Origin of the sequence: Modestobacter sp. Leaf380 (assembly GCF_001424485.1) — a bacterium.
Taxonomy (GTDB): Bacteria; Actinomycetota; Actinomycetes; order Mycobacteriales; family Geodermatophilaceae; genus Klenkia.
Genome location: NZ_LMQC01000021.1, coordinates 1 through 225,956 on the forward strand (window position 1 = coordinate 1; position 225,956 = coordinate 225,956).

The 225,956-nt window shown below is 73.7% G+C and carries 226 protein-coding genes, 1 tRNA gene and 1 pseudogene (1 of these 228 running past the window's edge); 121 read left to right on the top strand and 107 right to left on the bottom strand.

The genetic code is table 11. The features are described 5' to 3' along the window. Nucleotides 1-164: 164 nt before the first annotated feature. From ASG41_RS25520 to ASG41_RS23765, 3 genes are all read left to right on the top strand, one after another. Nucleotides 165-793 (top strand): GAF domain-containing protein (locus tag ASG41_RS25520; protein ID WP_369800057.1); only part of this gene is annotated, 629 nt, incomplete at its 3' end. Between the two features lie 535 nt (nucleotides 794-1,328). After that, a complete protein-coding gene (locus ASG41_RS25525; protein ID WP_369800062.1) occupies nucleotides 1,329-1,556 on the top strand; it encodes an ANTAR domain-containing response regulator in 228 nt (75 codons plus the stop codon). A 110-nt stretch (nucleotides 1,557-1,666) separates the two neighbouring features. Then, nucleotides 1,667-2,185 (top strand): ATP-binding protein, encoded by a 519-nt coding sequence (locus ASG41_RS23765; RefSeq protein WP_162245578.1) that lies wholly within the window; start codon nucleotides 1,667-1,669, stop codon nucleotides 2,183-2,185. A 48-nt stretch (nucleotides 2,186-2,233) separates the two neighbouring features. Here the strand turns inward: ASG41_RS23765 and ASG41_RS17970 are convergent, their stop codons facing one another. Both ASG41_RS17970 and ASG41_RS17975 read right to left on the bottom strand, forming a co-directional pair. Next, complete coding sequence (locus ASG41_RS17970) at nucleotides 2,234-2,644, bottom strand: STAS domain-containing protein (protein WP_235564897.1); 411 nt, start codon at nucleotides 2,642-2,644, stop codon at nucleotides 2,234-2,236. Nucleotides 2,645-3,146: 502 nt separating this feature from the next. After that, entirely contained in the window at nucleotides 3,147-3,434 is a 288-nt protein-coding gene (locus tag ASG41_RS17975) for an EAL domain-containing protein (RefSeq protein ID WP_082557086.1), read from the bottom strand. A gap of 9 nt (nucleotides 3,435-3,443) precedes the next feature. On the opposite strand from ASG41_RS17975, the pseudogene ASG41_RS23235 reads away from it, so the two are divergent. Then, nucleotides 3,444-3,548: pseudogene (locus ASG41_RS23235) on the top strand (integrase core domain-containing protein); the annotation flags it as partial. Here the strand turns inward: ASG41_RS23235 and ASG41_RS25530 are convergent. The 9 genes from ASG41_RS25530 to ASG41_RS18010 form a co-directional block, all read right to left on the bottom strand. Beyond that, nucleotides 3,529-3,747, bottom strand: a complete 219-nt coding sequence (locus ASG41_RS25530) for a helix-turn-helix transcriptional regulator (protein ID WP_162245580.1) — start codon at nucleotides 3,745-3,747, stop codon at nucleotides 3,529-3,531. The pseudogene ASG41_RS23235 and the gene ASG41_RS25530 sit on opposite strands and share 20 nt — an antisense overlap. Then, complete coding sequence (locus ASG41_RS25535; protein WP_082557088.1) at nucleotides 3,732-4,034, bottom strand: helix-turn-helix transcriptional regulator; 303 nt, start codon at nucleotides 4,032-4,034, stop codon at nucleotides 3,732-3,734. The genes ASG41_RS25530 and ASG41_RS25535 overlap by 16 nt, the downstream gene beginning before the upstream one ends. 65 nt (nucleotides 4,035-4,099) lie before the next feature. Further along, complete coding sequence (locus ASG41_RS17980; RefSeq protein ID WP_056298365.1) at nucleotides 4,100-5,290, bottom strand: cytochrome P450; 1,191 nt, start codon at nucleotides 5,288-5,290, stop codon at nucleotides 4,100-4,102. A 49-nt stretch (nucleotides 5,291-5,339) separates the two neighbouring features. Next, nucleotides 5,340-5,789 carry a flavodoxin domain-containing protein gene (locus ASG41_RS17985; protein WP_056298368.1) on the bottom strand — a complete coding sequence of 150 codons (450 nt, stop codon included), beginning with the start codon at nucleotides 5,787-5,789 and terminating at the stop codon, nucleotides 5,340-5,342. Continuing rightward, the gene (locus tag ASG41_RS17990; protein ID WP_056298371.1) at nucleotides 5,786-7,027 is read right to left on the bottom strand and encodes an FAD-dependent oxidoreductase; all 1,242 of its coding nucleotides are present in this window, start codon (nucleotides 7,025-7,027) and stop codon (nucleotides 5,786-5,788) included. Before ASG41_RS17990 ends, ASG41_RS17985 begins: the two co-directional genes overlap by 4 nt. A gap of 154 nt (nucleotides 7,028-7,181) precedes the next feature. After that, on the bottom strand, nucleotides 7,182-8,075 hold the full coding sequence (locus tag ASG41_RS17995) for a fumarylacetoacetate hydrolase family protein (RefSeq protein ID WP_056298375.1): 894 nt from the start codon (nucleotides 8,073-8,075) through the stop codon (nucleotides 7,182-7,184). A gap of 43 nt (nucleotides 8,076-8,118) precedes the next feature. Further along, nucleotides 8,119-9,489, bottom strand: a complete 1,371-nt coding sequence (locus tag ASG41_RS18000) for an NAD-dependent succinate-semialdehyde dehydrogenase (protein WP_056298377.1) — start codon at nucleotides 9,487-9,489, stop codon at nucleotides 8,119-8,121. 31 nt (nucleotides 9,490-9,520) lie between these two features. Then, entirely contained in the window at nucleotides 9,521-11,143 is a 1,623-nt protein-coding gene (locus tag ASG41_RS18005) for a flavin-containing monooxygenase (RefSeq protein ID WP_369800058.1), read from the bottom strand. 177 nt (nucleotides 11,144-11,320) lie between these two features. Then, on the bottom strand, nucleotides 11,321-12,247 hold the full coding sequence (locus tag ASG41_RS18010) for a LysR family transcriptional regulator (protein ID WP_056299027.1): 927 nt from the start codon (nucleotides 12,245-12,247) through the stop codon (nucleotides 11,321-11,323). 273 nt (nucleotides 12,248-12,520) lie between these two features. On the opposite strand from ASG41_RS18010, the gene ASG41_RS18015 reads away from it, so the two are divergent. From ASG41_RS18015 to ASG41_RS18030, 4 genes are all read left to right on the top strand, one after another. After that, nucleotides 12,521-13,498 carry a C-terminal binding protein gene (locus ASG41_RS18015; protein ID WP_056298382.1) on the top strand — a complete coding sequence of 326 codons (978 nt, stop codon included), beginning with the start codon at nucleotides 12,521-12,523 and terminating at the stop codon, nucleotides 13,496-13,498. 101 nt (nucleotides 13,499-13,599) lie between these two features. Next, a complete protein-coding gene (locus ASG41_RS18020) occupies nucleotides 13,600-14,382 on the top strand; it encodes a TetR/AcrR family transcriptional regulator (protein WP_056298384.1) in 783 nt (260 codons plus the stop codon). A 117-nt stretch (nucleotides 14,383-14,499) separates the two neighbouring features. After that, on the top strand, nucleotides 14,500-15,699 hold the full coding sequence (locus tag ASG41_RS18025) for an NADP-dependent malic enzyme (RefSeq protein ID WP_056298387.1): 1,200 nt from the start codon (nucleotides 14,500-14,502) through the stop codon (nucleotides 15,697-15,699). Between the two features lie 77 nt (nucleotides 15,700-15,776). Further along, nucleotides 15,777-17,027: an MFS transporter gene (locus ASG41_RS18030; RefSeq protein ID WP_082557122.1), complete on the top strand. Its 1,251-nt coding sequence runs from the start codon at nucleotides 15,777-15,779 to the stop codon at nucleotides 17,025-17,027. A gap of 14 nt (nucleotides 17,028-17,041) precedes the next feature. Here ASG41_RS18030 and ASG41_RS18035 read toward each other — a convergent pair whose 3' ends face one another. Both ASG41_RS18035 and ASG41_RS18040 read right to left on the bottom strand, forming a co-directional pair. Beyond that, complete coding sequence (locus ASG41_RS18035) at nucleotides 17,042-18,412, bottom strand: MmgE/PrpD family protein (RefSeq protein ID WP_056298389.1); 1,371 nt, start codon at nucleotides 18,410-18,412, stop codon at nucleotides 17,042-17,044. Nucleotides 18,413-18,521: 109 nt separating this feature from the next. Continuing rightward, entirely contained in the window at nucleotides 18,522-19,988 is a 1,467-nt protein-coding gene (locus ASG41_RS18040) for an APC family permease (RefSeq protein WP_056298392.1), read from the bottom strand. A 951-nt stretch (nucleotides 19,989-20,939) separates the two neighbouring features. Between ASG41_RS18040 and ASG41_RS24895 the strand changes: the two genes are divergently transcribed. The 6 genes from ASG41_RS24895 to ASG41_RS18065 all read left to right on the top strand — a co-directional run bounded on the left by ASG41_RS24895 (nucleotide 20,940) and on the right by ASG41_RS18065 (nucleotide 25,979). Next, on the top strand, nucleotides 20,940-21,059 hold the full coding sequence (locus tag ASG41_RS24895) for a ribbon-helix-helix domain-containing protein (RefSeq protein WP_235564899.1): 120 nt from the start codon (nucleotides 20,940-20,942) through the stop codon (nucleotides 21,057-21,059). 131 nt (nucleotides 21,060-21,190) lie between these two features. Then, entirely contained in the window at nucleotides 21,191-22,111 is a 921-nt protein-coding gene (locus tag ASG41_RS18045) for an ATP-binding cassette domain-containing protein (RefSeq protein WP_235564900.1), read from the top strand. Between the two features lie 131 nt (nucleotides 22,112-22,242). Further along, entirely contained in the window at nucleotides 22,243-22,935 is a 693-nt protein-coding gene (locus tag ASG41_RS18050; protein ID WP_157519516.1) for an ABC transporter permease, read from the top strand. Between the two features lie 652 nt (nucleotides 22,936-23,587). After that, nucleotides 23,588-24,535: a sensor histidine kinase gene (locus tag ASG41_RS18055; protein ID WP_056298398.1), complete on the top strand. Its 948-nt coding sequence runs from the start codon at nucleotides 23,588-23,590 to the stop codon at nucleotides 24,533-24,535. Next, complete coding sequence (locus ASG41_RS18060; protein WP_056298401.1) at nucleotides 24,532-25,182, top strand: response regulator transcription factor; 651 nt, start codon at nucleotides 24,532-24,534, stop codon at nucleotides 25,180-25,182. Before ASG41_RS18055 ends, ASG41_RS18060 begins: the two co-directional genes overlap by 4 nt. A 557-nt stretch (nucleotides 25,183-25,739) precedes the next feature. Beyond that, nucleotides 25,740-25,979 (top strand): hypothetical protein, encoded by a 240-nt coding sequence (locus tag ASG41_RS18065; RefSeq protein ID WP_157519517.1) that lies wholly within the window; start codon nucleotides 25,740-25,742, stop codon nucleotides 25,977-25,979. 441 nt (nucleotides 25,980-26,420) lie between these two features. Here ASG41_RS18065 and ASG41_RS18070 read toward each other — a convergent pair whose 3' ends face one another. Next, a complete protein-coding gene (locus ASG41_RS18070; RefSeq protein WP_235564901.1) occupies nucleotides 26,421-27,614 on the bottom strand; it encodes an epoxide hydrolase family protein in 1,194 nt (397 codons plus the stop codon). 339 nt (nucleotides 27,615-27,953) lie between these two features. Between ASG41_RS18070 and ASG41_RS18075 the strand changes: the two genes are divergently transcribed. The 3 genes from ASG41_RS18075 (at nucleotide 27,954) to ASG41_RS18085 (ending at nucleotide 29,653) form a co-directional block, all read left to right on the top strand. Further along, a complete protein-coding gene (locus ASG41_RS18075; protein ID WP_056299033.1) occupies nucleotides 27,954-28,217 on the top strand; it encodes a type II toxin-antitoxin system Phd/YefM family antitoxin in 264 nt (87 codons plus the stop codon). Next, entirely contained in the window at nucleotides 28,214-28,474 is a 261-nt protein-coding gene (locus ASG41_RS18080; protein ID WP_056298411.1) for a type II toxin-antitoxin system RelE/ParE family toxin, read from the top strand. Before ASG41_RS18075 ends, ASG41_RS18080 begins: the two co-directional genes overlap by 4 nt. A gap of 498 nt (nucleotides 28,475-28,972) precedes the next feature. After that, nucleotides 28,973-29,653 carry a DUF1345 domain-containing protein gene (locus tag ASG41_RS18085; protein WP_235564902.1) on the top strand — a complete coding sequence of 227 codons (681 nt, stop codon included), beginning with the start codon at nucleotides 28,973-28,975 and terminating at the stop codon, nucleotides 29,651-29,653. Here the strand turns inward: ASG41_RS18085 and ASG41_RS25110 are convergent. Continuing rightward, entirely contained in the window at nucleotides 29,647-30,006 is a 360-nt protein-coding gene (locus ASG41_RS25110; RefSeq protein ID WP_255353001.1) for a response regulator transcription factor, read from the bottom strand. The two genes, ASG41_RS18085 and ASG41_RS25110, sit on opposite strands and share 7 nt — an antisense overlap. Before the next feature lie 68 nt (nucleotides 30,007-30,074). On the opposite strand from ASG41_RS25110, the gene ASG41_RS25115 reads away from it, so the two are divergent. The 12 genes from ASG41_RS25115 (at nucleotide 30,075) to ASG41_RS18150 (ending at nucleotide 39,125) form a co-directional block, all read left to right on the top strand. Continuing rightward, entirely contained in the window at nucleotides 30,075-30,569 is a 495-nt protein-coding gene (locus tag ASG41_RS25115; protein WP_255353002.1) for a hypothetical protein, read from the top strand. 205 nt (nucleotides 30,570-30,774) lie between these two features. Beyond that, nucleotides 30,775-31,929 (top strand): glutathione-independent formaldehyde dehydrogenase, encoded by a 1,155-nt coding sequence (locus ASG41_RS18100; RefSeq protein WP_056298426.1) that lies wholly within the window; start codon nucleotides 30,775-30,777, stop codon nucleotides 31,927-31,929. Between the two features lies 1 nt (nucleotide 31,930). Beyond that, nucleotides 31,931-32,506: a type 1 glutamine amidotransferase domain-containing protein gene (locus tag ASG41_RS18105; RefSeq protein WP_056299037.1), complete on the top strand. Its 576-nt coding sequence runs from the start codon at nucleotides 31,931-31,933 to the stop codon at nucleotides 32,504-32,506. Continuing rightward, on the top strand, nucleotides 32,503-32,985 hold the full coding sequence (locus ASG41_RS18110) for a hypothetical protein (RefSeq protein WP_082557093.1): 483 nt from the start codon (nucleotides 32,503-32,505) through the stop codon (nucleotides 32,983-32,985). The genes ASG41_RS18105 and ASG41_RS18110 overlap by 4 nt, the downstream gene beginning before the upstream one ends. After that, nucleotides 32,982-34,157, top strand: a complete 1,176-nt coding sequence (locus ASG41_RS18115; RefSeq protein WP_056298429.1) for a zinc-dependent alcohol dehydrogenase — start codon at nucleotides 32,982-32,984, stop codon at nucleotides 34,155-34,157. Before ASG41_RS18110 ends, ASG41_RS18115 begins: the two co-directional genes overlap by 4 nt. A 16-nt stretch (nucleotides 34,158-34,173) precedes the next feature. Beyond that, nucleotides 34,174-34,848 (top strand): DUF1345 domain-containing protein, encoded by a 675-nt coding sequence (locus ASG41_RS18120; protein ID WP_200939082.1) that lies wholly within the window; start codon nucleotides 34,174-34,176, stop codon nucleotides 34,846-34,848. A 101-nt stretch (nucleotides 34,849-34,949) separates the two neighbouring features. Continuing rightward, complete coding sequence (locus tag ASG41_RS24345; protein WP_200939084.1) at nucleotides 34,950-35,432, top strand: hypothetical protein; 483 nt, start codon at nucleotides 34,950-34,952, stop codon at nucleotides 35,430-35,432. 134 nt (nucleotides 35,433-35,566) lie between these two features. Further along, a complete protein-coding gene (locus ASG41_RS18130; RefSeq protein WP_200939086.1) occupies nucleotides 35,567-36,346 on the top strand; it encodes a DUF1731 domain-containing protein in 780 nt (259 codons plus the stop codon). 37 nt (nucleotides 36,347-36,383) lie between these two features. Further along, entirely contained in the window at nucleotides 36,384-36,779 is a 396-nt protein-coding gene (locus tag ASG41_RS18135) for a VOC family protein (protein WP_056298435.1), read from the top strand. 167 nt (nucleotides 36,780-36,946) lie between these two features. Further along, on the top strand, nucleotides 36,947-37,264 hold the full coding sequence (locus tag ASG41_RS18140; RefSeq protein ID WP_157519519.1) for a hypothetical protein: 318 nt from the start codon (nucleotides 36,947-36,949) through the stop codon (nucleotides 37,262-37,264). Nucleotides 37,265-37,316: 52 nt separating this feature from the next. Continuing rightward, a complete protein-coding gene (locus tag ASG41_RS18145) occupies nucleotides 37,317-38,123 on the top strand; it encodes a DNA-formamidopyrimidine glycosylase family protein (protein WP_056298440.1) in 807 nt (268 codons plus the stop codon). Nucleotides 38,124-38,351: 228 nt separating this feature from the next. Beyond that, nucleotides 38,352-39,125, top strand: coding sequence for a TetR/AcrR family transcriptional regulator (locus ASG41_RS18150; RefSeq protein ID WP_056298443.1), 774 nt, complete (start codon nucleotides 38,352-38,354; stop codon nucleotides 39,123-39,125). Between the two features lie 39 nt (nucleotides 39,126-39,164). Here ASG41_RS18150 and ASG41_RS18155 read toward each other — a convergent pair whose 3' ends face one another. Continuing rightward, nucleotides 39,165-39,509 (bottom strand): nuclear transport factor 2 family protein, encoded by a 345-nt coding sequence (locus tag ASG41_RS18155; RefSeq protein ID WP_056299046.1) that lies wholly within the window; start codon nucleotides 39,507-39,509, stop codon nucleotides 39,165-39,167. An 81-nt stretch (nucleotides 39,510-39,590) separates the two neighbouring features. Here ASG41_RS18155 and ASG41_RS18160 point away from each other — a divergent pair, with 81 nt between their 5' ends. Further along, nucleotides 39,591-40,394, top strand: coding sequence for a MerR family transcriptional regulator (locus ASG41_RS18160; RefSeq protein WP_056298446.1), 804 nt, complete (start codon nucleotides 39,591-39,593; stop codon nucleotides 40,392-40,394). A gap of 28 nt (nucleotides 40,395-40,422) precedes the next feature. Further along, a complete protein-coding gene (locus tag ASG41_RS18165) occupies nucleotides 40,423-41,664 on the top strand; it encodes an MFS transporter (RefSeq protein WP_056298449.1) in 1,242 nt (413 codons plus the stop codon). A 2-nt stretch (nucleotides 41,665-41,666) separates the two neighbouring features. Here the strand turns inward: ASG41_RS18165 and ASG41_RS18170 are convergent, their stop codons facing one another. From ASG41_RS18170 to ASG41_RS18180, 3 genes are read right to left on the bottom strand one after another with little or no spacing between them, the layout of a single operon-like run. Beyond that, nucleotides 41,667-42,485: an ABC transporter ATP-binding protein gene (locus ASG41_RS18170; protein ID WP_056298452.1), complete on the bottom strand. Its 819-nt coding sequence runs from the start codon at nucleotides 42,483-42,485 to the stop codon at nucleotides 41,667-41,669. Continuing rightward, a complete protein-coding gene (locus ASG41_RS18175; RefSeq protein WP_162245581.1) occupies nucleotides 42,482-43,498 on the bottom strand; it encodes an iron ABC transporter permease in 1,017 nt (338 codons plus the stop codon). Before ASG41_RS18175 ends, ASG41_RS18170 begins: the two co-directional genes overlap by 4 nt. 5 nt (nucleotides 43,499-43,503) lie before the next feature. After that, complete coding sequence (locus tag ASG41_RS18180; RefSeq protein WP_082557095.1) at nucleotides 43,504-44,481, bottom strand: iron ABC transporter permease; 978 nt, start codon at nucleotides 44,479-44,481, stop codon at nucleotides 43,504-43,506. 45 nt (nucleotides 44,482-44,526) lie between these two features. Between ASG41_RS18180 and ASG41_RS18185 the strand changes: the two genes are divergently transcribed. The 16 genes from ASG41_RS18185 (at nucleotide 44,527) to gcvP (ending at nucleotide 59,416) form a co-directional block, all read left to right on the top strand. Beyond that, on the top strand, nucleotides 44,527-45,522 hold the full coding sequence (locus tag ASG41_RS18185; RefSeq protein WP_157519520.1) for an ABC transporter substrate-binding protein: 996 nt from the start codon (nucleotides 44,527-44,529) through the stop codon (nucleotides 45,520-45,522). A 4-nt stretch (nucleotides 45,523-45,526) separates the two neighbouring features. After that, nucleotides 45,527-46,303, top strand: a complete 777-nt coding sequence (locus ASG41_RS18190; RefSeq protein ID WP_056298465.1) for a SagB family peptide dehydrogenase — start codon at nucleotides 45,527-45,529, stop codon at nucleotides 46,301-46,303. A gap of 85 nt (nucleotides 46,304-46,388) precedes the next feature. After that, nucleotides 46,389-46,526, top strand: a complete 138-nt coding sequence (amiA, locus tag ASG41_RS18195) for a streptamidine family RiPP (RefSeq protein ID WP_157519521.1) — start codon at nucleotides 46,389-46,391, stop codon at nucleotides 46,524-46,526. 72 nt (nucleotides 46,527-46,598) lie between these two features. After that, nucleotides 46,599-47,324 carry a hypothetical protein gene (locus ASG41_RS23770; protein ID WP_056298472.1) on the top strand — a complete coding sequence of 242 codons (726 nt, stop codon included), beginning with the start codon at nucleotides 46,599-46,601 and terminating at the stop codon, nucleotides 47,322-47,324. After that, on the top strand, nucleotides 47,321-48,664 hold the full coding sequence (locus ASG41_RS18205; RefSeq protein WP_056298476.1) for a CocE/NonD family hydrolase: 1,344 nt from the start codon (nucleotides 47,321-47,323) through the stop codon (nucleotides 48,662-48,664). The genes ASG41_RS23770 and ASG41_RS18205 overlap by 4 nt, the downstream gene beginning before the upstream one ends. Then, nucleotides 48,661-50,010 carry a YcaO-like family protein gene (locus ASG41_RS18210; protein WP_056298480.1) on the top strand — a complete coding sequence of 450 codons (1,350 nt, stop codon included), beginning with the start codon at nucleotides 48,661-48,663 and terminating at the stop codon, nucleotides 50,008-50,010. The genes ASG41_RS18205 and ASG41_RS18210 overlap by 4 nt, the downstream gene beginning before the upstream one ends. A 97-nt stretch (nucleotides 50,011-50,107) precedes the next feature. Continuing rightward, the gene (locus ASG41_RS18215) at nucleotides 50,108-50,734 is read left to right on the top strand and encodes a CDP-alcohol phosphatidyltransferase family protein (protein WP_235564904.1); all 627 of its coding nucleotides are present in this window, start codon (nucleotides 50,108-50,110) and stop codon (nucleotides 50,732-50,734) included. After that, nucleotides 50,731-51,690: a DUF881 domain-containing protein gene (locus tag ASG41_RS18220; protein WP_056298483.1), complete on the top strand. Its 960-nt coding sequence runs from the start codon at nucleotides 50,731-50,733 to the stop codon at nucleotides 51,688-51,690. Before ASG41_RS18215 ends, ASG41_RS18220 begins: the two co-directional genes overlap by 4 nt. 4 nt (nucleotides 51,691-51,694) lie before the next feature. After that, nucleotides 51,695-52,027: a small basic family protein gene (locus ASG41_RS18225; RefSeq protein WP_056298486.1), complete on the top strand. Its 333-nt coding sequence runs from the start codon at nucleotides 51,695-51,697 to the stop codon at nucleotides 52,025-52,027. A 10-nt stretch (nucleotides 52,028-52,037) separates the two neighbouring features. After that, on the top strand, nucleotides 52,038-52,811 hold the full coding sequence (locus ASG41_RS18230) for a DUF881 domain-containing protein (protein ID WP_082557098.1): 774 nt from the start codon (nucleotides 52,038-52,040) through the stop codon (nucleotides 52,809-52,811). A 77-nt stretch (nucleotides 52,812-52,888) separates the two neighbouring features. Further along, nucleotides 52,889-53,293: a glycine cleavage system protein GcvH gene (gcvH, locus tag ASG41_RS18235; RefSeq protein WP_056298488.1), complete on the top strand. Its 405-nt coding sequence runs from the start codon at nucleotides 52,889-52,891 to the stop codon at nucleotides 53,291-53,293. A 271-nt stretch (nucleotides 53,294-53,564) separates the two neighbouring features. Beyond that, a complete protein-coding gene (locus ASG41_RS18240) occupies nucleotides 53,565-54,083 on the top strand; it encodes an FHA domain-containing protein (RefSeq protein WP_082557099.1) in 519 nt (172 codons plus the stop codon). Further along, nucleotides 54,080-54,874, top strand: a complete 795-nt coding sequence (locus tag ASG41_RS18245) for a MerR family transcriptional regulator (RefSeq protein ID WP_056298494.1) — start codon at nucleotides 54,080-54,082, stop codon at nucleotides 54,872-54,874. Before ASG41_RS18240 ends, ASG41_RS18245 begins: the two co-directional genes overlap by 4 nt. Nucleotides 54,875-55,024: 150 nt before the next feature. Continuing rightward, nucleotides 55,025-55,516: a bifunctional nuclease family protein gene (locus ASG41_RS18250; RefSeq protein ID WP_056298496.1), complete on the top strand. Its 492-nt coding sequence runs from the start codon at nucleotides 55,025-55,027 to the stop codon at nucleotides 55,514-55,516. A 221-nt stretch (nucleotides 55,517-55,737) separates the two neighbouring features. After that, the gene (locus tag ASG41_RS18255) at nucleotides 55,738-56,304 is read left to right on the top strand and encodes a MerR family transcriptional regulator (RefSeq protein ID WP_056298498.1); all 567 of its coding nucleotides are present in this window, start codon (nucleotides 55,738-55,740) and stop codon (nucleotides 56,302-56,304) included. Between the two features lie 112 nt (nucleotides 56,305-56,416). Next, nucleotides 56,417-59,416: an aminomethyl-transferring glycine dehydrogenase gene (gene gcvP / locus ASG41_RS18260; protein ID WP_082557100.1), complete on the top strand. Its 3,000-nt coding sequence runs from the start codon at nucleotides 56,417-56,419 to the stop codon at nucleotides 59,414-59,416. Nucleotides 59,417-59,433: 17 nt separating this feature from the next. Here gcvP and ASG41_RS18265 read toward each other — a convergent pair whose 3' ends face one another. Beyond that, entirely contained in the window at nucleotides 59,434-59,823 is a 390-nt protein-coding gene (locus tag ASG41_RS18265) for a universal stress protein (protein ID WP_056298501.1), read from the bottom strand. Nucleotides 59,824-59,875: 52 nt separating this feature from the next. Further along, nucleotides 59,876-61,315: a CitMHS family transporter gene (locus tag ASG41_RS18270; protein WP_056298505.1), complete on the bottom strand. Its 1,440-nt coding sequence runs from the start codon at nucleotides 61,313-61,315 to the stop codon at nucleotides 59,876-59,878. A 178-nt stretch (nucleotides 61,316-61,493) separates the two neighbouring features. On the opposite strand from ASG41_RS18270, the gene ASG41_RS18275 reads away from it, so the two are divergent. Then, nucleotides 61,494-63,128 (top strand): ATP-binding protein, encoded by a 1,635-nt coding sequence (locus ASG41_RS18275; RefSeq protein ID WP_157519522.1) that lies wholly within the window; start codon nucleotides 61,494-61,496, stop codon nucleotides 63,126-63,128. After that, nucleotides 63,125-63,802, top strand: coding sequence for a response regulator (locus ASG41_RS18280; RefSeq protein ID WP_056298507.1), 678 nt, complete (start codon nucleotides 63,125-63,127; stop codon nucleotides 63,800-63,802). Before ASG41_RS18275 ends, ASG41_RS18280 begins: the two co-directional genes overlap by 4 nt. Here the strand turns inward: ASG41_RS18280 and ASG41_RS18285 are convergent. Further along, entirely contained in the window at nucleotides 63,784-65,244 is a 1,461-nt protein-coding gene (locus tag ASG41_RS18285; RefSeq protein WP_056298510.1) for an aminopeptidase P family protein, read from the bottom strand. The genes ASG41_RS18280 and ASG41_RS18285 overlap by 19 nt on opposite strands. A 69-nt stretch (nucleotides 65,245-65,313) precedes the next feature. Between ASG41_RS18285 and ASG41_RS25540 the strand changes: the two genes are divergently transcribed. After that, nucleotides 65,314-65,583 (top strand): tetratricopeptide repeat protein, encoded by a 270-nt coding sequence (locus ASG41_RS25540; RefSeq protein ID WP_082557101.1) that lies wholly within the window; start codon nucleotides 65,314-65,316, stop codon nucleotides 65,581-65,583. Beyond that, nucleotides 65,580-66,005, top strand: coding sequence for a VOC family protein (locus ASG41_RS18290; RefSeq protein WP_056298513.1), 426 nt, complete (start codon nucleotides 65,580-65,582; stop codon nucleotides 66,003-66,005). Before ASG41_RS25540 ends, ASG41_RS18290 begins: the two co-directional genes overlap by 4 nt. Before the next feature lie 2 nt (nucleotides 66,006-66,007). Here the strand turns inward: ASG41_RS18290 and coaA are convergent, their stop codons facing one another. Beyond that, nucleotides 66,008-66,970 carry a type I pantothenate kinase gene (coaA, locus tag ASG41_RS18295; RefSeq protein WP_056299057.1) on the bottom strand — a complete coding sequence of 321 codons (963 nt, stop codon included), beginning with the start codon at nucleotides 66,968-66,970 and terminating at the stop codon, nucleotides 66,008-66,010. Between the two features lie 90 nt (nucleotides 66,971-67,060). Here coaA and ASG41_RS18300 point away from each other — a divergent pair, with 90 nt between their 5' ends. Then, complete coding sequence (locus ASG41_RS18300) at nucleotides 67,061-67,897, top strand: GNAT family N-acetyltransferase (RefSeq protein WP_056298517.1); 837 nt, start codon at nucleotides 67,061-67,063, stop codon at nucleotides 67,895-67,897. Between the two features lie 7 nt (nucleotides 67,898-67,904). Here ASG41_RS18300 and ASG41_RS18305 read toward each other — a convergent pair whose 3' ends face one another. Further along, nucleotides 67,905-68,792, bottom strand: coding sequence for a serine hydrolase (locus ASG41_RS18305; protein WP_162245582.1), 888 nt, complete (start codon nucleotides 68,790-68,792; stop codon nucleotides 67,905-67,907). A gap of 67 nt (nucleotides 68,793-68,859) precedes the next feature. Then, the gene (locus ASG41_RS18310; RefSeq protein ID WP_056298520.1) at nucleotides 68,860-69,393 is read right to left on the bottom strand and encodes a YbhB/YbcL family Raf kinase inhibitor-like protein; all 534 of its coding nucleotides are present in this window, start codon (nucleotides 69,391-69,393) and stop codon (nucleotides 68,860-68,862) included. 105 nt (nucleotides 69,394-69,498) lie between these two features. On the opposite strand from ASG41_RS18310, the gene ASG41_RS18315 reads away from it, so the two are divergent. After that, nucleotides 69,499-70,218 (top strand): HAD family phosphatase, encoded by a 720-nt coding sequence (locus tag ASG41_RS18315; protein ID WP_056299062.1) that lies wholly within the window; start codon nucleotides 69,499-69,501, stop codon nucleotides 70,216-70,218. Beyond that, nucleotides 70,215-72,578 (top strand): glycoside hydrolase family 65 protein, encoded by a 2,364-nt coding sequence (locus ASG41_RS18320; RefSeq protein ID WP_056298523.1) that lies wholly within the window; start codon nucleotides 70,215-70,217, stop codon nucleotides 72,576-72,578. The genes ASG41_RS18315 and ASG41_RS18320 overlap by 4 nt, the downstream gene beginning before the upstream one ends. 4 nt (nucleotides 72,579-72,582) lie before the next feature. Here ASG41_RS18320 and ASG41_RS18325 read toward each other — a convergent pair whose 3' ends face one another. Beyond that, nucleotides 72,583-73,278 (bottom strand): M50 family metallopeptidase, encoded by a 696-nt coding sequence (locus ASG41_RS18325; protein WP_056298528.1) that lies wholly within the window; start codon nucleotides 73,276-73,278, stop codon nucleotides 72,583-72,585. A gap of 77 nt (nucleotides 73,279-73,355) precedes the next feature. On the opposite strand from ASG41_RS18325, the gene ASG41_RS18330 reads away from it, so the two are divergent. From ASG41_RS18330 to ASG41_RS18390, 13 genes are all read left to right on the top strand, one after another. Next, on the top strand, nucleotides 73,356-73,955 hold the full coding sequence (locus ASG41_RS18330; protein ID WP_235564905.1) for an antibiotic biosynthesis monooxygenase: 600 nt from the start codon (nucleotides 73,356-73,358) through the stop codon (nucleotides 73,953-73,955). 31 nt (nucleotides 73,956-73,986) lie between these two features. Further along, the gene (locus ASG41_RS18335) at nucleotides 73,987-74,352 is read left to right on the top strand and encodes a Rieske 2Fe-2S domain-containing protein (protein WP_056298531.1); all 366 of its coding nucleotides are present in this window, start codon (nucleotides 73,987-73,989) and stop codon (nucleotides 74,350-74,352) included. 102 nt (nucleotides 74,353-74,454) lie between these two features. Then, entirely contained in the window at nucleotides 74,455-75,150 is a 696-nt protein-coding gene (locus ASG41_RS18340) for a hemolysin III family protein (RefSeq protein WP_056298535.1), read from the top strand. Then, nucleotides 75,147-75,815 (top strand): 1-acyl-sn-glycerol-3-phosphate acyltransferase, encoded by a 669-nt coding sequence (locus ASG41_RS18345; protein ID WP_235564906.1) that lies wholly within the window; start codon nucleotides 75,147-75,149, stop codon nucleotides 75,813-75,815. Before ASG41_RS18340 ends, ASG41_RS18345 begins: the two co-directional genes overlap by 4 nt. A 439-nt stretch (nucleotides 75,816-76,254) precedes the next feature. Beyond that, a complete protein-coding gene (locus ASG41_RS18350) occupies nucleotides 76,255-76,815 on the top strand; it encodes an isochorismatase family protein (RefSeq protein ID WP_056298537.1) in 561 nt (186 codons plus the stop codon). A gap of 59 nt (nucleotides 76,816-76,874) precedes the next feature. Beyond that, nucleotides 76,875-77,363, top strand: coding sequence for a GNAT family N-acetyltransferase (locus ASG41_RS24020; RefSeq protein ID WP_056298539.1), 489 nt, complete (start codon nucleotides 76,875-76,877; stop codon nucleotides 77,361-77,363). A 4-nt stretch (nucleotides 77,364-77,367) separates the two neighbouring features. Continuing rightward, nucleotides 77,368-77,829, top strand: coding sequence for a tRNA (cytidine(34)-2'-O)-methyltransferase (locus tag ASG41_RS18360; protein ID WP_056298543.1), 462 nt, complete (start codon nucleotides 77,368-77,370; stop codon nucleotides 77,827-77,829). A gap of 18 nt (nucleotides 77,830-77,847) precedes the next feature. Beyond that, complete coding sequence (gene dapA, locus ASG41_RS18365) at nucleotides 77,848-78,753, top strand: 4-hydroxy-tetrahydrodipicolinate synthase (RefSeq protein WP_056298546.1); 906 nt, start codon at nucleotides 77,848-77,850, stop codon at nucleotides 78,751-78,753. Nucleotides 78,754-79,345: 592 nt separating this feature from the next. Continuing rightward, on the top strand, nucleotides 79,346-79,789 hold the full coding sequence (locus ASG41_RS18370) for a hypothetical protein (protein WP_056298548.1): 444 nt from the start codon (nucleotides 79,346-79,348) through the stop codon (nucleotides 79,787-79,789). A 91-nt stretch (nucleotides 79,790-79,880) separates the two neighbouring features. Next, entirely contained in the window at nucleotides 79,881-81,008 is a 1,128-nt protein-coding gene (locus ASG41_RS18375) for a DNRLRE domain-containing protein (protein WP_162245583.1), read from the top strand. Beyond that, nucleotides 81,005-87,565, top strand: a complete 6,561-nt coding sequence (locus ASG41_RS18380) for an RHS repeat-associated core domain-containing protein (RefSeq protein ID WP_157519524.1) — start codon at nucleotides 81,005-81,007, stop codon at nucleotides 87,563-87,565. The genes ASG41_RS18375 and ASG41_RS18380 overlap by 4 nt, the downstream gene beginning before the upstream one ends. 229 nt (nucleotides 87,566-87,794) lie before the next feature. Further along, the gene (locus tag ASG41_RS18385; protein ID WP_056298556.1) at nucleotides 87,795-88,052 is read left to right on the top strand and encodes a hypothetical protein; all 258 of its coding nucleotides are present in this window, start codon (nucleotides 87,795-87,797) and stop codon (nucleotides 88,050-88,052) included. Between the two features lie 1,103 nt (nucleotides 88,053-89,155). Continuing rightward, nucleotides 89,156-89,389, top strand: coding sequence for a hypothetical protein (locus ASG41_RS18390; protein ID WP_157519525.1), 234 nt, complete (start codon nucleotides 89,156-89,158; stop codon nucleotides 89,387-89,389). Nucleotides 89,390-89,444: 55 nt separating this feature from the next. Here the strand turns inward: ASG41_RS18390 and ASG41_RS24910 are convergent, their stop codons facing one another. Beyond that, complete coding sequence (locus tag ASG41_RS24910; RefSeq protein ID WP_235564907.1) at nucleotides 89,445-89,894, bottom strand: hypothetical protein; 450 nt, start codon at nucleotides 89,892-89,894, stop codon at nucleotides 89,445-89,447. Between the two features lie 97 nt (nucleotides 89,895-89,991). Between ASG41_RS24910 and ASG41_RS18400 the strand changes: the two genes are divergently transcribed. The 5 genes from ASG41_RS18400 to ASG41_RS18420 all read left to right on the top strand — a co-directional run bounded on the left by ASG41_RS18400 (nucleotide 89,992) and on the right by ASG41_RS18420 (nucleotide 94,288). Further along, on the top strand, nucleotides 89,992-90,768 hold the full coding sequence (locus ASG41_RS18400) for a glycerophosphodiester phosphodiesterase (protein ID WP_056298565.1): 777 nt from the start codon (nucleotides 89,992-89,994) through the stop codon (nucleotides 90,766-90,768). Beyond that, entirely contained in the window at nucleotides 90,765-91,700 is a 936-nt protein-coding gene (locus ASG41_RS18405) for a 1-acyl-sn-glycerol-3-phosphate acyltransferase (protein ID WP_056298568.1), read from the top strand. The genes ASG41_RS18400 and ASG41_RS18405 overlap by 4 nt, the downstream gene beginning before the upstream one ends. Then, entirely contained in the window at nucleotides 91,697-93,031 is a 1,335-nt protein-coding gene (locus tag ASG41_RS18410; protein WP_056298570.1) for an MFS transporter, read from the top strand. Before ASG41_RS18405 ends, ASG41_RS18410 begins: the two co-directional genes overlap by 4 nt. Then, on the top strand, nucleotides 93,028-93,768 hold the full coding sequence (locus ASG41_RS18415) for a thymidine kinase (protein WP_056298573.1): 741 nt from the start codon (nucleotides 93,028-93,030) through the stop codon (nucleotides 93,766-93,768). The genes ASG41_RS18410 and ASG41_RS18415 overlap by 4 nt, the downstream gene beginning before the upstream one ends. A 172-nt stretch (nucleotides 93,769-93,940) precedes the next feature. Then, entirely contained in the window at nucleotides 93,941-94,288 is a 348-nt protein-coding gene (locus ASG41_RS18420) for an RNA polymerase-binding protein RbpA (RefSeq protein ID WP_056298576.1), read from the top strand. 66 nt (nucleotides 94,289-94,354) lie between these two features. Here ASG41_RS18420 and ASG41_RS18425 read toward each other — a convergent pair whose 3' ends face one another. From ASG41_RS18425 to ASG41_RS18460, 8 genes are all read right to left on the bottom strand, one after another. Then, a complete protein-coding gene (locus ASG41_RS18425) occupies nucleotides 94,355-94,873 on the bottom strand; it encodes an FxsA family protein (protein WP_056298580.1) in 519 nt (172 codons plus the stop codon). A gap of 30 nt (nucleotides 94,874-94,903) precedes the next feature. After that, a complete protein-coding gene (locus ASG41_RS18430) occupies nucleotides 94,904-95,689 on the bottom strand; it encodes a polyprenol monophosphomannose synthase (RefSeq protein WP_056298584.1) in 786 nt (261 codons plus the stop codon). Beyond that, nucleotides 95,686-97,320: an apolipoprotein N-acyltransferase gene (lnt, locus tag ASG41_RS18435; RefSeq protein WP_157519526.1), complete on the bottom strand. Its 1,635-nt coding sequence runs from the start codon at nucleotides 97,318-97,320 to the stop codon at nucleotides 95,686-95,688. Before lnt ends, ASG41_RS18430 begins: the two co-directional genes overlap by 4 nt. A 308-nt stretch (nucleotides 97,321-97,628) precedes the next feature. Beyond that, complete coding sequence (locus ASG41_RS18440) at nucleotides 97,629-98,018, bottom strand: hotdog domain-containing protein (protein WP_200939091.1); 390 nt, start codon at nucleotides 98,016-98,018, stop codon at nucleotides 97,629-97,631. After that, nucleotides 98,015-98,800 (bottom strand): OAM dimerization domain-containing protein, encoded by a 786-nt coding sequence (locus ASG41_RS18445; RefSeq protein WP_082557104.1) that lies wholly within the window; start codon nucleotides 98,798-98,800, stop codon nucleotides 98,015-98,017. Before ASG41_RS18445 ends, ASG41_RS18440 begins: the two co-directional genes overlap by 4 nt. Next, on the bottom strand, nucleotides 98,797-100,365 hold the full coding sequence (locus ASG41_RS18450) for a lysine 5,6-aminomutase subunit alpha (RefSeq protein ID WP_056298592.1): 1,569 nt from the start codon (nucleotides 100,363-100,365) through the stop codon (nucleotides 98,797-98,799). Before ASG41_RS18450 ends, ASG41_RS18445 begins: the two co-directional genes overlap by 4 nt. Next, nucleotides 100,362-101,876: an amidohydrolase gene (locus ASG41_RS18455; RefSeq protein WP_056298596.1), complete on the bottom strand. Its 1,515-nt coding sequence runs from the start codon at nucleotides 101,874-101,876 to the stop codon at nucleotides 100,362-100,364. Before ASG41_RS18455 ends, ASG41_RS18450 begins: the two co-directional genes overlap by 4 nt. After that, nucleotides 101,873-102,898 carry an L-erythro-3,5-diaminohexanoate dehydrogenase gene (locus tag ASG41_RS18460; protein WP_235564908.1) on the bottom strand — a complete coding sequence of 342 codons (1,026 nt, stop codon included), beginning with the start codon at nucleotides 102,896-102,898 and terminating at the stop codon, nucleotides 101,873-101,875. The genes ASG41_RS18455 and ASG41_RS18460 overlap by 4 nt, the downstream gene beginning before the upstream one ends. 140 nt (nucleotides 102,899-103,038) lie before the next feature. Here ASG41_RS18460 and ASG41_RS18465 point away from each other — a divergent pair, with 140 nt between their 5' ends. Further along, the gene (locus ASG41_RS18465; protein ID WP_056298599.1) at nucleotides 103,039-104,448 is read left to right on the top strand and encodes a KamA family radical SAM protein; all 1,410 of its coding nucleotides are present in this window, start codon (nucleotides 103,039-103,041) and stop codon (nucleotides 104,446-104,448) included. Between the two features lie 40 nt (nucleotides 104,449-104,488). Here the strand turns inward: ASG41_RS18465 and ASG41_RS18470 are convergent, their stop codons facing one another. From ASG41_RS18470 to ASG41_RS18485, 4 genes are all read right to left on the bottom strand, one after another. Further along, a complete protein-coding gene (locus ASG41_RS18470) occupies nucleotides 104,489-105,358 on the bottom strand; it encodes a 1-acyl-sn-glycerol-3-phosphate acyltransferase (protein WP_056298601.1) in 870 nt (289 codons plus the stop codon). Between the two features lie 84 nt (nucleotides 105,359-105,442). After that, nucleotides 105,443-106,528 carry an Rv2578c family radical SAM protein gene (locus tag ASG41_RS18475; protein ID WP_056298604.1) on the bottom strand — a complete coding sequence of 362 codons (1,086 nt, stop codon included), beginning with the start codon at nucleotides 106,526-106,528 and terminating at the stop codon, nucleotides 105,443-105,445. 90 nt (nucleotides 106,529-106,618) lie between these two features. Continuing rightward, nucleotides 106,619-106,981, bottom strand: coding sequence for a nuclear transport factor 2 family protein (locus tag ASG41_RS18480; protein WP_082557105.1), 363 nt, complete (start codon nucleotides 106,979-106,981; stop codon nucleotides 106,619-106,621). Further along, entirely contained in the window at nucleotides 106,978-107,421 is a 444-nt protein-coding gene (locus tag ASG41_RS18485; protein ID WP_056299080.1) for an Lrp/AsnC family transcriptional regulator, read from the bottom strand. The genes ASG41_RS18480 and ASG41_RS18485 overlap by 4 nt, the downstream gene beginning before the upstream one ends. Nucleotides 107,422-107,742: 321 nt before the next feature. On the opposite strand from ASG41_RS18485, the gene ASG41_RS18490 reads away from it, so the two are divergent. Beyond that, entirely contained in the window at nucleotides 107,743-108,660 is a 918-nt protein-coding gene (locus ASG41_RS18490) for a 5'-3' exonuclease H3TH domain-containing protein (protein WP_056299082.1), read from the top strand. A gap of 63 nt (nucleotides 108,661-108,723) precedes the next feature. Here the strand turns inward: ASG41_RS18490 and ASG41_RS18495 are convergent, their stop codons facing one another. From ASG41_RS18495 to ASG41_RS18530, 8 genes are all read right to left on the bottom strand, one after another. Then, nucleotides 108,724-109,854: a DUF4333 domain-containing protein gene (locus tag ASG41_RS18495; protein ID WP_056298611.1), complete on the bottom strand. Its 1,131-nt coding sequence runs from the start codon at nucleotides 109,852-109,854 to the stop codon at nucleotides 108,724-108,726. 178 nt (nucleotides 109,855-110,032) lie between these two features. Next, nucleotides 110,033-112,894: an RNA helicase gene (locus ASG41_RS18500; protein WP_056298614.1), complete on the bottom strand. Its 2,862-nt coding sequence runs from the start codon at nucleotides 112,892-112,894 to the stop codon at nucleotides 110,033-110,035. Between the two features lie 29 nt (nucleotides 112,895-112,923). Continuing rightward, nucleotides 112,924-113,817 (bottom strand): diacylglycerol kinase family protein, encoded by an 894-nt coding sequence (locus ASG41_RS18505; protein WP_056298618.1) that lies wholly within the window; start codon nucleotides 113,815-113,817, stop codon nucleotides 112,924-112,926. A 4-nt stretch (nucleotides 113,818-113,821) separates the two neighbouring features. Then, nucleotides 113,822-114,742 carry a twin-arginine translocase subunit TatC gene (gene tatC / locus ASG41_RS18510; protein ID WP_235564909.1) on the bottom strand — a complete coding sequence of 307 codons (921 nt, stop codon included), beginning with the start codon at nucleotides 114,740-114,742 and terminating at the stop codon, nucleotides 113,822-113,824. 19 nt (nucleotides 114,743-114,761) lie between these two features. Next, a complete protein-coding gene (tatA, locus tag ASG41_RS18515; protein WP_056298625.1) occupies nucleotides 114,762-115,082 on the bottom strand; it encodes a Sec-independent protein translocase subunit TatA in 321 nt (106 codons plus the stop codon). A 91-nt stretch (nucleotides 115,083-115,173) separates the two neighbouring features. Next, nucleotides 115,174-115,386: a hypothetical protein gene (locus ASG41_RS18520; protein ID WP_235564910.1), complete on the bottom strand. Its 213-nt coding sequence runs from the start codon at nucleotides 115,384-115,386 to the stop codon at nucleotides 115,174-115,176. A 56-nt stretch (nucleotides 115,387-115,442) separates the two neighbouring features. After that, nucleotides 115,443-116,399 (bottom strand): YafY family protein, encoded by a 957-nt coding sequence (locus tag ASG41_RS18525; RefSeq protein WP_056298631.1) that lies wholly within the window; start codon nucleotides 116,397-116,399, stop codon nucleotides 115,443-115,445. Next, a complete protein-coding gene (locus ASG41_RS18530) occupies nucleotides 116,396-117,373 on the bottom strand; it encodes a YafY family protein (RefSeq protein ID WP_056298634.1) in 978 nt (325 codons plus the stop codon). The genes ASG41_RS18525 and ASG41_RS18530 overlap by 4 nt, the downstream gene beginning before the upstream one ends. 36 nt (nucleotides 117,374-117,409) lie before the next feature. On the opposite strand from ASG41_RS18530, the gene ASG41_RS18535 reads away from it, so the two are divergent. Together ASG41_RS18535 and ASG41_RS18540 are read left to right on the top strand one after the other, a co-directional pair. After that, nucleotides 117,410-118,510 carry a DUF3866 family protein gene (locus ASG41_RS18535; protein ID WP_235564911.1) on the top strand — a complete coding sequence of 367 codons (1,101 nt, stop codon included), beginning with the start codon at nucleotides 117,410-117,412 and terminating at the stop codon, nucleotides 118,508-118,510. Further along, nucleotides 118,510-119,376: an aminoglycoside phosphotransferase family protein gene (locus ASG41_RS18540; RefSeq protein ID WP_056298638.1), complete on the top strand. Its 867-nt coding sequence runs from the start codon at nucleotides 118,510-118,512 to the stop codon at nucleotides 119,374-119,376. Before ASG41_RS18535 ends, ASG41_RS18540 begins: the two co-directional genes overlap by 1 nt. A 6-nt stretch (nucleotides 119,377-119,382) precedes the next feature. On the opposite strand, the gene pafA is transcribed toward ASG41_RS18540, so the two are convergent. The 8 genes from pafA to ASG41_RS18580 form a co-directional block, all read right to left on the bottom strand. Then, on the bottom strand, nucleotides 119,383-120,741 hold the full coding sequence (pafA, locus tag ASG41_RS18545; RefSeq protein ID WP_056298641.1) for a Pup--protein ligase: 1,359 nt from the start codon (nucleotides 120,739-120,741) through the stop codon (nucleotides 119,383-119,385). A gap of 10 nt (nucleotides 120,742-120,751) precedes the next feature. Further along, on the bottom strand, nucleotides 120,752-121,591 hold the full coding sequence (gene prcA / locus ASG41_RS18550) for a proteasome subunit alpha (protein ID WP_056298645.1): 840 nt from the start codon (nucleotides 121,589-121,591) through the stop codon (nucleotides 120,752-120,754). A 3-nt stretch (nucleotides 121,592-121,594) separates the two neighbouring features. Then, complete coding sequence (gene prcB, locus ASG41_RS18555) at nucleotides 121,595-122,443, bottom strand: proteasome subunit beta (RefSeq protein ID WP_056298649.1); 849 nt, start codon at nucleotides 122,441-122,443, stop codon at nucleotides 121,595-121,597. Nucleotides 122,444-122,536: 93 nt separating this feature from the next. Continuing rightward, on the bottom strand, nucleotides 122,537-122,746 hold the full coding sequence (locus ASG41_RS18560; RefSeq protein ID WP_056298652.1) for a ubiquitin-like protein Pup: 210 nt from the start codon (nucleotides 122,744-122,746) through the stop codon (nucleotides 122,537-122,539). Nucleotides 122,747-122,844: 98 nt separating this feature from the next. Next, nucleotides 122,845-124,350, bottom strand: a complete 1,506-nt coding sequence (gene dop, locus ASG41_RS18565) for a depupylase/deamidase Dop (protein WP_056298656.1) — start codon at nucleotides 124,348-124,350, stop codon at nucleotides 122,845-122,847. A 52-nt stretch (nucleotides 124,351-124,402) separates the two neighbouring features. Further along, nucleotides 124,403-125,254 (bottom strand): septum formation family protein, encoded by an 852-nt coding sequence (locus ASG41_RS18570; protein ID WP_056298659.1) that lies wholly within the window; start codon nucleotides 125,252-125,254, stop codon nucleotides 124,403-124,405. An 82-nt stretch (nucleotides 125,255-125,336) separates the two neighbouring features. Further along, on the bottom strand, nucleotides 125,337-127,115 hold the full coding sequence (gene arc / locus ASG41_RS18575; RefSeq protein ID WP_056298663.1) for a proteasome ATPase: 1,779 nt from the start codon (nucleotides 127,113-127,115) through the stop codon (nucleotides 125,337-125,339). Between the two features lie 128 nt (nucleotides 127,116-127,243). Further along, complete coding sequence (locus ASG41_RS18580) at nucleotides 127,244-128,221, bottom strand: tRNA (adenine-N1)-methyltransferase (RefSeq protein ID WP_304438034.1); 978 nt, start codon at nucleotides 128,219-128,221, stop codon at nucleotides 127,244-127,246. A 90-nt stretch (nucleotides 128,222-128,311) separates the two neighbouring features. On the opposite strand from ASG41_RS18580, the gene ASG41_RS18585 reads away from it, so the two are divergent. Continuing rightward, on the top strand, nucleotides 128,312-129,247 hold the full coding sequence (locus ASG41_RS18585; RefSeq protein WP_082557106.1) for a RecB family exonuclease: 936 nt from the start codon (nucleotides 128,312-128,314) through the stop codon (nucleotides 129,245-129,247). Between the two features lie 10 nt (nucleotides 129,248-129,257). Here the strand turns inward: ASG41_RS18585 and ASG41_RS18590 are convergent, their stop codons facing one another. Beyond that, nucleotides 129,258-129,941, bottom strand: coding sequence for an HAD family phosphatase (locus ASG41_RS18590; protein ID WP_056298667.1), 684 nt, complete (start codon nucleotides 129,939-129,941; stop codon nucleotides 129,258-129,260). Then, nucleotides 129,934-133,677 carry a methionine synthase gene (metH, locus tag ASG41_RS18595; protein WP_369800063.1) on the bottom strand — a complete coding sequence of 1,248 codons (3,744 nt, stop codon included), beginning with the start codon at nucleotides 133,675-133,677 and terminating at the stop codon, nucleotides 129,934-129,936. Before metH ends, ASG41_RS18590 begins: the two co-directional genes overlap by 8 nt. A 258-nt stretch (nucleotides 133,678-133,935) precedes the next feature. On the opposite strand from metH, the gene ASG41_RS18600 reads away from it, so the two are divergent. Beyond that, on the top strand, nucleotides 133,936-134,802 hold the full coding sequence (locus tag ASG41_RS18600; RefSeq protein ID WP_056298674.1) for a PAC2 family protein: 867 nt from the start codon (nucleotides 133,936-133,938) through the stop codon (nucleotides 134,800-134,802). Nucleotides 134,803-134,807: 5 nt separating this feature from the next. Here the strand turns inward: ASG41_RS18600 and ASG41_RS18605 are convergent, their stop codons facing one another. The 6 genes from ASG41_RS18605 to ASG41_RS18630 form a co-directional block, all read right to left on the bottom strand. Beyond that, nucleotides 134,808-135,842, bottom strand: coding sequence for an HD domain-containing protein (locus ASG41_RS18605; protein ID WP_056298677.1), 1,035 nt, complete (start codon nucleotides 135,840-135,842; stop codon nucleotides 134,808-134,810). A 4-nt stretch (nucleotides 135,843-135,846) separates the two neighbouring features. Next, nucleotides 135,847-137,094, bottom strand: coding sequence for a cysteine--1-D-myo-inosityl 2-amino-2-deoxy-alpha-D-glucopyranoside ligase (gene mshC, locus ASG41_RS18610; RefSeq protein WP_056298680.1), 1,248 nt, complete (start codon nucleotides 137,092-137,094; stop codon nucleotides 135,847-135,849). A gap of 145 nt (nucleotides 137,095-137,239) precedes the next feature. Next, nucleotides 137,240-138,085 (bottom strand): SCO1664 family protein, encoded by an 846-nt coding sequence (locus ASG41_RS18615; protein ID WP_200939093.1) that lies wholly within the window; start codon nucleotides 138,083-138,085, stop codon nucleotides 137,240-137,242. Between the two features lie 38 nt (nucleotides 138,086-138,123). Beyond that, the gene (locus tag ASG41_RS18620; protein WP_056298682.1) at nucleotides 138,124-138,675 is read right to left on the bottom strand and encodes a DUF3090 family protein; all 552 of its coding nucleotides are present in this window, start codon (nucleotides 138,673-138,675) and stop codon (nucleotides 138,124-138,126) included. Between the two features lie 57 nt (nucleotides 138,676-138,732). Then, nucleotides 138,733-139,434 (bottom strand): histidine phosphatase family protein, encoded by a 702-nt coding sequence (locus ASG41_RS18625; protein WP_056298684.1) that lies wholly within the window; start codon nucleotides 139,432-139,434, stop codon nucleotides 138,733-138,735. Between the two features lie 19 nt (nucleotides 139,435-139,453). Continuing rightward, nucleotides 139,454-140,284, bottom strand: coding sequence for an undecaprenyl-diphosphate phosphatase (locus ASG41_RS18630; RefSeq protein WP_056298687.1), 831 nt, complete (start codon nucleotides 140,282-140,284; stop codon nucleotides 139,454-139,456). 150 nt (nucleotides 140,285-140,434) lie between these two features. On the opposite strand from ASG41_RS18630, the gene ASG41_RS18635 reads away from it, so the two are divergent. The 3 genes from ASG41_RS18635 (at nucleotide 140,435) to ASG41_RS18645 (ending at nucleotide 145,064) form a co-directional block, all read left to right on the top strand. After that, nucleotides 140,435-141,412 carry an aldo/keto reductase gene (locus ASG41_RS18635; protein ID WP_056298690.1) on the top strand — a complete coding sequence of 326 codons (978 nt, stop codon included), beginning with the start codon at nucleotides 140,435-140,437 and terminating at the stop codon, nucleotides 141,410-141,412. Continuing rightward, nucleotides 141,409-143,355 carry an AAA family ATPase gene (locus tag ASG41_RS18640; RefSeq protein WP_056298693.1) on the top strand — a complete coding sequence of 649 codons (1,947 nt, stop codon included), beginning with the start codon at nucleotides 141,409-141,411 and terminating at the stop codon, nucleotides 143,353-143,355. The genes ASG41_RS18635 and ASG41_RS18640 overlap by 4 nt, the downstream gene beginning before the upstream one ends. A gap of 104 nt (nucleotides 143,356-143,459) precedes the next feature. Further along, nucleotides 143,460-145,064: an ABC-F family ATP-binding cassette domain-containing protein gene (locus ASG41_RS18645; protein WP_056299102.1), complete on the top strand. Its 1,605-nt coding sequence runs from the start codon at nucleotides 143,460-143,462 to the stop codon at nucleotides 145,062-145,064. A gap of 4 nt (nucleotides 145,065-145,068) precedes the next feature. On the opposite strand, the gene ASG41_RS18650 is transcribed toward ASG41_RS18645, so the two are convergent. Beyond that, on the bottom strand, nucleotides 145,069-145,854 hold the full coding sequence (locus ASG41_RS18650; protein WP_056298699.1) for a DUF2470 domain-containing protein: 786 nt from the start codon (nucleotides 145,852-145,854) through the stop codon (nucleotides 145,069-145,071). A 56-nt stretch (nucleotides 145,855-145,910) separates the two neighbouring features. Here ASG41_RS18650 and rpsD point away from each other — a divergent pair, with 56 nt between their 5' ends. After that, nucleotides 145,911-146,525 carry a 30S ribosomal protein S4 gene (gene rpsD, locus ASG41_RS18655; protein WP_082557108.1) on the top strand — a complete coding sequence of 205 codons (615 nt, stop codon included), beginning with the start codon at nucleotides 145,911-145,913 and terminating at the stop codon, nucleotides 146,523-146,525. Between the two features lie 40 nt (nucleotides 146,526-146,565). Here the strand turns inward: rpsD and ASG41_RS18660 are convergent, their stop codons facing one another. Next, on the bottom strand, nucleotides 146,566-147,045 hold the full coding sequence (locus tag ASG41_RS18660) for a hypothetical protein (RefSeq protein WP_056298703.1): 480 nt from the start codon (nucleotides 147,043-147,045) through the stop codon (nucleotides 146,566-146,568). Between the two features lie 62 nt (nucleotides 147,046-147,107). Between ASG41_RS18660 and ASG41_RS18665 the strand changes: the two genes are divergently transcribed. Both ASG41_RS18665 and ASG41_RS18670 read left to right on the top strand, forming a co-directional pair. Continuing rightward, nucleotides 147,108-148,226 carry a glycosyltransferase gene (locus tag ASG41_RS18665; protein ID WP_056298707.1) on the top strand — a complete coding sequence of 373 codons (1,119 nt, stop codon included), beginning with the start codon at nucleotides 147,108-147,110 and terminating at the stop codon, nucleotides 148,224-148,226. Between the two features lie 34 nt (nucleotides 148,227-148,260). Then, on the top strand, nucleotides 148,261-149,277 hold the full coding sequence (locus ASG41_RS18670) for a hypothetical protein (RefSeq protein ID WP_056298710.1): 1,017 nt from the start codon (nucleotides 148,261-148,263) through the stop codon (nucleotides 149,275-149,277). A gap of 11 nt (nucleotides 149,278-149,288) precedes the next feature. On the opposite strand, the gene ASG41_RS24350 is transcribed toward ASG41_RS18670, so the two are convergent. After that, on the bottom strand, nucleotides 149,289-149,447 hold the full coding sequence (locus ASG41_RS24350) for a hypothetical protein (RefSeq protein WP_200939095.1): 159 nt from the start codon (nucleotides 149,445-149,447) through the stop codon (nucleotides 149,289-149,291). Between the two features lie 106 nt (nucleotides 149,448-149,553). On the opposite strand from ASG41_RS24350, the gene ASG41_RS18675 reads away from it, so the two are divergent. Continuing rightward, the gene (locus ASG41_RS18675; protein ID WP_056299109.1) at nucleotides 149,554-149,757 is read left to right on the top strand and encodes a DUF5703 family protein; all 204 of its coding nucleotides are present in this window, start codon (nucleotides 149,554-149,556) and stop codon (nucleotides 149,755-149,757) included. A 13-nt stretch (nucleotides 149,758-149,770) separates the two neighbouring features. Here the strand turns inward: ASG41_RS18675 and ASG41_RS18680 are convergent, their stop codons facing one another. Together ASG41_RS18680 and ASG41_RS18685 are read right to left on the bottom strand one after the other, a co-directional pair. Then, the gene (locus ASG41_RS18680; RefSeq protein ID WP_235564912.1) at nucleotides 149,771-150,679 is read right to left on the bottom strand and encodes an NADPH:quinone oxidoreductase family protein; all 909 of its coding nucleotides are present in this window, start codon (nucleotides 150,677-150,679) and stop codon (nucleotides 149,771-149,773) included. Nucleotides 150,680-150,780: 101 nt separating this feature from the next. Next, complete coding sequence (locus ASG41_RS18685; RefSeq protein ID WP_056299117.1) at nucleotides 150,781-151,584, bottom strand: SDR family oxidoreductase; 804 nt, start codon at nucleotides 151,582-151,584, stop codon at nucleotides 150,781-150,783. Nucleotides 151,585-151,720: 136 nt separating this feature from the next. Between ASG41_RS18685 and ASG41_RS18690 the strand changes: the two genes are divergently transcribed. Further along, nucleotides 151,721-153,643, top strand: coding sequence for a diguanylate cyclase domain-containing protein (locus tag ASG41_RS18690; protein ID WP_056298714.1), 1,923 nt, complete (start codon nucleotides 151,721-151,723; stop codon nucleotides 153,641-153,643). Here the strand turns inward: ASG41_RS18690 and ASG41_RS18695 are convergent. Both ASG41_RS18695 and ASG41_RS18700 read right to left on the bottom strand, forming a co-directional pair. Beyond that, complete coding sequence (locus ASG41_RS18695) at nucleotides 153,619-153,990, bottom strand: hypothetical protein (protein WP_056298718.1); 372 nt, start codon at nucleotides 153,988-153,990, stop codon at nucleotides 153,619-153,621. The genes ASG41_RS18690 and ASG41_RS18695 overlap by 25 nt on opposite strands. 1 nt (nucleotide 153,991) lies before the next feature. Beyond that, nucleotides 153,992-155,320: a M20/M25/M40 family metallo-hydrolase gene (locus ASG41_RS18700; protein WP_056298719.1), complete on the bottom strand. Its 1,329-nt coding sequence runs from the start codon at nucleotides 155,318-155,320 to the stop codon at nucleotides 153,992-153,994. 202 nt (nucleotides 155,321-155,522) lie between these two features. Here ASG41_RS18700 and ASG41_RS18705 point away from each other — a divergent pair. Continuing rightward, nucleotides 155,523-155,607: transfer RNA gene (locus ASG41_RS18705), tRNA-Leu, on the top strand. A 98-nt stretch (nucleotides 155,608-155,705) separates the two neighbouring features. After that, nucleotides 155,706-156,521 (top strand): hypothetical protein, encoded by an 816-nt coding sequence (locus tag ASG41_RS18710; protein ID WP_056298722.1) that lies wholly within the window; start codon nucleotides 155,706-155,708, stop codon nucleotides 156,519-156,521. Between the two features lie 176 nt (nucleotides 156,522-156,697). Here the strand turns inward: ASG41_RS18710 and ASG41_RS24915 are convergent, their stop codons facing one another. Continuing rightward, entirely contained in the window at nucleotides 156,698-156,961 is a 264-nt protein-coding gene (locus ASG41_RS24915) for a hypothetical protein (RefSeq protein ID WP_235564913.1), read from the bottom strand. A 160-nt stretch (nucleotides 156,962-157,121) separates the two neighbouring features. Between ASG41_RS24915 and ASG41_RS23780 the strand changes: the two genes are divergently transcribed. Continuing rightward, nucleotides 157,122-157,616, top strand: a complete 495-nt coding sequence (locus tag ASG41_RS23780; RefSeq protein ID WP_162245576.1) for a hypothetical protein — start codon at nucleotides 157,122-157,124, stop codon at nucleotides 157,614-157,616. A gap of 94 nt (nucleotides 157,617-157,710) precedes the next feature. Then, entirely contained in the window at nucleotides 157,711-158,064 is a 354-nt protein-coding gene (locus ASG41_RS18725) for a hypothetical protein (RefSeq protein WP_056298732.1), read from the top strand. Between the two features lie 43 nt (nucleotides 158,065-158,107). On the opposite strand, the gene ASG41_RS18730 is transcribed toward ASG41_RS18725, so the two are convergent. The 5 genes from ASG41_RS18730 to ASG41_RS24025 form a co-directional block, all read right to left on the bottom strand. After that, nucleotides 158,108-158,911 carry a hypothetical protein gene (locus ASG41_RS18730; RefSeq protein ID WP_157519529.1) on the bottom strand — a complete coding sequence of 268 codons (804 nt, stop codon included), beginning with the start codon at nucleotides 158,909-158,911 and terminating at the stop codon, nucleotides 158,108-158,110. 1,041 nt (nucleotides 158,912-159,952) lie between these two features. Further along, the gene (locus ASG41_RS18735) at nucleotides 159,953-160,612 is read right to left on the bottom strand and encodes a helix-turn-helix domain-containing protein (protein ID WP_082557111.1); all 660 of its coding nucleotides are present in this window, start codon (nucleotides 160,610-160,612) and stop codon (nucleotides 159,953-159,955) included. Between the two features lie 176 nt (nucleotides 160,613-160,788). Beyond that, nucleotides 160,789-161,310: a DUF2199 domain-containing protein gene (locus ASG41_RS18740; RefSeq protein WP_200939096.1), complete on the bottom strand. Its 522-nt coding sequence runs from the start codon at nucleotides 161,308-161,310 to the stop codon at nucleotides 160,789-160,791. Between the two features lie 83 nt (nucleotides 161,311-161,393). After that, nucleotides 161,394-162,335 (bottom strand): tyrosine-type recombinase/integrase, encoded by a 942-nt coding sequence (locus ASG41_RS18745; protein ID WP_056298740.1) that lies wholly within the window; start codon nucleotides 162,333-162,335, stop codon nucleotides 161,394-161,396. Between the two features lie 1,485 nt (nucleotides 162,336-163,820). After that, nucleotides 163,821-164,087: a hypothetical protein gene (locus ASG41_RS24025; protein ID WP_162245577.1), complete on the bottom strand. Its 267-nt coding sequence runs from the start codon at nucleotides 164,085-164,087 to the stop codon at nucleotides 163,821-163,823. A 68-nt stretch (nucleotides 164,088-164,155) separates the two neighbouring features. Here ASG41_RS24025 and ASG41_RS24355 point away from each other — a divergent pair, with 68 nt between their 5' ends. The 3 genes from ASG41_RS24355 to ASG41_RS18775 all read left to right on the top strand — a co-directional run bounded on the left by ASG41_RS24355 (nucleotide 164,156) and on the right by ASG41_RS18775 (nucleotide 166,811). Next, nucleotides 164,156-164,413, top strand: coding sequence for a hypothetical protein (locus ASG41_RS24355; RefSeq protein ID WP_056298749.1), 258 nt, complete (start codon nucleotides 164,156-164,158; stop codon nucleotides 164,411-164,413). Nucleotides 164,414-164,629: 216 nt separating this feature from the next. Then, entirely contained in the window at nucleotides 164,630-165,103 is a 474-nt protein-coding gene (locus ASG41_RS18765) for a hypothetical protein (RefSeq protein ID WP_056298751.1), read from the top strand. A 547-nt stretch (nucleotides 165,104-165,650) separates the two neighbouring features. Then, nucleotides 165,651-166,811, top strand: coding sequence for a replication initiator (locus tag ASG41_RS18775; protein WP_056298758.1), 1,161 nt, complete (start codon nucleotides 165,651-165,653; stop codon nucleotides 166,809-166,811). A 275-nt stretch (nucleotides 166,812-167,086) separates the two neighbouring features. On the opposite strand, the gene ASG41_RS18780 is transcribed toward ASG41_RS18775, so the two are convergent. After that, nucleotides 167,087-167,584 (bottom strand): hypothetical protein, encoded by a 498-nt coding sequence (locus tag ASG41_RS18780; RefSeq protein WP_056298759.1) that lies wholly within the window; start codon nucleotides 167,582-167,584, stop codon nucleotides 167,087-167,089. A 51-nt stretch (nucleotides 167,585-167,635) separates the two neighbouring features. Between ASG41_RS18780 and ASG41_RS18785 the strand changes: the two genes are divergently transcribed. Continuing rightward, entirely contained in the window at nucleotides 167,636-168,316 is a 681-nt protein-coding gene (locus ASG41_RS18785) for a hypothetical protein (RefSeq protein WP_157519530.1), read from the top strand. Between the two features lie 223 nt (nucleotides 168,317-168,539). Further along, the gene (locus tag ASG41_RS18790; RefSeq protein WP_056298765.1) at nucleotides 168,540-168,791 is read left to right on the top strand and encodes a hypothetical protein; all 252 of its coding nucleotides are present in this window, start codon (nucleotides 168,540-168,542) and stop codon (nucleotides 168,789-168,791) included. An 83-nt stretch (nucleotides 168,792-168,874) separates the two neighbouring features. Here the strand turns inward: ASG41_RS18790 and ASG41_RS18795 are convergent, their stop codons facing one another. From ASG41_RS18795 to ASG41_RS18805, 3 genes are all read right to left on the bottom strand, one after another. Further along, nucleotides 168,875-169,132, bottom strand: a complete 258-nt coding sequence (locus ASG41_RS18795) for a hypothetical protein (RefSeq protein ID WP_056298768.1) — start codon at nucleotides 169,130-169,132, stop codon at nucleotides 168,875-168,877. A 194-nt stretch (nucleotides 169,133-169,326) separates the two neighbouring features. Further along, nucleotides 169,327-170,235 (bottom strand): NAD(P)-dependent oxidoreductase, encoded by a 909-nt coding sequence (locus ASG41_RS18800; protein WP_056298770.1) that lies wholly within the window; start codon nucleotides 170,233-170,235, stop codon nucleotides 169,327-169,329. Between the two features lie 33 nt (nucleotides 170,236-170,268). Continuing rightward, nucleotides 170,269-171,102 carry a helix-turn-helix transcriptional regulator gene (locus tag ASG41_RS18805; protein ID WP_056298773.1) on the bottom strand — a complete coding sequence of 278 codons (834 nt, stop codon included), beginning with the start codon at nucleotides 171,100-171,102 and terminating at the stop codon, nucleotides 170,269-170,271. A 194-nt stretch (nucleotides 171,103-171,296) separates the two neighbouring features. Between ASG41_RS18805 and ASG41_RS18810 the strand changes: the two genes are divergently transcribed. Next, on the top strand, nucleotides 171,297-172,250 hold the full coding sequence (locus tag ASG41_RS18810; protein ID WP_056299122.1) for an SDR family oxidoreductase: 954 nt from the start codon (nucleotides 171,297-171,299) through the stop codon (nucleotides 172,248-172,250). Between the two features lie 46 nt (nucleotides 172,251-172,296). Next, nucleotides 172,297-173,019, top strand: a complete 723-nt coding sequence (locus tag ASG41_RS18815; RefSeq protein ID WP_235564914.1) for a DNA alkylation repair protein — start codon at nucleotides 172,297-172,299, stop codon at nucleotides 173,017-173,019. Nucleotides 173,020-173,026: 7 nt separating this feature from the next. Here ASG41_RS18815 and ASG41_RS25315 read toward each other — a convergent pair whose 3' ends face one another. Next, nucleotides 173,027-174,895: a cation:proton antiporter gene (locus tag ASG41_RS25315; RefSeq protein WP_056298777.1), complete on the bottom strand. Its 1,869-nt coding sequence runs from the start codon at nucleotides 174,893-174,895 to the stop codon at nucleotides 173,027-173,029. A 34-nt stretch (nucleotides 174,896-174,929) separates the two neighbouring features. After that, entirely contained in the window at nucleotides 174,930-175,592 is a 663-nt protein-coding gene (locus ASG41_RS18825) for an enoyl-CoA hydratase-related protein (protein ID WP_056298780.1), read from the bottom strand. 144 nt (nucleotides 175,593-175,736) lie between these two features. On the opposite strand from ASG41_RS18825, the gene ASG41_RS18830 reads away from it, so the two are divergent. Beyond that, nucleotides 175,737-176,117: a hypothetical protein gene (locus ASG41_RS18830; protein WP_056298784.1), complete on the top strand. Its 381-nt coding sequence runs from the start codon at nucleotides 175,737-175,739 to the stop codon at nucleotides 176,115-176,117. An 18-nt stretch (nucleotides 176,118-176,135) separates the two neighbouring features. Here the strand turns inward: ASG41_RS18830 and ASG41_RS18835 are convergent, their stop codons facing one another. The 3 genes from ASG41_RS18835 to ASG41_RS18845 form a co-directional block, all read right to left on the bottom strand. Next, complete coding sequence (locus ASG41_RS18835) at nucleotides 176,136-177,134, bottom strand: NADP-dependent oxidoreductase (RefSeq protein WP_056298788.1); 999 nt, start codon at nucleotides 177,132-177,134, stop codon at nucleotides 176,136-176,138. A gap of 76 nt (nucleotides 177,135-177,210) precedes the next feature. Continuing rightward, nucleotides 177,211-178,005, bottom strand: a complete 795-nt coding sequence (locus tag ASG41_RS18840) for a thioesterase family protein (protein WP_056298791.1) — start codon at nucleotides 178,003-178,005, stop codon at nucleotides 177,211-177,213. Nucleotides 178,006-178,040: 35 nt separating this feature from the next. Further along, nucleotides 178,041-178,523: a helix-turn-helix domain-containing protein gene (locus ASG41_RS18845; protein ID WP_056298794.1), complete on the bottom strand. Its 483-nt coding sequence runs from the start codon at nucleotides 178,521-178,523 to the stop codon at nucleotides 178,041-178,043. 91 nt (nucleotides 178,524-178,614) lie between these two features. Between ASG41_RS18845 and ASG41_RS18850 the strand changes: the two genes are divergently transcribed. From ASG41_RS18850 to ASG41_RS18875, 6 genes are all read left to right on the top strand, one after another. After that, a complete protein-coding gene (locus ASG41_RS18850) occupies nucleotides 178,615-179,322 on the top strand; it encodes an SDR family oxidoreductase (RefSeq protein WP_056298797.1) in 708 nt (235 codons plus the stop codon). Nucleotides 179,323-179,408: 86 nt separating this feature from the next. Beyond that, nucleotides 179,409-181,067: a CocE/NonD family hydrolase gene (locus ASG41_RS18855; RefSeq protein WP_200939103.1), complete on the top strand. Its 1,659-nt coding sequence runs from the start codon at nucleotides 179,409-179,411 to the stop codon at nucleotides 181,065-181,067. After that, nucleotides 181,064-181,858 (top strand): S9 family peptidase, encoded by a 795-nt coding sequence (locus tag ASG41_RS18860; protein ID WP_200939104.1) that lies wholly within the window; start codon nucleotides 181,064-181,066, stop codon nucleotides 181,856-181,858. The genes ASG41_RS18855 and ASG41_RS18860 overlap by 4 nt, the downstream gene beginning before the upstream one ends. Before the next feature lie 30 nt (nucleotides 181,859-181,888). After that, nucleotides 181,889-182,455 (top strand): hypothetical protein, encoded by a 567-nt coding sequence (locus ASG41_RS18865; protein WP_056298802.1) that lies wholly within the window; start codon nucleotides 181,889-181,891, stop codon nucleotides 182,453-182,455. A 31-nt stretch (nucleotides 182,456-182,486) separates the two neighbouring features. After that, nucleotides 182,487-182,864: a hypothetical protein gene (locus ASG41_RS18870; protein ID WP_056298807.1), complete on the top strand. Its 378-nt coding sequence runs from the start codon at nucleotides 182,487-182,489 to the stop codon at nucleotides 182,862-182,864. Nucleotides 182,865-182,956: 92 nt separating this feature from the next. Then, the gene (locus tag ASG41_RS18875) at nucleotides 182,957-183,256 is read left to right on the top strand and encodes a YiaA/YiaB family inner membrane protein (RefSeq protein WP_056298810.1); all 300 of its coding nucleotides are present in this window, start codon (nucleotides 182,957-182,959) and stop codon (nucleotides 183,254-183,256) included. A gap of 6 nt (nucleotides 183,257-183,262) precedes the next feature. On the opposite strand, the gene ASG41_RS18880 is transcribed toward ASG41_RS18875, so the two are convergent. The 6 genes from ASG41_RS18880 to ASG41_RS18905 form a co-directional block, all read right to left on the bottom strand. Next, nucleotides 183,263-183,532 carry a YggT family protein gene (locus tag ASG41_RS18880; protein ID WP_056298813.1) on the bottom strand — a complete coding sequence of 90 codons (270 nt, stop codon included), beginning with the start codon at nucleotides 183,530-183,532 and terminating at the stop codon, nucleotides 183,263-183,265. A 61-nt stretch (nucleotides 183,533-183,593) separates the two neighbouring features. Next, nucleotides 183,594-184,502 carry an NAD(P)-dependent oxidoreductase gene (locus ASG41_RS18885; protein WP_056298816.1) on the bottom strand — a complete coding sequence of 303 codons (909 nt, stop codon included), beginning with the start codon at nucleotides 184,500-184,502 and terminating at the stop codon, nucleotides 183,594-183,596. Next, a complete protein-coding gene (locus ASG41_RS18890; protein ID WP_056298819.1) occupies nucleotides 184,499-185,539 on the bottom strand; it encodes a hypothetical protein in 1,041 nt (346 codons plus the stop codon). Before ASG41_RS18890 ends, ASG41_RS18885 begins: the two co-directional genes overlap by 4 nt. Continuing rightward, nucleotides 185,536-186,987, bottom strand: coding sequence for an AMP-binding protein (locus ASG41_RS18895; RefSeq protein ID WP_200939108.1), 1,452 nt, complete (start codon nucleotides 186,985-186,987; stop codon nucleotides 185,536-185,538). Before ASG41_RS18895 ends, ASG41_RS18890 begins: the two co-directional genes overlap by 4 nt. Continuing rightward, nucleotides 186,984-187,718 carry a glycosyltransferase family A protein gene (locus ASG41_RS18900; RefSeq protein ID WP_082557113.1) on the bottom strand — a complete coding sequence of 245 codons (735 nt, stop codon included), beginning with the start codon at nucleotides 187,716-187,718 and terminating at the stop codon, nucleotides 186,984-186,986. The genes ASG41_RS18895 and ASG41_RS18900 overlap by 4 nt, the downstream gene beginning before the upstream one ends. After that, nucleotides 187,715-188,737 carry a 3-oxoacyl-ACP synthase III family protein gene (locus ASG41_RS18905; RefSeq protein ID WP_082557114.1) on the bottom strand — a complete coding sequence of 341 codons (1,023 nt, stop codon included), beginning with the start codon at nucleotides 188,735-188,737 and terminating at the stop codon, nucleotides 187,715-187,717. The genes ASG41_RS18900 and ASG41_RS18905 overlap by 4 nt, the downstream gene beginning before the upstream one ends. A 112-nt stretch (nucleotides 188,738-188,849) precedes the next feature. Here ASG41_RS18905 and ASG41_RS18910 point away from each other — a divergent pair, with 112 nt between their 5' ends. Next, complete coding sequence (locus ASG41_RS18910) at nucleotides 188,850-190,289, top strand: YdiU family protein (RefSeq protein WP_056298827.1); 1,440 nt, start codon at nucleotides 188,850-188,852, stop codon at nucleotides 190,287-190,289. 64 nt (nucleotides 190,290-190,353) lie between these two features. On the opposite strand, the gene ASG41_RS18915 is transcribed toward ASG41_RS18910, so the two are convergent. From ASG41_RS18915 to ASG41_RS23785, 6 genes are all read right to left on the bottom strand, one after another. Beyond that, on the bottom strand, nucleotides 190,354-192,564 hold the full coding sequence (locus tag ASG41_RS18915; protein ID WP_056298829.1) for an MMPL family transporter: 2,211 nt from the start codon (nucleotides 192,562-192,564) through the stop codon (nucleotides 190,354-190,356). A gap of 5 nt (nucleotides 192,565-192,569) precedes the next feature. Further along, complete coding sequence (locus ASG41_RS18920; protein WP_056299138.1) at nucleotides 192,570-193,217, bottom strand: TetR/AcrR family transcriptional regulator; 648 nt, start codon at nucleotides 193,215-193,217, stop codon at nucleotides 192,570-192,572. Between the two features lie 83 nt (nucleotides 193,218-193,300). Continuing rightward, nucleotides 193,301-195,091 carry an exodeoxyribonuclease V subunit alpha gene (gene recD, locus ASG41_RS18925; RefSeq protein ID WP_056298832.1) on the bottom strand — a complete coding sequence of 597 codons (1,791 nt, stop codon included), beginning with the start codon at nucleotides 195,089-195,091 and terminating at the stop codon, nucleotides 193,301-193,303. Continuing rightward, on the bottom strand, nucleotides 195,088-198,369 hold the full coding sequence (locus ASG41_RS18930) for a UvrD-helicase domain-containing protein (protein ID WP_235564915.1): 3,282 nt from the start codon (nucleotides 198,367-198,369) through the stop codon (nucleotides 195,088-195,090). Before ASG41_RS18930 ends, recD begins: the two co-directional genes overlap by 4 nt. Further along, nucleotides 198,366-201,605, bottom strand: a complete 3,240-nt coding sequence (gene recC, locus ASG41_RS18935) for an exodeoxyribonuclease V subunit gamma (RefSeq protein WP_056298834.1) — start codon at nucleotides 201,603-201,605, stop codon at nucleotides 198,366-198,368. Before recC ends, ASG41_RS18930 begins: the two co-directional genes overlap by 4 nt. Nucleotides 201,606-201,663: 58 nt before the next feature. Continuing rightward, entirely contained in the window at nucleotides 201,664-202,548 is an 885-nt protein-coding gene (locus tag ASG41_RS23785; RefSeq protein WP_157519531.1) for a hypothetical protein, read from the bottom strand. A gap of 227 nt (nucleotides 202,549-202,775) precedes the next feature. Between ASG41_RS23785 and ASG41_RS18945 the strand changes: the two genes are divergently transcribed. Then, nucleotides 202,776-204,194, top strand: a complete 1,419-nt coding sequence (locus ASG41_RS18945; RefSeq protein WP_200939110.1) for a carboxylesterase family protein — start codon at nucleotides 202,776-202,778, stop codon at nucleotides 204,192-204,194. Here the strand turns inward: ASG41_RS18945 and ASG41_RS18950 are convergent. Next, entirely contained in the window at nucleotides 204,124-204,750 is a 627-nt protein-coding gene (locus ASG41_RS18950) for a TetR/AcrR family transcriptional regulator (RefSeq protein WP_056298840.1), read from the bottom strand. The genes ASG41_RS18945 and ASG41_RS18950 overlap by 71 nt on opposite strands. Before the next feature lie 117 nt (nucleotides 204,751-204,867). On the opposite strand from ASG41_RS18950, the gene ASG41_RS18955 reads away from it, so the two are divergent. Continuing rightward, entirely contained in the window at nucleotides 204,868-205,368 is a 501-nt protein-coding gene (locus tag ASG41_RS18955; RefSeq protein ID WP_056298843.1) for a PaaI family thioesterase, read from the top strand. A gap of 25 nt (nucleotides 205,369-205,393) precedes the next feature. On the opposite strand, the gene ASG41_RS18960 is transcribed toward ASG41_RS18955, so the two are convergent. After that, nucleotides 205,394-205,774: a hypothetical protein gene (locus ASG41_RS18960; RefSeq protein WP_056298845.1), complete on the bottom strand. Its 381-nt coding sequence runs from the start codon at nucleotides 205,772-205,774 to the stop codon at nucleotides 205,394-205,396. Nucleotides 205,775-205,893: 119 nt separating this feature from the next. On the opposite strand from ASG41_RS18960, the gene ASG41_RS18965 reads away from it, so the two are divergent. Beyond that, nucleotides 205,894-206,742, top strand: a complete 849-nt coding sequence (locus tag ASG41_RS18965) for an alpha/beta hydrolase (RefSeq protein WP_056298850.1) — start codon at nucleotides 205,894-205,896, stop codon at nucleotides 206,740-206,742. 49 nt (nucleotides 206,743-206,791) lie between these two features. After that, entirely contained in the window at nucleotides 206,792-207,946 is a 1,155-nt protein-coding gene (locus ASG41_RS18970; protein WP_056298852.1) for a hypothetical protein, read from the top strand. Here the strand turns inward: ASG41_RS18970 and ASG41_RS18975 are convergent. Further along, a complete protein-coding gene (locus ASG41_RS18975) occupies nucleotides 207,927-208,610 on the bottom strand; it encodes a GAF and ANTAR domain-containing protein (protein WP_056298855.1) in 684 nt (227 codons plus the stop codon). The genes ASG41_RS18970 and ASG41_RS18975 overlap by 20 nt on opposite strands. A gap of 120 nt (nucleotides 208,611-208,730) precedes the next feature. Between ASG41_RS18975 and ASG41_RS18980 the strand changes: the two genes are divergently transcribed. Continuing rightward, the gene (locus tag ASG41_RS18980; protein ID WP_235564916.1) at nucleotides 208,731-209,366 is read left to right on the top strand and encodes a hemerythrin domain-containing protein; all 636 of its coding nucleotides are present in this window, start codon (nucleotides 208,731-208,733) and stop codon (nucleotides 209,364-209,366) included. Then, nucleotides 209,338-209,481 carry a hypothetical protein gene (locus ASG41_RS24930; RefSeq protein ID WP_235564917.1) on the top strand — a complete coding sequence of 48 codons (144 nt, stop codon included), beginning with the start codon at nucleotides 209,338-209,340 and terminating at the stop codon, nucleotides 209,479-209,481. Before ASG41_RS18980 ends, ASG41_RS24930 begins: the two co-directional genes overlap by 29 nt. Nucleotides 209,482-209,522: 41 nt before the next feature. Here the strand turns inward: ASG41_RS24930 and ASG41_RS18985 are convergent, their stop codons facing one another. Further along, nucleotides 209,523-210,257 carry a methyltransferase domain-containing protein gene (locus ASG41_RS18985; protein ID WP_056298856.1) on the bottom strand — a complete coding sequence of 245 codons (735 nt, stop codon included), beginning with the start codon at nucleotides 210,255-210,257 and terminating at the stop codon, nucleotides 209,523-209,525. Nucleotides 210,258-210,409: 152 nt separating this feature from the next. On the opposite strand from ASG41_RS18985, the gene ASG41_RS18990 reads away from it, so the two are divergent. Continuing rightward, nucleotides 210,410-211,366 (top strand): SDR family NAD(P)-dependent oxidoreductase, encoded by a 957-nt coding sequence (locus tag ASG41_RS18990; protein WP_056298859.1) that lies wholly within the window; start codon nucleotides 210,410-210,412, stop codon nucleotides 211,364-211,366. On the opposite strand, the gene ASG41_RS18995 is transcribed toward ASG41_RS18990, so the two are convergent. Together ASG41_RS18995 and ASG41_RS19000 are read right to left on the bottom strand one after the other, a co-directional pair. Continuing rightward, complete coding sequence (locus tag ASG41_RS18995; RefSeq protein ID WP_056298863.1) at nucleotides 211,367-212,182, bottom strand: IclR family transcriptional regulator C-terminal domain-containing protein; 816 nt, start codon at nucleotides 212,180-212,182, stop codon at nucleotides 211,367-211,369. Beyond that, nucleotides 212,182-213,642: an amidohydrolase family protein gene (locus ASG41_RS19000; RefSeq protein WP_056298867.1), complete on the bottom strand. Its 1,461-nt coding sequence runs from the start codon at nucleotides 213,640-213,642 to the stop codon at nucleotides 212,182-212,184. Before ASG41_RS19000 ends, ASG41_RS18995 begins: the two co-directional genes overlap by 1 nt. Before the next feature lie 204 nt (nucleotides 213,643-213,846). Between ASG41_RS19000 and ASG41_RS19005 the strand changes: the two genes are divergently transcribed. From ASG41_RS19005 to ASG41_RS19020, 4 genes are read left to right on the top strand one after another with little or no spacing between them, the layout of a single operon-like run. After that, nucleotides 213,847-215,004, top strand: a complete 1,158-nt coding sequence (locus tag ASG41_RS19005; protein ID WP_056298870.1) for a CaiB/BaiF CoA-transferase family protein — start codon at nucleotides 213,847-213,849, stop codon at nucleotides 215,002-215,004. Further along, a complete protein-coding gene (locus ASG41_RS19010; RefSeq protein ID WP_056298872.1) occupies nucleotides 215,001-215,810 on the top strand; it encodes a citryl-CoA lyase in 810 nt (269 codons plus the stop codon). Before ASG41_RS19005 ends, ASG41_RS19010 begins: the two co-directional genes overlap by 4 nt. Then, nucleotides 215,803-216,666 carry an extradiol ring-cleavage dioxygenase gene (locus ASG41_RS19015; protein WP_056298875.1) on the top strand — a complete coding sequence of 288 codons (864 nt, stop codon included), beginning with the start codon at nucleotides 215,803-215,805 and terminating at the stop codon, nucleotides 216,664-216,666. The genes ASG41_RS19010 and ASG41_RS19015 overlap by 8 nt, the downstream gene beginning before the upstream one ends. Then, nucleotides 216,663-217,022: a hypothetical protein gene (locus ASG41_RS19020; RefSeq protein ID WP_056298881.1), complete on the top strand. Its 360-nt coding sequence runs from the start codon at nucleotides 216,663-216,665 to the stop codon at nucleotides 217,020-217,022. The genes ASG41_RS19015 and ASG41_RS19020 overlap by 4 nt, the downstream gene beginning before the upstream one ends. A gap of 18 nt (nucleotides 217,023-217,040) precedes the next feature. On the opposite strand, the gene ASG41_RS19025 is transcribed toward ASG41_RS19020, so the two are convergent. After that, nucleotides 217,041-217,922 (bottom strand): 3,4-dioxygenase subunit beta, encoded by an 882-nt coding sequence (locus ASG41_RS19025; RefSeq protein WP_056298884.1) that lies wholly within the window; start codon nucleotides 217,920-217,922, stop codon nucleotides 217,041-217,043. A gap of 148 nt (nucleotides 217,923-218,070) precedes the next feature. On the opposite strand from ASG41_RS19025, the gene ASG41_RS19030 reads away from it, so the two are divergent. Further along, entirely contained in the window at nucleotides 218,071-219,762 is a 1,692-nt protein-coding gene (locus tag ASG41_RS19030) for a bifunctional 3'-5' exonuclease/DNA polymerase (RefSeq protein ID WP_235564918.1), read from the top strand. 85 nt (nucleotides 219,763-219,847) lie between these two features. Here ASG41_RS19030 and ASG41_RS19035 read toward each other — a convergent pair whose 3' ends face one another. Then, nucleotides 219,848-220,933, bottom strand: coding sequence for an HNH endonuclease signature motif containing protein (locus ASG41_RS19035; RefSeq protein ID WP_056298887.1), 1,086 nt, complete (start codon nucleotides 220,931-220,933; stop codon nucleotides 219,848-219,850). Next, the gene (locus tag ASG41_RS19040) at nucleotides 220,900-221,715 is read right to left on the bottom strand and encodes a DUF222 domain-containing protein (RefSeq protein WP_162245585.1); all 816 of its coding nucleotides are present in this window, start codon (nucleotides 221,713-221,715) and stop codon (nucleotides 220,900-220,902) included. The genes ASG41_RS19035 and ASG41_RS19040 overlap by 34 nt, the downstream gene beginning before the upstream one ends. Before the next feature lie 412 nt (nucleotides 221,716-222,127). Between ASG41_RS19040 and ASG41_RS19045 the strand changes: the two genes are divergently transcribed. From ASG41_RS19045 to ASG41_RS19055, 3 genes are all read left to right on the top strand, one after another. After that, entirely contained in the window at nucleotides 222,128-223,330 is a 1,203-nt protein-coding gene (locus ASG41_RS19045) for a CdaR family transcriptional regulator (RefSeq protein ID WP_056298892.1), read from the top strand. 117 nt (nucleotides 223,331-223,447) lie between these two features. Further along, a complete protein-coding gene (locus tag ASG41_RS19050) occupies nucleotides 223,448-224,305 on the top strand; it encodes an alpha/beta fold hydrolase (RefSeq protein WP_056298895.1) in 858 nt (285 codons plus the stop codon). After that, nucleotides 224,298-225,101, top strand: a complete 804-nt coding sequence (locus ASG41_RS19055) for an SDR family NAD(P)-dependent oxidoreductase (protein ID WP_056298898.1) — start codon at nucleotides 224,298-224,300, stop codon at nucleotides 225,099-225,101. The genes ASG41_RS19050 and ASG41_RS19055 overlap by 8 nt, the downstream gene beginning before the upstream one ends. On the opposite strand, the gene ASG41_RS19060 is transcribed toward ASG41_RS19055, so the two are convergent. Then, complete coding sequence (locus ASG41_RS19060; protein WP_056298901.1) at nucleotides 225,098-225,484, bottom strand: VOC family protein; 387 nt, start codon at nucleotides 225,482-225,484, stop codon at nucleotides 225,098-225,100. The genes ASG41_RS19055 and ASG41_RS19060 overlap by 4 nt on opposite strands. A gap of 17 nt (nucleotides 225,485-225,501) precedes the next feature. Here ASG41_RS19060 and ASG41_RS19065 point away from each other — a divergent pair, with 17 nt between their 5' ends. Further along, nucleotides 225,502-225,956, top strand: the 5' portion of a protein-coding gene (locus ASG41_RS19065; protein WP_056298904.1) for a DUF1349 domain-containing protein. It continues 154 nt past the right edge of the window; the window shows 455 of its 609 coding nt (coding positions 1-455); the start codon lies at nucleotides 225,502-225,504; its stop codon lies off the right edge, out of view.

Sequence of the window (225,956 nt, forward strand, 5' to 3'; positions counted from 1 at the left end):
CATGTGAACCCGAACCCGGCGTACGCGGCCCAGAGGGCTACGGTGCTGGTCAGGCCGCTCCGGCGGTGCTCGTCCAATCAAGGGCGCACCCACGTCACACCCCTGCCGGGTGTGACCGTCACGGCGTAGCTGCCCGGCAGCACGCCGGGATCGGTGCGACCCCGATGAGCAGTCACATCCCCGCCGACGACACCGCCGATGACCGCGCCGCCGATGACCGGGTGTCTTCGGTGTCCGGTGATCCGGACACGCTGGACCGCGAGACGCATCGGGCAGCCGGGCAGCCGATCACCTCACCGCAGCTGGGGTCGGTCGACGTCGCCGGCCTGGATGCCCTGGGTCGCCTGCTGCTGGGGTCGGAGTCGATCGCCTCGGTGCTGCACCGGGCGGCCAGCTACGCCCACCGGGCGTTGTCGGTGGCCCAGGAGGTGTCGGTGTCGCTGATCTCAGGCGGGCACCGGGCATCGGCTGCCTGGACGGGGCTGCTGGCCTTCGAGCTGGATGAGTGCCAACACGGCACGGGGTACGGGCCGTGCCTGGAGGCCGCCCGCACCGGCACCATCGTCGTCATCGAGGACACCGCCACCGAGACCCGGTGGCCGGAGTTCGTGGCCCTGGCGGCCCGGCAGGGGGTGGGGTCCACGCTGTCGGTGCCCATCCCGATCGCCGGCGACGCCCAGGCCGCCTTGAACCTGTACGCCGCCACGGCGGGGGCCTTCGAGCCGCTGGCCGTGGCCGGGGCCCGGCACGTGGCCGGGCAGGTGGCCGGAGGGCCGGACCTGGCTGGACCTGCNTCGTCGTCATCGAGGACACCGCCACCGAGACCCGGTGGCCGGAGTTCGTGGCCCTGGCGGCCCGGCAGGGGGTGGGGTCCACGCTGTCGGTGCCCATCCCGATCGCCGGCGACGCCCAGGCCGCCTTGAACCTGTACGCCTCCACGGCGGGGGCCTTCGAGCCGCTGGCCGTGGCCGGGGCCCGGCACGTGGCCGGGCAGGTGGCCGCGGCGATCGCGAACATGCACGACCTGGAGACCGCCCGCAGCGAAGTCACCAACCTGCAGGCCGCGCTGCAGACCCGCGCCGGCATCGAGCAGGCCAAGGGCATCNATCGTCGTCATCGAGGACACCGCCACCGAGACCCGGTGGCCGGAGTTCGTGGCCCTGGCGGCCCGGCAGGGGGTGGGGTCCACGCTGTCGGTGCCCATCCCGATCGCCGGCGACGCCCAGGCCGCCTTGAACCTGTACGCCKCCACGGCGGGGGCCTTCGAGCCGCTGGCCGTGGCCGGGGCCCGGCACGTGGCCGGGCAGGTGGCCGCGGCGATCGCGAACATGCACGACCTGGAGACCGCCCGCAGCGAAGTCACCAACCTGCAGGCCGCGCTGCAGACCCGCGCCGGCATCGAGCAGGCCAAGGGCATCCTGATGGCCGTACACGGCTGCAGCGCCGAGGAGGCGTTCGCGATCTTGTCCAAGGAGTCCCAGGACACCAACACCAAGCTGCGCGAGGTCGCCGAGCAGGTCGTGGCCCGGATGCGGGGGCAGTCGACCGGTCTGTAGGCGCTGCCGTTGCACCGAGCGATGTGGGATCTCGGGTGCCCGGGCCGGGATCGTGGCGAACTGCATCCTCGCGCAACGAGGGGTCCAACAGAGTGGCCAGGCGTGGTGCGGTGGAGGTACTGGTGAGGCAGGAGGGTGCGGGGGATGCCCCTGCTGGCTCCTCCGAGGGTCACCTGCATCTGGCCGCCTCATGGCAGCGTGATGCACCGCCCCCACCGGCCGACCCAGCACGGCTGGTCCTCCAGCTCCGTTCGCTGCGCGGGCTGAGCAGTGTGCGCCGCCAGGTCGGGGAGTTCCTGCGGACCTCGTTGCCCCCAGCGCTGGGCGATGGTGTCGTCGACGACGCTGTCGACAGCGCGGTGCTGGTGATCGATGAGATGACGTCGAATGCCCTTCGACACGGACGCCCCCCCTCGGACTTGCACATCGGGGACGAGCCCGGCCGCTGGACGGTCGTGGTCACCGATGCAGCGCCGGACCTGGTGCCCGTGCCCGCCGTGAACCGGCCGGCTGGTGCCGGCGGCTACGGCCTGTACGTGATCACCGACCTCACCGCCAGCCACGGCGTGCACTACGAACGGGACCGCAAGATGGTCTGGGCGACCGTGCTCAAGCCGGACGGCCCATGACCTGCCCCGATCGCGACGTGGGCAGGTCCGGCAGGCCAGCCGCCTGGATCAGGCCGCTGGCCGGCGGCCGAACGCCCGCTGCTGGCCGACGCCGCCGTCACGGGCAGGCACGTCAACGACGTGCCCTGCAAGGCCAACGAGGTCCAGGAGGCGTGCCAGGTGCGGCCGCGGTGCGTGCAGGGTCAGCGGGATGGCGTGCCGGCTGGCGGTGTGGCTGGTCTGCACGAGCAACCGCAGGCCGCAGGCGCCACAGAACGACACCCGGGACAGGTCGATGGCCACCGAGGCCGGCGCAGTGCGCCACACGTTGTCCAGGGCTCGTGCCAGCGGGTAGCTGGTGAAGGAGTCGATCTGCCCGCCGACAGTCAGCAGGGGCCGCCCGGGCACGCTCAGCACCACCCAGCAGCCCCCATCGTCGTGCAGGCGCTCGCCGGGCAGGATGCTCGCGACGGGCTTCATCTGCGCCGCGGGATCCTGCACGGGAGCACACATGGCTGCCTCTCCGCCCAGCAGCTCCGCGACCCGGCTGTTGCCGGACTGGCTGAACTGAGCCCCCCCGCTGGTCGCCCACCCCAGGACCTGGGGTGGGCGTGGGGGACTCTCCTCCGCCCCGGCCCGCACTGTCCACCGACCGAAGGCTTGATCTCCCAGCTCGTGCACCGGGTGGCACTGTGCGGGACCCAGATCACGACATCTGCTCGCGGAGCCAGCAGGGACGACGCGCCCTCGTGCAGTCGGAGGAGTGCGCTGATCACGAGGACGACCGTGGCGCGCCAGGGGATGCCTTCGCTACGGCGGGCAGGGAGGCCCACAGCCCGTGGATCGACATGCCGCGCCGAAGGTGTGTCCACCGCGGTCCCGGGCCGAGCGAGTGAGTCGGGGCAGAGCGGGGTTGTGCGCGGCGTCGTCACGTCAGATGCCCACTGCGTCGACCAGGTCGTGGAGCCACATGCCGGCGGCGTCAGCGGCCTCGGAGGAGGGGCGAGGTCGCCGAGGTCGGGAACAGGGGAGCGGGCTTGCGGGCCAGGCGGAACCATTCGTCGATCGGTTGCGGGCGTCCGGTGAGGTAGCCCTGGGGGCTGTCGCATCCCAGCTCGTGGGCCAGTCGGATGCTGTGTCGAACGATGGCGACGGCGGCTGGGTCGCTGTTGATGCCGGTGATGAGTGCTCGGTCGAACTTGACCTCGTCCACGGGCAGGCGGTGGAGGTAGGCCAACGAGCTGCAGCCGGTTCCGTAGTCGTGCAGCAGTCCCCAGCTCTGTCAGGCTGGCTGCACCACTACAACCACCACCGGCCCCACACCGCCCTGGGCAACCTCCCACCCATCACCCGGTGCACCAACGTCACCGAGCAGTACAGCTAGGCGTCGCTGATCCCGAGGTGATCAGCTCAGGGACGGCCACGCCAAGTACATGAGCGATGGCCGGCAGGTGATGACGTGGGATCGGTGTGATCCCGCGTTCCCAGTGGGACCACGTGGAGCGCGAAACACCCAAGGCCTGGGAGACGTGGGCGCCCGGTAGCTTCGTACGCGCTGTCAGCGCCGCTAGATCAGGGAGCACGACCGCATCCGCGCGGCTGGGGGATGGCCTACCAGTGCCTCGGTAAGACAGCCAGGAGCGGTTTTTAGCAGGCGGGCCAAGTGGGTTTGGTAGGACGGCGCCGGGCTATGTGTGCCGGCTTCCCAGTGGGCAATTGTTGAACGGGACACTCCCAGTTCGGTCGCGAGACCTGCTGCAGTAAAGCCGGCCACCCGACGAAGTTGGGCAAGGGTGGGCGGTGAGATTGATGCCTCGGACGCTTCATCAAAGTGCCCGTCAGCCGCCGGTATCGATCGATGCAACGTCATCCCCAAGCCAGACGTCTGGCTCACCGACGATGCTTGAAGCACTGCCGGTGAGCCAGACGGGGATGTCAGGGCAGCAACCGGACCGGCATGTGCTCGAAGGCCACGAGACGGTCGGTCCGGACCTCCGTCGGGGAACTGACCAGCTCGATACCGGAGTATCGCTTGGCGACCTCGGTCAGCACGGCGTCGACCTCGGCCCGGGCCAGCATCTGCCCGGCGCAGGAGTGCACGCCCAGTCCGAAGGTGAGGTTGCGGCTCTCGTCCGGGGAGCGGGTGTGGTCGAATTCGTGCGGAGCACTGAACACCGCAGGGTCACGGTTTGCTGCGCCGATGGGGAACTTGACGCAGGAGCCCGCGGGTACCGCGACACCGTGGATGTCGATGTCCTCGGTCGGGAAGCGGGTGATGATCAGTTCGACGGGGTTCAGGCGAGCGACCTCGTTGACGATGTTCTCCCGGCTGGCAGGTTCATCGCGGTAGACCTGCATGATGTCCGGACGCTCGGCGAACAGCTTGATCGCCGAACCGATGAGGTAGGCGGGATTCGGCCCGCCGGACATGTAGAGGATGACCGTGGTCTCGAGGACCTCCCGCCAGGTCAGCTCACCTCGGGCGTGCGCTGCAAGCAGGTCATCAGCCAGCCCGACGCCCGGCTCGGCCTGCTTAGCACGTAGGTGCTGTTCGGTCTCGGCGAACAGGTAGTCCAGCCCGGCCTGGCTGGTGGCGGCGATCTCGTGGCCGGGCGCGGTGGCGTTGATGAGCATGGCATCCCACAGCGCCCAGAAGATCCGCTCGACGTCGCCTTCGGGCATGTCCAGCATTCGGCACATCGTGATGTGGGTCGGGCTGACCCCGATGTCGAAGTGGGCGTCGACGACCTGGCCAGGCTCAAGTGCGTCGAGGAAGGCAGCGGTCAGCTCGCTGGTCGTCGCCGACCACTTGGCCGCGCTCTTGGGGGACAGCCAACGGTTGGTCAGCCGCCGCATCCGGGTGTGCAGCGGGGGGTCCAAGGACAGCACCGTGCTGTTGAAGATCTGCCACGGGTGACTCTCCGCCCACCCCGGCTCCACGATGCTCATGACCGGCAACCGCGCGGCGTGCATGGTGTCCCCGTGGCCGAGCACCACGAAGGTCCCGTCGCCTGTGCGGTGCACCGGGGCGATCTGGCGGGCCCGGTCGTACCAAGGGTGCGGGTCGGCCCGGAACGCCTCGTCGTTCCAGGGAAACAGGTCCTCGGTCGGGGGCGAGACGGTCATGGCAATCCTTCGGGAGTAGGAGCAGAGGTTGAAGCGGGAGAGCGGAGTCTCAGGCTGAGACGCCGAGCAGCGTGGTTGCCCACTCCTGGGCGAGATCGGTGGCCGGCTCGCCGGACGCGGCGTCGTGCTTGGCGGTCTCACCCAGCTGACGCGCCCCGAGCTCGACGAGGGTCGACCGCAGGGTGTCGATGCCGTTGTTGTAGGTCTCGTAGACGCTGTCACCCAAACCGAAAGCCCCGAACGACAAGCCGCTGAGGTCGGGCCGCTGCTCGACCAGCTGGTCATGGAAAGGGGCGGTGGTCTCGGGCAGGTCGCCCTCCCCGTAGGTCGAGGTGATGAACACAGCCCGCTCAATGTCAGCCAGGTCGGCGATGTCGATGTCGGCCATCTCGACGATGACGGTCTGCAGGCCCTGGCCCTGCAGGACCTCGGCGACGTCATCGGCGACCATCTCGGCGTTGCCTGACTCGGTGCCGTAGTAGATGTGGACGATGCTCATCGGTTGCTCCTCGGGTGGGTTGCTGGGCTGTCGGTGGTCGGGCGGACCAGATCGCCGATTCCGGCGGCGACAAGGAGCTCGTCCCGGCTGGTGAACTTCGTGCGACACCGATCAGGGGCCGCACGTTCGACCTCAGCCCGGTCGATGGACTGCCAGTCGGTGAACGAGGTCCGATCGGTCGGCAGTCGATCACCCAGTCCACCGAGACCCGGACGGGTCGCCGGTGGCACCGTCTCCAGGTACTCGGAGACGGCAAGGGCGGTGGCGATGGCCAGCTTGCGGTTCTCGGCGAGGTTTCCCAGTCGCCCGCTCATGCATCCACCTACGGAGAACATGTGGTCGGCATCCATGCTGGGCACGACGGGGTGCTCGGGTGCCAGGTCGAAACCGATGGCCGAGACGACAGTGTCGACGGTCAGGTTGTGCTCGGTCTCCTCATCGGTGCTGGTGACCACCACAGCAAGGCCATCTGCGGACTCGATGCGGCGCAGGCGTTGACGGAAGCGGATATCGATGACGACGGCGTCCTCGGGCAGGTCGGCACCCCGGGCGACGGCCCCGTCAGGGTGGGGCACGCCGTCGACACGCAGGTCGACGGCGGAGACGTGGGCCAGCTCCTTGACCATCGAGGGGTCCCACCTGGCCTGGTCGGGGGTGCTGCGGCCGAGGATGTGGATGGTGCGTACACCTCGCCGGACGAGGCCGTCCCGCGCGTCGTCGTTGATGTCGGACCCGGAGAGCTCTGCTGCAGACTTGGTGAGCAGGCGGGCCAGATCGGCGGCCACGTTCCCGGTGCCCACGATGGCGATGTGCTGACCGAGGTCGGGAATGCCGGTCCTGCGTGCAGGGACGTCTGGGTCGGAGTTGATCAACCGCAGCAGAGCGCCGGAACCGAGGACGGTTGCCCCCGGATCTTGGGGCACACCCAGAGGTCGATCGGCCGGCAGCCCGGTGGCCACGACCACCGCGTCGAAGGTCTCGGTGAGGTCGTTCCAGCTGAGGGGGCCGTCGTCGTGGATACGGACGTTGCCGGCGAAGTGGACGTCGGGCTGCCCGAACAGCCTGTCGAACTGCCGGTGGACACCCTTGGCGCCCTGGTGATCGGGTGCGATTCCGTACCGGATCAGTCCATACGGGGTCGGCAGGGAGTCGAAGACGACCACTTCGACGTCGGGCTGCTTCTTGCGCAGCGCCAGGGCGGTGAAGCAACCGGAAGGTCCGCATCCGACGACGGCCACCCGGTGCGCCGGGGTTCGCCGGGAAGCGGTCGACCCTTGATCGGGACGGCATGCGGTCATCGAGTGGTGTCTCCTTCCAGATCAGTGTTGTCGGGGCCTGCGGTCACGTGCCACGAGTTCGGCGCACTGGCACGTGACCGCAGGGATCAGTGGGTCAGCGGACGGTGTTGCGCACGGAGCCCACGTGTTGCACGCGGACCTCCACGGTGCTGCCGGGGGCCAACCACCGGGGCGGTGTGCGCTTGGATCCGATGCCCTCGGGGGTGCCGGTGGCGATGATGTCGCCGGGGGACAGCTCGAGGAACTGGGACACGTAGGACACGATCGCTGCGACGGAGAAGATCATCCGAGCCGTGGTCGAGGACTGCATCTGCTCGCCGTCGACCCAGGTGGATACCTGCAGGTTCTGCACATCGCCGACCTCATCGAGGGTGACCAGGGCAGGTCCGCAGGGAGTCGAGCCGTCCACGGCCTTGCCGGGCAGCCACTGGGTGCCGTTGTACTGCAGATCCCGGGCCGTCAGGTCGTTCACGACGGTCAACCCGGCCACATGGTCCAGCGCCTGCTCCTCGGTGACCCGACGACACCGCCGGCCGATGACCACGCCGACCTCGCCCTCGAAGTCCAACTTGTCCGACACGCTGGAGCAGGCGATGTCGTCGGCAGGTCCGATCAGGGTGCTGGCGAACTTGGCGAAGACGTCGGGGTGCGTGGGCAGCGCTCGTCCGGTCTCCCCGACGTGGTCGGCGTAGTTCAACCCGATGCACAGCACCTTGGCCGGGTCGGTGACGGGCGGACCGAGGTGCACCTCGTCGACGGAGCCCACAGCCGTGGGCGAGCCGGCAGCCAACTGCTGGTCGACTGCGGCGCTCAGCTCGGGCAGCTGGTCACCGAACCTGTCCAGAACGGTGCGCACCGTCAGCGCGGTCGCGTCGTCCACGCCGTAGGTGGTGCCGCGCAGGAGTCGGGCGAGGTCGTACACCGAGTCCTCGACCAAGATTCCGGCCTGGTGGGCGTTGGCGCCGCGGGCGTAGCTGACCAGCTTCATCGGATCCCCCGCAGGTCGTGGTGCACGGCGGGCTGGTGGGCAATCACAGGAAACGCACCAGCTTCTTGTTCGCGAACTCGTCGAGCCCGAAGCGCCCCAGCTCGCGACCCATGCCCGAGGCCTTGACGCCGCCGAAGGGCATGTTGGGCAGGCTGCGGGTGGGGCCGTTGATGCCGACCATGCCTGCCTCGAGGCGGCTCGCGACCTGGTCGCCGAGCTCGAGGTCGCGGGTGAACACCGCAGAGCCCAAGCCGAAGCGGGAGTCGTTGGCCAGCTCGACAGCCTCGGACACGGAGTCGACGCGGTAGAGGACGGCGACCGGCCCGAAGATCTCCTCGGCGTAGGCCCGCATCTGCGGGGTGACCCCGGTCAGCACGGTGGCGGGGTAGAAGGCGCCGGGGCCCTCGGGGACGACCCCGCCCAGGTGCAGCGTCGCGCCGTGGGCGACGGCGTCCTCGACCTGCTCGGCGACCTCGCGGCGGCCGGACTCCGACGCCATCGGGCCCATCTTGGTGGTGGGGTCGACCGGGTCCCCGGTGGTCCACTTGCCGGCGCGCTCCAGGAAGGCGGCCAGGAACTCGTCCCACACGTCGGTGTGCACGATGATCCGCTTGGCCGAGGTGCAGGACTGGCCGGCGTTGGCGAAGCGGTTGGCGTCCGCGGCGGTCACCGCGGTCTCCAGGTCGGCATCGGCCAACACCAAGTAGGGGTCGGACCCGCCCAGCTCCAGGACGACCTTCTTCAGGTGCCGGCCGGCCTGCTCGGCGACGGCCCGCCCAGCTTCCTCCGAACCGGTCAACGACACCCCGTGGACACGGTCGTCGGCGATAATGTCGTTGACCTGCCCGGCCGGGATGACCAGGTTCTCGTAGAGGCCTTCCGGTGCGCCCGCGTCGGCGGCGATCTGCGCCAGCGCGAGGCTGGTCTGCACGCAAGAGCGGGCGTGCTTGAGCAGCACCGGATTGCCCAGGATCAAGCTGGGGGCCACGAACCGAGCCACCTGGTACAGCGGGAAGTTCCACGGCATGACCCCGAGCAGCGGGCCGATGGCGCTGGTGCGGACCAGGGCTCGACCGCCGCCGGCGATGTCGAGCTCCTCGTCGGCCAGCAGCGTCGGACCCTGCTGGGCGTAGTAGTCAAAGATGGTGGCCGACAGCTCCACTTCGCCCTCGGCCTGGGCCAGTGGTTTGCCCATCTCGGTGGCCACGAGGCGGGCGAGCTCGCTCTTGCGCTCACGGTGCAGCTGCGCGATGCGGGTCAGCACCTTGCCGCGGTCGGCGAGGGATGTCTCGCCCCAGGTCGTGTAGGCCTGGGTGGCGCGAGCCAGAGCGGCGTCGACCTGGTCGGCGGTCATGAGTTCGTGCTCGGCGATCGGGTCGCCGGTCAGTGGGCTGATCGTCTGGAAGGTGGGCATCGGTGACCTCCGGGGGATCGGTGTTGGGGAATCAGTGCGCGGCAGGGGCGGAGGTGCGGTAGCTGGGAAAGCCTTGGGTGGACTCCTGGTCGGAGATCTCCAGGTATTTGTCCAGGCCGCCGACGTAGAAGTTGGCCGTCTTGGGCTTGCGCTTGCCCGGGATGTTCGCGCCGAAGATCCAGGACTCGGTCTCCAGGAACAGGGAGCCCTCCAGCGCCTCGAGGCAGGTGGTGAGCCAAGCGTCCTCGTCCTCGGGCCGCAGCTCGATAGTGGCGCCGGGCTCGTCCTTCACCGAGGCGATCGCCCGGGCGATCCACCGGCCCTGCACGCCGATGGCGACCGGGTTGTTCACGAATGGGCCGTTGGGGCCCAGGACCATGAACATGTTCGGGAAGCCGGCGACGGTGACGCCCAGATGGCTGCGGGGCCCGTCGGCCCAGTGGTCGGCCAGGGCCTCGCTGTTTCGGCCGCGGATGTCTACGCCGCGGTAGCTGCCGTCCACGGCGTCGAACCCGGTGGCCATCACCAGCACGTCCAGCTCGTGTAGCTCGCCGTCGGCCGTGCGGACGCCCTCGGCGACGAAGGTCTCGATGGGGTTCTCTCGCGTGAAGACCAGGTCCACGTTGGGCTGGTTGAAGATCTCGAAGTAGCCCGAGTCGCAGATCGGGCGGCGGGCGAAGATCTCGGTCGGGGTGAGCTTGCGGGCCGTGTCGGGGTCCTTGACGATCGAGGCGATCTTGCGGTGGATGAAGTCCGCGGCCGCCGCGTTCGCGGCCCGGTCGCTGGTCATGTCGGCGAAGGTCTCGGCGGTGAAGGTGTAGTTCCCGCCCTTTTGCCAGGCCCACTCATAGATCGCCTCGCGCTCCTCGTCGGAGACGTCGAAGGTCTTGCGGGTGGTCTCGTCGACGCCGAACCCGATCTTGCTGGTGGTGAACTCCGACCAACGGTCCTCGATGTCGGTCTTGAACGAGGCCATCTCTTCCGGCGTCCAGGCGCGGTTGCCGGCCGGGACGGTGTACTGCGCGGTGCGCTGGAAGGAGGTCAGGTGGCCCACGACCTTGGCCAGCTCGGTCATCAGCTGTACGCCGGTGGAGCCGTTGCCGATGACCCCGACGCGCTTGCCGGCCAGCTCGAGGTCGGCCGGCCAGTCGCTGGTGTGCACGACGCGTCCGGCGAAGTCCCCAATTCCAGGGAAGTCGGGCACGTTCTTGTTCGACAGCAGCCCCAGAGCGGTGACCAGGAACCGGGCGCGGTAGACGCCCTTGTCCGTCTGGACCACCCAGGTGCTGTTCTCCTCGTCGAAGACCGCGCTCAGCAGCGAGGTCTCAAGCCGGAGGCGGGCGCGCAGACCCCACAGGTCGACGGCGTCCTCGAGGTACTTCTGGATATCCGGGCCGGGCACGTAGCGGGTGGTCCAGCCGGGGTTGGTGGCATCGAAGAGCTCGCGTTCGAACGGGAGCTGGTACATGTAGCTCTGAGTGTCAGACAACGCCCCGGGGTAGCGGTTGGCGTACCAGGTGCCGCCGACGGCTGGTGCCCTATCGATGAGCACGGCATCCAGCCCGAGGTCGGCAGTCAGTCTGCGGAGGGCGGTGAGCCCCCCCATCCCAGCTCCCACGACAAGTGCGTCCACCTCGGTCAGCGTGTCGTTCACAGAAATCTCCCACCTTTTTGGGTGACGGTAGAAAAAGTGTTTCTCCCCGCCCTGACAAGCGTGGCCAACGATTCGTTCGCCAGCGTGGTCCTAACGCATGTTAGGCAGATTTCGGCAGTGTGATCTAGGGGATATTCATGCGATCCGTCCACTAAACTGTTCCTGCTGGAGCAACAATTACAGGTGGGTGGTTTCGCCCGGTCCGGTGTCCACCTGTCGACGGATCTCATCCAGCGCCACCTGAACCGCCGGGGTCAGTCCGGTCCGCCGCCAGATGACTCGTAGGTGGACGTCGGGCAAGGGTGCGACATCGGCCGGCGCCAGGGGGACGAAGGTGACATCGGGCCCTTCGTGCCGTTCGGCAGCGGAGGCCAGTGCCAGGTGGCAGCCCACGCCGGCCCCGACCAGTGCGATACAGGAGGCCGTATCGGGGGCGAACTGCACGTTGTCCACCGCAGCCCCGGCGGAGAAGCCGAGGCGCCATAACCGGTCCGTGGTGATGGAGCCTGTCGCGTAGGGCAGCGAGACGAACGGCTCCCGGGCGACCCGCGCGAAGCGCAGGGCGGGTTCACCGGCAAGTCGATGGGTTGCGGGCAAGGCCAAGACCAGGCTGTCGGGCATGACCACCTCGCCGGCGATGCCGGGCGGAAGCTGGTCGAACCGGCCCAGGGCGATGTCAGTGCGCCCTTCGACGATGTTGGCCAGCGCCGGCCTGGAGATGACTTGGCTGGTCAGCTCGAGCCTCACCTGCGGGTGTCGGTCGCGCATGTGACGGGCCAGCGCCGCCAGGACCCGATGGGCTGCCACACCGGAGAACTCCACCCGCGCCACACCGGTTTCGCCTCGCCGGACGCTCTCGGCGGTTTCAGCGACCCGGCGCAACGCCGCGACCGCTTCGCGGGCTGGCTCCAGCAGGGCCCGGCCCAGCGGGGTCAGAGCGACCGAGCGGGTGTTGCGATCGAAGAGGCGGTCGCCGAGCTCGTTCTCCAAGCCGCTGATGGTTCGGCTGAGCGGCGCCTGGGCCATGTAGAGCTGGTCGGCGGCTCGACCGAAGTGCAGATGCTCGGCCACAGCAAGGTATGCCTGCAGATGACGGACGTCCATGAGGACCCTCTCAGAGGTGACTGCCGGCACACTCTACCCGAACAAGTGTTAGTTAGGGAACCGTGTGGAGGTGCCGGCGCCGTTGCCCCACCAGGCGCGGAGGAGCGGACCACCGAACCCCAACTGATCCTCGATCAGCACCACAGTGACGCCATTCCGGAAAGAGACGGATTGGCCCGAGGTATCGCTGTTCTCGCTCGGTAGCGTCGGAATTCATCGGTCCCGCCGTGACGGTGACCGACGATTTCCGACACCTGGGCAGAAGGACGAGTCATGAATTTTGAGACCGCACTAGGCAGTGGTTCGACCGTGACCGGGGGGACGCTCCTGGTGGCTCCCCACCAGTTCCCACACCTGGAACGGGAGGTTGCGCTCGCCGAGGAATTCGGGCTCGAGCTGGTCGCCGCTGAGGACAAGACCGCGTTTCGCGCCGGCATGTCGGAGGCCGCGTTGGTCTTGGTCACTCCTTATGCCAGGGTGGAGCCCGAGGACTTCGCGGCGATGAAGCGTTGCCTGGCGGTGGTTCGCTACGGCATCGGCTACGACAACATCGACGTAGCGGCAGCAGCGACCGCGGGCATCCCGGTGTCCATCGTCCCGGACGGGTCGACAGAGGAAGTTGCCTCGCACGCGCTGGCGCTGGGGCTGTCGCTGGTTCGTCGGGTCCCCGCCGGATCTGCGGCCATCGCCGGTGGGGCATGGGTCGGGAAGATCGCCTACGACGCGCCTCGATTCACCGATCTCGACGTCGGCATCATCGGCTTGGGCCGCATCGGTCGTCAGGTGGCTGACTGGTACTCCGCCTTGGGCGCGACGGTCAAGGTGCACGACCCCTTCATCGAATCCGACCGCAGCTATGCCGTGGTCCCGCTGGAGGACGCGCTGGTGACTTCTGACGTTGTCTCCCTGCACGTCCCCCTGTCCGACCAGACCCGCAACATGATCTCCGCCGACGTGCTCCAGCGGATGCGACCGGGTGCGGTTCTGGTCAACGTCTCGCGAGGGGGCCTGGTGGACGAAGAGGCCCTCGCGGCAGCCTTGACCGCAGGACAGATCGCCGGCGCCGCTCTGGACACCTTTGCCACCGAGCCTGTCTCTGCGGACAACCCGCTGCGGCAGGCACCCAACGCGATCTTGACCCCGCACATGGCTTGGCGCTCGAACCGTGCGGTTGAGGCCGTCCAGCAGGGCGTCATCGACCGTTGTCGCCTCGTGCTGACCGGTCAGCCTCTCATCGACCGAGTCGCCTGAGGAAGGCGCATCACCCGGGTCGTCACTGCGCCGTCCGGGACAACCGGCCGGCGGCTACTTCTCCCAGCCAGTCAGTATCCTTGAACAGGACGGCTTTCGCCATGATGTACGACGGCACTGCCGGCTCCGCCACCGATGTCCGGATGCCTCCCCAAGTCGCCCTGCACGTGGTGCGCCGGCCTGACCGAATCGGAGGGGTGCGTGTGGCCACTCCCTCTCTGAGGCAAGCACTCCAGCACTTCCGGGCTCGACTGCAGCAGTACGACTGGTCGACGCAGACCGACTCCCGCCGTCGGATCCTGGAGGTCTACCTTCAGCTGGCCCTGGTGAAGGGCTTTAACGGCGTCACCATGCGGATGATCGCCAGCGAGCTGCGCATCAAGGCCCCCAGCCTCTACGCGCACTTCCCCCAGGGACGAGATGAGATCGTCTCGGAGTCGATGCGCTGGCATTTCCACAAGTTCGGGGACGCCGTCCTGACCGAGCTGGCCCAGGTCGCCACCCCTGATGACGCGTGGACCGCGCTAGTGCGCGTGCACGTCAGCAGGCAGTTGCAACTGCCGGAAAGCAACCTGTGGGACCTGCTCATCGCCACCGACCGCATGGTCGGGCTGCTACCACCGGAGGTCAGCCGCGAGGCCGATGAGTTGGTCGGCCACTACGAGCAGGTCTGTCTGGCTGCTGCGGTCGAGATGGGCTACACCGAAGCCGACCACGGGCTAGCGGTGGTCATGACCCTGCTGGAAGGGGCGACCCGCTGGTGCGGAACGGTGACTGACCCCCTCCAGCTCGCCACCCATGTGCGACGGGCTGATGAATTGAGCCGCGCCATGCTGGCTCTGACCGCCACCTGGGGCCCAATCGCCCACGAGCAGGTCGGGTAGCGAACCCCCACCCGCGAACTCCCGCTCTTGCCGAGAGCGGTTCACAGCCGGGCCCATTATCGGCGGCACCTGCACGTTCCGTTTGTGGCTCCGGCCCCATCTCTCCAGGAGAGACCCATGCCCCGTTCGACACTGGACGCTCGGCGCCCTGCCGACCGCTTCGCCGACGACCCCGCCTTTGCGGTGCACGAGGGCGGCAAGCTCTCGGTGCGCACCAAGGCCCCGATCACGTCGATCGCCGACCTCGCGCTCACCTACACGCCGGGGGTGGCCCGGGTGTCCAGCGCCATCGCCGCGGAGCCCGAGCTGGCCCGGCGCTTCACCTGGGCGCCCCGGGTGGTCGCGGTGGTCTCCGACGGGACGGCGGTGCTCGGCCTCGGTGACATCGGCCCCGCTGCCGCCCTGCCGGTGATGGAGGGCAAGGCCTGCCTGTTCCGCGAGTTCGCCGACCTGGACAGCGTGCCGATCGTGCTGTCCACCACCGACGTCGACCAGATCGTGGCCACCGTCCTGGCCATCGCGCCGTCCTTCGGCGGGATCAACCTCGAGGACATCAGCGCGCCGCGGTGCTTCGAGGTCGAGGCCCGGCTCAAGGAGCAGCTGTCCATCCCGGTCATGCACGACGACCAGCACGGCACGGCGATCGTCGTCCTGGCCGCGCTGCGCAACGCCGCGAAGGTGACCGGCCGGCAGCTGTCGGACCTGCGGGTCGTGGTCTCCGGCGCCGGCGCGGCCGGGGTGGCCTGCACCAAGATCCTGCTCGAGGCCGGCGTCGGCGAGATCGCCGTCGCCGACTCGCGCGGCCTGCTGCACGCCGGCCGCGAGGGCCTCACCGGCACCAAGCAGTGGCTGGTCGAGCACACCAACCCCAGTGGTCGGTCCGGCACGATGGTCGAGGCCCTCGCGGGCGCCGACGTCTACCTCGGGCTGTCGGGTGGTTCGGTGGCCGAGGAGGCGATCGCGGCCATGGCCCCGGGCTGCATCGTGTTCTCCCTGGCCAACCCCACGCCCGAGGTCGACCCGCAGATGGCCGCCAAGTACGCCGCGGTGGTCGCCACCGGGCGCAGCGACCTGGCCAACCAGATCAACAACGTGCTGGCCTTCCCGGGCGTCTTCCGCGGCGCCATCGACGCCGGGGCCACCGCGATCACCGAGGGCATGAAGCTGGCCGCGGCCACCGCGATCGCCGACGTCGTGGGCGACGAGGTCCGGCCCGACTACATCGTGCCCTCGCCGCTGGACCGTCGCGTCGCCGCGGCCGTGGCCACCGCGGTCGCCGCCGCCGCCCGGGCCGAGGGCGTCCTGCGACGGCCGTGAGCTCGAGTTTCGGGGGCGCCGACGTCCTTCGCCGGCGGGCGGCGGTATCAGCCCTGTACTTCCTGCCCGGCGTGGCAATGGCCACGTGGGTGGTTCGCACCCCCACCGTCCGGGACGCCCTGGATGCCTCCACCGGGGAGATGGGCTGGGTGCTGGCGGGCCTGTCGGGGGGCTCCATGGCCGGGATCCTCGCCTCCGGCCGCCTCGTCGCCCGGTTCGGTGCACGCCGGATCATTGCGGGGGGCACCGCGGCGGTGCTGGCCGGGCTTGTGCTGGTCGGGGTAGGTACCGGGCTGGGGTCGGCAGTAGTTGTCACGGCGGGCCTCGCCGTGCTCGGTGCCGGGATAGGTGGCGGAGACGTAGCGATGAACGTGGAAGGTGCGGCCATCGAGCACCTGAGCGGCCGACCGTTCCTCCCGGTACTGCACGGGTGGTTCAGCCTCGGCACCGTGGTCGGAGCGGTCATCGGCCTCGGGGCGGCGGCGCTAGGCCTCCCGATGGTCTGGCACGCGCTCGGACTGGCGGTTGTCGGCGTGGCCGGAGCGGTGGCGGTGATCGACTGGGTGTCCGCGGAGTCCGGCCGACGGCCAGCGGGTGCCCAGGTCGAGCAGCGGAGGGCATCCGGGGTCCGGCGCTGGCGGGATCGTCGGTTGCTCGTCGTCTGCATCTGCGTCGTCGGGGTCGCCCTGGCCGAGGGAGCGGCGAACGACTGGCTGCCGTTGCTGGTCATCGACGGCCACGGCTTCCCCGATGCCTGGGGCTCAGGCGTCTACGTCATCTTCGCCGCCGCCATGGCCACGGGGCGCTTCGGCGGTGGATGGGTCGTGAACCGGGTGGGGCCAGCCCGCGCCTTGGTGCTCAGCGGGCTGACCGCTGCGACGGGCGTAGCGCTCGTCGTGCTCGTCGACCAGGACGCGATCGTCGTGGGCGCGGTAGTGCTCTGGGGGCTGGGGTCGGCGCTCGGCTTCCCAGTCGTGCTGTCGGCCGCAGGCCGTACCGGGCCCGACTTCGCCGCACGGGTCGCGGCGGTGTCCACGGTCGGCTTCACCGCGTTCCTCGTCGGACCTCCGGTGCTGGGGCTGGTCGGGGAAGACAGTGGGTTGCGGGCCGCCATGTTGGTGCCGCTCGCGTTCATCTTGGTCTCCACGGCGCTGGCCCCGGCGCTCACCCGGGTCGCCCCCATGTCGGCGGGGCGAGGCGTGGCGGCGGACCGGGACCCGTCCTCGGACTGGCCGTGGCTGTGCAGATCGTGCGCCACGATGAACGAACCCCGCCGACGTCGGTGCCGGGACTGCAGGACCAGGCGGGAGTCCGTCGGTGGCAGGTGATAGCGGCCGGCTCGTCAGCGGGGTTGCCGCGCGTCGCCGCGCAGGGCCGTGGCGGCTACGAGCTCGGCGACCGGGGTGCCCAGCGGGGCGTGGCGAATCGCAGCCCACAGCCCGGTCGCAGCGTCCGGCCCAGCGCAGTCGGCGAATTTTGCCGCAAGCTCGGCCTCGGTCATCGGGTTGGCGTTCTTCCCGCGTGCCACATCAGCGACCACCTCCACGCGACGTCCCGAGACGGTGGTGACCTCCACCGCTGTCGGGAACTGCGGCTGGTCCCGCAGACGATCGTCGACGTGCACCTCGACCCGGGACATCAAGGTCCGCACGGCGGGGTCGGTTACGGCGGCGTCGGTGAAGTCGGCGATCCCCAGCGCGCCACGAACCAGGGCGGCCGCCACCGTGTAGGTGGCGCTGAAGCGCGCCTCGTTCCCGGTCTGCGGGTCGGCGTAGATCAGCAGGCGCGGCGCCTGCCCACTGATGCCCACCCTGATTCGAGCAATGTCCTCATCGACCAGTTCGCGGACGGCCACGGCGGCGTCGATGCCGGTGTGGGTGGCGCCGCACGAGGGGAAGGGCTTGATGGCCAGCCCATACGGCGCCATCAGAGACCAGTCGCTGCCCAGCCGCGACGTGGTGGCGGCCAGGTCGGAGACCCCACCTGTGAACGCCGCCGCGAAGCCGATGGGGCTTTCCAGCGCCGCGTCGTTCGCGTCGAAACCGCGGGCGGCCAGAAGGGTCGCCTGGACGGCGGACGCGGCGGCAGCGCCGGCGTTCAGGGGCTTGGTCATGGTGCCGAAATTGGTACGCAACCCGGCGGCACGCGAGGCCGCAATCCCGAGTGCGTGCCGTATGCCCCGGTCGTCCAGACCGTGGATGCGAGCCGCGGCGGCCGCCGCGCCGATCGTGCCGATGACCCCGGTGGAGTGGAACCCCTCGCTGAGTTCAAGGGCACCCCCGAGAGCGGCGTCGAGCTCGAAGCCGACGACGTAGGCGGTGAGCGCCAGTTCGACGTCGGCTCCCGACGGTTCGCCGATCGCGAGCACCGCCGGCACGATGGAGCAGCTGGGGTGCCCGTACAGCGGGTGGTTCGTGTCATCGAAGTCCATCGCGTGGGCGCACACGCCGTTCGCGAGGGCCGCGGATTCACGTGAGGTGCCGCCGCCGCCGAGGATTCCCGCGACCGGTCGCGCGCCCTGTTCCAGCACGTGGTCGACGATGAGTTTCCCCACCTGTTGACGGCGTCCGGCCAGAGCTACGCCGACGAGGTCGGCGACAGCTTGACGGGCCCGGTGCACGGCAAGCTCGGGCACGTCGGACAAGGTGAGGTCGCGGACGAACGCGGCGACCTCTCCGGTGACGAGCTGCCCGGTGCGTCTTGCGACGGTCATTGTTCTGCTCCCCTCGACGTGAACGGCGGCGAGGGCCCGAAGCCGGGCACCCGCCGCCGTGGTTCTGCTACATGTGACCTGACTGCCCTCCGGTCGGCGGGCAGTCAGGTCACAGGGACTCGCGACCGATGCGCTGGTACACGTCGGGACGGCGGGTCCGCAGGACCCGGGCCAGCACGACTCCGCCGATGAACAGCGCGAAGGTGAACACCAGGAAGGTCGTGGTCAGGGCACCGGTGTCCCCGATCAGGTCGGAATAGTTGACGATCGCCAGGTAGGCGATGACAGCAAGGCCGACCGCGGCCAGCAGCGGGGCGATGACCGTGGACCACACAGACGCGTCCTCGCGGCCGTTGCGGCGGAAGTAGACGAACACCGCGATGCTGGTCGCCACCAGCAGGAGAAGCACCGCAAAGGTGCCCACGCCGCTGGCCTTGGCGTACAGCAGGTCAGGCGAGGTGCCGGCCAGCGCGAAGATCGCGATCAGAACGGCGTACAGGATGCCGATGACACTTGCGGACACGAACGGTGAGCCGTGCCGGGGGTGAACCCGGCCCAACTTGGCGGGGAGCACGCCGTCGGTCCCGAGCGAGTACAGGTAGCGCGATGCCACGTTCTGGATCGAAAGCATCGAAGCCATGATCGAGGTAAGGAACAGCACCGTGATGATGTCGACCGCCGTCTTGCCGATCATGGTGGTGAGGGCGCTGTTGAAGATGCCGGCCGTGTCGGCCTCGGCGGCCCCCTGGACGTCGTTGGCCCCGAAGAAGGCGATGTAGGCCCACGCGGCGACGGCGTAGAAGACGCCGATGCTGCTCACCGCGATCATCGTGGCTCGGGGGATGGTGCGCCGGGGGTCCTTGACCTCCTCGCGGTAGATCACCGTGGCCTCGAAGCCGAAGAAGTTGCTCAACACGAAGAGCAGCGCCAGCCCGATGTTCGGGTCGGTTACCCACGGCAGAGACAGCACGGCCCCGCCTGAGTCGGCCCCGTTCCCGCTGGCGAACGACGCCACATTGAAGATGATCACGACGATGACCTCGAGCAACATCACCACCGTCAGAACCCGCGCCGAGAGATCGATGCGCCGATAGGCCAGGGCAGTCACCAGGGCGACGATGGCCAGGGCCAGCCAGTACCAGGGGATGGTGGGGCCCCCGAGGTCGACGATGTAGCTCTGCAGCGTGACGGCGAAGAGAGCAGGGGCGAAGAAGCCGGTCGCGGCGTAGCCGAAGGTGGCCAGGAACGCTCCACCCAGTCCGGCGGACTTGCCCAAACCAGCGGTCACGAAGGAGTAGAACCCACCGGGGTTCTCCACCCGGCGACCCATCTGGATGAAGCCGATGGAGAACAGGACCAGGAGGACGGTGGCGAGCAGGTAGATGGCCGGGCCGGTGGTGCTGCTGAACAGCAGGAGGACGGGGATGAATCCGGCCACAGTGGTCAGGGGGGCCGAGAAGGCGAGGACGCTCATGACGAGTTCGCCCACACCCATGTTGCCCTTGAGGGTCTGTCGCCCCTCCGAGCGCTCCGTCGAGGCTCCCGCGCCGGGGCTACCCGTGATGTCCGCTGCCATGTCCAGTCCTCCTGATCGACCCCGAGTCAGTCATCGAGGTGTGTGACGTCCCTGCATGGCGCGTGAGCAGACGAAGAGCGCTCGATCGCGCAATTCCCAGCAGGTTGGTCGCGGACGCTACCGCTCAATGGCCGAGTACTGCTGATCACATTCTTGCGTTTGCAAGGGACGAGTATTGCCGGAGGAGCAATGGCGACCCGGCCACGGAGGAACCCGGGTCGAGCAACCGCACCGACGGCGATCACCGCGGTCAGGTCGTTGTCGAGCAGACGCAACGTGGGCGAAACGCCCTGTTCACAGCGCGGGTTAGGGGAACCTCGCCCGTCGGCAACATGGACGACGTCCGAGGCAGAGCACTGGCACAAAATCGGTGGACGTCCTCCATCTGTTCCCCTGGGAGGCGGGGAATGAACAATCATCAGCGTATGGGATTAAAGCGATCAAAACTCGATCAGCAGTTCCGACGAAGGTGCGCAGCGCGACTGGCGACGCCCGCTTTCGGATCAATATGAGTACCAACGATGCGCCGGTGAGCGTCATCTGACGACGAGTTCTGCGTCCGGCCAGAATGATGAATTGCCATCCGCGCGGCAGCACCGACCTCGCTGAACACACCCAAGGCTCGCGAGTCCCAGGACGACAGCAGTGGGGGAGCGGAGGCGACGGCGCCTGAGCAGCAGCCGGCCAGCCGCCCCGCGCTCGAACACCCCGCCCGACCACCAGCACCGCATCGCCGGTGCCGTGGCTGGTCATCCTGCAGCTGCCCAACAGCACCGCCGACCGTCTCCGGGACACCGCCCGCCAGCGGGGTGTCACCTACGAGGAACTGGCGCTGGACGCCGTCGAGGCGACCGCAGACCAACTCGCTGCCCAGCGACCCGAAACCGCGCCGAAGGCCTGTTCGCCGGCGAGCGGGTCGCCACCCAGGTTCGCCCCGGAGGTCGTCGGAAGGTGTCCATCAAGCTCACCGAGACCAGCATCGACCCCCTCGACGACCTGGCCACCCAGCACGGCGCCTGCTCCCGCAGTGAACTCGTGGCAACCGCCCTCAACGCCCATCTAGCCGACTAGATCATCTCTCAGCTCAGGCGCGACGCGGGGCTGGTCCACTACTTCGTCGTAGTCCTCAAGGACTAGCCAGCACGCGCTGAACAGCCCGTATGGCCGATGGCGTCCGTTGTTCGGTCGCCGATGCTGAAGTGGTGATCGAGCTGAGCGCGTTGTCCAAGAAGTACGGCGACAAGACCGTGGTGTCGAATCTGACGGCGGTCATTCGGCCGGGGCATGTGACCGGGTTCCTGGGGCCGAATGGGGCGGGGAAGTCCACGACGATGCGGATGGTGCTGGGTCTGGATCGGCCCACGTCCGGGCAGGCGACGGTCAACGGGCACTCCTATCGTGCGCTGCGTGCCCCGCTGCGGGAAGTCGGTGCGCTGCTGAACCCCCGGTCGGTGCACCCCAAGCGGACCGCCCGGGCTCACCTACGGGCGCTCGCCGCCGCCGGGGGTGTCCCAACCAGGCGGGTAGACGAGGTGCTGGAGCTGGCGGGCATCACCGGGGTGGCCGACAAGCCAGCTGGCGGCTTTTCCCTGGGGATGACCCAGAGGCTGGGAGTCGCAAGCGCGTTGCTCGGTGACCCGGGCGTAGTCATCCTTGACGAACCGGTCAACGGCCTGGACCCCGACGGTGTGCTGTGGATCCGCACACTGACCCGTCGCTTGGCCGCGGAGGGCCGCACGGTGCTGGTGTCCTCACACCTGATGAGTGAGATGTCCCTGACCGCTACGCACCTGCTGGTGATCGGCCGCGGCCGGCTGCTGGCCGACACCCCAATGGCGGACTTCATCGCCGCGTCCGGCGAGACCTACGTGCGACTGCGCAGCCCGCGCCTGCCGGAACTCATCCCGCTCATCGAGGGCCCGGACACCATCTGGTCCTCCCACCAGGTCGGCGAGGTTCATGTCCGTGGACTGGGTGCTGCCGAGATCGGCGACCGGGCCGCCGCTGCCGGCGTACCGCTGCACGAGCTGACCGTGGTTGAGCCATCGCTGGAGGCGGCCTTCATGAAGTTGACCCGAAACGAGCGCGATTACCGCGCCGACGCGCAGGAGGACCCCCGATGAGCACCACCCACAGCCCCGCTCCGGCCGTTCGAAACCAACTGGGTCAGCCGCCCCGCACCGCCTCTAGAGGTGGCCTGATGAGAGCGGAGTGGATCAAGTTCTCCTCTCTGCGGTCAACATGGGTGACGTTGGTGGCCGTGATCGTGGCGACCGTCGGTTTGGGCTGGTTGTTCGCCGCCGTGGCCGCAGCGGCCAGCTCCAGCGGGGACGCCCCGCTGGGTGCCGTCAGCGGGGTCGCGTTGAGCCTGGCCGGTGCGCAGATCGCTTGGATCGCGTTCGGGGTGCTGGGCGTGCTGGAGGTGACCGGGGAGTACAGCCACGGCAGCATCGGGCCGACGTTCTCCGCTGACCCGCGCCGCTGGCCCACCCTGCTAACCAAAGTTGCTGTCCTCGCATTCGTGGTGCTGATCACCGGCGGTGTTTCGGTGCTGACCGCCTTCATCCTGGGGCAGGCAGCGCTCGGGGGGGCAGCGTTGTCCCTGACTGACGACGGTGTCGTCCGGGTCCTGGTCGCCACCACCGTGTACCTGGCTGGGCTGGGTCTGATCGGGCAGGCGCTGGGCTGGCTGCTGCGCTCCACCGCCGGCGCAGTTGCCGCGTTGTTTGGGCTGGTGTTCCTGCTGCCTGGGCTCGGTCAGCTGCTGCCCTCGAGCTGGGGTCCCGACGTTGTCCGCTGGCTTCCCGCCCAGGCCGGCCAGGCCGCACAGTCTCTGGTGCCCGGTGAGGGTGACCTGGCCCCGGTGACCGGGTTGGTCGTCTTTCTGATGTGGGTCCTCCTGGCTCTGGTCGCCGCGGCTGTAGCCACCTCCCGCCGCGACGCCTAGCCCCAGTCCCCGGACATCCGGGGTTCTGCTGATGCTTCAGCGGATGAGGACCACAGCCCCACCATCACACGTGATGGAGGGAGCCCTGTGAGCAAGACATCCGAGCTCGACATCGTCACCGCCGGGGCAGTGGTCCTCCCCTCGAGCCTCGACACGCACCAGGGCTGGGCCGGGTGGCTGCTCGCAACCTGGCCCAGCCACCCAGCCACCCGATCTAGGGAGGCCGTCGGCTCTGCCAACCTGTCGACGTGCGCCAACGACCCATCAGATGGCTCTCCACCGGCAAGGTGACCTCATGATTGCCAGCAATGAGCGGCAACGGAGGCCTGAGCACCTTGCGCCGGACGACGCCAAGCGACGCTGGACCCAGGATCTGGATCTCAGCGGGTGGTTGGACCTAGTCCGCCAGGGCCGTGCACTGCGAGGTGCCTCCGCCGTCGCACGTGACGTTATCCCGGTGGCCGCGGTAGGGGCATTCGGTGCCCTGTTCCTTGCCGCAGACCCTGGCCCGGACCCACTGTGGCTGTCGGCGCTAGTTGTCGGAGTCCCGCTGTTCCCGGCACTGGTCCGGCACCGACGACCCCTCCCGGCGTTCGCCACCACAGCCCTAGCAGCCGTTGTTGCCTTCCTCGTACTAGGGCTGACCGGTGGGGTGCTCACCATCCCCGTCCTGGCCGTGCTGCTGTGCCTGGTAACGGTGGTCGAGCACGCCCCCGACTGGGCCGCCGGCGCTGCGGTCACCCTCGCCGCTGTCCTCATCGGCGCAACGCTGCTAACCCCCCCATCCACCGGGGACCGGCCCGTGTTCCTACTGTCTGCGCTGGGCGTCGCAGCGGTCGCCCGGGGCCGCAACCGCCGCGCCCGGCGGATGGTCCTGGCCAGCCTGCGCGACCGAGCCGAGCAGGCTGAGCGCACTCAACGCACGATGGCACAGGCAGCGGTTGCCGACGAGCGGCGCCGGATCGCCCGTGAGGTGCACGACATCGTCTCCCACAACATTGCCGTCATGACCACCCTGGCCGACGGGGCCACGGTGGCCTTGCGCAACGACCGCGGTTTAGCGGACGCGTGCGAGGCGGTGCAGGCGATCGCCGGTACCGGCCGCGAGGCGATGCAGGAGATGCGCGCCCTCCTGGGTGTCCTTCGTGACCCCGACGACCCGACCGACTTCGGCGATAGTGGCCGTCCCCCCGCACCTGGCCTGGCTGACCTCCAGGCCCTGGTCGACCAGGTCCGCACCGCCGGGCTGCCCACTGTCCTGCAGGTCCACGGCAAGCCGGTCCCACTCGGAGGCGGGACAGGCCTGACGGTCTACCGGTTGGTCCAAGAGGCACTGAGCAACAGCCTGCGGCACGCATGCAACGCCACCTCGGCATCGGTGTCCCTGCACTGGGCTGATTCCCACCTCTCCATCACGGTGACCGATGACGGTCATCCGCCGACATTCCCGGCCCCGTCGGGCGGTCTGGGTCTGGTCGGGATGCGGGAGCGGGTGCTCGCACACGGCGGCACGGTGACGTCTGGACCGATGGCGGCGGGTGGCTGGGGCGTCCGCGCCCGCCTGCCGCTGACCGCCCCCCACCCGGAGGTGGCCACGTGATCACGGTGGTGCTGGCAGACGACGAGCCCCTGGTCCGGATGGGTCTGGGCATGGTGCTGGGCGGAAGTGACGACATCGACGTCATCGGCCAGGCCGGCACCGGATCTGAAGCGGTCGACCTCGCCCGACGGCTGCGACCCGACGTCGTGGTGATGGACATCCGCATGCCTGGCACCGACGGGGTCGCCGCCACGAGGCAGATCGTCGCCGCCGGACTCCCCAGTCGGGTGCTCGTCTTGACCACCTTCGACCTCGACGAGTACGCCTTCGCCGCCCTGCAAGCCGGTGCCAGCGGCTTCCTCCTCAAGACCTCCGACCCCGACCGCCTCGTCGAGGCCATCCGCACCATCGCCCGAGGCGACGCCGTCGTGGCCCCCCGCGTCACCCGCCGCCTGCTGGACACCTTCGCCACCCAGCTCCACCCCGCTGCCCCCGTCCAGGACCCGCGGGTAGGCAAGCTGACCGACCGGGAACGCGAGATCCTCCAGCAGCTGGCAACCGGACGATCCAACGCCGAGATCGCCGCGCAGCTCTACCTATCGGAGTACACCGTCAAGGCACACGTCGCCCGGGTCCTGAGCAAGCTCGAACTCCGGGACCGCACCCAAGCAGCCATCTTTGCCATACGGGCTGGCCTCGCCGATTAGAGACACGGGTCGAAGCACAGGGACCCGCAGTTCGGCCATCTCGGTGGAGACCTGGTACCCGCGTGCAGAACCAGAGCGCGCCTGGGAAGGTAATCCAGCCCGGGCACATCAATTTCGGAGACGGCAGACCACACGGACCAGACAGGGCGTCATGCGGAGTGCGCGTTCAGACGTAGCCCGCCTGAGTCGTGCGGTAATTCCGTCGTGCTGAAGGCGTCATCCGAGTGGCTGGGACGTTTCTCCCGAGCCAGGCCGCGACGGAATGGGCACAAGTCGCCCCGAGGGGGCGGGGCGGGGCGGGGTCAGGGTGCTCAGAGGCAAATACAGATGGTGATGCCGAGCAGACCAACGCCGACCGTGGTCCTGGCCGGGCAGCTGCCGCTAGGCGGCATGGCGATGCCCGCGGTTGCGACGGTGGGTGCCGCGACCCCGACCGAAGCGGTGGGCGCGGCGACCCCGGCGACCCCAGCCACGCCGGCGAAGTCGTCCGCGGGACGAAGCCAATTCGGCGGTCGCTCAGGAAGCGGTGCGCGGTGTCCAGCAGGACCTTGACGTCGGTGTCGAAGGCGTTCGCGTCCCTGGACCTCGATGCCTATGACATCTGGCTGGAGTACGCCGCCCTCGGCGGCGACTGGCCGCTGGCGTTCGTCGAGTTCGCCCTAACACTCGACGGGCCCGCCGCCAGCGCGGAGTACCTCGTGCTGGTCCAGGCCATCAACGAAGTCCTCATCGACCGCGACGGGGACCAGCGGGCCTCCCGCCACCTCAGGCAGCAGACAGCCAACCCGGGCCTGTGACGGTTGCCTGACCGCAGTGCGACGTGGCTGCGGCGGGCAGCCGCAGGCGCACCACGACTGCTCTACGACGGTGCGAACCTCGATCAGAGGTCGGTTGGCTGCAGCTCGCCGGACTCGATGCGGCACCGATCGTCTCGGTGGTCGGGCTCGATGAGCCTGCCGTTGCCTCTCCCCGACGGCGCGAACCAAACCACCAACTCGGCCGGTGGAGCCGAAGCCCGTCCGGCATTGCGTGCTGACCAGAAACCCCGGTATGTGGGCCCACGAAAACCGGCCCACAACGTGGTCCAAAAGAGGAGCGCGGCAAAGCCGGGCCACGTGTCGCCCGTGCCTGGCGAATACTGGACGGTGCTCCTCCCTCCGCGTCGACCGACCGTCGGTGCACTGCTGGGGCTCAGTTGTGGTCGGGCGTCGCCCCCGTTCAGGCGGCAGGGCATGCTGCTAGCTGCTTCGGTGCCCTCCTGTTGGGGAGTGCGTCCCTGGTGGGTTGGCCGCGGTGAGTACGGCCGTGAGGCTCTCTTGGATGTCACGGACGAACGCGTCCGGGACTTCGAGTGAGGGGAAGTGGCCCCCTGCGTCCTGCACCTGCCAGCGGACGATCTGTCGGTAACGTTTCTCCACCCAGGCCAGCGGCCACTTCTCGATGTCGTGGGGGTAGATGCTGATCGCGGTGGGGACTCCGACCCGCAGGTCAGGGTCGAGGGAGTTCCAGCTCTCCCAGTAGATGCGGGCCGCTGATGCCCCGCTGCGCGTCAGCCAGTACAGGGTGACGTTGTCTAGCACGGCGTCGCGGGAGATCGTCTCGAACGGGCTGCCTTCGGTGTCGGTCCATTCGGCGAACTTGGCCAGGATCCAGGCCAGCAGCCCGACGGGGGAGTCGACGAGTGAGTACCCGATGGTCTGCGGGCCGGTGGCCTGCTCCTTGCCGTAGCTGGTGCGGTGGGTTGCGAAGTCGTGGGATCCCGCCACCCAGCTGAGTTCGACCTCGGTCAGTCCGTCGGTCGTCAGTCCGGGGGGAGCTGGTGCGAGCGTGGTGTGGATGCCCATGACCTGCTCGGGGAAGCGACCGCCGAGGATCGTGGTGATCACTCCGCCCCAGTCGCCGCCGGCGGCGGTAAACCTGTCGTAGCCGAGCCGTCTCATGAGCTCGACCCAGGCGGAGGCGATCTTCTCCGTTCCCCAGCCCGTGGTTGTCGGCTTGTCGCTGAACCCGAAACCGGGCAATGAGGGCACCACGAGGTGGAACGCGGGGACATCGGCGCTGCCGGGTTCGACCAGGTCGTCGAGGACGTCGAGGTACTCCACGATGCTGCCCGGCCAGCCGTGGGTGAGGACCAACGGAGTCGCATCTGCGCGCGAGGACCGACAGTGCAGGAAGTGGATCCCCAGCCCGTCGATGCACGTGCGGAACTGGCTGACACCATTAAGGCGGCGCTCGAACGTGCGCCAGTCGTACCCGGTGTGCCAGTAGTCAACGAGGTCGTCGAGGACGTCAAGGGGCACCCCTTGAGCCCACCGCGACCGGCCCGACACGTCCCCGCTGATTGTCTCGGGTTCCGGCAGTCGTGCTGAGGCCAACCGCGCGCGGAGATCGGCGAGGTCCACGTCCGGTGCCCGGAACGCGAAAGCTTCCACGTCGTCATCTGTTCGGCTCATCTGTCCACCCACACCGAGCAAGACTGGCACGGCGAGACTGCGACACGCATCGGTGCCGTGCTCAGCCAAAGATCGTCCCGACTGGGCGGCTCACAAGTCCCCGTTTGTGAACCGCTGGACTGCCGTTCGATCCGTCGCTCGAACCCGCAGCTCGAGACCGGGGAAGGGTGACCGAAACCCGTTCCGGAAACAACGGACCACGACCCCGCCCTTCGGAGGTTGTGAATCAACAGCGGAATGGCGGCGGCCTTACAGGGTCACGAGACCAGCAAGAGATTTTTGTGTACACAGTTGCAAATGCAGCGTAAGATCGTCTGTATGGACACCATCTCAGGTGAGGTCACCACCCGCGAGCTGCGCGGTCAGCTCTCCGACGTGTTGGGTCGTGCGATGTACGGCGGGGAGCGCATCGGGGTGACCCGCAACGGCAAGTTGGCCGCTGTGGTGGTCGGGGTCGCCGACCTGGAAGCCCTGGAGGCGCTGGAGATGTCTCAGGACGTAGCTGCCTACCGGGCGGCCAAGGCCGCCGACGACGGGGAGCGGGTGTCGTTGGCCGAGGTGCGTGACGAGCTCGCTGGGTGACGTACTCCGTCGAGTTCACCACCGCGGCTGCGCGGCAGCTGCGCAAGCTCGACCGCCCCGTGCGCGTCCGGCTCATCGCTGCCATCGGTGACCTGGCCGAGGACCCGCGTCCGGTGGGAGCGACCAAGCTGGTGGGGGAGCAGACCGCCTGGCGCATCCGGGTGGGGGACCATCGCGTGATCTACGACGTCCTCGACGAGGCGCTGGTCGTGACCGTCGTCCGTGCCGGACACCGCCGGGAGGTCTACGACCACTGACCCGGCGCCTCCCGTCGTGGCCGAGTACAGCAACCGGTACGGCAACGCAGTCCGGACGACCCCGCACAGCGACGGACGGCCTCGGACGCCGTCACCGCCGGACCTGCGAGAACACGACGTGCGCGGACGGCGCTGGACCCCACGCTGCGGGCTGGGGTCAAGGTGTCGCAGGTTCAGATCCCGTCAGCCCGACGGGGGAGTTGCAGGCCAGAAGCGGGCCGTCCTCATCGGGCGGCCCGCTTCGTGCGTGTGTGCAGCAATGGGCGCGGCGGGCCCCGACACCGTCGGCACCCACGAGGGCCACCCGGACCGTCACGGCACTGCTCCGCGACGAGGAGCAGGCAGGGAGATCGGTGGGCCTGCCGATGCCCGACCGGGTCCTGCTCGGTTCGATCGGGGAGAGCCCCCGGACGCGGTGGGGCGGGCCCTCGGCGGAGGAGGCACCGTGCAGGCAGTGGGCGACGACGGGCGACGACCAGCCCACGCGGACCGGTGCCGGTGAGCGCCGGCGGGCGCGGGGCATCCGGCTGGAGCGCGCCGTGCCAGTCCATCCTGTCCCGGCGTCGGGTGCTCATCTGCCTGGCCGGCGGCGTCCTCGTCGGGATGGGTGTCGCCCTGGTCGGGGCGGCCGACGTCGCGGTCCTCGCCGGGTGGACGGTCGCTGCGGCCGCCCTGCTCGTGTGGGTGTGGCGGATCAGCTGGCGCCGCAACCCGGAGCAGACCCGGTTGTTGGCCGAGGAGGAGGGACGGACCCACGCCACGGACACCGCCGTCCTCGGCGCCGCGGTCGTCAGCCTGGGGGCGGTCGTGGAGACGCTGGTCCGGTCCAGGTCCATGGACCCCGTCGGCATGGTCGCCGTCGTCCTCGGCCTGCTGGTGGTGATCCTGTCCTGGGCGCTGGTGAACACGGTGTTCGCGCTGAAGTACGCACGCTGGTTCTACGCCGCGGGTCGCGACGGCGGCATCGACTCCGGTCAGCCCGATCCGCCCGCGCTGAGCGACTTCGTCTACCTCGCGTTCACGGTGGGCATGAGCTCGGCGGTCTCCGACACCCGGCTCGTGGCCACCCGGGTCCGCAAGCTCACTCTCGGGCACGCCCTGCTGTCCCATCTGTTCGGCACGGTCGTCGTGGCGGTCGCCGTGAACCTGGTGACGAACCTCGGCCAGCCCGGTCAGTGACGCCAGGACAGCTCCGGTCCGGGCGGGTGGCACCCGGCCGGCACGTACAGGCCGTACCGCTCGGCCCGGACGGCGGCCAGCGTCCGGGTCGGCGTGCCCAGCTTGAGCAGGATGTGCTCGACGTGGGTCGCCACGGTGCGCTCCGCCACGACGAGGGCCTCGGCGATCTCGGGGTTGCTCGCCCCGTCGACCAGGTACCCGAGCACCTCCAGCTCCCGGGGGGTCAGGGCGTCCAGGTCCCCGGCGGGGGAGATCAGCAGGACGGTGGTCGGTGGTCCGCCGCGGGCGCCCCGGTGTCCAGCGCGGTGACCCGCACGTGACCGAGCGCGGCACCCCGGGCGCCGGTGGGCCACAGGAAGGAGGTGCCCAGGCGGCAGACCCCGATCCGCTCGGACGCGGCGGCCGCCACGGGTGATCCGGCATGCAGCAGCGGGTGGGGTTCCAGTCCCGGGATCTCGAGGCAGCCGCCGTCGGGTGCGAGGACGGCGCCGGCGACGACGTCGGGGACGCGCCGGACGGCGTCGAGCACGGCGCGCATCGGGTCGACCTCCTCGGCCAGCAGGGGGAGCACCTGCCCGAGCAGCTGCCACCTCCCCGGGCCCGGTGGCCGTCCGTCCCGGGCCCGCAGCAGCAGGTGGCCGACCTCGCGGCCATCGCCGGTCACCAGCGGGACCCGGGTCGGTTCGTCGTCCCGGGGGGATCGGTCGTCGGTGCAGCGGTGGCCCGGGGGGACCTGGGCCACCCGTGCGGTGTGGGCGGGCAGGAGGTGCTGCAGGAGCGCGAGCACCGACTGCAGGCGTCCCGACCCCGCGCCTGGCGGGTCCGGGGGGAGCGGGTCCGGGGGGAGCGGGTCCAGGTGCACGACGGCCTCCGGCGGCCCAGGGCCGCAGGTCGGGTCGGGGCCGCGACTTCTTGACGGCCAGGAGCGCAGACCGGACTCCGGCGGACGTCCCCGCTGCCCGGCGCCCGTGCTCCGTGCCGAGCCTCCCCGACCGGGCCGAGCTCCTCAACCCGGGGAGCCCGCCGACGGATCGGCAGGTCTGCCGATGCCGGGGCCACCCGGTCCCCGCTTCGATCGGTGTGGACCCACACCCGGTGGGTCGGTCCCCGGAGGAGGCATCGTGAAGGCAGTGGTCTACGACGGACCGCGGCAGGTGAGCGTCAAGGACGTACCCGACGCCCGGATCGAGCGGGAGACGGACGTGCTGGTGCGGGTCACCTCGGCGAACATCTGCGGCTCGGACCTGCACATGTACGAGGGCCGCACCGACTTCGAGACCGGTCGCTGGTTCGGGCACGAGAACCTGGGCCAGGTCGTGGCAGTCGGCAACGGGGTGGACCAGGTGCGGGTCGGCGACTGGGTCGTCCTGCCGTTCAACATCGCCTGCGGGCACTGCAAGAACTGCGAGCGGCAGCTCACCAACTACTGCCTCACCGCCCAGCCGGAGCCGAGCATGGCCGGTGCCGCCTACGGGTTCGCCGACATGGGCCCCTACGGCGGCGGCCAGGCCGAGCTGCTGCGCGTGCCGTGGGGTGACTTCAACTGCCTGCGGCTGGGGGAGGACGCCGAGGAACGGCAGACCGACTACGTGATGCTCGCCGACATCTTCCCGACCGGCTACCACGCCACCGAGCTGGCGGGCGTGCAGCCCGGCGACCAGACGGTGGTCTACGGCGCCGGTCCGGTCGGGCTGATGGCCGCGCTGTCGGCGACCATCAAGGGCGCGAGCAAGGTCATGGTCGTCGACCGCAACCCCGACCGGCTGCGGCTGGCCGAGTCGATCGGCGCGATCGCCATCGACGACTCGGCGGTCGACCCGGTGCAGGCGGTCCTGGACCAGACCATGGGGCTGGGCGCGGACAACGGCTGCGAGTGCGTCGGCTACCAGGCGCACGAGCCCGACGGGCAGGAGCAGGCGAGCCTGACCATGAACCGGCTCATCGCCTCGGTGCGGTTCACCGGGCGCATCGGGAACGTCGGCGTCTTCGTGCCGCAGGACCCGGGAGCCAGCGACGAGCTGGCCAAGCAGGGCAAGGTCGCCCTCGACTACGGGCTCTTCTGGTTCAAGGGCCAGCACATCGGCAGCGGCCAGGCGCCGGTCAAGAAGTACAACCGGCAGCTGCGCGACCTGATCGCCGCCGGCAAGGCCGAGCCGTCGTTCATCGTCAGCCATGAACTCCCCCTGGACCGGGCACCGGAGGCCTACCAGCACTTCGACGCCCGCGACCAGGGGTGGACGAAGGTCGTGCTGCACCCCGCGATGGCGGGTGCCTGACGTGGCCGGGGAGCTGAGCGGACGCCGGGTCGCCGTCCTGGCGGCCGACGGCGTCGAGCGGGTGGAGCTGGAGGAGCCACGCCGGGCACTCGAGGACGCCGGGGCACGCACCGACGTCCTGTCGATCACGACCGGTGAGATCCAGGCCCGTGACCACGACCTGACCGACGCCGGCACCTTCGGCGTCGACCGGCTCGTGGGTGCCGCCTCGGTCGAGGACTACGACGCCCTGCTGCTGCCCGGGGGCACCGTCAACCCGGACAAGCTGCGGATGGACGCCGACGCGGTGCGCTTCGTCGGGGCCTTCGTCCGGACGGGGAAGCCGGTGGCCTCCATCTGCCACGGCCCCTGGACCCTGGCCGAGGCCGGCGTGGTCGACGGGCGGCGGCTGACCTCGTGGCCCAGCGTGCGCACCGACCTGCGCAATGCCGGCGCCGAGGTGGTGGACGAGGAGGTCGTGACCGACGGCAACCTCACCACCAGCCGGTCACCGGAGGACCTGCCGGCGTTCTGCGCGCGCATCGTGCAGGAGTTCGCGCGGGCCCCGCAGAGCACGGCCGCAGGAGGCCGGTCGTGAGCGCCCTCGGGACGGTGGCGTCCCTGGCGTCCAAGGCGGGCGGCACCGTCGTCCGGCAGGTCCGCTCTGCCCTCGGGCACGACGGGCCGGGCGCGGCGGGGCCCCCGGCGTCCGGGTGGCTGGCCGTCACGGTCTGCCGCGAGCCGGCGGAGGTCGACGCCGCGGCACTGCCGAGGTCGCTGGCCTCGTTCGGCGACGGCATCGAGACGCGGACGCGCCCGGCGCCGGGCGGCAAGGGCACCGAGCTGGCCGCGCGACTGACCCGGCGCCCGGCCGGGCGGTCCCCCGCCCCGGCGCGGCTGGCCGGCAGCGGTGCGCAGGGCGACCTGCGGGCCGCGCTGCGCGAGGCCAAGCAGCTGATCGAGGTGGGCGAGGTCCTCGCCGTGGACCCCACCCCCCACGGCGAGCGGAACGCCACGCCGGCCGGCGAGGCGCTGGAGGGCGCCACCCGACGGGCGCCGAGAGGAGGAGTGCTGTGAAGGCGGTGACCTGGCGCGGCGTGAACGAGATCGGCGTGGAGGACGTCCCCGAGCCGACGATCCTCAACGACCACGACATCATCCTCGAGGTCGGGCTGTCGGTGACCTGCGGCTCTGACCTGCACCTGATGGGCGGCTACATCCCGGCGATGCGGTCCGGCGACGTCCTCGGGCACGAGTTCATGGGCAGGGTCGCCGAGGTCGGCAAGGGGGTGACCAGGCACCGCGTCGGCGACCGCGTGGTGGTCGTGTCCTTCATCAGCTGCGGGCAGTGCTGGTACTGCCGGCAGGGGCTGTTCTCGCTGTGCGACAACGGCAACCCCAACCCGGGGATCACCGAGGCGCTGTGGGGCCAGGCCATCGGCGGCTGCTTCGGGTACTCGCACGCCCTCGGCGGCTACGCGGGCAGCCACGCCCGCTACATCCGGGTGCCCTACGCCGACCAGGGCGCGTTCACGATCCCGGACGGTGTGTCCGACGAGCGGGCGCTGTTCGCCTCGGACGCCGCCCCCACCGGCTGGACCGGTGCGGACCAGGCGGGGGTGCAGCCCGGCGACGGGGTAGCGGTGTGGGGCGCCGGCGGGGTGGGTCAGATGGCTGCCCGCAAGGCGATGCTCATGGGGGCCGAGCGGGTCGTGGTCATCGACCGCATCGACAACAGGCTGGGCATGGTCCGCACCCACATCGGCGCGGACACCCTGGACTACGAGCAGGTGGACGTCCCCGCCGAGCTGCGGGAGATGACCGGTGGCCGCGGACCGGACGTCTGCATCGAGGCCGTGGGGATGGAGGCCCACGGCACCGGCCCGCAGTACCTGTACGACCAGGTCAAGCAGCAGCTGAGGTTGCAGTCGGACCGGCCGACGGCCCTGCGGGAGGCCGTCTACGCCTGCCGCAAGGGGGGCACGGTCTTCGCCCTCGGCGTGTTCGGCGGTCTGGTGGACAAGTTCCCGATGGGCGCGATGATGAACAAGGCGCTCACCCTGCGCGGGGCCCAGCAGCACGGGCACCGCTACGTGCCCGAGATCCTCGACCTGATGAGCCGCGACGAGGTGCGGACCGAGCACCTGGCCACCCACGTCCTGTCCCTGGACGACGGTCCGAAGGGCTACCGGATGTTCAAGGAGAAGGAGGACGGGTGCGTGCGCGCGGTGTTCCGTCCCGGCTCGTGAAGCACGGGGGACTCCCGTGAGCGCCGCCGGCTCGGCGGCCGGGGTCACCACGGATGGGCGCGGGACGATCCTGTCCTGGCGCCGTGTGCTCCTCAGCCTCGCCAGCGGGGTCGTCGCCGGCGGGCTCGTCGTGGTGGCCGGGATCCCCGAGCTGGCGGTCCTCCTCGGGTGGCTGGTGGCCGCCGGCGGGCTGCTCACCTGGGCCTGGCGGATCAGCTGGCCCTGCGACGCCGAGGGCACCCGGCGGCTGGCCGAGGAGGAGGGTCGCACCCGCGCCACCGACACCGCCGTGCTGGCCGCGGCGGTCGTGAGCCTCGCCGCCGTCGTCGAGGGGCTGGTCCGCTCCGGGTCCGGCGACGCCGTCGGGGTCGCGGTCGTCGTCCTGTGCGTGCTCGTGGTGATGGTGTCCTGGGCGCTGGTGACCACCGTCTTCGCCCTCAAGTACGCCCGCCGCTTCTACGCCGACGGGCCCGACGGCGGGATCGACTTCGGGCAGCGCGAACCGCCTGCCTACAGCGACTTCGCCTACCTGGCGTCGACGGTGGGCATGAGCTTCGCCGTCCCGGACACCCAGCTGGAGTCCCGGGTGATCCGCAAGGTCGCGCTCGGCCACGCCCTGCTGTCCTACCTGTTCGGCACCGTGGTCGTCGCCGTGGCGGTCAACCTGGTCACCGACCTCGGCCAGGGGTGACGTGGCAGCGGCGCCGGCCGTGGTCCAGCATCGTGCGCCTGCCCCAGTCCTCGGGGTCCCACCACCGCGCTGCCGTCCGGTCGCACGACCGTCGGCAGATCGTGTCCACCGTCCAGCGGTTGTCCACCGAGCGGGGCTTCGCCGGCACCCCGGTCGTCCGGGTCGCCCGGGAAGCGGGCGTCGCCTCGACGACGGTGTCCACGCACGTCCCGCAGAACGCGCTGGGCACCTCCGGCAACGTCCTGTTCCTGGTCGCGCTCAGCCAGGAGACCGGCCTGGTCGTCGACCTCGTCCAGGAGTCGGAGCTGCAGCTGGACGCGGCGACGGCGTCGCTGCCCCGGTTCGCCGAGGCCGTCACCGACTGGACCGCCGGTCCGATGAGGTGGCGACCCCGTCCGTCCGTCAGCTCGACCGGACGAGGCCTGAGCCTGGGTCCGGACCCTGGCCTGGGAGCACCATGTCCACTGTCCCGCCGACGACACGTCCCGCAGGCCCGCCCGGCGTGCTGCGCGGCGGCGACCACGCCGAGGAGCGCACCCGCAGACGGACGAGCCGGTCGTCGGCGGAGCACACTCGCCCCGTGAAGGTCGTGGTGGCGGGTGGGTCCGGGTCCCTGGGACGTCGGTTGACGGCTGACCTGGCCGCGCGGGGGCACGAGGTCGTGGTCCTGTCCCGGAGCCCGCGGTCCGGCCCCGTGCGGTAGGTGGCGTGGGACGGCGTGACCGTCGGCCCCTGGGCCGTGGAGCTGGCCGGGGCGGCGGTGGTGAACCTGGCCGGCGAGCTGGTGGACCGCCGTCCGACCGCGGCCAACACCGACCTGCTCACCCGGTCGCGTGTGCAGCCGACGCTGGCGTTGCGCGCCGCCGCCGAGCGGCTCGACGAGCCCGTGCCGGTGTGGGTGCAGGCCAGCACGACGGCGATCGTCGGGGATGCCGGCGAGACGCTGGTCGACGAGGACACGCCGCCGGGGGACGGCCCGCGGCAGATGACCGAGGTCGCGCGCCGGTGGGAGGAGGCGGCGGCCGGGGCGAACGCGGTGCGGCAGACGGTGCTGCGCACCAGCGTCGTCCTGGACCGGGACTCCCCGGCGCTGGACCGGCTGGTGTGGCTCACCCGGTGTGGCCTGGGCGGGCGCATCGCCGGCGGGCGGCAGTGGGTCAGCTGGCTGCACGTGGAGGACTGGCTGGCCGTCACCCGCTGGAGCCTGGGCATCGACGAGCCGGCGGCACCGGCACCGGCACCGGAGGGTGTGCTGATCGCGTCGTCGCCGAACCCGGTGCGCAACGCCGAGCTCATGGCGACCCTGCGGTCGGTGCTGCACCGTCCGGCCGCGCCGCCGACGCCTGCAGCCCTGCTGCGCCTGGGGGCGGTGCTGCTGCGCACCGACCCGGCGCTGGCCCTCACCGGGCGACGGGCGGTCTCCCGCCGGCTGGCCGAGGCCGGCTTCGCGTTCGGTCACCCGGAGCTGCGGGGGGCGCTGACCGACCTGCTGCGGTGAGTCGTCCGCCGACGCCCGGACCTGTCACGATCCGACGATGACGGCACGCATCTCCCACGTCAGCATCGACTGCGTCGACGCCCACGCCCTCTCGGAGTGGTGGAAGCAGGTCCTCGGCTTCGTGGACGTCGACGGCGACCCCAACGTGCCCGGCGACGAGGAGTGCACGATCGTCTCGCCGAGCACCGGGGAGCGGCTGCTCTTCCTGGAGGTGCCCGGGTTCGACACCGGCATCCCCAAGCGGGTCCACCTGGACCTGCGCCCGGTCGAGCGCTCCCGCGACGAGGAGCTGGAGGTGCTGCTCGGGCTCGGTGCGACCCAGGTCGCCGACCACCGGGGCATCCACGGTCCGGGCACCGGCTGGGTCGTCCTGGCCGACCCCGAGGGCAACCAGTTCTGCATCCTCCGCGGCGGTCACGAGCCCACCGCCTGAGGGACGCCGACCACCCCCGTCGGGTGAACCCGGCCCGCGACCGGTGTCAGGGCCGCGGCCGGCGGGCACCAGGTCCACGAACGACGCTGGAGCGGTGCCCACACCCGGACGACGGGCGGGACCGCAGGGGTACGACGTGTGACGAGGAGTGAGTGGTGGAGACCTTCGTGGCCTCATCCGTGCTGGAGACGACGGAGGCACACGCCTGGGAGGCCGGTCTCGCCCTGCGGGTCGACGTCCCGCCGGGGATGTCGGTGCGGGAGGACCCGCACGTCCCCGAGGTCTTCTACCTGGAGTCCTCCCTCGCGGCCCCGGACGCCGCGGGCGCGATCGAGCTGGCGGCCCGGGTCGCGGTCGCCGTGGCCGCCGCCGCCGGTGTCCCGATGGTCGTGGACGAGGTCGTCGTCATCGGCGCGTGCGGGGTGACCCGGTGGGCGGCCGACGTGGATGCCGCCGTGGGGTCGGTGGACTCCAGCTCGTCCTGACCGGGCCGGTCGCCGACCCGCCCCGTCGTGCACCCGCATACCGTGGGCCCCGATGCCCGAAGGTGACACGATCTACCGCCTCGCCCGTCGCCTCGGCGTCCTCACCGGGACCGAGGTCACCGGCAGCGACTTCCGGGTCCCCAAGCACGCCACCGCGGACCTGACCGGGGCGCGCGTGCTGGGCACCGTGGCCCGGGCCAAGCACCTGCTGACCCGGCTGGACCTCGCCGGCGACGCGCTCACGCTGCACACGCACCTGCGGATGGACGGCGAGTGGAGCGTCGTGGGCGTGGGCAAGACGCTGCCCCGCCGGATGATGGGCGACGCCCGGCTGGTGCTGAGCACGACCGGTGCCACCGCGATCGCGCTGCGGATGCCGGTGGTGGAGCTGCTGCCCACCAGCGCCGAGGACACCGTCGTCGGGCACCTGGGACCCGACCTGCTCGACGACCGCGTGCCGGTGCCCGAGCTGATCGCCCGGGCCACCGCGAACCTGGAGGCCCAGCCCGAGCGGCCGCTGATCTCGGCCCTGCTCGACCAGCGCGTCGTGGCCGGACTGGGCAACGTGTGGGTCAACGAGCTGTGCTTCCTGCGCGGCCACCTGCCGCTCACCCCGGTCGGTGAGGTGGACGTCGAGCCGCTGGTCCGTCTCGCCGTCCGGGCGATGCGGTTCGCCGTGCAGCCCGGTGGTCCGGGACGGGTGACGACCGGCAACACCCGGCCCGGCCAGCGGTACTACGTCTACGGCCGGACCCGGGAGCCCTGTCGGCGCTGCGGGACGCCGCTGCAGTTCTCCGCCGAGGTCGTCGGCGACCCGGAGAACCGGCACACCTGGTGGTGCCCCAGCTGCCAGACCTGAGCGGTCGCCCCGGCGCGGCACCGGCGTCGCGGCCCTGCCCGGACCGGACAGCGGCTACGGTGGGCTGAGGAACCACGCCGTCCGTCGACGGTCCGGTGCCGCGTGAGCGCGCACGGCGTCCCGCGCCCGCGGTCGCTCCCGACCAGCCAGGGACGTGCCGTGACCGTTCCTGCGCCACACGTGGGCTGCCGGCGGCAGCGACAGCGCGCCCGGGTCCGGGAGCGTGTCGTGCTCGCGGCCAGGCGGCTCTTCCACGAGCAGGGGTTCGCGGCGACCACCGTGGAGCAGGTCGCCCGGGCCGCCGACGTCGCGACCGCCACGGTCTACGCGCACGCCGCCACCAAGGAGGAGCTCTTCTTCCTGGACCGGCTGCCGGCCGTGCTGTCCCCGGAGACCCTGCGCCCGGACCACGACGGGGGCCCGTGGGACGAGGCGCTGGTCGCCCGCCTCGTCGCCGCCCAGGAGTCCGACCTCCGGTCCCTGGTGGACCCCGACTGCCGGCAGGTGGCTCGCGAGATCGAGGCCACGCAGGCACTGCTCCGGCACGAGCGGACGCTCTTCGCCCGGGCCGAGGTGGTGCTGGCCGGCGTCATCGGGGAGCGGACGCCCGCGGTGCCCGCGGCGCTGCTGGCCGCGCTGTTGATGACCACGCTCCGCGTGCAGGGCCACGACGGGCGCCGCCGCCTGCTCGCCGGGACGGCGGGACCGGCCGACGTCGATGCCCTGGTCGCGGACCTGCCCCACCTGCTGTCCACCGCCCTGGCGCTGGGTTCCCAGGACCCGGCGCCAGCCGACCGCGACGACCGGGTCGGTGCGCACGAGCAGCGCCGGGCCGAGCTGCACCAGGAGGTGGGCCGACTGCACGACCGGGCGGCAGCCCTCGCTGCACGCGCCGCGGACGCCTGCCGACGGGCTGCCGAGAACGGGGCCGCCGCCCGGGAGTCCCGGACCCGGGCTCAGGCCGCCCGGGTCGAGCGCCGCAGGCGGTGGCCCGGGCGGTGAGCAGCGCGGGCCGGCGACCGCAGGTGCGGGGTGCCCTCCTCAGGGGGCTGCCGTCTCCCCGGTGACGTGGGCGACGACCGGCTCGATGACCAGCTGGCCGATCAGGCCGTCCCGCAGGGAGAAGCGGTGGACGAGGTCCACGACGCCGCCGGGGAAGTCGCCCTCCAGGTGCTCGGTGACGGTCCAGTGGTCGTCGTCCAGGCGGGCCGAGCCGGTGCGCTCGGTCGTGTAGGTCCACTCCGAGGAGCTGCGCTCCAGCCAGGCGGCCACCTCGGTGCGGCCGGTGTGCGTGCGGCCCTCGTCGGTGACGGAGGCGTCGGGGGTGAACAGGTCGGGGGAGCGGTGGGTGGCGTAGGCCGTGACGACGGCGGGCAGCTCGGTCATGCCGACCACCGTGCGGCCTCCCCCCGGGAGAGGGTCCAGCCGGTGGACCCTCCCGCTGGGGGAGGGGGCAGAGTCCGGCCCGTGCTCAGCATCGGGGAGTTCGCCGGCCTCACCCACCTCAGCGTCCGGACTCTGCGCCGCTACCACGACAGCGGTCTGCTGCAGCCGGCCCAGGTGGACCCGCTGACCGGCTACCGCTCCTACACCGCCGAGCAGATCCCGACCGCGCAGGTCATCCACCACCTGCGGGCCCTGGACCTCCCGCTGGACGACGTCCGGGCGGTGCTCGGAGCCGGGGACCCCGGCACCCGGGCCGAGCTGGTCGCCCGGCACCTGCAGCGGTTGGAGGACCAGCTGGCGCGCACCCGGGCCGCGGCCGCCTCGCTGCAGCGGCTCCTGGCACCGGGGCCGGTGGACGTCGAGCTGCGCGCGGTGCCGCCCACGGAGGTCGCCGCGGTCGCGGCCGTCGTCGCGCTGGACGACGTGCTGGGCTGGTACGCCGGCGCCGTGGCTGAGCTGGACGCCGTCGTGCCGCACCCCGACGGCCCGCCCGGTGGCGCCTACGACGACGAGCTGTTCACCGCCGGACGCGGCCGGGTGCAGGTGCACCTGCCGACGGGGGAGGCGCCCACGCGCGGCCGGGTGCGTCCGGTGCTCCTCCCGGGGGTGGAGCTGGCGGTCCGCACGCACGTCGGGGACCACGACACGATCGACGTCACCTACGGCGAGCTGGGGCGGTGGGTCGCCGACCACGCCCTCGCCGTCGCGGGGCCGGTCCGGGAGACGTACACGGTCGGGCCGCGGGACACCCCGGTGGCGGCCGACTGGCGCACCGAGATCGGCTGGCCGGTCTTCCGACTGACCCCTCCGCCTACACGAGAATGAACATCATTCCCGTGTAGGGTCACCCGCCGTGGCGACCGTCTGGCAGGCCCCCGGCTTCCGCTCCTTCCTCGGGGCCCGGGTGGTCGCCGGCGCCGGCTACGCGATCACCGGGGTGGCCCTGCCGCTGCTGGTCCTGCAGCTGTCCGGCTCGGCCTTCCTGACCGCCGCCGTCTCCGCGCTGGAGGTCGCGCCGTACCTGCTGTTCGGGCTCGTGGCCGGCGCACTGGCCGACCGGGTCGACCGCCGCCGTCTCATGCTGACCTGCCAGGCCGTCGCCGGGCTGGCACTGGCCACCGTGCCGCTGGCCGCCGCGGCCGACGCGCTCACGGTGCCGCACGTCCTGGTCGTCGCGCTCGTCCTGCACTCCGCCTTCGTCTGGTACGACGCCGCCTGCTTCGGCACCCTCCCCGCCCTGGTCGGCCGCGACCGGCTCGCCCCGGCCAACAGCGTCGTGTTCACCACCGCCAGCGTCGTCGAGGTGTCCTTCCCCGCCGTCGCCGGACTGCTCATCGCCACCGTCGGCCCCGCCTACGCACTGGGTGCCGACGTGGTCGCCTACGCCGTCGCCGCAGCCCTGATCGCCTCCATCGCGGTACCGCTGTCACCCGCCCGGGACGACGCCCCGCCGGCCCCCGCGGGTGTCGTGGCCCGCACCGCCGGCGAGATCCGGGAGGGCCTGCGGTTCCTGTGGCACCAGCCGGTGGTGCGCGCACTGACCCTCTTCGGCTTCGGCCAGTCGGTGACCGCCGGGGCGGTGGGCGGGCTGCTCGTCGTCTTCGCGGTCGACGGGCTGGGCCTGGACCCCGGCTCGGGGTGGGTCGGTGCGGTGTTCGTCGCCACCGCCGTCGGCGGGCTGCTGGCCGGGGCCGGGCTCCCGTGGCTGTCCCGCCGGCTGCCGGTCGGCTGGATCAGCATCGGCGCCTACGCCGCCAACGCGGTGCTGGTCGTCGCCCTGGCCCTGGTGCCCGGCACCGCCGCCGCCCTCGTCCTGCTGGTGGCCTGGTCGGCGTCCTCGGTGCTGGCCGTGGTCAACGGGATCACCGCCCGCCAGCAGGTGACCCCCGACGGGCTGCAGAGCCGGGTCAACACCACCGCCCGGATGATCGCCTGGGGCGGGGCCCCCGTCGGCGCGCTGGCCGGCGGCGTGCTCGCCACCGTCACCGACGTCCGGACGGCGTACCTGCTCGCCGCCCTCGGGGTGGCCACCAGCGCCGTCCTGGCGGCCCGCTCCCCGCTGCGGCGCCGCGAGCTGGTCACCGCCGCGGTCTGAGGTCAGGCGTCGTCCCGCCGGTCCCCGGTGGGCACGAACATCGGCCGGCCGGTGACCGGGTCGGGCACCACCACCGCCTCGACGTGGAAGACCTCGCGCAGCAGGCCGGGGGTGAGCACCTGCTCCGGGGTCCCGTCGGCGACGACGGCGCCGCGGTGCAGGGCGACCACCCGGTCGGCGAAGCGGGCGGCCTGGTTGAGGTCGTGCAGCACGACGACGACCGTGGTGCCCCGCTCGTCGCAGCGCCGCCGCACCAGCCGCAGCAGTTCCAGCTGGTGGGCGACGTCGAGGAAGGTGGTCGGCTCGTCCAGCAGCAGCGTCGGGGTGTCCTGGGCCAGGGCGAGGGCGATCCAGGCCCGCTGGCGCTCCCCGCCGGACAGCTCGTCCAGCCGGCGGTCGGCGAGGTGGTCGACACCCGCGGCGGTCATCGCGTCGGCCATCGCCTCGTCGTCGTGACGGCGCAACGCGCCGAACGCACCGACCCAGGGGTGCCGGCCCTGCTCGACCAGCTCGCGCACGCGCAGCCCGCCGGGCCCCTGCGGGTCCTGGGTGAGCAGCGCGACCCGGCGGGCGACCTGCGGCCCGGGCCAGTCGGCGATGTCCCGCCCGTCCAGGACGACTCGGCCGCCCCGGGTGGGCACCACCCGGCCCAGGGTCTGCAGCAGCGTGGACTTCCCGGACCCGTTGGGCCCGACCAGGCAGGTGAGCCGGCCGGGCTCGGGGACCAGGTCCACGCCGTCGAGCACCCGGCGCCGGCCGTAGCCGGCGACCACCCCGTGCGCGGTGGGGACGGCGGCCGGGGGAGGCGGCGGTGCGGTCATCGGCGGGACCTCCGGAGCAGGGCGAGCAGGACGGGTCCGCCGACCACCGCGGTGACCGCGCCGACCGGCAGGCCGGTCACCTGGCTGGCGGCACCGGGCAGCGAGACGGTGGTGCTGTAGGCGACCAGGTCGGCGGCGGAGAGCAGGACGGCACCCAGGACGGCGGCGACCGGCAGAAGCGCGCGGGCATCGGCGCCGACCAGGCGGCGGGCGACGTGCGGGGCGAGCAGCCCGACGAAGGCGACCGCCCCGGTCGCGGACACCGCGGCGGCCGCCAGGGCGACGGCCAGCCCGAGCACGAGCAGTCGGGTGCGGTCGGCGGGCCGGCCCAGCGAGGTCACCAGCGGGTCGTCCAGCTGGAGCAGGTTGACCAGCCCGGCGGACAGCAGCCCCACCGGCACGCCGGCCAGCAGCCACGGCCAGAGTGCTGCCCAGTCGTCCCAGGTGCGGGCGTTGAGGGAACCGACGAGCCAGCGCAGCACGCTGCCCAGGGAGTCCCGGCGCCCCAGCAGCAGCAGGCTGGTCAGCGCCGTGCACAGCGCGGCGACGAGTGCGCCGACCAGGACCAGCCGCCCGGGGGCCGAGCGGTGTCGCCCGGCGACCAGCCACGTCGCCGCGCCGGCGGCGAGACCGCCCAGCAGTGCGGCGACGGTGGGGGCGGGGGACAGGCCGGTGCCCGCGGCCACGGCGAGGGAGGCCACCACGCCCAGTGCGGCCCCGGTGGTCACCCCGACGAGCCCGGGCTCGGCGAGCGGGTTGCGGGTGACCGCCTGCAGCACCGCCCCGGACAGCGCCAACAGGGCCCCGGCGCCCAGCCCGACCAGCGCCCGCGGGAGCCGGAGGTCGACGACGAGCACCCGGTGGAACGCCGAGGTGGGGGAGCCGGTGAGCGCTGCCCACACGTCGTCCGGGGGCAGCGGCAGCCGTCCGACGGCCAGGTGGGCGGTGAGCAGTGCGGCCGCGGCGGCCACCCCGCCGACGACGAGCACGACCACCCGCCCGGGGCGGGCCACCCCGGTCACCACCCCTGCCTCCGCAGCGCCACCAGCAGCAGGGGGACGCCGAGCACGGTGGTGGCGATGCCGACCGGGAGCTCCACCGGGGCCAGCACGGTGCGGGCGAGCAGGTCGGCACCGACCAGCAGCACGGCACCGGCCAGGCCGGCGGCGGGCAGCACGCGGGCGCTGACCGAGGTGCCGCCCAGCCCGCGGACCAGGTGCGGGGACAGCAGCGCCACGAACGCCACCGGCCCGCAGACCGCCACCACCGCCGCGGTCAGCGCGAGGGCCACGGTCACGACGGCGAGCCGCAACCGGGCCGGGCGGACGCCCAGGGCGGCGGCCGCGGGGTCGCCCAGGGCGAGCACGCCCAGCGGTCGGCGCAGCAGCCAGGCGCCGAGTGCGGCGGGCAGCAGCAGCGGTGCGAGCACGAGGACGTCGTCCCAGCCGCGACCGGCGAGGCTGCCCAGCAGGTACCGCAGCAGCAGGTCGACGTCCCCGGCGGTGCCCAGGCTGACCACGGCGACGACCAGGCCGGACAGCACCGCGGACACCGCGGCGCCGACGAGGACGACCCGGGTGGCGTCCCGGGAGGTGCTGGCGGCCAGCAGGACGACGAGTCCGGCGGCGGCTGCGCCGAGCAGGGCGAGCGGCGCGCGCAGCCCCAGCGGGACGGGCAGGGCCAGCACCGTGCTGGTGGCCGCGACGAGGGCGGCGCCGGAGGAGACGCCGAGCAGCTCGGGCCCGGCCAGCGGGTTGCGCAGCCCGTCCTGCAGCAGCGCGCCGGTCAGGCCGAGGGCGGCCCCGCAGAGGGCGCCGAGCAGGACGCGGGGGGCCCGGACCCGGGCGAGCGTCAGCTCCTGCACCGGGTCCGCGACGCCGGTCGCCCAGGCCCGCAGCAGGCCCGGGCCCAGGGCCAGCAGGACCAGGGCGGCCAGCACGACCAGGCCGACGGCCACCAGCCACCGCAGCCCCGGTCTCGCGAGAACGATTGTCATTACCGCTAACCTAGCGCCTCCGCACCCCCGCCCCGAGAGGCCCCCGTGAACCGCACAGCTGCCCGCCCGACGTCCCGCACACCCCGGACGGTGGTCGCCACCGCCCTGGCCGGCCTCCTGCTCGCCGGCTGTTCCACCGACGCCGCCGAGGACACCGCCACCGCCGAGGGGGGCGCGGTGCAGACCCACACCGACGCCTCCGGCACCGAGCTCGAGCTGCCCGGCGAGGTCACCCGGATCGCCTGCCTCACCGCGATCTGCGGCGACGCGCTGGCCGAGCTGGACCTGCAGCCGGTCGCCTACCGGGACCGGCTCGTCGTCGACGACCGCTTCTGGGGCCCCGACACCGACATGGTCGAGATCACCGGCGCCTTCGGCGAGGAGGACCTGGAGGACGTCGCCTCCGCCGAGCCCGACCTCGTCGTCGGCCTGCTCGGGGCGCACGACGGGCTGCGGGCCGGCCTGGAGCCGATCGCGCCGCTGCTGCTGGTGGACCCGCAGAGCTGGCAGGACTCGGTCGAGGTGCTGGAGCTGATGGGTGAGCTGACCGGCCGCCAGGACCGGGCCAGCGCGGCCGCCGAGGCGTTCACCGCGACGCTGGAGGAGGCCCGCGAGGAGGCCGACCGGCGCGCCGACGCCGCCGGTGGGCCGGCCAGCAGCATGGCCGTCTACGGCTCGCCCGACGGTCTGTCCGTCGACAGCGACGCCACCCCGGTCGGTTCGGTGCTCGCCGAGCTGGGGGAGTACCCCTGGTCCGGTGACGTCGCCGGCGGCCACTCGCCCGCCGTCCCGGTGTCGGTGGAGGAGGTGCTGGCCGTCGACCCGGACGTCGTCTTCGCCCAGACCCTGTCCTTCGGCGCGGTCGAGGCGACCCCGCTGTCCCAGGAGCTGGCCGCGGACCCGGTGTGGGCCAGCCTGGGCGCGGTCCGCGACGGCCGGGTCACCGAGGTCGACGCGACCCTCTGGGGCACCGGTCGGGGCACCCGCACCCTGACGCTGGTGCTCGAGGAGGCCCTGGACCTGCTGTACCCGGTGGGCTGACCCGGTGTCGGCCGCTCGGGCGGGGCAGGGTGGTGAGGACCTGGCGCTGGTGCGCCGGGTGCACGCCGAGCTCGGGTCCCGCCCGACCGGCCGGGGCCGGTCGGCGACGCTGCCGCCGGACCCCGTGGCGACGACGGTCGTGCTGCCGCCCGCGCGGCCGCTGCCGCCGGTGACCGTCGAGCAGGCGCTGCTCCGCCGGCGGTCGGCCTACACCTGGGGTCCTGGGCAGATGGCCCTGCCCGACCTGGCGGACCTGCTGCGCTGGTCCCTGGGGGTCCAGCGGGAGGTCCTGCTGCCCGACGGCCGGCGGCACCGCGCGGGCGTGGCGCCCTCGGCCGGCGGGCTGCCCTCGCTGGAGCCGTGGCTCGTCGTCCGCGGGCCGGGCGCGCTGTCCCCGGGCGTGCACCGGGCCGACGTGCGGCACACGGACGGCGGGGGTGGCGGCACGCTGACGCGCACCCGCGCCGGTGACCCCACCGACGCGTTGACGGCGGTGCTGGACCAGCCGCCGTTCGCCACCCGGGCCACCGTCGTGGTGGTGCTGGTGGCCCGGCTGGACCTGACGCTGCCCACGTACGGGCCGCGGCACTACCGCACGCTCCACCTGGACGCCGGCATCGCGCTGCAGAACCTGCAGCTGGTCGCGACCGCGCTGGACCTCCCGGGCTGTCCGGTCTCGGGGTTCTCCGACGAGGGTCTCGCCGCCCTGCTGGCACTGCCGGGGACGGCGTTCCCCGCGGCCCTCTTCGTCTCCGGGAGCCGGGTGCAGACATCCCGATGACACGACGTTGAGAACGATTGTCATTCCTGCTTGGCTGTCGGACGTGTCCCACCCGGGGCACGGCAACCGAGCCGAGGAGTCCACCGTGAACGAGTTCTTCCGCACCGAGAAGGTCCGCACCGCCCCGGCCGCCACCCACTCGGCGACCCACAGCAACGCCCTCGTGGAGAACCCCTTCGAGGAGATCGCCGTCCAGCCCGAGCCGGCCGCCACCGAGCGCTGACCAGCTCGTGACCGCGCCCGCCCGTCCGGCACCGCCGGGCGGGCGGGCGCCCCTCCACCCCCGGGAGACCCGATGACCCCCCGCCTGCGCGAGTCGCCCCTGCTCACCCCGGGCACCGCCCTGCTGCCCCGCGACACGGGCTGGCTGCTGCGGACCGCCGACGGCACCGAGCACACCGTGCTGCTGGACGAGGCGGACACCGGCGCCCTGCTCGACGCGCTCGTCACCGGCACCCTCCCGGCCCTCCCGGCCGCCCGCCGTGCCCTGCAGGCGCTGGTCCTCGCCGGGCACGCCGTCGCCCCGGACGCCGACCCGGCGCCCCGGGTCGCCGTCTCCGGTGCAGGCCCGCTGGCCGCCGCGGTGGTCGACGCGCTGCGCGCCACGGGCGCCGTCCCGGTCGCACCGGGGGAGGCCACCACCGTGGTGCACCTCCTCGACGCCGCCCCCGGCCCGACCGGTCCGCCGGCGGGCGAGCTGGCCTGCTGGGTCGAGGGCCACCGGCTGGTGCTCACCCCCGTCGCGGTCAGCGCGCCGGACACCGCCGCCCGCCACCGCGCCGCGCACCGCCCCGCTGCCCCGACCGAGGACGGCGTGGTCTCCGGCCGCCCGGTGCCCTCCCCGCGGGCCCGCGTCCTGGCGGCTGCCCTCATCGCGACCGAGGCCGTGCGCCGGGCCGAGATCGCGCCCGCCGGACCACGCCCGTTCGACCGGGACGACCACCTGGCGACCGTGCTGGACCTGCTGACCCTGCACGTCACCCGGCACCCGGTCCTGCCGGTGCCGCCCGTCCCCGCGTGAGGGACGGCGCGCACCGGGTCGGTGACCTGGGCACCCGGGTGACGCTGCCCGACAGCGCACCCCGCGCCGTGCTCGTCGTCCGGACGCCGTACGGGGCCGACGCCCACCGGGCCGAGGGAGCCGCCTGGGCGGCCCGGGGTGTCGCCTTCGTCGTGCAGGACGTCCGTGGCCGGCACACCTCGCCGGGGGACTTCGCGCCCTACGCCGGCGAGGGGCCCGACGGCCTCGCGCTGCTGGCCTGGGTGCGCAGCTGGACCGCCGCCCCCGTCGTGCTGCAGGGCTCCTCGTACGGGGCGCACTGCGCCCTGGCGACCCTCGACGCGGCGGCCGGGACGCCCGGCGCGCCCGCCCCGGACGCCGTGGCGCTCGCCGTGCCGGCGCCGGGGCTGGGGGAGACCGCGCGGACGCCGGACGGCGCCTTCCTGCTGCAGTCCCGGTTGGGCTGGTGGACCGAGCACGCGCACACCCCGACACCGTCGCCCGTGCCGGCCGCCCTGCCCGGGCTGTGGCAGCGGCTCCCGGTGACCACCGCAGGCGATCACGCCCCCCGGCCGGTGCCCTCCTGGCGCCGGGTGACGGCTGCCCGGCGCACCGACGACGAGCGGGCCCGGCTGCTGGCCGCCCAGACCTGCCCGCTGCTCGTCGTCGGCGGCACCGCCGACTGGTTCGCCCGCGAGGCCGTACGCACCTGGGCGGACTGGGGCGGCCCGGCCCGGCTGGTGCTGGGCCCCTGGGACCACGGCCTCCGCGGTGCCTCCCGCGCCGCCGTCACCCTGGACTGGCTGGACGCCGTCGGGCACGGCCGGCCGGCCGAGGGGGCCCTGGTCGTCGACGGCCGGGGGGCGCAGCGCGAGCTGGGCAGCTGGCCGGCCGCCGTCCGCGGCACCGTCCTCGCCGGCGGGGTCGTGCACGCCGACGCCCGCCACCCACGCCCGTCCCCGCCGCTGGGCAGCCGCACCCTGGCCCCCGGTCCCCGGGCCGACCAGCTGGTGCTCCCGGTCCCACCGGCCGCGGTCGACCCCGGCGGCGGCCTGACCGGCGACGTCACCGTGACCGTGCGCGCCGACGGCCCCGGCCACTGGTGCGCCTCGCTGGCCCTCCGCGGACCGGGCGGGGCGCTGCAGGAGCTCGCCCACGGTGGCTCCACCGGTCCGCGGGTCCGGCTGGGGCCCGTCGTCGTCCCACCCGCGGACGGCGGCGACCTGGTCCTCGTCGTCTCCCCGCACGACTTCCCGCGCCACGCCCGCGACCTGCAGTCCGGTGCCGACCACCTCACCGGCACCGGGCCCGCCCCGGCCCGCCGCACCGTCCACGCCGTCGAGATGGAGACCCCCGCATGAGCCTGCTGACCGTCGAGGACCTCGTCGACCCCTGGTGCGGCCTGGTCCAGGCCCTGCACCCGGTGGAGCGGCTGCCCGGGATGCCCGCCGCCTACGTCGGGCTCACCGCCCAGGTCGCCGACGCCCGGGTGCACGGCACCTGGCCCAACGACCTGGTGTCGCTGGGCACCACGTTCGGCGACCCCGCCGGTGCGCGGATCGCCGCCATCGGCGAGGCCGTCGAGAGGTACTGCGGCAACCACGTCCCCGACGGCCTCCGCCGGGCGAGCGCCGCCCGGCTGCGGGCCGAGGGGCACCGGCTGCTGGGGCCCGAGGACCTGCCGTTCTTCGCCGACTGGCAGCACGACCAGCCCGAGTTCCCCTTCACCCGGTTCACCGACGACGTCGAGACCAGCTGGGTGACCGGCACCGGCGAGGACGGCCCGGTCCTCGTCCCGGCGTCCTGGGTGCACCTGAACTGGCGCAGCGGACCGCGCCGCGCCGAGCCCTGGCTGCACCCGCTCAACTACGCCGGCATCGCCACCGGCCAGGGCGCCGCCGACGCCACCCGCCGCGGGCTCCTCGAGCTCGTCGAGCGCGACGCGCTGTCCTCCTGGTGGCACCTGCGCCGGCCCGCCGCCGGCATCGACGTGGACAGCGTCCCGGGGCTGCGCGACCACCTCGGGGACACCCGGCTGCAGGTGCACCTGCTGGCCCTGCCCAGCGACCTCGGCGTCCCCGTCGTCGCCGCCGTCGTGCACGACCCCGTCACCGGCATCGCCGCCGGCGGGTTCTCCGCCAAGCTCGACCCCGCCGAGACCGCCACCAAGGCGGTGCTGGAGGCCGTGCACAGCTGGGTCTTCACCCTGGGCATGCTCGACGCCGACGGCTGGGTCTTCCAGGCGATGGACGCCGGCGTCCTGTCGGCGGGGCTGTACTTCCCGCACCGACCCGACCGGGACTACCGGGACCTCACCGGCCCCCGGTGCGAGCGGGTCCGCGACCTGGGCGCCCAGGCCCAGGTCTGGCTGGACCCCCGCGTGCAGGCCGAGCTGCTGCCCCGGTTCACCGCCCCCGCCGAGCGGGTCCCGCTGAGCTCCCTGCCGGTCGGCACCGAGGCGGGGCTGCGGGCCGCGCTGGCCGCCGGGGGGCACGAGGTGGTCGTCTGCGACCTGACCACCCCCGACGTGGCACTCACCCCGCTGCGCGTCGTGCGGGTCTGCGCCCGCGGCCTGATCCCCAACGCCCCGGCCGCCTTCACCTACTTCGGACTGCCCCGCTGGCGTGAGCTGGCCGGCCGGCTCGGGCTGCCCGCGGACCCGAGCGACCCGGACAGCCTCCTGCTGCTGCCCCCGCCCAGCCTCTGAACCACCGCCCGGGGACGCGGGGCGTGGGCCGACCCGGGTGCGGGCACTAGCCTGGTCGCCGGCAGCACGGGGGAGCTGGGGAGTGGGTGGGGACGGCGTGACGCGGGCGGACGGACGGTCGGGGGACGCAACGGTCCCGGCACCCTCGCGGGACGAGCTGGGCGACCGGGTGCTCACGGTGCCCAACGCCCTCTCGGTGCTGCGCCTGCTCGGGGTGCCGCTGTTCCTCTGGCTGCTGCTGGGCCCGCAGGCCGACGGCTGGGCCGTGGTCGTGCTGATGGTCTCCGGCGTCACCGACTGGGCCGACGGCAAGCTCGCCCGGGCTCTGGGCCAGTCCAGCCGGCTCGGGGCGCTGCTGGACCCCGCGGCCGACCGGCTCTACATCGTGGCCACCCTGGTCGCCTTCGTCCTCCGCGACGTCGTCCCGCTGTGGATCGTGGCCGCACTCGTCGCCCGCGAGGTCGTCCTGGGGGTCGTGCTGCTCGTGCTGCGCCGGGCCGGGTGGCCGCCGCTGCAGGTCCACTACCTGGGCAAGGCCGCCACCTTCATCCTGCTCTACGCCTTCCCCCTGCTGCTGCTGGCCGCCGGCACCGGCTGGCTCGCGCCCGTCGTCGCCCCGCTGGCCTACGCGCTCACCGTCTGGGGATCCGCGCTGTACCTGCTGGCCGGCGTGCTCTACGTCGTCCAGGCGGTCGGGCTGCTCCGCCAGGGCCGCACCGCGTGAGCGCCCCAGCGCCGCCGCGCCCCCCGGGCCGGTCACTGGGTTCCTCGCTGCTGGACCAGGTGCTCGCCGAGACCGTCGACCCCGCCTACGCGCGGGCCGCCGAGGCCAGGCGGGCCCGCGCCGAGACCGCCGCGGCCAGCGGCTCCGCGCCGGTCCCCGAGCGCGGCCGACGCCGGGGGCAGGCCCTGGTCGCCGTCACCATGGTCCTGGCCGGCCTGCTCGCCGCCCTGACCTACTCCGAGGCCTCCTCGGGCGCCGAGGGCCGCGAGGAGATCCGCGAGGCGCTCATCGCCGACATCGACCGGGAGTCCGCCGTCACCGACGACCTGGTGACGTCGCTGACCGACCTGCAGGGCGAGGTGACCGCCGCCCGCGACGAGGCGCTGGCCGCCAGCTCCGTCGGCCAGCAGGCGCTGGCCCGGCTGGCCGCGGCCGAGGCCGGCGCCGCCGCCTCGCCCGTCCGCGGGCCGGGGCTGCTCGTCACGCTGGGCAACCCGCTGCCCTCGGCCGACGAGGACCCGGTGGGCGGGACCGGCACCGACGACCCCACCGCCGTGGTGCTGGACCGGGACCTGCAGCTGCTGGTCAACTCGCTGTGGGCCGCCGGCGCCGAGGCGATCAGCATCGACGGCCAGCGGCTGGGCCCCACGACGGCCATCCGGCAGGCCGGCGGGGCGATCCTGGTCGACTTCCGCCCGGTCAGCAGCCCCTACGAGGTGCTCGCCGTCGGCGACCCCGACCAGCTCAACAACGGCTTCCTGCGCTCCCCGGAGGCCACCTACCTGGCCAGCCTGGAGATCTCTTACGGGATGGTCTTCACCTTCGGCCGTGCCGACGACCTCGCCCTGGCCGGCGCCAGCAGCACCGAGCTGCGCGAGGCCGGTGTCGTGCCCGAGCCCACCGCGGCACCCGGCGACCCCGCCCCGGCGCCCGCCACCGACGAGGACGGAGACTGACCCGGTGATCCCCATCCTCGGCCTCGCGGTCGGCGTGGTGCTCGGCCTGCTGCTGGACCCCAACGTCCCGGTGTGGCTGCAGCCCTACCTGCCGATCGCCGTCGTCGCCGCGCTCGACGCGGTCTTCGGCGGCATCCGCGCCCGCTTCGACGGGATCTTCGACGCCAAGGTGTTCGTGGTGTCCTTCGTGTCCAACGTCGTCGTCGCCGCGCTGATCGTCTTCCTCGGCGACCAGCTCGGCGTCGGCGCGCAGCTGTCCACGGCCGTCGTCGTCGTCCTGGGGATCAGGATCTTCGGCAACGCCGCGGCCATCCGCCGGCACCTGTTCCGGGCGTGAGGGCGGCCCGGTGAGCGAGCAGCAGGTGGACCGGCCCGACGACACCGCGGCCGCGGCTGCGGAGCCCGAGCAGTCCCCGTGGCGCCGGTGGCGCTCGGGACGACGGGACCGGCTGGCGGCCGCGCTCATCGGCGTGCTGACGCTGCTGCTGGGCTTCGCCTTCGCCGTCCAGGTGCGCAGCACCGACGCCGACGGCACCTACGCCGGGGCGCGCGAGGAGGACCTGGTCCGCATCCTCGACGAGGTGAACGCCCGGGAGGACCGGCTGCGCGACCAGATCGCCGAGCAGCGCGCGGCCCTGGAGCAGCTGACGAACTCCGACAGCCAGGCGGCCACCGCACTCAGCGAGGCCGAGCAGCGGGCCACCGCGCTGGGCATCCTCAACGGCACCATCCCCGCCCAGGGCCCCGGGATCACCATGACCATCACCGACCCGGCGGGGGAGGTGTCGGCGGCGGTGCTGCTCAACGTGGTCCAGGAGCTGCGCGGCGCGGGTGCGGAGACCATGCAGGTCGACGGGGTGCGGATCGGGGTGTCCAGCGCGGTGACCGGTGACCCCGGCGCGCTGCAGATCGACGGCGAGGACCTGCAGGCCCCCTACGAGGTGGTCGCCATCGGGTCGGCCCAGGACCTGTCCGTGGCCATGCAGATCCCCACCGGGGTCAGCTCCACGGTCCGCGGCAAGGGCGGCGACGTCCGGATCGAGCAGTCGGACCTGGTCGTCGTCGACGCGTTGCGGGTGCTCGACGACCCTCAATACGCTGACCCCGACGACGGCGACTGACACCGGCCCACGCCCCGCGTGGACCGCGACCCGGCACCCGGGCCCGCCGCAACCCCCTCACCTCCAGGAGACCCCTCGTGAGCACGCCTGACGACCGCCGCTACACCGACCAGCACGAGTGGGCCCAGGTCCAGGGGCCCGCCGGGGCCGCCACGGTGGTGCGGATCGGCATCACCGACCACGCCCAGGACGCCCTGGGCGACATCGTCTTCGTGCAGCTGCCCGAGGTCGGCGAGGAGATCGCCCCCGGCACCGCGATCGGCGAGGTCGAGTCGACCAAGAGCGTGTCGGACGTCTACGCCCCGCTGGCCGGCACCGTGAGCGCCGTCAACGGCGCCCTGGCCGAGACCCCGGAGACCGTCAACTCCGACCCGTACGGGGAGGGCTGGCTGATCGAGATCGAGGTCACCGGCGACGACGGCGACCCCACCGAGCCGCTGCTGGACGCCGCCGCCTACCAGGCGCTCGTCGAGCAGGGCTGACGGCCCGCCGTCCCCGTCCCGGGTGCGGCGATCACTATGCTCGGACCCGCCGGTCGGCAAGACCTCGACGACCGGCGCGCACCACCGGGTGGGGGCAGACCCTCACCCTCCAGGTCCGGTTGACCCTCGGGTCGGCCGACTGGTTCCATGACCCCGGCCCGCCCGCTCCTGCGGCGGCCGACCCACGGCGGGCCACCCGGCCCACCGTCCGCCGGCCGGCCGCGGCCCGAGAGGGACGCGGCGGCGCCGCCTGCTCACCGGAGGAGAACCCGTGCACTGCACTCGTTGTGGACACCAGAACCCCGAGGGCAGTCGCTTCTGCGCGCAGTGCGGCTCCGCCCTCTCTCCCGAGCGCGTCGGTGAGTCCACCAGCGTGATCCCCAAGGTCGGCGGTGAGGACTCCGGTGAGCAGGCCGAGGTCGTCGAGTCCCCGGCCGACGCGCACGCCGGTGCCGTCGAGTCCCTGCCCGCGGGGTCGGCGCTGCTGGTCGTCAAGCGCGGCCCGAACGCCGGCAGCCGGTTCCTCCTGGACCAGGAGGTCACCACCGCCGGTCGGCACCCCGACAGCGACATCTTCCTCGACGACGTGACCGTGAGCCGCCGGCACGTGGAGTTCCACCGCGAGGGCGGCGGCTTCACCGTGCACGACGTCGGCAGCCTCAACGGCACCTACGTCAACCGCGAGCCGGTCGACGTCGCCTCCCTGGCCGGCGGTGACGAGGTCCAGATCGGCAAGTTCCGGCTCGTCTACCTGACCGGGCCGCGCACCGGCGAGCCCGCCTCGTCGTGACCGCGGCGCCCCGGCCCGAGCCGGACGCCGACACCCAGCCCCGGTTCACCATCGGCGAGGTCCTGGCCAGCGTGCGCGGGGAGTTCCCCGACGTCACGATCTCCAAGATCCGCTACCTCGAGGGCGAGGACCTGGTCCACCCGCAGCGGACGCCGTCGGGGTACCGCAAGTTCTCCACCTCCGACGTCGCCCGGCTGCGCTTCGTGCTGGCCGCGCAGCGGGACCAGTACCTGCCGCTGCGCGTCATCAAGGAGCACCTGGACGCCCTGGACCGCGGGGAGCCGCTGCCCGACGGGACCACCCGGGTGACCGGCCAGCCCCCGGTCCCGGCGTCGGCCCCCGACCCCGACCCGGAGCCGACGCCCGTGGGCAGCGGCGCCGAGGCCGCGGTCGACGACGTCGCGGCCGGGGAGCCGATGTCCCCCGAGGACTTCGGGGCCGCCGCCGGGCTCGACCCGGTCCAGCTGGCCGACTGCGTGCAGTACGGCCTGCTGACCCCCGACGCCCAGGGGCGCCACCCGGTCGCCGACCTGCCGATCGCCAGCGCGGCCGGTGGCCTGGCGCGGCACGGCATCGAGGCCCGGCACCTGCGGGTCTACCGCAGTGGGGCCGAGCGGGAGGCCCAGCTGCTCGAGCAGGTCGTGGCACCGGGCCTGCGGGCCCGCTCGGAGGAGGCGCACACCCGCGCCGCCGAGCAGCTGCGCGACCTCGCCGCGCTGTCGGCCCAGCTGCACACCGCGCTGCTGGAGTCCCGGCTGCGTGACGTCCTCGGGGAGCCCCTGGCCGACTGAGGCGGGCGTACCGTGTCGCCGTACGGACGGTGACCCGGACGCCCCTCCCCGGGGTCCCGGCGGCACCGGCCCGGACAGACCAGACGACACCCGCCGACGCCGGGCCGCACACCGCGGCCGCCGTCGGCACCACGCGGGAGGAGCCACACCGTGCAGGAGCTGCGAGTCGTCGGTGTCCGGGTCGAGCTGCCCGGCAACCAGCCCATCCTGCTGCTGAAGGAGACCCAGGGGGAGCGTTACCTCCCGATCTGGATCGGCGCGGTCGAGGCTGCCGCCATCGCCTTCGAGCAGCAGGGCGTCCGGCCGGCGCGGCCGATGACGCACGACCTGCTGCGCGAGGTGGTGACCGCCCTGGGCGCGAGCCTGGAGGCCGTGCACATCACCGAGATGCGCGACGGCATCTACATCGCCGAGCTGGTCTTCGGGGACGAGCGCACCGTCAGCGCCCGCCCCTCGGACGCCGTCGCCCTGGCCGTGCGGACCGGTGCCCCCATCTACGGCGCCGAGCAGCTGCTCGACGAGGTGGGCATCGAGATCCCGGACGAGCAGGAGGACGAGGTCGAGAAGTTCCGCGAGTTCCTCGACCAGATCAGCCCCGAGGACTTCGAGGCCGGCTCCGGCGGTCCGGGCACCCAGTCCTGACTGGCGGTGACCGTGTGACCACGCACCGAGGGTCCGCAGGTCACGGTCCGGTCACCCTCTCGGGTGAGCTGCTCGACACGCCGTCGCCCTCGGTTGACCGCCCCTGGGCACGGGCCTAGGTTCGCAGAACGACCCCGGTGTGACTCACACGGATGTGACTCACGGGTTGCGCGACACCAGCCCCGACCACGGGGCGGACGCACCACGAGGAGGACGCTGACGTGAGCGATCAGAACAGCGGGCAGGGCCAGCTGTTCACCGACGCAGCAGTCGGCGCACCCTCCTACGACGAGGCCGACAGCGAGGCCTTCGGCTACCGCGGTCCCACGGCGTGTGCCGCCGCTGGTATCACCTATCGGCAGTTGGACTACTGGGCGAGAACAGGTCTGGTCTCCCCGTCGGTCCGCACCGCCACCGGGTCGGGCACCCAGCGCCTCTACAGCTTCCGCGACATCCTCGTCCTCAAGGTCGTCAAGCGACTGCTGGACACCGGGGTCTCGCTGCAGAACATCCGCAAGGCCGTCGACCACCTGCGTACGCGGGGGGTCAAGGAGCTGTCCAACATCACGCTGCTCTCCGACGGCGCGACCGTCTACGAGTGCACCTCCGCCGAGGAGGTCGTCGACCTGCTCGCCGGCGGCCAGGGCGTGTTCGGCATCGCCGTGTCCGGTGCGTTGCGCGAGCTGTCCGGTGAGCTCGCCGAGCTGCCCGCCGAGCGCATCGACGGGCGCACGCTCGACGCCGACGACGAGCTGTCCGCCCGCCGCCGCCGTCGCGCCACCGCCTGAGCCACACCCTCCCGAGAGCCCCCGCCGGCAACGGCGGGGGCTCTCGTGCGTCCAGGCCCCACGCGCCCGTTCCGTCACCGGCCGGACGCGCTCCGCTGGTAGCGTCTGAGCAGTGGCTGACCGCACCAGCAATGCCTCCGTACCGCTGACCGGGTCGTTGCCCCCGCTCACGGACCTGCAGCCGCGAGGGGCCTTCGCCGCCCGGCACATCGGCCCCCGGCCGGCCGACACGCAGGCGATGCTCACCGCCGCCGGCCACGACTCGCTGGCCTCCCTGGTGGACGCCTGCGTGCCCGAGGTCGTCCGTGACCGCGCCGCCCTGGACCTGCCCGCGGCGCAGGGCGAGGCCGAGGTGCTCGCCGCCCTGCGGGAGCGCGCGTCGGCCAACGAGGTGTTCACCTCGATGATCGGCCTGGGCTACTCCGGGACGACGACGCCGGCGGTCATCCAGCGCACCATCCTGGAGAACCCGGCCTGGTACACCGCCTACACGCCCTACCAGCCCGAGATCAGCCAGGGCCGGCTCGAGGCCCTGATCAACTTCCAGACCACGGTGGCCGACCTCACCGGGCTGCCGGTGGCCGGCGCCTCGATGCTGGACGAGTCCACCGCGGCCGCCGAGGCGATGACCCTGGTCCGCCGGGCCGGCCGCGCGAAGGTCGACGCCGTCTTCGTCGTCGATGCCGACACGCTGCCGCAGACCCTCGCGGTGCTGCAGACCCGGGCCGAGCCGTTGGGAATCGGGCTGCACGTTGCCGACCTGTCCGCCGGCTGGCCCACCGACCTGCCCGAGGCCGGCGCCTTCGGCGTGCTGCTGGCCTTCCCGGGTGCCTCTGGCGCGGTCCGCGACCACCGGGCGTTGGCTGCCGCCGCGCACGAGGCCGGTGCGGCCGTCGTCGTCGCCGCGGACCTGCTGGCGCTCACCCTGCTGGAGGCACCGGGGGAGTGGGGCGCCGACGTCGCCTGCGGCACCACCCAGCGCTTCGGCGTCCCGATGGGCTACGGGGGCCCGCACGCCGGGTACCTCTCGGTCCGCGAGGGCCTGGCCCGCCAGCTCCCGGGGCGGCTGGTCGGCGTCTCCGTCGACGCGGACGGCGACGTCGCCTACCGGCTGGCGCTGCAGACCCGCGAGCAGCACATCCGCCGGGAGAAGGCCACCAGCAACATCTGCACCGCGCAGGTGCTGCTGGCGGTCATCGCCGGTGCCTACGCCGTCTACCACGGCCCCGAGGGCCTGGCCGCGATCGCGGCGCGTACGCACCGCAGCGCCACCACGCTGGCCGGCTGGCTGCGCGCCGGCGGGGTCGACGTCGTCCACGAGCACTTCTTCGACACGGTGCTGGCCTCGGTGCCCGGCCGCGCGTCCGAGGTCGTCGCCGCGGCCGCCGCGCAGCGGGTCAACCTGCGCCGGGTGGACGCCGACACGGTCGCGGTGGCCTGCGACGAGACGACGTCGGTGGACACCCTGCGGGTCGTCGCCGGGGCGTTCGGCGTCGCCGCCGGCGACCTGGACGACGCCACCGAGGCGCTGCCGGGTGCCCTGCGCCGGACCACGCCGTACCTGACGCACCCGACGTTCTCGGCGCACCGCAGCGAGACCGCGATGCTGCGCTACCTGCGCTCGCTGAGCGACAAGGACCTGGCGCTGGACCGGACGATGATCCCGCTGGGCTCCTGCACGATGAAGCTCAACGCCGCCACCGAGATGGCCGCCATCACCTGGCCGGAGTTCGCCGGGCTGCACCCGTTCGCGCCCGTCGAGCAGGCCCGCGGGTACGGCCAGCTGATCGACGAGCTGTGCACCGGGCTGGCCGAGATCACCGGCTACGCCGCGGTGAGCGTGCAGCCCAACGCCGGGTCGCAGGGCGAGTTCGCCGGCCTGCTGGCCATCCGCGGGTACCACCACTCCCGCGGCGACGAGCAGCGCGACGTCTGCCTCATCCCGTCCTCGGCGCACGGCACCAACGCCGCCTCCGCGGTCATGGCCGGCATGCGGGTCGTCGTGGTGGCCTGCGACGAGGCGGGCAACGTCGACGTGGCGGACCTGCGGGCCAAGGTCGACCAGCACGCCGAGCGGCTGGCCGCGCTGATGATCACCTACCCCTCCACGCACGGGGTGTTCGAGACCGCGGTCGGCGACATCTGCGCCGCGGTGCACGACGCCGGCGGTCAGGTCTACGTCGACGGCGCGAACCTCAACGCCCTGGTCGGGCTGGCCCGCCCGGGCCGGTTCGGCTCCGACGTGAGCCACCTGAACCTGCACAAGACCTTCTGCATCCCGCACGGTGGTGGCGGCCCCGGCGTGGGCCCGATCGGCGTCCGGGAGCACCTGGTGCCCTTCCTGCCCGGCCACCCGCTGGTCGAGACCGGCGGCACCGGTCCGGCCGTCGCCGGGGCCCCCTTCGGCTCAGCCGGCATCCTGCCGATCTCCTGGGCCTACCTGCGGCTGATGGGTCCCGACGGGCTGACCCGGGCCACCGAGCACGCCATCCTGGCCGCCAACTACGTCGCCGCCCGGCTGCGCGAGCACTACCCGGTGCTCTACACCGGCGCGGAGGGCCTGGTCGCCCACGAGTGCATCCTGGACGTCCGGGGGATCACCAAGGCCACCGGCGTCACCAACGACGACATCGCCAAGCGGCTGGTCGACTACGGCTTCCACGCCCCGACCATGAGCTTCCCGGTCAACGGCACGCTGATGGTGGAGCCCACCGAGAGCGAGGACCTGGGCGAGCTCGACCGCTTCGTCGACGCGATGATCGCCATCCGCGGGGAGATCGCGAAGGTGGAGTCCGGGGAGTTCGACCGGACCGACAACCCGCTGCGCAACGCCCCGCACACGCTGGCGATGCTGGCCCGCGACTGGGACAAGCCGTACTCGCGGGAGACCGCGGTCTACCCGGTGCCGGGGCTGGTCGGCCGGTCCTACCTGTCCCCGGTCCGCCGGATCGACGGCGCCTACGGCGACCGCAACCTGGTTTGCTCCTGCCCGTCCCCGGAGGCCTTCGAGGACGTCGAGCCGACTGCCGTGCCGAAGGCCGACGCCGACCCGGAGGGCGTGGGGGAGACCGAGACCGCCGGCGTCGAGCGGGAGCCCGTCGCCCAGGCCTAGGCCGGCTCAGCGCGGGGTCAGCCCGGGGTCTTCACCGTGACCACCGGGCAGTGTGCCTCGGCGATCACCCGCATGGCGTTGCTGCCCAGCAGAAACTTCATGGTCACCGACCGGCGTCGCACCGGCAGCACCACCATGTCCGCGCCCTCGGACAGGGTGATGAGCGCCTGGGCGACGTCCTCGGGCTGCTCGTGGAGCACGTAGTCCACCCCGGCAGCGGCGGTCGCGGACTCGATGAGGTCCCGGGTGGCCACCGACAGGTGCACCGGTGCGCTGGGGGTGTCCCCGGTGCTGGGCACCAGGACGGCGGTGGTCTGCAGCCGGCGGGCCCGCTTCAGGCCCCAGGTCAGGGCGGCGCTGCCTTCGGGACGGTCGTTGACGGCGATGACGACGGGTGCGGGGGTCACGGTCTCTCCTGGGTGCTCGTGCTCGGGTGTGTGGGTGTGCCTGGGCCGGCCGTCACGCTCGGAAGGGGACGACGCCGATCAGCAGCGCGACGGCCAGCATCGACAGCGAGCACAGCGCGGCCCGCCAGATGACCTTCTTGTGGTGGTCGGCCAGGTCGACTCGGGCCAGCGAGATCAGCAGCAGCATCGCGGGGACCAGCGGGCTGGTCATGTGCACCGGCTGGCCGATGATCGAGGCGCGCGCCATCTCGACCGGGGTGATGCCGTAGTTGGCCGCGGCCTCGGACAGGATCGGCAGCACGCCGAAGTAGAAGGCGTCGTTGCTCAGGAAGAACGTCAACGGCATCGACAGCACACCGGTGAGGACGGCGAAGTACGGCCCCCAGCTCTCCGGGACGACGTCGACGATCCAGCCGGCCATCGCGGTGTCCATGCCGGTGGCCGAGAGCACGGCGACCAGCACGGCGGCGGCGAACACCATGGAGACCACGGCGACGATCGAGGACGCGTGCTCCTTGATCCGCTCGGCCTGCTCGGCCGGGCTGGGGAAGTTCACCAGCAGGGCGATCGCACTGAAGACCATGAAGACGAAGAACAGCGGGACCAGGTCCAGGCCGAGCAGCACCAGCAGGGCGACGGTGAGCGAGGCGTTGAACCACAGGAGTCCCGGCCGCAGGCTGGCCCGTTCGGGATCCAGGCCGGTCGCGGCGGGGCCGTCGGCGTCCTCGGGGGTGGTGGGGACGTCGTCGGCCTCGCTGTCGTCGTCGCCGCCCGCCGGGCGCGCCACCGGACGGCGTCCGCCACCGGGCCCGCCGGTGCGGAACGCGCCGACCCCGGCGAGCTCCTGCTCACGGACCTCGGTGAGGGAGATGCCCCGCTTGGCGAGCCTGCGCCGCTCGCCCAGGCCCATCAGGACCGACAGCAGCAGTACCATCGCGAACCCGGCGACCATGCTGGGCACCATCGGGTTGAACAGCTCGGTGGGGGAGACGTCCAGCGCCGTGGCCGCCCGGATGGTGGGCCCGCCCCAGGGCAGGATGTTGAAGACGCCGTTGGCCAGGTTCGCCGCGACGGTCAGCGTCACCGGGGACAGCCCCAGCCGCAGGTAGATGGGCAGCATGGCCGAGACGGTGATGATGAACGTCGTCGAGCCGTCGCCGTCGAGGGAGACCACGCCGGCCAGCAGGGCGGTGCCCACGACCACCCGCACCGGGTCGTCACCGCAGACCCGCAGGATGCCCTTGATCAGCGGGTCGAAGAGGCCCACGTCGATCATCAGGCCGAAGAAGATGATCGCGAAGAACAACAGCGCCGCGGTCGTGGCGAACCCGCCGACCTGTTCCTCCACGGCGTCACCGAGGTCCGACCCGGCACCCGCGACGATCCCGAAGACCACCGGGACCAGGATCAGGGCGACCACCGGCGAGAGCCGCTTGGTCAGGATCAGGGCCATGAACACGGCGACCATGCCGAATCCGAGAAGTACGAGCATCGTCGCTCCATCCGATCTGGACGGGCCCGGTGTGCGGGCCCCCGCCGACCCGACCGGTCGCGGTGGTCCGACGCTAGGAGGGGTGGCGTGCGTCACCGGGCTTGCGCGCGCAGAGATCGGTTGTCCGCGATGACCTCGTTGTGCTCGTTGTGCGCAACGAGCCGGGTAGCCTCCGGTGGTGGATCCCCGCCGGTGGACGTTCACCCGGCAGACCCTCGCCGTCCTGGTGCTGCTGGTCACGGCGGTGCTCGTGGTCGCTCTCGGCGGCTCGGCGGTCGTGCTGCAGCGGCAGGCCGACCAGAACGCCGGGCAGGTCGCCCTGGCCCTGGCCCGGGCGGTGGCCGAGGACGAGGTCGTCCGGGCCGGTGCCGCCCGCGCCAGTGACGCGCCGGCACCCGCCGACGACGCGGCCCGCGCCGACCTCGTGGACGGACCGGTGCAGGCGGCCGCGGAGGCCACCCGGCGGCGCACCGGTGCCTTCTTCGTCGTCGTCACCGACGCGCGGGGGCTGCGCCTGTCCCACCCCGAACCCGAGCGGCTCGGGCTGCCGGTGAGCAGCGACCCCTCCGTCGCCCTGGCCGGGGGAGAGGTCGTCGAGGAGGGCACCGGCACCCTCGGGGAGGCGGCCCGCGCCAAGGTGCCGGTCCGGGCCCCGGGGCAGGACCGGGTGGTCGGTGAGGTCAGCGTCGGCGTGCCCGCCGTCGAGGTGGACCGGCTGGCCCGGGACGCGACCCTGCTGGCGACCGCCACGGCCGTGCTGGCCCTGCTCGGCGGGGTCGCCGGTGCGGTGCTGCTGGCGCGCCGGCTGCGGCGGCTGACCCACGGCGTGGAACCCGAGGAGCTGGGCGCCCTGCTGCAGGGCCACGAGGCGGTGCTCCACGGCATCGGGGACGGCGTCGTCGCGGTCGGCCCGGACGGCCGGGTCGTGCTGGCCAACGAGGAGGCGGTGCGCCTGCTGGGCCGACCCGTCGGCGCCGGGGACACGACCGGGGACTGGCCCGCGGCGCTGCGGCGGCTGGTGGCCGACCCCGACCCGGTCGCCTCGCTGACCGTGCTGGGCGACCGGGCCCTGCTGTGCTCCTCCCGACGGGTCCAGCGCGACGGGCGGGCACTGGGGGTGGTCCTGACACTGCGTGACCGCACGGACGTGGAACTGTTGACCCGCCAGCTCGACGCGGTCGCCGAGGCCGGGACCGTGCTGCGCGCCCAACGACACGAGTTCGCCAACCGGCTGCACCTGGTCGCCGGCCTGCTGGACGCCGGCGCCGGCGCGGAGGCCGCCGAGTACGTGCACACGTTGCTGGGCACCGGACCGCTCGGCACCGCCGTCGAGGGACTGGACGCCGTCCGGGACCCCTACCTGCAGGCATTCGTCGCGGCCAAGGCCGCACACGCCCGCGAGGGCGGGGTGCAGCTGCGACTGGGCGGGGTGGCCGTCCCGGGTCGGCTCACCGACCCGGTCGACGTCACGACGGTGCTGGGCAACCTGGTCGACAACGCGGTCGCCGCCCTGGCGGGCCGCACCGGGGGGGTGGTCGAGCTGGACCTGGTCCAGGACGGGGACACCCTGGTGCTCGCGGTCGCCGACAACGGACCCGGGGTCCCCGCCGAGCTCGGCGACCGGGTCTTCGAGTCCGGGGTGACGGGCCGGCCCTCCGGTGAGGGTGGCATCGGGCTCGGTCTGGTCCGCCAGGTGGCCCGGGCGCGGGGCGGTGCGGCGCGACTGGCGTCGGCCGGTGGCGACGGCGAGCTCGGCGGCGCGGTGTTCGTCGTGGAGCTGCCCGGGGTGCTGGAGAGGGGAGCGGGCCGATGACCGACCTGACGGTGCTGGTGGTCGACGACGACTTCCGCGTGGCCGAGCTGCACGCGCGGGCGGTGGCCGGGGTGCCCGGCTTCGTCGTCGCCGGGCAGGCCGGGACACGCGCGGCGGCCCGGGCGGCGGTGACCGCCCGGCGGCAGTCCGGCGCAGCCCCCTACGACCTGGCGCTCGTGGACCTGTACCTGCCCGACGGGTCGGGGCTGGGGCTGCTGCCCCAGCTGGACTGCGACGCGCTCGTGCTGTCGGCGGCCACCGAGCTGCCCACCTTCCGCGCGGCGCTGCGCGCCGGGGCGCTGGGCTACCTGGTGAAGCCCTTCCCCGAGCGGGTGCTCCAGTCCCGACTGCGGGCCTACGCCCGGTACCGCCGGGTCGTCGACGACGCCGTCGACCTGGACCAGGAACTCGTGGACGCCGCGCTGCACGCGCTGCGCGGGGACGGCGGCAGCGTGACGCGATCGGCGTCCAGCGCGACCCGTGACCTGCTGCTGCAGGCGATGCGGACCGCGGGGGAGCCGCAGTCGGCAGCCGACCTGGCTGCGGTGACCGGGGTGTCCCGGGCGACCGCGCAGCGTCACCTCGCGGCGCTGGACGCCGACGGGCGGCTCGAGCTGGAGCTGCGGTACGGCAGCACCGGCCGGCCCGAGCAGCGCTACAGCCCGCGCGGCTGAGTGCCGGCGTCGGCCATCCAGGCGACCAGCTCGTCGCCGTCGGTGGGCAGGGCGTCCGACAGCACCCGGGCGGCGCCGTCGGTGACCACCAGGTCGTCCTCGATCCGCACCGCCAGCCCGCGCAGCTCGTCGGGCACGGTGCGGTCGTTGACCTGGAAGTAGAGACCCGGCTCCACCGTCAGCGCGTGGCCGGGCTGCAGGGTGGTGGCCAGGTACTCGGCGCCGTCGACGCGGGCGCAGTCGTGCACGTCGAGGCCGAGCAGGTGGCTGGTCGAGTGCAGCGTGTACCGGCGGTGTGCCCCGGCGCCGGGCCGGGCGAGGTCGGGGTGCAGGGCGTCGTCGGCGGACCAGGCGGTGACCCCCCAGCGGTGCAGGTGGTCGGCCAGCACCCACTGCGCGGCGGCGTGCGCGGCCAGGAAGGCGTTGCCGGCCCGCACCTCGGCGATGCCGGCCAGGTGCGCCTCGCGGACGGCGTCGTAGACCCGCCGCTGCACCGGCGTCCAGCTGCCCGACACCGGCATGGTCCGGGTGACGTCGGCGGTGTACAGCGACGTCGTCTCCACGCCCATGTCGGCCAGCAGCAGCTGTCCGGCCACGATGTCGCCGTCGACGGGGGCCCAGTGCAGCGAGGTGCCGTTGGCCCCGGCCGCGACGATCGAGGAGTAGCCGACGTCGTTGCCCTCGAACCGGGCCCGGCGCCAGAAGGTGCCCTCCAGCCAGCGCTCGCCGCGCCGCCCGTCGCCGGCGAGCAGTCCCGGCAGCTCGGCGACGACGTCGGCGAACCCGCGGGCGGTGGCCGCGCACGCCTCGGCGAGCCGGTCGACCTCCCAGGCGTCCTTGACCGCGCGCAGCCGGTCCACGGTCAGCTCCAGCTCCCGGGAGGCGGCCCCGGGCAGCAGGGCGTCGACGTCGGCGTCCACCCCGGCGAGCAGGCGCACCGGGCCCGGCCGGCCGGCCAGGTCGGCGGCCAGGTCGGTGCGGGGGCGCACGGCGACGGCGAGCCGCCGCGCGGTCGGCTCGGCGCCGGGGACCCCGCCCACCCACAGCGCGCCCTCGCGGCGGTCGGTGACGTAGGTCAGCGTCCCCGGGCCGGCCGAGGGCGGCAGGAAGACCGTGGCGCCGTCGGCGTCGAGCACCAGCACGGCACCCTCGGCCTGGTCGCCGGTCAGCCAGGTGTAGGCGCTGGCCGGCCGGAAACCGAAGACGGTGTCGTTGGCCCGCACCGGCGCCGTCCCGGCGGGGACGACGACGGTGCCGGCGCCCAGCGCGGCCAGCAGCCGGGCGCGGTGGTCGGCGGCGGCCTCGGCGGCTCCGTCGACGGCGGGGTGGGCGACGACGGGTTCGGGGCCCCACCCGTCGGCCAGGGTGGTCTGGACCCAGGGCCCGAAGGGCTGGTCGTGCGGGGCGCGGCGGGTGGCGGCGTCGGCGGGCAGCTCGCTCATGGGACCAGTCTGCGGTCCGGTGGGCCTGCGGGCCGCAGGGGGTGACGAGGCAGCGGGCCGGCTGCCAGGATCGTCCCGTGGCGGACTTCGACTGGTCTCCGGCAGCGGGAGGCCGTGGGGTTCGCCGTCGGCGCGCTGGCCCCGCACCTCACCCGGTACCGGCGCTCGCTGGAGGCCTACGCCGAGGAGCTGCGGGCGCGGTGGAGGTCGCGCAGCACCGCGACCTCCGCACCGTGGTGCACCAGCTCCCGGGGCCCACAGCGCGGACACCCGTGTCCCGTCCACGCCCGGCGCGAGGCCGCGACTGTCGGGGGGTCGTGCCAAGGTGCCGTGACATGAGACCCGTCGTCACCCTGCTCACCCTCGGCGTCACCGACCTGCCCCGGGCCCGCGCCTTCTACGCGGCCCTCGGCTGGCGGGAGTCCAGCCAGTCCCAGGAGTCCATCGCCTTCCTGCAGGGCGTGGGCACGCACCTGGCGCTGTGGTCCCGCACCGAGCTGGCCGCCGACTCGGAGGTGACCCATGACGCCGGCGGCTGGGGCGGGATCACCGTGGCGCACAACGTGGGCTCCCCGGCCGAGGTCGACGCCGTGCTGACCGAGGCGGTGGCCGCCGGCGGACAGCTGCTGCGCGAGGGGGCGGCCACCCCGTGGGGCGGGTACAACGGCGTCTTCGCCGACCCCGAGGGGCACCGCTGGGAGATCGCGCACAACCCGTTCTGGCCGCTGGCCGAGGACGGCACCTCCCAGCTGCCGGACTGAGCTCAGAGCTTGCGGAGCAGCACCTTGCGCACGGAGTGGTCGGAGGCCTTCTGCAGGACCAGCCGGGCACGCGACCGGGTCGGGGCGATGTTGGTCCGCAGGTTGGGGCCGTTGGTGCCCGCCCAGATGCCGCGCGCGGTCTGGGTGGCCTCCTCGTCGGTCAGGTCGGCGAAGCGGTGGAAGTAGGCGGCCTCGTCCTGGAAGGCCGTGCGGCGCAGGGCGTGGAAGCGCTCGACGTACCACTGCTCGACGTCGGCCTCGGCGGCGTCCACGTAGACGGAGAAGTCGAAGAAGTCCGACAGGAACACCTCGGGCACCCGGCCGTCGGTGCGGCTGCCGGCCTGCAGCACGTTGAGGCCCTCGAGCACCAGCACGTCGGGGGAGTCGACGAGCTGACGGCGGTCGGGCAGGACGTCGTAGGACTGGTGGGAGTACAGCGGGGCGGACACCTCGCCGCGTCCGCTCTTCACGTCGGCCAGGAAGCGCAGCAGCGCCCGTCGGTCGTAGGTCTCCGGGAAGCCCTTGCGTCCGAGCTGGCCACGGGCCTCGAGGACGGCGTTGGGGTGCAGGAACCCGTCGGTGGTCACCAGGTCGACCCGCGGGGTGTCCGGCTGGGCGGCGAGCAGGGCCTGCAGCAGCCGGGCCGTGGTGCTCTTGCCGACCGCGACGCTGCCGGCGACGGCGATGACGAAGGGCACCTTCGCCGTGCTGGCGCCCAGGAACTCCGACTGCGCGGCCCACAGCCGGCGGCTGGCCGTCACGTGCAGGGCGAGCAGCCGGGCCAGCGGCAGGTAGACGGTGTTGACCTCGTGCAGGTCGATCCGGTCGCCGAGGGAGGCCAGCTCCTCCAGCTGGGCCGCGTCCAGGGGCAGGTCCTGCCCGGCGGCGAGCGCCCGCCACTGGGCTCGGTCGAACGCCGCGTAGGGCGAGGGGTGGCTCCGTGGTCCGACCGTCACGGAACACATGGTGCCGTCCGGCTCGCGCGGACCCCCCGCCCGGGTCACCGTGGGGTCCTCCCGGCGGACGCCGGGCCCTCGCGCGTCTAGGGTGCGGGTGTGTCGACGCGTCCCGGGGTCCTGGACCGCATCGAGCGCTACTTCGCCCTGTCCCCGCTGCCGGACTCCCCGGTGAGCCGGATCGGCGCCCTCGACGTCCCGCTGGGTGCCCCCGAGTGGCCGCACCCCGCGCGCCCGCACCCCGGTGGTGGTCCTGTGCCGCTGGCCGACGTGGAGGCCGCGCTGGCCGCCCAGGAGGCCGCGGACCTGCCGCAGGCGCTGGAGTGGTTCGCCGAGCGGAACCCGGGCCTGGGCCAGGCCGCCCGGCAGGCCGGGCTGGTCGTCGACGAGCTGCCGCTGCTGGTGGCCGTCGACACCCTGGAGGTCATGCTCCCGCCCGGCGTCCGGTACTTCCTGATCGGGGCCGACGACCCGCAGCTGGCGACCTACCAGCGGCTGGCCCAGCTCGCCTTCGCCGCCCCGACGGGCCCGCTGGCCCCCGACGAGCCGGTCACCACCTCCACCGGGGTCGCCCCGGAGCGGCTGGTCGACCCCCCGCAGCCCACCTCGGTGCTGCGGGAGCGCATCGCCGCCGGCCGCACCGTGATGATGGTGGCCGTCGAGGACGGCGAGCCGGTCGCGGTCGGCTCGCACCAGCCGGTCGACGTCGACGGCGCCGAGGTCAGCGAGATCGTCGGGGTGGCCACGCTGCCCCGCTTCCGGGGGCGCGGCCTGGGCGCCGGCCTGGCCTCCACGCTGGTCGAGCACGCCCGGGAGACCGCCGAGCTGGTCTTCCTCTCCGCCGGGGACGACGACGTGGCCCGGGTCTACGAGCGGGTCGGCTTCGCCCGCGTGGGGACGACGTACGTCGCCGAACGTCCCGTCGAGGGCTGCTGAGCGCGCCTCAGCGCAGCAGGGCGGCCGCGGCGGCGTCGAGCCCGGCGATGGCGACGTCCCAGCCGGTGGTGGCCGGGACCTCACCGAGCAGCACGACGACCGTGTCGTCGACGTAGCCCACCGAGTGCAGGTGGCGGGTGTCGGCGACGCAGCACATCCAGCCCTGCTTGGCGGCGGTGCCGGGGGTGTCCTGGGCGAGCAGGCCGAAGGACTGGTCGAAGCCGTCGGCGCCCAGTGGGGTGGCCATGGACAGCCAGAACCGCATGGTGGTGGCGTCCTCGGGGTGCGCGGTCACCGGGAGCGCGGCGAGGAAGCGGGCCATGTCGCCGGCGGTGGTGACCGTCTGACCCCACTGGCCGAGTTCGGCGGGCGGGGCGGTCGAGGTGAGCCCGTAGCGGGCTGCGCCGTCGCGGACCATCTGGTCGGCGCCCCACCGCTCCCACGCGGTGTTCATCGCCGGGTCGTCGGAGGTGATGAGCATGCTCATCAGCAGCTGGCGGTCGGCGGTGGTGAGCGTCAGCGCCCCGGTGCGCGCCCGGTGGAGCACGTCCTCGACGACGAGCAGCTTGACCAGGGAGGCCGAGTAGGTCGGGCGGTCCGCGGCGGCGTTGCCCACGGGGGCGGGGGTGCGGTCGGCCAGCGATGCCCGGGCGGACTGCACGGGGGCCACCACCACGGCCAGCGTGCCGCCGGTGCCGCTGGGGGCCAGGGCCTGGGCCCACGCGGCGTCGGCGGCGTCCACCGAGGACGCGCTCCGGGTCTGTGCCTGCGCGGGGCCGGCCGTGAGGCCGACCAGGAGGGCCACGACGACCGAGACCGCCAGGAGGAGGGGCCGGGACGCCGAGAGCCCAGGCTGCGCCGACGGGTCGGGTCGCAGGTCCTGGGCTCGGCGCATGCACCGGGGTTACCCGGTGCTCAAGCGTTCACACAGTCCGGCTGTGCGACCGCCCGGTGACGCGGGGTCAGCTCACCTCGAAGGTCGGGACCAGGACGGCCCGGGCCAGGGTGTGGCTGAACAGGTTGAAGCCCAGGAAGGCCGGCGTGGCGTCGGCCGGCACACCCAGGTCGTCGGTGTCGAGGGCGTGCACGACCACGTAGTACCGGTGCGGGCCGTGACCGGCCGGGGGAGCGGCACCCACGAACCCGGCGAAGCCAGCGTCGTTGCGCAGCTGGACGGCGCCTTCCGGGAGCCCGCCGTCCGCGGCGCCGGCGGCCAGCTCGGTGACCGAGGCCGGGATGCCGGCGACGGCCCAGTGCCAAAAGCCGCTGGCGGTCGGGGCGTCGGGGTCGTACACGGTGACGGCGAAGCCCCGGGTGCCCTCGGGGAACTCCGACCAGGACAGCTGCGGGGAGCGGTCCTCGCCGTCCAGGCCCATCTTCCCGCTGACCTGCTCGCGGCCCAGACCGACGCCGTCGCTGACGTCGGTGCTGGTCAGCGCGAACTCGGGGACCTGGGGCAGGAAGTCGTAGGGGTCGGGCGGGGTGGGACGGGTCATGGGGGTGCTCCTCCAACAGCGGGTGGGTCGTGCCCAACCTAGGAGCCTGGTCACCCCGGCGCCCTTCGAGAGGTCGGGGTGATCACCGGGCCGTACGGTCGTCGCGTGCTGGGACTCCCTGACGCCGTCCGCGCGTGCCTGTTCGACCTCGACGGTGTGCTCACGCAGACCGCGAAGGTCCACCAGGCCGCCTGGAAGCGCACCTTCGACGACTTCCTCCGCTCGCGCGACCCGCAGGCCGCGGAGTTCAGCGACGCCGACTACAACTCCTACGTGGACGGCAAGCCACGTCGGGACGGCGTCCGCGACTTCCTGGCCAGCCGGGGCATCGAGCTGCCGGAGGGCTCCGCCGACGACGGGCCCGACGCCGCGACGGTGGAGGGCGTGGCCACGCGGAAGAACGAGCTGGTCCTCGCCGAGCTCGACGAGCACGGCGTCCAGGTCTACGAGGGCTCGATGCGCTACCTGCGCGCCGCCAAGGAGGCCGGCCTGCCGGTCGCCGTGGTCACCGCCTCGGCCAACGGCGAGGCCGTCATCGCCGCCGGCGGGTTCGCCGACCTGGTCGACGCGCGCATCGACGGCGTCGTCACGGCCCGGGAGGGGTACCGCGGCAAGCCCGCGCCGGACACCTTCCTGGCCGGCGCCCGCGCGCTGGGGGTCCAGCCGTCGGAGGCCGTCGTCTTCGAGGACGCGCAGTCCGGCGTCGCCGCCGGGAAGGCCGGGCACTTCGGCTTCGTCGTGGGCGTGGACCGCGTGGGTCAGGCCGACGCGCTGCGCGCGCACGGCGCCGACGTCGTCGTGCAGGACCTGGAGGAACTGCTGTGACCGAGGGGCGCGCGCACTTCCCGATCGAGCCCTGGTCGCTGACCGAGGTGGGCATCGACCACGACAGCCTGGCCGTCAACGAGTCGGTCTTCGCCCTGGCCAACGGGCACATCGGCATGCGCGGCACGTTGGAGGAGGGGGAGCCCTCCGTCGTCCCGGGCACGTACCTCAACGGGTTCTTCGAGGAGCGGCCGCTGCCCTACGCCGAGGCCGGGTACGGCTTCCCCGAGGAGGGCCAGACCGTCGTCAACGTGACCGACGGCAAGCTCATCCGGCTGCTGGTGGGGGACTCCCCGCTGGACCTGGACTACGGCGAGGTGCAGTCGCACCGCCGCACCCTGGACCTGCGCGCCGGCGTCCTGCGGCGCACCACCGTGTGGCGCTCGCCCAACGGGCGCACCGTGGAGGTCACCAGCACCCGGCTGGTCTCCCTGACCCGCCGCTCCATCGCCGCCATCGAGTTCTCGGTGCGCTGCGTGGACGACAAGGGCGACCTCTACGTCGCGATCCAGTCCGACCTGCTGGCCAACGAGCTGGTGGAGAACGCCGGGTCCGAAGACCCGCGCGCCGCGGCCGCGCTGAGCAAGCCGCTGCAGGGCGAGCTGCACGTCGGGCGTGGCCGGCACGCCGTCCTGGTGCACCAGACCAGGACCTCGCGGCTGCGGATGGCCGCCGGCATGGACCACGACGTCGAGGTGCCCGACAGCGCCAGCGAGGACCTCGAGGTCTCCCCGGACCTGGCCCGCTACACGCTGGCCGCGCGGCTGCCCGCCGGCTCGAAGCTCCGGCTGGTGAAGTACCTGGCCTACGGCTGGTCCTCCCGCCGGTCCTCACCCGCCGTCCGCGACCAGGTCGAGGGCGCCCTCTCGGTGGCCAAGCTGGCCGGCTGGGACCGGCTGGTCCGCGAGCAGCGCGACCTGCTGGACCAGCACTGGGCGCAGGCCGACGTGGTCATCGAGGGCGACGACGAACTGCAGCAGGCCGTCCGGGTCGGGGTCTTCCACGTCCTGCAGGCCGGGCTCCGCGCCGAACGGCAGCCCATCCCGGCCAAGGGCCTCACCGGCCCCGGATACGACGGGCACACCTTCTGGGACACCGAGACCTACGTGCTGCCGGTGCTCACCTACACCGCCCCCGAGGCCGTCCGGGACGCCCTCATGTGGCGGCACTCGACGCTGGACCTGGCCCGCGAGCGCGCCCGCGTGCTCGGCCACGAGGGTGCCGCGTTCCCGTGGCGGACCATCCGCGGTGAGGAGACCAGCGGCTACTGGCCGGCCGGCACCGCGGCCTTCCACGTCAACGCCGACATCGCCGACGCCGTCGCCCGGTACTACGCGGCGACCTTCGACGACACCTTCGACGAGCAGTTCGGCGTCGAGATGCTGGTGGAGACCGCCCGCCTGTGGGCCTCGCTGGGCCACTTCGACGACGGGCGCGGCTTCCGCATCGACGGCGTCACCGGCCCCGACGAGTACACCGCCGTGGTCGACAACAACGTGTACACGAACCTGATGGCGCAGAAGAACCTGCGCGAGGCCCGCGCCGCGGCCGCCCGGCAGCCCGCCGTCGCGGCCCGGCTGAAGGTCACCGACGACGAGCTGGACCTGTGGGGCCGGGCCGCCGACGCCATGCGCATCCCGTTCGACGACGAGCTGGGCGTGCACCAGACCAGCGAGCACTTCACCCGGCACCAGGAGTGGGACTTCGAGGGGACCCCGCCGGAGAAGTACCCGCTGCTGCTGCACTTCCCCTACTTCGAGATCTACCGCAAGCAGGTGGTCAAGCAGGCCGACCTGGTCATGGCGCTGCACCTGCGCGGGGACGCCTTCACCCCCGAGCAGAAGGCCCGCGACTTCGCCTACTACGAGGCGCGCACGGTGCGGGACTCTTCGCTGTCGGCGGCCCAGCAGGCCGTCGTCGCCGCGGAGACCGGTCACCTGGAGCTGGCCTACGACTACTGGGGCGAGGCGGCGCTGACCGACCTGCAGAACCTGCACGGCAACTCCGGGCACGGCCTGCACATCGCCTCGCTGGCCGGGGGCTGGACGGTCGCGGTCGCCGGGTTCGGCGGGATGCGGGACCACGGCGGCACCCTGTCCTTCGCGCCGCGGCTGCCCCCTCGGCTGACCGCACTGTCCTTCCGGGTGGTCTTCCTGGGCCGCTGCCTCACCGTCCGCGTCACCCAGGAGACGGCGACCTACCGGCTGGTGCGGGGGGAGTCGCTGACGATCACCCACCACGGCGAGCAGGTGCAGGTCACCGGCGAGGAGCTGGTGCTGCCCGTCCCCGAGCTCGGCCCGGTCGAGCCGGTGCGGCAGCCGGCGCACTGCGCACCCCGCCGCCGGGGCCGTCCCGCCTGAGGCCTCAGCGCACCAGCCACCAGGTGCCCAGCGCCAGCGCCCCGACGTCGACCAGCAGGAAGACCCCGACCCACACCAGGCCGGGGAGCCCGGTGAGCCGGGCCAGCTGGTCGGCGTCGGAGTCCGGTGCTGCCCGGCGTCGTCGCTTGGCCTGCAGCTCCCACACCGTGCGCGGCGCGGCCAGCAGCAGGAACCACACGACGACGTGGGCGAACCCGGACTGCCAGGTCACCGGCAGCCACCAGGTCGCGGCGAAGACCAGGGCCCCGGTGGCCAGCACCGACCACAGCCCGAAGAGGTTGCGGATCTGCAGCAGCAGGAGCGCCAGCAGGACCAGCAGCGCCCACAGCAGGCCGATCGCGTGACCCGAGGCCAGCAGCGCGGCCGCACCCAGCCCGATCAGACCGGGCCCGACGTAACCGGCGGCCGCCGTCACCACCATGCCCGGGCCCGTCGGGCGTCCGGCGGAGACGGTGACGCCGGAGGTGTCCGAGTGCAGCCGGATCCCGGCCAGCCGCCGTCCCGTCAGCAGCGCGGCCACGCCGTGCGCGCCCTCGTGGGCGATCGTCACGGCGTTGCGGCTGGTCCGCCAGAGGTCCCGCTGGCCGACCAGCACCAGCGCCACGGCCGCGCTGACCAGCAGCGCCCAGGCCGGCAGCGGGGGAGAGGTGGCGCTCACGCGGTCCCATGTCTCGCTCATCGGGGCCAGCCGACCACAGTCCGCTGTGTGCGCGACGTGACACGCACGGGACACGATCACCGGGGACCCTGGAGGGCGTGACAGCGCCCGCCACCGGCACCCTGCCGGTCACCGTCTCCTTCACCCGGCGGGCCGACCCCGCGCACGCCGCGGAGATGACCGCCTGGATCCGGTCCGGGCTCACGCTGGCCGAGTCCGCGCCGGGCTTCCTGGGCGGTGGCTGGGTGCGCCCGCGCGGCGGCTCGGACGAGTGGCACATGCTGGCCCGCTTCGACTCACCCGCGACGCTCACCGCCTGGGAGGCCAGCCCCGAGCGGTCCTGGTGGCTGGGCGCCGCCCAGGGGCTGGCCCAGGTCACCCGCACCGAGAAGCGCACCGGCATCGAGGGCTGGTTCGACCCGCCGGAGAGCACCGAGGCCGTCGACCACACCCCGCCCCCCGCCGGTCCGCCGCCGCGCTGGAAGCAGGCCACCACCATCTGGCTGGTCTTCTTCCCGCTCAACCTGCTCGCGACGGTCACCCTGGGTGCGCTGCTGGCCGACGTGTTCGTCGTCTGGCGGGTGGCGGTCGTGACACTGACCCTCACCCCGCTGATGACCTACCTGCTGCTGCCCTGGATCACCCGCCGCCTCGAGTGGTGGTTGCAGGGCCGCAGTTGGCGGCACCGGCGCGGCTGAGCCCCCGTCCCGCCGGGGTAGGGGCCCGGGCATGACCTCACGTGAGCAGCACCGGATCCCCGCCGCCGACCTCCCGCCCGGCGCCGTCCGCCGGGCCGGGCCCTGGGCCGTCGCCAACCGGGACGGCGACCTCGTCGCCACCTCCCGCCGCTGCCGGCACCAGCTCGCCGACCTGTCCGAGGGCACGGTGGACGCCGACGGCTGCCTGGTCTGCCCCTGGCACCAGGCCCGCTACGACCTGGACTCCGGCGCGATGGTCGAGGGTCCCCGCGGGTTCCTGGGCTGGCACGGCCCCACCCCCGGGTACACCGGGCTGATCCGGCTGCTCGGGAAGGTCCTGCCGCTGCGGGTGCGCCGCGCCGTCCGCCGTGGGGACGACGTCGTCGTCGAGGGCTGACCCGCACCGGCCCCCGCCGGGACCTCACCCCGGCGTGGGGTGCGGCCGTCGGGCAGACTGGCGGGCACCGCTCGAACCACCGGGCGGCCCGAGGAGGCACGCGTGACCGCCCCGCCGATCGACCCGCAGGCAGCCCTGCTCTACGACGCCCAGCGGCAGACGCACTACGTCAAGCCGCAGTGGCGGGGGTGGCTGCACCTGGTCTGGTTCGAGCTGTCCCTGGTGTTCGGGGTGCTGCTCGTCGTCGCCGCCCGCGGACCGGTCGAGACCGTCGCCGCGGTGGTCTACGTGGTGGGGGTGAGCGGCCTGTTCGGCACCAGCGCGCTGTACCACCGGGGCAGCTGGTCGGTGCGGGCCAACCGCCGGCTGCAGCGGCTGGACCACACCATGATCGTCACGCTGGTCGCCGGCACCGCCACCCCCGTTGCGCTGCTCGCCGTCCGGGGCACCGCGGGGTACCTGCTGCTGGGCCTGGTGTGGGGCTGTGCGCTGGCCGCCCTCGCGCTGCACCTGGTCTTCATGGACGTTCCCGAGCTGCTGATGGGCGGGGTCTTCGTCGGCCTGGGCGTGCTCTCCGCGCTGGGCCTGCCGGCGCTGTGGGACACCGCCGGGCACGCCGCCGGCTGGCTCGTCCTCGGCGGGGGAGCGGTCTACATCGCCGGGGCGGTGGGCTACCACCTGCGCCGCCCCGACCCCCGCCCGCTGGTCTTCGGCTACCACGAGGTGTTCCACGCCGCGGTCTGCGTCGCGGCCACCATGCACTTCGCCGCCGTCGCGATCCTGCTGGCCAGCCGGTGAGCGTCCCCTGGGTGTACCGCCTGGTCATGGTCGCCAGCACCCCCGCGGTGCGCTGGTGGGGCCGGCTGGACGTGCGCGGCCTGGAGCACCTGCCGGCCGAGGGGCCGGTGGTCGTGATGCCCAACCACGACAGCGCGTGGGACCCGGTCGTCGTCGGCATCGCCGCACTGCGCCGGCGGCACCTGCGGGCACTGGCCAAGGACTCGCTGTGGAAGAACCCGGCCATCGCCTGGGTCCTGGACCGGATGGGCCAGATCCCGGTCGCCCGCGGCACCGGCGACACCGGCGCGCTCGCCGCCGCCGAGCAGGTGCTGCGCGAGGGCGGGGCGTTGGGCGTCTTCCCCGAGGGCACGGTGTCACGCGGGCGCACCATGCCGGTGCGCAGCGGGGCTGGCCGGCTCGTGCTCGCCGTCCCCGGGACGGTCGTCGTCGGCTGTCGGATCACCGGGGTCACCGACATCGTGCGGGTGCCCCGACGGCCGCGGATCACCGTGGAGTTCCTGCCGCCCACCACGGTCGTCGAGGGCGAGAGCGCGGCCGAGCTGGGGCGCCGGGTGATGACCGAGGTGCGCACGGGTGCCCCGCCGCAGATCCCGGGTCGGGCCAAGGCGCAGGTGGCGTTCCGGGAGCTGGTGGCCCGGCACGACGCCGAGCGGTCGGCCTGAGCGGTCGGCCCGAGCGTTCGGTTCGAGGCGTCAGACGAAGCAGCGGGACGCCGAGCAGGACCACGACGGCGACCGCGACCGGCCAGCGGCCCGGCCGGCCGCGGCGCAGCTGCGAGTGCCCCAGCCCGAGGGCGGCCAGCAGCGCCAGGGCGACGGCGTCCGCGGTCCAGGTGCCGGGGTCACCGACGTGCCGGTGGTTCCAGACCATCGCGGCGCCCACCAGCAGCCCGCCGGCGGCGAGTGCGGCCTGACCGGCGCGGTCGAGCCGACCGGGCCAGCTGCGGTGGAGGGCCGGGGTGCTGACGGGCTGCGTGGTCACCGGACCAGGCTGGGTGGCCGCGGCCGCCGGTCCCAGGGGAGGACTGCTCACCGGGCCCGTCCTGTCGGTGGTCGGCGCTACGGTCGCCGCACCTGACGGCCCCGCGCTGAGGAGATCGTGATGACGACGCTGCCCGACAGACCCCGGACCGCCCTCGTGGTGGTCGACGTGCAGAACGGCGTCGTCGCCGGCGCCCCACGGCGGGACGAGGTGGTCGCGGCGATCGGCGGGCTCGTGGACGCCGCGCGCGCCGCCGACGTCCCGGTGGTCTGGGTGCAGCACTCCGCCGAGGACCTGCCGGTCGGCAGCCCGCAGTGGGAGTACGTGCCCGAGCTGCAGCGCCGGGACGCCGAGGCGCTGGTCGCCAAGACCCACGGCGACTCCTTCGAGGACACCGACCTGGAGACCGTGCTGGCCCAGGCCCGGGTGGGTCACCTGGTGGTTGCCGGCGCCCAGTCCGACGCTTGCATCCGCTCCACCATCCACGGCGCCTTCACCCGCGGGTACGACGTCACGCTGGTCGGCGACGCGCACACCACCGAGGACCTCACCGCCCACGGGGCGCCGCCACCGGAGCAGGTCGTCGCGCACACCAACCTGTACTGGGGCTTCCAGACCGCCCCCGGCCGGACCGCGGCCGTGCTGCCCGCCGCCGACATCGCCTTCGCAGGTCGGTCCTGAGCGCCCCGGGCGACCTGGTCGTACGGCCCCGCCGGGAGACCGACCTGGACCCGCTGCTGGTGATCCTGACCCGCAGCCACCGGCTGCACCGGTACCCGGTGCGGGCCTCCGTCGTCCGGGCGGACTGGCTGGCTGCTCCCACCGAACTCGCCGGCGCCGTCGCCGAGTCCGCCGGCCGGGTGGTCGGGCACGTCGCCCTGCACCCGGCGGCCGGGCCGGACGGCGACGAGGGGGAGTGGACGGCGGCCCGGGGCTGGTCGGCAGCCACCGGGGTGCCGCCCGAGCGGCTGGCCGTGGTGTCCCGGCTGGTCACCGACGGCTCCGTGCGCGGCGCCGGCCGGGCGCTGCTGGAGCACGCGGTGGCCACGGCCGTCGCGGCCGACCGGGCCCCGGTGCTGCTGGTCGAACCGGACGCGGCCGCCCGGGGCTTCTACCTCCGGCGCGGGTGGCGGGAGACCGGGACGGCGCGCCAGCAGTGGGGTGACCACGTGGTCGACGCGGTGCTGATGGTCTACGACGACCCGGTCACCCGCGGCCAGGCAGACTGACCCGGTGTTCCGCATCGCCTTCCACGAACCGCGGATCCCGCCGAACACCGGTAACGCCATCCGGCTGGTCGCGGCCACCGGCGCGCAGCTGCACCTGATCGGCCCGCTGGGCTTCGACCTGTCCGACGCCAAGCTGCGCCGGGCCGGGCTGGACTACCACGACCTGGCCTCGGTGACGGTGCACGAGGGCCTGGCTGCCTTCCTCGACGCGGTGCCCGGTGCCAGGGTGTTCGCCTTCACCACCGGTGCGACCGTCCGGCACACCGACGTGGTCTACGAGCCCGGCGACGTGCTGCTCTTCGGTCCCGAGCCCACCGGCCTGGAGGAGGCAGTGCTGTCCCACCCCCGGGTGACCGACCGGGTCCGGCTGCCGATGCTGGCCGGGAGGCGGTCGCTGAACCTGTCCAACGCCGCGGCCGTCGCCGCCTACGAGGCCTGGCGCCAGCACGACTTCGCCGGCAGCTGAGCCAGCTAGATTGCCGCCGTGGAGAACCCGCCCCGCTTCGGCCGCCTGCTCACCGCCATCGCCACGGCCTTCGACGCCGACGGCGGCGTCGACCTCGCGGCGACGGTGGCGATCGCCGAGCACGTGGTGGCCACCGGCAGCGACGGCGTCGTCGTCTCCGGCACGACGGGGGAGGCGCCCACGACCACGGTGCCCGAGGACGGCGAGATCCTGGCCGCGGTGCGGGCGGCCGTGGGGGACCGGGCCGCGGTCGTCGCCGGGGTGGGCACCAACAGCACGGCGCACTCGGTGGAGATCGCCGGCCAGGCCGCCGACATCGGCGCCGACGGGCTGCTGGTCGTGACGCCGTACTACAACAAGCCCAGCCAGAAGGGCGTGCTCGAGCACTTCCGCACGGTCGCCTCGGTCAGCGACATCCCGGTCATGCTCTACGACGTGCCCGGGCGCACCGGGTCGTCGATCGCGCTGGACACCTACCGCGCGGCCCGGGAGATCCCGTCCGTGGTCGCCGTCAAGGACGCCACCGGCAACCCGGCGCACGCGGCCCGGCTGGTCGACCTGGGCTACGAGGTCTACTGCGGGGACGACGCCCTGACGCTGGGCTACCTGGCCTACGGCGCCGTGGGTTCGGTGAGCGTCGTCGCACACGCCGCCGGCCGCGAGCTGCGCGCGATGATCGAGGCGTTCCTGGCCGGTGACCACGCCAGGGCGCTGGCGCTGCACACCCGCCTGCTGCCGGCCTTCGACGCGGTGATGGGCGTGCCCAACTACGGCGCCACGACGGCCAAGGCGGCGCTGGAGCTGCTCGGGGTGCTGGGGGACCGTCGGGTCCGGCAGCCCCTGGTCGAGCTCGACGACGACGAGGTCGCCGACCTGCGGGCCGGGCTGGTCGCCGCCGGGCTGCTGGCAGACGCCCGGGTCTGACTCCGCCCGGGTGGGTGAGCTCAGACGAGCTTTGATCGACGGCAGCGCGCGGTCGTGGTCACCCGGGTCACCTCTGCTGTTCGGAGAAGGCTTGCCCTCTCGCGGGTCCATGAGCTCATCGGAGCAGGTCCCGGCGACCGGCGAGTACCACTCACGCGACGTGTGACCCCCGTCAGGACGACTACTGCTGTTGCGGACCTGCCTCGGCCAGGGTGGCGAAAAGCGGACACCCTGATCATCGATGTCGCGACGGCGACGGCGACGGCGACGGCGACGGCGACGAGATGGTGTCCGCCCCAGCCGCCACGTGTGCTGTGTGCGCGGTCCGTGCATCGACCCTGGTCAACGGGCCGCTGTGGCTCCGACTCATGAGCGGGCGACGTGATCAACTCGTTGGCGAGGTCACGTTTGAATCCCTTGTGGAGTGATCCGGTCTCTGATTAGTTGTGCCGCGACCGCCGCTGTCCCTGGCGCTCACCCTGTTGCACCCCAGCTGTCTGCTGGGCTTGGCGCTCGTCTGGTGAGGTCTGCGGTGGAGAGTCGTTACGCGTTCCAACCTGTGCGTCGGTGGCCGTTCAGTCCCCCGTGGGGTGTGGCCATCGCCGCTGCGGTCATCGCCGGGGTGTTCGTGCCCGGCCAGTCGGCGTTGGCGGCCCCTGACGCGCCTGTGGTTGAGGTGCCGCCTGCTGAGCGTGGTGTGGATGGCTTGGAGGCGCCGGATTCGGCGTCGGCGCAGACGATCGCGCGGCTGGTGGGGGAGCGGGTCGAGGTGATCGGGGAGCGCACGGGGAACTCCTCGACCTGGGCGCTACCTGACGGCACGTTCAGTGTGGGGGTGGCCGCTGGCCCCATCTGGGTGCGGCAGCCGACGGGTGACGGCACGGTGTCTCAGGACTGGGCGCCCGTTGATCTGACGCTGGCGGTGACGCCCGAGGGCGCGGTGGCACCGGTGTCTTTCCCGGGTGAGCTGACGCTGGCTGGGGGCGGCGCGGCACCGGCATCCGGCCAGTTGGTCGCCCTGGCCGGGGGGGGTTGACGGCCAGGAAGTGGCGGTCAGCTGGACGGAGACGCTGCCTGTCCCGGAGCTCGATGGGCCGCGGGCGACTTACCGGGGCGTTCAGCCTGGTGTGGATCTGGTCGTGCAGGTGACCCGTACCGGGTTCGAGCAGTTCTACGTGCTTACCGAGCGGCCAGCCTCCGACGACCTGCCTGAGCTGACGCTCGAGGTGACTGCCGAGGGCCTGGCGGTGACTGCTGATGCCGAGAGCGGAGTGGCCTTTACCGCCCCCGATGGTTCCAGTGTCGCCTCCACCAGCACCCCTACCGCGTGGGACGCCCAGGTGGACGGGGAGCGGCTGCACCCGATCACGGAGCCGTTCCAGGACAACGTCCCCGAGGACGCTGTCCTGAGTTCGGGGATCGCGCCGCCACCGATAGAGACTGTTCCCTCCGACCAGGTCGGGCCGGTCGCCGACTCGGAGCCGGTTCCGGATCTGGACGATCCGGCGGCCAGCACCGCCCCGGCAGACGCAGGCCAAGCAGAGGACGAAGAGGCTTCCTCGTCCGGGGGGAGCACGGCGCTGCCGTTGCCGGAGTCGCTGACGGGTGCAGCGGGGTCCGCCGTGGTCTACGACCTCACCCCGGATGCGGAGTTACTGCTGGACCCGGCGACTGACTACCCGGTCGTTGTCGACCCCGAGGTCAACGCCGGTGAGATCTTCGCCAGCTTCGACACCTTCGTGCAGCACGGCTTCGCCACCGACCAGTCCGGGAGCACGGAGCTGCGGCTGGGGACCTACAACGGCGGCACGAACGTCGCCCGCTCGTTCATGAACTTCGATCTGAGCTTCTTGTCGACCCGGATCGTCCACCGTGCCGACCTGTGGATGTGGGGGGCTTACGCGGCGACATGCGCGGCCCGGGAGTGGCAGGTGTGGGAGACCTACCCGGCCAACACCGGGACCCGCATCAACAACCAGCCGGGCTGGGTGCGGCAGTGGAGCTCCTCCACGCTCACGGCCGGCTACAACGGCACCTGCGGCAGCAGGTGGTTGAACGCCGATGTCACCAGCCTGATCCGGATGTGGGCCGACACCGGGGCCAACGGTGGCACGGTTGGGTTGAAGGCCGGGAACGAGACCGACAACACGGCGTGGAAGAAGTTCAACTCCTCGGGGCCGGCGGCGGTCTCCCGCACATCTACGTCGAGTACTCCAACCGGTCGGCGGCAACCGAGATCGGCGTGGCGCCCATGAACCTCGAGGCCGGGGCCTGGACCAACAACCCCACGCCAATGCTGTCGGCGCGGGTGTACGACAACGACGGCCAGGCGAACATCCGGTTTGCTGTCGTCCGCAGCAGCGACGGCGCCCAGGTGTGGACCAAGACCCTCAACGGCATCCCCACCGGCACTGTCGCCACAACGGTCGTCGACCCTGGCCCGCTGCAGCACGGGTCGACCTACCGGGTCAGTGCGACAGCGTTCGACACTGTCAACACCTCGGCCACGATCTGGAGTGGTGACTTCACCATCGACCAGGTCGCGCCGGCCGCGCCACGGGTCACCTCGGTGACCTATCCCAGCGACGGCACCTGGCACGGGGCGGAGAACCAGGCCGGCGCCTTCGACCTGACCTTGCCCACCGCTGACAGCACCATGTTGGGGTACGAGTGGGGACTTGACGCCCCGCCCACCACCAGGGCCAACGCCAACGGCAACACCACGGTCACCGTCACCCCGCCCACCAACGGTGTCCATGTGTTGCAGGTGCGGTCCATCGACCGGGCAGGCAACCGCTCAGGACTCGTCAACTACGTCTTCAACGTGGGTCGGGCTGGGGTCGTCTCCCCTGTCGAGGGTGCTCAGGTCGTTCGGAAGGTGCGACTCACCGCGGCCGGGGAACCGGTGTTCACCCACGTGCAGTTCCTCTGGCGCCGGGGCCCCGATGCCACCGACAACCACCCGATCAGCCTGCCGGCGCTGACTCGCCCCAACGGGGCGCCGCTCACCACGGCCTGGACACCCGTGGCAGATGTCGCCGACTACGCCACGTGGGATGCCAGCCTGACTCTGGGTGATGTGCCCGGCCCGGTCCAGGTGTCCGCGCGCATGGCCACCGACGCCAACGGCACGAACGCCTATCAAACCGCGTGGGTCGGTCTGACAGTCAGCCCCGATGCCGCCTACGCCGCCACCGACTCCGTGGGCCCGGGCACGGTCAACCTGCTGACCGGGGACTACACGCTGGCCGCGACCGATGTCGATGAATTCGGACTCGCGCTGGGCCGCACCGCGTCCTCCCGTGACCCGCACTCGGGCCTGGAGCTTCAGCCCGAGGTGCTCTCGGAAGCCACCCAGGCGATCGCTGAGGTCACCCAGTTCACCGGTACGGCGGTGTCGGTGCAGAAGGCCGCCAACCGCTGGCATCGTGGCAACAACTCACTGCTGCTGACCGCCGCCGGCACCTCAGCCGACAGCTACGCCACCGTCGCCACCCCGCTGCCGCTGCGGCGGGGGGCAACGTACCGGGTATCGGGGTGGGTCTTCGTGCCGGCGGCGACCGGCCTGGTGACCGACGCGTCGTCAGCCGCGCAACGGCTGAACGTCCGCTACCAGGCCGTCGGCGGCAACGTCGTCACAGCAACGTCGACCCGTGCGGTGGTGGCCGAGTCCTGGCAGCAGATCACCATGGACGTCACCATCCCGTCCGACGCAGCGTCCAATGGTGTCCTGCGGCTGTACAACGGGTCGGGCACGGCAGGAGCCCAGGTGTTCTACGACGATCTGAGCGTCCGGGAAGTCTGGGCCCCACTGGGACCGCAGTGGTCCCTGGGCACCGCTGACGGATCCTCCGGCACCGCCTACAGCCACATCTCCCAGCCCTATCCCGAGGTGGCCGCACTCCACCTGTCCGGGGGAGGGGAGATCTGGTTCACCGAAGGCGCCGACGGCAAGTGGTGGCCCGAACCCGGTGGCGAAGGGGTGACCCTGACTCGCACCGGTGAGGGCCAGTGGCGACTGACCGAACTCGACGGCACCGTGTCGACCTTCGCGATCGGGGTCACCAACATCCTGCAGCCGGGCCAGCAACTGGGCAGCGAGCAGCAAGTCATCTCCACCAACGGCGCATACAAGTTCAAGATGCAGTCCGACGGCAACCTCGTCCTGTACAAGATCGAACTCGCCACCGGCGCGCACACCCCGATCTGGGCCTTGAACTTCCAGGGCGTCACACCGGTCCCCGACTCCCGCGCCGTCATGCAGACCGACGGCAACTTCGTCGTCTACAGCCCGTCCAACACCCCAGTCTGGGACGTCAGGGCCTACGGCGGGGTCTACGCCGGAGCGCGACTGGTCGTGCAGAACGACGGCAACGTCGTCATCTACCGCCCTGACAACCTCGTCACCTGGAACAGCCAGACACACCAGGGCCCCCACCCCACGGGGGACACCATCGCCCGGTTGGTGTCGACCTCGCCGCCGGCGGCGTCGGGGCAGTCACGCCTGGTGTACGAGAACGTCAACGGCCGCCTCCGCCTGGCCCGCGTCATCGCCCCCATCCAGACCGGCGTCGACAACTGGCCGACCAACACGACCGCCTGCACCGGCGTCACCCCCGTGATCGGCTGCCAGGTCCAAGAACTCGTCTACGCGACAGGAACCCCAGGCTCCACCGCCGGCCCCAGCTTCGGGAACTACGCCGACCGGCTGATCGAGGTCCGCTTGTGGTCCTCGGTCCCGGGGGAGACCGTCACCACAGCTGTCTCGGCTGTTCGGTACAGCTACGACGACCGGGGCATGCTGCGCGAGGTCTGGGACCCCCGCATCAGCCCAGCGCTGAAAACCACATACACCTACGACGGTGATGGCCGGGTCCTCACCGTGACCGGAGCGGCCGAGCTGCCGTGGCGGTTCACCTACGGCACCGGCGGCGCCAACTCCTCCATCGGCAACGGCGACCGCATCGACCGTTCCTCTGGGCGGCTGCTGTCGGTCACCCGCGCCTCGCTGCAGCCAGGCTCCCTGACCGCAACCGGCCCGGACACCACCTCCACCGTCGTCTACAACGTGCCCCTGGACCGGGCCGCGGGCGGCCCGTACGACCTGAACCCCGCTGCATTGGCCACCTGGGCGCAAACCCGCGGACCCACCGACGCCACCGCGATCTTCGGACCTGAGAACGTCCCCACGGTCACCACCGCCACCTCGAGCGCTCCCGGTTCCAACGGTTACCGGCCGGCCACCGTGCACTACCTCGATGCCTCCGGCCGTGAGGTGAACACCGCTACACCCACCGGCACCGACGCCCCAGCGGCGGGGTTCGTCGACACCGCCGAGTACGACCGCTTCGGCAACGTCGTCCGCACCCTGGATGCCACCAACCGCCTGCTGGCGCTGGGGCAGATGCCCTCGGCCACGGCGGATCTGGCGGCGTTGAACCTGACCAACGCCGACACGGCCACCCGATCCCTGGCCCTGTCCAGCCTGAGCGCCTACAGCCCCGACGGGTTGGACCTCGTCCGCACTCGCGGGCCGCTGCTGCGCGTAGCGATCGGCAACAACCCCGCCGACGTCCGGCTGGCCCATGCGTTCACCGCGAATGTCTACGACGAGGGCAAGCCCGACGGTCTGGCTTACCACCTGCTGACCACCGGTACCGAAGGCGTGGTGCTGCCAGCCGCGGATTGGCGGGCCGGTGCGCAGGCTGATCTCACCTCGGGCGGGCAGCTCATCGATGTCGAGGTCACCGTCAACGGCTACGACCCGATCGACGGCGCGTCACCGATCGGCCCGACGTCGGGCTGGAAGATCGGCTCGCCCACGGTCGTGACCGGAGACGCCGGCGCCGGCGGGGTGAACCTGGTGTCCCGGGTCCGCTACAACGTCCAGGGTCGGGCAGTGGAGTCCCGCAAGGTCGGCTCCACCGGCTCAGACGCCGGCACGGTGCGGTCGGTGTTCTACACCGCCGGAGCCAACCCCGACCGGAGCGAGTGCGGCAACAACGCCCACTACGCCGGGCTGCCGTGCGTCAACTACAACGCTGGCCCGACGACCGGCTCGGACACAGCCAGGATGGCCACCGGCCTCCCGGTGCGCACTGTGTCGGCATACAACCGGTACGGCTCGATCGCCACGGTCACCGAGACCGCGACAGGGCCGCTGGCCGGTACCACGGTCACCCAGTCCCGGACCACGACGACCACTTACGACGAGGCCGACCGCGTCACCTCGGTGGCCATCACCGCCGCCGGAGCAGGGGTGACCCCCAGTGCGCTGCCGAAGACGACCACGACGTACGACCCGGCCTCAGGTGACGTCACCGCGGTGTCCACCGTGGACGCAGGCGGCATCGTGCTCGCCCGTACGGCGAAGGTGTTCGATGCCCTGGGGCGGATGACCTCCTACACCGATGCCGCCGGTGGGGTCACCACCACCACCTTCGACCGGTACGGCAAACCCGTCACCGTCGCCGACTCCACCGGCGCTTCCACCACCTTCACCTACGACCGCACCGCTGAACCCCGCGGCTACGTCACCTCCGTCGCAGACTCTGTCGGCGGCACGATCTCAGCGACCTACGGCCCAGACGGGCAGGTCCTCACACAGTCCCTGCCCGGTGGGGTGCAGCTGCGGATCGCCTACGACGCCGGCCGCACCCCCATCTCGCGCACCTACGTGCGTACCTCGGACCAGGCGGTCATTGCAGCCTCAGCGGTGGTGGAGAACGGCAGCGGCCAGTTCGTCACCCACACCACCCCGGCCTCGGCCAAGACCTACGCCTACGACCGACTTGGCCGCCTGACCAACGTCACTGACCTCACCGCAGGAATCGCCTCCTGCACTTCCCGGGCCTACACCTACGGCGACCGCGCCGAACGGCTCTCGCGGTCGGTGAACCGGTCTGCGAACTCCACCTGCCCGACAGCCACCGGCACCGGATCTACGTCGACCTCATACAGCTATGACTCCGGTGACCGACTGGTGTCGGACTCCGCGACGGGGGCGGCGGGCTGGGTGTACGACCCGCTGGGCCGCATCGTGGATGCCCCGGTGGCCTCCAACCCCGGCGCGCGGGTGCAGAACGCCTACTGGGTCAACGACCTGATCGCCTCCCAGACCATCGCCAACGTCGCCCGGCAGACGTGGACGCTGGACCCGCTGCAGCGGTTCAGCGAGTTCACGTCCGAGACGTGGATGAACAACGCTTGGCAGCAGGCGGTCACGAAGGTCAACCATTACGACTCCGACTCCGACTCCCCGGCGTGGATCTCCGAGGACAAGTCCCTGCCGAATGAGATCACCCGATACGTCGACGGCCTGGATGGATCTCTGGCCATGCAGACGGGCAAGGCCGGCGCCCGGGTGCTGCAGCTGATCGACCTGCAGGGCAGCGTCATGACCACGCTGCCTATCGCCGACGGAGCATCGGCCGCCACCTGGGCGGGCATCCGGCACCAGACCGCCGATGAGTACGGCACCCCCACAGACCTCACCACCGGCCGCGCCCGTACCTCCACCGGAGCCTCGCCCAACAAGAACAACCGGTACGGCTGGCTCGGTGGCGCTCAACGCTCCACCCAAGCCCTAGCCGGCGTCACTCTCATGGGCGTTCGCCTTTACGACCCCAACACCGGACGCTTCTGGTCCACCGACCCGGTCCCCGGCGGCAACGCCACCACCTACGACTACTGCTCCGGCGATCCCGTCAACTGCACCGACCTCGACGGCAAATGGGGATGGGGCTGGGTCAAAAAGGCCGTCAAGATCGCCGCCAAGGTTGGTGAGATCGCCTCAAACATCCCCGGGCCGATCGGCGCCGCGGCCGCAGGCGTATCCGCCGTCGCATACGCGGCCCAAGGTAATAAGTCCAAAGCCGTCGAAATGGGAATCACTGCGGCAGCAGCGATGATTCCGGGCGGGGGGGCCATCGTTAGAGCCGGAGCGCGGGCGCTTCGAGCGGCTGGCAGTGTGTCTGCGCGGGCAGGACGAGCTGCTGTGCAGGCCGTGCGGTGTAACAGTTTTACTCCGGAAACCAGAGTTGTCCTCGCTGACGGTTCATTGATGCCAATCTCGTCACTGACTGCAGGCGTCGAGGTGCGTAGCGTCGACCCCGTATCCGGCGAAACGACGATCCAGCCCGTCCTGAACGTGATTACGGGGCTTGGGGTGAAGCACCTCGTCACAATCTTCACCGAACTGGTGAATGGCGCTGGTGGCTTGCGGCATGAGGAGTATGCCGATCGTGGGCCGGGGAGGGTTTCCTGGACGGCGACCGCGAATCACCCAGTCTGGGCCGAGGGTCGTGACTGGATTGACGCTGTGGACCTTGAGCCCGGTGACCTCACAGCGGCGGTAGATGGACATCGTCAACGTGTCACGGCGGTCATCGACCACGGATACGTTGTTGATCAACAAGTGTTCAATCTGACGATTGCAAACACGCACACTTTCCTGGTTGACCCTGACGGGCACAGTGCGGTTGTCGTTCATAACGCCAGCTGTCCCGTGGGCGGCGTCTACGCACTGACGGATAGGGCCGGTCAGGTCGTTCGGACAGGACGGACAAACAATCTTGCTCGCCGGCAAGCCGAGCATGCCCGAGAGTTTCAAGGCGCCAACTTCCGAATCTTGGCGGTTACGCAAAAGCGGTCAGAACAGCGCGGATTGGAGCAGTTGGCGCACAATCAGTTCAGGCCAAGGTTGAATCGAGTCGAGCCGATCAGTGCGCGCGTCCTTAGGACGACCCGTGGGGCTGGATACATGACGGCCGGGAGGGCATACTTGCAACGGCATGGGCAAAGCCGGTGGTGAGCCCGGTCTCCACGCAATTGAGTGCTCCACATACGGAAGGTGTCATCTTATGGAGTATCCATTTCAGCCAAGGTCGACATCTAAAATTCTCGCTGGCGACTTCTGGGCGATACCTTTACGTAGGGGCGGGTGGAGTGCCTGCGGCCTGGTCCTGGCAACGTACGAGACGTCCAAGGTAATAATCCTTGCTGGTCTTATGGACTGGTGCGAGCCGAACCCTCCATCGCGGATGAACTTGCAGGGTGGGCGCATACTTGAGTACGCCGACATGCACGTGAAGGCAATTCAACTGACTGGTGGTGAAATCCTGGGCAACGCGCGAGACGTTGTCGACCGTGAAGTGCACGACTTGTTCATCTCTGCCAAGAACATGAACCGGGGTACCTGGGGCTACTTGGAGATCGAGGCCCGCGCCCACGACCATTATGGACGACATTTTGGATTCGCCGAGGGCGTCGCTGTCGAGCGCCCTGCAGGCTTGCCATGACTACCGTTGACACAACCGCAAGAACCGAATCTGCACACCCAATGCTTAGTGTCATCATCGGCTACGCGCCGAAGCATGTCTCAGGACCCGAGTCGGTCAGGGGCGTTGAGAAACCTGTGTGATCGTGGAGTCAGTGTGTGGCCGCGTGGGAAACGCGACCAAGAAGGCGTTACATGGGGTTCGACGAAATGGGTCGGTTTTGCAGGTTTAGCCAGCACATCGGCTTGTCCTCGGAAGTCTGTAGCTACCGCCGATAAGCTAGATTCTGTTAAATGGACAGGAATGCACCTTCCCACTCTCCAACCGGGGGAGTGGTGAACCTTGCTCGGGGCTCGGCCGATATCGAGACCGCAGGCAGGCTTGGCTTACCTGAGTGGGACAGTAGTCGGCAGCGCAACGCCCTGTGTGGGGAAAGGTCATTCGCCGATCTTCCTAGGACTCCGGGGCCAGACATTCGACGATCGGCTAGCAGAACATGTAGGTGTTGAAGGAGTGCAGGTCGGCAGCGACTGCCTGTGGGGGGACCTGTGGCGGACGGACGTTTCGGCCGACTGTGAGACTAGTCAATTGGGCGAGTCCGGAGGAGCCCCAGAGCAGCGACCTGACATAATGTCGATTATCGGCGTGACAGGTGGAGGGCCGGGAGGGGTGGCCCACCCGACGTCTGGGTGCTCCGACGGACCGTGACGTCGTCGCCCGCCGACTGCGCGTCGGTGCTCGCTCGTCGGTGCTCGCTCGTCGGCGGTCAGCTCGCTGGCGGGCCAGCTTGCGCCCGGTCCGTCGAGTTCGGTCGTCCCGGTGGTGTCCGTCCCCGTGTGCGGCGCCCCTGCGGCTCTGCGCCTGCGCCGTCGACCGCCGCGGGCGTCGACCGTCGATCACGATCGCCCACCGTGCCCGGCGTCGTCGGCCGTCGACCTCAGGCCTCACCGGTGCCAGACCTTCTACGCCGGGCCCCACCGAGCCCCCGGTGGGCGACGCCGCGTCCGGGCGCCACTCCCCTCGGTCCACCGGGACCGACCACATAAGGTCACAGTGACGAATACAGGTGACGGCAGGTGGGTGTCGAGGGCGCGACCGACGGGCGGGTCGCCTACGCTCACAGCATGCAGATCCGCCGTCCCGTCGTCTCCGTCCTCGCCGCCCTGGCGCTCTTCGGCGGCGGCGCCGCCCTCACCGGGTGCAGCGACACCGAGGGTCTGGGGCAGCGCTCCGGCACGCCCAAGGACGGTGCCAGCAACCTGTCCGGCAACGACCCGACCAGCGTCGAGCAGGGGTCGGTCTACAACCACGGCAACGAGAACCCGGACTCGGGCGACGTCCCCTCCGACCCGGACTGACCTGCCCCTCGACCTGGTTGCGTCACGCTGACGCAACCAGGTCGACCAGCGACTCTCAGCCGGCGTTCTTGCCCGACAGCCACAACCGGTCCAGGCGCCCGGTGGAGCGGATCAGCTCCGACAGTGCCTTCTCCAGCTCGGCCTTCGTGGGCTTCTCGGTCATCAGGGTCTGCACGTCCTCGAGGGCACAGCGCAGCTGGAACAGCCGGTCCTGGAGCCCGTCGAGCTCGGTCCGGGTCACCAGCACGACATCGGGCGACAGGCCGGCCTTCGCGGTCGCGGACCGCTGCTCGTAGGCGCGCTGGCGGCAGGCCTGGCCGCAGTACAGCCGAGGCCGCCCCACGGACTCCTGGGCAGGCAGGACGCTGCGGCACCAGCCGCACCGGCGTTCCTCGACCTCGGCCGGCGCGCGCCGGCGGGAGCGGCGCACCCGGACGGTCGACGTCGGGTCCGCCACGGACTCCGCGGACGCCGTCCCCGGCACCGCCAGCTGCTCTGCCACCACGTCGCAGACCGTAGACGGATCATCACCCGGAGCTGCCGGGACACGCCCGGGGACCCCCGGCAGGCATGGGCTCCACGGGCCGTCCTAGCGTGTCGCCGTGCCCGGCTCGCGCTTCGCCTACCTCGACGCGCCGACGCCTCTGGCGATCGCCCACCGCGGCGGGGCCATCGAGCACGTCGAGAACACCCAGCCGGCCTTCGAGGCTGCGGTGGCCCTGGGCTACCGGTACCTGGAGACCGACGTCCGGGCCACCGCCGACGGCGTCCTGGTCGCCTTCCACGACCCCACGCTGGACCGGGTCACCGACCACACCGGCCGGATCGACGCCCTGCCCTGGAGTGAGGTGTCCACCGCGCTGATCGGCGGCCGGGACCCGATCGTGCCGCTGGAGGACCTGCTCACCGCCTGGCCCGACGTCCGGTTCAACATCGACGTCAAGGCCGCCGGCGTGCTGGCCCCGCTGGCCCGGCTGATCCGGCGCACCGGGGTGCTGGACCGGATCTGCCTGGCCTCCTTCTCCGACGCCCGCGTCGCGGCCGCCCGCCGGCTGCTCGGCCCGGACCTGTGCACCTCGCTGGGGCCCAAGGGCGTCGCCGCGCTCCGGCTGTCCTCCTACTCCCCGCGTGCCGCCGGGCTGGTCCGCATCCAGGCCGGCTGCGCGCAGGTCCCGTTGCACCTGGGCGGTCGGCCCCTGGTCGACGAGCGGTTCATCGCCGCCGCACACGAGCGCAGCCTGCAGGTGCACGTGTGGACCGTGGACGACCCGGCCGAGGTGGACCGGGTGCTGGACCTGGGGGTCGACGGCGTGATGACCGACCGGCCCAGCATGCTGCGCGAGGTGCTCACCCGCCGGGGCGCCTGGAGCGCGACGTGAGCCTCCGGGACCGGCTGCTGGCCTGGCGTCCCACGCCACCCCCGCTGCCCGCCGAGCTCGCCGACCAGGTGGCCGACTCCGACCCGGACTGGTTCGCCCGCGAGCTGGCCATCGCCGCCGCACCGCCGTGGTGGGGGTGGCGGGCGCTGCTGCGCACCGTCTCCCCCGCGGTGTCGCTGTTCGGCCGGGTCGTCGTCACCGGGGAGATCCCGCCCGAGCTGCGGGACGGGCCGTTGATCCTGGCCGGGAACCACATCGGGGACTACGACTCCTTCGTCATCGGCGCCGCCTTCCACCGGTTGGGCGTTGCCCCGCGGTTCATGGCCACCGGCGGCATCATCGGCGCCCCCCTCGTGGGCGCGGTGCTGGAGCGGTCCGGCGGGGTCCGGGTCGAGCGGGGCACCGACGTCGCCGCGCACGCCCTGCGCGTCGTCCGGGTGGCCCTGGACCATGGTGGCCACATGGCCGTGTACCCCGAGGGCCGGGTCGGGCTGGCCCCCGACGGGTGGCCCGAGAAGGGCCGCACCGGTCTGGCCCGGCTGGCCCTGGAGACCCGGGTGCCGGTGCTCCCCATCAGCCAGTGGGGAGCCCACGAGGTCCTGCAGTACGCCAACGACTGGGGCAAGCTGCGCACCCTGGCCCGGGCGCTGTGGCGCCAGCCGGCCCTCCGGGTGCACGTCGGACCGCCCGTGCCGCTGGAGGACCTGGAGGCTGGTCGGGTCGGTGACGCGCACCGGGCCCGGATGCGGATCACCGCGGCGATCACCCGGGGGCTGGTGCCGCTGCGCGCCGGCGAGCCCACCGACCGGATCGCCTTCGGAGACCCCACCCGGCCGACCACGGCCGTCGCCGCCTACCCGGGAGGACGCGTGCCCGTCGACGTGCCCGGTGCTGGACCCGCCCCGTCCCCGCCTGACACCCTGCGGCCGTGACCCACGCCCCCAGCGCGCCCCCGGTCGACCGCGCCCTGCGGCGCGAGCGCACCGGCTGGTACTCCTACGACTGGGCGATGTCGGTGTTCAACACCAGCGTCACCACCGTCTTCCTCGGGCCCTACCTGACCTCGGTGGCCCGCGACGCGGCCGGCCCGGACGGCGAGCTGGGCTTCCTGGGCATCGACCCGGGCAGCTGGTTCTCCTTCGTGCTGTCGTTCTCCGTCGTCGTCCAGGTCGTCGTCCTGCCGGTCACCGGGGCGATCGCCGACCGCACCGGACGGCGGCGCGAGCTGCTCGGCGGGTTCGCCGCGCTGGGCGCGCTGTCCTGCACGGGCCTGTTCTTCGTCTCCGACGGCCGCTACCTGCTGGGCGCGGGGCTCTTCGTGCTGGCCAACATCAGCTTCGGGGCCGCCACCGTCGTCTACTACGCCTGGCTGCCCGACCTGGCTGCACCCGACGAGCGGGACAGGGTCTCCAGCCGGGGCTGGGCGGTCGGCTACGTCGGCGGCGCCCTGTTGCTGGCCGTGCACCTGGTGCTCTACGTCTCCCGGGACTCCCTGGGTCTCACCGAGGGCGAGGCGGTGCGGATCTGCCTGGCCACCGCGGGGCTGTGGTGGGGCACCTTCACCGTGTTCACGGTGTCCCGGCTCCGCAACCGGCCGGTGGCCGCGGGCGTGGGCCGGACCGGGAGCGGGTTCAAGCAGCTGGCCACCACGCTCAGGGAGATGCGGGCCTTCCCGCTCACGCTGTGGTTCCTGGGCGCCTACCTGCTCTTCAACGACGGCGTGCAGACCGTCATCTCGTTGTCGGCGCTCTACGCCACCGAGGAGCTGGGCCTGGACCAGTCGGTGCTCACCGGCGCGATCCTGATGGTCCAGGTGGTCGCCATCGCGGGCGCCCTGGGCCTGGGCCGGGTCGCGGCCCGCTACGGCGCCAAGCGCACCGTGCTGGGCTGCCTGGTCGCCTGGACCCTGGTGCTGGTCGCGGCCTTCACCCTGCAGGAGGGCGCCGCCGCCCAGTTCTACGCCCTGGCCGCGGTCATCGGGCTCGTGCAGGGCGGCACCCAGGCGCTGTCCCGCTCGCTGTTCAGCCACCTCATCCCGCTGGGCAAGGAGGCCGAGTACTACGGCTTCTACGAGATCAGCGACCGCGGCACCAGCTGGCTGGGCCCGCTGGCGTTCGGTCTGACCTACCAGCTCACCGGCTCCTACCGGCTGGCCATCATCAGCCTCGTCGTCTTCTTCGTCGCGGGCTTCGTGCTGCTGGCCCGGCTGCCGATGCGCCGGGCCGTCCTCGAGGCCGGCAACACCCCTCCGGAGCGTCTGTGACCCCCTCTCCCCTGCCGCCGTTCGTCCCCGTCGCCGGCGACCGCCGACGGCACGCCGCCCCGGCGCACCTGACCTTCTTCCACGGCCCGATGGACTGTGGGAAGTCCACCCTGGCCCTGCAGGTCGACCACAACCAGAGCCGGCAGGGCCGGCACGGCCTGCGGCTGACCCAGGGCGACCGGTCCGCCGCCCCGCAGATCAGCAGCCGGGTCGGGCTGTCCCGCGAGGCCGTCGAGCTCGATCCCGACGTCGACGTCCGGCTGCTGGTGCGCGGGCGCTGGGCCGACGGGCACCGGGTCGACTACGTCATCGTCGACGAGGCCCAGTTCCTCACCGGCCGGCAGGTCGAGCAGCTGGCCGAGCTCGTCGACGAGTCGCACGTCGACGTCTACGCCTTCGGGCTGACCACCGACTTCCGCGCCCAGCTGTTCACCGGCACGCGGCGCCTGTTCGAGCTCGCCGACGACGTCCAGCGGATCCAGGTCGAGGTGCTGTGCTGGTGCGGCCTGCCCGGGCTGCTCAACGCCCGGGTCGTCGACGGCGCGATGGTGCGTGAGGGCGAGACGGTCGTCGTCGCCGACACCGTGGCCGCCCCCACCGCGGGGGACGACGTGAGGTACCAGGTGCTGTGCCGCCGACACCACGTCCGCGGGCAGCTCGGCCCGACCCCGACCGGTCCCGGACAGCTCACCCTGTCCGGGGAGAGGGTGGCTGACCACGAGGTGTCCGTGCGATGATGGGCGACTGACGAGACGGAATCTCCGTCCGACTTCCGTCGTTGGTCCTCCTGACTCCCCCGGACGACACCGCCGCACCGATGACCTCGGTCGCGCGTGCAGTGGTCACCGGGTGGGCAGACACCGTGGGACCACGTCACGGACCGACACGAGCACGAGAGGACGGTGTGCCATGGGCGAGCGTTCCCTGCGCGGCAGCCGACTGGGCAGCGTCAGCTACGAGACCGAGCGCAACACGGCGCCGATCGAGCGGCAGTACGCCGAGTACCGGTGCCCCCAGAACCACGTCGTGACGGTGCCGTTCGCCGACGACGCCGAGCTCCCCGACACCTGGGAGTGCAAGTACGACGGCGCGCCCGCCAAGCTGGTGGGCGGCGCGGAGCCGGCCCCCAAGAAGGTCAAGCCCCCGCGCACGCACTGGGACATGCTGCTGGAGCGTCGCAGCGTCGACGACCTCGAGGAGGTCCTGGCCGAGCGCCTCGACGTCCTCAAGAGCCGCCGCACCCGCGTCCCCAGCTGAGCGACAGCTGACAGCAGAACGGCCCCGGTCCACCAGGACCGGGGCCGTTCTGCGTCCGGGCCGGGCTCAGCGCTCGGGGCTCGGCTCCCCCACGACGCTGCCCTCGACGACGCTGCCCTCGATGACGGCCGGGCCGCGGGTGCTGGTCGTGCGGTGCGGGCCGTCGGTGGTGAACTCCGCCGTCCGGGTGCTGCGGACGTGCACCGGGCCGCGGGCGCGGTCGGGCAGCCGGTTCAGCACGGCGCGGGCGATCAGCGCGCGGGGCAGCCTGCGGGTGCCCGGCAGCAGGCACAGCAGGCCCAGCAGGTCGCCGATGAAGCCGGGCAGGACCATCAGCAGGCCGCCGGCGGCGATCAGGCCGGCGTCCCCGAGGACGGTGCCCGGGGCGCGGTGCTCCTGGGCGCGCAGGCGCAGCTCGGCGAGGGTCTTGGTGCCCTGCCGGGCCAGCAGGACCCAGCCCAGCGCGCTGGTGGCCAGGGTGGCCAGGATGGTCCAGCCCACCCCGATCCACGCGGCGACGGCGATGAAGACCAGGACCTCGGCCAGTGCGCCCAGGCCCAGTGCGGTGCGCAGTCGGCTGCTCATGTGCTCCCTCTCTCCGGCCGCAGGCGGAGGTCAGCGACCCCCGGCGACCTGCGATCGTGCCGGTACCGGCCGGGACACCCGACCGGGCAGCCGGTCGGCCACCCGGTCCAGGACACCCCACCAGGTGACCCGGGCCAGTGCCTCTCCAACGATCGAGGAGCTCATCTTGCTCCTGCCCGCGGCACGTTCGGTGAAGACGATCGGCACCTCGACCACCCGGGCCCCGCTGCGGACCGCCCGCCAGGCCCAGTCGACCTGGAAGCAGTAGCCCTGGCTGGCCACCTCCTCGAAGGGCAGCCGGGCCAGCAGGTCGGCCCGCGCGGCCCGGAACCCGCCGGTCGCGTCGGTGAGGGGCAGCCGCAGCGCCCACCGGGTGTAGACGTTCCCGACCCGGGAGATGGCCAGCCGGAACCACGGCCAGTCCTCGACCCGGCCGCCGGGCAGGTACCGGGAGCCCAGCACGAGGTCGGCGTCCTCCAGCGCGGCCAGCAGGTCCGGCAGCTGCTCCGGCGGGTGCGACCCGTCGGCGTCCATCTCGACGACGACCGGCCAGCCCTGGGCCCGCGCCCAGGCGAAGCCGGCGACGTAGGCCGGGCCCAGCCCGGACTTCTCGGTGCGGTGCAGCACGTGCACCCGCTCGTCGGCCTGCGCCAGCGCGTCGGCGAGCGCGCCGGTGCCGTCGGGTGAGCCGTCGTCGACGACCAGCGCGTGCGCGGTGGGGACGGCGGCGTGCAGCCGGTCCAGCACCCCGGCCAGGCTCTCGACCTCGTTGTACGTGGGGACGACGACCAGCACGCGGTCGCTCGGGGAGGTCACGCCGGGGTTCGTCGCAGAGCCCGGCGGCGGATGACCCCCGAGCCCACGGCACCGGCGAGTGCGGCGACACCCAGTGCGGTCAGCACCCACTCCGGTCCGGCGCCGACGCGGGAGGCGAGGGTCCGACCGTCCCGCTGGGCGATCTCCTCCACGAAGGTCGCCGCGGTGAACAGCCCGGAGCTGCGGACCAGGGTGCCGTCGGGGGCGATGACGGCGCTGATCCCGCTGGTGGAGGCCATCACGACCGACCGGCCGAACTCGACGGCACGCAGCCGGCCCATGGCCAGCTGCTGGGGGCTCTCGTCGGTGTAGCCGAAGGTGGCGTTGTTGGTCTGGACGACCAGCATGGTGGCCCCGGCGTCGACGACGTCGCGGACCAGGCCGTCGTAGGCGACCTCGAAGCAGATGACGTCCCCGATGCGGGCGCCGCCGACGTCCAGGGTGCCCACGCCCTCGCCGGCGGCGAAGTCGTTGCGGACCAGGTCGACCTGGGAGCTGAAGAACCGGAAGAAGTCGCGGTGGGGGATGTACTCGGCGAAGGGCACCGGGTGGCGCTTGACGTAGGTGTCCCCCGGCCCGGTCTCGGGATCCCAGACGATCGCGGTGTTGCTGAGGAACTCACCCGGGCCGCTGACGACGGCACCGACCAGGATCGGGGCGCCGATGGCGCGGGCGGCGGTGCTGATGGCCGCGGCCGCGTCGGCGTTGCGGTAGGGGTCGATGTCGGAGCTGTTCTCCGGCCAGACGACGAGGTCGGGCTGGGCCACCTCGCCGGTGTCGACCTGCAGCGCCAGCGCCTGGGTCTCCTGCACGTGGTTGTCCAGCACCGCCCGGCGCTGGGCGTTGAAGTCCAGGCCGGCCCGGGGCACGTTCCCCTGGACGACGGCGACGACCCGGGTGGGTCCACCCTCGGTCAGCGAGGCGCCGGGCAGCGGCAGCGCAGCGACCCAGCCCAGGACCGGCACCGCGAGGGCGGCGACGACGGCCGCGGCCCCGGCGCGGACGGCGGGCGCGCGCAGCGCGTCCGTGCGGCGGGCGCGGAGGAGGGCGAGCACCGCGGCGGCGAGCAGCGTGCCGGTGAGGGCGACGGCGAAGCTGACCAGCGCGGTCCCGCCGTAGGCGGCCAGCCCGGTGAAGGGCCCCTCCGCCTGGCTGAAGGCCAGCCGTCCCCAGGGGAAGCCGCCGAAGGGCCAGCGGCCGCGCACGGCCTCCTGGCCCACCCAGAGCGCTGCTGCCCACAGCGGCCAGCCGCGGACGCCGGCGGTGACGGCGAGCGCGCCGCCCAGCACCGCGACGTAGAGCGACTCGGCGGTGGCCAGCGCCAGCCAGGGGAACGACCCGACGTAGACGCCGGTCCAGGACAGCAGGGGGACGAAGAAGGCCAGGCCGTGCACGAGGCCCAGCCAGAGCCCGGTGCGGAAGCGGGTGCCGCGGACGGCGAGGGACAGCGTCGCCGGCCCGACCAGAGCCAGCCAGGAGAGGTCGAAGCCGGGGAACGCGAAGAACAGGGCGAGGCCACCGCCCGCGGCCAGCAGCGTGCGGCCCAGCAGCGCGGTGGCCGGGCGGCGGGTGCGGGGGGTGTCGTCGTCGGCGGGCGGGACCGCCCGTTCGACCGTGCCGGTCGCTGCCACTGCCGGCACTCCCCTCGCTGGTCCGCGCCGGGCGGCGCGGGACCACCAGCATCCCACCCGGGGGGCGGGGGCCGGCGTCAGCTCCCCGGCGACGGCACCCCGCGCCTTCGGGCCGTCGGACCGGACGCCGGTTGCGTCCGCACCCGTCGTTGTCTGGTGGCGCGGGGTGCCGCCCGGGTGGCCCCGAGACAGGTCGGGACCGCATCGTGCGAGCGGTCAGACCCTAGGAGCCGACACGCCGGACGGACAGGTCATCGGGACACCAGCGGCAGGCCGTGACCCAAATGTGACCGAGTCGCTGCCGTGCGTCACGACGCTTCCGGCACGACGAGGGTGGCGGTGGCCTCCACCACGCGGAGCGGCGGGTCCAGCACGCCCGCCGCCGACGGGCCCCGCGCGGGCTCCGCGCGGGCGACGACGTCGGCCCAGCAGCGCAGCGTCCGGCTGCGCCGGCCGACCCGGACCACCTCGCAGGAGGCCTCCAGCACGTCGCCGGCCTGCACCGGTCCCAGGAAGCGGACCTCGCTGTACCCGGCGAGCAGCCCCTCGTCGCCGTCCCCGACGACCGCGACCTCGGTGGCGACGTCGCCGAACAGGCCCAGGGTGTAGGCGCCGTCGACCAGCGAGCCGCCGTAGTGGGCGTGCGCGTGCGGCACGTACCGGCGGTGGGTGACGGTCAGTCCGACGGTGGCGCTCACGCGGCGGTCTCCTCAGGGGCGGGGGCGGGGGCGGGGACGAGGGCGGGGTCCGGGGTCGGGGCGGGCAGCAACGCGGAGACGAGGTAGGAGGCCACCTCGCCGGGGGTGGTGCCACGGCCGAAGACCTTGTCCACGCCGAGCTCACCGGCCATCGCGGGGTCGAAGCGGGGGCCGCCGACGACCAGCAGCGGACGCTCGGGCCCCATCGCCTCGCGGAACGCCCCGGCCAGCTCCCGGGTGTTGCGCAGGTGCGCGTCCTTCTGGGTGACCACCTGGCTGACCAGCACGGCGTCGGCGCGGGCGGCACGTGCCTGGCCCACCAGTTCCGGGACGGTGACCTGGGCGCCGAGGTTGGCGACGTCCATCTCCCGGTAGTACTCCAGGCCCTTCTCCCCCGCGAAGCCCTTGAGGTTGAGGATCGCGTCGATGCCGACGGTGTGCGCGTCGGTGCCGATGCAGGCGCCCATCACCACCAGCTTGCGGTGCAGCCGGGACTTGATGGCGCCGTTGACCTCGCTGGGGCTCAGCAGCGGGTAGGCCCGCTCCTCGACCTCCACGAGGTCGGTGTCGACCAGGTGGGACACCGACCCGTAGACGACGAAGAAGGTGAAGTCGGTGCCGATGCCGTGGCTGTGCACGACCATGGCCGGGGCGATGCCCATCTTGGTGGCCAGCTGCAGCGCGGCGCCCTCGGCGCGGGGGCCGGGCGGGACGGGCAGGGTGAACGAGGTCTGCACCATGCCGTCGCCGGTGGTGTCGCCGTAGGGACGGACGATGGTCATCGGGCCTCCATCAGCTCGGTGGCCGGGTCCAGGTGACCGGGGGCCTTGACGACGACGCCGTCCAGGCCCTTGCCGCGGTCGGCCGGGCGCTTGGTGATGCCGAACGTGCCGGCGGCGATCGAGGGCAGCAGCCCGTCGGCGGTGATCCGCTCCAGCAGGTCGACGGCCTCGCCGAGCACGGTGTGCGCCCGGGTGTCGATGAACCCGCCGGGCGGGGGTGCGAAGTCCTCGCCGAGTCCCCCGGCGGCGTCCAGCACGTAGCGCACGTTGCGCAGCGCCAGGTCCCGGTCGGACAGCCACGGGGTGACGACGGCCTCGGTCATCATCCCGACCAGCAGGATCGACTGACCGGTGAGCATCCCGGCCAGGTTGAAGAAGCCGTCCAGCAGGTAGCCGCCGAACACGTCGCCGGTCATGTGCTTGGTGGGCGGCATCCACTTGAGCGGTGCGTCGGGGAACAGCGAGCGGGCCAGCATGGCGTGCGCGAGCTCCAGCCGGAAGGACTCCGGGACGGCCGGGTTGATCTCGAAGGCGTGGCCCAGGCCCAGCTGCCAGTCCTCGAGCCCGGCCTCGCGGGCGAAGCGCTCGTTGAGCAGCTGGCTGACCGTGACGGTGTGCGCCTCGTCGACGGCGTCGGCGGTGGTGAGGTAGTTGTCCTCGCCGGTGTTGATGATGATCCCGGCGCGGGCGTGCACCATCCGGCTGAACCGCTGGTCGACGAAGGTGCGGATCGGGTTGATGTCGCGGAAGAGGATGCCGTACATCGCGTCGTTCAACATCATGTCCAGCCGCTCCAGCCCGGCCAGCGCGGCGATCTCGGGCATGCACAGCCCCGAGGCGTAGTTGGTCAGCCGGACGTAGCGGCCCAGCTCCGCGCTGACCTCGTCGAGCGCGGCCCGCATCAGCCGGAAGTTCTCCTGGGTGGCGTAGGTGCCGGCGTACCCGGTGCGGGTGGCGCCCTCGGGCACGTAGTCCAGCAGGGACTGCCCGGTGGACCGGATGACGGCGATGACGTCGGCGCCGGCCCGGGCGGCGGCCTGGGCCTGCGGGATGTCCTCGTAGATGTCGCCGGTGGCCACGATCAGGTAGACCCAGGGACGTCGCGGCGGGTCGCCGTGGGTGGCCACCAGCTCCTCCCGCCGGCGGCGGGCGTCGTCCACCCGGCCCAGTCCGGCGCCGACGGCGGCCAGCGCTGCCTCCCGGGCCCGGTCGGCGTCCCCACCGGTGGGGACGGCGAAGCGGGCGGTGCCGGCGCCGACCTGCTCGGCCACGTCCTGCAGGCTCCCCGCCCGGCCCGAGGAGATCGCGTCCCAGACGGGCAGGGCGACGCCGTGCTCGAGGCCGACCTGCTCGCGGACGGTGTCGACCACCCGGTTCACCCAGGGGATCTCGCCCTCGCCGGTCACCGGGTCGGTGCCCTCCAGCCCGGCCAGCCGGAGCACCGCGCGCTCCACGGACACGGTGGTGTGCTGCCCGGCCAGGTCGATCACCGGCTGCGCGGCGCGGGCGGCGAGCTCCCGGGCGCGGGTGACCAGGGCGGGGTCCAGCGTCAGGCGGGCGCTCACGGTCCTCCTCGGACGACGTCACCGGCGACGAGCAGGCCGCGGCTGGTGGGCCGGGCGCGCTCGGCGAGCACCCCGGACAGGGTCAGGTCGGTGGCCCACAGCGCCAGGTGCGCGGGTGCGCCGACGGCCAGCGGGCCCTCGGGGTGCTCGGCGCGGGCGGCGTGCCAGCCGCCGTGGGTGGCGGCGTCGTAGGCGTCGAAGGGGCGCAGCCCCGCGCCCGGCGTGCGGTGGTCGACCGCGGCGTGCACGCCGCCCCACGGGTCCAGCGGGGTCACGGGGGCGTCGCTGCCCAGTGCGATGGCGACCCCGCCGTCGGACAGGTCGGCCAGCGGGTTGCAGTCCAGCGCGCGCTCGACGCCCAGCCGCTCGGCGTACATGCCGGCGTCCCCGCCCCAGGCGGCGTCGAAGGCCGGTTGCACGCTGGCCACGACGCCCCAGCGGCGCATCTCCTCGATGGCGTCGGGGCCGACCATCTCCACGTGCTCCAGCCGGTGCCGGCAGGCCCGGACGGCGTCCCGGCCCAGCAGCTCCCCCACCGCGGCGACGGCGGCCAGCACCTGGTTCACGGCGGCGTCGCCGATGCAGTGGAAGCCGGCCTGGACGCCGGCGGCGGTGCAGGCGCGGACGTGCTCGACCAGCTGGGCGGTCTCGAAGCGCAGCGCGCCGGAGGTCTCCGGCCGGTCGGTGTAGGGGGTGGACAGCGCGGCGGTGTGCGAGCCGAACGCGCCGTCGCAGAACAGGTCACCCCCGGCGCCGGACAGGCCCAGCTCCCGGACGACGTCCAGCCCGCCGCGCTCGGACAGCTCACCCCACCAGCCCAGCACGAGCGGCCCGGGCACCTGGCGGCTCAGCGCGAGCACCCCGGCCAGGTCCTCGGCGCTGGAGACCTCGGGTCCACCCATCTCGTGCAGGCAGCCGATGCCCAGGTCGGCGGCCAGGTCCAGGGTGGCCCGCTGGGCCGCCGTGCGCTGGCCGGGGTCGACGGCGCCGTAGGCGGCCTGTCGGGCGGCGTGGTGGGCGTCCAGGCGCAGCCGGCCGTCTGCGGCGAAGCCGGGCAGGTCGGTGATCCCCGGGACCCGGTCCAGCAGGGCGGTGGAGACCGTGGCGGAGTGCACGTCGACGCGGGCCAGGTAGGCCGGCCGGTCGCCGACGACGGCGTCCAGGTCGTGCCGGGTCAGGGCCCGGCCCTCGGGCCAGGCGGTCTCCTCCCACCCGGTGCCCAGCACGATGCCGGTCGGGTGCGCGGCGACGTGCGCGGCGACGGCGGCCAGCGCCGACCGCAGGCTGTCCGCGCCGTGCAGGTCCAGCCCGGTGAGCGCCAGGCCGGTGGCCGTGGCGTGCACGTGCGCGTCGACGAACGCCGGGGTCAGCAGCGCTCCCCTGCCGTCCAGGGTGCGGGCTGCCGGTGGTGCGTCCGTGGTCGGCCCGACCCAGGCGATCGCGCCGTCGACGACGTGCACCGCGCGCCCGCGGGCGTCGCCGACCGTGACGTCGGTGAGCAGGGTGCTCACGGGTGGACGCGGGGGTCGATCAGGGCCCGCACGCCGGGGGTCCGGCGGTACAGGTCCAGGGCCAGGGCGGCGTGCCCCGGCGTGTAGCCGTTCCCGATCAGCATCGTCACGTCCGCTGCCATCCCCTCGGCGCCCAGGGCCGCCGCCGGGAAGGAGGTGGCCATGGAGAAGAAGACCACGGTGCCCCCGTCGGCCGTCGCGAGGACCGCCCCGTGTTCGGCGCCGGGGACGTCGACGCAGACGACGGTGACGTCGACCGGCTCGCCGACGGCGGCGGCGACCGCGAGCGGGTCGGTGGCATCGGCGACGACGACCTCGTCGGCGAGACCGGCGGCCCGCAACGCGGCGGCCTCCCGGTCGTCGCGCACCAGGCCGACCACCCGGCGGGCGTGCGCGTCCCGGGCCGCGGCCAACGACAGGCAGCCGGACTTGCCGGCCGCCCCCACGACCAGCACCGAGGACCCGCGGCGGACCACCCGCTCGGTGGCCGCCGGTGCCCCGCAGACGTCGAGCAGGGCCAGCGCCACCGGCTCGGGCAGGTCCTCGGGCAGCACCGCGGCGATGGAGCGGGCGAAGAGCACGGCGGTGCCCCGGGCGGGCACCTGCTCGCCGCGGCCGTCCCAGCGGGTCAGGCCGTCGTCGATGCGCAGCGGGGTGAGGGTGAGCGAGACCAGGGTGGCCACCCGGTCGCCGACGGCCAGGCCCAGCGGTGAGTCGTCGCCGGCCTCGGCCACGGTCCCGATGAGCATCCCGCCGGACCCGGTGACCGGGTTCTGCATCTTGCCGCGCTCGGCCACGATCGCCAGCACGGCCGCCCGGACGGCGTCCCCGTCGCCGTCGTGGGCCTCGGTGAGCTGCCGGAAGGAGGCGGCGTCGAGGTTGAGCCGCTCGACGTCGATGCGGACCTCGTCGGGCCCGGTGGGGGCGTCGGGGTCCAGCCGGCGGGCGGCCTGGGGCAGCACCCCGGCCGGCTCCAGCACCCGGTGCACACCCAGGGCGCGCTGCACCGCCGTCGTCGACACCTGTGTCTCCTTGCTCCATCGGGGGCTCCTGCCGGAGAACCTAGCGCGTTGTGTGACTTTCGCCGTAGTTCTTCCCGTACCGTTCCCGTGTCGCCACCGGACCGGCCGGTCCGACCGCAGGACCACCGCAGGAGGACGCCGTGCTGGAGCAGCCCTACGAGTACCGCGCACGGGAGCTCGTCGAGCCCGACTGGCGGCGGCTGCCCGGGTTCGCCGACGTCACCGGGGCCCAGTGGCGCAGCGCCCAGTGGCAGCGGGTCAACTGCGTGAAGAACCTGCGCCAGCTGCGCGGGGTCTACGGCGACCTGCTCGACGAGTCCTTCTACGCCGACGTCGAGGCCGACCAGGCCGGCCGCGCGACGATGTCGCTGCTGCTGCCGCCGCAGATGCTCAACACGATCGTGCCCGACGCCGTCCCCACGACCGCGGCGGTGCTCGCCGACCCGGTGCGCCGGTACATGCTCCCGGTCGCCTCCGACCGGTACGCGGGGAGCGCGGCCAGCCACCCGCACGCCGCGCGCGACTCCCTGCACGAGCACGAGATGTGGGCCGTCGAGGGCCTGACCCACCGCTACCCCACGAAGGTGCTGGCCGAGCTGCTGCCCACCTGCCCGCAGTACTGCGGGCACTGCACCCGGATGGACCTCGTGGGCAACTCCACGCCGGCGGTCACCAAGCTCAAGTTCGACCTCAAGCCGGTCGACCGGCAGGCCGAGATGCTGGCCTACCTGCGGGCCACCCCTGGCGTCCGGGACGTCGTCGTCTCCGGCGGCGACGTGGCGAACCTGCCGTTCAAGAACCTGGAGACCTTCGTCTCGGGCCTGCTGGAGATCGAGTCCGTGCGCGACGTCCGGCTGGCCACCAAGGCGCTGATGGGCATGCCCCAGCACTGGCTGCAGGACGACGTCGTCGCCGGGATGACCCGACTGGCCACCACCGCGCGCTCCCGTGGGGTGTCCCTCGCCGTGCACACGCACGTCAACGCCGCGCAGTCGGTGACGCCGCTGGTCGCCGAGGCCGCTCAGGCGATGCTCGCCGCCGGGGTCCGCGACGTGCGCAACCAGGGCGTGCTGCTGCACGGGGTCAACGACACCGCCGGCCAGCTGCTGGACCTGTGCTTCGCCCTGCTCGACGGTGCCGGCATCACGCCCTACTACTTCTACATGTGCGACATGATCCCGTCGGCCGAGCACTGGCGGGTCGCGCTGGGGACGGCGCAGACTCTGCAGCACGACCTGATGGGCTACCCGCCCGGCTTCGCGACCCCGCGGATCGTCTGCGACGTGCCCTACGTCGGGAAGCGCTGGGTGCACCAGGTCGCCGAGTACGACCGGGTCCGCGGGATCAGCTGGTGGACCAAGAACTACCGCACCGGCATCGAGCGCACCGACGAGGCCGCGCTGGACCGCCGGTACACCTACTACGACCCGATCCACACCCTGCCCGAGGCCGGACAGCAGTGGTGGGCCGAGCGGGCGGTGGACCCGGTCGCCGCCGAGATGGCCGCCGTGGCCTCCCGCGAGGCGTCGGTCGCCCAGCTCCTGGGGTGAGCCCGGCCCCGGCTCGGCCGGTCGCGCCGGCGGCGGCGCACTAGCGCCGGCGCAGCGAGCCCAGCAGGTGCTTCGCGCGGGCCGGCAGGCTCGTCCGCGGGCCCTTGACCGCGGTGCCCCGGACGTCGTGCACGTCGAGCTCGTGCGCCTGCTCGGGCGTGGGGGCGGTGCCGCCCAGGTGCGCGGGCTGCCACCAGCGGTCGTCGTCGCCGGCGGGGACGTCGGGGTAGCCGGCCTGGGCCTCGGCGAGCAGGGCCTCCATGGCGACCTTGGTGCGACGCAGGATCGACTGCGCCCTCTCCCCCGGCTCGGGCACGATCGGCTCGCCGAGGAGCACGGTGACCGCGACGCCGCGCCTGAGGACGACGCTGTGGCCCTTGGTGGCGATCCGGTGCCCGCCCCAGACCGCGGCCGGGATGATCGGCACGCCGGCCTGCACGGCCATCCGCGCGGCGCCGGCCTTGAGGTCCTTGACGGTGAAGGAGCTGGAGATGGTCGCCTCGGGGAAGACCCCGACGACCTGGCCGTCCTTCAGCGCCTCCACGGCGACGTCGAAGGCCGCGGCGCCGGCTGTGCGGTCGACCGGGATGTGCTGCATGGCCCGCATGAAGGGCCCGGCGAACCAGTGCCCGAACACCGAGGCCTTGGCCATGAAGCGCACCAGCCGGTGCTGGGGCAGCGCGCCCAGGCCCAGGTAGGTGAAGTCGAAGTAGCTGACGTGGTTGCTGGCGATGACCGCGCCGCCCGTGGTCGGCACGTGCTCCTGGCCGCGGACGTCGAAGCGGAAGCCGAAGGCCGTGAAGACCACCAGGCAGACCCGGATGACGAACCGGTAGGGCCGGTCCCGCGGGTCCGGTGAGGGTCCGAAGAGGTCCCGGCGGATCACGTCGCGGAGGCTGGCCGTGTACATGCTGCGGACCCTAACGGCCGGTCGTGAGCCGTAGCCGGACGGCTCGGACGCGTTCCGCTGCCCCCTCGCCGTCCCGGCCCCCGCTCAGCACAACGACAGCTGCTCGGGCTCCACCCGGTCGCTGACCGCCACCGGCCGGTCGGGCAGCGACCCGCGGGGGAAGCTGGCCGCGTCGTCGCCGGGGAGGCCGCCGTCCAGGCCCCGGGCCGCTCCCCCGCTGTGCGCGTCCAGGCCGTGCGCGGCCAGCATCGGGGCCACCCGGGCAGCCAGCCAGGTCCGGTAGTCCGCGGACACGTAGGCCCCGCGGCCGTACATCGTGCGGTAGCGGCTGACCAGCCGGGGGTGCTCCCGGGACAGCCAGGTGGTGAACCACTCGCGGGCGCCCGGGCGCAGGTGCAGCGGCACCACGGTCACCCCGGTCGCCCCGGCCTCGGCGACCGCGGCGATCGCCTTCTCCAGGTGCTCGCGCTGGTCGGTCAGGCCCGGCAGCACCGGGGCCAGGAAGACCCCGCACGGCAGCCCGGCGTCGGTGATCTGCCGGACCAGCTCCAGCCGCGCCTTCGGTGTGGGCACCCCGGGCTCCAGCGAGCGGTGCAGCTCGTCGTCCCAGATGGCCAGCGAGACGCCCATGCCGATCGGCACGTCCCTGCTGGCCGCGGCCAGCAGCGGCAGGTCGCGGCGGGCCAGCGTCCCCTTGGTGAGGATCGAGAACGGGGTGCCCGACCGGGCCAGCGCCTCGATCACGCCCGGCATCAGCCGGTACCGGCCCTCGGCCCGCTGGTAGGGGTCGGTGTTGGTGCCCAGCGCGACGTGCTCGCGCTTCCACGACGCCCGGGCGAGCTCGCGGCGCAGCACCTCGACGATGTTGGTCTTGACCACGATCTCCTGGTCGAAGTCGGCCCCGGTGTCCAGCTCCAGCCACTCGTGGGTGCCGCGCGCGAAGCAGTAGACGCAGGCGTGGCTGCACCCTCTGAAGGTGTTGATCGTGTAGCCGAACGGCATGGCCGAGCCCTTGGGCACGGCGTTGAGCGCCGACTTGGACCGGACCTCGTGCAGGGTCAGGCCGGGGAACTCGGGCACCTGCAGGCTGCGCAGCAGGCCGGCGACGGTGGGCAGCCCGGGGAGCGTCGTGGGCTCCTCGAGGTCGAGCCGCTGGGCGTCCCATCGCATGCGCCCAGTCGAACACACGTTCGGGCCCTTGTCGACGAGCCGACGCCCGCTGCCCGTCCGTGTCGGTGGGGATGCCCGACCGCCGTCGGCTCAGGGTGGGGGTTCGCCGACGTCGAGGCGACCGACGAGGCCGTCGCGCACCGTCAGGGTGTGCAGCACCGTGGTGTCGGACAGCACGTCGCCATCGGTGTCCCGCACGACCTGGTGCACCGTCACCGCCAGTCCCCCGCCGGTCGCCCGGACCTCCAGGGGTCTGAGGGTGAGGCGGAGGTCGAGACCCTGCGCGGTCAGGTGCGCCGCGACGGCGTCCTGCCCCCGGACCCGGCCCCCGGACCAGGGCTCCGGCCAGTCGACGTCGGGGTGCAGGCACGCCACCACCGCGGGGACGTCGCCGACCGACCAGGCCGCGTACAGCGCCGGTACGTCCGGCGTCGACCCGGGGTGGAGGGTCAGAGCGGCGGCCGGTCCTCGTAGAAGGTCGTCAGCACGACCGTGGTCCGGGTCGTGACGTTCGCCGCCGCCCGGATCTCGGCCAGCAGGCCCTCCAGCGCGTCGGGTGAGGCCACCCGCACCTTGAGCATGTAGCTGTCGGGCCCGGCCACCGAGTGGCAGGCCTCGATCGCGGTCAGGTGCGCCAGCCTGGCGGGGGCGTCGTCGGGCTGGGCGACGTCGATGGGGGTGATCGACACGAAGGCCACCATCGGCAGGCCGACCGCCTTCGCGTCGACCTTCGCCGCGTAGCCCCTGATCAGCCCCCGCTGCTCGAGCCGGCGGACCCGCTGGTGCACCGCGGAGACCGAGAGGCCCACCTTCTCGGCCAGCTCGGTGTAGCTGGCCCGCCCGTCCCGGGCCAGTGCGGCCAGCAGCGCCCGGTCGACGTCGACCGCCCGCACCTCGACCGGCCGCGCCTCGACCGGCCGAGCCTCCAGCGGTGCGGCCGCGGGCACGGTGGCGAGGGGTTCAGCCGGCAGTTCGGTCGCGCTCACGGGGTCCCTCGTTCAGCAGTCGGAGGCCGTCCTCGGAGCTGACGGCCGGGTCCCCGAGCGGGGTCGAGGTGTGCAGCCTCCCGGGTCGTGACCAGCGCAGACACCCCAGCCGGGGTGGGCCCAGGGACGACGGCGGTCTGCACCCTCGCAGACTAGCCACGGGGTGTGACGGTCCCGATCGTCGTCCACAGTCGTTGTCAGGCCGTTACCGTCCCGGGCGTGACGACGATGCTGCTGGACGCGGCGAGCCTGTACTTCCGGGCCTTCTACGGGGTGCCCACGACGGTGACGGCCCCCGACGGCCGGCCGGTGAACGCCGTCCGGGGGTTCCTGGACATGACGGCGCGACTGGTCGTCGCGCACCGGCCGACCCGGTTCGTCGCCTGCTGGGACGACGACTGGCGGCCGGCCTTCCGCACCGACGCGGTGCCCTCGTACAAGGCGCACCGCCAGTCCGCCGAGGGCGGCGAGGAGGTCCCCGACGAGCTGGGCCCGCAGGTCCCGGTGCTCGTCGACGTGCTCGCGGCAGCCGGGTTGGAGCGGGTCGGTGCCCCCGGCTACGAGGCCGACGACGTGATCGGCACCCTGGCCACCCGGGCCCGCGGGCCGGTCGACGTGGTCACCGGGGACCGGGACCTGTTCCAGCTGGTGGACGACGCCCGCGGCGTCCGGGTGCTGTACACCGCCCGCGGCGGGATCGGTGACCTCGACCTGGTCGACGAGGGCGCGGTCGCCGCGAAGTACGGCGTGCCGGGGAGGTCCTACGCCGACTTCGCCGTCCTGCGCGGGGACCCCAGTGACGGCTTGCCCGGGGTCAAGGGCGTCGGGGAGAAGACCGCCGCCGCCCTGGTCAACGCCTTCGGGTCGCTGGCCGGCATCCGGGAGGCGGCCGCCCGGACGGCGGTGCCCAAGGCGCCGCTGACGGCGTCGGTGCTCAAGAAGCTGCACGAGGCCTCGGCCTACCTGGACGTGGCCCCGGCCGTGGTCGAGGTGGTCTGCGACATCGACATGCCGGCGGTCGAGGGTCACCTGCCCAGCCGCCCGGCCGACCCCGACCGGCTCACCCACCTGGCGGAGGAGCACGGCCTGCAGACCTCGGTCCGCCGGCTGGGTGCTGCCCTGGAGTGGCCCGGCTTCGTCGGCTGAGACGACGCCGGCCGGTCACCCCGGGGCGGGGTGACCGGCCGGGGCCGTCGGTGCGGGCTGGGGTCAGCCCTCCTGCCAGGTGTAGGCGGCGTCGTCGCTGGTGACCTCGATGGTGATCGAGACCTCCTCGTCGTCGCCGGTCGTGCCGGTGCAGGTGTAGGTCTCGCCGACCTCGACGGTCATGTCGTCGGGGCAGGACAGGTCGAGGGAGACGTTCTCGCGCTCCTCGAACTGGGCGGCCACGTCGCGCTGCACGGCCTGCGGGTCGAGCTTCGTGGAACCCAGGACCATCGGCAGGACGATCGCGGCCGCGATGACGACCAGGGCGAGTGCCGCCAACCCGATGATGAGACCCAGCGGCTTCTTCTTCGCCGGGGCCGCGGGTGCCCCGCCCCAGCCGCCGGCCTGACCCTGCTGGCCGTACGGGCCGGGCTGCCCGTAGGCGCCCTGCTGGCCGTACTGGCCCTGCCCGTACTGCTGGCCCTGCTGGCCCTGCCCGTACTGCTGGCCCGCGCCGTACTGACCGGGCTGGCCCTGGCCGTACTGCTGACCGCCGGGGCCGTACTGACCCTGCTGGCCGGGCTGCTGCCCGTACTGGCCCTGCTGGCCGGGCTGCCCGTAGCCGGGCTGGCCGTACTGCTGGGCCGGCTGCCCGTACTGCGGGGAGGGACCGGCGGACGGTGTCCCCGAGGGGCCCTGCTGGCCCCAGGCGGACGGAGCGCCCCCGTACTGGCCCTGCCCGACGGGCGGGGACTGGTCACCCGGGCCCGAGGCCCAGCCACCCGCCCCCGACTGCTGGCCGCCCTGCGACCACGAGGACTGCGGCGGACCCGACTGCGACGGCGAGGACTGTGACGACGGTGCGCCACCGGACCAGCTGGAAGCACTGGACGAACCGGTGTTCGGCCCCTGCCCCTGTCCCTGTGCACCCGACCAGCCACCGGACTGCCCCCAGCCGGACGCACCCGGCTGCCCGCCGGACTCACCCTGCGGGTCGCGCAGCGGGATCATCCGGGTGGAGCCGGGACCGTCGTCGGGACCCTGCGGAGGGGTGCTGTCGGCACCCTCGGCCGGGGACCCGCCGGTGGGCGCCGAGCCGTCGGACCCCTGGCCGGTCCACCACGGCGTCTCGGCCGGGCGCTCCGGGGTCTGGTCCCCGTGCTGCTGGTCGCCACCCTGCGGCGGGTTGGTCATCGTCGCTCCCTCGGTACGTGTGGCTCGCGTCGCCCGGTGGACGACGTCCCGGACGTGGGATGCGCCGCCCGGACGGCACGATTGTCCACCACACCCCCTCCCGGCACCGGGCGAACCGCGACGGGCCGGCGGGGGCGGCGACGGGTGGGTGACGGGTGGGTGATGACGGCCGGGTGGCTCAGCCGGAGACGGCGACCGCCACGACGCCCCGCCGGACGCGGTCGACGGCGGCCCGGGCCACCCCGGCGACGGGCCCGTCGGCGACCTTGGCCAGCTGATCGAGCAGGTCGACCAGCTGCCGCGCCCAGCGGACGAAGTCCCCGCCGGAGAGCTCGGTGCCGGCCTCCTCCGCGCCGGCCAGCACCCGGTCGAGGGTCTGCCCGTCCGCCCAGCGGTAGGCCGCCCAGGCGAACCCCAGGTCCAGGTCGCGGCTGGGGCGCACGCCGTGGTCGGACTCGACGGCCCGCAGGTCGACCTGCACCCGCCGCATCGCCGCGATGCTGGCCGCGACGGGCCCCGCCGGCACCGAGGGCTGCGCCGGGGACTCCCGCCGGGCCTCGAAGACCAAGGTGGACACGCACGCGGCCAACTGCGCGGGGTCCAGGCCCGTGAAAGCCCCGGCGCGCAGGCACTCCGCGGTCAGCAGGTCGGCCTCGGACCAGATGCGGGCCAGCCGCCGGCCGTCCGGGGTCACCACGGGCGCCTCCACCGACGGGTGCGGCCCGGGCGTGTCCACGTCCGCCGCGGACGGCGCGTCGGGCAGCAGGTAGCCCAGCTGCTCGAGCACGTCGCAGGTCCGGTCGAACTGCCGGGTGAGCGAGCCGGTGCGCTCGTCCATCCGGCGGCGCAGGTCCTCGGCCTCCCGCAGCGACCGCAGCCACCGGTCGGCCCCCCGGACCCGCACCTCGCGGTCGGGCAGGGCGTGCACCGGGTGCTGGCGCAGGGCGTGCCGGAGGTCCGACAGCACCGGGTCCTCCCCGGCGGTCGAGCGGGCCCGGGTCTTCCGGGCACCCAGCTCGTTCTCGACCCGGGTCTCGCGCAGCACGGCCGCCAGGTCCCGGCGGGCGTGCGGGCTGCGGTGGTTGAACGCCTTGGGGATGCGCATCCGGGCCAACGCCTCGACGGGCGTGGGGAAGTCGATGGGCCCCAGCCGCCCCGCCCACTTGTCCTCGGTGAGCACCAGTGGTCGGGGGTCGCCCAGCTCGGTGATGCCGGGGTCCAGCACCACGGCCAGCCCCTGACGCCGCCCCGACGGGACCCGGACGACGTCCCCCGGCCGCAGCGCCATCAGTGCTTCGGCGGCCTCCAGGTGCCGGCGGGACTGGGTGTCGCGGGACAGCGCCTTCTCGCGCTCGCTGATCTCCTGGCGCAACCGGGCGTACCCCGCGACGTCACCCAGGTCGGTGCTGACCTGCGCCTGCAGCGCGAGGGCCTCCTCCTCGTGCCGGGCAGCCGAGCGGGCCAGGCCCACCACCGACCGGTCGGCCTGGAACTGGGCGAAGGAGGAGCCCAGCAGCTCACGGGCGTGCTCCCGGCCGAACGAGCCGACCAGGTTGACGGCCATGTTGTAGCTGGGCCGGAAGGAGGACCGCAGCGGGTAGGTGCGGGTGCTGGCGAGCCCGGCGACCGTGGCCGGGTCGACCCCGGGCGCCCACACGACGGCGGCGTGTCCCTCCACGTCGATGCCGCGCCGCCCGGCCCGGCCGGTGAGCTGGGTGTACTCCCCCGGCGTGACGTCGACGTGGGCCTCGCCGTTCCACTTGACCAGCTTCTCCAGCACCACGGTGCGAGCCGGCATGTTGATGCCCAGCGCCAGGGTCTCGGTGGCGAAGACGGCCTTGACCAGGCCCCGGACGAAGAGCTCCTCGACGGTCTCCTTGAACGCCGGGACCAGGCCGGCGTGGTGCGCCGCGAGCCCGGCGAGCAGGCCCTCCCGCCACTCCCAGAAGCCCAGCACGTGCAGGTCGGCGTCGTGCAGCGACCCGGTGTGCCGCTCGATGACCTCGGCGATCTCCGCCCGGTCGGCCTCGTCGGTGAGCCGCAGCCCCGAGCGCAGGCACTGCTCCACCGCCGCGTCACAGCCCTTGCGGCTGAAGACGAACGTGATCGCGGGCAGCAGCCCGGACCGGTCCAGTCGGGTGAGCACCTCGTCCCGGCCCGGTGGGACGTAGCGGGGGCGGTGGTCGTAGCGGTCCCGGGAGTCCCGGCCGCGCCGGCCCCCACCGCCGTGCCAGGAGTCCAGCCGGCGCTCCTGCTCCTTGACGTAGCGCACCAGCTCCGGGTCCACGACGGCCGACCCGCGCTGCCGGGTCGACAGCTCGCGCCCGGCCGGTGCGGCGTCCTCGGCGGCGACGTGTGCGACCGGCCGCAGTGCGAACAGGTCGAACAGCCGGCCGCCCACCAGCATGTGCTGCCACAGCGGGATGGGCCGGACCTCGCTGACCACCACCTTCGTGTCCCCGCGGACCGTGACCAGCCAGTCGGCGAACTCCTCGGCGTTGCTCACCGTCGCCGACAGCGACACCAGCGCCACGTCGTCCGGGAGGTGGATGATCACCTCCTCCCACACCGCGCCACGGAACCGGTCGGCCAGGTAGTGCACCTCGTCCATGACGACGTAACCCAGCCCGCGCAGCGCCGGGGAGTCGGCGTAGAGCATGTTGCGCAGCACCTCGGTAGTCATCACCACCACGGGGGCGTCCCCGTTGACCGCGTTGTCCCCGGTGAGCAGGCCGACCTTCTCCGGGCCGTAGCGGTCCACGAAGTCGGCGTACTTCTGGTTGGACAGCGCCTTGATCGGCGTCGTGTAGAACGCCTTGCGCCCCTCGGCCAGGGCCTTGTGCACCGCGAACTCGCCGACCACCGTCTTGCCGGCGCCCGTCGGCGCGCACACCAGGACGCCGGACCCGTCCTCGAGCGCCTCGCAGGCCTCGACCTGGAAGGGGTCCAGGCTGAACCCGAGGTCGACGGTGAAGTCGGAGAGCAGGGGGTGCCTCCCCCGGCGCCGGCTCGCTGCGTACCGCTCGGCAGGGCTGGACATGCCCCCACGGTAGGCGCTGGGTACGACACTCACCGACGGTCGGCGCCCACCACGGCCAGCGCCCCGGGGACGACGACGGTCTCCGCCGGCAGCCCGCCGACCGGTTCGCCGTCCGCCCAGGTGGTGAGGGCCGCGGCCGACGGTCCGGCGCCCTCGACCCGCACGGTGCGGGCCCGGTGCACGCTCACCGCGGGGTGCTCGACGTGCGTGCCGGCGGCCAGCCGGGGTCGGGTGCGGACCAGGTCGAGGCGGGTCACCGGCCCGATGACGGTGACGTCGAGCAGGCCGTCGCTGGGGTCCGCCGTGGGGCAGATGCGCAGTCCGCCGCCGTAGCAGGGGGTGTTGCCGACGGCGACCAGGGTGACCTCGTGGGAGGTGGCGACCCCGTCGAGCACCAGCCGGACGGCGCGCGGCCGCAACCGGGCCAGCTCGACGGCGATCGCCAGGTCGTAGCGGCGGGGGCCGCGCGGCCAGCGCAGCCGGTTGACCCGGTCGCTGACCACCGAGTCGAACCCGCAGCACAGCACGGTGGCCCACCAGCGGTCCCCGGTCCGGGCCAGGTCCAGCCGGGTGACGGCGCCGCGGGCCAGGTCGTCGACGGCCGCGCGGGCGGCGGCCACCGGGTCCGGGGGCACGCCGAGGGCCAGCGCCAGGTCGTTGCCCGTCCCGGCCGGCAGGACGCCCAGCGGGACGCAGGAGCCGGCCAGGCCCTGGACCGCGGCGTGCGCGACGCCGTCCCCACCGAGGGCCAGGACGGCGTCCAGACCAGGGGCCGTCCGGGCCACCAGGGCCTCAGCAGAGGCCCGGTCGGGGGCGAGGAGCGGGGTCAGCTCCACGTCGGCCAGCCGGGCCGTCACGGCGTCGACCACCCCGGCGGCGCGCCCGCGGCCGGCGGCGGCGTTCACCAGCAGGCCGACGCGCACGCCCTCAGTCCCGGGGTGGCGGGGGCTCGTCGTCCAGCCGGGAGGGGCTGGGGTCCAGCGGGGAGGCCTCGTCGTCGTCCAGGTCGTGGAAGCCGGCCAGGGCGTCGCGCTTGGCGCGGCGCTTGTCCACCAGCCGGGCGATCTGGATGGCGACCTCGAACAGCACGCACATGGGCAGCGCCATGAGCAGCAGGGTGAACGGGTCCTGGGTGGGGGTGATGAAGGCGGCGAAGACGATGGTGAGGAAGAAGATCCAGCGCCGGGACTTCGACAGCACCTCGTAGGACAGGACGCCGATCAGGTTGAGCGCGACCGCGATCAACGGCAGCTCGAAGGAGACGCCGAAGGCCAGCAGGATCGAGATGACGAACCCGATGTAGTCCTGCGCGGTCAGCGCGATCGTCACGTTCTCGCCGGCCAGCCCCAGCAGCAGGGTCAGGCCGGCCTTGAGGGAGATGTAGGCCAGCACGGCACCCAGCGCGAACAGCGAGCTCGCCGCCGCCACGAAGGTCACGCCGTACCGCTTCTCGTTGGCCTTCAGCCCCGGGGTGAGGAAGCCCCACACCTGCCACAGCCAGAACGGCGCGGACACCACGATGCCGGCGATGAACGCGATCTTCAGGCGGATCAGCGCACCGCCGAAGACGTCGGTGACCAGCAGCCGGCAGTCCTCGCCGTCGACGCCGGACTCCAGCCGGTTCTCCGCCGGCACCCCGCAGTAGGGGGCCCGGATGAACTGGCCCAGCCCGTGGTCGTACCACCAGAAGCAGACGGCGGTGCCGATCAGGATGAAGAACAGCGCGACGGCGATCCGGTTGCGCAGCTCCTTGAGGTGCGAGATCAGCGTCATCGTCGCTGCCTCGTCACGGGGCGGCTTCTTGCGCCGCCGACCGAGGCGCGGTCGGCTGGCCTCGGTCGTGCTCACCGGGCGGGGGTGACCGGGGTCAGCGGGGGCCGTCGACCGGGCTGGTGCCCGGCTGGGGCGCGTTCGCCCGGGCGCGGGCCTCGGCGGCGCGCGCCTCGGCGGCCCGGGCCTCGGCCTCGTAGTCCGGGGTGAGCGGGGCGGCCGGCGGGACGATCTCCCCGCGCACGGTCTTCGCCTCGTCCTTGCTGCGGACGTCGTCGTCCTTCATGCCCTTCATCTCGCCCTTGAAGATCCGCATGGAGCGGCCCAGCGAGCGGGAGGCGTCCGGCAGCTTCTTGTAGCCGAACAGCAGCAGGATGGCCAGGATGATCAGGCCGATCTCGAGCGGGCCGAGACTCACAGGGTCCTCCGTGGGGTGAGGGGGCTCCTCGCGGACTGTACGCGGGGGGTGTCGCTGGGCGTTCGCGTCGCAGGGGCCGTCCGGACGGGTGTCACCGCTGGCCGGAGCGGGTCTCCTGCTGGGCGGTCCGGGCCGCGGCGGCCGCGGCCAGTGCGGTCTGGAGCTGGGCCGCCACGGGGGCGACGTCGCGCTGCAGCAGGCCGATCTCACGGACCAGCCGGTTGCGGGCACCGAGCAGCCCGTAGGCCAGCACGCCGAGCGCGAGCACGGCGAGCACGGCGACGACGACCCACACGATCAGCACGACCACACCCCGACCCTAGCCGCCGGCACCGACAGCGGGGACCGTGACCCGGCCCGTCAGCCCTGGTAACGGGCCAGCGCGGCCCGGGCGTCGGCGGCCACCTCGTCGGCCAGCTCGCGCGGCTCGACCACCACGGCGGCGCCGCCCAGGGAGGCCACCAGGCGCCGCGCCCACGCCGGGTCCGCCGTCCGGACGGCGACCGCGAGGCCCCCGTCGGGGAGCGGCTCGACGTCCTCGACCGGGTAGTAGTCGGCGACCCAGCGGGCCGAGCGGGCCAGCTGCAGGCGGACCAGCGGCTGCTCGGCGTCGGGCACGTAGAGGCCGTCGGCCAGGTCCCGCTCCTGCGCCTGCTCGGGCGGCGCGGACGCCTCGTCCAGCACGGCGACGTCGTCGACCCGGTCCAGCCGGAACAGCCGCACGCCCTCGGCCCGCCGGCACCAGGCCTCCAGGTACCAGTGCCCGTCGACCAGCAGCAGCCGCATCGGGTCCACGGTGCGCTCGGTCCGCTGGTCGCGGGAGGGCACGTAGTAGTGCAGGTGCAGGGCCCGCCGGGCCTCCAGCCCCTGCCGGACGACGGCCAGGGCCTGGGCGCGAGCGTCGATGCTCACCGACACCGCACCGGCCAGGTCGGCCGGCTCCCCGGCGGCCGCGGACACCTTGACCAGCGCCCGGCTGACCGCCTCGGTCTCAGCCAGCCCGGGCAGCTCCAGCAGCGTGCGCAACGCGACGATCAGCGCGACCGCCTCGTCGGTCGCCAGCCGCAGCGGGCGGGCCAGCCCGGCGGTGTCGGTGACCCGCACCCGGTCACCCTCGAAGGACAGGTCGATGAGGTCACCGGGGCCGTGGCCGGGCAGCCCGCACAGCCACAGCAGCTCCAGGTCCTTGCGCAGCTGCGCCTCGGTCACCCCGAAGTCGCGGGCGGCGTCGGCCATCAGCACCCCGGCCGGGCGGGCCTCCAGGTAGGGCACCAGGGCCAGCAGCCGGGTCATCCGGTCGGCGGTCGGGGCGCTCATCGCGGGCCTCCCATGGCGGCGAGCCGGGTCAACCGCTCGACGACGGCCTGGCGGACCTCGGGCGGGGACTCCACCAGCACGTCGGGCCCGTGCGCAGCCAGCTCGTCGGCGAGCCCCCACGGCTCCGTGGTGTGCAGCTCGAGCCGGTCCTCCCCGTCCGGTGCCGGGTCCAGCGCGATGGCCCGACGGCGCAGGCCGACCGCCGTCCCCGGGCGCGCGCGGACCACCACGACGGTCTCCTTGCGGCCCACCTGCTGGGCCACGACGGCGGCCAGGTCGACGTCGGCGGGCGGGGTGAAGGCGTCGGGCGGACCACTGACGCGCGGCGTGCCGGTCACCCGGGACAGCCGGAACACCCGCGGGGCCGCGCGGTCCAGGTCGTGGCCGACCAGGTACCAACGGCCGTGCCAGGCCACCACGCCCCACGGCTGGACGCGCCGCTTGACGCCGGCGTCCTCGTCGGGCCGGGTGTAGGTGAAGGTGAGCAGCCGACGGTCCCGGGCGGCGGAGTAGCAGGCGTCGAAGGACGGCTCGCCGGCGTCCAGCCGGGGCTGCAGCGGCAGTCCGCGCTCCCCGTCGACGTCGATGCCGGCGGCCCGCAGCTTCACCAGAGCCCCCTGGGCCGCGCCACCGAGCTGCGCGGACTGCCACAGCCGCAGCGCCAGGCCGACGGCGGCGGCCTCCTCGCCGGTGAAGGCGATCTCGGGCAGCTCGTACTCCGAGCGCGCGATCCGGTAGCCGTCCTCGACGTCGAACGCGCTGGTCCGGCCCGTCTCCAGGGGGACCCCCAGCTCGCGCAGGTCGGCCTTGTCCCGCTCGAACATGCGCTTGAAGGCCTCGTCGGCCCGCTCGGACCCGTCGGCCGGCTCGTAGCCGGGGACCGTGGTGCGGATCCGCTCGGCCGAGACGTACTGCCGGGTGCCCAACAGCGCGAAGACCAGGTTGACCAGTCTCTCCGCACGCTTGGCCGACACGCCTCCCAGGCTAGTGGTCCCCCGTAGGTTGGGCCGGTGGGCATCTCCGACGCACCTGGCTCCCGGATCCGCTGGCGACGCGGGACGGTGACCGCCCTGGGCCGGACCTGGCGGGACTCCCTCGAGCTCGAGGTCACGGTCCCCGGGGACGGCGACCTGCGCGCCCTCGCGCACCCCTCCGTCGTCGGCACCCCGCAGGTCGGCGACGACGTGCTGCTGAACACCACCGCCTGGGCCCAGCGCCTGGGGACCGGCGGCTACGCCCTCGTCGTCGCCGTGCCCGACCGGCTGCCCCCCGACCCCAGCGGCCCCGGCCACCTGGTCAAGGGCCGGTACACCGGGCTGCAGGTCACCGTGCAGGGCGTGGACGAGCAGGAGACCCCGCACCACCGGGTCATCGCCGAGGCCGAGGACGTCGACGGCATGCCGGTCGTCGTCGCCGACCTGCACTCCGCGCTGCCCGCCGTCCTCGCCGGCGTGCTCGCCACCGGGCCGGACCTCCGGGTCGCCTACGTGATGACCGACGGCGGGGCGCTGCCCGCCGCCTTCTCCCGCACCCTGGACGCCCTCGCCCCGACCCTGGCCGGAGTCGTCACCGTCGGCCAGGCGTTCGGCGGGGACCTGGAGGCGGTCACCGTGCACACCGGGCTCCTGGCCGCCCGGCACGTGCTGCAGGCCGACGTCACCGTGGTCGCGCAGGGGCCGGGCAACCTGGGCACCGGGACGCCGTGGGGCTTCTCCGGCGTGGCCGCGGGCGAGGCCTGCAACGCCGTCCACGTGCTGGGCGGGCGGACCGTCGGGGCGCTGCGCATCTCCGACGCCGACCCCCGCCCGCGGCACCGCGGGGTCTCCCACCACTCCCTCACCGCGTTCGGCCGGGTGGCCCTCGGCGGCGTCACGCTGGTCGCCCCACGCGGGCTCCCCTCGGACCTGGGCAGCCAGGTGGCCGAGGACCTCGCCGGTCAGCCCGAGCGGAACCCCGTCGTCTGGGTACCCGTCGAGGGTCTCGACGACGCCCTCGCCGCCTCGCCCGCGCGGCTGTCGACCATGGGCCGGGGCCTGGCGGAGGAGCGGGCCTACTTCCTGGCCCAGGCCGCCGCCGGTCGGCACGCCGCGCACCTGGCGGGCCCCTCCTGATGGTCCGCACCGGCCCGTCCGGCGCCCAGCTGCGCTGGGTCGTCGCCACGGCGGCGCCGGAGGCGACGGTGCTGGCCGTCGTCGGGCTGCGGGACCGGAGCTCGCCGTGGCGGGTGTCGTTGTCCGACGGCCGGGACGTCGTCCTGCGCGTCGGGGGTGACGTCGGGCTGCTGCGCGCCGAACTGGCCGGCCTGCGGGCTGCCGGGGCGGCGGGGCTGCCGGCCCCTCGCGTGCTGGGGTCGGCTCTGGACCGCACCCCTGCGTTGCTGCTGACCCTGGCGCTGCCCGGGACCAGCGTCATCCCGACCGTCCGGGACGACGCCCGGCTGGCCGCACTGGGCGCAGCGGCCGCCCGGGTGGCGGCCGTCGCTCCCCCGCCCGGGCTCGACCGGGTCGACTCCCCCATCGGCGGGGTGGACTTCGCTGCCCTGCGGACGGCGTTCCCCCGCCCGCTCCTCACCGAGGCGGAGGCGGCCCTGGCCGCCCGCGGTGCCCACGAGGGGCCGCTGGGCTTCGTGCACGGGGACCTCTGGCACGGGAACACGCTGTGGACGCCGGACGGCACGCTGACCGGACTGCTGGACTGGGACTGCTCCGGCACGGGCCCGGTCGGGCTGGACCTGGGCTCGGCCCGGTTGGACGCGGTGCTCTGCCACGGGCCCGGCGCCGAGGAGCCGGTGCTGGCCGGCTGGTCCGCCGCCGGCGGGCCGGACGTCGACGTCGCCCGCTGGGACCTGGTCGCAGGGCTGGCGACCCCGCCGACGATGGACTGGTTCGTCGACGCGATCGCCGGCCAGGGCCGCCCCGACCTGGGTGCGGCGCTGCTCATCGAGCGCCGCGACGAGTTCCTCCGGGCTGCCCTCTGACCGACCTCACATGGAGGCGATGAGCCTCTCCACGCGCTCGTCGACGGACTTGAACGGGTCCTTGCACAGCACGGTCCGCTGGGCCTGGTCGTTGAGCTTGAGGTGCACCCAGTCGACGGTGAAGTCGCGCCGCTTGTCCTGGGCCTTGCGGATGAAGTCCCCCCGCAGCTTGGCCCGGGTGGTCTGCGGCGGCACGTTCTTGGCCTCGAAGACGGCCGGGTCGTGGGTGACCCGCTCGACCTGCCCGGCCCGCTCCAGCAGGTAGTAGAGGCCGCGGCCGCGGCGGATGTCGTGGTAGGCCAGGTCGAGCTGGGCGATCCGCGGGGCGGACAGCGACAGGTCGTGCTTGGCCCGGTACCGCTCGATGAGCGAGTGCTTGATGGCCCAGTCGACCTCGCGGTCGACGAGGGACAGGTCGCCGGTGTCGACGGCCTTGAGGGTGCGGCCCCACAGCTCCAGCATCTGCCGGTGCACCGGGCCCAGGCCCTCGCGGTCGACGTACTCGGCGGCCCGGTCGTGGTACTCGGTCTGGATCTCCAGGGCCGACATCTCGCGGCCGTTGGCCAGGCGGACCTTGCGCCGGCCGGTGAGGTCGTGGCTCATCTCCCGGATGGCCCGGATCGGGTTCTCCAGGGTCATGTCCCGCACGGCCACGCCGTCCTCGATCATCCGCAGCACCAGGTCGGTGATGGTGACCTTGAGCAGCGTCGTCGTCTCGCTCATGTTCGAGTCGCCGACGATGACGTGCAGGCGGCGGTAGCGCTCGGCATCGGCGTGCGGCTCGTCGCGGGTGTTGATGATCGGCCGGGACCGGGTGGTGGCGCTGGAGACGCCCTCCCAGATGTGCTCGGCCCGCTGGCTGACGCAGTAGACCGCGCCGCGGGGGGTCTGCAGCACCTTGCCGGCACCGACCACGATCTGCCGGCTCACCAGGAACGGGATGAGCACGTCGGCCAGCCGGGAGAACTCCCCGTGTCGGCCCACGAGGTAGTTCTCGTGGCAGCCGTAGCTGTTGCCGGCGGAGTCGGTGTTGTTCTTGAACAGGTAGATGTCGCCGCTGACGCCCTCGTCGTTGAGGCGCTGCTCGGCGTCGACGAGCAGGCCCTCGAGGATCCGCTCCCCCGCCTTGTCGTGGACGACGAGCTCGGTGAGGTCGTCGCACTCGGCGGTGGCGTACTCGGGGTGGCTGCCCACGTCCAGGTACAGCCGCGAGCCGTTGCGCAGGAACACGTTCGAGCTGCGCCCCCAGGAGACGACGCGGCGGAAGAGGTAGCGCGCCACCTCGTCGGGTGAGAGCCGGCGCTGACCCTGGAAGGTGCACGTGACGCCGTACTCGGTCTCGATGCCGAAGATCCTGCGGTCCACGCCGTCGAGCCTAGGCCTGTGTGTCGTCTGGGGCCGGGTGGTCGCCCAGCCCGGGCGGCGTGCCCGGCGCGGGGGCGCTGGGCAGGTGGTTGGGCGCCTCGGGGGTGGTCTCCCCGGTGACGGCGTCGTCGGCAGCGGTGTCGTCGGACAGCAGGCCGCGCAGGGCCGCGCCGACGATCCGCCGGAACGCCCGCTTGGGACGGCGCCGGTCCAGGACCGCCACCTCCAGCTGCTCGGCCGGCAGGCTGGCGTGCCCGCCGCCGTTGGCCTGGGTGGACGCACTGGCCGCGGACAGTGCCCGAACGCCCACCGCCAGCGCCTCGGCCAGGCCCAGCCCGGGACGGAAGTGCTCGCGGAGGGTGGCAGTGACGGCCTCGGCCTGCCCGCCCATGACGACGAAGTCGGGCTCGTCGACGACCGAGCCGTCGAAGGTCAGCCGGTAGAGCTGGTCGGACTCGGGGGTGGTGCCCACCTCGGCGACGCAGAGCTCCACCTCGAAGGGCTTCATCTGCTCGGTGAAGATCGAGCCGAGGGTCTGGGCGTAGGCGTTGGCGATCACCCGGCCGGTGACGTCGCGGCGGTTGTAGCTGTAGCCCCGCACGTCGGCCAGCCGCACGCCGGCGACCCGCAGGCTCTCGAACTCGGAGTACCGGCCGACGGCGGCGAAGCCGATCCGGTCGTAGATCTCGCCGACCTTGTGCAGTGTCGAGCTGGGGTTCTCGGCGATGAGCAGGACGCCGTCGGCGTAGGTGAGGACGGCGACGCTGCGGCCGCGGGAGATGCCCTTGCGGGCGTACTCCGACCGGTCCCGCATGACCTGCTCGGCGGAGGCGTAGTAGGGCATCGTCATGGCTCAGGCCCCCCGGGTGTCGGCGCCGGCGGACCGGTCGGCGGTGATGGCGGCGGCGATCGCGGCCACCTCGTCGTCGGGCAGCCGGACGGCTCCCTCGGCGTCGATCCGGTAGAGGATCGGATAGAGCCGGCGGACGGCGTCGGGACCACCGGTGGCGGAGTCGTCGTCGGCGGCGTCGTAGAGCGCCTCGACCAGGCTGCGGGTCGCGGCCTCGGCGGACAGGTTCGGACGCCAGGTCTTCTTCAGCGAGCCCCGGGCGAACAGCGACCCCGAGCCGACGGAGGCGTACCCGCGCTCCTCGTAGTTCCCGCCGGTGACGTCGTAGCTGAAGATCCGGCCCGGGTTGACGCCCTCGGCGGCGTCCAGGTCGAAGCCGGCGAACAACGGGACGACGGCCAGGCCCTGCATCGCGGCACCCAGGTTGCCGCGGATCATGGCGGCGAGGCGGTTGGCCTTGCCGTCCAGCGACATGGTCATCCCCTCGATCTTCTCGTAGTGCTCCAGCTCCACCTGGTAGAGCCGCACCATCTCGATCGCGATGCCGGCCGCGCCTGCGATGCCGATGACCGAGTACGCGTCGGCGGCGTAGACCTTCTCGATGTCCCGGGAGGAGATCAGGTTGCCCATGGTGGCCCGCCGGTCACCGCCCATCAGCACGCCGCCGTCGAAGGTGGCGGCGACGATCGTGGTCCCGTGCGGCGCGAGGTCGCCCACCGGCACGGTCGGGACCGGACGCCGGCCGGGCAGCAGGTCGGGCGCGGTCCGGCCCAGGAAGTCGGTGAACGAGGAGCCCACCCGGTCCAGGTACGCGGGCGGGAACCCGCTCCGTCCGGAGATCTGCTCGCTCACTCGTCCGCCTCTCCTGCCGTCTGGTGACGACCCGTTGGTCTGCCTGTGCTGCGGTGCTGTGCTGGTGGTGCGGGTGCAGGGGTGATCAGCTGATCACTCCCCGCCCTTCTGCACGTACGAGCGGACGAACTCCTCGGCGTTGGACTCCAGGACGCCGTCGATCTCGTCGAGGATCGAGTCCACGTCCTCGGTGACCTTCTCGTGGCGCTCGGCGACGTCGGAGTCGACGGAGGCCTCGACCTCCTCGGTCTCCTCGCGCGACCGCGTCGCCTTCTGCTGCCCGCCGGTGTCCCTGGTGGCCATGGTGGTCCTCCCGCTCGGTGTCGGTGTGCTGCTCTGCTGGGGAAGCTACCCGCGGGGTGTGACACGGCGGCGTCCGTCCGGTGGACGGGCCGCCGGCCTCACCCGCCGGTGATCGTCTCGACGAGTTCCTGCGCGCCGCTGACCCGCTCGAAGAGCGCGCCGACGTGCTCCCGGGTGCCGCGCAGGGGCTCCATGGTGGGCACCCGGACCAGGTTCTCCCGGCCCAGGTCGAACACCACCGAGTCCCACGAGGCGGCCGCGATCTGGGCCGGGAAGCGCCGCAGGCACTCCCCGCGGAAGTAGGCCCGGGTGTCCGAGGGCGGGGTGGTCATCGCCGTGGTGACCTCCTCCTCGGTGACCAGCCGCTGCATCGACCCGCGCGCCACCAGCCGCTCGTAGAGGCCCTTCTCGGGGCGGATGTCGGAGTACTGCAGGTCGACCAGGGCCAGCCGCGCGTCGCCCCAGGACAGCCCGTCCCGGGCCCGGTAGCCCTCCAGCAGCCGCAGCTTGGCCGGCCAGTCCAGGCGGTCGGCGCAGCGCATCGGGTCGATCGCCAGGTCCTCGAGCACCCGTCCCCACTTGGCCAGCACGTCGTGGGTCTGCTCGTCGGTGTCCCCGGTCCGGTCCACGAAGTCGCGGGCCTGGTCCAGGAACTCCTGCTGGACCTGCAGCGCGGTCAGCCGGCGGCCGTCGCGCAGCCGGACCCGGTGGGTCAGCGTCGGGTCGTGGCTGACCGCCTGCAGCGCCTCGACCGAGTCCTCGATGGTCAGGTCCACCGACAGCGCCCGGGCCTCGATCATGGCCAGCACCAGCGCCGTCGTCCCGACCTTGAGGTAGGTGGACCACTCGGCCAGGTTCGCGTCGCCGATGATCACGTGCAGCCGGCGGTACTCGTCGGGGTTGGCGTGCGGCTCGTCCCGGGTGTTGATGATCGGCCGCTTGAGCGTGGTCTCCAGCCCCACCTCGACCTCGAAGAAGTCCGCCCGCTGGGACAGCTGGAAGCCCTGCGAGCGCCCGTCGGTGCCCAGCCCCACCCGCCCGGCCCCGGCGAAGACCTGCCGGGTGACGAAGAAGGGGATGAGGCCGCGGATGATCTCGATGAACGGCGTCCGCCGGTCCATCAGGTAGTTCTCGTGCGCCCCGTAGGACTGGCCCTTGCCGTCGGTGTTGTTCTTGTACAGCTGGATGGGCAGGCTGCCGGGCACCCGTGCGGCGCGCTTGCTGGCCTCGACCATCACCCGCTCCCCCGCCTTGTCCCACAGCACGATGTCCCGGGGGCTGGTGACCTCCGGCGTCGAGTACTCCGGGTGGGCGTGGTCGACGTAGAGCCGGGCACCGTTGGTCAGCACGACGTTGGCCATGCCCGGGTCCTCGTCGGGGTCGGCGTGGTCCAGCGCCCGGGACGGCGACAGGTCGAACCCCCGGGCGTCGCGCAGCGGCGACTCCTCCTCGAAGTCCCACCGGGGCCGCCGGCGGGAGGGCGCCTCGGCCGGGGCCCAGGCGTTCACGACCTGGCTGGACAGCGTCGTCGGGTTGGCCCCCGGCTGTCCCGGGACCGAGATGCCGTACTCCAGTTCGGTCCCCATGACCCGCCGCACGCTCATGCCGTCACCCTAGGCGGGCGCGCCGCCGCCGACCTGCCGGCCGGGGGCCCGCTCAGCCCCGGACGCTGGACGTGCTGGTCCCGCCGTCGGCCCGGACGATGACGCACTGCGGGAACGGCGAGTCGGCCCAGTACTCCTCGTCGTCGGTGGTGACGTCGAGGGCCAGCTCCGGGGTCAGTGGGCCGCCCAGGTAGTCGACCGCGTCGGACAGGCACTGCTCGGCGTAGGGCGCCCGGGCGGCCCGGTCGACCGGGAACGGCGCCCCCTCGGGGACGTCGGGCAGCGAGATCAGCGACTCGGCCCAGTGCTCCACCGAGCACGGCACCTCGTCGTACTCCACCGGGGACCCGTCCAGGCAGACCCGGTAGGCCGAGGCGTCGGGGCCCTCGAGGGCGCCGGCCATCCGGCCGGGCGCGGGCTCGGGACCCGACCCGCCGTAGACGACGTCGCAGGCCGCCCACCGCGCACCGGCCGCCCACTGCTCCGGCGTGGGGAGGACGACGGTGTAGTCGACGTAGGTGAGGTCACCGGACTCGGCGCCCAGGTAGTCGTCGGCGGTGTCGTAGCTGCAGACCTCGGTGAACGGGGAGTCCTCGGAGTAGTCCAGGTCCTCCTCCGTCGGGTACGGGGCGTCCAGCGGCAGGCCGGTGTCCTGCACGGTCGCGGTCTCCGCGGTGTGCGGCTGGGCGCAGTCCACGACCGGGGGCACCTCGAGCGGGTCGTAGACGACCTCGACCTGGTGGCAGGTCCCGACGGCAGGGGCCTCGAACATCGGGTCGTCGCCGGGGGTGGGCGCCGCGGTGGCGCCGGGGCTGGCCACGCCCTCCACGACGGACGTGCAGCCACCGAGCAGCAACCCGGCCGTCACGAGCACCAGCGTCGTCGTCCGCCCCCGGTTCAGCACGGGCCCATCTTGCCCACGCGCGGCCCCCGGGACGACGACGACCCCCGGCAGCGCGTTGCCGGGGGTCGTCGGGGCCGGAGGACTACAGGTACTGGCCGGTGTTGGTGGCCGTGTCGATGGCACGGCCGGACTCGCTGCCCTTGCCGCTGATGAGCGTGCGGATGTAGACGATCCGCTCGCCCTTCTTGCCCGAGATCCGCGCCCAGTCGTCGGGGTTGGTGGTGTTCGGGAGGTCCTCGTTCTCCTTGAACTCGTCCACGCAGGCGGCGAGGAGGTGACCGACCCGCAGACCGTGGCCGCCGTTCTCCAGGTGGTCCTTGATCGCCATCTTCTTCGCCCGGTCGACGATGTTCTGCAGCATCGCGCCGGAGTTGAAGTCCTTGAAGTACAGGACCTCCTTGTCCCCGTTCGCGTAGGTCACCTCGAGGAAGCGGTTCTCCTCGGTCTCGGTGTACATCCGCTCGACCGTGGACTGGATCATCCCGGCGATCGTGGCCTCGCGGCTGCCGCCGTGCTCGGCCAGGTCGTCACCGTGGATGGGCAGCGTGGGCGTCAGGTACTTGGTGAAGATGTCCCGGGCGGCCTCGGCGTCGGGCCGTTCGATCTTGATCTTCACGTCGAGCCGGCCGGGCCGCAGGATGGCCGGGTCGATCATGTCCTCGCGGTTGGAGGCACCGATGACGATGACGTTCTCCAGGCCCTCGACGCCGTCGATCTCGCTGAGCAGCTGGGGCACGATCGTGGACTCCACGTCGGAGCTCACCCCGGTGCCGCGGGTGCGGAAGATCGAGTCCATCTCGTCGAAGAAGACGATGACGGGCGCGCCCTCGCTGGCCTTCTCCCGGGCGCGCTGGAAGACCAGCCGGATGTGCCGCTCGGTCTCCCCCACGTACTTGTTCAGCAGCTCGGGGCCCTTGATGTTGAGGAAGTAGGACCGCGCGCGGGTCGCCTCCTCGGCACCGTGGGCGACGGCGATCTGCTTGGCCAGGGAGTTCGCGACCGCCTTGGCGATCAGCGTCTTCCCGCAGCCGGGCGGGCCGTAGAGCAGGATCCCCTTCGGCGGGCGCAGCTCGTAGGTCTTGAAGAGGTCCTTGTGCAGGAAGGGCATCTCCACGGCGTCCCGGATCTGCTCGATCTGCCGGGACAGTCCACCGATGTCGCCGTAGTCGATGTCGGGGACCTCCTCGAGGATGAGCTCCTCGACCTCGCTCTTGGGGATCCGCTCGTAGACGAAGCCCGAGCGCGGCTCCAGCAGCAGCGAGTCCCCGCTGCGCAGCTTCTGCTCGGTCAGGGACTCGGCGAGCTGGACCACCCGCTCCTCGTCGGTGTGCCCGACCACCAGGGCGCGACGCGGCTGCCCCTCGACGGGCTCCAGCAGCTCCTTGAGCAGGACGACGTCGCCGGCCTTCTCGTAACCGCGGGCCTCGACGACGTTCATCGCCTCGTTGAGCATGACCTCCATGCCGTAGGCCAGGCCCTCGGTCTCCACGGCCGGGGACACCGAGACCCGCAGCTTGCGGCCGCCGGTGAAGACGTCGACCGACCCGTCCTCGTAGCGGCCCAGGAAGACGCCGTAGCCCGAGGGGGGCTGACCGAGGCGGTCGACCTCCTCCTTGAGCTGCACCAGCTGGTCGCGGGCACCCCGCAGGGTCTCGGCGAGCTTGTCGTTGCGCTCGGACAGGAAGGCGGCGCGGCCCTCGGCCTCGGCGACGCGCTCCTCGAGCGCGCGCACCTGGCGGGGGCTGTCGGACACCTTGCGGCGGAGCAGCCCGATCTCCTCCTCGAGGTAGGAGATCTGGCTCACCAGCGAGGCGACGTCACGCTCGCGTCGCGCTCGGAACTCGTCGGGGCCGAGACCCATCACGCACCTCCGGACACATCAGTGGAGCCGAGCCGCCACTGTATCCACGGGGTACGACAGCGCGCCGCGCGTGGACGGCGGGTCCGTGACGACTGGACGTCGCCGGGTCCCACCGGCCCCACCCGGCCTCAGATGCGGCGCGCCTTGCGGGCCCGCAGCGGGGCCACCGCGCCCTCGGCCAGCCGCCGGCAGGTCACCAGGAAGGCCGTGTGGGCCACCATCCGGTGCTCGGGGCGGACCGCCAGCCCGACCGCGTGCCACGGCCGCAGCAGGGTCTCCCAGGCGTGCGGCTCGGTCCACACGCCCTGGGCGCGCAGGGCCTCCACGTAGGTGGACAGCTGGGTCACCGTCGCCACGTAGCCGACGAGGACCCCGCCGGGCCGCAGCGCCGCCGCGACCGTGGGCAGCACCAGCCACGGCTCGAGCATGTCCAGCACGACCCGGTCGACGGTCTCCTCCGCCGGGTGCTGGTCCAGGTCGCCCAGGCGCAGCGACCAGTTCCCGGGCACCTCGCCCAGGAAGGCCGCGACGTTGCCCCGGGCGACGTCGGCGAAGTCCTCGCGCCGCTCGTAGCTGGTCAGCGTCCCCCCGGTGCCCACCGCGCGCAGCAACGAGCAGGACAGCGCACCGGAGCCGGCGCCGGCCTCCAGGACCCGCATGCCCGGCCCGATGTCGCCGAAGCCGACGATCTGGGCGGCGTCCTTGGGGTAGATGACCTGCGCGCCCCGCGGCATGGACAGCACGAAGTCCGCCAGCAACGGCCGGAACGCCAGGTAGCCGGTGTTGTTGGTCGAGTGCACGACCGAGCCCTCGGGGGCGCCGATCAACGAGTCGTGCTCGATGGCGCCGCGGTGGGTGTGGAACTGCTTGCCCGGTTCCAGGACGACCGTGTGCATGTTCCCCTTGGGGTCGGTCAGCTGGACCCGGTCGCCGATCACGAAGGCGCCCTCGACGGGCTCGGTCGGGACGGCGTCCGCCGGTGCACCCTCTGAGGCGGCTGCGGGGTCGACGTCCAGGTAGGACCCGACGACCTCCTCGCCGACCTCCGCGGGGGGCTCGGTCGGTGCGGTGCTGGCGGTGTCGGGTGCGTCCTGCTGGGGTTCCACGGGCGTCGAGCCTACGGACCACCGGCGGGCGCTCCCCCGGCCCGGCGCGGGTGTGCGGTTCTGTCACACCCCCGCCCTACCGTGGTGGCCATGACGACGACCGAGCTCCAGCGGACCGTCACCGACGCCGGACCGGGCGCGGCGGGCCCCCTGGGCGAGCCCCGGGCGACGTCGGCGGAGACCGGGCCGCGGCGCCCCTCGCTGTCGCCCTCGCGGGCGGCGGACTTCAGGACCTGCCCGCTGCTCTACCGCTTCCGCACCATCGACCGGCTGCCGGAGAAGAAGTCCCGCGCCGCGGTGCGGGGCACCCTGGTGCACACGGTCCTGGAGCGCCTCTACGACCTCCCGCCCGACGGCCGCACGGTCGCCGCCGCGCAGGAGCTGGTGGCCCCGGCGTGGGCCGAGCTGTCCCAGGAGCCGGGCGTGGCCGAGCTGTTCGCCGGCGAGGCGGCCGGTGACCTGGAGGGCTGGCTGGCCTCGGCCGGCACCCTGGTGGAGACCTACTTCCGGGTGGAGGACCCGACCCGCATCCGGCCCGAGGGCCGCGAGGAGCTGGTGGAGGTCACCCTGCCCGACGGTCTCCTGCTGCGCGGCTTCGTCGACCGCGTGGACGTCGCCCGCAACGGCGCCCTGCGGGTCGTGGACTACAAGACCGGCGGCATGCCGCGGGAGGCGTTCGAGGGCAAGGCGCTGTTCCAGATGAAGTTCTACGCACTGGTGCTGTGGCGCACCCGTGGCGTGGTCGCCGCCCAGCTCAAGCTGATCTACCTCAAGGACGGCGACGTCCTCACCTACGCCCCCGACGAGGCGGAGCTGCTGCGCTTCGAGCGCACCCTGAAGGCCATCTGGGCGGCCATCGCCCAGGCCGTGCAAACCGGGGACTTCCGGCCCAACAAGAACCGGCTGTGCGGCTGGTGCGACCACCAGGCCCTCTGCCCGTCCTTCGGCGGGACGCCACCGCCGTTCCCCGCCGAGGCCGCAGCGGCCGCCGGCTGGCGGACGGCCCTCCCGGTGACCGTGGTCTGAGGTCCTGTGGTCAGGCCCGGACCGGGTGCGGCAGCGCGGCCAGATCGGCGGGGGTCACGCCCGCCAGGGTGGAGGCCACGGTGAGGCCGGGTTCGGCGGGGAGCACCTGACCGGCGGGCACGCCGAGCACCCGGCACCCGGCGTCCAGCCCGGCCCGGCTGCCGGTCAGGGAGTCCTCCACGACCACGCAGTCCGACGGCCCCAGCCCGAGCGCCGTCATCGCCTGCAGGTAGGGCGCCGGGTCGGGCTTGCGGGCCGGCACCTCGTCGCCGCACACCACGACCTCGAAGGGCTCGGTGCCCAGGTCCGGGCGCAGGTGGCCCAGCACGTGGGTGACCAGGGCCCGGGGTGTGGTCGTCACCAGGGCGGTGCGCACGCCGCCGTCCAGGCAGGCCAGCAGCAGCTCGCGGGCGCCCGGCTGCCAGGTGACCGAGCCGGCCATCAGCTGCTCGACGCGGTCGACCACCCAGCGGTGGTCCCCGGCGCTCTGCTCGGGGGTGCGGCTGACCCCGACGGCGGCCCGGACGATCGCCATCGCGCCGTCCAGGTCGACGCCGGCGGTGGCTGCCAGCGCCTCGGGGCCGACCGTCGTCCCCCAGCCGGCCGCCAGCTCGACGAGCGCTGCGTCCCAGTACTGCTCGGTGGCCAGCAGCGTCCCGTCCATGTCGAACAGGACGGCTCTCGGCTCACTCATCCTCGGTCCGGTACCCCAGGTTCGGGGACAGCCACTTCTCGGCCTCGGCGATCGTCCAGCCCTTGCGGGCGGCGTAGTCGCTGACCTGGTCGCGGCCGACCCGACCCAGCACGAAGTAGCGGCTGTCGGGGTGGGAGAAGTACAGCCCGCTGACCGCCGCGCCGGGCCACATGGCCATGCTCTCGGTCAGCTCGATGCCGGTGGCGGCCTGCACGTCCAGCAGGTCCCAGATCGTCTGCTTCTCGGTGTGCTCGGGGCACGCCGGGTAGCCGGGCGCCGGGCGGATGCCGACGTACTTCTCGGCGATCAGGCTGTCGGGGTCCAGTCGCTCGTCGCCGGCGTAACCCCAGAACTCGGTGCGGACCCGCTCGTGCAGCCGCTCGGCGAAGGCCTCGGCCAGCCGGTCGGCGAGGGACTCCAGCAGGATCGCCGAGTAGTCGTCCAGGTCGGCCTTGAACTCGGCGACCTTCTCCGCCGAGCCCAGCCCCGCGGTGACGGCGAAGGCGCCCACGTGGTCGTGCAGCCCGGTGGAGGCCGGTGCGACGAAGTCGGCGAGGGACTTGCGGGCCGAGCCGTCGCGGCCCTCGGACTGCTGCCGCAGGTGGTGCAGCGTCGCCCGGACCTCGCGGCGGGACTCGTCGGTGTAGACCGCGAGGTCCTCGGTGCCGTCGACCCGGGCGGCCGGGAAGAGCCCGAACACCCCGGAGGCCCGCAGCCACCGCTCGTCGATGATCGTGTCCAGCATGACCTGGGCGTCGTCGTAGAGCCGACGCGCGGCCTCCCCGGTCGAGGGGTTGTTCAGGATGTCGGGGAACCGCCCGCGCATCTCCCACGCGTTGAAGAACGGCTGCCAGTCGATGTAGCGGCGCAGCTCGGCCAGCGGGTAGTCGCTCAGCGTCTTGACGAACTGGGTGGCGTGCCCGCCCGGGTGGTCGCAGGCCGGGCCCTCGCACACGTCGCGGGTCTGCTGCAGCAGCATCCGCGGCCGCGGCGGCCGGTAGCCCTCCCAGCCCAGGTCGGGGGCCCGGTCGCGGGCGGCGGCCAGCGGCAGCATCGTGCGGGTGTCCTCCCGGGCGGCGTGCCGCTCGCGGAGGGCGTCGTAGTCGGCCTCGGTGGTGGCCAGCAGGCCCGGCCGCTGCTCGTCGGACAGCAGCGCGGCGACCACGGGGACCGAGCGGGAGGCGTCCTTCACCCAGATCACCGGACCGTGGTACTTCTGGTCGACCTTCACCGCGGTGTGCGCGCGCGACGTCGTCGCCCCGCCGATCATCAGCGGGATCTCCAGACCCTGCCGCTCCATCTCGGCGGCGAAGTTGACCATCTCGTCCAGCGACGGGGTGATCAGCCCGGACAGCCCGATGACGTCGGCGCCGTGCTCCTTGGCGGCGTCCAGGATCTTCTGCGCCGGCACCATGACACCCAGGTCGACGACGTCGTAGTTGTTGCACTGCAGGACGACGCCGACGATGTTCTTGCCGATGTCGTGCACGTCGCCCTTCACGGTGGCCATCACGACCGTGCCGTTGCTGCGCTCGACGTCCCCGGGCTGCTTCTCGGCCTCGATGTGCGGGATCAGGTGCGCGACGGCCTTCTTCATGACCCGGGCGCTCTTGACCACCTGGGGCAGGAACATCTTGCCGGCGCCGAACAGGTCGCCGACGACGTTCATCCCGGCCATCAGCGGGCCCTCGATGACCTCGATGGGCCGTCCGCCGCGGGCGGAGATCTCCAGCCGCAGCTCCTCGGTGTCGGACTCGGCGAACTCGTCGATGCCCTTCACCAGCGCGTGGGTGATCCGCTCCCCCACCGGCAGGGACCGCCACTCCTCGGTGGCGACCTCCTTGACCGAGCCGTCGCCGGCGAAGTCCCCGGCGATCTCCAGCAGCCGCTCGGTGGAGTCCGGCCGCCGGTTGAGCACGACGTCCTCGATCCGCTCGCGGAGCAGCTCGGGGACCTCGTCGTAGACCTCCAGGGCGCCGGCGTTGACGATGCCCATGTCCATGCCGGCCCGGATGGCGTGGAAGAGGAAGACCGCGTGGATGGCCTCGCGGACCGGGTTGTTGCCGCGGAAGGAGAAGGACACGTTGGACACACCGCCGGACACCAGGGCGCCGGGCAGGTTCTGCTTGATCCAGCGGGTGGCCTCGATGAAGTCCACGCCGTAGGCGGCGTGCTCCTCGATGCCGGTGGCCACGGCGAAGACGTTGGGGTCGAAGATGACGTCCTCGGCCGGGAAGCCGACCTGGTCGACGAGGATGTCGTAGGCCCGACGGCAGATCTGCTTGCGCCGCTCCAGGCTGTCCGCCTGCCCGTCCTCGTCGAAGGCCATGACGACGACGGCGGCCCCGTACTTGCGGCACAGCCGCGCCTCGCGGACGAACTTCTCCTCGCCCTCCTTGAGGGAGATCGAGTTGACGATCGCCTTGCCCTGCACGCACTTGAGCCCGGCCTCGATGACCTCCCACTTGGAGGAGTCGACCATCATCGGCACCCGGCTGATGTCGGGCTCGGAGGCGATGAGCTTGACGAAGCGGTCCATGGCCGCGACGCCGTCGATCATCCCCTCGTCCATGTTGACGTCGATGACCTGCGCGCCGGCCTCGACCTGCTGGCGGGCGACGGCCAGCGCAGCCGGGTAGTCCCCGGCCTTGACCAGGTTCCGGAAGCGCGCCGAACCGGTGATGTTGGTGCGCTCGCCGACGTTGACGAACAACGACTCGGGGACGACGGTCAGCGGCTCCAGACCGGACAGGCGCAGCGCCGGCCGGACCTCGGCGGGGGTGCGGGGCGCCCGGCCCTCGACGACCCCGGCGATCGCGCCGATGTGTGCCGGCGTCGTCCCGCAGCAGCCGCCGACGACGTTGACGAAACCGGAGTCGGCGAACTCGCGGAGGACGGCGGCCGTCTCGTCGGGGGCCTCGTCGTACTCACCGAAGGCGTTGGGCAGTCCGGCGTTGGGGTAGCAGGACACGAAGGTGTCCGCGACGCGTGAGAGCTCGGCGATGTAGGGCCGCATCTCGGCGGCGCCCAGCGCGCAGTTGAGCCCGATGAGCAACGGTCGGACGTGCCGGACGGAGTTCCAGAAGGCCTCGGTGACCTGCCCGGACAGGGTGCGGCCCGAGGCGTCGGTGATGGTCCCGGAGACCGCGACCGGCCAGCGCCGGCCGCGCTGCTCGAACAACGTCTCCAGGGCGAAGACCGCGGCCTTGGCGTTGAGCGTGTCGAAGACCGTCTCGATCAGCAGCACGTCCGCGCCGCCGTCGACCAGGCCGTCGGCCTGCTCCAGGTAGGCGGTGACCAGCTCGTCGTAGGTGACGTTGCGGGCGCCGGGGTCGTTGACGTCGGGGCTGATGGACGCCGTCCGGCTGGTGGGGCCGATCGCGCCGACGACGAACCGCGGCCTGTCCTCGGTGGAGGCGGCGTCGGCGGCCTCGCGGGCCAGCCGGGCGCTGGCGACGTTGAGCTCGTAGGCCAGGTCGGACATGCCGTAGTCGCTCAGCGAGATCGACGTGGCGTTGAACGTGTTGGTCTCGATGAGGTCGGCGCCGGCGGCCAGGTACTCGTCGTGGATGCCGCGGATGATCGCCGGGGCGGTGAGGGACAGCAGGTCGTTGTTGCCCTGCACGTCGCTGGCCCAGTCGGCGAAGCGCTCGCCGCGGTAGCCGGCCTCGTCGGGCCGGTCGCGCTGGATCGCGGTGCCCATGGCCCCGTCGAGGACCAGGATCCGCTCCCGCATCAGGGCGGTGAGGCGCTCGGTGGCGTCCGGGCGGAGGGCGGCGGCAGAGGGCGACGAGTCGGGCACGGGAGTCCTCAGAAGTCGGTTCAGCTGGGAGTGCTGGGGTCGACCAGCGTCCGGCGGGCTCGCCTTCGCCCCGGGCCTCGTCGGACCGGGGTGCGTCCATCCTCCCATCCCGGCGCCACTCCCCCGGTCCCCGGCCGTCCCCGCGCGCCGCCCACGGCCGTCGGGGCGCCCACGCGACGTAGGCTCGGACGGGTGATCGACCCGACGTCCCGTGCCGACGACCTGCCGGAGCTCATCGACCCCGTGGTCGTGGTGGCCTTCGAGGGCTGGAACGACGCCGGGGACGCCGCGACCGGCGCACTCGAGCACCTCGAGCTCATCTGGGACGCCGAGCCGCTGGCCGCCCTGGACCCCGAGGACTACTACGACTTCCAGGTCAACCGGCCCCAGGTGTCCCTCGTCGACGGCGTCAGCCGCAAGATCGAGTGGCCGACGACCCGCATCTCGGTGTGCCGACCGCCGGACTCCGACCGGCACGTCGTGCTGGTCCGCGGCATCGAGCCGAACATGCGCTGGCGGTCCTTCTGCGCCGAGCTGATCGCGATCCTCACCGAGCTCGACGTCAGCACGGTGGTCGGCCTCGGCGCGCTGCTGGCCGACACCCCGCACACCCGGCCCACCCCGGTGAGCGGCTCGGCCTACGACACCGAGACCGCCCACAAGTGGGGGCTGGAGACGTCGACCTACGAGGGCCCCACCGGCATCCTGGGCGTCTTCCAGGACGCCTGCGTGCAGGCCGGGCTGCCCTCGGTCAGCTTCTGGGCCGCCGTCCCGCACTACGTCTCCCAGCCCCCCTCGCCGCGGGCCACCGTCGCGCTGCTGCAGCGCGTGGAGGAGGTCCTCGAGCTCACCGTGCCGATGGGCGTGCTGCCCGAGCAGGCCGACGACTGGGTGAAGACCGTCGACGAGATGGCCCAGGAGGACGAGGAGGTCGTCGAGTACGTCCGCAACCTCGAGGAGCGGGCCACCGAGAGCGACCTGTCCCAGGCCAACGGCGACCAGATCGCCCGCGAGTTCGAGCGCTACCTCAAGCGCCGCGGCACCGCCGGCGGCGCCTGAGCCCCTCAGGGCAGCAGGGGCGTCATCCGGCTGGTGGCGTCGCCGTCGAACAGGCGGTCGTGCATGGCCAGGGCGTACCGGTCGGTCATCCCCGACACGTGGTCCACGACCTGGGTGACCAGGTCGGCCTCGGTGTCCCGGTAGGTGGCCGGGATCTGCTCGGGGTGGGCCAGGTGGTGGTCCACCAGCCGGCGGATGACGTCGATGGCCACGTGCTTCTGCCCGGCCGCGGTCGAAGACTCGTAGACCCGCTCGAACATGAACGTCCGCAGCTCGTGCATGGCCTCCAGCGCGTCGGCCTGCATGACGACCGCCCCCGCGGTGTTCGACGCCGACAAGCTGCCGTCGACGACGGCGTCGATCATCGCCCCGACCATGGCGCTGCCCGGCTCGCCGAAGACGGCGCGGGCCCGCCGGGGCAGGTCGCCGGGCCGCAGCACCCCGGCCCGGACGGCGTCCAGCGCGTCGTGGGACAGGTAGCCGATGCGGTCGGCGTAGCGGACGCACTCGCCCTCGCGGGTCGCCGGCGGCGGGCTGATCTTCCAGCTGTGCGCGCGGACGCCGTCCCGGACCTCCCACGTCAGGTTGAGGTCCTCGAGCACCTCCACGATCCGCACGCCCTGCGCGGCGTGGTGCCAGCCGCCGGGGACGTAGGGCTCCAGCGCGTCCTCGCCGATGTGGCCGAACGGGGAGTGCCCGACGTCGTGGGCCAACGCGATCGCCTCGGCGAGGGTCTCGTTGAGGCTCAGCGCGGCGGCCAGTGACCGGGCCACCTGGGTGACCTGGAGGGTGTGGGTGAGCCGGGTGACGAAGTGGTCGCCGTCGGGGTGCAGGAAGACCTGGGTCTTGTGCTTGAGCCGGCGGAAGGCCTTGGCGTGCAGGATCCGGTCCCGGTCCCGCTCGTACGCCGTCCGCAGCGGGTCCTCGGCCTCGTTCCGGGCCCGGCCGCGGGTCGCCGTGGACCGCGCCGCGGCCGGTGCCAGGTCGGCCTCGGCGCGCTCGCGGGCCAGCCGGTCGCTGAGCCGGAACGGGGTGGTCACCGGATCAGAGGGCGATGCCGAGCAGCGCGTCCACGGCGTCGCGGACGACGGCGGGGGCCTGCTCCTCGAGCTCGGGGGCGGTGTCCCCGGCGAGCGTGGCGGCCGCCCAGGCGTCGACCGCGGCGATCGCGCCGGGTGAGTCCAGGTCGTCGGTGAGCCGCTCGCGCAGCGTGGTCAGCAGCGGGGCGGCCGGGGCGCCGGACTCGCGCTCGACGGCCTCGCGCCAGGTGGCCAGCCGGTCCTGCGCGGCGGTGAGCAGGTCCCCGGTCCAGGCCCGGTCGGTGCGGTAGTGCCCGGACAGCAGGGCCAGCCGGATGGCCATCGGGTCCACGCCGTCGCCACGCAGCCGGGAGACGAAGACCAGGTTGCCCCGGCTCTTGCTCATCTTCTCCCCGTCCAGGCCGATCATCGCCGCGTGCACGTAGGCCTGGGCGAAGGGCTTGGTGCCGGTGAGCGCCTCGGCGTGCACGGCGGAGAACTCGTGGTGCGGGAAGACCAGGTCGCTGCCGCCGGCCTGGACGTCGAACCCCATGCCGACGGTGCCCAGCGCGATGGAGGCGCACTCGACGTGCCAGCCGGGGCGGCCGGCCACGCCCTGCGGGCCGGGCCAGGACGGCTCGCCCTCGCGGGCACCGCGCCACAGCAGCGGGTCCAGCCGGTTGCGCTTGCCCGGGCGGTCGGGGTCTCCCCCGCGCTCGGCGGACAGCCGCAGCATCGTCTCCTCGTCGTAGCCGCTCTCGCTGCCGAACCCGGGGGCCTGGCTCACGTCGTGGTAGACGTCACCGGTGCCGTCCTCGAGGGTGTAGGCCAGTCCCGCGGTCTGCAGGTCCTCGACGTGGGCCACGATCTGCGGGATCGCCTCGACGGCGCCCACGTAGTCCTCGGGCGGCAGCACGCGCAGGGCGGTCATGTCCTCCCGGAAGAGCGCGGTCTCCCGCATGCCCAGCACGATCCAGTCCTCGCCGTCCCGGTCTGCCCGCTCGAAGAGCGGGTCGTCGACGTCGGTGACGTTCTGCACGTAGTGCACCGCGTGCCCCAGGTCGCGCCACACCCGGTTGACCAGGTCGAAGGCCAGGTAGGTGGCGGCGTGGCCGAGGTGGGTGGCGTCGTAGGGCGTGATGCCGCAGACGTACATCCGCGCGGTGGTGTCCGGGGCGGTGGGGACGACCTCGCCGCGGGCGGTGTCGTGGAGCCGCAGGGCGGGACCGCGCCCGGGGACCGAGGGCAGGAGGGGGGCGGGCCAGCTGAGCACGCACCGAGGGTAGTTGTGGGGTCCGACGGTCCCTGCTCCGGTCCGGCTGGCTGCGCGGTCGCACCCCAGGTGCGCGCCAGGGCCGCCCCGCCCGCCTGGTGGGCGGCCTGGACGCGCACCCACGTCCCTGGCGCGCGCCCTCAGCTCAGAACGGCGGCCAGGGCAGCGCGGGCCAGTCGCCGCTGGGCTCGGGGTGGCGCCCGGTGCGCAGCAGGTCCGCCACCCGCTGCTGGGTGCGGCGGACCTCGCGGCGGGTCAGGTGCTCGTGCAGCTGCTCGCCCAGGTCGCCCATGAGCTGCTCCTGCAGCCGGGTGAGGACCTCGACGGCCTCCTCGGTGAGCGGCTTGCCGGCCCAGCGCCACAGCAGGGTGCGCAGCTTGGGGTCGGCGGAGAAGCAGATGCCGTGGTCGACGCCGTACACGTGGCCGTCGGCCATCGGGATCATGTGGCCGCCCTTGCGGTCGGCGTTGTTCACCACGGCGTCGAAGACGGCCATCCGGCGCAGCTCGGGGACATCGGCCTTCACGAAGCGGGTCAGCTCGACCTCGGGGTCGCCGTTCTGCCAGAGCTGCACCATGCCGTGGCCGAAGGGCCCGTCGCGCAGCACCGTGGGCGGCACGACCCGCCAGCCGGTGGCCTCCGACACCAGGTAGGCGCTGATCTCACGGCCGGCCAGCGTGCCGTCGGGGAAGTCCCACAGCGGCCGCTCGCCGGCGACCGGCTTGTAGACGCACTCCCCGGCCAGCTCGTCGGTGCGGATGGCCCCGATCAGGGTCACGTTGCTGGCGTCGAGCAGCCGCCCCTCGAGGTCCAGGACGCCGTCGCGCAGCAGGGTCTGCGCCTCGGCGTCGTCGGCGGGGCGGCGGCGGTCGCCGTGGTCGAAGCCCAGGGTGTCCAGGCTGCGGGTGCCGTCGTCGGCGTCCTCGTCGTCCGGCTCGTCGTCGTCGGGCTCGAACTCGTCGTCCAGGTCGCCGTCGAGGAAGGCGTCCACCAGCTCGTCCCCGGTCCGGTCGGCGCCCTCGGCGCTGCTCAGCGCCGGTACCCGTTCTGCCGCGGGCAGACGTGACCGGCGGGGTCCAGCGGCATGGAGCACAGCGGGCAGGCCGGGCGGCCGGCGGAGATGACCCGACGGGCGCGGGCGATGAAGGAGCGTGCGGCGGCCGGGGTGATGGTGACCCGCAGGGCGTCGGGGCCCTCGTCGGAGTCGGACAGGATCGCGTCCTCGTCGATGGGCTCCTCGCCGGCGGCCACGGCCTCCACGACGACGGCCTCGGCGTCGCCGTCCCAGGCCAGGCCCATGGCAGCGACCCGGAACTCCTCGTCCACCGGGGCGGTGAGCGGGTCCAGGTCGTCGACGTCGGCGTCCGGGGGGACGACGGTGGTCGCCCGGGTGGCGATCTCGTCGAGGAGCTCGCTCATCCGCTCGGCGAGCACCGAGACCTGGGTCTTCTCCAGGGCGACCGACACGACCCGGCCGGCCTCGTCGGCGGCCTGCAGGTAGAAGGTGCGGTCGCCGGGCTGGCCGACGGTCCCCGCGACGAAACGGGAGGGGCGGTCGAAGTGGAACACCTGGCGTGGCACGGCGACGAGGTTACGCGCCGGGAGCCCGGGTGGCCCTGCCGTCAGACCGTGCTGCCCTCAGACCGTGCTGCCGGCACCGCCGCCGACGACGGCGTCGGAGGAGGCCTTGCGGCGTCGTCCCGGCTTCTTCTTCGGAGGGATGAGCGCGCTGACGTCGCCGCCGCTGTCGTTGACCCGCAGCACGAAGGGCCGGGTCTCGGTGTAGCTGACCACCGAGATCGACGCCGGGTCGGCGACGATGCGCTGGAACTGGTCCAGGTGCATGCCGTAGGCGTCGGCCAGGATCGCCTTGATCACGTCACCGTGGGTGCAGGCCAGCCAGACGGCGTCCGGGCCCAGCCGGGCGTTCCACTCCCGGACGGCGGCGACGGCGCGGGCCTGCGTCTGTGCCAGCCCCTCGCCCTCGGGGCCGGGGAAGACCGCGGCGGAGGGGTGCTGCTGCACGACCTTCCACAGCGGCTCCTTGAGCAGGTCCTTGATCGGCTTGCCGGTCCAGTCGCCGTAGCGGCACTCGCCGAGCCGGTCGTCGGTCTGCAGCTGCAGCTCGCGGCCGGCCAGCACCGCGCCGGCGGTCTGCTGGCAGCGCTCCAGCGGGCTGGAGACGACGGCGGCCAGCGGGACCGACGCCAGCCGCTCCCCCACCGCCCGCACCTGGGCCTGCCCGGTCTCGTCCAGCTGCACGCCGGGGGTCCAGCCGGCCAGGAGACCCGAGGCGTTGGCCGTCGTCCGGCCGTGCCGCAGGAGGATCACGGTGGTCACGACACCGAGCCTAGGCGCCTCAGGGGGTGAGGACGCCGGCACCGACGAGGGCGAGCAGGGCCAGGCCCAGCACGATCCGGTAGACGACGAACGGCGTGAACGTGCCGCGCTCGAGGTAGCGCAGCAGCCAGGCGATGACGGCCAGACCCACGCCGAAGGCGATGACGGTGGCCAGCAGCGTCGGGCCCCAGGAGATCGGGGTGCCCTCGGTGCCGCCGCCCAGGGCGTCGTAGGCCTGGTAGAAGCCCGAACCCAGGACGGCGGGGATGGCCAGCAGGAAGGAGTAGCGGGCGGCCGCGGCGCGGGAGTAGCCCAGGAAGAGGCCCATGGTGATCGTGCCGCCGGAGCGGGAGACGCCGGGGATGAGCGCCGCGGCCTGGGCCAGGCCGTAGAGGACGCCGTGCTTGACGGTCAGGTCGGTGAGCTGGCGCTGCTTGCTGCCGATCCGGTCGGCCAGGAAGAGCACCAGGGAGAACACGACCAGCGCGATGGCGATGATCCGCAGGTCGCGGAACGTGGTCTCGATCTGGTCCTGGAACAGCAGCCCGAGGACGACGATCGGGACCGACCCGATGATGATCAGCCAGCCCATCCGGGCGTCGGGGTCCGAGCGCAGCGAGCGGTCCCGCAGCGACAGCACCCAGGTGCGGATGATCCGCCAGATGTCGTGCCGGAAGTAGAGGAGCACCGCGATCTCGGTGCCGATCTGGGTGATGGCGGTGAACGCCGCGCCCGGGTCGTCCCAGCCGAAGGCGGCACCGACGACGCGCAGGTGCGCGCTGGAGGAGATCGGCAGGAACTCCGTCAGGCCCTGCACCAGGCCCAGGACGACGGCTTCGATCCAGCCCACGGCTCAGACCCGCCCGGTGCGGGAGGTGGACGGGGGACGGCAGGCAGACGCGGGCACGGAAGCGACCCTAGGGCGGCGGGCTGGGTCCGCAGCGCCGTCGGGCCGGGTGTCGCCGAGCGCGCCGCGGGCACGCCGGTAGGTTCACCTGTCGTGGAACAGCGGGCGTTGGGGCGCAGCGGCCTGGTGGTCTCCCGGCTCGCGCTGGGCACGATGACCTGGGGCCGGGACACCGACGAGGACGAGGCTGCGATGCAGCTCACGGCCTTCGTGGACGCGGGCGGGACGCTGGTCGACACGGCCGACGTCTACGTCGACGGGGAGTCCGAGCGGGTGCTGGGGCGGCTGTTGTCCGACGTCGTCCCCCGGGAGGACGTGCTGGTCGCGACCAAGGCGACCGGTCGCACCCGGCCCGGCGCGATGGGCCGAGGCAGCTCGCGCGGGCACCTGCTCGCCGCGCTGGACGCCTCGCTGGAGCGGCTGGGCCTGGACCACGTGGACCTGTGGCAGCTGCACTCCTGGGACGACGCCACCCCGCTGGAGGAGACCCTGGCCGCGGTGGACACCGCGGTGTCCAGCGGCCGGGTCCGGTACGTCGGGGTGAGCAACTTCACCGGCTGGCAGACCGCGCAGGCGGCGACCTGGCAGCGCGCCTGGCCGGGCCGCACCTCGTTGGTCAGCACCCAGGTCGAGTACTCGCTGCTGCAGCGCGGCGTCGAGCGGGAGGTCGTGCCGGCCGCCGAGGCGATGGGCCTGGGTCTGCTGCCGTGGTCGCCGCTGGGCCGCGGCCTGCTCACCGGCAAGTACCGGCACACGACGCCGGCCGACAGCCGGGGCGCCTCGGCGCAGTGGTCGGGGTTCATCGACGGACTGCGGTCCAAGGACGCCGACCGTGTGGTCGAGGCCGTCATCACCGCCGCGCAGGGCCTGAACACCGTCCCGCTGGCGGTGGCGCTGGCCTGGCTGCGCGACCGGCCGGGTGTCGTCGCACCCGTGGTGGGCGCGCGCACCGCCGCCCAGCTGCAGGTCAGCCTGGACGCCGAGGACGTGACCCTGCCCGCGGCGATCCGCCGCGCCCTGGACGACATCTCCGCCCCGCACACCTCCTACCCGGAGCGTCGGCCCGGATGACCGCACCACCGGACCCGGTCTTCGCCGCCTTCACCACCGCGGGGCTCTGGCCCGGGCTGGGCAAGCGGGCGGCCGCCGAGCTGCCCGCCGCCGGCATCCAGACCTCCGACGACGTGACGGCCGACCGGCTGCTCAAGCTCCCCCGGGTGGGCCGTCAGCGCGCCGAGCGGCTGTTCTCCTCCTTCCTGGCCGCGCAGCCGACCTACCAGGTCGTGGAGCTGCTGGTGGCCGCCGGGATCGCTGCGAAGCTGGCGACGAACGCCGCGGACGCGCTGGGCCCGGACGCGGCCCGCCGGTTGCGGGACGACCCGTGGCGGCTGCTGTCGCTGTCCCAGGTGACCCTCGCCGACGCCGACCGGCTCGCCGTCTCGGTGCTGCCCGGTGTGGACAAGCAGGACCAGCGGCGCGGCCGGGCGCTGGTCGCGCTCACGCTGCGCACGGCGACCCGGGACGGGCACACCGTGCTGCCGGTCGACCTGGTGCTCGCCGCGCTCAAGGCCGAGGACGTGCGGGAGCCGGTCGCGGCGATCGAGGCCGCGGTGGACTCCGGGGACGTGTTGCTGCACGAGCCGCCGTTCGAGGAGCCCGACGAGGACGACGCCGACGGGGGCGAGTTCTCCGATCCCGACCCGGCGCTGCGCACGCTGAGCCTGTCCCGCTACGGGATGGCCGAGGAGGCGGTCGCCGAGGCGGTGGCCCGGCTGGCCGCGACCGCCGAGCGGATCGCGGACCCGGCGTCGGTGCGCTCGGTGGCCAAGGGCCTGGACCCCGCGCAGCTGGAGGCGGTCGCCCAGGTGCTCGGGCACGGTGTCAGCCTGCTCACCGGCGGTCCGGGCACCGGCAAGAGCCGCACGGTGGCCTCGGTGGTGAAGCTGCTGGAGACCAAGGGCGTCGAGGTGGCGCTGGCCGCCCCGACCGGGCGCGCGGCCAAGCGGCTGGAGGAGCTCACCGACCACCCGGCGGTCACCGTGCACCGCCTGCTGGGCGCGCAGGGCACCACCGGCGGGTTCGCCCGCAACGAGGAGTGGCCGCTGGACGCCGACGTCATCGTGGTCGACGAGGCCTCGATGCTCGACGTCGAGCTGACCGCCGCGCTGCTGGAGGCCTGTGCCGACGGCACCCACCTGCTGCTGGTCGGCGACCCGGCGCAGCTGCCCTCGATCGGCCCGGGCCACGTGCTGGGCGACCTGATCGACTCCGGGGCCGTCCCGGTCACCGAGCTGACCACGCTGCACCGGCAGGCCGCCGGTGGGGCCATCGCCCGGCTGGCCACCGGCGTCCGCGGCGGGGAGCTGGTGCACGTCGAGTCCCCCGACCGCGAGGTCGTCATCGTGCCGGCGTCGGGCAGCGCCGAGGCGGCCCGCCGGGTCGTGCAGCTGGTCACCGACTCGATCCCCCGGGCGTTGTCGTTGGACCCGGCCACCGTCCAGGTGGTGACGCCGGTGCACCGCGGTCCGGCGGGCACGATCGAGCTGAACAAGGCGCTGAAGGCCGAGCTGAACCCCGGCGACGGGACGGTGTGGGGCTTCGACGTCGGCGACCGGGTGGTGGCCACGGCGAACCACCTGGACCTGGAGCCCGTCGGGTTCGCCAACGGCGAGGTCGGCGTGGTCACCGGCACCGGCGACGGCTCGTTGTCCATCGACTTCAGCTCCGGCCCGTGCAACGTCACCGGCACCGCGCTGGGCGACCTCAAGCACGGTTGGGCGATCACCGTGCACCGGGCGCAGGGCTCGGAGTGGCCCGGCGTCGTCGTCGTGCTGCCGCCCGAGGCCGGCGGCATGCTGTCCCGGCCGCTGGTCTACACCGCGCTGACCCGCGCGCAGAAGCACCTGTCGATCGTGCACGCCTCCGGTGCGGCGCTGGCCCGGGCGGTGCGCGAGGTCGACGTCCGCCCGCGCCGGACCCGTCTCGCCCAGCTCCTCCGGGAACAGGCCGGCTGACGAAAAGCGGGTGACGGCGCCCGGCGGGCCGGGCAGACTCCTCGACGTGCGCTGAGCAGACGAGACCCCGGTCCCCCGTCCCCGCGCACCCCCCTGAGGTGACCATGCCCCTCTCCCTGCACGCACTGTCCTTCGCCTGGCCCGACGGCACGCCCGTGCTGGACGGCCTCACCGCCACGTTCGGTCCCGGCTGCACCGGGCTGGTGGCGCCCAACGGCGCCGGAAAGTCCACCCTGCTCCGGCTGGTCGCCGGCGAGCTGACCCCGACCGCCGGTTCGGTCACCGTCGACGGGGTGCTGGGCTGGCTGCGGCAGGGCCTGCCCTCGACGGTCGGCACGGCCGCCGACCTGCTCGGCGTCGCCGACGTCCTCGCCGCGCTCCGGTCGATCGAGGCCGGGGACGTCGACGAGGGGCACTTCGCCGTCGTCGGCACCGACTGGGACGTCGAGGAGCGCACCCGCGCGCAGCTGGACCGCCTCGGCCTGGGCGGCGTCGCCCTGGACCGGCCGCTGGCCACCCTGTCCGGCGGCCAGGTCGTCACCCTGGGCCTGGCCGGCCAGCTGCTGCGCGACCCGGACGTGCTGCTGCTCGACGAGCCCACCAACGACCTGGACGCCGACGCCCGGGCCCGGCTGACCGAGGTCGTCGACGGCTTCCGCGGCTGCCTGCTGCTGGTCAGCCACGACCGGGACCTGCTGGAGCACGTCGACCAGGTGGCCGAGCTGGACGGCTCGGGTCTGCGCACCCACGGCGGGGCGTTCAGCGCCTGGGAGGAGGCGGTCGCCGCGGAGCAGGCGGTTGCCGAGCGGGAGGTCCGCAGTGCGGAGCAGGCGCTCAGGCGGGAGAAGAGAGAGCGTCAGCAGGCCCGGGAGCGGGCCGACCGCCGGGCCGGCACCGGGGCGCGGGACGCGGTGACCTCCGGGCTGCCCAAGATCCTGGCCGGGGCCCGCAAGCGCAGCGCGCAGGAGTCCGCCGGCCGTGCCGACGGCACCCACGGCACCCGCGTCGAGGACGCCCGGACCCGGTTGACCGCGGCCGAGCACGCCCTCCGGGACGACGCCGTGCTGACCCTGGAGCTGCCCGCCACCCGGGTACCGGCGGGCCGGACTGTGGTGCAGGCCGAGGGCGTCGTGGTGCGGGACCTGTTCGGCGACGGCGTCGGCGAGGGCGTGGACCTGACGCTGCGCGGTCCGGAGCGGGTCGCGCTGACCGGCGCGAACGGCTCCGGGAAGTCCACCCTGCTGCGGGTGCTCAGCGGTGACCTGGTGCCCGACCGGGGGCGGGTGGCCCGGGCCGAGGGGCGGGTGGCGTACCTGTCGCAGCGCCTGGACCTGCTGGACCCGACGGTGACCGTGGCGGACGCGCTGGCCGCCGCCGCACCCGATCGGCCCGAGGCGGAACGGCTGACGCTGCTGGCCCGGTTCCTCTTCCGGGGCGCCCGTGCGCACCTGCCGGTGGGCGCGCTGTCCGGTGGGGAACGGCTGCGGGCCACGCTGGCCTGCGTCCTGCTCGCCGAGCCCGCCCCGCAGCTGGTGCTGCTCGACGAGCCGACCAACAACCTGGACCTGACCGGCGTCGCCCAGCTGGTGTCCGCGCTGGACGCCTACGAGGGCGCCCTGGTGGTGGTCAGCCACGACGAGCGGTTCCTGGCCGAGCTGCGCCTGGACCGCCGGGTGCGCCTGACCGGAGGTCGGCTGGCCCAGCGCTGACAGCTCAGTCCTGGCAGCAGCGCCGGGCGGCGCAGAGCAGCCGGTGGACGGCGGGGCCCAGGTCCTCGGCGGTGGTGACCGGGACGTCGAAGGGCACCCGGACGTCGCGGTGCCCGCGCTCGGACTCGATCCGCAGCCGGAACCCGGCGCGGTCCAGCCCCAGCGGCCGGACGACGTCGCCGTCCCGGACCCACTCGGCGGGGATCCGGGTGCGGAGCAGCGCCAGCTCCTCGGGGTGGTCGTCGTCCAGGTGCTGCAGGGCCGAGGTCTCGACGGCGACCAGCGGGTCGGGGCTGGCGGCGACGTAGTCCTCGGGCTCGATCTCCGCGGTGCCCCCGCCCTCGCCCAGGACGACCTCGGCCAGGTCCAGGCGCAGCAGGGTCGCGGTGACACCGACGTCCAGCAGTGACCCGGCGGGCAGCACGTCGGCGAAGTCCAGGGTCGCGGCACGGAGGTCCTCGTCGCGGACCGGGGTGAGCCAGCCCGAGAGCCAGAGCTGGGCGCGGACCTGGTCGCGCAGCGGCACCGGGGCGTGGTCGGTGACCATCACCAGGGCGGGCAGGTCGCCCTCGTCGGCGGCTGCCACGGCGGCGGCGAGCTCCCCGTCGGTGGGGACGACGAGCAGCACCTGGCCGGTGAGCGTGGTGGCGTGGGCCAGCACCCGGGAGCCGGACACCCCGGCGGCGCAGACCGCGGCCGGGGGACGACAGGCCACGGTGCGGGCGCGCTCGGCGGGCGTGGGGCGGCCGAGTGCCTCGGGTCGGACGGCGGGCGGGGTGGTCGACGTCATGGGGGGTCCTCGTCTCCGGTGTGAGTAAGGTGAGGCTAACCGAACGAGGAGGCTCCGTGAACACCCCCCGACCGAAGGTGCGCCTGTCCCGAGCACTGGGCATGCCGCTGACGCCCAAGTGCGTGAAGTACTTCGAGCGCCGGCCCTACCCGCCGGGCGAGCACGGCCGCAAGCGCAAGAACACCAGCGACTACAAGACGCGTCTGCTGGAGAAGCAGCGGCTGCGCGCCCAGTACGACGTGAGCGAGACCCAGCTGCGCCTGGCGTTCGACCGGGCCAAGAAGACCAGCCGCAACACCGGCGCCAAGACCGGCGAGGCCCTGCTGCTGGACCTGGAGTCCCGGCTGGACGCCACCGTGCTGCGCGCCGGGTTCGCCCGGACGATCTACCAGGCCCGGCAGAACGTCACCCACCACCACGTGACGGTCAACGGCAAGCGCGTCGACCGGCCCAGCTACCGGGTCGAGCCCGGTGACGTCGTCGCCATCGCCGAGCGCAGCAAGCCCAAGCAGCCCTTCCAGGTGGCCGCCTCCGGCGCCCACGCCGAGGCCCCGAAGTACCTCGACGTGCGGCTGGCCGAGCTGAGCTGCTTCGTCGTCCGCCGCCCGCAGCGCACCGAGATCCCGGTGCAGTGCGAGGAGCAGCTGGTCGTGGAGCACTACTCCCGCTGAGCCCCGAGCCCGGTCGCGCCCTCCGCGGGTGCGACCGGGCTCAGTCGGTGTTGAGCCGGACGGCGCGGCGGGTCCTGCGCCCGGTCCACCAGAAGGGCAGCGCCCAGACCAGAGCCCACCAGGGGACGTCGTCCCAGCGGCTCTGCACCGCGACGACCACGGCGCCCGCCCCCAGCAGGGCGAGCCAGGCCGCGGCGGCTACGAGCAGCGCGGTCCGCCTCCGCCCGTGCGGCGGCGCGGGCTCCCAGGCGCGTGCCAGGGCCACGACGGCGGCCCGTTCGGCCGGGTCCTGGAGCGCGTGGCCGCCCAGCAGGGCCGCCTCCAACCGCCCCATCGCCACCGGCGTCAGGCCATGGGTCCGCCGGACGTCACCCAGCACGTCGCGGTCCCGACCCGGCCGCAGTCGGGACCAGGCCGCCCGCCGGCTCCACCACACGGCAGCCGCGGGCAGGCCGAGCAGGAGCAGCAGCACCACCGTCCAGGCCCAGGTCACAGCGCTGATGATCACCTGCTCGTGCACTCGCCGCACCCCGTTCACCCAGGGGTCCCCCACCGTCCGTCCGGCCCGGGGACGGTGCGGTCGTGCGCATCGTGCTCGTGGCCAACCTGCACCACCCCACCTCCGGTGGGCTGCGCACCGCCGTCGACCGGCTGGCCCTGGGGTACGCCCAGCGGGGGCACGCCGTCGCGGTGCTGGTCCCGGGCCCGCGCACCGAGGGCGACCCGGCCGACGTCGTCCCGGGTGCGGTCACCCGGCTGACGCTGGCCGCCCCGCGGGTGCCGGGCACCGGCGGCTACCGGCTGATGGACCCCTGGCGGGTGCGTCGGCTGCTGGACCAGCTCGCCCCGGACCGACTCGAGGTCTCCGACCGGACTACGCTGCGGGGGCTCGGCCGGTGGGCCGCCGACCGTGGCGTGCCGACACTGGTCATGGCCCACGAGCGGCTGGACCGGCTGCTGACCCAGTGGCTGCTGCCGGCGGGGGCGGCCCGGCGGGTGGCCGACGTGGCGAACCGGCGGACGGCGGCGCGGCACGACCTGGTGGTCTGCAGCACCGACTTCGCCGCCGAGGAGTTCCACCGCGTGGGCGCCACCACCATCGCCCAGGTGCCGCTGGGCGTGGACCTGCGCATGTTCGCCCCGGACCGCCGGGACTCGCGGCTGCGCGGTGAGCTGCTGGACCGCTCCGACGTCCTGCTGGTGCACTGCGGGCGGCTGTCGGCGGAGAAGGAACCCGAACGCTCGGTCGACGCCCTGGTCGAGCTGCGGGCCCGCGGGGTGCGGGCCACGCTCGCCGTCGTCGGGGACGGACCGCTGCGGGACCGGCTGCGGACCCGCGCCGCCGGACACCCGGTGCGCTTCCTGGGCCACGTCGGCAACCGCACCGCCGTCGCCACCCTGCTGGCCAGCGCCGACGTGGCCCTGGCCCCCGGGCCGCACGAGACGTTCGGGCTGGCCGCCCTGGAGGCGCTGGCCTGCGGCACCCCGGTGGTGGCCTCGGCCAGCTCCGCGCTGCGCGAGCTGGTCACCGGCGGCGCGCACGGCAGCGCGGTCGCCGACGACGCGGCGTCCTTCGCCGACGGGGTGCAGCGGGTGCTGGCCCACGACGTCGACGTCCGCCGGGCCGCTGCCCGGGCGCGCGCCGCGGACTTCCCGTGGGCTGCGTCGGTCGACGCGATGCTGGGGCTGCTGGCCGCCTGATGCGCCGCCGCGGGGCAACCCGCAGGCTGGGTGCATGCGCCCGGCCACCGCACGACGACGAACCGCTGCCCTGCTCCTCCCCCTGGCCCTGGTCCTCACCGCCTGCTCCGGCGGCGAGGACGGCGACGGGCCCAGCGAGTCCCCCGGGGCCGCCGAGCCCGCCGACTCCCCCGAGACCACGGTCGACCCGGCCGGCACGGTCGTCGACCTGGACCCCGATGCCGAGGGCATGGTCTTCGACCCGGTCACCGGGCTGCTCGCCGTCGCCGTCCGTGACCCCAACCGGCTGGTGCTCACCGACGCCCAGGGCGTCACCCAGCTGGAGGTCCCGCTGCCCGGGCACGCCCGGCACCTGCAGCTGGCCGCACCCGGCGGCCCGGTGCTGGTCCCCGCGGAGGACTCCAACACGCTGGTCGAGGTGGCCCTGCCCGGCGGCGAGGTGACCGAGACGACGGTCGGGGACTACCCGCACGACGCCGCCCAGGTCGCCAGCGGCCAGATCCTGGTCGGCGACGAGATGGGCGGCACGCTGTCCGTCGTCGAGGACGGCGAGGTCACCGCCACGCTGGACAGCCAGACCCAGCCCGGCGGCGTGGCCACCGTGGCCGACATCGCCGGGGTCGTCGACGTCGGGGCGTTCACGATCACCACCTACGACGTCCCGGCCGGGGAGCTGCAGACCGTGGCCGACGCCGGCGACGGCCCCACGCACGTGGCGGCCGACGGCCAGGGCCGGTTCCTGGTCGCCGACACCCGCGGGGACGCCGTGCTGGTGTTCGGCTCGGACCCGCTGGAGCTGCAGTCGACGTACGAGCTCCCCGGCAACCCCTACGGCCTGGCGTACGACGGCACCGACCAGGTGCTGTGGGTGACGCTGACCGCCACCAACGAGGTCGTCGGGCTGTCCACCGCCGGTGCCGAGCTCACCGAGGTGGCCCGGTTCCCGACCGTCCGCCAGCCGAACACCGTCGCGGTCGACCCCTCCTCGGGGCGGGTGTTCGTGGGCAGCCGGGAGACCGGGCAGCTCCAGCTGATCGACGCCCGCGGCTGATCGCCCCGGGGTCAGCGGCGGGCGTCGTCCTCATCGAGGGGGACGGCGGCCCGCTGCTCGACGGCGTCGGCCTCGTCCACGTCGTCCCGGGCCGGGGTGGCCGGTCCGACCTGGTCGGTGACGGCCTGGTCCTGCTCGATGCGGTCGGCGTCGTCGACGGGGTTGCTCATCGGTCCTCCTGGGTGGTCGGGGAGCACTGTCCTGCCCGTCCACGCGGCCGGTGACACGTGCGACGTCCAGGTGACCGGGCGGCGAACGGCTGGCACCATCGGAGTGGTGTCGATCAACGGTGAGTGGGAGTACGCGCCGCTGCGCATCCCGACCGGCACGTCCCGGTCGGCCGCGGCGCAGATGATGGCCCTGCAGTCCGACGTCGGCGGCTGGGAGCTGTCCGGGCTGCAGGTGTGGGCCGACGGCACACGACGGGTCGTCATGCGCCGCCGGGCCCGGCTGAGCTACCTGCCCCTGCCCGCGGTCTGAGCGGGGTCCCCGCTCAGGGGACCAGGACGACCTTGCCCACCGTGCCGCGGTCACCGAGCGCACGCAGGGCAGCCGGTGCCTCGTCGAGCGGGAGGGTCTGCCCGACGACCGGGTCGATGGCGCCGTCGGCGAACAGCCGGCACAGCTCCTCGTGGACCATGCCGATCCGGCCCGGGTCCTTGCTGCGGTACAGGCCCCAGTGCAGGCCGACCACGGAGTAGTTCTTCACCAGCACGTGGTTGGCGCGGGCCGAGGGGATCCGCCCGGAGGTGAAGCCGACGACGACCAGGCGGCCCTCGAAGGCGATGCACTTGGTGGAGCCGTCGAACACGTCGCCGCCGACCGGGTCGTAGACGACGTCGGCGCCGTGTCCGCCGGTGATCTCCTTCACCCGGGCGACGAAGTCCTCGGCCAGGTAGTCGATGACGTGGTCGGCGCCGAGCTCGGCACACACCCGGGTCTTCTCCGGCCCACCCGCGGTGGCGATGACCTTGGCGCCGGCGGCCTTGCCGAGCTGGATGGCCGCCGTCCCCACGCCCCCGGCGCCGGCGTGGACCAGCAGCCACTCCCCCGCCTGCAGCCCGGCGCGACGGTGCAGCCCGACGTAGCCGGTCTGGTAGGTCAGGTACAGCGCGGCCGCCTGGACGTCGCTCATCCCGTCGGGGACGGGCCACGCCGCGGCGGCGTCCATCAGGGCGTACTCGGCGAAGGCGCCGGGCCCGCCCGCGGGCGAGCCGAGCACCCGGCGGCCGTCCTCCAGTTCCCCGCACAGCTCCAGGCCGGGCGTGAACGGCAGCGGCGGCTTCTCCTGGTAGGTGCCCTGCGCCATCAGGATGTCCGGGAAGTTGAGCGCCGCAGCGAGGACCCGCACCTTCACCTGGCCCTCGCCGGGCACCGGCTCCGGGACCTCGTCGAGGGTCATGACGTCAGCAGGGTCTCCGAGCGAGTGGACTCGCCATGCACGCATGCCGGCGACAGTGCCAGACCGGCTGGTGACCGGCGTCACGGGGTCGCGGGGTGCGGTCAGAGCGGTCCGCGCAGGTGCGCGGGGATGGCCGCGGACTCACCCGAGGCGGTCTTCGCCGCCGGCACTCCCTTGAACCGGTAGGGGACGGCGCCCACACCGGGCTGCACGACGTAGGCCGCGCCCGGGTCGGCACCGGCCCAGGCGGCCTGCATCGCCGTCGCGACCTCCTCGGCGGTGAGCACCGGGAACTCGGCGTCGGCGAAGTGCTCGCGCCACGGGTCGATGATCGCGGTGTCGGCGAAGCCGGGGCAGATCGCCGAGATGGTGATGCCCTCGGGGTGCAGCACCGGGGCGATGGACCGGACGAACGCCACCGCGCCGCCCTTGGCGATCGAGTAGGCCTGGTCGGTCGGCATCGGGGACAGCCCGGCCAGCGACGCGGTGACGACGATCGAGCCGCCACCGGCCCGGCGCAGCGCCGGGCGGACCGCGTCGGTGCCGAACACCACGCCGTGCAGGTCGACGGCGATGACCCGCAGGTACTCGGCGACGTCGAGGGCGTCGGTGCCGCCCTGGCTGGCGATCCCGGCGTTGAGGAACGCGGCGTCCAGCCGGCCGTGCTCGGCCTCGACGTCGGCGACGACTCGCTGGTTGGCGGCGTGGTCGGTGACGTCCAGGACGGCGAAGGACACCCCCAGCTCGGCGGCGACCGCGCGGTTGCGCTCGCCGTCCAGGTCGGCCAGGACGACGCGGACGTCGGCGTCGCGCAGCCGGGTGGCCAGCGCACGCCCGAATCCTCCGGCGCCTCCGGTGACCAGGGCGACGGAACCGGGGCGGGGGCTCGTGCGGGGCTCGGTCATGCCCGGCATCGAAACACGCCGGTGACCCAGGCCACCCGGAGGGGTGATGAACGCGGCCCGCCCTCCATTCCGGCCCCTCATCGGCCGATGGACCGGGAGTAGACGTGTCGTGCACGACCGAACGGAGACCCCACTCATGCGGCCAGGCCCGCTGCGCAGCCTGACCTTCGTCGTCCTGGTCGCCCTGTCGGCGGTGGTCGGTCGCTGGACGGTCATCGAGGGCACCGAGGTCTACCTGGTGTGGCCGGCGGCCGGGGTCGCCGCGCTGTGGATGCTGCTGGAGCAGGGTCGCCGCGGGAGGTGGGTGGACGCCCTGGCGCTGGGCGCCGTCATCGCCGCCGTCGACCTGGCCACGGGCAGCCCACCGCTGGTCGCGGTCAGCCTGGCCGTGCTGAACGTCGGGCAGGCGCTGCTGGTGGCCCGGTTGTACCTGCGCTGGAGCCACTCCCCCGCAGGCCCGCTGCTGCTGGACATGCGCGACCTGGCGGTGCTGCTGCTCGTCACCGGGCTGGCCACCACCGCGACCGCGGTCGTGGGCACCGGGATGCTCTTCCTGGAGACCGGGTCCTGGTCGCTGCTGGACGTCGTGGTGTGGCAGGCCCGCAACGGGGCCGCCGTGCTCATCGTCGTGTCCTTGGGTCTGCGCCTGCGGCAGGTGCTGCTGGTGCGCCGGGGCGAGGTCCGGGAGGTCGCCGCGCTGGCCTTCCTGCGGCCCACCGGGTGGCGGTGGGCCGAGCTGGGGCTGGCCGTCGTCGCCTCGGTGCTGGGCAACGTGGCGGTCTTCGTCTGGATGCCGTCCTACCCGGTCGCCTTCCCGCTCTTCGCGCTCACCGCCTGGGTGGCGCTGCGCTTCGACACCGGCTTCACCACGCTGCGGACGGCCGTCGTCTCGCTGGTCGCGGTCGCCTTCACCCTGCACGACAACGGCCCCTTCGCCGCCGTGGACGACGTCCTGGTGCAGGCCGTCATCGTGCAGGCCTACATCGCCCTCGGCGCCGGCCTGGGGCTCGCCCTGGCGCTGAACCGGGACGTGCGACTGGTCCTGGAGGACCGGTTGCGGGCCGCGGCCGACTACTCGGCCGAACGGCACCGCCAGGTCGAGGTGCTGGCCCGCGCCACCCGTCGGGTGCTCACCTCCGACGACCCCCGGACCGCGGTCTGCGAGGCGGTCCGCGAGGCCACCGGCGCCGACGGCGTCTACCTCATCGAGCCCGACGCCGACGGCGTCCTGGTCTCCACCGCCGTCGTCGGGGTGGACCTGCCGCCTCTCGCCTTCGACCCCGACCCGGCGTCGTCCATGACGGCCCGCCTGTTCAGCCAGGGCGCCGCCGTGTTCGCCTCCGACGTCGCCGCCGAACCGGGGACACACGCCGCGGTGGTCGACCGGCTCGGCATCGCCTCGGCGGCCTGGCAGCCGGCAGTGCTGGCCGACGACCGGGTGGTCGCCCTGATCGGCGTCCTGTGGCGCACCCCGGTCCCGGAGCTGTGCGCCACCACGCTGGGCGTGCTCTCCGTGCTGGGCGGGGAGGCGGCCCGGGCGATCGAGCGCGGCAACCTGCTCGAGCAGCTGGCCCGTGCCGCCGACCGTGACCAGCTCACCGGGCTGGCCAACCGGCGGCGCTGGGACGAGCTGTCGCTCGTGGAGGTGTCCCGGGCCCAGCGCAGCGGACTGCCGCTCACCCTCCTGCTGCTGGACCTGGACCACTTCAAGGTCTTCAACGACACGTTCGGCCACGCCACCGGGGACGTGCTGCTGCGCGACTTCGGCGCGGCCGCCTCGGAGTGCCTGCGCGACGGTGACCTGATCGCCCGCTGGGGCGGCGAGGAGTTCGCCGTCGCGCTGCCCGCCTGCTCCGCGGAGGCGGCCCGTCCGGTGGCCGAGCGCATCCTCGCCGCCGTGCCGCACGGGCAGACGGCCACCGTCGGCATCGCGCAGTGGGTCCCCGGGGAGTCCGCGGCCGAGACCCTGGGCCGCGCCGACGCCGCGCTGTACTGCGGCAAGCGCGGCGGCCGGGCGCGCGCGGTCGTCGCCGATCAGCCGGCGGTCGTGCCCGCCTGACCCTGCCGCACCGCGGCCAGGAACGCCTGGGCCGCGGCGTCGTCGTCGACGACCGCGAAGCGCAGGGTGTTGCCGCCGGTCCACAGCGACAGCTCCCGTCGGGTGCCGGTCAGCCGCCGCGCCGTCCGGACGTCGGCGCCGGTGACCTGCGCCAGCGGGACGTCGGCGAGCGTCGGCTGACCGAACAGCCCGGCGTGCGCCAGCCACAGCCGGCCGCCGGCCACCCCCAGCGCCTGAGCGCTGCCCGGCACCGGGAGCCGGCCCTGGGTCACCCGCAGCACCGTGATCGGGGCGTGCCCGTCCTGGGTGAGCTGGCCGACCAGGAAGGCGGTGAGCGCGTCGGCCACCTCAGCTGGCGCGCAGGAAACGGTCCAGCACCCGGATGCCGAACTGCAGGCTCTCCACCGGGACGCGCTCGTCGATGCCGTGGAACAGGCTGGCGAAGTCCAGGTCGGCGGGCAGCCGCAGCGGGGAGAACCCGAAGCAGCGCATGCCCAGGGTCTCGAAGCTCTTGGCGTCGGTGCCGCCGCTCATGGTGAACGGCACGGGACGGGCGCCGGCGTCCTCGGCCTTGAGGGCGGCGACCATCTGCTCCACCAGCGGGCCGTCGAACGTCGTCTCCACCGCCTGGTCGTGGTGGATGTAGTCGCGGGTGACGCCCTCACCGAGGAGCTCGTCGATCTGGGCCTCGAACGCCTCCTCCTGCCCGTAGAGGAAGCGGCCGTCGATGGTGGCGCTGGCGGTGCCGGGGATGACGTTGGCCTTGTAGCCGGCGTCGACCATCGTGGGGTTGACGGTGTTGCGCAGGGCCGCGCCGATCATCCGGCTGATCGAGCCCAGCCGGGACAGCGCCTCCTCGGGCTCGTCGGGGTCGATCTCGATGCCGTAGGCGTCGCTGACCTCCTCGATGAACTGCTTCATCGGCGGGGTGAGCACGGTGGGCAGCCGGGTCGACCCGATCCGGGCGACGGCGGCCGACAGCCGGGTGACGGCGTTGTCGTCGTGCACGAACGAGCCGTGCCCGGGGCGGCCGGCGGCGGTCAGCCGCATCCAGGCCAGGCCCTTCTCCGCCGTCTGGACGAGGTAGAGGCGCAGGTCGTCGCGGACGGTGAGGCTGAACCCGCCGACCTCGCTGATCGCCTCGGAGACGTTCTCGAACAGGTCGGCGTGGTGGTCGACCATGTGGTGGGCGCCGTACTTGCCGCCGGCCTCCTCGTCGGCGACGAAGGCCAGCACGATGTCGCGCGGCGGGGTGACGCCGGTCCGGGCCCAGTCGCGCACCAGCGCGAGGGTCATGCAGTCCATGTCCTTCATGTCGACCGCGCCGCGGCCCCACACGTACCCGTCGCGCTGCTCACCGGCGAAGGGGTCCACGGACCACTCGCTGGCGTCCGCGGGGACGACGTCCAGGTGGCCGTGGACGAGCAGCCCGGGCCGCTCCCGGTCCTGGCCCGGGATGCGGGCGACGAGGGAGGCGCGGCCCTTCTCCGACTCGTGGATGACGGAGTCGATGCCGACGTCGTCGAGCTTGGCGGCCACCCACTCGGCGGCCTGCCGCTCGCCCTTGCTGGTGGTCGTGTCCCCGGTGTTCGTGGTGTCGATCCGGATGAGCTCGCTCAGCAGGTCCGCGACCTCGGCCTGGGCGCGCTCCAGCGGTGCGGGTGTCGTCTCGGCCATGCGCCCGATCGTGCCACCGCGCCGTCCGCTCCCCCACCCGGCGGCATCCGGTCACCGCACAGGGACCCGTTCGGCGCGTGCGGTGACCGGGTCCCTGCCGGGTGACCAGCTGCGCGGCTCGCCGGTGCCGAGGGGGCGTGCGGACGCCGCGAGGGGCCCCCGTATGCTTCTCCACGGCCGCGCCGCAGTGCGCAGTCCACCTGTCCGGGTGGCGGAATGGCAGACGCGCTAGCTTGAGGTGCTAGTGCCCTTTATCGGGCGTGGGGGTTCAAGTCCCCCCTCGGACACAAGATCACTGGCTCAGGCCAGTGCCGAACGTACGGGGCGCCCACCACGTGGGCGCCTTCTCGTCGTTTGCGGCGGCTCCTCTTCTAAAGTCCGTCGGGTGCCAGCCCCGGACAGCCGTGCGGTCAAGGTCCTTCTGGACGCCTACTGGAGCAGCGAGGGCTGGCGATCCGGACCCGAACTGTCCCCGTCCGACCTCGTACACGCCGTACAGGCGGGGGTGATGGTCGGGGAAGCGACCTCCGCCTCCCACGACGAGGTCATCAGCGGCGTCCTCGACGCACTGGAAGGTGTTTCCAGCGAGGACGCCACGGGTTGCTTCCTGGCGTCCCTCACCTCTCGCCGACTAGACCTGCGATCGGCCCTCAGCAGTTATGTGCTGGCGCGACGTCTTGAGCCGCATGCCTTCGCGAAGGGGCCGGGCCACATCTCCGGTGCGTGCGCCGTGTGCGGCGTGGACGAGCAGGAGGTGGAGATCGACTGGGACGTCATGAACTTCGAGCGCTTCAAGTGGGGTGGTGTTCGTCGCGACGACCTGACGTACGTCTGGCTGGATCTTCGACAGTTCGCGGCGGCGGACCATCCCCCTCCCACCTCCGCCGACAGGGCGACATTCGGCCAGCTTCTCGACGAGTTGGACGATCCGTCCCCGACGACGACAGCCGCCAAGACGGCTGGCCAGCGTTGGTCCGCGATCCCATCCAACAAGGCGGAGCGGGAGGTGCTGCTCGACATCCTGGGCGTCTGCTCGGTGCTGGAGAGTCCTGAGCACCGGGGCTTCCTTGACCGCTGGGTCCCTGCGGCCGATCGGGTCCTCCCACCACTGCGATACGTGGAGCGCGCCTACCCGGTGTGCTGGTGGCGGGGCGAGCACGGGGTCAACCGATCAGCAGCCCGATCACTCGGTCTTCTCTGAGGCACGTCAGGACCTCAGTCCGTCAGCGACCCCGCCTCTGGTCAGCGCGTGACATGGGTTGAGCCGCAGTTCTCGCGCGAGCAGGTACGCCGTGCTGGGCGTGACTTCATCGCCCCAGGCACAAGCCCTGCGGACCGGGAGGCTGCCCGCTCTGTCATCAACAACTGGCGGTCCGCTCATGCATTCCGCTCAACAGCGTGCAGATCATGCTGCGCAACAAGGTGCGCCGGTTCTCGTCGGGCGACCCAGTCGTCGCGCAGCGGACGAAGCGACTGCCTTCCATCATCAAGAAGCTGGAGCGCTTCGAGAAGATGGACCTCCCCCGGATGCACGACATCGGCGGCTGCCGAGCCGTCGTGGAGTACTTCGACGAAGTACGCGCCATCGAGGACTCCTACGTCTCGGGCAAGAGCCGCAGCCGAAACCTCATCGGTCGGCACGACGACCACATCGCCAACCCGAAGGCGGACGGCCTACCGAGGCGTTCACGTCGTCGTCAACTACCAGGGGCAAGACCAGCAGAAGGTCCGGACGGGACTGCGGGTCGAGGTACAACTGCGCACCAAGATGCAGCACGCGTGGGCGACCGCCTTGGAGACGGTGGACACCCTCACCAAGCAGGCTCTGAAGTCGAACGTCGGCGAGCCGGAGTGGATGCGCTTCTTCGCCTTGATGGGCGCCGAGATCGCTCATCGTGAGGGGCAGCCGCTGGTGCCCGACACACCCGAAACAACGTCCGAACGTCGGGAAGAGCTGCGGGCGTTGGCCAAGACGCTGAAGGTCGTCCAGCGGCTTGGCGCGTACGGGCGAACGGTGCAAGTCCTGGAAGGGGAGGTCGTCCGCAAGGACCAGCGCCACTTCTTGCTCGACCTCGACATCCCCGCTGGAGAGCTCAGCGTCCGCACGTACTCGAACGCCGCAGCAACGGAGGATGCCTACGGGGGGCTAGAAAGCGAAGCAGGGAGCGACAGGGATGTCGTGCTCGTGGCGGTGAGCTCCATGGCGACGCTCCGTCGCGCCTACCCGAACTACTTCCTGGACACGACGGCGTTCGTGAACCTGGTGTCGGACGTGGTCAAGGCTCCTCGTCGCTGAGGCAGTGCGCTCATCTCCTGGAGTGCCAGGACCCGCGAGAGCCCTGGTCCGCTTCGGCGCGTCGAGTAGATCAGCAGACAGGCATACTTCCGCCGTGGCCGACGACAGCGCGCAACGTCGGATCGAGGTCCTTGAGGAGTCGTTGGCCGAACTCCTGGCATGGGTGATGAGCCAAGAGGCGTACGACGACCAACTGTCCGATGCGACTCGGTGGGACCGACGACTGCAGGCGCACGTGCGGCCCGACGGACTCGCGCCGCTGGCACCGTTGTACGACGACCAGTTCGTTCGCCTGGACGAACTGCCCGAAGAGCTCGCCTCGCTGAGGCGCATGGTGGAGCGAGCCGAGTCTCTGCTTGCGGATGGACGATTCGAGGCGGCGCTGGGGCGTGGCCGGCTGCGGGAACGCGTGGCCGAACGACGCTCGGCTGGGTCCCCGGACAGTTGAGCCCCAGGTCCGCAGCTCGACCGGCTGCGGGCCAGGTGCACTACTAGGCGGCGGGCGAGTCCGGGGGCACTTGTAGAGCCCACCAAGGGCGACGCACTGGTCCGATGTCCTCGCCGTCCATCCCGAGGTCCCGAGCGGGCACGAGAATGTGCACAGGGCGTCGCACGTCGTCGACACCGAGGTCTCGCAGTCGTCGCGCCACATCAAGCGTCCGGACGATCCAGAGCACGCCATGAGCCGCACCGAGCGTCTCGCAGGCCGCGGAGAGTTGCTCGACCTTCCCCCTCAACGGGGCGTTGGCCTTCAGCGTGCTCTCCGCCTCGACCAGGTACGTGGTCTCGGCGAGGTCGTCCGCGTCGGCGGGCGGACCGCCGAAGAGGCGGGCGTGCAACGCCTCCCCCGCTGGTCCCTGCGGTACGGACAACAGTAGAAGCCCATCCGGCACGACTCCGCCGGTGCACGAGCCGACGGCCCCGTCGCTGTCACCGTGGGTCCTCAGGGCGGCCCAGGCGCGCGCGGTGACCTCAGCCGACCACCGGCGACAGGAGCCGCCGTACGTGCAGCGGACCGTGGTCCCGTGGCCCGCCAGCGTCTGGGTGCGAGTCGCCAGCCACTGCCCCAGCCGCGCGGGCGTCATCGCATAGGCGATGCCGTCGCTGGTCGGCGCAACCTCACGCCCGCTGGCCCGTCCGGTCGCTTGCCATCCCTGTCTCGAGAGCCAGGTCACAGGAGCGTTGCCGACGTAGCCGAGACGCAGGCGAGGGCGGCGCCTCCTGTCGTTGGCGTCCTCGGCGATCAGGTATGCCACCACGTCGCGGGGAGCGCCTGCGGACAGCAGCAGATCCAAGGGCATAGCGCCATCTGCCTCGGCCAGCAGGCGAAGGACCTCCGCAGCAGCGGCCTCGTGGCCGCGCCGAGTCGCGGCGGTGATGCGGGCAGCGTCGAGAAGACTGTCGAGATCGGGCGCACCCTGGCCAACTTGTGCGGCCCCGGGCGCAAGCATCGCTGGGCCTCGCGCCCGGCTGCTGCCCAGGGGGCCGGCGTCGGACGACGCACAGGGGTCCCCGAGCGGCCGAGGTCGGCGCTGGGGGAGGTGCGGCGGCTGACGACGGCCCGGGGTCCAGGGGCCTCCCCCTTGTCGGGTGGGTGGATCTGCCAATGGGTCCCGGTCGCTGAGGCCCGTCGCGCAGCAGGGACACAGCGGTTCGGGTGGGCAGAGCCATCCGCCCGAGGCGGCCCGTCGCGCAGCGTCGGGCCGCCGGGGGTGTCGGGGGCTCGCCCCCGATGCGGGCGCGGTAGCGGACAAGAGGCGGGTCCAGGACAGCGAGTCCTGGCGTTGCGCAGCGGCGGTGTCCTGGGGGCGTGGGCCGGTGCTGATCGCTGCACCGGGATGTCCCGGGCGGCACGCCGTAAGGCGGCGGGCATGGATGCGCCTGCATCCAGGTGCTCGGCGGCCAGCGCGCTGGTGCAACGTCAGGGCGGTGTGCTGGCTCAGGAGGCCACGGGCCCAGTGCGCGAGCGCCCCGACGGCTCCCGGTGGCGTGCCTGCTTCCCCCAGGTCACGGACCGTCTGAGCGATGCGGAAGAGCCGCAGGCGAACCGGGCAGGGCTCCGGGAGATCGGGAACGGTCCAGCCGTCCGGATTGGGCGTGGGTACGAGTCGCGGAGTCGTGGTCATGAGTTGCACCGTCCGGGCCCCGGGCGCATCCGCCACAGGGTCACCGGCTCGTCCTTCCGGATCGGTGCTCCTCCGGCATGGCGAGCTTGTCGGCCAGGCGAGCGATCACGTCGCCCATGGCGCCGGATGGGGCCACTCACTCCGCACGCGGTTGGGGGACGCCCGGAGCCAAGTCATGCGGGACCGGTGACGCCCCCTCGGAGAGCCTGATCAGACGCGCGTACAGGGCACGGGCAGGAGCGGGACGGCGGTCGGGGCGTCGGCAAGGTCGTCCGCCGACCAGCGGCCCGTTCCGCGTCTGCCTGGCCTCTGTCCGGTCAGGCTCGTCAACGTCCAGGCGAAGTTGCGTGCCTTCGCCAGCGTCCCCCAGTCCTCGGCGAACCGGGCGACGACGTTGTCGCGTAGCCGGACCAGGATGGCATCGAAGATCGGCCGAGCAGCGGCCCACACCTCCTCGGGCAGGTCGCCCGGAGGCGCCAGGAATCCCCCTGTGGGTCCTTCATGTGTGGGTTCACCTGAGGGTGTTCCTGTGCACCTGACGACATCCGTGTTGGCGCTCAGTTGCGCACTGGGCAGCGCCGAGGTGCGCACTGGGACGACTGCCTGCGAGTCCTCGCCGCTTGGTCCGCCGCCCGGGGGCAGGTGGAGCCGGTACCTGGTGCTGCGGCCCTGCGTGCCGGCCTGAAGGCGCGTCACCCATCCAGCAGAGATCAACTCCTCCAGGGCCGAGATGACGCTGCGGCGCGACCAGCCTGTCCCTTCAGCGAGGGTCTGCTGCGACGGCCAGGCGCATCCGTCCTCGCGGCTGGCGTAGGTGGACAGGACGAAGGCCACGAGTCGCGTCGTGGGCGGCAGCTCGGAGTCGCGCAGCGCGCTGGTAGGCGAAGACGTCGAACGGTGAGGGAGTCGGTGTAGTCATGCTCTGGCACCGTGCAGCGCCTCGTCGACCTGTCCACCGACTGCCACGTCCGGCGACTGCCACGTCCGGCAACGTTCGCCTGGAGCGGCCCTCTTACGGACATTCGACTACGGCAACGACCGCGGGGTCAGTCCTCTCGCATCAACAGGTCAACCCGACTGGCCAGCTCGTCCCAGGTGAGGCCGTTCCGCTGCTCTGCCGCGAGAGGGTGGTCCGTCGGCTCCACCTCGACGTGCGGGCGGACGCCAACCGGCTGGGTGTGAACCAGGGTCCGCAGGTTCAGCGTGGACTCGGCGTATGTGGGCAGTTCGGTAGACAACCAGCCGAACATTGGCGGGGTCGCCTCACGACCTTCTGATTCCCAGGCATCCATCGTCTGCCAGAAGTTGTCTTCGCTGAGGGAAGCCCACACGCCCCACTCAAAGTGCTCGTTGTGGCCGACGATTGGCACGCGGATGAGCCCACGGACGAAGAAGTGCTCACCGTGAATGACGCAGGCGTCGCTGGCTAGGTCGCAGTCGTCTGCACCGTCCATGTCCGGCGACCACGCGGCGGGCGCGGGAGGGTGAAACGCCAGGGGCATCTCGTTGTGCCACGCGCCGCACTCCGAACACGAGAATCCTGGGGCGCTGCGTTCGCTCTCTGTCACGCAGTGACCGTATGGCGAGGGGTCGTCAGGGACGCGCCCAGTGTCCCTGAGGCCGCCTTCAGGGCGAGTCGCTGGTCTCGGTGTCACATGCCGGCCATCGGCTCCTGCCAGACCTTCTTGACCGCCTGCCGCACTTCGTCGAGCGTGGCGCCCGTGTAGAGCACTGTGACGCCGGAACGCCCGCTCGGTCGGTGCCCGAGGAACTTGGCGGCGACCGAGTAGCTGGCGGCTCGTTCGATCCGGGCCCCGGCGGTGTGCCGGGTCAGGTGCCAGGTGAACCACAGATCACCCCCCGGCCCCAGCCCGGGGACGTCAGCGCGCACACGAGCGGCTGTGTTCTCGAACCAGCGCCGCGTGATCGGCTGCCCACGTTGGTTGACGAGCAGCGGGTCCGTCGGCGAGAGCTTGCGCCCGTGGCGGGCAGTCGCCAGCTCCGTCAAAGTGTCGAATAACGTCATCATCACCGTCTGTTGCCGGTGCGAGGCGTTCTTGGCCCCGGCTCCGACGCGGATGCAACCGCTTGCCTTCTCCAGCGACGCCGCCGTGAGCCCGAGCATCTCGGCGCGCCGCGTGCCCGTCTCCAGGGCGAGTCGGAGGACCGTGAGGCCGAGTTCTGGATCAGCCGTGCGAACAGCGATGGACTCCCACAGCTCCGACACCTCTGCTGGCGTGAGTCCTCGCCGCTCACGTGCCCGCGTCCGCTTCGGCTTGTTGACCGCCAGCGCGGGATTGCTCTTGGTGAGGCCGTCGGCGACGGCTCGCCGCCAGACTGCCCGTGCCGCAGTGATGAAGCCCTCGCGTGCGGAGAGACCGTCCCGACTGACGGCTCGGCGAAGCGCGGTGTTCTGGACCTGACCTGCCAGAGCCTCCAACTCAGTACTGATGACGTCGTCCAGGCGCCGGCCCTCGAACTCCGAAGCGATGAGCGTGAGGTAGCTCAAGCATCCTCTCGCCGTCGTCGGCGTCAACCCGGCGCGGACCTGCTCGACGTACCGGTCGACCGGCCAGTCCTTCGCCTTCACCATTCGAGCTGCTCCATCCAACGAAGCGGCTGGAAGTCCTGCGACGGCATGAGCAGGACTGCGGAGCGCTGGCCGTCGGCCTCCCGCGCGACCTTCAGCAGCTGACGACCGAACGCCAGCAGCAGGCCTCCGTCTGCGACCCCCAGAGCCATCAAGGCCGGCGGGAAAAGGCGAACGCGTCGGCGTCGGTCGAGGTCGCTGCCCGATCCCGACCACATGCCGACCGTGCCTTCCCGGTAGGCGGCCAGCGGGTAGGCCCCAGGCCGTAAGACCACTCTGTGCAGTTCGATGTCGAACTCGACGGCCAGTTCGTCGCCGGGGTATCAACCCAGAGCTCCGGACGTTTGCGACAGATAGACCATCCCGTCGCTGAGGCGAGCTGCCTCGCAGACGGCCGACCCCGGCGAGCGGGACGGACGTGGCGGCAATGGGGAATCCGGCCATGCGTCCAGTGGCGCGAACGGGTCGCCTGGCGAAACCACCTCGGGTTCGTCCAGCGTCTCCGGTGGTGGCCGCAGGCGAGAAGCCACCCCCAGGCTCTTCGCCTCTGGGGGCTAATTTAGCTCGGTCGTCATGCCCATGCTCATCTCATCGGTGTCTAATTGAAATGGCTTGAGCCAGAGATTGTGTGTCGAAAGGGATCCTCAGACACTCCTCACGGGGAAGCTTCCCCAGATCAACGCGACACAGGTCACGCTCACTCAGCCCCGTCGGCGAGTGGGACCGAGATTTCGTCCGGCACCAGTCTTGGAGTGCCTACCCCCTCTGGCCTGATTCGGGCCAAGCAGACCGAGCGGCTGGTCGCCGCGCTCATCCCGCCGACCGCCGCTTGGACCGTCGCCGTCCCTGACGCCGCCGCGACGGTCCTGCCGCCTCCGGCGCTGGCTCCGGTCCAGCCGGCGCGGTTCCTTCACCGAACCGCCCTGCTCGACGACCACGGCCGCGTGCGGGAGGCGATTCTCTTCGCCCTTCTCGGCTGGAAGTCCGAGCAGGCGGTGGAGGTCACCGAGCACGGTGCCGGCCTGCTTGTGCGTGCCACGCGCGACGGCCCGGTCGTCCTCGACCGGAAAGGCCGGGTCCGTGTCCGGGACGCCCTGCGGAAGTTCCGTGCCTGGGCCGCCGGTGAGGTCCTGCTGCTGTCCGCCTCCCCCGCCGACGGCGTCGTCGTTGTCTCCTCCACGTCCCCCTCGACTCCCTGGTGGTGCTCGATGCCTGCGCCTGACTCCCTCACCCCCGACGACCTCGCGGCCCTGCTGGCCGACCCCGACCGCGGCCGGGGTCATCAGGGCGCTCGCAGACGGCCTCGGACTTCAGCCGGCCGCAGCCGCGACGGTGCCCACGGTCCGCGAGTACGCGCCGACGGTGCTCGCGGCTGCCACGCCCGGCACTCGCCGGACGTACTCGACGTACTGGAACCTTCTGGTTCGCGAGCACGGCCAGGATCGCATCAACGAGGTGACCACGAGCAAGCTGCGCGCCCTGGCGCAGTCAGCGCGCGCCAACGCCGTGCGACGCCGCAACGGCCAGGGCGGGGCCAGCGCCGAGGAGGACTGTGTCGCGGCCCTGCGCGCGTTCTTCCGCTGCGCGGTCGAGGACAAGTACCTCACCGACAACCCGGCCGCCGCCGTCCAGCAGCCGGTGCGGCCGCCGAGCCAGCGCCGGGCGCTCACCGAGAACGAGTTCCGCGAACTGGACGAGGTCACCCGCACCGGCAGGAACGACCCCGTGCTCGACACGCTCCTGCTGCGCTTCCACGCGGAAACCGGTGCCCTGCGCGGCGGCGCGCTCGCCCTCACCCTGGCCGACCTCGACGAGGCACGGCTGTGCTGCGTCTGCGCGAGAAGGGCGGCAAGGCCCGTTGGCAGCCGGTCAGCCCCACCCTGTTCGCGGCTCTCGTCGAGCACGCCGCCGCCCGCAGTGCCCGGGACCCGCAGGAGCAGGTCTTCCGCTACCGGCCGCGTCGCGGCGAGGAGAAGGGCGCGCCGCTTACCCGCCGTCGGTACAACACGCTGGCCGACCGCTGGCAGCGGTCGCTGCCCTGGGCGGCGCAGTACGGCGTCAGCCCGCACTGGCTGCGGTAAACCGCGCTCACGGCGGCCGAGCGAGTCGGCGGGTCCGACGGCATCGCCCGTGCCTACGCCGGCCACGCCGAGCCGACCGACGCCACGACCACCTACATCGAGGCCCAGGTGGGCGACGTGGCCCGGGTCCTGGCTGCCATCACCGGCGAGCCGCACCCATTCGCACAGTCGTGAGTCGAGGTGGGCAGCCGACGTGGTGGCTGAGATGCTGCGCAGATGGAGCAGTCCAACGAGGTCGGTCGCCCCACGCGTGCGCAGGTACGAGCGCGGTGGCGGGACCTGGCGGCTGGCCGCTGCGCTCGGTGGGAGGCGGCCACCTGGGCGGAGTGCCAGCTCGACGACGGCCTGGCGGACGAGGAGCTGGTGATCCAGGGACTCCTGTTCCTCCAATCCATCGACCTCGTGCCGGGTGACAGCGACGGCCCGGTCCACTCGGGGGACCCGAAGGCTCCCTTCTTCGTCGCAACGGCAGACATCGACCCAGCGCTCGGAGCCTGGGAGACGGAGCTCCGGCGGTATGACGCGGACCCTGACGCGTGGATGCGCGGCTACTTCCGCCGAATGCTGAGCGGCTACGCCGCGACGCACGGTGTCGAGGCCGCGCGAACCTTCGGCGGCAAGCTCGTGGCGTCGGGGGACCTCGCCGCGGAGGACGTGACAGCGGCGTTGGACGGGCAGCCAACGGGCTGACACAGCGGTAAGGCGCATCGCCTTCTCTCGGGCCGCCTGGCCGTCGCCGGGTCCCGTCCGCCCCCGGCCTACGAACGTTGAGTGGGCGCAGGACGAGACGTCGAGGAGGGAGCGCGGGACGGCTTCGGGCCGGACGCCAGCCGCACCACGAGGTACTCCTTCGCGGCTGAGTTCGTCTGCATTCCGGAGGCGACGCATCGAGCCTCGCCCTCGCTCGGGAAGCGATGGGCTTGGGACTCCCTGCCCCAGCGTTCGGCCGCGTTGCCCCGGTCGTCCCGGTGACGCTCATCGACGTAGTAGTAGGCGCCCGAGCCGTCAGCGAAGCGGGCGACGATGCCCCACTCCTGCGATGAGCCGGCACCGCCTTTCGGCGTCCGCCTCTCCTTCGACACCCACCGCTCCTCGGTCTCGCACGTCCCAGCAACGCCGACACATCGTGCTGCCAGTCTGAGCGGGACGAGCGTAGTGACCGGGGCGTCTGAGCACTGGCGTCACGGCCGTCCGCGGGCTCCTGGCCACTCCACGGAGTCGCCGGACTGTCCCGGCGGTGACCGCGACCGAACACCTCTACAGCAGCACCCACGGCCCCTGCGCACGGCCTGTCCAACTGGCCGGCACCGAGGTCGATGCCTCGGCCGGCGAGGTGCTCGGCCGAAGGACAGTCGAGCGCCGCTGCGGCAGTCGGCTCGCCTCCCAGTGCCCGTCCTGCTCTGCGCTCTACGCCGCCGACGCCCGTGCTCTCATCCGCGCCGGGCTGACCGACCCGGACACCGGTCGGCCGCTGGCCGCCACCTCCGTCACCCTCACCGCTCCCGGCGCGAACGTGTTCGGCCAGGTCCACTCCCAGCGGCGCAGCGGCGGCAAGCGGGGCAAGGTCCGCACCTGCCGCTGCGGCCGGCGACACCGCGACGGCGACCCGCTCCTCGGCCTCCCGCTGGACGAGGCCACTTACCGCCACGACCTCGCGGCCCCCTACAACGCCGCCGCCGGCCGCCTCGCGGCCGTCACCTGGCAGAAGCTCGGCTGTGTCCTGGGCGAGCGTCTCCGCGTCGCCCAGGTGATGGAGTATCGGGCGCGCGGTCTGGTCCACGTCCACGCCCTTGTCATCGGCACCGTCTCTCAGGCCGACCAGGACCTCGTCGTCTCCGGCGGCACCCACCCCCGTACCGGCCAGCGCATCGCGCCGGTCCGGCACGGCCGGTGGAACTGGGGACCGCGCTGCCACGCCCGCCCGGTCCGGACCGGCCACACCGACCGGCTGGGGGCCAACAGGAGCAAGGTGACCGCCTACGCGGTCAAGGCAGCGGGCGAGGACCGGCCCAGCGGCGGATTCGCCGAGAAGATGGCCCGAGCCGGAGCTGCCGGCTGCCGGTGCCCGCACCCGCGCCCCGACTGCTGCGACGGCGAGCGCACCAGCATCCTGACCGCGGCCGACGGCAACCCGGTCACCGTCGTCTGGCAGTCCCGGCCGTCGCAGGTCCCCTGCCGCCGGCACGAGCTGGCCCGTCGCGGCTGGGGCTACCGAGGTCACGTCTTCGCGGCCTCCCGGAACTGGGGCACCACCTTCGGCGAACTGCGCGCGAAGCGCGCGGCGTGGGCCGCCGGCCGGCAGGCCGGCGCGTCCACGCCCAGGTCGTGCTCTGGGAGTCCCTGCAGTACCGCACCGACCGCCCAGGAGCAGGCGCAGCCTGGTCCCTTGATTCCCTAAAGAAAGTCGTCACACCAGGACCCGGAAAGCCCACCGGGACAGCTACTGGCACCGGGGAACAGGCGCCGGACGGTGCTCATTGGCCGGCGACCGCCGGCCCCGACACCCGGAGGCCATCCTCGGCCAGGGCAACGACCAGGCTGGGCGCATCCCGCTGTCCTCACCGGGTTGGGGCTTGCTCGCCACTGGTCCCGATGTGCGCGGCGTCCAGGTCTACGGCCTCGACCCCACCCGCCTTCCGGACTTCACCGTGGCCGGCCTGCGGACCGACGCGTTCACCGCTCCGGGAACGGCGTGAGGTCGTCCTCCCAAGCCTGTGCGGCGGCGAGCAGGTCCCCGCGGCCGAGCCGGAGCAGCACGCTGTACGCGTAGAAGGCGTAGGGCGCCTCCTCGTCGGCCCCCGGCCGACCGGCCACCGACTCAAGCGAGAGGTGGACCCGGACGACGAGGGAGTCCTCCTCCGCCGCTGCGACGCTGAACCCGAGGTTGGGCTCGGTGAAGGTGAGCAGAACCTCGGAGTCCTCGGTGGGGGCCTCGGTCACCGGAACGCGGCCGTCAGCAGCGGCCGGGAGCCAGTCGCGGAGCTCCCGCGCTTCCCACGTGGTGAGGCAGGAGTCGTCGAACTTCCAGGACTCTCCGGCCGTCGTCCGCACCTCGCCGTGGACCTCAAGCCAGTTCGCGTCCCAGTCGCCCGGCTCCTTCGGTGCGGCGGGGAACTGGTAGCGGGTCGGCCGCAGTTCGACGCTCGCGCCGTCGAGGGAGGTCAGCAGCACCGAGCGAGCATGTCAGGCGTGTCAGGGGACCGAGTGCCGCAGGATGTGCGCATGAAGTGGGACGAGCGGGCCAGGGAGGGGATGAACGTCGCCCTCAACGAGGCAGAAGTTCTCGGCCTTCGACTGGAAGAGAGCGGTGCCTGGTGCGACCTCCTGCTCCACGTCGTGGCCCTGCCCGAGCACGGATCTATCGACCCTGACAGGCGACGCATCCTGCGGCTCCGCAGACCGGGCCACGTGACCGTCCTGCTTCGCCCGGACGAGATGGAGGCTTCCGGATACGGCGACGCAATCCCGCTCGGCGGCCTGGAGGACGTGGAGGCGTTCTTCGCGTCGCTGACACGCTCGGACACGATGTACGGGTGGAGCTTCTTGCACCACCCGGCGCCTCCGAGTGACTGGCCAGCCGAGCCCAGCCTCACCGTGAAGCTCCGCGGCGACGCTGCTCCCCACTCCCTGTACTGGTTCAACGAGTGCGGCCGGGACGACGCCGCGTACTGCATCGAGGGGGTGGTGACGTTCGACGACATCGAAGTGCTCCGTGCCGACGGGACGCCGGAGCCGGTGGACGAGTTCGTCGCCGACGGCGCGCGCTACTGGCAGGCGCTCAACGCGAACGACGAGCGCCTCGACGTCGATGCGCAGACGGCCGCAATGACAGGAACGCCCACCTGGCGTTCGTACGCAGGTGTCTCTGTGACTGTGCGCGGAACGAACAGTCCGGGCGACTAACGCCGGGAGTTCTGCGCGACCTCATCGGGGTGCCGTAGGTTCCGGCACAGGCGATGTCCCCGTGGAGAACACGACCACGGAGAAGCTTCCCCACGTAGAGGACACAAGCCCCCCCCTCGGACACTCCTCACGGGGAAGCTTCCCCAGCACTACGTGACGCAGCAGGTCGTGGGCCCATCTGGCGGCTGAGGGTACGAGCAAGCAGCGCGCCGAGGCCCACGACTTGCGGCGTCGCTACGTCTCGCTCGGGCGGGCGGTCGGCTGCTCCGCCGTCCTGGCGACCCAGCGGCCGACCAGCGACACCGTGGACACCGGCACCCGGGCATTGCTGGCACACCGCCTGGCCCTCCGCTGCGGCGACCGCTGGCAGTCCGAGGCCATCCTCGGCCAGGGCAACGACCAGGCGGCGCGCATCCCGCTGTCCGCGCCGGGCTGGGGGCTGGGGGCTGCTGGCCGGCGGCCCGGACGTGCGTAGAGGCCAGGTCTACGACCTCGACCCCGCACGCATCCCCGAGGTGACGTGCCGAGCCCTGCGCGTGAGCCTCCCGCGAGCCGGGCTCACTCGTACCCAGTCGCCGTGACCAGGAGCTCTGCCACGTCTGCCCAGGTCGGCGTGCCCTCGAACGCCCGGTCCTCGGCAACGGCCGCCAGGGCCTTGAGGAACCGGTCCAGCGTGGCGTTTTCCCACTCGCGGGCTCCACTGCCGAGCAGGTCCTCGCGCATCTGCTCCACCAGGACCGCCAGGTCGGTCACCGATCGAACGGCCGACGTCTGCTCAGGCGTGATGGCGGCGAAGCGTCCGCTCTCGTGGGCCATTGCCGGAGGCTAGCGCCGGCCTGTGACCCGTACGGTCCCGACAGGAGGTGACCACCGTGGAGAACTCGACCACGGGGAACCTCCCCCACGTAGAGGACACAACTCCCACCTCGGACACCACACACACCCCGTTTTCCTGCAGGTCAGGGACACGGGGTGTGGTCGTTCCGGGGAACTGAGAACCCGCCGCGGGTCTACCCGCCCGTGCTGAGCCCCCGCCGGAGCTCGCCCAGCGCCTCGGCCAGCCCCACCTGCGGCGCCCAGCCCCAGCGCCGCGCCCGGTCGGTGCGCACGGTGCCCGTCCAGACGGGCTCGTCAGTCCACTCCGGTGCGACGCCGACCGCATCGGCCACCGTCCCCAGGTAGTCCCGCCAGGTGGCCGGCTCCCCGGCGACGAGGACCGGGGTCGCGGCCCCGGGCACCGGGCCGTCCTCGGCGTCCGCGGCGCTGGCGACGGACCCCACGGCCAGGTCGGCCAGGAAGGCGGCCAGGTCCTCGACGTGCACCCACGGCCAGCTCTTGGCCGGGTTGGCGCTGCGCTCACCCTCGCGGACAGCGTGCGGGCGCAGCGAGTTCCAGACCGACGTCTCCCCGGCACCCAGGATCGCCGGCGGGCGCACCAGCACGGTGGTCAGCCCGGCGTTCCCGGCCAGCGCGGTGTCCGCCTCGTTCTTGGTGTCCGGGTAGTCCCCGCTCCCCTGCGGCAGCAGGCTGCCGTCCTCGACGAGGTCCCCGGCACCGGCAGAGCGGTCGTACACCCCGGCCGTCGAGACGTGCACCAGCCGGGCCACCCCGGCGTCCCGGGCCGCCCGGGCGAGGACGGCGGTGCCCTCCACCCCCACCTGGTGCTGCGCCTCCCGGGAGGAGCCCATCGGGTGCACCGTGGTGACCACCGCGTCGGCGCCCTCGGTCAGCCGACGGGCGTCCTCGGGGTCGGTGGCGTCGGCGACGTGCTCGTGGACGCCCTCGACCACCGGCGCGGTGCCCGGCCGCCGGACGACGGCGCGCACCTGCGCCGACCGTGCGGCCAGTGCCCGGCACACCGCCGCTCCCACGAGTCCGTTGGCACCGGTGACGACGACGACAGGGGTCCGATCGCTCATGGCGACCACCCTGCCAGCCGGACCGTCGGGGCGTCAGGGGCTGGCGACGACGGCGAGCAGCTGCAGCTTCTCGTGGGTCTCGCTGCCGGGTTCCGCCGTGTAGACGAGCAGGGACTGGGCCTGCTGCGGGTCCGACAGGGTCTGGCACTGCAACTCCAGCAGTCCGACCTGCGGGTGGACGAAACGCTTCACCGGCCCCGGTCGGAGGCCCACCTCGTGGGTGGCCCACACCCGGCGGAACTCCTCGCTGCGGGTCAGCAGGTCCTCGGCCAGCGCGGCGGCGCGGGACCGCGGGCCGCGCCGCGCGATCACCTCCCGCAGTCCGGACGCCCACGTGCGGGACAGCAGCGGGTGGTCGTCGGGGTGGTAGAGGTCGCGGGCCGTGGGCTCGGTGAACCAGCGGTAGCCCAGGCTCCTCCCGGGCCCGGTGCGCAGCGAGGCGTCCCCCAGCAGGGCGGTGCCCATCCGGGTCTGCCGCAACGTCTCCCCCAGCTCGGTGACGACCTCGGCGGGGGTGTCGGCGAGCCGGTCCAGGATGCGCAGCACGCCCGGGCCGACGTGCTGGCTGTCCGCGCCCCGCGCCGGCGGGTGGTGGCCGGCCAGCAGGAACAGGTGGTCGCGCTGGTCCAGCGACAGGTGGAGGCCCTGCGCGATCGCTGCGACCATGCCCTCGGAGGGCTGCGGGCCGCGCTGGCGCTCCAGGCGGGCGTAGTAGTCCGCGGACATGAAGGCCAGGGCGGCGACCTCCTCCCGGCGCAGGCCGCTGGTCCGCCGGCGCTGCCCGCGCGGCAGGCCGACGTCCTCGGGCTGCAGGGACTCCCGGCAGGTGCGCAGGAACTCCGCCAGCCCGGTGCGGTCGATGTCCACGCGCTCCCCCTCGTCCTGCCCACGGTCGTCGCGACCTTCGTACCGCCTCCCGACCCGGGCAGGCAGGACCTGTCGATCCCCCTCTGCGCGTCAGGCCCGGCCCGGCCAGCCACGGATCGACAGGCCGTGGATGCGCCGCCGGAGTGCGCGCAGTGTCGTCGGCGACCCGCTCGACACCGACCCCGGAGGTCCCCGTGGCCCGCACCCCGATCGACATCACCGTCCCCGACCTGACCGGCACCCGCGCCGTGGTCACCGGCGCCAGCGACGGCATGGGCCGGCACATCGCCACCCGTCTGGCCGCCGCCGGCGCCGAGGTCGTGCTCCCCGTCCGCAACCCGGACAAGGGCCGCGCCGCCCTCACCGCGATCACCGCTGCCGTGCCCGCGGCGCAGGTGTCACTGCGGACGATGGACCTGTCCTCGCTGGAGTCCGTCGCCGCTCTGGGTGCCACGCTGCGCCAGGAGGGCGTCCCCGTCGGGATCCTGGTCAACAACGCCGGCGTCATGACCCCGCCGCAGCGGCAGACCACCGTCGACGGTCACGAGCTCCAGTTCGGCACCAACCACCTCGGCCACGTCGCGCTGGTCGGTCAGCTGCACCCGCTGCTCACCGCCGGGCGCGCCCGTGTAATGTCCCAGCTGAGCATCGCCGCCGACCACCACGCCGTGCACCCCGAGGACCTGGACTGGGGGCGGTCCTACGACGGCATGAGGGCCTACAGCTCCTCCAAGATCGCGCTGGGGCTGTTCGGGCTCGAGCTCGACCGCCGCAGCAGGGCCGCCGGGTGGGGCATCACCAGCAACCTGTCCCACCCGGGCATCGCACCCACCGCCCTGCTGGCCGCCCGGCCCGAGGTCGGCCGCTCGCGGGACACCCTGGGCCGCCGGCTCATCCGGGTGCTGTCGGACCGCGGGATCCTGCTGGGCACGGTCGAGTCGGCGAGCCTGCCGGCGCTCCTGGCCGCCACCGACCCGGCCGCCGACGGCGGCCGGTTCTTCGGCCCCAGCGGCTTCCGCAACCTCGGGGGCGCCCCGGCCGAGCAGCCCCTGTACAGCCGACTGGCCGACCCCGCAGAGGCCGCCCGGGTCTGGGACCTGTCCCTGCGGCTGACCGGCACGACCGCCCTGGACGCCTCCCCGAGGTGATGACCACCGCGCGGGTGGCCCCCGGCTGTCGGTGGTCTGTGCCACGGTGTCCGCACCCGACGAGGAGGCCCAGATGGCCCGGACGACGACGACCGCACCCGACGTGACGGTGGCGGAGGTGCGCATCGAGCTGGCGGCCCTGGTCGACCCCCGGATGCGGGAGGTCAACCTGCGGCACGGCGACGACCACGGGGTGAACCTGACCGCCCTGCGCGGCTTGGCGAAGCGGCTGCGGACCCAGCACGAGCTGGCCCGGGAGCTGTGGGCCACCGGGGACTCCGACCCCCGCCTGCTGGCGCTGCTGGTCTGCCGTCCCAAGGCGTTCTCCCTCGAGGAGCTGGACACGATGCTGCGCGAGGCCCGGCGGCCCAAGGTGCACGGCTGGCTCGTCGACTACGTGGTGAAGAAGACCGCGCACGTCGAGGAGCTGCGGGTGCGCTGGCTGGCCGACCCGGACCCGGTGGTCGCGAGCGCCGGCTGGGCGCTGACCACCGACCGGGTGGCGAAGGCCCCCGACGGGCTGGACCTGTCCGGGCTGCTGGACGTGGTCGAGGCGGAGATGGCCACCGCGCCCGAGCGGCTGCAGTGGGCGATGAACCACTGCCTGGCCCAGGTCGGCATCGAGCACCCCGCCCTCCGTGCGCGGGCGATCGCGATCGGCGAGCGGCTGCAGGTGCTCGCCGACTACCCGACCCCGCCGAACTGCACCTCGCCCTTCGCCCCGGTGTGGATCGCGGAGATGGTGCGCCGCCAGGAGGCGGCACGCTGAGGCCCGTTCAGCCCAGCTCGCTGTCCACCCAGCACCAGCGCCACGCCTCGTCCGGTTCGGCGCTGACGACGACCGGGTGGCTGCTGGCGTCGTAGTGCGCCCGGGAGTGCCGGCGCGGCGAGGAGTCGCAGCAGGCCACGTGCCCGCAGCTGAGGCAGGTTCGCAGGTGCACCCAGGTGGTGCCCTCGGCCAGGCAGTCGACGCAGGCCGCCTCCGGGTGCGCCGCACCGGCGGGGGCCGCGGCCAGGTGCGCGCACGCGGCGGCGCGCGGGCGCGGTGCCAGCGCACGGTCCCGATCGCCGGACACCACCTCCTCGTTGCGGTCCAGCAGCGACTCCTCGACGTCGATCGCGGCCAGCGCCGCCTCCAGCACCTCCCCCGGCGCCGTGCCCTCGTCCCGTGCCCGGACGACGACCTCCCGCTCGGCGTCCAGCATCTGCATCCGGAGCCGCGCGTAGACGCTGGAGGGCGTGTCCTGGTCGGCCAGCGGGCGGCCCAGCCGCTCCCAGGCCGCGTGCGAGCGGGCCACCGAACGGTCCCGCAGCCGGTCCACCACGCCCTCGGGCTCGTCCCCGGTGGTCAGCTCAGCCAGTCGACGCAGTCCGGCGGCGTTCGCCGCGTCGCCCAGCTCGGCGGCCTGCAGCGCGTCCTCGGCGGGGTCCGGGGCGGGCAGCCCCACCCGGCGCACCAGCCAGGGCAGCGTCGACCCCTGCAGCAGCAGGCTGCCCACCACCACGGTGAACGCGGCCAGCAGCAGCACCTCGCGGTCGGGGACGTCGGCGGGCAGCACCTGCGCCGCGGCCAGCGTGACCACCCCGCGCATGCCCGCCCACGACACCAGCCCGGCGACCGCTGGCCGCCAGGCCAGCCGCCGCATGCCCGCCGTCCCCACGGTGAGCACCCCGGCCAGCCCGAAGACGAACACGAACCGGGCCACCACGGTCGCCACCAGTACCCCGCCGCAGACCAGCGCGATCCGGCCCCAGCCCAGCCCGCTGTCCCCGGCGCCGGCGAGCAGGCCGGGCAGCTGCAGCCCGATGAGCAGGAAGACGCCGTTCTCCAGCACGAAGGCCACGGTCCGCCAGGTGACCGCCTCGGTGACCCGGGCGGTCGCCGTCTGCACCCGGGGGGAGAGCTGGGCCAGCGTCAGACCGGTGACGACGGTGGCCAGGACCCCGGAGGCGTGCACCTCCTCCGCGGCCAGGAACGCCAGGTAGGGGGCGACGAAGGAGACCAGCGTGTCCAGCACCGGGTCCCGCAGCCGCGCCCGCACCACCGCCAGCACCGCGGCGACCACCCCGCCGACCAGCACGGCCCCGACGACGGCCCAGACGAACTCCAGCGCCACCTCGGGCGCCGACGGCGAGGACGTCAGCGCCGAGACGGCGACGCTCAGTGCGATGAGTGCGGCGGCGTCGTTGACCAGGCTCTCGTGCTCGAGCAGGGTGCCGACCCGCCGGGGCAGGCCCAGCCGCCGGCCCACGGCCGACGCGGCGATCGCGTCCGGCGGCGCCACGACCGCGCCCAGTGCGAGCGCTGCGGCCACCGCCACCCCGGGCAGCAGCAGCCAGGTCACCGCACCCACGACCACGGTGGTGAACACGACGAGCACCACCGACATCGCGACGATGCTGGTCTTGTTGTGCCGGAAGTCGAACAGCGACGTCCGCGCGGTCGTGGCGTACAGCAGCGGGGGCAGCACCGCGAAGAGCACCACGTCGGGGTCCAGCTGCACCTCGGGCACGTGCGGCAGGTAGGACGCCGCTGCACCCACGACCACCAGCACCAGCGGGGTCGGCAGGCCGAACCGGTCGCAGAGGCCGGCGACCACGCCCACCGCGATCACCAGGGCCACCAGCTCGGCGGTCAGTTCCACGTTCGTCCGTCCCGGTCCACAGCGGAGGATCCTGTCAGCCCAGCGGACCCCGCAGTGCGTCGAGGACGGGTGCGTACATCCGGGCCTTGATGGTGCCCAGGGTCGGTCCGGCCTTGCCGGTGAGGGCCGCGGCCAGCTCGACCGCGGTGTCGCGGACGGCGTCCTCGGCGACGGCGTGCTCGACGATCCCCGCGGCGCGGGCGTCCTCGCCGCCGTAGCGGCGGGCCGTCGTCATCGACTCGTGGGCGGTCTGCGGCGCGAGCCGGGCCTGGATGAGCGCGGACATGCCGACGGTGAACGGCAGCCCGATGTCGGCCTCGGGCAGGCACCAGAACCCGCGGTCGGCGCGCATGACCCGGGTGTCGTGGGCCAGGGACAGCATCGCGCCGGCGGCGAAGACGTGGCCCTGCAGCGCGGCCACGGTGACCAGCGGCAGCGACAGGCAGCGGGCCAGCAGCACCTGGACGTCGGCCAGGTACGTCTCGTACTGGTCGCGGTGCGCACCCAGCCAGTCCAGGTCCAGGCCGTTGGAGAAGAACTTGCCCGTCGCCGCGGTGACCAGCGCGCGCGGGCCCTCGGCGGCCTCGACCTCGTCCAGGGCGGCGTGCACGGCGGTCAGCCAGTCGGGGTGGAAGCGGTTCTCGGTGTCGCCGAGGTCGAGCACGAACACGTCGTCGTGGCGGTCCAGGGTGGGCACGGGTCTCCTCCAGGGGACGGCGGCCCACGCGGGCCGGCGCGGCTGGTGACGATCCTCCACGCCTGCGACGCCGGTGGAGGCGGTCGTCGTGTCCTGAGTACCAGCACCCAGCCCGTCACCCGTCCGTCCGGGGAGGCTCGGGGGATGACCACCCCTCGCGAGCCCGTCGTCCCGCGCACCACCCGGCCCCGCTGGCCGCTCGTCGGCGCCGCTGTCCTGCTCCTGGTCGCGTTGGGGACGGCGGTGCTGCTGGCGCGACCGGTCGTCGGCGCCGACATCGGCGGTGGGCTCGCGCTGCTGTGCACCGCCCTGCTCACCGTCGTGCTCGGGGTCGCGCTCGCGGTCCGGTCCACCGCCGTCGTCCCGCGCCGCGTGGCGTCGGGCGCCCTGGCGGTGAGCGGCGTGGCGGGGACCGTGGCGGGGACCGTGGCGGCGTTCGTGGCCGTGGACGGCTCAGCCCAGCGCATCGCGGTCATCGGTGCGGCCGCGGTCGCCACGTCGCTGGCCGCTCTCCTCGCCCGGTGAGGGCCTGCCGGGTGGGCCTCAGCGCATGCTGACGACGATCTTGCCCTTCGCCCGCCCGGTGGCCAGGTGCTCGTAGGCCCGGTCGGCCTCGGCGAACGGGTACACCCGGTCGATCACCGGACGCAGCGTGCCGTCGTCGACGAGGGCGGCGATTTGCTCGAGCTGGGCACCCGAGGCGTGCACGAAGAGGAACGAGTAGCGCACACCGTGCTTCGCGGCCTGCCGGTTGGTGCGGAACGCCAGGGCTCCCATGACCACCTGCAGCACCGGGTTGAGCCCCATCCGCACGGCGAACCCCCGGTCCGGTGGCCCGCTGACCCCGATGACCTGCCCACCGCGGCGCAGCACGCCGAAGGACCGGGTGAGCGTCTCCCCGCCCAGCCCGTCCAGGACGACGTCCTGGTCGTGCACCAGCTCGGTGAAGTCCTGCGTGCGGTGGTCCACGACCAGGTCGGCGCCGAGGGCGCGCACCCACCCGACGTTGCTGGTGCCGGTGGTGGTGGCCACGGCGGCACCCAGGTGCTCGGCCAGCTGGACGGCGATGCTGCCCAGCCCACCGGAACCGGCGTGCACGAGGACCCGCTGCCCCGGCTGGACGGCGGCCCGCTCGACCAGCACCTGCCAGGCGGTCAGCGAGACCAGCGGCAGCGACGCCGCCTCGGTCATGGTCAGCGACGTGGGCTTGCGTGCCAGGTCCCCCTCGGCGACGGCGACCCGCTCGGTCATCGTCCCGCCGCGCCGGGCCAGGTCCGGGCAGCCGTAGACCTCGTCGCCGACGGCGAACCGGGTGACGGCGCTGCCCACCGCGGTGACGACGCCGGCCAGGTCGAGGCCGTGGGTCATCGGCATCTCGGCCGGGAGGAAGGCCTTGAAGGCGCCCTTGCCGGCCAGCAGGTCCGCGACGTTGAGCGAGGCGGCGTGCACCTCGACCAGGACGTCGTGGGCACCGCGGACGGGCTCGGCGACCTCCGCCAGGTGCAGCGGTGCGCCGTACGCGTCGATCTGCCAGGCCTGCATCGGTGGGTCCTCTCGGTGGTGCTGCGGCGGGACCCCGAGTCCACCACCTGGCTTGCCTAGAAGCAAGTCAGGTGGGTCACCCGCGGGGCAGGCGCCGGGTCTGCCGCGCCGACGCCACCAGGCGGCCCGCCTCGTCGTGCAGCGCCGCCTCGTCGACACAGGCCCACCCGTCGCTCCAGGCCACGACCTGGTCCACCCGCACCCACGCCCCCACCGGCGGCGGCTCCCCCACCAGGTGCAGCGTCAGCTCGACGGTGGGCAGCCCGACCGGCGCCGTGGTGACGGCGAACAGGCTCGGCGGCAGGACGTCCACCAGCACCCCGAGTGCGACCAGCGGGTCGGTGACCCCGGCCGAGGGCCGCAGGCGCGTCCACATCGTCAGCCGCGGCTCGGCACCCCCGGTCAGCGGCCGGCCCGAGCCCACGGCACGGAAGTCGGCGTGCTGGCTCATCGGCACGAAGTCCACCGGCAGGACCAGCTCCTCGGCGTGCGAGGGGACCACCCAGCCGACCGGCAGGGTCGGGACGGGCACCGGTCCGACGGTCGCCGCACCTGCCGCCGAGGACACCAGCACCTGGCTGACGGCGCACAGCACGTCGCCCTGCCGGGCCTCGACCCGGATGCTCGAGGTGGCCGCGACCCGGTCCGCCACCGCCTGCACCACGAGGGCCACGTCGGGCACGACCGGGGCCAGCAGGTGGGTCGCCGCCGTCCGGACCAGGACCTCGCGGCCGGGCGGGCCCTGCCGCGCGACGAGGTCGCGGGCGGCCTGGAGCACCGTACCGACGACCAGACCACCCTGGACGGCGGTGAAGGACCGCCACGTCGGGTCCCAGCGGTGGGTGGTCAGGGCGTCGACGGTCGGCGGCATGCCGGCACGCTACAGCTGACTCAACCCGCCGTGAGTCAGCTCGCGGTGCGGACCAGGCCGGGCCCCGGTGAGACCTCGACCTCGCCCGGACCGACCCGGTGCCCCTCGGTGCACCGCAGCTCGACCTGCACCGGCGCACCACAGTCCGCGTGGTCGACGGCCAGCGTCGGACCCGCCTCGGGGCTCGCGTAGCGGTCCCCCCACTGCCGCAGGGCCATCAGGGCCGGGACGAGGTCGCGGCCCTTCGCGGTCAACCGGTACTCGTCGCGCCCACGGCTGCCCGGCTCCCGGTAGGTGTGCCGCTCCAGCAGCCCGCTGGCCACCAGGTCCTTGAGCCGGCGGGCGGTCATCGGCTCGCTGAGCTGGGCCCGGACGGCGAAGTCGCTGAAGCGCGTCGTCCCCAGGCTGGCCTCGCGCATCAGGAGCATCGTCGAACGGGCGCCCACCAGGTCCAGGGTCGCGGCGATGGAGCAGCCGTCGGTGGACCAGTCGGCACGCTCTGCGGCGAGGTCGGACACGGGACCACCCTACGCCTGACTTGCTGGCCGTTCAGTCAGATGGTGTACACCTGACTCAACCGCAGTTCCGCCAGCTGTCCGAGGAGCGCCCGTGCCCACCACCCGTGACCTGTCCACCGCCACCGCCCTGGTGACCGGCGCCAACCGCGGCCTCGGCCGGCACCTCGCCGCCGAGCTCGTCCGCCGGGGTGCCACCGTCTACGCCGGCGCCCGCGACCCGCGCTCGGTCGACCTGCCCGGCGTCGTCCCGGTCCAGCTCGACGTCACCGACGCCGCGTCCATCGCCGCCGCCGTGGAGGCCGCACCCGGGGTCGACCTGCTGGTCAACAACGCCGGGTCCGCCGCCGGCGCCGACCTGCTCACCGGGTCCCTGGACGACGTCCGCACCGAGCTGGAGACGCACTACGTCGGGTCCCTCGCCGTCACCCGCGCCTTCCTGCCCTCCCTGGTCGCGCACGGCGGCTCGGTGGCCAACGTGCTGTCCGCGCTGAGCTGGGTGACCTTCCCGCCGGTCGGCGCCTACGCGGCGGCGAAGTCCGCCGCCTGGTCGATGACGTCGGCGATCCGCCAGCAGCTGGCACCCCAGGGCGTCACGGTCACCGCACTGCACGTGGGCTACATGGACACCGACATGGCCGCCGGCGCCGAGGGCCCCAAGGCCGACCCGGCCGAGGTCGCCGTCGCCCTGCTGGACGCCGTCGCCGCCGGCGAGTACGAGGTGCTCGTCGACGACACGAGCAGGCAGGTGCGCGCCGGCCTGTCCGCCGACCTCACCGCGCTGTACCCGCACCTGGCCTGAGGCCCGGGGCTCGCGTCCGGTCGTCGGCACGACGACGATGTGCCTCGGACGGTCGGCACCCGCCGGCCCACGGGGAGGACGACGACGTGACGGTGCTGGCCAGGCTGGGTGGACTGCTCGTGGACGCGGCCCTGGGGCTGCCACTGCGCGCCCGTGCGTACAGCGTCGACCGCGACGTCGCCGTGCCCATGCCCGACGGGGTGACCCTGCTCGGGGACCACTACCGGCCGGCCGGCCGCGGCCCGTGGCCGGTGGTGCTCATCCGGCTGCCCTACGGCCGGGCCGGGCTCTTCGCGCACGCCTTCGCCGCGCCCTACGCCCGCCGCGGCCTCCAGGTCTTCGTGCAGTCCACCCGGGGCACGTACGGCTCCGGCGGGCAGTTCCGGCCCTTCACCACCGAGCACGAGGACGGGCTGGCGACGCTGGCCTGGGTCCGTGCGCAGCCCTGGTGCGACGGGCGGGTGGCGATGACCGGGGGCAGCTACTTCGGCCACACCCAGTGGGCGGTCGCGCCCTACGCCGACCCGCCGCTGGTCGCGGTCTCCCCGCACATCACCGCCGCCCGGATCACCAGCGCCTTCTACGACCACGGCGCCCCGGGGGCCGAGAACGCGTTGCGGTGGGCGGTGCAGATCGGGGCGCAGGAGTCCGGCGGCCTGCCGCTGCCCACGCCCTGGGGGAAGGCCCGGGTCGAGCGCGCCCTGCGACGCTGGCCGTTGCAGGCCGCCGACACCGTCGCCGGCGGCGCCCCGGTGCCGTTCTGGCGGGACTTCACCGGCCACGCCGGCCCGGACGACGACTTCTGGCAGACCGCCGACCACCACACCGCCGACCTGTCCTCCTTCCCGCCGGCCAACGCCGTCACCGGCTGGTGGGACCTCTTCGTCGCCCAGCAGCTGCGCGACGTCACCCGGCTGCAGGAGGCCGGCGTCCCGGTCCGGCTCACCGTCGGCCCGTGGATCCACGGCGAGCCCGGCGAGATCCGCGAGCTCGTCCGCACCGACGTCGCCTGGCTGGGCCACCACCTGCAGGGCCGCCGGGCCCCCCGGGGAGCCCCGGTCCGGCTGTACCTGCAGCAGGCCGACACCTGGCTGGAGGCCGCGAGCTGGCCGCCGCCGGGCACCCGGACCGAGCACCACCACCTCCACGCCGACGGCTCCCTCACCCCCGCGACGCCCGCCGGAGGGGCCACCAGCACGTTCGTCTTCGACCCGGCCGACCCCACGCCGACCGTCGGCGGGCCGCTGCTGCAGGGCCCGGGCAAGCAGGCCGACAACGCCGCCGTCGAGGCGCGCCCCGACGTGCTGGTCTTCACCGGCCCCGCCCTGACCGAGGACCTCGACGTGGTCGGCCACGTCGGCGCGCGGTTGTACCTGCGTCCCGAGCTCGAGCACACCGACGTCTTCGTCCGGCTCTGCGACGTCGACCCCGACGGCGTCTCCCGCAACGTGGTCGACGGCATCCGCCGGCTGCACCCGGCCACCGTCCCCGCCGACGACGTCACCCGCGGGGAGGACGGCGTCCTCGCCGTCGACGTCGAGCTGTTCCCCACCGCCTACCGGTTCCGCCGGGGCCACCGGCTCCGCGTGCAGGTCTCCGGCGGCGCCTTCCCCCGGTTCGCCCGCAACAGCGGCACCGAGGAGCCGTTCGCCGTCTCTGGCCGGGGTCTCCGGAACCGGGTCGTGGTGCTGCACGACGCCGAGCACCCCTCCCGGCTCGAGCTCCCCGTGCTGCCCACCCGGTGACGCCGTCCCTGCGTCGGCGCTCGGTGCTGGGACTCGGCTTCTGGGGCGGGTTGGCCGCGCTGGTGGGCTGCGGCTCGCGGCCCGCGCGCCCGGCCGACGGCCGCACCCGGTACGGCGATGACCCCAGCCAGTACGCCGACCTCTACCGGCCCACCGGGACCCCGCGCGGCGTGGTGGTCGTGGTGCACGGCGGTTTCTGGCGCGCCCAGTACGACGCCACCCTGAGCGCCCCGCTCGCCGAGGCGCTGGCCGGGCAGGGCTGGGCCGCCTGGAACCTGGAGTACCGCCGCGTCGGGGACGGCGGCGGCGTCCCGGCCACCCTGGACGACGTCGCCGCGGGCATCGACGCCCTGGCCGACACCGACCTGGACCTGGCCACCGTGCTGGCCCTGGGCCACTCGGCCGGTGGCCACCTCGCCGTCTGGGCCGCGGGCCGCCCGGACGCCGTCGTGCCGCTCACCGGCGTCGTCTCCCAGGCCGGCGTCCTGGACCTGCGGACGGCGTTCGACACCGGGCTGGGCGGCGGAGCCGTGCGGGCCTTCGTCGGCGGCGAGCCCGACGCAGCGGTCGACCCGTTGCAGCAGGTGCCCCTCGCCGTCCCGGTCCGGTGCGTGCACGGCCGCTCCGACGGCAACGTCCCGCTGAGCCAGTCGCAGGCCTACGTGGCCGCCGCCACCGGCGCCGGTGCCGACGCCACCCTCACCGAGGTCGAGGGCGACCACTTCACGCTGATCGAGCCCTCCGGGCCGGTCTGGGACACCCAGCTGCAACTGCTCGCCGACCTCGCGTGAGGGCCCGGGCCAGCGGGTAGGGCGACCGGCATGAGCGGCAAGTCGGCGAAGGACTACGAGGACGACTACACCGAGCCCGAACTGCGCGCCCGGCTCAAGGACGAGATCAAGACCGGTGAGAAGGGCGGCCGGAGCGGGCAGTGGAGCGCGCGCAAGAGCCAGCTGCTGACCCACGAGTACGAGGCGCAGGGCGGCGGCTACCGGCACGAGGGCGAACGCACCCCGGAACAGCAGCACCTGCAGCAGTGGACCGACCAGGACTGGCACACCGCGGACGGCGACGCGGAGGCCCGGGACGAGGACGGCACCGCCCGCTACCTCCCCGACGCCGCCTGGGAACTGCTCAGCGACGCGGAGCAGGCGGCCACCGACCGCCGCAAGCACCGAGGGTCCACCCAGCACGTGTCGAACACCGAGGCCGCACAGCAGGCCCGCGCGGCCGCCGAACTGCTCGACGTCGACGCCGACGAGGCCCGCCGCAGGGTGCGCCGGATGCTCGGTGCCGACCAGCTCGACCGCGCCGAGCGGGCCGAGTCCGAGCTGGGCCGCGACCGGAAGACGGTGCTGGAGCAGATCGAGCGACAGCGGGAGCACTGAGACCGTCGGACCCCTGGGCCACACTGCGCCGGTGACCGCCTTCTTCCTCCCCCGCGCCGAGGACGCCGACCAGGCCGAGCGGCTCTACGAGGCCCTCGCCGAGTTCGCCGGCTGCGAGCCCGCGCCGCCCGGCGCCCGGGTGCAGTCCGTCGTCTTCACCGTCGACGGCGCCCGGTGGGTGGCCGCGGTCGGCGAGGAACTGGCCGGGAGGCACACCACCTCCCGGTTGCGCCGCGGCGAGCTGATCGAGCTCACCCGGGAGCTGACGACGTCCACCCGGGTGCTCGCGGTCTACCCCGGCGCGCCGTTCACCGTGGTCACCGACGCCGCCCCGATCACCGGCGCGACGTCGGAGTGGGCCAACCCGTTCACGGTCACGCCGGAGGAGGTCGTGCTGTTCACCGGGTGAGCTGAGTAGTCACCCGCTGCACCGGCCGCGCGGTCCCGGGCACCGTCGTCCCCGACGGGCGCACCCGGCGCCCCCGGTGGACGGAGACCCCCATGAGCGCGAACACCAACCCGATGAAGAACAAGAACACCGCCGCGTTCTTCGCCCAGGCCGCCCTGGCCTTCGGCGTCAGCGCCGTGGGCCTGCTGGTCGGCATCCTGTACCTGCCGCTGGACGCCTGGCAGCGCTCGTTCCTGGCGATGACCGGGCTGTTCGTCATCACCTCCTCGTTCACGCTGGCCAAGGTCATCCGGGACGCCCAGGAGGGTTCCAGCGTGCTGAGCCGGCTGGACGAGGCCCGGCTGGAGCGGCTGCTGGCCGAGCACGACCCGTACCGAGCCAACCAGCTCTGAGGCCGCTCAGACCGAGAGCAGCACGGCACGGAGCACGACGACGGCCAGGAAGACGACGGTGAACGCCAGGTCGAGCCCCACCCCGCCGATGCGCAGCGGCGGGAGCGCCCGGCGGACCGGGGCGATCACCGGCTCGGTGAGGCCGTGGGTGAACCGGCGGACGCCACCGATCCGGGCGGCCCCGGCCGGGGCGAGCACCCCCACCCAGTCGACGACGACGCGGGCGACGAGCACCAGCTGGAACAACAGCAGGACGGTGGCGAGCAGGGTGGTCACGGTGGGTCCTCCGATCGGTGGGAGCCCACTGTCACGCGCTCGTCTGGACGTGGCCCGGGGGTCAGCTGTGCGGTGGCCGTGAGCTGGCGGCGAGCCAGTCGGACACCGTGCGGGTGGGGGTCCAGCCGGTCGCCCGGGTCCGGGTGAGGTCCAGGGTGATCTCCGCCGCGAGCTGGTCGACCGCGTACCGCGTCAGCACCGGCTCCCCCGGGGCCAGCCGCAGCAGGTCGGCGGCGGCCCGGGCCAGCCGCACCGGCACGTGCCGCACCCGGACCGGGCGGCCGAGCACGGCGCCCAGCACGGCGGCGACCGTGGCGTCCCGCGGGTAGGGCTGAGGGTCGGCGACGTTGTAGGCACCGGGCGCCCACCCGGGGGCGGCGAGGCAGGCGTCGGCGAGGGTCTCGACGGCGGTCAGGCTGGTGGGGACGTCGTCCCCGGGGAGCGTGAGGACCCCGCGCCGGACCGCCCGCAGCAGCCGCGGCAGCAGGTGCCGGTCCCCCGGGCCGTAGACGGCGTGCGGCCGCAGGACGACGGCTCCGGCGTCCAGCGCGAGCCGGTCACCGGCGGACTTGGTGCGGCCGTAGGCGTTGAGGTGCCCGCTCGTGGTGGGTGCGTCCTCGCCGACGTCGGCCCGCGAGCACCGCGGGTCGTAGACGCTGGCCGAGCTGACCCACACGACCGGCCGGCCCGCGGCCGCCGTCAGCACCCCGGCGGTCGCGGTGACGTTGACGGCCTCGAACTCGGCCGCGTCGCGGCCCCGGTGCGCATCGCCGACCGCGGCGGCCAGGTGCACCAGGACGTCGACGCCGGCCAGGTCGGGCGGGCCGGTGCGGGCGTCCCAGCGGCGGTGCTCCCCCACCGGGCCCGGACGGCGCCCCAGGCAGACCACCCGGTGACTGGCGGCCTCGGCGGCCCGGGCCACCACTGCCCCGCAGAACCCGCTCGCGCCGGTGACGCCGATGGTGGTCACCGGGTGGCCTCGACGACCAGGGACGCCCAGGACGGCAGGGCGGACCGACGGTCGGCGCGGGCGGACACCACCCGCGGGCGGGACGGCGCGAGCGCGGCCAGCAGGTCGCCCAGCTGGGCCCGGGCGACCCCGGCGCCGGGGCAGGCGTGCCCGCCGGCACCGAAGACCAGCTGCTGCTGGGCCGGTGCCGCGGGGTCGGCAACCGAGGGGTTGCGGACGTGGGCGGCCGCAGCGTGCCGGGTCACCAGCAGCATACGGTCACCGCGACGCACGGGGCAGCCGGCGACCTCGCCCTCGGCCGCGGCGACGCGGGGCAGCAGTGGGCTGGCCGCGGTGACCCGCAGCAGCTCGGCGACCAGGACGGTGCGCCGGACGGGATCGGCGGCGGCGTCCCAGAGGCCTGCGTCGGCGGTCCAGGCCACCGCCCGCGGGAAGGCGGCGACGGCCGTGCTCACGGTGGCGACGGCGGTGGTCGCCGCCGCCGCGGTGCCCACCAGGTCGGTCAGCGTGGTCGGCACCGGCCGGGCGCGGCGGCCGGGCAGGTGGGCCGCCGCGGTGGCGTCGGCGGTCGCCCGGGCGGCCGCGGCCAGGACCAGCGGGTCGACGTCGAGGTCCAGGACGGCGGCCGCGGTGCTGCCACCCACCTCGGCGGCCAGCGCGACGAGGTCCACCCGCCCGCCGCCGGCCAGGGTCGCGGCGGTCCGGTCGATCGGCGCCTGCCAGACCGCGCGCAGCTCCCGGGACGCGAGCCGGACACCGAGGTCCCGGCGGGCGGTGCGGTGCTGCTCGCCGGTCTGGTCGAACAGGCCACCGCCGCCGGCCGCGGCCACCGCCGCGCCGGTCGTGCCCGCGCCCAGCCGGTCCAGCGGCAACCCGGTCAGCACCTGCCGGCAGGCCTGCTCGTCGTGCACCAGGACGACGGGGCCCAGTCGCAGCACCGGCCGCCTCCGGGTGGCGGCGAGCAGGGCCAGCAGCACCGGGTGCCCGGCCAGGTAGACCCGCCGGTCCCGGCGCCGGGCCCGGGCGTGCCCGGTCACCGGCGCGCCAACCGCTCGGCGGCCCAGCGGGCGGTCGCCGCGCGGTCGGGTTTGCGGGAGCGGCCGGCCACCGGGACCGGACCGACGAGCACGGCGTCGGGGCGGGCGGTGCCCATCCGAGACAGCGGGGTGGCCAGCGCGCGACGCACCTGCACCTCGGTGCTGCCCGGCGTCGGCTGCACGACGGCGACCACCCGCTCGTCGCCGTCCTCCCCGGGCACCCCGACCAGGACCGCGAGGTCCACACCGGGCACGTGCAGGGCGGGCTCGTACAGGCCGGGGTACACGTTCTCGGCCCCCCGCAGCAGCATGTCCTTGGCCCGGCCGGCCAGCACCACGGTGCGGCCCTCGAGTCGGGCGCGGTCGCCGGTGGCGACCTCCTCGAGCGGCTCGCCGCCCAGGTAGCGGTCGGCGGTGGTGGCGCCGGCGACCAGCAGCTGCCCGGTCCCGTCGACCCGGGCGCGGACGCCGGGCAGCAGCTCGCCGACCAGGTCGCCGTCCCCGGTGTGGGCGTGCTTCGCCGTCCACTCGACGGCGGCGACGGGGAACGCCTCGGTGAGCGCGTAGACCCCCCACGCCTGGTCCGCCCCGGCGTCCCGGACCCGACCGAGCAGACCCTCGGACACCGGGGCGGAGCCGGCGAACACCCGGCCGGTGAAGCCCGCACCCGCAGCGAGCGCGCCGCGCAGCTGGGGCGGGGTCAGGTAGGTGGCCGCCGGTGCCAGCCGGGCGAGCTGGCGGGCCAGCGCGGGCGGTCGCCGGGCCGGGGCCAGCACCGGGGCACCGGCGTGCAGGGCGGGCACGAGGACGAAGAAGGTGCCGCCCAGCACCGGCTCCCCGGGGCGGGGGCCGACCAGGTCGGCGACCGCGGCCATCCCGGCGGACATGCTCGCGACGGTGTGCACGACGGCCCGGGGTGCCGCCGTCGTCCCCGAGGTGAAGACGACGACCGCGTCGGCGTCGTCGCCCCGGCGGTCCGGTGCGGGCCCGCTCCGGGGCTCAAGCGCCGGCGCGGTGCCGGGCAGCCGCCGCCCCACCGTGGCCACCGGGGCGAGCAGCTCCAGCCGGGGCAGCGACAGCCCGAGCCGACGGGCCACCGGCGCCGCCCACCCGGCTGCGGCCTGCACCACCGGGTCGGCGACGACCAGTGCGGGACGGGCCAGGGCCAGTCGCGCGGTGACGACGTCCGGGCCTGCGCCGGGGTCGACGACCGCCACCCGGACCCGCAGCCGCAGGGCCGCGAGCACCAGGGCCAGCGCCCGGCCGCCGGGCCGGACGGCGAGGGCCAGGGTGTCGCCCTCGCCCAGCCCGCGGTGGTGCAGTGCGGCCGCGTACCCGTCGGCGAGGTCGGCCAGCTCGCCCCGGGTGGTCGGTCGCCGGCCCAGCAGTGCCGGGGCGCCGGGCCGGTCGCGCAGGGCGTCGAGCAGACCGTCGACGAGCAGCGTCACCGGGGGTCCACCGGCCTGCCTGCCGAGCCGCGGTCCAGGTACCAGGCCGCCGTGCCGAGCACGCCGTAGGCCCGCAGCCGCCGGGTCGAGTTCTCCACCACGGCGTCCCGCCGGTGCACGACGGCCGCGCTGTGCTCCCGGACGGCGTTGAGGAACGCCCGGTCGGTCGGCGAGGGCCGCCGCGGCATGCCCCCGCAGCGCAGGTACAGGTCGGCGGTGATCGCCATGTCGTTGCCGGCGTGCATCCGGTAGGGCACCCGGTAGCGCGGGTGCCGGTGCGCCGGCCGCCAGCGGCCGAAAACCGCGGCGACGGCGACGAGCCCGGAGAACACGGCCCGACCCAGCGGACCGTGCTCGTCCCGGCGGGCCACCACCCGGCCGCACACCATCTCGGCGCCCTCGTCCAGCGCGGCCATCGCGGCGGCGAACCAGCCGGGCCGGGGCAGGCAGTCGGCGTCGGTGCGGGCGATGCGGTCGGCGCCCGCGGCGATCGCGTGCCGGAAGCCGGTGTCCACCGCGCTGCCCACGCCCTTCTCCGGCTCGGTGAGCACCACCACCGGGAAGGGGGCGGTGGCCGCGAACCCGCGGGCGATGTCGGCGGTGCCGTCGGTGGAGGCGTTGTCCACGACCAGCAGGGTGAAGTCCCGGCGCGTCTGGGCGGCCAGGGCCGCGAGGGTGCCCGGCAGCCGGAGCGCCTCGTCGTGCGCGGGGACGACGACCCAGGCGGTCACGACTTCTCCCACACCATCGTGGTCAGGCTGATCCCGCCGCCCAGGCCCACCAGCAGCACCTTCTCCCCCGGCGCCAGCTGCGGGAAGACCCGGGCCAGCTGGACACCGAGGCCGGCGCTGGCCAGGTTGCCCAGCTCACCGACGATCGGCTCCAGCTTGTCCGCCGGCACCCCGCTCACCTCCAGGAAGCGCTGCAGGTAGGGCCCGGTGACCTGGTGCACCAGCACCCGGGCGACGTCGTCCCAACCCAGGCCGGTGGCTGCGAGCGTGCGCTGCAGGATCGCCGGGCCGACGGCCTCGAAGACCTGCCGCAGCTGGGTGCCGGATCCGGTGAACCAGGTGTGCTCGTCGCCGCGCGGGTGCCGGGAACCACCGCCGGGGATGCCGCCGACCTCCCAGTGCTCGCTGTGCGCCTCGGCGTCCACGTGCAGGATGCCGCCGCGCGCGACCGGCTCCAGCACGACGGCCGCACCGCCGTCACCGAAGGTGAAGCCGGCGACCGACTCACGCAGCTGGGCCGGCCCGGACACCTGCCGGCGCATCGACCGGGTCGGGGTCTCCCCGGTGACCACCAGGGCGCGGCGGGCCCGGCCGGCGGAGATCATCGCGGCGGCCAGGTCGATGCCGTTGACGAAGCTGGTGCAGGCGTTGGTGACGTCCAGGCAGTGCGCGCGGGTGCCCAACCCGGCCTGCACGATGTGCGCCGTCGCCGGCTCCACGACGTCCCGGGTGGCGGAGGCGAACAGCAGCAGGTCGACGTCACCGGGGCCCGCCTGGGCCAGCGCGGCGCGACCGGCCCGGACGGCGAGGGTGGAGGCGTACTCGTCGTCCCGGGCGATGCGGCGGGAGCGGATGCCCGTCGCCGTCTGCAGGGTGCCCGGGCGGAGCGCGAGACCGGAGGCGTCGGCGATCTGCTGCTGCAGCTCCGCGGTGCTGACCACGGCCTCGGGCAGGGCCTCCGCCGCGGCCACGATGCCGACGGCCGGGCGGTCGGAGGGGTCGGGTCGGGTGGCTGCCACGGGAGGAAGTTACGGGTGGCCGTCGTCCGGGACGTCCGTAGCGGTACTCAGCGCGCCCGGACGGTCGCGGTCAGCAGGTGTCGGCAGCGCGAGCCGGTCGTACCGTCGAGGGGTGACCACCGCACCGCCCTCCGCCGTCGTCCTCGGGAACCGGTTCGCCCGCGAGCTGCCGGAGCTGGCACTGCCCTGGCAGGCCGAGGAGGCGCCCGACCCACGGCTGCTGGTCCTCAACGACTCCCTGGCCACCGAGCTGGGCCTGGACCCCGAACAGCTGCGGGGGGACCTGGGCCTGCTCACCGGGACCCGGGTCCCCGAGGGCGCCACACCGGTGGCGCAGGCCTACGCCGGGCACCAGTTCGGCGGGTTCAACCCGCGGCTGGGCGACGGCCGGGCGCTGCTGCTGGGTGAGCTGACCACCCCCGACGGGCGGCTCGTCGACCTGCACCTCAAGGGCTCCGGGCGCACCCCGTTCGCCCGCGGCGGCGACGGCCTGGCCGCCGTCGGGCCGATGCTGCGCGAGTTCGTGGTCAGCGAGGCGATGCACGCCCTGGGCATCCCGACCACCCGCGCCCTGGCCGTCACCGCCACCGGTCGCGACGTCGTCCGCGAGTCCCACCTGCCGGGGGCCGTGCTGACCCGGGTCGCCGCCAGCCACCTGCGGGTGGGCAGCTTCCAGTTCGCCCGGGCCACCGACGACGTCGACCTGCTGCGGCGGCTGGCCGACCACGCCGTCTCCCGGCACGCACCGGAGGCCCGCGACGCGGAGAACCCGTACCTGGCGCTGTACGAGCACGTCGTCGCGGCGCAGGCCCGGCTCGTCGCGCAGTGGATGCTCGTCGGCTTCGTGCACGGGGTCATGAACACCGACAACGTGACGATCTCCGGGGAGACCATCGACTACGGGCCGTGCGCCTTCATGGAGGCCCACGACCTGGCCACCTCGTTCAGCTCCATCGACACCGGCCGGCGCTACGCCTACGGCAACCAGCCGGGCATCGCCCAGTGGGACCTGGCCCGGCTCGCCGAGGCGCTGCTGCCGCTGCTGCACGACGACGTCGAGCAGGCGGTGCCGGTCGCCGTGACCGCGCTGGAGGGGTTCGTGCCCGCCTACGAGGCGGCGTTCAGCACCGGGCTGTGGGCCAAGGTCGGCCTCACCGGCGACCCGGACGACGAGCTGCTGCGCGACCTGCAGGCACTTCTGCAGGCCACCCGGCCCGACCACACGTCCTTCTTCCGGGCCCTGGGCCGGGCCGCCCGCGGGGACGCCGAGCCGGTCCGCGAGCTGGTGCTGGACCTGGCCGGGCTGGACGCCTGGCTGGACCGCTGGCGTGCCCTGGGCCCCGACGGCGAGGCGATGGACCGGGTCAACCCGGTCTACGTGCCCCGCAACCACCTGGTCGAGGAGGCTCTCGCCGCCGGCACGGCCGGTGACCTGGGACCGCTGACCCGGCTGCTGGACGCCGTCACCGCGCCCTTCGACGAGCGCCCCGGGCTGGAACGGTACGCCACCCCCGGCCCGGCCGGCACGTACGTCACCTACTGCGGCACCTGACCCGCTGACGGCGACGGCCGCCCCGCTCGGGTGAGCGGGACGGCCGTCGTCGGTGCGGGGCGGGTCAGCGGGCGCCGGCCGCCTCGGTCTGGCGAGCAGCGGGTGCCGCCGGGGCCTCCCGCTCCAGGGCGGTGCCCTCGACGTCCAGGGCCGGCAGCCACTGCAGCCAGCGCGGCAGCCACCAGGCCCGCTCCCCCATCAGGGCCAGTGCCGCGGGCACCAGCACCATCCGGACGACGAACGCGTCGAAGGCGATGCCGATGGCCAGCGCGAAGGCGATCGACTTGATGGTCGCGTCACCGGCGGGCACGAACCCGGCGAAGACCGAGAACATGATCGCCGCGGCCGCCACGACGACCGGGGCCGCCTGCCGGAAGCCGGTGCGGATCGCGGTCAGCGGGGCAGCACCGTGGCTGTGCGCCTCGTGCATCCGGGACACCAGGAACACCTGGTAGTCCATCGCGAGCCCGAAGAGGATCCCGATGACCAGGATCGGGGTCAGGCTGATCAACGGGCCGGTCGACTCCAGGTTGACCAGGTCGGACAGCCAGCCCCACTGGAACACCGCGACCGTGGCGCCCAGCGAGGCACCGACGGTGAGCAGGAAGCCCAGCACACCGACCAGCGGCACCAGCAGGGAGCGGAACACCAGGACCAGCAGCACCAGGGCGAGGCCGACGACCAGGGCCAGGTAGACCGGCAACGCGTCGTCGAGGGTGGCGGCGACGTCGACGCTGACCGCGGTGGTCCCGGTGACGCTGGCATCCACGCCGTCGGTGCTCGCCAGCAGCGCCCGCAGGTCCTCGACGAGGGTCTCGGTGGCCGGGTCGGTCGGCCCGGACTCCGGGATCACCGTCAGCAGCGCGGCGGTGCCGTCGGCGTTCGGGATCGGCGGGGTGACGGTGACGACGTCGTCCAGGCCGGTGATGGCCTCGGTGACCCCGGCGGCGCTCTGCGCGGCGCCGTCGCCCTCGAAGAGGACCGTCAGCGGGCCGGCGAACCCCTCGCCGAAGGCACCGGCCAGCATCACGTCGGCCTTCTCCTGGGTCGAGCCCTCGGGCGGGGTCTGCACGAGGGTCGTCTGCATGGAGAAGAACGGGATGGAGATGACGCCGAGCGCCACGACCGCGGCCAGCAGCGACAGCGCGCGGCGCCTGGTGACCAGGCCGATCCAGCCGCGCAGGAAGCCGCGGCCCTCCGAGGGCAGGGCGGCGTCGGCGTCGGTGGGCACCAGGACGGACTCACCGGCAGCGGGCCGCTGCTTCTTCGGCAGCGCCCGGAAGCCCAGGTAGGACAGCACCGCGGGCACCAGCGTGAGGGCGACCAGCACCGCGATGACGACGGTCGCGGCGGCCGCGAGACCCATCTGGGTCAGGAAGGGGATCCCGGCGACGAAGAGCCCGGCCAGCGCGATGACCACGGTGATGCCGGCGACCACGACGGCCGACCCCGCGGTCCCGACGGCCAGCCCGATCGCGTCGTGCACCGAACGGCCGGCCCGCAGCTCCTGCCGGTACCGGGTGATGATGAACAGCGCGTAGTCGATGCCCACCGCCAGGCCCAGCATCGCGGCCAGCGTCGGGGTGGTGGAGGACAGGTCGGTGAAGCCGCTGACGATGGTCACGCCCAGCACGCCGATGCCGACGCCCACGACCGCGGTCAGCAGGTTCATCCCGGCCACGGCCAGCGCGCCGTAGGTCAGCGCCAGCACGCCGAGGGCGATGACGACGCCGAGCACCTCGGCGATGCCGCCGATGTGCACCGGGGGCTGGATGGCCTGGCCGGTGACCTCGACGGTCAGCCCGGACTCCCGGGCGGTGTCCAGTGCGGCGAGCAGCGCGTCCTGCTGCTCGACGGTGACCTCACCGGCGGGGGCGTCGTAGCTGACCGTGCTGTAGCCGGTGGTCAGGGTGGGGTCGATGGTCGGGTTCGCCGGGTCCAGCGGGTCCGTCGCGCCGGCGACGCCGGGCAGGCCGTTGAGCTCGGTCACCAGCGTGGTCACCTCGGCCGCCGTCGCCGGGTCGGCCAGCGAGCCGCCGTCGGGAGCCTGGACGACGACCTGGGCCGTCGCCCCGCCGCCGGCGCCGAACTCGGCCTCGATCCGCTCCAGGGCGGTGGTCGACTCCTGCCCGGGGATGGAGAAGGTGCTGGAGGTCTCGCCGGCCAACGTGACGGCGCCGATGCCACCGCCGATGAGGGCGACCAGCCAGACGAGGACGACGACGAGCCGGCGTCTGGCCGCGGCCACACCGAGTCGGGACAACAGTCGTGCCATGGGGATCAGGCCTCCACCTGGTCGGGGCGTGCAGGAGCAACGGGTGCGGGCGGTGTGGGGCGGCGGTGCCCCAGGGCGTCGTAGCTGGTCTCGATGACGTGCGCGCGGAAGGCGCCGGGACGGTCCGAGGCGGCCAGGCTCAGGGAGAGGACGCCGAGGGACACCAGGGCACCGGCGACGCGCACCCGGCGCTCGAAGGCGGCGTCGTCCTCGGTCGGGTCGGGTGCCGCGGAGAGGCCGAAGGCGGCCATCGCGTGCGAGATGACCCCCGGCCGGTCCTCGGGGCCGGCGCAGTCGACGCCCTGCAGGTCTTCGTCGCCGTCGCTGATGGGGGCCAGCAGGAACGACACCAGGCCGGGGTGCGCGGCGGCGACGTCGACGAGGGTCTCGATGGCGCGGTGGTCGCGCTCGGGGCCCGCCGCGAGGTGGCCGACACGGGCGACCGCCTCGGCGCCGAGGGTGTCGGCGCGGTCCCGCACCGCGGTGCGCAGGGCGTCCTTGGACGGGAAGTGGTGCAGCAGACCCGCCTTGGACAGCCCCACGGCGTCCGCGACGGCTTGCACCGAGGTGTGCTCGAAGCCGTGCCGGGCGAAGAGCCCGGCGGCCCGGTCGACGATGTCCTCGTCGACGCGAGTGCGCGAGGTGCTGGTCACGCCGACCACCGTACGACGTCACCGACCGATCTGGTCGGTCGACCGACCAGATCGGTCGGGTGATGGTGCGCACAGGCGTCGGGCTACCCCGTGGGATCCGACCGGCCCCCCGGCTGGGGTCGCCGCAGGCCGCTGGCCCGGACGACCTGCCGGCCCACCGCGGTGCGCACCGACTCCTCGCTGCCCACGACCCGCACGCGGCTGCTCGCCCGGGTCACCGCGGTGTACAGCAGCTCCCGGGTCAGCAGCGGGGAGGACGCCGGGGGCAGCAGGACGGTCACCGCGGCGTACTGGCTGCCCTGGCTGCGGTGCACGGTCAGCGCGTGCGCGGTGGCCACCGACGACAGCCGGGACAGCGGCACCAGCTCGGGGCCGCGGATGCCGCCCGGGCGGGCGAAGGCCGCCCGCAGCTCGCCGTCGGACACCACCACGACACCGGTGTCGCCGTTGAAGAGGTGGTTGTCGTAGTCGTTGGCGGTGACCAGCAGCGGCTGACCCGGGTACCACTCCCCCGCGGTGACCGGCCGGGTCCAGCGGCTGACCTGCTCGTTCCAGGCAGCCACCCCGAACGGGCCCTCCCGGTGGGCGCACAGCAGCCGGTGCCGGCCCAGCAGGTCCAGGCTCCCGGTGGCGTCCCCGGCGGCCGCGGTGGCCAGCAGCTCGGCACCGGTGCGCTGCGCCTCGGCTGCCAGACCGGTGGTGTCGGCCTCCAGGGAGAGCACGCCGTCCCCGGCGGCGAGCAGCTCCAGCACCCGGTCGGCGTCCCCGGCGCGGACGGCCTCGGCCAGCGAGCCGATGCCGGCGCCGAAGCGGTGCGAGTCGCGCAGCCGCACCACGCCGTTGGCCAGCTGGTCGAGCTCCTGGGCGTCCAGGCCGGCCAGGTCGCCCTCGGGCAACGAGGACGGGCGGCCGGACGCCGGGGCCGGGCGGTGCACCAGGTCGCTGAGCACGGCGCCGGCCTCGACGGGGGTGAGCTGGTCGGGGTCGCCGACCAGCACCAGCCGCGCGCTGGGCCGCACCGCCTCCAGCAGCCGGGCCATCAGGGTCAGCGGGACCATCGAGGACTCGTCGACGACCACCACGTCGAAGGGCAGCCGGTTCCCGGCGTCGTGCCGGAACCGGCTGCGGCTGTCGGGCCGCCAGCCCAGCAGGCGGTGCAGCGTGGAGGCGGTGAGGTCCAGCGGCAGGCCGACCTCCTGCGCCTGGGCCTGCACCGACTCCTGCAGCCGGGCCGCGGCCTTGCCGGTGGGGGCGGCCAACGCGATCCGTGGACGAGGGCCGGGCTGGTCCTGCAGCAGCTTGAGCAACCGGGCCACGGTGTGCGTCTTCCCGGTGCCCGGACCGCCGGTGATGACGCTGACCCAGCGACCGGCGGCCACCGCGGCAGCCAGCCGCTGGCGGTCGGAGCCGGGTTCGGTGAACAACGCCGCGAGCGGCGTCAGGTCCACCGGGGGCGGGTCCTGGGCCGCGCGGGCGTCCAGCTCCCGGCGGACCAGCTGCTCCTGCTGCCAGTACCGGTCCAGGTACAGCAGGCCGTCCACCAGGCGCAGCGGCGCCCACGGTGCCCCGGCGCCGACCGCGACGACCGGGCTGGCCTGCAGGGCCGACCAGTCGGTGGGCCAGTCCAGGACGACCGGCACGTCGGGGTCGGCGGCGTCCTCGTCGGGCACGACGGTCTCGGCGACCGTGGTGAGGTCGACGCAGACCGACCCGGTGCGCACGCCGCGCACGGCCAGCGCGGCGGCCAGCAGCACCGTCTCGTCGGACTCCCCGCCCAGCCGGGCCAGCCGGAGGGCCACGTGCACGTCGGCGGCGACCAGGACCCCCGCCTCGGCGAACGCCCGGAGCCGGCCCTCCGCCCGGACCGGGATCACGCCCGGCCTGCCAGCAGGTCCGAGAGCCCGGTGACCAGCTCGGTGGGCGGCTGCCAGGTGAACACGCCGGCACCCCGTTCGGCGTCGGGGCCGGCCATGCCGCGGACGAAGAGGTACAGCACCGGCCCGAGGTGTCGCGCCGGGTCGTAGCCGGGCTGCCGCCACCGCAGGAAGCGGTGCAGGGCGGCCGAGTACAGCAGCGACTGCAGCACGTAGTGCGCGTGCTGCATCTCCGTTGCCATCGCCGACTCCCGGTAGTGCCCGGTGGTCAGCGGTTCGGGGCCCAGCCGGTTGGTCTTGTAGTCCACGACCGCGTAGCGCGGGCCGTCGGGACCGGGCAGCCGGAGCACCGCGTCGATGCTGCCGGTGAGGAAGCCACGCAACGACTGCGGCTCCAACGCGGCGAGCAGGTCGGCGTAGCCCTGCACCGGGCCCAGGTCGAAACGGCGCAGCAGGGTGACGACGTCGGCCAGGGTGGCGTGCACGACGGCGTCGTCCCCACCGGCCAGCGGGAGCTCGAAGTCCAGCTCGGCCAGTCGGTCCCGGGCGGGCAGCCCGGCCAGCGTGGTCCCGTCGGCGTCCAGCGGGGTGTCCAGCACCGGGCGCAGCGCCTGGGCCAGCGGCCCGGCCGCCACCCCCGGCACCAGGAAGCGGGCCACCGCCTCGGCGCAGCGCTCCTCCAGGTCGGCGTGCTCGGGTTCCTCCAGCACCGCGTGCACCAGGGTGCCGAATGCGGCGCCACCGGGCAGGTCGGACAGCGGCGAGGGCAGGCCGTCGGGGGCCGGCGCCGGCGGGAGCTCCACGGTGTCGTCGGGTTCGTCGTCGGTTCCGGGGACCTCCGGCTCGCTGGCCGCGACCAGGTCGTGGGCGGCGCGGGTGAGGGAGCTGTAGGACGTCCGGCGCCAGTCCTCGTCCAGCGTCCGGGTGAAGCTGCTGACCGACAGCTCGGGCGTCGGCCGTCCCGCCGGTGTCCACCGGGTGGGTGCGGCGCGCCCCACCGCGGTCACGTCGATGCGCCCGCCCGAGCCGGCCGCCACCGCGGCGAGCCGGCTCTCCACCACGTCGTCGGCGGGCACCGGGACGCTCGCGGGTGGCACGGTGCCGGGGGCGGTGTCGCCGAGCAGGAGCCGGTGCAGCGGCGCGGCCGCGGTGCCCGAGCCCGGCGCCCAGTGCGCCACGACCTGGGTCGCCGCACGGGTGAGCGCCACGTACAGCAGGCGGAGGTCCTCCCCGGACTCCTCGGCCTCGTGCCGGGTGCGGGCGGCCGGGTAGTCGGCGGCGGCGGGACCGCCGACGTGCAGCACCCGGGCGCCGGCGTCGTCGTGCAGCCGCAGCACGTCGGGGTCGCGGGGCACCCAGCGGTCCCAGCCGAAGGGCACGTAGACGACCGGGAACTCCAGGCCCTTGCTGACGTGCACGGTCATCACCTGCACCGCGGCCGCGTCGGACTCCAGCCGGCGGCTGCGTTCCTCGGTGCCCTCGACGTCGGCCCGGGCGATCCGCCGGCGCAACCACTCCACGAGGGCGGTGAGCCCCAGCGACTCGCGCAGCGCGGCGGCGTGCAGCACCTGGGCGACGTGCCGCAGGTCGGTGAGGACGCGCTCGCCGTCGGGACGCCGCAGCACCCGGGCGGGCAGCCCCTGGTCGGCGGTGACCACCTCGGCGAGGGCCGCGACCCCCCGCTCGGTCAGCAGGTCGGCCCAGCGGCGCAGCCGCGGGCCCAGCTCGTCGGTGAGCGCGTCGCCGCCCTCGTCGAGGGAGGCCTCGTCGTGGCCCAGGAAGACCGACAGCGCTGCCGCCCGCACCCGACCGGACCGGTGCGGCTGCTCCAGCGCCTCCAGCAGCACCAGCCAGGAGCGCGCCCCGGCGGTGCCGAACACGCTGCCGCCCCCGGCCATCACCGCCGGCACGCCGACGGCGCCCAGCGCCTCGCGGACCAGGTGGCCCTGCTTGTTGGTCCGGACCAGCACCGCGAGGTCGCCGGGGGCGACCGGCCGGCCGTCGTACCGGGCCGGGCCCGACAGCAGCTCCACCGCGTCGGCCGCGACGTCGGCGGCCACGGCGCTCCGCAGCCGGTCCAGCCGGGGCAGCCCCCGGAAGGTCGGCCCGTGGCCCCGGCGCTCCAGCCGGCGCAGCCGCAGCGGGGCGCCCGCGCCGCTGAGCCGGTCCGCCGGGTGTGCCGAGTCCACCGGGCGCACCACGATCCGCTCGTCGCCGAGCGCGACCCCGCCGAGCACCTGGTCCAGCGCGCCGACCAGCCGCTGGTCGCTGCGCCAGTTCGTGCCCAGCGTCGCGTGCCCGTCGGCGACCCGGGAGGCCGCCAGGTAGGTGGTGACATCGCCGCCGCGGAAGCCGTAGACCGCCTGCTTGGGGTCACCGATCAGCACCAGGGTGGTGTGCCCGTGGAAGGCACGGCGGAGGACCTCCCACTGCACCGGGTCGGTGTCCTGGAACTCGTCGACCATGACGACCCGGTAGCGGTCCCGCACCCGCCGGCAGGCCATCGGGCCGTGCTGCGGGTCGGCCAGCGCGTCGCGCAGCAGGGTCAGCCAGTCGTCGTGGTCGACGAGGCCGAGCCGGCGCTTGCGGCGCTCCACCTCGTCCCGGACCGCCTGGGCCGCGCGGCGACGACGGCCCGGGGTGCCGGTGTCGGCGACCGGCTCCAGCCGGGCCTGCCGGTCGCTGCCCACCGCCCGGCGGCCGAGCTCCAGGAGCTCGGCGTGGGTGAGGAAGGGCGGCCCGGTCTGACCGGCAACGGCGAAGCTGCGCAGGTACAGGTCGTCGACGACCTCCTGCACCAGGTCGTCGACCTCCTCGGTGAAGGTCGCGGTCAGATCGGCGTCGGCGGCCGTGCCCAGCCCGGCCAGCATCTGCGAGCAGAAGGAGTGCGTGGTGGCGATGGTGGCCGCGTCGAAACCGGCCAGCGCGCGGACCAGCCGGTCCCGGCGGGCGGTCACCTCCGCGGCGGTCCCCCGGGCCAGCAGGGCCAGCACCTCGTCGTCGGAGGCGGTGGCGCCGGCGGGGTCGCGCAGCCCCGCCTCGGAGCTGACCATCCGCTCACGCACCCGGTCGCGCAGCTCCCGGGAGGCCGCGTTGCCGAAGGTCACCAGCATGACCTCGGACAGCTCGGCCAGGCCCTCGGCGACGAACCGGGTCGCGAGTGCCGCGATGGTGAAGGTCTTGCCGGTCCCCGCGCTGGCCTCCAGCACCGTGGTGCCGGTGGGCAGCGGGCCGCACACGTCGAAGGCGCCCACCTCCGCCAGCAGGTCGGCGCTCACGCGATCACCTCGGCGTCCAGCAGGGGGGTCCAGAACCGGCGGGCCAGCACGCCGAACCGGGTGTCCTCGTCGGGCCACCGCTCGTCGTCGAGCGGGGCGGGGTCGGTCCACGCCGTGAACGGTGCGGCGTCGCCCCAGACGTGCACGTGGTGCCGGTCGGCCGCCTCGCCGGGGAACCTGCTCCCGGTCCACTCGCGCTCGGCCGACTCCCGCGCACCGTCGCGGTCCTCGCCACCGGCCCGGCGTGCCGCGTAGGCCTCGGACACCTTGGGGCTCACCGGCAGCGGCTCGCAGGTGCCCCGGTCGTACAGGTCGAGCAGGTCGGCCAGCACCCCGGTGGGGTCGGCCGGGGCGGTGAGCGTCGAGGTCCGCGCCCGGGCACCCCAGCGACCCACGGTCACCGCGCGCCCGGTGCCCTCGGTGGCCGCGAGTGCCAGGGCCTGCACCCAGGCCCGCGCCCGGTGCTTGGGGGCCAGGCTGGAGTACGTCACCGACACGACGGCGTCGCCGCGGACCCCGTTGACGGTCCCACTGAGCTCCCGGCTGCCCACGTCCAGCCGGACGTCGACGGTCCGGGCCGGTGTGGTGAGCAGCGGCGCAGCCACCCCCACCAGCGGCGCGACCCGGCTGCCCACCCGGCTGAGCACCGCGGTGCCCAGCGCACCCGGCGGCAGGCTCCCGCGCAGCCACTCGCTGCGCTCGGCGGACTCGGCCGGCACCCCGGCCAGGCCCGAGCGGAGCAGCCGGTCGCCCACCGCCCACTCCTGCAGGGCGTCCAGCGAGACGGCGAGTGCGTCGTCGACCTCGTCGTCCTCACCGGGCAAGGTGATCTCCAGCCGCTGCCGCAGGTAGGCCCGCACCGGGTGCTCGACGAAGGAGACCAGGTCCTCCAGGGCGACGGGGCCCTGTCGCGGACCCAGCGGGCGCCGCGCGGGCGCGGGCTCGCGCTCCCGCACCGAGCGGCGGGCCCCTGCCAGCCCGACCGGGTCGAAGCTCGCCGGCACCGGTCCCGCGAACTGTCGCGGGTCGAAGGGCTGCAGCGGGTGCCGGACGACGAGGTCGGCCCGACCGGCGCCGGTCATCGTGGCCAGCACGTCCAGCAGCTCGCCGACCGGCACCGCGGGCGGCCGGGGCGCGCCGCTGACCGGGTCCGCGCCGGTGTGGAAGACCAGCACCCTCTCCTGCGCTGAGCACACGGCGTCGAGCAGGAGCTGGCGGTCCTCGCTGCGGACGTCCCGCTCCCCCACCCGCGGGGCCCGGGCGAGCACGTCGTCGCCGTCGATGCCGCCGGCCCGGGGGAAGACCCCGTCGTCCAAGCCCAGCAGGACCACGACCCGGTGCGGCACCGAGCGCATCGGGACCAGCGTGCAGACGGTGAGGTTCCCGGTGCGGAAGTTGGCCCGGGTGGGACGCCCGGCCAGCCGGCCGGCCAGCATCGCCCGCACGTCCGCGGCGCGCAGCAGGCCACTGCCCCCGGCGCCGGCCTCGGCCAGCTCGCGGCGGGCCTGCGCCAGCTGCCACGCCTCGGCCGGGTCGGTGGCGGTGAGCAGGTCCAGGGCGTCCACCAGGGTGTCGACCCAGTGCGCCACGGGGTGCTCGCCGGTGAGCGCCTCCAGCACCTGCCCCACCCGGTCCACGAGCTCGGCCAGCCGTCCGGCCAGGTCGACGTCGCTGGAGTCGACGTCGTCCAGCGGGAGCGCCCGGTCCAGCCAGACCGGCTGGTCCTCCGAGGTGGTCACGCCCAGCAGCAGCCGGTCCAGGCCGGCCTGCCAGGTGTTCTGCGGCACCCGCTCCAGGCCGTAGCCGGCCCGGGTGGTGGTGTCCAGGCCCCAGCGGACGCCGGAGCGCGACACCCAGTCCCGGACCCGTTCCAGGTCCTCGTCGGTGAACCCGAACAGCCGCCGGACGCCGGCCGTGGCGGCCAGGTCGAGCACCTGGCTGGCGGTCACCCGGCTGTGCGCGAGCTCCAGCAGGAGGGCCACGGTGTCCAGCAGCGGGTTGGTGGCCCGCAGGCTCCGGTCGGCCAGCCGGACCCGCAGCGCGTTGCCCGGGTGCGGCAGGCCGGGACCCAGCCCGAAGGTGGCCGAGACCAGCGGGGCGAACGCCTCGACGTCCGGGCAGAGCACGAGGACGTCCCGGGGTTCCAGCGTCGGGTCGTCCTGGAAGAGCCGCAGCAGGACCTCGCGCAGCACCTCGACCTGCCGGGCCGGGCCGTGGCAGGCGTGCACCAGGAACGAGTCGTCGACCGGCGTGGCCCCGGCGGCCGGCAGCCGGTCGGCACGCAGGTCCTCCTGCAGGCGGGCCAGCAGCGTCGTGCCGGGGCCGGGCTCGGCGGGGTGGTGGGTGTCGGTGTGCGGGGGCAGCCGCAGCTGCAGCTCGCGGACGTCGCGGGCCAGGCTGCGCAGCAGCGGGTGCACCGGCACCGTCGCGGTGTCGTCGCTACGACGGTGGGTGGCGGTCCGGCCGGTCAGCGCCGCCCAGAGCGCCGGGCTGGGGTGCGGCAGCCACAGGTGCACGTCGCGGTGCTCGGCGAGCGCGTCCAGCACGGCCAGCGACCGGGTCGACAGCCGGGTGGGGCCGAACAGGCTGACCCGGTCGGGCAGGTCGACCAGCTCGGGGGCCCGGCGCAGAGCGGCGCACGCGTCGGCGAGCTGCTCGGCCGGGCCCGGGCCCAGCTCGCCGCGCAGGCGGCGGAACAGCTCGGCCTGCCAGCGCAGGTCCTCGGGAAGTGGCGCCTGGCCGTCGGTGTCCCGGCCGGCCGCCCAGTCCCGGAGCATGCCGGGGCGGTGGGCGGCGTAGCTCCCGAACAGGTCGGCCAGGTGGGCGGCGGTGGCCCACCGGCGCCCGCGGCGGTGGTCGCCCTCGGGGGTGCCGTGGCCGAGGTGGCGGGCCAGCACGGCCAGCCACGGCTCGTCCAGGGCCGCGTCGACCACCTGGAGCAGCGGCCACACCGGGGTGGCCCACGGGTCCTGCCGGGGGTCGGTGCCGGTGGCCGCGGCCAGCGTCTGGTCGACCAGCCGCGCCGCGGAGGGGAAACGGACGCCGGAGCAGATGCCGTCGCGGGCACCGTCGGCCCCCAGCACGGTGGACAGCCGCTGGGCCAGCCAGCGCTCGACGCCCTTGGCGGGGACCGCCACGACCTCCTCGGCGAACGGGTCCGCCAGGGGCACGGCGAGCACCTGCGCGAGGGAGTCGGCGAGCCGGGAGGTCCGCTCGGCGCGGTGGAGGTGCAGCACGCCGTCTGTCTACCGGACGGGTCCGACAGGACCGGTCCGGTGCCTCAGGTCGCGCGGGTCAGCGGTAGTTGACGTGCACGTGGTCGAAGTGGTTCGCGGTGACGCCGCCGCGGTTCTCCATGGAGACCCAGGAGCCGTTGGCGGAGCTGAGCATCCGCTGCTCCCAGATGAGGTACTCCACACCGAGCTCGGCCCAGTGGTCGCGGTGGTACTGCACGATCGCGTCGCCCAGCGAGGCGTTGGTGAGCACCATGTAGTCCAGCGCGTTGCCCGAGGGGTGGCCATCGGGGTCGGTGGCGCTGGGGCGGGTGCCACCGAGGGTGATGCTCCCGGCACCGGGCACGTTGCTCACGACGGCGTCGGCGGCCGCCTGGACCCGGGAGGAGACCGGTCCGGAGCTGTTGCTGATCCGCGCGACCGAGCTCACCGCGGTGGACGACGACGACGAGGACGCGGACGAGGACGAGGACGACGACGCCGCGGCGGCCTCGGACGCGGCGGCCTCGGCGGCTGCCGCTGCCTCCGCGGCTGCGGCGGCAGCGGCCGCCTCGGCCTCGGCGGCTGCGGCGGCCTCGGCGGCCTGCGCGTCCAGCACCGCCTGGTCGGCGGCGGCCTGCACCTGGGCAGCGGCGGCCTGGGCGTCCTGGCGGGACGCGCGGCTGGCGGCCATGTCCTGCAGCGGCGCGAGGTCCAGCGAGTCCAGCTCCGGGGCGTCGGCGGTCAGGCCGAGCTGCTGGGCCACGCTCGAGGTGGCCGAGGAGTCAGCGGAGGCGACCTCGGGGACCGGGCCACCGCCGAAGAGACCGTGCACTACGACGCTGCCGACCGCGGCGACCCCGAGGTAGAGCGCCGGGCGGCGGGACCGCGACGGCGGGCGCCGGCGGGCGGACCGGGGTGCGGGCGACTCGGCGGGCACGTCGGACGACGGGGCGCTACGGGGCATGAGGGAGGGGACTCCGGGAGGGGGTGCTGGCGCGGTGGCGGCAGCCGCCCCGTCGAGGGGCGACGCGCAGGTCCCGGCCACGCTAACGTCGGCCCCGGCGGGTGGCAATGCTCCGGTGACGATTCCCACGGGCGGCGGGGACCCCGCGACGGCGTCGTCCCCCGGGGTCGGCTGGGCGTCCTCGGGGTCCACGCGCTGATCAGACACCCGTGGGTAGCGTGCGGGCGGTGACCACGCCGGACGACGGTGCACTGATCTCCTTCGCGACCCCGGCGGGGGTGTTCCTGGGCCGCCCCGACGGCGACGTCGTGCGCGCGACGGGCATCCGGTACGCCCGGGCCGAGCGCTTCCGACCCCCGGTGGCCGAGCCGCCGGCCACCCGCCCGGTACGCGCGACCCGGCTCTCCCCGGCCTGCCCGCAGAACCCGACCCCGCTGCTGGACGACGTGCTGGTGGACCCGATGGGCGAGCTGACCGTCGACGAGGACTGCCTGCGGCTCTCGGTGACCGTGCCCGCCGGGGTCGCCGCCGGTGCGGACCTGCCGGTGCTGGTGTTCCTGCACGGCGGGTCCTACCGGGCCGGCGCCGGGGACTCCCCCGTCTTCGACCCCCGCGCGCTGGTCAGCGAGCAGCGGGTCGTCGTGGTGGCGGTGACCTACCGGCTGGGACTCCTGGGCTACCTGGGCGACGGCGCGGCACGGGAGGCCAACCTGGGTCTGCTGGACCAGGTCGAGGCGCTGCGCTGGGTGCAGCGGGCCATCGCCGGCTTCGGCGGCGACCCGGGCGCGGTGACGGTGTTCGGCCAGTCCGCCGGTGGGGACGCCGTCGCCCACCTGATGGTCGCCGAGGGCGCCCGTGGGCTCTTCCACCGGGCGGTGGTGCAGAGCGCCCCGCTGGGCATCTCCCGCGGCCGGGCCCGGATGTCGGCGGCGATGAACGAGGCGGCGGGGCAGCTGACCGCGCGGACCCCGCTGGCGACGGTGCTGGCCACCGAACGCCGGGTGGAGGCCGCGGCCGGCCGGTTCGGGCTGCTCGCGGCCATGCCGTTCGGCACGCAGTACGGCGCGGCACCGCTGCCCGCCGAGGACGAGCTGGACGACGCCTGGCGGGCGGCGGCCCCCGACGTCGACCTGCTGATCGGTGCGACGTCGCGGGAGGTGGCCCTCTTCCTGCCCGGTCTGGAGCGGACACCGGCCGCGCGGCTGGTGGCGGTGCTGCGGGCGCCGGTGGTCGGTGGGCTGCTGACCCGCGCGGTGGTGGGACTGGCGGGCTGGTGGGTCTACGGCCGGGCGGTGCGCTCGTTCTCCCGCCGGCACGTGGCCGGCGGCGGCCGGGCCGCCACCTACCGGCTGTCCTGGGGGGCGCCGGACAGCGTGTACCGCGGGGCCCACACGATCGACCTGCCGCTGCTGTTCACCGACGAGGCCTCGTGGCGGGGGGCGCCGCTGATCGAGGGCGCGGACTGGTCGGAGGTGGAGCGCCGCGGGCGGCAGCTGCGCCGGGTGTGGGCCGACTTCGCCCGCACCGGCACGGTCACCCCGCAGGACGTGCCGGGCTTCCTGCGCACCCGCCGGGTCAGGCCGAGAGCTGCAGGAGCCGGTCGCGCAGCGGCCGCCGCCCGGGCGCACCGGCCGGCGTCGGGGTGAGCAGCGCGCGCCGGCCGTCGGTGACCTCGACCCAGGTGTCGGCGGTCCAGAGCGCGGCCAGCCGGCGGGCGTCGTCCCGGGCGGCCGGGGAGCAGCCGGCCGACAGGGTCTGGACCAGTGCGGTCTCGGCGCGGTCGCGCATCTCCAGCTCGGTGGAGCGCAGCGTGCGGTCCTCGGCGAGCTCCCGCAGCACGATGTCCTTGCCCGGGGAGGCCATCACACGCAGGTGCGCGCCGACCATCGCGTCCACGGCGGCAGCGACGTCGTCCAGGCACACCCCGTGGCCGGGGTCGGCGGCCGCCCGCAGCTCGGGCAGCACCACCTGGGCCAGACGCAGCCAGGAGCAGCGACCCTCGAAGAAGAGGTCCTGCTTGGCCGGGAAGTGGTTGAAGACCGTCTGGACCGCGACGTCGGCCTCGACGGCGATCTGGGTGACCGGGGTGGCCGCGAAGCCGTGCAGCTCGAAGAGCTGGTGGGCGGTGGCCAGGATGGTGGTGCGGGTGTTCCCGCGCTTGCGTTCCCGGCGTCCCGGTCCCGAGGTGGCTGTGCTGGTCACCGGTGGTCTCCCGGACTGTCGGCAGCGGGTGGGCCCCCACGCTAACGACCGGACTGGTGCCGGTGTCGGGGCCGCACTGTCGTGTCGGGCACGTCGCGCCCGCACTAGCGTGTCGGTATGACGACCGGACCGACACGCGCACGGACCTACTCGTGGGGCGACCCGAGCGAGTCCGCCGGGGCCGTGCAGACCAGCGCGGGCATCGACGTGCTGCGGGCCATCGCCGACGGGTCGCTGCCCGGTGCGCCGATCGGCGCCACGATCGGGATGGGCATCGAGTCCGTCGAGGAGGGGCGGGTGGTCTTCACCCTGGACCCCGCCGAGCACCACTACAACCCGATCGGCTCGGTGCACGGGGGTGTCTTCGCGACCCTGTTGGACTCCGCCTGCGGCTGCGCGGTCCACTCCCTGCTGCCCGCCGGGGTCGGCTACACCAGCCTGGACCTGACGGTGAAGTTCCTGCGTGCCATGACCGCGGACACCGGACCGGTGCGCTGCACGGGCACGGTCACCCACCTGGGCGGGCGGACGGCGCTGGCCGAGGCCCGCCTGGTCGACGGCCGGGACCGACTGCTGGCGACGGCGACCAGCTCGATCCTGGTCCTGCGCCCCGCCTGACCGGACCGGTCGACGGGGCGCGCGCTCACCAGAGCGGGTGCTCGGAGGCGACCGCGGGCCAGCGGCGCTCGAGGGCGGCGAAGTCGGGGTGGTCGCGGTGCGGGGCGGCCAGCAGGCACAGCACCCGGCCCAGCTCGTCGAGCCGGGCCCGCGCCGTCGAGGTCCCGCCGTCCAGGCGCAGCCAGGTCTCGGCGACCTCCTGACGGGCCCGGGCGTGGGCGATCTCCTGGACGACCGGGCCACCGTCGGCGAGTTCGGCGCGGACGACGTCCTCACGGCTGCGGTCGAGCACGAAGCGGGCGAGGACGGCGAGCGCGGAGCTGCCGGCAGCTGGCTCGGCGTCGTCCTGCTCGACGGGGTGGCGGTGTGCGACCGGCTGGGGCCGGGTCGTCGTCAGGTCCGTCACGGCGTGCCTCCACGGTTCAACGGGGACGTTGAGTTGTGCACAACGGTATCAGATGCGGAACCATTCCGCCCGCCCCGATCGGGCCCTGCGGCACCCGCCGGTCGCCGTACGCTCCGGCCGTGGACACCGACGTACAGCCCGACCACGCCCGGGGCACGCTGCCCTCCGGCCAGGCCTGGCAGAGCTGGACCCCGCCGCAGACGACCGGGGTCGACGGGGTGGTCGCGCTGGTGCACGGGGTGCACGAGCACGGCGGCCGGTACGCCCACGTGGCCCGCCGGCTGGCCGCCGACGGCTGGGCGACGTTCGCCGTCGACCACCCCGGACACGGCCGCTCCCCCGGCTCCCGCGGCACGATCGGCTCGATGGCCGCCACCGTCGAGGGCGTCCGGCAGCTGGTCGCGCTGGCCGGTGCTGCACACCCCGACGTCCCGGTCTTCGTCTACGGGCACAGCCTGGGCGGGCTCGTCGCCCTGCAGTACCTGACCGGTTCGCCGGACCCCCGGGTGCGGGGCGCGGTGGTGTCGGCCGCGGCGCTGGACACCAGCACCGCCACCGGACTGCAACGCCTGGTGGCCCCCGTGCTGTCCCGGTTCCTGCCCGACCTCCCGGTGCTCGCCCTGGACCCCACCACGATCAGCCGCGACCCCGCCGTCGTCGCCGACTACGAGGCCGACCCGCTCAACCACCACGGCAGGATGACCGCCCGCACCGGCGCCGAGACGATGGCGACGGCCGCCGCGATGCCCGCGCGGTTGCGCACCCTGACCCTGCCGCTGCTGGTGCTGCACGGCGGTGCGGACGCGCTGATGCCGGCGTCGGTGACCGAGCTGCTGCGCCGCGAGGTCGCCTCCCCCGACCTCACGGTCACGGTCTACGAGGGGCTCGCCCACGAGCCGCACAACGAACCCGAGAAGGACCGCGTGCTCGACGACGTCGCCGGCTGGCTGGCCGCCCACCGCGGGTGACCCCCGGGCCTGCGGGTATCCGGCCGGCACCCGACCCCAGGAGCTGCTCGTGCCCGACCCCCACTCCCCACCGCCCACGGTCGGGGTCCTGGCCAAGGACCCGTGGCACCCGGCGTTCCGGCGGGAGCACCACCTCGTTCGCGGGCTGGTGGCGCGCGGGTCGACGGTCCGCTTCGTGCAGGCCCCGGCCGACGTCGGCCGAGTGCGCACCGACCCCGCCGGCTGGGCCCGGCACCTGCTCGGCGGCCGGTTCACCGACGTCGAGCCCGGGGTGGCTGTCAGCGAGCGGTCCACCGTGCTGCCCGGCTCCCGGGGGACGACGGCCGAGCGGCTGGACGCCGCAGCGCTCCGGGTGTTCCTGCACCGGTCGGGCTGGGCGCCGGACCTGACCGTCGTCCAGCTGCCCTGGGAGTGGCGCGGCACCCAGGGGTCGCCCGGCCGGGTGGTCTTCGACTGCACCGACGACTGGTCGCGGCTGCTGCCGCACGCCCGTGGCCTGCCCGACCAGCTGCGGCGGATCGCCGACGAGGCCGACGAGGTGGTGGTGGTCAACCCGGTGCTGGCCCCGCTGTTCCCCGGACGCCGTCCGGCGGTGGTGCCCAACGGCACCGACGAGGCCCTGCTGACGGCTCCGCGGCGGAGGCAGCGCCGACCCTCGACGATGGTCTACGTCGGCACGATCGCCGAGCGGTTCGACGTCGAGCTGGTGCGCGGGGTGCTGCACCGGTTGCCGGGCTGGACACTTCAGCTGTACGGGGAGCTGGCCTTCCCCGACCGCGCCCGGGCCGCTGCCGAGCGGTTCGCCGCCCTGCTGCGCGAGTTCCCCGGCCGGTGCACCCACCACGGCCTGCTGCCCCGGTCGGGGCTGGCCGACGTGCTGGACGCAGCCACCGTGGCCCTGGTGCCCGACCTCCCCGAGCGGACGCTGGGGCAGTCCTCGATGAAGGCCCACGACCACGCCGCCCGCGGCCTGCCCACGGTCGCCACCACCGGGCACCACGAGGAGGCCGGCGAGGTGGCACCGCACACCCGCGTGGTCACCGGCGCCGGAGAGGCGGCCGACGCCGTGCTGGCCGCGGCGACGGAGCCGGGGGCCTGGGCCGACGCACGCCGGGACTGGGCGGCCCACCGCACCTGGTCACACCGGACCGACGCCTGGCTGGCGGCCGCCTGGCCGGCCGGGGTCAGGGCAGCTGACCGGTGAAGACCAGGGTCTCGGCGATGGTCCGCAGCTTGGTGTTCGTGCGCTGGGAGGCGTGCGTCAGCATCGTGAACGCGTCCTCGGGCGTGACCTTGTGCCGCTCCATCAGCACGCCCTTGGCCTGCTCGATGACCGCGCGGGAGGCCATCGCCGTGCGCATCTGCTCGGCGGTGTCGACCGCCCGGGCCATCGCGTCGGCGTTGGCGACGGCGATCGCGACGAAGGCGGCGACCTCCTCGGCGACCGCGACGTCCTCGTCGCTGAAGGCCTTGCGGGTGGTCGCGTAGTTGTTCAGCCCGCCGATGGTCGCGCCCTGGAAGGGCAGCGGGACCGACAGCGAGGACAGCGCGCCGCGCTCGGCGGCCTGCCGGGCGTAGTCGGGCCAGCGGTCGTCGGTGGACATGTCGTGGACGACGAGGGTGAGGCCGGCGCGGGCGGCGTCCATGCAGGGGCCGTACCCGCGCTGGTACTGCAGCTCGTCGGCGTCGGAGGCCAGTTGGCCGCTGTAGCTGACGGTGAACGGGTCATTCCCGCGCATCAGGGTGATCGAGGTGGCCTCGGTGTGCGGGATGGCCGACCGGGCGATCTCGGTGACGCGGCTCAGCGACTGCGCCAGCGGGACGTCGCCGAGGGAGACGGAGGCCAGGGACTCGGACAGCGCGGACACCGGTCCATGGTGACCTGCCCGGGCGGGGGTCCGCCACCGGCGTTTGTCGTGGACCGGGGACGGGCAGCCTCGGGGTGGTCGAGCCCGGGCCGCACGCACGACCCCCGGACGAGGTGCCCCGTGACCACCACCACCCGACCCGCACTGCCCTCCATCGCCGACCGTCCCGAGTCCGATCTCGGCGGACCGGCCAGCGTGCTGGTCCGCCAGCGCGCCGACCACGTGGAGCTGGACCGGCTGCTGCACGAGCTCGACGGCAGCACCGGCACCGGGCAACGGCGCGGGCTCCGGGCGATCGACCGGCTGGTCTTCAGCCACGCCTTCGCCGAGGAGGTCGTGCTGTGGCCGGTGCTGCGCCGGACGCTGCCCGACGGCGAGGAGCTGACCACCCAGGTCGAGCAGGAGCACCAGGAGGTCAACGACCTGGTCGCCCGCCTGGAGACCCTCGGCGACGACGACCCGGAGCGCGCCCGGGTGCTGGACCGGCTGACCACCGTGCTCCGCGAGGACGTCCGGGACGAGGAGGACGGAGGACGAGCTCTTCCCGCGGCTGCGCGAGCGGCTGGACGACGCGGCCCTGGTGCGGCTGGGCCGGGCGTGGGAGCTGGCCCGTCGGGTGTCCCCCACCCGCCCGCACCCGACGGTGTCCCGCCGTCCCCCGGGCAACGCGCTGTCCGGCCTGCCGCTGTCGGTGCTGGACCGCGGCCGGGACCGACTGGACGCCTTCGTGGAGGACTGCACCGACGGCCGCGGTGAGGACTGGGCGGCCCGGGGTGGCCGCGCCCTGTCCGGGGTGCTGGCCCGGCTGGCCGGCCTGGTCGAGCGCACCCCGCCGGCCCGGCACGGCGACACGGCGGCCACCCACCGCTGACCCCCGCGGGCCCCGGTGTCGGTGACACCGGGGCCCGCGGCTCAGACGGCGCGGAGAGCGGCGAGGAGGTCCTCGCGGCGGTCGGGGGCGCCCCCGTGCTGGCGAGTGAGCAGGGTCACGGCGACCGCGTAGGAGTCCTCCCCGATCCAGCCGCGGCCGGCCGCGCACAGCTCCTGGATCCGGGCCAGCACCTTCGGTTCGCGGCTGTAGACGCCGAGCTCGTGCACCTCGGGGACGACGTCGAGGACCCGGTAGCCCAGCGCCTCCGCGGTGGCCAGCGTGGTCACGGGGTCGGCGTAGCCGGCCATCGCGATGACCAGGTGCGGCGCGAGCGCGCCGAGCAGCCGCAGGACGAGGTCGTTGCCGTGCGGGCCGCCCCACAGCTCGGGCATCAGCAGGTCGCCGTCGGGGGCGGGCAGGTAGGGCGGGTTGGACACGACGGTGCGCGGCGCCCCGGGCTCGCCGAGGCCGGCGAGGTCGAAGAAGTCGCCGTGCTCGACGGTGTAGCGGTCCGAGACGCCGGCGGCGGCGGTGTTCTCCCGGGCGCGGGCGACCGAGGTGGCGCTGATGTCGATGCCGCGGACCCGCAGGTCGGGCAGTCCGGCGACGACCTCGGCGATCGCGGCGGCGTCCCCGGTGCCCAGCTCCAGCACGCCCCCGGCGTCCCAGCGGAGCAGGTCGCGGTGGCGGCGCAGCAGGGTGTCGACGCCGGCGGCGAAGTGCTGGGACTCGGGAGGGCAGAGGAAGAAGTCGGTGGCGGGTGGCGACAACGGCATCCCGGGGTCTCCTGGGTGTCGAGCGGGAGGACCGACCGGGGCTGGATCGGTGGTGTCCCGGTACCACCGGCGGGAGGGTCTCAACCCCGGGTGTGCGGCCGCCGACGGCCGGTAGGGGGGGTCCGCCTGGGCGTCCTGGCAGGCTGGCCGGCATGCCAGCCCCGTTGCCCGCCCGCCTGCTCGACGCCGTCCTGGACCGGCTGGTGGTGCCCGGCTACAGCCGGCTGGGACCCGCCGTGCGCCGGCGGTGGTGGCCGGCCGACCCCGCGCCCGGGTCGATGACCGGCACGCGGGTGCTGGTCACCGGCGCCACCTCGGGCATCGGCGAGGCCATGGCCGGGGCGTTCCTGGCCCTCGGGGCCACCGTGCACGTGCTGGGCCGCAGCCGGTCCAAGACCGAGGACCTGGTGGCCCAGCTGCACCGCAACCACCCCGGCGCCGAGGTGGTCGCCGAGGTCTGCGACGTCGGGGACCTGGACGCCGTCCGGGCCTGGGCGGCGGGGTTCACCGACCGGGTCGACGCGCTGCACGGGCTGGTGCACAACGCCGGCGCGCTGCCGCCGGAGCGCTCGGAGACCGCACAGGGCCACGAGTTGACCTACGCCGTCCACGTGCTGGGCCCGCACCTGATGACCAGGCTGCTGGCGGACACCCTGGTCGACCACGCGGCGAGCGTCGTGTGGATGTCCTCGGGCGGGATGTACGGCGCCACGCTGCGGGACGACGACCTGGAGTTCCGCACCGGGGAGTACAGCGGCGTGCGGGCCTACGCCCGGACCAAGCGGATGCAGGTGGTGCTGGCAGCCGAGTGGGCCCGCCGGCTGGCCCCGCGCGGCATCCGGGTGACCTCCACCCACCCCGGGTGGGTGGCCACGGCCGGGGTGACGGCGTCCATCCCCGGGTTCGGGAAGGCGATGCGCCCGCTGCTGCGCACGGCCGCTGACGGCGCTGACACCACCGTCTGGCTGGTGGCGACCCGGCCGGTCTCGACCGGTGAGCACTTCTGGCACGACCGGGCACAGCGCCCCTCCACCCTGGGCTGGGAGCGCGGTCAGGACCCGGCGGCGGTGCAGCGGTTCCTGGCTGCGGTCGCCGGGGCGACCGGCTGATCAGGCCGTCTCGGCCCGGGCCACCTCCACGTGCGGACGGCGCTGCCAGGTGGCCCACTCGCCGCTGATCTCCCCCGCGGTGCGCAGCAGCGCGGGCAGGTGCTCGCCCAGCAGCGTCTGGGTGGAGGTCTCCGCGGCGTGCACGGTGACGTTGGCCGCCGCGCGCACGGCGCCGGTCCCGTCCCGCACGGGGACGGCGACCGACCGGACGCCGGGGGCGAGCTCCTCGTCGGCCAGCGCCCACCCGCGGGCCCGGACCTCGGCCAGCTCGTCGTGCAGCTGCTCGGTGGTCCGGCCGATGTAGGGCGGCAGGCCCGACCGGCTGGGCTCGGCCAGCGTGCTGGCCAGCTCGTCGGGGGCGAGGCCCGCCAGCAGCACCTTGCCCTGGGAGGTCTGCGCCGCCGGGAAGCGGGTGCCGATCTCCACGCGCAGGGTGATCAGCTTGGGCACCGCGACCCGGGCGACGTAGACGATGTCGGCCCCGTCGAGCTGGGCCATCGAGGAGGACTCCCCGGTGCGGGCGACCAGGGACTCCAGGTGCGGGCGGGCGATGTCCCACAGGCCGAGGGCGCCCACGTAGGCCATGCCCAGGGTGAGCACCTTGGGCGTGAGCCGGAACAGCCCGTCGTCCGAGCGCACGAAGCCGAGCTCCTCCAGGGTCAGCAGCAGCCGACGGGCGGTGGGCCGGGCCAGCTCCGCCGCGGCGGCCACCTCGCTCAGCGACATCGCAGGCCGCTCGCTGCCGAAGCAGGTCAGCACGTCCAGCCCGCGCGCCAGCGCCTCGACGAAGTCCGGCCCGGTCCCCCGCCCGGCCATCAGCCGTCGCCGAACAGGCTGCCCCGCGCCTCGTGCGTGGCGTCGGACTTGTAGTCGGTGTACGTGTACGGGTTGTCCAGCACGTCGCCGCCCTCGGGCAGGGCGGGGTTCATCCCGGCCTGCCAGGTCTCCTCGCCCATGGTCGAGCGCAGGTGCTCGACGGTCTGGTCCACCGAGTGCCGGACGGCGGCCAGGTCGGCGTCGACCAGGCGGTGTCCGCTCTTCACGACCCGGCCGTCGACGACGACGGTGTGCACGTCGCCGCGCTGGGCCTGGAAGGCCACGTGGCCGTAGGGGTTGAGCAGCGGGAAGGACACCGGCGAGTGCTCGTTCCTGATCAGCACGACATCGGCCTTCTTGCCCGGCTCCAGCGAGCCCAGGTCGTCGCGGCCCAGCGCCTTCGCCCCGCCACGGGTGGCCCAGTCGACGACCTGCTCGGCGCGCAGCGAGACGTTGGTGACCGTGTTCCCCTCGGCGTGCGCCTCCAGGTGCTCGCGCGACCTGTCGGCGCCCAGCGTCGTGCGCATGGCGGAGAAGAGGTCGGCCGACCACCAGACACTGGTGTCCATCGACAGCGACACCGGGATGTCGTGGTGGCGGACCTGCCAGGTGGGCGGGTAGCCCTGCCCGGCGCTCTGCTCGGACTCGGTGGACACCGACACCGACCCGCCGGTGGCGGCGATCCGGTGGTAGCTGTCGGTGGACAGCGAGGCGGCGTGCACGTAGACCGTCTCCGGCGTCATGAAGCCGCCGTCGTGCATGAGGGCGATGCTGGCGTCGCTGGTCGCGCCCCACACCCCGGCGTGCGTGGTGACCGGCAGGCCGAGCTCGCGGGCGACCTCGAAGGCCGCCTTCTCCGGGAACGCCGGGTCACCGGTGACGTCGAAGGCCAGCTGGAGCCCGAGCCGGCCCTCGTCGCGGCGGCGGGTGAGGAAGGCCTGCACGGCCGGGTCGGCGGTCCACTCCCAGGGGCCGGCCTGGATGTTGCCGTAGGCCAGCACGAACCTGCCGGGGACGGCGAGCAGCGCGTCGGCGGCGGCCTCGGCGTGGTCGACGGTCTGCAGCCCGTGGCTCCAGTCGACGGTCGTGGTGACGCCGGCCTCCAGGCCCTCCCACGCGGACAGCGTGTTGCCGGCGTGCACGTCCTGCGGGCGGAAGTGCTTGCCGTGCTCGAGGTAGTACCAGACGAAGTACTGGGTCAGGGTCCAGTCGGCGCCGTAGCCGCGCATCGCGGTCTGCCACATGTGCCGGTGGGTGTCGATCATCCCGGGCATCACGATGCCGCCGGTCGCGTCGATCTCCTGGGTGCCCTCGGGCACGTCCAGCGCGGTGCCGACGGCGGCGATCCGGTCACCGACGACGAGCACGTCGCCGTCGGTGAGCACGGTGTGCGCGTCGTCCATGGTCAGCACGGTGCCGCCGCGGAAGACCATCGGGCGGCCGGGTTCTGGGGTGGACATCGTCGTCGCCTCCTGGGCAGCCGGCGCGGTGCGCGGACGACTGTCCGCTGGACGGTCACACGTCCGGCAGGTGCACTGTGGGCGTGACGCGGACCACCTGTCAAGAGGTCGTGCTCGCGGTTGACACCGCGACGACAGGGTGGTGAGACTGCGGTGCCGGTCACACCGGACAGGTGTCCGCAACAGCCGAGGAGTGCCCGACCGATGACCGACCCCTCCCCCACCGGCCCGCTGGCCGGCCTGCTGGTCGCGGACTTCTCCCGCATCCTCGCCGGCCCCTACGCGACCATGCTGCTGGCCGACCTGGGCGCCGAGGTGGTCAAGGTCGAGGGCCCCTCCGGCGACGACACCCGCACCTGGGCCCCGCCGGTCCGCGACGTCGACGGCCAGGACGTCGCCACGTACTACCTGGGCGTCAACCGCAACAAGCGGTCGGTCGCCCTGGACCTGAAGGACGCCGACGACGTCGCCGCCGCTCAGGAGCTGGCCCGCCGCGCCGACGTCGTCGTGGAGAACTTCAAGCCCGGCGGGCTGGCCCGCTTCGGCCTGGACTACGCCACCGTGTCGGCCACCAACCCGCGGGTCGTCTACGCCTCGATCTCCGGCTTCGGCAGCGGCCCGGGCGGTGCCGCGCTCCCCGGCTACGACCTGATCGTGCAGGCCATCTCCGGGCTGATGTCGCTCACCGGGCCCACTGACGGCGAGCCCTACCGCGCCGGCGTGGCCGTGTTCGACGTGATGGCCGGACTGCACGCCACCATCGGCGTGCTGTCCGCGCTGAACCTGCGGCACGAGACCGGCGTCGGCCAGCACGTCGAGGTCAACCTGCTGGCCTCCGCGCTGTCCGGGATGGTCAACCAGACCTCGGCCGCCGTCGCCGGGGAGACCGTGCCCTTCCGGATGGGCAACAGCCACCCCAGCCTGTTCCCCTACGAGCCGCTGCAGTGCGCCGACGGCGAGCTGATCATCACCGCCGGCAACAACGGCCAGTTCCGCAAGCTCGTCGAGGTGCTCGGCGTCCCCGAGCTCGCCGACGACCCGCGCTTCGCCCGCAACGAGGACCGCACCGCCCACCGCGACGAGCTGCGCCCGCTGCTGGTGGAGCAGCTGTCCCGCAAGGGCAAGCAGGAGTGGTTCCGCGAGATCATCGCCGCCGGGGTGCCGTGCGGGCCGATCAACACCGTGGACGCCGGCGTCGCGTTCGCCGAGGAGGTCGGGCTGGACCCCGTCGTCCACGTCGGCGGGGTGCCCTCGATCCGCAACCCGATCACCTTCTCGGCCACCGCGGCGTCCTACCGGCTGCCCCCGCCCGGCCTGGACGAGCACGGCGACGAGATCCGCGCCTGGCTGGCCACCCGATGACCGAGCCCCGCCGCTACGAGACCGCGCTGGGTGCCTCCACCCGGGAGACCATCACCCTGCTGGGCACCGACCTGGCCCGCGACGTCATGGGCACCGTCGGGTTCGGCGAGCTGGCCTTCTGGCTGGCCACCCAGCGCCGTCCCAGCCCCGGTGAGACCCGGGTGTTCGAGTCGGTGCTGGCCGCGCTGGCCGACCACGGGTTCACCCCGACGGCGATCGTCACCCGGTTGACCTACCTGTCCGCGCCGGACTCCGTGCAGGGCGCGCTGGCCGCCGGGCTGCTCGGCGGCGGCTCGCGGTTCCTCGGCGTCACCGAGGACTGCGGCCGCTTCCTGGACGACGTCCTGCGGGCCCAGGACGAGCTCCCCACCGACGACGCCGGCTGGGACGCCCTGGCCCTGGCCACCGTGCAGCGCGAGCGGGAGGCCAGGCGCTTCGTGCCGGGCCTGGGGCACCACGTCCACAAGGACGGCGACCCGCGCACCCCCCGGCTGATGCAGATCGCCGCCGAGGAGGGCCTGGTCGGCCCGCACCTGTCGCTGTTCGCCGCCATCGGCCGGGTGCACCCCCAGGTGCTCGGGAAGACGCTGCCGCTCAACGGGGCCGGCGTCTGCGGCGCCGCGCTGGCCGACCTCGGGCTGCCGCTGGAGCTGCTGCGCGGGTTCGCGCTGCTGGCCCGCACCGCCGGGCTGATCGGTCAGCTGGCCGAGGAGCTGCGGCACCCGGTCGCCAACGACGTCTTCCTCTCGGTGGACCTCAACAACCGCTCCGTCCCCCCAGACCCCTACGGAGGCCCCCGTGGCTGAGCTCGTGGCGGTGGTCGCGTCCACGCACCACCCCTTCTACTACCGCACCTCGACGATGCCCGAGGCCGAGCGGCCGCCGTTCGCCGCGGAGTGGATCGCCAAGATCGAGGCCTTCCGGGAGACGCTCACCGCGGCCCGGCCCGACGTGCTGGTGATGGTCGGCAGCGACCACTTCCACCAGCTGTGGCTGGACAACATGCCGCAGTTCCTGGTGGGCAAGGCCCCGTTCTTCGACGCCAACTTCCACAACGAGGAGCGCGAGTTCGGGCTGCCCAAGATGCGGCTGCGCGGCCAGGAGGACCTCGCCGCGCACCTGCTGCGCGACGGGCTGGACCGCGACTTCGACCTGGCGTTCTCCAACGAGCTGCGGATCGACCACAGCATCACCTGCCCGATCATCACGCTGCGGCCCGAGGCCGACCTGCCGATCGTGCCGGTCTACACCAACATCTTCGCCCCGCCGCTCCCGCAGCCGCGCCGGTTCGTCGCCCTGGGCGGGGTGATCCGGGAGATGGTGGAGTCCTGGGAGTCCGACCTGCGGGTCGCCGTCATCGGCACCGGGCACCTGTCCCTGGAGCTCGGCGGCCCCCGCCAGTTCGGGCCCACCGGCCCGGACCCGGTGTTCGACCGGCGGGCGGTGGACTGGATCGCCAACGGGGACGTCGCCGGCTGCCTGGCCGAGGTGTCGCTGGAGTCGCTGCACGCCCCGGGCAACGCCACCCACGGGTTCATGGACTTCATGCTGATGATGGGCGTGGCCGGCGAGGGCGCGAAAGCCGACTTCGTGGAGACGGTCGACCTGTTCCACACCATGGAGGCCTACTTCACCTGGTACCCGGGAGGGGACCCCCGATGAGCAAGTACCTGATCGACAAGTTCCTCTTCTCCGTCGACCGCGACCCGGAGCTGACCGAGCGGTACCGCACCGACCCGGTCGAGCTGGTCGAGTGGTGGGAGCGGGAGCTGGCCGGCTCGCTGCTCAACTGCATCCCGCACGAGAAGACCACCTGGCTGGCCTTCGACGACGACGAGCGGCGGGCGCTGCGCGAGCACGACCACGTGGCGCTGTTCGAGATGGGCGCGCACCCCTTCCTCACCCTCACGCTCTTCATCGCGCTCTTCGAGCGCGACCACGGCCCGATGGAGTACCAGCTGGCCTACGCCCGGGCGATGGACCACGTCACCCAGCCCTACCCGGACATCTCCACGTAGGCCCCAGCGAAGGGGTGGTCAGCGGCTGGGCGGGGTGCCGCCGGGGCCGCCGCCGGCCTCGGTGGAGGTGTCGACGCCGACGTCCATGGTGACCGTGTAGCCCTCGGCCACCGAGCCGGTGACGGTCGGGGTCTGCAGGTCGGCGCCGTCGGAGAACACGCCGTCGGTGGCCAGGCTGACCCGGGCCAGGTTGGCCACCGACGCCTCGTAGCCCTCGGTGGCGTAGACGGTCTCGCAGACGTCCTGCGGCAGCGCGATCTGGGAGGTGGCGACGACGTTGGCGGCGTCGCTGATCGAGGCCTCGTCGGGGTACACCTCGAAGTGCACGTGCGGCCACCGCCCGTCGTAGCAGGCCGGCCAGACGGTGGTGAAGGTGACGACGCCGTCGGCGTCGGCGACCTGGACGCCGCGCAGGTAGTTCTGGTCGGTGACGCCGTCGGAGTAGAGGGAGTAGCCGCCCTCCCGGGTGCAGTGCCAGACGTAGACCGCGGCGCCCTCGTAGGCCCCGCCGGCAGCGAGGTCCTGCACGGTGAGCGTGAGGGACACCGGGACGCCCTCGGCGGTGCCGGTGAGGTCGCCGAAGCTGGTGGTGAGGTCGCTGCGGACGATGCCGCTCTGGCTGAGGACGTCGGGTCCGTTCGACCCGTCGCCCGGGTAGGGCCCGGCGGTCTCCTCGGGGATCTCCCCCGCCGCGGTCTCCGCCGACGCCGACGACGCCGTCGAGCTGCTGGTCGAGGCACCGCACGCCGCCAGACCCACGGTGGCGGCGCCGATGCCCAGGAAGCCGAGCACCCGGCGCCGGCTGAGCAGCGTGTCCAGGTCGAAGCGGAGTCCCTGGTCGACGACCTCGTCGTCGGGGCGGGCCAGCGGGCGGCCCTCGTAGGTCGTGTCGGTGCTCATGTCGTCTCCCCGGGTGGTGGGCGCGGACCCGGCCGGGTCCCGCGGTGTCGTGGACGACGGTGCGGGGAGACGCTCGGTGGGTTGCGTGCGTCCGCTGTGTGTCCCCCGTGAGCGCAGGACCGTCGGACCCCTCGGCGACACTGGCCGGGTGCTGCGCTCCGTCGTCCTCGTCCGCCGAGGGGACGACGTGGAGGCCCACGAGGACGGCACGGTCACCCGGCTGGGGCGGGAGGACCTGCCGGCCTGGGTCGCCGCCCGCGAGCCCGGGCACCCCCGCTGGGTCTGGGACGACGCCACCCGCTGGTACCCCGGTCTGCTGGCCGCCGGGGTGCGGGTGGAGCGGTGCACCGACCTGCGGTTGTGCCACGGCGTGCTGCGCCGCTCCGCGCACGTGGACCAGACGCTGCTGGCCGGGGCGGACACCGACGGCTGGGACGCCCTGTCCCCGGTGACCGCCGACGAGCCGGCGCTGTTCGCGTTGGCCGACCCGGCCGACCGACTGGACCCGATCGCCGAGCTGGCCCGGCAGCAGGCCGCACTGGCGGCGAGCCCGGAGCTGCGCCGGCTGGGTCTGCTGCTGGCCGCGGAGTCTGCGGGCGCCCTGGTGGCGGCGGAGATGCAGCACGCCGGGATGCCGTGGCGGGCCGACGTGCACGACCGGCTGCTGCGGGACCTGCTGGGTCCGCGCCCGGTCGCCGGGCAGCGCCCGGCGGTGCTGGAGCGCCTGCTGCCAGAGATCCGGGCGGCGTTCGGGCAGCCGGTGATGAACCCGGACTCCCCCACCGACCTGCTGGCCTCGTTGCGGGCAGCGGGTCTGGAGGTGACCGACACCCGGTCCTGGACGTTGCGGGAGATCGAGCACCCCGGCGTCGAGCCGCTGCTGCGCTACAAGAAGCTGCTGCGGCTGATGCACGCCAACGGCTGGTCGTGGCTGGACGCCTGGGTGCGGGACGGCCGGTTCCGGCCGGTGTTCCTGCCCGCCGGCGTGGTCACCGGCCGGTGGGCCTCGCAGGGCGGGGGTGCGCTCAGTGCGCCGGTGCAGCTGCGCCCGGCGGCGGTCGCCGACGAGGGCTGGCGGTTCGTGGTCGCCGACGTCGCGCAGCTGGAGCCGCGGGTGCTGGCCGGGATGAGCCGGGACGCCGCGATGGCCGAGGCCGCCCGGGCCCGAGACCTCTACCAGGGCATGGTCGACAGCGGCGCTGTGGAGACCCGTACCCAGGCCAAGCTCGGCATCCTGGGTGCCATGTACGGCGGCACCCGCGGGGAGAGCGGGGCCATGCTGCCGCGGCTGACCCGCCGCTACCCGGCCGCGGTGGGGTTGGTGGAGCAGGCCGCCCGGGCCGGTGAGCGCGGCGAGGTGGTGTCGACGCTGCTGGGCCGGGGTTCACCCCGTCCGGGCCCGTGGTCCCGGGGGGACGCCGACGACCCGGCGACCGGGCGTGCGGCGGACTCCCGGCGGCGGGCCTGGGGCCGGTTCACCCGGAACTTCGTCGTGCAGGGCACCGGTGCCGAGTGGGCGTCGTGCTGGCTGGCCGACCTGCGCAACCGGCTGTGGCGGCTGGGCGATGGCCTGCTGACCGACCGCCCGCACCTGGTCTTCTTCCTGCACGACGAGGTCGTGGTGCACAGCCCGGCCGCGCTGGCCGACGACGTTGCCGAGGTGGTGCGGGCCGCCGCGGTGGAGGCGGGCCGGCTGCTGTTCGGATCGTTCCCGGTGGACTTCCCGCTCGACGTCGCGGTGGTCCGCTCGTGGGCCGACGCGGACGCCCCCCTCGACCCGGCAGCGGAGGACGGGAACCTGCCGGCAGAGGTCCCGGACACCGACGTCCGGGCTGTCTGATCCCGGCGCGGCAGCTGGTCCCTGATCCGGCCCCGGTCTCAGGAGGGCGACGGGGCGTGGACGCGGCACGCGCCGCCGCCAGGGCTCAGAACGGCGGCTCGTCGTGGACCGGCGCAACCCCTGCGACCTCCAGCCCCTGAGCCCGGCGGGCTCGCGCCGCCTCGAGTTCGGCGTCGATCTCGGCCGCGACGCCGGCGCGCTCCGCGGCGGTGGCCCGACGGCGGGCACGCTCCTCGGGAGTGGGGGTGCGGTACTGCCGGGGGGTGCGGCCGAACAGCTCGGTGAACGTGTCCGGCTGGGTGCCGGCCGCCACGTGCGCCTCGGCGACGGCCACGGGCCGGGTGGTGCGGGTCCGTCCGCCGGGCGGGGTGACGTGCAGGGTCCCGTCGGCGTCCACGGCGAACGCCCAGCCCGGAGCGTGGGTCTTGAGCCGGTGGTGCCGGCGGCAGAGGCAGGCCAGGTTCGTGACGCACGTCGGTCCGCCGGCCCCGGGGTCTCGGTGGTCGCGTGGGACGACGTGGTCGAGGTCGACGTGGTCGGCTGGTCGGTGGCAGCCGGGGAAGCGGCAGTGCTGGTCGCGGGCCTTGACGAAACGGACCTGCGCGGCAATCGGCACGTACCCCTGGACCTCGGGCGGTGGACCCAGTCCCGCGCCACGACGGTGTGCGGAACGCGCCTCGGACGGTGACGCGACCGCCCGCAACCGGCCGGCGCTGTCGACGACCTCGAACCAGACCTGACCCCCGTCGACCCGTCCGCCGGTGCGGTGACCGGCCAGGGCACCGGACCGAGCCAGCAGCTCGGCCACCGCGACCGGACCGACGCTCAGTCCACCGATCGACGCCGTCCCCGGCGTCCGTGGCCCTCGCCCAGCCGCGACTGCGTCCAGGGCCTCGGCCCCCGCAGCGCACGGCGCCGGACCCACCGGTGCGGCAGCTCCCGCGGTCAGGACGGGAGCCAGGTGGTCGGGGTGGTCGTCGCGGTGGTCGTGGAGGTCGGCCAGGTCCACCCGCAGGCGCAGCTGCCAGCTGGCGCGGGCCACGTCCTCGGGGAGCGTCTCCCAGGGCCGGGTCAGCAGCTGGCGCAGCGCGTCCACGCGGAGCTGCCCGATCGGGCGGCGGTCACCGCCCTTCCGCATCACCGCGGCCATGGCGTCGACCACGGACTGCATCGCTGCGGCGTCGGCGGCGTCCAGCAGGTCGGCCCGCAGTCCGCGAGGCCGTCCCCGGACCCCACCGTCGTCACGTTCTGCTTCCGCCGGCGTCGCTCGGCCCGCCGTGCGGCCTCCGCCGGGTCCGCGGCGATCAGCGCCCCGGCCACCCGGTCTGCGAGTGGGGTCGGGCCCAGGCCCTCGCCGATCCAGGCGAGGCCCCGGGCAGCCACGTCGTCGACGACGTCGTCGTCCACCCCGCCGCCCGCGGAGCGCTTGCGGTGGCCGAGGGCGTCGACCAGCACCTGGCACCGCCGGACGTCGATCTCCCCGTCCGCCAGGGCGGCCCACACCCGCGGCAGCTGCTCGGCGAGCACCCGCTGCTCGTCCACCAGCACCGAGGCGGACCCGACGCTGATGCCCAGCACCACAGCGACCTCGTCGGCCACCCAGTCGTCCGGCCGATCCGGGGCGGACGGGTCGTCGGCGCGGGCGCCGGGCAGGCGTTCATGGGTCGGCTGCAGGGCGGCGAGCCGGGAGACAGCTGCTGCCTGCAGCGCGTGCAGCTGGGCCTGGGCCTCGGCCACGTCGCGCAGGACGGCGTGCACCGCGGCGCGGTCGCTGCGTCCGGTGACCAGCAGCTCCGCCAGGCGGGTGGGCCGGACGCTGACGTCGGCCGGCAGGAGCCCCGCAGCCACCTGGGCGACCCGCTCGGCCTCCAGCACGGTGGCCCGGGCAGCAGCTGAGGTGAACACCTCGACCTGCCCGACACCGAGGGAGACGCCGAACCGCGTCCTGGCCACGACCTGCTCCACGTCCCACCTCCCGCTCGGTTCGAACACCTGTACGAACCTTAACGCACTTCTCGCGTCCGGACAAGGCAAACGTGCAGCTCAGGACGAAGGCAGCCGACCGCTACGCCCGTGCTCACTCCGCCGCGGGAGAGGGACGGCCTCAGCGTGTCGACCTGTTCGCCCACCCATGGAGAAGGCCGGCTCGGGGCGGCGGATGCATCACCAGGGACACCAGACCGACTGCTGACGCGACTCTCCCGCCGGGAGTCGTCCGGGCAGGACTGCGGGACGGCGCAGGTGGATCGCGGACCCGGGTGGACGGGGCGACAGGGTGGCCCGCCGAACGCGCCCCCGGTCGCAGAGCCCGGCCGCCGGACTGCACGGGACGGGGGCAGAGACAGCCCGGCCCTAGGCTGCGCGGGTGCCGTCCGACCGGGTCCAGCAGCTGGTCGACGCGCTGGCCGAGCGGCTGCAGCGCTCGGTGGTCGTCGACGACCCGCAGGTCCGGATGCTGGTCACCAGCCGGCACTTCGGCGACGAGGACGACGTCCGGGTGCGCGCGGTGCTGCAGCGCGACGCCGGGCCCGCGGCCGTGGCGCACGTGCTGGGTTCCGGGGTCGCGTCCTGGCGTCAGGCGGGCTGGATCCCGGCGGAGCCCTCGATCGGGATGCACCCGCGCTGGTGCGTGCCGTTGCGCTGGCAGGGCGAGCTGCTGGGCCTGCTGATGGTCATCGACGCGGCGTCCGCGCTGGCCGACGACGAGGTCGCGGTGATCGGGTCGGCCGCCGGCGAGCTGGCCGCGGTGCTGGTCGGCGACCGGCACGCCGCCGACGCCGCGACGGCCGCCCGGGACGCCGTCGTCACCGCGCTGGTGGGCCGCGACCCGGCCGCCCGGACGGCGGCGCGGGCCGAGCTGGCCCGGACCGGTGCGCTGCCCACGGGCCGGCACGTCCGCGCGGTCGTGCTCGCCCTGGACGGCGTCGCCCCCGCGGACACCGAGCACGGCCGGGCCGCGGTCCGGCGCGGCCTGGTCGCGATGACCTCACGGTCGGCGGGCACCGTCCTCGGGGCCGTCACCGACGCCGGCGGCAGCGCGCTGCTGGTGACCGCCGGCCCGACGGAGGACGCCACGGTCGCCGGCCTCGCGGGCCTCGCCGTCGCGGAGGTGGCCGCGGTGGCCGCCGGCCGGTTCGGCTGCGTCGCCGGCACCGGCCCCGCCGTCGAAGGGCTGGACCGGGCGTGGACGTCGCACCGACAGGCCGAGCTGGCCACCCGCGCGGTGCCCCGGTTGGCACCCGGCCCGGTGGTGGACGCCGACGGGCTGGGCGTGGCCGGCGTGCTGCTGCGGGTGCCCCGAGAGGAGTGGGACGAGACCGCACTGCCCGTGGAGCTGGCCGCGCTGGCCGCCGGGGACCCGCAGGGCCGGCTGACCGACACCCTCACCGCCTGGCTGGACGCCGGCGGCAACGCCCCGGCAGCCGCCGACGCCCTGCGGGTGCACCGCACGACGCTGCACCACCGGCTGGACCGGGTCCGCGAGCTCACCGGCGCCGACCTCGACGACGGCGGCACCCGGCTGCGCCTGCACCTGGGGCTCACCGTCGCGCGGCTGCTGGACGGCTGAGTCCTCGCCAGCGAGCACGTGAGGGGCCCACCGCGCTCGCCGCGGCCGTGGTGTCCGCCGTCACAGGCAACCGATGATCACCCGGTGGGTCGACGGCGACCCGGCAGGAGGCACGACATGGCCACGTTCACCACCACCGACGGCGTCGAGATCGACTTCCGGGACTCTGGTGCCACGGCCAGCGGGCGCACCCTGGTGCTGTTGCACGGCTGGTCGCAGTCGAGGGCCACCTGGGACCGCGCCGTCCCGGCGCTGGCCGCGCAGCACCGCGTCGTCAGCTACGACCACCGCGGCCACGGCCGCTCCGGCAAGCCCGACCACGGTGCCCGGGTCGCCCGGCTGGCCGCCGACCTCGCCGAGCTCGTCGCGCACCTGGGCATCGGCTCCTACGACCTGGTCGGGCACTCGATGGGTGCCTCGGTGGCCTGGAGCCACATCGACAACCAGGGCACCGGCGCGCTGGACTCCCTGGTGGTCGTCGACCAGCCCAGCGCGTGCGTCGTGCTGCCCTGGATGACGCCGGAGGAGGGCGCCGCAGCCGGCGCGATCCTGGACTTCCCGAGCACCGAGGGGTTCGTCGGTGCGGTCGGGGCGCCCGATGCGACCGAGACCCGCCGCGCGTTCCTGGTCTCGATGCTGTCCGACGTGCTGCCCGAGGACGACCTGGCGTTCCTGTTCGGGGAGAACCTGCAGATGCCCGGCCCGTGGGGCGCCCGGCTGCTGCTGGACCACGCCATGCAGGACTGGCGGGACGTGCTGCCGCGCATCGACGTCCCCACGCTGGTGGTGGCCGGGGAGGTCAGCCACGTCGCGCCGGCGTCCCAGCAGTGGACCGCCGAGCACGTCCCCGGCGCACGGTTGCGGACCTTCGGCGCCGACGAGGGCGGCTCGCACTTCCCGTTCTACGAGGGCCCGGCGCACTTCACCCGTGTGCTGTTGGACTTCATCGCCGGCACCCCCGGCCCCCGTGGCTGACGGGCGGCTGGCCGGCAAGGTCGCGATCGTCTTCGGCGGTGGGCTGAACACCGGCGGCCCGGACGGCGTCACCAGCATCGGGGCAGCCACCGCCACCACGTTCGCCCGGCACGGTGCCCGGGTCGTCGTCGTCGACCGGGACGTCGCGGCCGCCGGACGCACGGTGGACGTCGTCCGTGCCGAGGGCGGGGAGGCACTGGCACTGGTCGCCGACGTGACCGACGGCGAGCAGGTGCAGGACGCGGTCGCCGCGGCGATCGACGAGCACGGCCGGCTGGACGTCGTGCAGAACACGGTGGGCGCGACCCGGCTGGGCGGGGTCGACGAGCTGACCCTGGCCGACTGGCAGCGGACGCTGGCGCTGAACCTGGACAGCGTCTTCCTCACCGCGCAGGCCACGCTGCCGCACCTGCTGGTGCGCGGCGGGTCGATGGTCAACGTGTCCTCGACGGCGTCGATCCGCTGGACCGGCTACCCCTACCCGGCCTACGCCGCGGCCAAGGCGGGGGTCAACCAGCTGACCCGCTCGCTGGCCCTGCAGCACGCCGCGCGCGGGGTGCGGGTGAACGCGGTGCTGGCCGGGCTGATCGACACCCCGCTCGTCTACCAACAGCTCGCCGGGGACGCGGCGCCCGACCGGGTCCGGGCCGAGCGGGACGCGCAGAGCCCGACCGGCCGGATGGGCTCCGCCCAGGACGTCGCGGACGCCGCGTTGTTCCTGGCCTCGGACGAGTCGCGGTACGTCAACGGGGTGCTGCTGCCCGTCGACGGCGGGCTGGCGGCCCGGGTGCTCTAGCGCTGGTCCCGCCGCAGCGGGTGGTCGGCAGGCACCTCGACGAGCACGACGGGGACGCCGTCGGGGTCGGCCACCCAGCACTCGACCAGCCCCCACGGCTCGCGCACCGGGCCGCGGGTGACCGGGACGCCGAGCGCAGCCAGCCGGTCGTGCTCGGCGTGCACGTCGCGGACCTGCAGCCACAGGCTCATCCCGGCCGGTGCGGTGTCCCCGCGGCCGGACACCTCGAGCAGCCCGCCGCCCCCCAGGAAGTACACGACGCCCCGGTGCTCGGGTGGCCCGAACTCCCGGTGCACGGCCAGCCCCAGCGTGCCGGCGTAGAAGGCGTGGCTGGCATCGGGGTCGGTGGGCCGCAGGAGCAGCCTGCTGCTGAGGACGTCCATCGGTCGATGATGGACCCGTGATCGACCCCGAGCTGCTCGCCGCCGCCTCCTGGACCACCGCACCGGCCGCCGTCGAACACGTCGACGGCACGCTGCGGGTCACCGCCGTCGAGGGCAGCGACGCCTGGCGGCACACCTCCTACGGCTTCGTGCACGACGACGCGCACGGCCTGCTCGCCCCCTTCGGCGCCCGGGACGCCCTCGAGGTGTCCTTCGACGTCGCCTACGGCCGGCAGTTCGACCAGGCCGGGCTGCTGCTGCGCGCCGGCGCGCAGGAGTGGGTGAAGGCCGGGGTCGAGGTCTCCGACGGCGTGCCGCAGGTCGGCGCCGTCGTCACGCACGGCACGTCGGACTGGTCGGTGGCCCCGGTGCCCGACTGGGCCGGCCGCCGGGTGACGGTCCGCGCCAGCCGGGACGGCGACGCGGTGACCGTGCGGGCGCGGGTGGACGACGAGCCGTACCGGCTGGTCCG

Excerpts from the sequence above, each read along its gene's own strand:
- ASG41_RS17980 (WP_056298365.1), bottom strand. The coding sequence starts at position 5,290 with ATGACCGTCTCGCCCCCGACCGAGGACCTGTTTCCCTGGAACGACGAG.
- ASG41_RS18385 (WP_056298556.1), top strand. The coding sequence starts at position 87,795 with ATGAACTTGCAGGGTGGGCGCATACTTGAGTACGCCGACATGCACGTG.
- ASG41_RS18990 (WP_056298859.1), top strand. The coding sequence starts at position 210,410 with ATGCCAGCCCCGTTGCCCGCCCGCCTGCTCGACGCCGTCCTGGACCGG.
- ASG41_RS18010 (WP_056299027.1), bottom strand. The coding sequence starts at position 12,247 with ATGGACGTCCGTCATCTGCAGGCATACCTTGCTGTGGCCGAGCATCTG.
- ASG41_RS18645 (WP_056299102.1), top strand. The coding sequence starts at position 143,460 with ATGCCCCTCTCCCTGCACGCACTGTCCTTCGCCTGGCCCGACGGCACG.
- ASG41_RS18380 (WP_157519524.1), top strand. The coding sequence starts at position 81,005 with ATGAACCTCGAGGCCGGGGCCTGGACCAACAACCCCACGCCAATGCTG.
- ASG41_RS18305 (WP_162245582.1), bottom strand. The coding sequence starts at position 68,792 with ATGCGCCGAGCCCAGGACCTGCGACCCGACCCGTCGGCGCAGCCTGGG.
- ASG41_RS19025 (WP_056298884.1), bottom strand. The coding sequence starts at position 217,922 with ATGAGCACCGACACGACCTACGAGGGCCGCCCGCTGGCCCGCCCCGAC.
- ASG41_RS18000 (WP_056298377.1), bottom strand. The coding sequence starts at position 9,489 with ATGCCCACCTTCCAGACGATCAGCCCACTGACCGGCGACCCGATCGCC.
- ASG41_RS18525 (WP_056298631.1), bottom strand. The coding sequence starts at position 116,399 with ATGAGCGCCCCGACCGCCGACCGGATGACCCGGCTGCTGGCCCTGGTG.
- arc (WP_056298663.1), bottom strand. The coding sequence starts at position 127,115 with ATGGGTCTCGGCCCCGACGAGTTCCGAGCGCGACGCGAGCGTGACGTC.
- ASG41_RS19010 (WP_056298872.1), top strand. The coding sequence starts at position 215,001 with ATGACCGAGCCCCGCCGCTACGAGACCGCGCTGGGTGCCTCCACCCGG.
- ASG41_RS18445 (WP_082557104.1), bottom strand. The coding sequence starts at position 98,800 with ATGACCATCGTCCGTCCCTACGGCGACACCACCGGCGACGGCATGGTG.
- ASG41_RS18210 (WP_056298480.1), top strand. The coding sequence starts at position 48,661 with ATGAGCCTGCTGACCGTCGAGGACCTCGTCGACCCCTGGTGCGGCCTG.
- ASG41_RS18590 (WP_056298667.1), bottom strand. The coding sequence starts at position 129,941 with ATGAGTGAGCCGAGAGCCGTCCTGTTCGACATGGACGGGACGCTGCTG.
- ASG41_RS18540 (WP_056298638.1), top strand. The coding sequence starts at position 118,510 with ATGGTCCGCACCGGCCCGTCCGGCGCCCAGCTGCGCTGGGTCGTCGCC.
- ASG41_RS18040 (WP_056298392.1), bottom strand. The coding sequence starts at position 19,988 with ATGGCAGCGGACATCACGGGTAGCCCCGGCGCGGGAGCCTCGACGGAG.
- ASG41_RS24350 (WP_200939095.1), bottom strand. The coding sequence starts at position 149,447 with ATGAGCAACCCCGTCGACGACGCCGACCGCATCGAGCAGGACCAGGCC.
- ASG41_RS18670 (WP_056298710.1), top strand. The coding sequence starts at position 148,261 with ATGCGCCCGGCCACCGCACGACGACGAACCGCTGCCCTGCTCCTCCCC.
- ASG41_RS18035 (WP_056298389.1), bottom strand. The coding sequence starts at position 18,412 with ATGACCGTCGCAAGACGCACCGGGCAGCTCGTCACCGGAGAGGTCGCC.
- ASG41_RS18075 (WP_056299033.1), top strand. The coding sequence starts at position 27,954 with ATGGACACCATCTCAGGTGAGGTCACCACCCGCGAGCTGCGCGGTCAG.
- ASG41_RS25115 (WP_255353002.1), top strand. The coding sequence starts at position 30,075 with ATGCAGCAGCGGGTGGGGTTCCAGTCCCGGGATCTCGAGGCAGCCGCC.
- ASG41_RS18475 (WP_056298604.1), bottom strand. The coding sequence starts at position 106,528 with ATGCGATGGGACGCCCAGCGGCTCGACCTCGAGGAGCCCACGACGCTC.
- ASG41_RS18875 (WP_056298810.1), top strand. The coding sequence starts at position 182,957 with ATGAGCGCGAACACCAACCCGATGAAGAACAAGAACACCGCCGCGTTC.
- ASG41_RS18325 (WP_056298528.1), bottom strand. The coding sequence starts at position 73,278 with ATGAGCGAGACATGGGACCGCGTGAGCGCCACCTCTCCCCCGCTGCCG.
- ASG41_RS18955 (WP_056298843.1), top strand. The coding sequence starts at position 204,868 with ATGACGACCGGACCGACACGCGCACGGACCTACTCGTGGGGCGACCCG.
- ASG41_RS18180 (WP_082557095.1), bottom strand. The coding sequence starts at position 44,481 with ATGACAATCGTTCTCGCGAGACCGGGGCTGCGGTGGCTGGTGGCCGTC.
- ASG41_RS18490 (WP_056299082.1), top strand. The coding sequence starts at position 107,743 with ATGCTGCTGGACGCGGCGAGCCTGTACTTCCGGGCCTTCTACGGGGTG.
- ASG41_RS18830 (WP_056298784.1), top strand. The coding sequence starts at position 175,737 with ATGACCACCCCTCGCGAGCCCGTCGTCCCGCGCACCACCCGGCCCCGC.
- ASG41_RS18290 (WP_056298513.1), top strand. The coding sequence starts at position 65,580 with ATGAGACCCGTCGTCACCCTGCTCACCCTCGGCGTCACCGACCTGCCC.
- ASG41_RS19005 (WP_056298870.1), top strand. The coding sequence starts at position 213,847 with ATGACCGACCCCTCCCCCACCGGCCCGCTGGCCGGCCTGCTGGTCGCG.
- ASG41_RS19060 (WP_056298901.1), bottom strand. The coding sequence starts at position 225,484 with ATGGACGTCCTCAGCAGCAGGCTGCTCCTGCGGCCCACCGACCCCGAT.
- ASG41_RS18390 (WP_157519525.1), top strand. The coding sequence starts at position 89,156 with ATGCAGATCCGCCGTCCCGTCGTCTCCGTCCTCGCCGCCCTGGCGCTC.
- coaA (WP_056299057.1), bottom strand. The coding sequence starts at position 66,970 with ATGTGTTCCGTGACGGTCGGACCACGGAGCCACCCCTCGCCCTACGCG.
- ASG41_RS18585 (WP_082557106.1), top strand. The coding sequence starts at position 128,312 with ATGACGACGACCGAGCTCCAGCGGACCGTCACCGACGCCGGACCGGGC.
- ASG41_RS23785 (WP_157519531.1), bottom strand. The coding sequence starts at position 202,548 with ATGCCCCGTAGCGCCCCGTCGTCCGACGTGCCCGCCGAGTCGCCCGCA.
- ASG41_RS18310 (WP_056298520.1), bottom strand. The coding sequence starts at position 69,393 with ATGACCCGTCCCACCCCGCCCGACCCCTACGACTTCCTGCCCCAGGTC.
- ASG41_RS19035 (WP_056298887.1), bottom strand. The coding sequence starts at position 220,933 with ATGCAGTCCGTGGTCGACGCCATGGCCGCGGTGATGCGGAAGGGCGGT.
- ASG41_RS18170 (WP_056298452.1), bottom strand. The coding sequence starts at position 42,485 with ATGACCGCACCGCCGCCTCCCCCGGCCGCCGTCCCCACCGCGCACGGG.
- ASG41_RS18765 (WP_056298751.1), top strand. The coding sequence starts at position 164,630 with ATGGAGCAGTCCAACGAGGTCGGTCGCCCCACGCGTGCGCAGGTACGA.
- ASG41_RS18560 (WP_056298652.1), bottom strand. The coding sequence starts at position 122,746 with ATGGCCACCAGGGACACCGGCGGGCAGCAGAAGGCGACGCGGTCGCGC.
- ASG41_RS18840 (WP_056298791.1), bottom strand. The coding sequence starts at position 178,005 with ATGCCGCCGACCGTCGACGCCCTGACCACCCACCGCTGGGACCCGACG.
- ASG41_RS25525 (WP_369800062.1), top strand. The coding sequence starts at position 1,329 with ATGCACGACCTGGAGACCGCCCGCAGCGAAGTCACCAACCTGCAGGCC.
- ASG41_RS18495 (WP_056298611.1), bottom strand. The coding sequence starts at position 109,854 with ATGACCAACCCGCCGCAGGGTGGCGACCAGCAGCACGGGGACCAGACC.
- ASG41_RS18685 (WP_056299117.1), bottom strand. The coding sequence starts at position 151,584 with ATGACCGAGCCCCGCACGAGCCCCCGCCCCGGTTCCGTCGCCCTGGTC.
- ASG41_RS18420 (WP_056298576.1), top strand. The coding sequence starts at position 93,941 with ATGGGCGAGCGTTCCCTGCGCGGCAGCCGACTGGGCAGCGTCAGCTAC.
- ASG41_RS18280 (WP_056298507.1), top strand. The coding sequence starts at position 63,125 with ATGACCGACCTGACGGTGCTGGTGGTCGACGACGACTTCCGCGTGGCC.
- ASG41_RS18865 (WP_056298802.1), top strand. The coding sequence starts at position 181,889 with ATGAGCGGCAAGTCGGCGAAGGACTACGAGGACGACTACACCGAGCCC.
- ASG41_RS19050 (WP_056298895.1), top strand. The coding sequence starts at position 223,448 with ATGGCCACGTTCACCACCACCGACGGCGTCGAGATCGACTTCCGGGAC.
- ASG41_RS18025 (WP_056298387.1), top strand. The coding sequence starts at position 14,500 with ATGCCCCGTTCGACACTGGACGCTCGGCGCCCTGCCGACCGCTTCGCC.
- ASG41_RS18470 (WP_056298601.1), bottom strand. The coding sequence starts at position 105,358 with ATGTACACGGCCAGCCTCCGCGACGTGATCCGCCGGGACCTCTTCGGA.
- ASG41_RS18425 (WP_056298580.1), bottom strand. The coding sequence starts at position 94,873 with ATGAGCAGCCGACTGCGCACCGCACTGGGCCTGGGCGCACTGGCCGAG.
- ASG41_RS18030 (WP_082557122.1), top strand. The coding sequence starts at position 15,777 with ATGGCCACGTGGGTGGTTCGCACCCCCACCGTCCGGGACGCCCTGGAT.
- ASG41_RS18135 (WP_056298435.1), top strand. The coding sequence starts at position 36,384 with ATGACGGCACGCATCTCCCACGTCAGCATCGACTGCGTCGACGCCCAC.
- ASG41_RS18745 (WP_056298740.1), bottom strand. The coding sequence starts at position 162,335 with ATGGTGAAGGCGAAGGACTGGCCGGTCGACCGGTACGTCGAGCAGGTC.
- ASG41_RS18915 (WP_056298829.1), bottom strand. The coding sequence starts at position 192,564 with ATGGCACGACTGTTGTCCCGACTCGGTGTGGCCGCGGCCAGACGCCGG.
- ASG41_RS18800 (WP_056298770.1), bottom strand. The coding sequence starts at position 170,235 with ATGAGCGATCGGACCCCTGTCGTCGTCGTCACCGGTGCCAACGGACTC.
- ASG41_RS18985 (WP_056298856.1), bottom strand. The coding sequence starts at position 210,257 with ATGCCGTTGTCGCCACCCGCCACCGACTTCTTCCTCTGCCCTCCCGAG.
- ASG41_RS18015 (WP_056298382.1), top strand. The coding sequence starts at position 12,521 with ATGAATTTTGAGACCGCACTAGGCAGTGGTTCGACCGTGACCGGGGGG.
- ASG41_RS17985 (WP_056298368.1), bottom strand. The coding sequence starts at position 5,789 with ATGAGCATCGTCCACATCTACTACGGCACCGAGTCAGGCAACGCCGAG.
- ASG41_RS19000 (WP_056298867.1), bottom strand. The coding sequence starts at position 213,642 with ATGTCCACCCCAGAACCCGGCCGCCCGATGGTCTTCCGCGGCGGCACC.
- ASG41_RS18500 (WP_056298614.1), bottom strand. The coding sequence starts at position 112,894 with ATGTCCAGCCCTGCCGAGCGGTACGCAGCGAGCCGGCGCCGGGGGAGG.
- ASG41_RS18640 (WP_056298693.1), top strand. The coding sequence starts at position 141,409 with ATGACCGCACCACCGGACCCGGTCTTCGCCGCCTTCACCACCGCGGGG.
- dop (WP_056298656.1), bottom strand. The coding sequence starts at position 124,350 with ATGAGCGTGCGGCGGGTCATGGGGACCGAACTGGAGTACGGCATCTCG.
- ASG41_RS18270 (WP_056298505.1), bottom strand. The coding sequence starts at position 61,315 with ATGCTCGTACTTCTCGGATTCGGCATGGTCGCCGTGTTCATGGCCCTG.
- ASG41_RS23770 (WP_056298472.1), top strand. The coding sequence starts at position 46,599 with ATGACCCCCCGCCTGCGCGAGTCGCCCCTGCTCACCCCGGGCACCGCC.
- ASG41_RS18335 (WP_056298531.1), top strand. The coding sequence starts at position 73,987 with ATGACCTCACGTGAGCAGCACCGGATCCCCGCCGCCGACCTCCCGCCC.
- metH (WP_369800063.1), bottom strand. The coding sequence starts at position 133,677 with ATGCGGGAGCGGATCCTGGTCCTCGACGGGGCCATGGGCACCGCGATC.
- ASG41_RS18285 (WP_056298510.1), bottom strand. The coding sequence starts at position 65,244 with ATGAGCGAGCTGCCCGCCGACGCCGCCACCCGCCGCGCCCCGCACGAC.
- prcA (WP_056298645.1), bottom strand. The coding sequence starts at position 121,591 with ATGACGATGCCCTACTACGCCTCCGCCGAGCAGGTCATGCGGGACCGG.
- ASG41_RS25535 (WP_082557088.1), bottom strand. The coding sequence starts at position 4,034 with ATGACGTTGCATCGATCGATACCGGCGGCTGACGGGCACTTTGATGAA.
- ASG41_RS18650 (WP_056298699.1), bottom strand. The coding sequence starts at position 145,854 with ATGACGTCGACCACCCCGCCCGCCGTCCGACCCGAGGCACTCGGCCGC.
- ASG41_RS18680 (WP_235564912.1), bottom strand. The coding sequence starts at position 150,679 with ATGACCCTCGACGAGGTCCCGGAGCCGGTGCCCGGCGAGGGCCAGGTG.
- ASG41_RS18785 (WP_157519530.1), top strand. The coding sequence starts at position 167,636 with ATGAAGTGGGACGAGCGGGCCAGGGAGGGGATGAACGTCGCCCTCAAC.
- ASG41_RS18835 (WP_056298788.1), bottom strand. The coding sequence starts at position 177,134 with ATGCAGGCCTGGCAGATCGACGCGTACGGCGCACCGCTGCACCTGGCG.
- ASG41_RS18795 (WP_056298768.1), bottom strand. The coding sequence starts at position 169,132 with ATGGCCCACGAGAGCGGACGCTTCGCCGCCATCACGCCTGAGCAGACG.
- ASG41_RS18155 (WP_056299046.1), bottom strand. The coding sequence starts at position 39,509 with ATGACCGAGCTGCCCGCCGTCGTCACGGCCTACGCCACCCACCGCTCC.
- ASG41_RS19020 (WP_056298881.1), top strand. The coding sequence starts at position 216,663 with ATGAGCAAGTACCTGATCGACAAGTTCCTCTTCTCCGTCGACCGCGAC.
- ASG41_RS18020 (WP_056298384.1), top strand. The coding sequence starts at position 13,600 with ATGATGTACGACGGCACTGCCGGCTCCGCCACCGATGTCCGGATGCCT.
- ASG41_RS18350 (WP_056298537.1), top strand. The coding sequence starts at position 76,255 with ATGACGACGCTGCCCGACAGACCCCGGACCGCCCTCGTGGTGGTCGAC.
- ASG41_RS18690 (WP_056298714.1), top strand. The coding sequence starts at position 151,721 with ATGCGGCCAGGCCCGCTGCGCAGCCTGACCTTCGTCGTCCTGGTCGCC.
- ASG41_RS18145 (WP_056298440.1), top strand. The coding sequence starts at position 37,317 with ATGCCCGAAGGTGACACGATCTACCGCCTCGCCCGTCGCCTCGGCGTC.
- ASG41_RS17995 (WP_056298375.1), bottom strand. The coding sequence starts at position 8,075 with ATGAAGCTGGTCAGCTACGCCCGCGGCGCCAACGCCCACCAGGCCGGA.
- ASG41_RS18700 (WP_056298719.1), bottom strand. The coding sequence starts at position 155,320 with ATGGCCGAGACGACACCCGCACCGCTGGAGCGCGCCCAGGCCGAGGTC.
- ASG41_RS18995 (WP_056298863.1), bottom strand. The coding sequence starts at position 212,182 with ATGGCCGGGCGGGGGACCGGGCCGGACTTCGTCGAGGCGCTGGCGCGC.
- ASG41_RS17970 (WP_235564897.1), bottom strand. The coding sequence starts at position 2,644 with ATGAAGCCCGTCGCGAGCATCCTGCCCGGCGAGCGCCTGCACGACGAT.